Annotated in this window: 208 protein-coding genes, 7 tRNA genes, 1 other RNA gene and 1 pseudogene (1 of these 217 running past the window's edge); 137 read left to right on the plus strand and 80 right to left on the minus strand. The window is 49.4% G+C overall.

Annotated features, from left to right (window positions below; all coding sequences use genetic code 11):
* Position 1: 1 nt before the first annotated feature.
* From DFR27_RS10180 to DFR27_RS10200, 5 genes are all read left to right on the plus strand, one after another.
* Positions 2–77, plus strand: a tRNA-Glu gene (locus DFR27_RS10180).
* 4 nt (positions 78–81) lie between these two features.
* Positions 82–157: transfer RNA gene (locus DFR27_RS10185), tRNA-Gly, on the plus strand.
* A gap of 114 nt (positions 158–271) precedes the next feature.
* Positions 272–347 (plus strand) — tRNA-Glu (locus tag DFR27_RS10190).
* 4 nt (positions 348–351) lie between these two features.
* A tRNA-Gly gene (locus tag DFR27_RS10195) sits at positions 352–427 on the plus strand.
* 114 nt (positions 428–541) lie between these two features.
* A tRNA-Glu gene (locus tag DFR27_RS10200) sits at positions 542–617 on the plus strand.
* 324 nt (positions 618–941) lie between these two features.
* On the opposite strand, the gene DFR27_RS10205 is transcribed toward DFR27_RS10200, so the two are convergent.
* Together DFR27_RS10205 and DFR27_RS12775 are read right to left on the minus strand one after the other, a co-directional pair.
* A complete protein-coding gene (locus DFR27_RS10205) occupies positions 942–1259 on the minus strand; it encodes a HigA family addiction module antitoxin (RefSeq protein WP_121877370.1) in 318 nt (105 codons plus the stop codon).
* Positions 1260–1269: 10 nt separating this feature from the next.
* Positions 1270–1404: pseudogene (locus DFR27_RS12775) on the minus strand (type II toxin-antitoxin system RelE/ParE family toxin); the annotation flags it as partial.
* A gap of 182 nt (positions 1405–1586) precedes the next feature.
* Here DFR27_RS12775 and DFR27_RS10215 point away from each other — a divergent pair.
* Complete coding sequence (locus tag DFR27_RS10215; protein WP_147434535.1) at positions 1587–1772, plus strand: hypothetical protein; 186 nt, start codon at positions 1587–1589, stop codon at positions 1770–1772.
* A gap of 110 nt (positions 1773–1882) precedes the next feature.
* On the opposite strand, the gene DFR27_RS10220 is transcribed toward DFR27_RS10215, so the two are convergent.
* On the minus strand, positions 1883–3682 hold the full coding sequence (locus tag DFR27_RS10220) for a tetratricopeptide repeat-containing sulfotransferase family protein (RefSeq protein WP_121877372.1): 1800 nt from the start codon (positions 3680–3682) through the stop codon (positions 1883–1885).
* 217 nt (positions 3683–3899) lie between these two features.
* Between DFR27_RS10220 and DFR27_RS10225 the strand changes: the two genes are divergently transcribed.
* Entirely contained in the window at positions 3900–6173 is a 2274-nt protein-coding gene (locus DFR27_RS10225; RefSeq protein WP_121877373.1) for a TonB-dependent receptor, read from the plus strand.
* Between the two features lie 255 nt (positions 6174–6428).
* On the opposite strand, the gene DFR27_RS10230 is transcribed toward DFR27_RS10225, so the two are convergent.
* Positions 6429–6779 (minus strand): hypothetical protein, encoded by a 351-nt coding sequence (locus DFR27_RS10230; RefSeq protein ID WP_147434536.1) that lies wholly within the window; start codon positions 6777–6779, stop codon positions 6429–6431.
* Positions 6780–7082: 303 nt separating this feature from the next.
* Here DFR27_RS10230 and DFR27_RS10235 point away from each other — a divergent pair, with 303 nt between their 5' ends.
* The 6 genes from DFR27_RS10235 (at position 7083) to DFR27_RS10260 (ending at position 13781) form a co-directional block, all read left to right on the plus strand.
* Positions 7083–7778, plus strand: coding sequence for an OmpW/AlkL family protein (locus DFR27_RS10235; RefSeq protein ID WP_121877375.1), 696 nt, complete (start codon positions 7083–7085; stop codon positions 7776–7778).
* Positions 7779–7991: 213 nt separating this feature from the next.
* Complete coding sequence (locus DFR27_RS10240; protein WP_245962651.1) at positions 7992–8969, plus strand: alpha/beta hydrolase; 978 nt, start codon at positions 7992–7994, stop codon at positions 8967–8969.
* A gap of 225 nt (positions 8970–9194) precedes the next feature.
* Positions 9195–10520: a TolC family protein gene (locus DFR27_RS10245; RefSeq protein ID WP_121877376.1), complete on the plus strand. Its 1326-nt coding sequence runs from the start codon at positions 9195–9197 to the stop codon at positions 10518–10520.
* Positions 10517–11512, plus strand: a complete 996-nt coding sequence (locus tag DFR27_RS10250) for an HlyD family secretion protein (RefSeq protein WP_121877377.1) — start codon at positions 10517–10519, stop codon at positions 11510–11512. Before DFR27_RS10245 ends, DFR27_RS10250 begins: the two co-directional genes overlap by 4 nt.
* 2 nt (positions 11513–11514) lie before the next feature.
* A complete protein-coding gene (locus tag DFR27_RS10255) occupies positions 11515–12621 on the plus strand; it encodes an ABC transporter permease (RefSeq protein WP_170150841.1) in 1107 nt (368 codons plus the stop codon).
* Entirely contained in the window at positions 12618–13781 is a 1164-nt protein-coding gene (locus DFR27_RS10260; RefSeq protein ID WP_121877379.1) for an ABC transporter permease, read from the plus strand. Before DFR27_RS10255 ends, DFR27_RS10260 begins: the two co-directional genes overlap by 4 nt.
* A gap of 23 nt (positions 13782–13804) precedes the next feature.
* Here the strand turns inward: DFR27_RS10260 and fghA are convergent, their stop codons facing one another.
* Positions 13805–14659: an S-formylglutathione hydrolase gene (gene fghA / locus DFR27_RS10265; protein ID WP_245962652.1), complete on the minus strand. Its 855-nt coding sequence runs from the start codon at positions 14657–14659 to the stop codon at positions 13805–13807.
* A gap of 23 nt (positions 14660–14682) precedes the next feature.
* Entirely contained in the window at positions 14683–15822 is a 1140-nt protein-coding gene (locus DFR27_RS10270) for an S-(hydroxymethyl)glutathione dehydrogenase/class III alcohol dehydrogenase (RefSeq protein WP_121877380.1), read from the minus strand.
* A gap of 342 nt (positions 15823–16164) precedes the next feature.
* Here DFR27_RS10270 and DFR27_RS10275 point away from each other — a divergent pair, with 342 nt between their 5' ends.
* The 3 genes from DFR27_RS10275 to DFR27_RS10285 all read left to right on the plus strand — a co-directional run bounded on the left by DFR27_RS10275 (position 16165) and on the right by DFR27_RS10285 (position 20987).
* Positions 16165–17979: a M2 family metallopeptidase gene (locus tag DFR27_RS10275; RefSeq protein WP_121877381.1), complete on the plus strand. Its 1815-nt coding sequence runs from the start codon at positions 16165–16167 to the stop codon at positions 17977–17979.
* A 106-nt stretch (positions 17980–18085) separates the two neighbouring features.
* Positions 18086–19090: a zinc-binding dehydrogenase gene (locus DFR27_RS10280; RefSeq protein ID WP_121877382.1), complete on the plus strand. Its 1005-nt coding sequence runs from the start codon at positions 18086–18088 to the stop codon at positions 19088–19090.
* A gap of 31 nt (positions 19091–19121) precedes the next feature.
* Positions 19122–20987 carry a DUF885 domain-containing protein gene (locus tag DFR27_RS10285; RefSeq protein WP_245962653.1) on the plus strand — a complete coding sequence of 622 codons (1866 nt, stop codon included), beginning with the start codon at positions 19122–19124 and terminating at the stop codon, positions 20985–20987.
* Between the two features lie 47 nt (positions 20988–21034).
* Here DFR27_RS10285 and DFR27_RS10290 read toward each other — a convergent pair whose 3' ends face one another.
* The 3 genes from DFR27_RS10290 to DFR27_RS10300 all read right to left on the minus strand — a co-directional run bounded on the left by DFR27_RS10290 (position 21035) and on the right by DFR27_RS10300 (position 22094).
* Positions 21035–21286, minus strand: a complete 252-nt coding sequence (locus DFR27_RS10290) for a GlsB/YeaQ/YmgE family stress response membrane protein (protein WP_121877383.1) — start codon at positions 21284–21286, stop codon at positions 21035–21037.
* Between the two features lie 224 nt (positions 21287–21510).
* Positions 21511–21843, minus strand: coding sequence for a DUF1289 domain-containing protein (locus tag DFR27_RS10295; RefSeq protein WP_211327621.1), 333 nt, complete (start codon positions 21841–21843; stop codon positions 21511–21513).
* Between the two features lie 20 nt (positions 21844–21863).
* Positions 21864–22094: a hypothetical protein gene (locus DFR27_RS10300; RefSeq protein ID WP_121877384.1), complete on the minus strand. Its 231-nt coding sequence runs from the start codon at positions 22092–22094 to the stop codon at positions 21864–21866.
* 221 nt (positions 22095–22315) lie between these two features.
* Between DFR27_RS10300 and DFR27_RS10305 the strand changes: the two genes are divergently transcribed.
* From DFR27_RS10305 to DFR27_RS10330, 6 genes are all read left to right on the plus strand, one after another.
* Positions 22316–23074 (plus strand): outer membrane lipoprotein-sorting protein, encoded by a 759-nt coding sequence (locus DFR27_RS10305; protein WP_121877385.1) that lies wholly within the window; start codon positions 22316–22318, stop codon positions 23072–23074.
* A complete protein-coding gene (locus DFR27_RS10310; protein WP_121877386.1) occupies positions 23071–24288 on the plus strand; it encodes an ABC transporter permease in 1218 nt (405 codons plus the stop codon). Before DFR27_RS10305 ends, DFR27_RS10310 begins: the two co-directional genes overlap by 4 nt.
* The gene (locus DFR27_RS10315; RefSeq protein ID WP_121877387.1) at positions 24285–25517 is read left to right on the plus strand and encodes an ABC transporter permease; all 1233 of its coding nucleotides are present in this window, start codon (positions 24285–24287) and stop codon (positions 25515–25517) included. Before DFR27_RS10310 ends, DFR27_RS10315 begins: the two co-directional genes overlap by 4 nt.
* A 52-nt stretch (positions 25518–25569) precedes the next feature.
* Positions 25570–26271 (plus strand): ABC transporter ATP-binding protein, encoded by a 702-nt coding sequence (locus DFR27_RS10320; RefSeq protein WP_121877388.1) that lies wholly within the window; start codon positions 25570–25572, stop codon positions 26269–26271.
* Positions 26268–27515, plus strand: a complete 1248-nt coding sequence (locus DFR27_RS10325; RefSeq protein ID WP_121877389.1) for a hypothetical protein — start codon at positions 26268–26270, stop codon at positions 27513–27515. The genes DFR27_RS10320 and DFR27_RS10325 overlap by 4 nt, the downstream gene beginning before the upstream one ends.
* A 126-nt stretch (positions 27516–27641) precedes the next feature.
* Positions 27642–28319 (plus strand): class I SAM-dependent methyltransferase, encoded by a 678-nt coding sequence (locus DFR27_RS10330; RefSeq protein ID WP_121877390.1) that lies wholly within the window; start codon positions 27642–27644, stop codon positions 28317–28319.
* Positions 28320–28384: 65 nt separating this feature from the next.
* Here DFR27_RS10330 and DFR27_RS10335 read toward each other — a convergent pair whose 3' ends face one another.
* A complete protein-coding gene (locus tag DFR27_RS10335) occupies positions 28385–29386 on the minus strand; it encodes a metal-dependent hydrolase (RefSeq protein WP_121877391.1) in 1002 nt (333 codons plus the stop codon).
* A gap of 361 nt (positions 29387–29747) precedes the next feature.
* On the opposite strand from DFR27_RS10335, the gene DFR27_RS10340 reads away from it, so the two are divergent.
* From DFR27_RS10340 to DFR27_RS10355, 4 genes are all read left to right on the plus strand, one after another.
* Positions 29748–30896 (plus strand): GNAT family N-acetyltransferase, encoded by a 1149-nt coding sequence (locus DFR27_RS10340; RefSeq protein WP_121877392.1) that lies wholly within the window; start codon positions 29748–29750, stop codon positions 30894–30896.
* Between the two features lie 187 nt (positions 30897–31083).
* On the plus strand, positions 31084–32796 hold the full coding sequence (locus tag DFR27_RS10345; RefSeq protein ID WP_121877393.1) for a glycoside hydrolase family 3 protein: 1713 nt from the start codon (positions 31084–31086) through the stop codon (positions 32794–32796).
* 36 nt (positions 32797–32832) lie between these two features.
* Complete coding sequence (gene ylqF, locus DFR27_RS10350; RefSeq protein ID WP_121877394.1) at positions 32833–33750, plus strand: ribosome biogenesis GTPase YlqF; 918 nt, start codon at positions 32833–32835, stop codon at positions 33748–33750.
* Positions 33751–33879: 129 nt separating this feature from the next.
* Positions 33880–34284 carry an acyl-CoA thioesterase gene (locus tag DFR27_RS10355; protein WP_211327622.1) on the plus strand — a complete coding sequence of 135 codons (405 nt, stop codon included), beginning with the start codon at positions 33880–33882 and terminating at the stop codon, positions 34282–34284.
* A 118-nt stretch (positions 34285–34402) separates the two neighbouring features.
* On the opposite strand, the gene DFR27_RS10360 is transcribed toward DFR27_RS10355, so the two are convergent.
* Positions 34403–36904, minus strand: a complete 2502-nt coding sequence (locus DFR27_RS10360; protein WP_121877395.1) for a choice-of-anchor D domain-containing protein — start codon at positions 36902–36904, stop codon at positions 34403–34405.
* 492 nt (positions 36905–37396) lie between these two features.
* Here DFR27_RS10360 and DFR27_RS10365 point away from each other — a divergent pair, with 492 nt between their 5' ends.
* From DFR27_RS10365 to queF, 7 genes are all read left to right on the plus strand, one after another.
* Positions 37397–38230, plus strand: a complete 834-nt coding sequence (locus DFR27_RS10365; RefSeq protein ID WP_121877396.1) for a TauD/TfdA dioxygenase family protein — start codon at positions 37397–37399, stop codon at positions 38228–38230.
* The gene (locus tag DFR27_RS10370) at positions 38227–38967 is read left to right on the plus strand and encodes a class II aldolase/adducin family protein (protein WP_211327623.1); all 741 of its coding nucleotides are present in this window, start codon (positions 38227–38229) and stop codon (positions 38965–38967) included. Before DFR27_RS10365 ends, DFR27_RS10370 begins: the two co-directional genes overlap by 4 nt.
* 153 nt (positions 38968–39120) lie before the next feature.
* Complete coding sequence (locus DFR27_RS10375) at positions 39121–39525, plus strand: tetratricopeptide repeat protein (protein ID WP_121877397.1); 405 nt, start codon at positions 39121–39123, stop codon at positions 39523–39525.
* A gap of 7 nt (positions 39526–39532) precedes the next feature.
* Positions 39533–39952 (plus strand): alternative ribosome rescue aminoacyl-tRNA hydrolase ArfB, encoded by a 420-nt coding sequence (gene arfB, locus DFR27_RS10380; RefSeq protein ID WP_121877398.1) that lies wholly within the window; start codon positions 39533–39535, stop codon positions 39950–39952.
* Positions 39953–40083: 131 nt separating this feature from the next.
* Positions 40084–41001, plus strand: coding sequence for an ABC transporter ATP-binding protein (locus DFR27_RS10385; protein ID WP_121877399.1), 918 nt, complete (start codon positions 40084–40086; stop codon positions 40999–41001).
* A complete protein-coding gene (locus tag DFR27_RS10390; protein WP_121877400.1) occupies positions 41001–41771 on the plus strand; it encodes an ABC transporter permease in 771 nt (256 codons plus the stop codon). The genes DFR27_RS10385 and DFR27_RS10390 overlap by 1 nt, the downstream gene beginning before the upstream one ends.
* Positions 41772–41775: 4 nt before the next feature.
* Positions 41776–42615: an NADPH-dependent 7-cyano-7-deazaguanine reductase QueF gene (gene queF, locus DFR27_RS10395; RefSeq protein WP_121877401.1), complete on the plus strand. Its 840-nt coding sequence runs from the start codon at positions 41776–41778 to the stop codon at positions 42613–42615.
* A gap of 39 nt (positions 42616–42654) precedes the next feature.
* Here queF and DFR27_RS10400 read toward each other — a convergent pair whose 3' ends face one another.
* Positions 42655–44031, minus strand: coding sequence for an adenylate/guanylate cyclase domain-containing protein (locus tag DFR27_RS10400; protein ID WP_121877402.1), 1377 nt, complete (start codon positions 44029–44031; stop codon positions 42655–42657).
* A gap of 58 nt (positions 44032–44089) precedes the next feature.
* Positions 44090–44752 carry an acyltransferase gene (locus tag DFR27_RS10405; protein WP_245962654.1) on the minus strand — a complete coding sequence of 221 codons (663 nt, stop codon included), beginning with the start codon at positions 44750–44752 and terminating at the stop codon, positions 44090–44092.
* A 189-nt stretch (positions 44753–44941) separates the two neighbouring features.
* Between DFR27_RS10405 and DFR27_RS10410 the strand changes: the two genes are divergently transcribed.
* From DFR27_RS10410 to DFR27_RS10445, 8 genes are all read left to right on the plus strand, one after another.
* Positions 44942–45499, plus strand: coding sequence for a nitroreductase family protein (locus tag DFR27_RS10410; RefSeq protein WP_121877404.1), 558 nt, complete (start codon positions 44942–44944; stop codon positions 45497–45499).
* A gap of 135 nt (positions 45500–45634) precedes the next feature.
* A tRNA-Ser gene (locus DFR27_RS10415) sits at positions 45635–45722 on the plus strand.
* Between the two features lie 400 nt (positions 45723–46122).
* Positions 46123–47112, plus strand: coding sequence for an NAD(P)/FAD-dependent oxidoreductase (locus tag DFR27_RS10420; protein WP_121877405.1), 990 nt, complete (start codon positions 46123–46125; stop codon positions 47110–47112).
* Positions 47109–47345, plus strand: a complete 237-nt coding sequence (locus DFR27_RS10425; RefSeq protein ID WP_245962655.1) for a TIGR03643 family protein — start codon at positions 47109–47111, stop codon at positions 47343–47345. Before DFR27_RS10420 ends, DFR27_RS10425 begins: the two co-directional genes overlap by 4 nt.
* Positions 47346–47483: 138 nt before the next feature.
* Positions 47484–48122 carry an SOUL family heme-binding protein gene (locus DFR27_RS10430; RefSeq protein WP_211327624.1) on the plus strand — a complete coding sequence of 213 codons (639 nt, stop codon included), beginning with the start codon at positions 47484–47486 and terminating at the stop codon, positions 48120–48122.
* A gap of 359 nt (positions 48123–48481) precedes the next feature.
* Positions 48482–48955 carry a hypothetical protein gene (locus tag DFR27_RS10435; protein WP_121877407.1) on the plus strand — a complete coding sequence of 158 codons (474 nt, stop codon included), beginning with the start codon at positions 48482–48484 and terminating at the stop codon, positions 48953–48955.
* Positions 48956–49070: 115 nt separating this feature from the next.
* Positions 49071–49601, plus strand: coding sequence for a redoxin family protein (locus DFR27_RS10440; RefSeq protein WP_170150842.1), 531 nt, complete (start codon positions 49071–49073; stop codon positions 49599–49601).
* Positions 49602–49677: 76 nt separating this feature from the next.
* Positions 49678–49863 (plus strand): hypothetical protein, encoded by a 186-nt coding sequence (locus DFR27_RS10445; RefSeq protein WP_121877409.1) that lies wholly within the window; start codon positions 49678–49680, stop codon positions 49861–49863.
* A gap of 15 nt (positions 49864–49878) precedes the next feature.
* Here the strand turns inward: DFR27_RS10445 and DFR27_RS10450 are convergent, their stop codons facing one another.
* The 15 genes from DFR27_RS10450 to DFR27_RS10520 form a co-directional block, all read right to left on the minus strand.
* Positions 49879–50283, minus strand: coding sequence for a SufE family protein (locus tag DFR27_RS10450; protein ID WP_121877410.1), 405 nt, complete (start codon positions 50281–50283; stop codon positions 49879–49881).
* The gene (sufT, locus tag DFR27_RS10455) at positions 50283–50816 is read right to left on the minus strand and encodes a putative Fe-S cluster assembly protein SufT (protein WP_121877411.1); all 534 of its coding nucleotides are present in this window, start codon (positions 50814–50816) and stop codon (positions 50283–50285) included. The genes DFR27_RS10450 and sufT overlap by 1 nt, the downstream gene beginning before the upstream one ends.
* A gap of 14 nt (positions 50817–50830) precedes the next feature.
* Positions 50831–51184, minus strand: coding sequence for a HesB/IscA family protein (locus DFR27_RS10460; RefSeq protein WP_121877412.1), 354 nt, complete (start codon positions 51182–51184; stop codon positions 50831–50833).
* Positions 51185–51188: 4 nt separating this feature from the next.
* Positions 51189–52409: an aminotransferase class V-fold PLP-dependent enzyme gene (locus tag DFR27_RS10465; RefSeq protein WP_121877413.1), complete on the minus strand. Its 1221-nt coding sequence runs from the start codon at positions 52407–52409 to the stop codon at positions 51189–51191.
* A gap of 9 nt (positions 52410–52418) precedes the next feature.
* Positions 52419–53624: a Fe-S cluster assembly protein SufD gene (gene sufD / locus DFR27_RS10470; RefSeq protein ID WP_121877414.1), complete on the minus strand. Its 1206-nt coding sequence runs from the start codon at positions 53622–53624 to the stop codon at positions 52419–52421.
* Positions 53621–54370: a Fe-S cluster assembly ATPase SufC gene (gene sufC / locus DFR27_RS10475; protein ID WP_121877415.1), complete on the minus strand. Its 750-nt coding sequence runs from the start codon at positions 54368–54370 to the stop codon at positions 53621–53623. Before sufC ends, sufD begins: the two co-directional genes overlap by 4 nt.
* A 16-nt stretch (positions 54371–54386) precedes the next feature.
* Complete coding sequence (gene sufB / locus DFR27_RS10480; protein WP_121877416.1) at positions 54387–55823, minus strand: Fe-S cluster assembly protein SufB; 1437 nt, start codon at positions 55821–55823, stop codon at positions 54387–54389.
* Between the two features lie 58 nt (positions 55824–55881).
* On the minus strand, positions 55882–56352 hold the full coding sequence (iscR, locus tag DFR27_RS10485) for a Fe-S cluster assembly transcriptional regulator IscR (RefSeq protein ID WP_121877417.1): 471 nt from the start codon (positions 56350–56352) through the stop codon (positions 55882–55884).
* 205 nt (positions 56353–56557) lie between these two features.
* Positions 56558–57337 carry a metal ABC transporter permease gene (locus DFR27_RS10490; protein ID WP_121877418.1) on the minus strand — a complete coding sequence of 260 codons (780 nt, stop codon included), beginning with the start codon at positions 57335–57337 and terminating at the stop codon, positions 56558–56560.
* Positions 57330–58229: a metal ABC transporter solute-binding protein, Zn/Mn family gene (locus DFR27_RS10495; protein ID WP_121877419.1), complete on the minus strand. Its 900-nt coding sequence runs from the start codon at positions 58227–58229 to the stop codon at positions 57330–57332. The genes DFR27_RS10490 and DFR27_RS10495 overlap by 8 nt, the downstream gene beginning before the upstream one ends.
* Positions 58213–59439 carry a hypothetical protein gene (locus DFR27_RS10500; protein WP_121877420.1) on the minus strand — a complete coding sequence of 409 codons (1227 nt, stop codon included), beginning with the start codon at positions 59437–59439 and terminating at the stop codon, positions 58213–58215. The genes DFR27_RS10495 and DFR27_RS10500 overlap by 17 nt, the downstream gene beginning before the upstream one ends.
* 78 nt (positions 59440–59517) lie before the next feature.
* Positions 59518–59814: a hypothetical protein gene (locus DFR27_RS10505; protein ID WP_121877421.1), complete on the minus strand. Its 297-nt coding sequence runs from the start codon at positions 59812–59814 to the stop codon at positions 59518–59520.
* 133 nt (positions 59815–59947) lie between these two features.
* Positions 59948–60301: a DUF6249 domain-containing protein gene (locus tag DFR27_RS10510; protein ID WP_121877422.1), complete on the minus strand. Its 354-nt coding sequence runs from the start codon at positions 60299–60301 to the stop codon at positions 59948–59950.
* 93 nt (positions 60302–60394) lie between these two features.
* Positions 60395–60940: a DUF2058 domain-containing protein gene (locus DFR27_RS10515; RefSeq protein ID WP_121877423.1), complete on the minus strand. Its 546-nt coding sequence runs from the start codon at positions 60938–60940 to the stop codon at positions 60395–60397.
* 75 nt (positions 60941–61015) lie between these two features.
* Positions 61016–61672: a DUF502 domain-containing protein gene (locus tag DFR27_RS10520; protein WP_121877424.1), complete on the minus strand. Its 657-nt coding sequence runs from the start codon at positions 61670–61672 to the stop codon at positions 61016–61018.
* 440 nt (positions 61673–62112) lie between these two features.
* Here DFR27_RS10520 and DFR27_RS10525 point away from each other — a divergent pair, with 440 nt between their 5' ends.
* The 7 genes from DFR27_RS10525 to tdh all read left to right on the plus strand — a co-directional run bounded on the left by DFR27_RS10525 (position 62113) and on the right by tdh (position 72525).
* Complete coding sequence (locus DFR27_RS10525) at positions 62113–64566, plus strand: TonB-dependent receptor (protein WP_121877425.1); 2454 nt, start codon at positions 62113–62115, stop codon at positions 64564–64566.
* Positions 64567–64653: 87 nt separating this feature from the next.
* Positions 64654–66516 carry a tetratricopeptide repeat-containing sulfotransferase family protein gene (locus DFR27_RS10530; RefSeq protein ID WP_121877426.1) on the plus strand — a complete coding sequence of 621 codons (1863 nt, stop codon included), beginning with the start codon at positions 64654–64656 and terminating at the stop codon, positions 66514–66516.
* Entirely contained in the window at positions 66513–67508 is a 996-nt protein-coding gene (locus tag DFR27_RS10535; protein ID WP_121877427.1) for a serine/threonine dehydratase, read from the plus strand. The genes DFR27_RS10530 and DFR27_RS10535 overlap by 4 nt, the downstream gene beginning before the upstream one ends.
* A gap of 238 nt (positions 67509–67746) precedes the next feature.
* Positions 67747–69519, plus strand: a complete 1773-nt coding sequence (locus tag DFR27_RS10540) for an SLC13 family permease (protein WP_121877428.1) — start codon at positions 67747–67749, stop codon at positions 69517–69519.
* Positions 69520–69837 (plus strand): ArsR/SmtB family transcription factor, encoded by a 318-nt coding sequence (locus DFR27_RS10545; RefSeq protein ID WP_121877429.1) that lies wholly within the window; start codon positions 69520–69522, stop codon positions 69835–69837. It begins immediately after the preceding gene.
* A gap of 460 nt (positions 69838–70297) precedes the next feature.
* Positions 70298–71491: a glycine C-acetyltransferase gene (locus tag DFR27_RS10550; RefSeq protein WP_121877430.1), complete on the plus strand. Its 1194-nt coding sequence runs from the start codon at positions 70298–70300 to the stop codon at positions 71489–71491.
* Positions 71492–71499: 8 nt separating this feature from the next.
* Positions 71500–72525 (plus strand): L-threonine 3-dehydrogenase, encoded by a 1026-nt coding sequence (gene tdh, locus DFR27_RS10555; RefSeq protein WP_121877612.1) that lies wholly within the window; start codon positions 71500–71502, stop codon positions 72523–72525.
* A gap of 113 nt (positions 72526–72638) precedes the next feature.
* On the opposite strand, the gene DFR27_RS10560 is transcribed toward tdh, so the two are convergent.
* A complete protein-coding gene (locus DFR27_RS10560; protein WP_170150843.1) occupies positions 72639–73658 on the minus strand; it encodes a LacI family DNA-binding transcriptional regulator in 1020 nt (339 codons plus the stop codon).
* A 184-nt stretch (positions 73659–73842) separates the two neighbouring features.
* Between DFR27_RS10560 and nagK the strand changes: the two genes are divergently transcribed.
* Positions 73843–74733, plus strand: a complete 891-nt coding sequence (nagK, locus tag DFR27_RS10565) for an N-acetylglucosamine kinase (RefSeq protein ID WP_121877432.1) — start codon at positions 73843–73845, stop codon at positions 74731–74733.
* A 242-nt stretch (positions 74734–74975) separates the two neighbouring features.
* Here the strand turns inward: nagK and DFR27_RS10570 are convergent, their stop codons facing one another.
* Together DFR27_RS10570 and DFR27_RS10575 are read right to left on the minus strand one after the other, a co-directional pair.
* Positions 74976–76853: an alpha-amylase family protein gene (locus DFR27_RS10570; RefSeq protein WP_121877433.1), complete on the minus strand. Its 1878-nt coding sequence runs from the start codon at positions 76851–76853 to the stop codon at positions 74976–74978.
* Positions 76850–79249, minus strand: a complete 2400-nt coding sequence (locus DFR27_RS10575; RefSeq protein ID WP_121877434.1) for a glycoside hydrolase family 31 protein — start codon at positions 79247–79249, stop codon at positions 76850–76852. The genes DFR27_RS10570 and DFR27_RS10575 overlap by 4 nt, the downstream gene beginning before the upstream one ends.
* Before the next feature lie 205 nt (positions 79250–79454).
* Here DFR27_RS10575 and malT point away from each other — a divergent pair, with 205 nt between their 5' ends.
* The 3 genes from malT (at position 79455) to DFR27_RS10590 (ending at position 85366) form a co-directional block, all read left to right on the plus strand.
* Entirely contained in the window at positions 79455–82163 is a 2709-nt protein-coding gene (malT, locus tag DFR27_RS10580) for an HTH-type transcriptional regulator MalT (RefSeq protein WP_121877435.1), read from the plus strand.
* A gap of 133 nt (positions 82164–82296) precedes the next feature.
* Positions 82297–83928 carry an alpha-amylase family glycosyl hydrolase gene (locus DFR27_RS10585; protein WP_121877436.1) on the plus strand — a complete coding sequence of 544 codons (1632 nt, stop codon included), beginning with the start codon at positions 82297–82299 and terminating at the stop codon, positions 83926–83928.
* Positions 83929–83995: 67 nt separating this feature from the next.
* Complete coding sequence (locus DFR27_RS10590; RefSeq protein WP_121877437.1) at positions 83996–85366, plus strand: alpha-amylase family glycosyl hydrolase; 1371 nt, start codon at positions 83996–83998, stop codon at positions 85364–85366.
* Positions 85367–85485: 119 nt separating this feature from the next.
* On the opposite strand, the gene asnS is transcribed toward DFR27_RS10590, so the two are convergent.
* From asnS to DFR27_RS10605, 3 genes are all read right to left on the minus strand, one after another.
* The gene (gene asnS, locus DFR27_RS10595) at positions 85486–86877 is read right to left on the minus strand and encodes an asparagine--tRNA ligase (protein ID WP_121877613.1); all 1392 of its coding nucleotides are present in this window, start codon (positions 86875–86877) and stop codon (positions 85486–85488) included.
* 120 nt (positions 86878–86997) lie between these two features.
* The gene (locus tag DFR27_RS10600; RefSeq protein ID WP_121877438.1) at positions 86998–87993 is read right to left on the minus strand and encodes a DUF2860 family protein; all 996 of its coding nucleotides are present in this window, start codon (positions 87991–87993) and stop codon (positions 86998–87000) included.
* Positions 87994–88118: 125 nt separating this feature from the next.
* Positions 88119–88991, minus strand: a complete 873-nt coding sequence (locus tag DFR27_RS10605) for a TIGR01777 family oxidoreductase (protein ID WP_121877439.1) — start codon at positions 88989–88991, stop codon at positions 88119–88121.
* Between the two features lie 96 nt (positions 88992–89087).
* On the opposite strand from DFR27_RS10605, the gene DFR27_RS10610 reads away from it, so the two are divergent.
* Together DFR27_RS10610 and DFR27_RS10615 are read left to right on the plus strand one after the other, a co-directional pair.
* Positions 89088–89501: a YeeE/YedE family protein gene (locus DFR27_RS10610; protein WP_121877440.1), complete on the plus strand. Its 414-nt coding sequence runs from the start codon at positions 89088–89090 to the stop codon at positions 89499–89501.
* 1 nt (position 89502) lies between these two features.
* Positions 89503–89910, plus strand: a complete 408-nt coding sequence (locus DFR27_RS10615) for a DUF6691 family protein (protein ID WP_121877441.1) — start codon at positions 89503–89505, stop codon at positions 89908–89910.
* Between the two features lie 201 nt (positions 89911–90111).
* Here DFR27_RS10615 and djlA read toward each other — a convergent pair whose 3' ends face one another.
* On the minus strand, positions 90112–90918 hold the full coding sequence (djlA, locus tag DFR27_RS10620; protein WP_121877442.1) for a co-chaperone DjlA: 807 nt from the start codon (positions 90916–90918) through the stop codon (positions 90112–90114).
* Between the two features lie 109 nt (positions 90919–91027).
* Between djlA and DFR27_RS10625 the strand changes: the two genes are divergently transcribed.
* On the plus strand, positions 91028–91549 hold the full coding sequence (locus tag DFR27_RS10625; RefSeq protein ID WP_211327625.1) for a methylated-DNA--[protein]-cysteine S-methyltransferase: 522 nt from the start codon (positions 91028–91030) through the stop codon (positions 91547–91549).
* Between the two features lie 74 nt (positions 91550–91623).
* Here the strand turns inward: DFR27_RS10625 and DFR27_RS10630 are convergent, their stop codons facing one another.
* Together DFR27_RS10630 and DFR27_RS10635 are read right to left on the minus strand one after the other, a co-directional pair.
* A complete protein-coding gene (locus tag DFR27_RS10630; protein WP_121877443.1) occupies positions 91624–92301 on the minus strand; it encodes an HD domain-containing protein in 678 nt (225 codons plus the stop codon).
* 80 nt (positions 92302–92381) lie between these two features.
* The gene (locus DFR27_RS10635) at positions 92382–92720 is read right to left on the minus strand and encodes a P-II family nitrogen regulator (RefSeq protein ID WP_121877444.1); all 339 of its coding nucleotides are present in this window, start codon (positions 92718–92720) and stop codon (positions 92382–92384) included.
* A gap of 178 nt (positions 92721–92898) precedes the next feature.
* On the opposite strand from DFR27_RS10635, the gene DFR27_RS10640 reads away from it, so the two are divergent.
* Positions 92899–94875, plus strand: a complete 1977-nt coding sequence (locus DFR27_RS10640; protein WP_121877445.1) for a GGDEF domain-containing protein — start codon at positions 92899–92901, stop codon at positions 94873–94875.
* Positions 94876–95142: 267 nt separating this feature from the next.
* Here DFR27_RS10640 and sppA read toward each other — a convergent pair whose 3' ends face one another.
* Genes sppA through arsC form a run of 4 tightly spaced genes read right to left on the minus strand, consistent with a single transcriptional unit; the run spans position 95143 to position 98272 of the window.
* Complete coding sequence (sppA, locus tag DFR27_RS10645; protein WP_121877446.1) at positions 95143–96948, minus strand: signal peptide peptidase SppA; 1806 nt, start codon at positions 96946–96948, stop codon at positions 95143–95145.
* Between the two features lie 12 nt (positions 96949–96960).
* Positions 96961–97329, minus strand: coding sequence for a DUF2069 domain-containing protein (locus DFR27_RS10650; protein ID WP_121877447.1), 369 nt, complete (start codon positions 97327–97329; stop codon positions 96961–96963).
* Positions 97329–97931: an NAD(P)H:quinone oxidoreductase gene (gene wrbA, locus DFR27_RS10655; protein ID WP_121877448.1), complete on the minus strand. Its 603-nt coding sequence runs from the start codon at positions 97929–97931 to the stop codon at positions 97329–97331. The genes DFR27_RS10650 and wrbA overlap by 1 nt, the downstream gene beginning before the upstream one ends.
* Positions 97928–98272 (minus strand): arsenate reductase (glutaredoxin), encoded by a 345-nt coding sequence (gene arsC / locus DFR27_RS10660; RefSeq protein ID WP_121877449.1) that lies wholly within the window; start codon positions 98270–98272, stop codon positions 97928–97930. Before arsC ends, wrbA begins: the two co-directional genes overlap by 4 nt.
* A gap of 30 nt (positions 98273–98302) precedes the next feature.
* On the opposite strand from arsC, the gene DFR27_RS10665 reads away from it, so the two are divergent.
* The 3 genes from DFR27_RS10665 (at position 98303) to DFR27_RS10675 (ending at position 100737) form a co-directional block, all read left to right on the plus strand.
* Positions 98303–99553, plus strand: a complete 1251-nt coding sequence (locus DFR27_RS10665) for a YihY family inner membrane protein (protein WP_121877450.1) — start codon at positions 98303–98305, stop codon at positions 99551–99553.
* 3 nt (positions 99554–99556) lie between these two features.
* Positions 99557–100015, plus strand: a complete 459-nt coding sequence (locus DFR27_RS10670; protein ID WP_121877451.1) for a TlpA family protein disulfide reductase — start codon at positions 99557–99559, stop codon at positions 100013–100015.
* A 77-nt stretch (positions 100016–100092) separates the two neighbouring features.
* Complete coding sequence (locus tag DFR27_RS10675; protein WP_121877452.1) at positions 100093–100737, plus strand: 7-cyano-7-deazaguanine/7-aminomethyl-7-deazaguanine transporter; 645 nt, start codon at positions 100093–100095, stop codon at positions 100735–100737.
* A gap of 79 nt (positions 100738–100816) precedes the next feature.
* Here DFR27_RS10675 and DFR27_RS10680 read toward each other — a convergent pair whose 3' ends face one another.
* The 3 genes from DFR27_RS10680 to DFR27_RS10690 form a co-directional block, all read right to left on the minus strand.
* Complete coding sequence (locus DFR27_RS10680; protein ID WP_121877453.1) at positions 100817–101203, minus strand: SirB2 family protein; 387 nt, start codon at positions 101201–101203, stop codon at positions 100817–100819.
* 14 nt (positions 101204–101217) lie between these two features.
* Entirely contained in the window at positions 101218–102510 is a 1293-nt protein-coding gene (gene bioA, locus DFR27_RS10685; protein WP_121877454.1) for an adenosylmethionine--8-amino-7-oxononanoate transaminase, read from the minus strand.
* A gap of 157 nt (positions 102511–102667) precedes the next feature.
* Positions 102668–104950, minus strand: a complete 2283-nt coding sequence (locus tag DFR27_RS10690; protein WP_121877455.1) for a zinc-dependent metalloprotease — start codon at positions 104948–104950, stop codon at positions 102668–102670.
* 119 nt (positions 104951–105069) lie between these two features.
* Here DFR27_RS10690 and DFR27_RS10695 point away from each other — a divergent pair, with 119 nt between their 5' ends.
* From DFR27_RS10695 to DFR27_RS10715, 5 genes are all read left to right on the plus strand, one after another.
* Positions 105070–105993, plus strand: coding sequence for a cation diffusion facilitator family transporter (locus DFR27_RS10695; RefSeq protein ID WP_121877456.1), 924 nt, complete (start codon positions 105070–105072; stop codon positions 105991–105993).
* 5 nt (positions 105994–105998) lie between these two features.
* Positions 105999–106679 carry a M48 family metallopeptidase gene (locus DFR27_RS10700; RefSeq protein ID WP_121877457.1) on the plus strand — a complete coding sequence of 227 codons (681 nt, stop codon included), beginning with the start codon at positions 105999–106001 and terminating at the stop codon, positions 106677–106679.
* Between the two features lie 125 nt (positions 106680–106804).
* Positions 106805–107686, plus strand: a complete 882-nt coding sequence (locus DFR27_RS10705; protein WP_170150844.1) for a Dyp-type peroxidase — start codon at positions 106805–106807, stop codon at positions 107684–107686.
* 269 nt (positions 107687–107955) lie between these two features.
* Positions 107956–110775 carry a TonB-dependent receptor gene (locus tag DFR27_RS10710; protein WP_121877459.1) on the plus strand — a complete coding sequence of 940 codons (2820 nt, stop codon included), beginning with the start codon at positions 107956–107958 and terminating at the stop codon, positions 110773–110775.
* Positions 110776–110865: 90 nt separating this feature from the next.
* Entirely contained in the window at positions 110866–112377 is a 1512-nt protein-coding gene (locus tag DFR27_RS10715; protein WP_121877460.1) for a tryptophan halogenase family protein, read from the plus strand.
* Between the two features lie 141 nt (positions 112378–112518).
* Here DFR27_RS10715 and DFR27_RS10720 read toward each other — a convergent pair whose 3' ends face one another.
* Positions 112519–113049, minus strand: a complete 531-nt coding sequence (locus DFR27_RS10720; protein WP_170150845.1) for a YaeQ family protein — start codon at positions 113047–113049, stop codon at positions 112519–112521.
* A 78-nt stretch (positions 113050–113127) separates the two neighbouring features.
* Between DFR27_RS10720 and DFR27_RS10725 the strand changes: the two genes are divergently transcribed.
* Positions 113128–113685 (plus strand): GNAT family N-acetyltransferase, encoded by a 558-nt coding sequence (locus DFR27_RS10725; RefSeq protein ID WP_121877462.1) that lies wholly within the window; start codon positions 113128–113130, stop codon positions 113683–113685.
* Positions 113686–113703: 18 nt separating this feature from the next.
* Here the strand turns inward: DFR27_RS10725 and DFR27_RS10730 are convergent, their stop codons facing one another.
* Entirely contained in the window at positions 113704–114081 is a 378-nt protein-coding gene (locus tag DFR27_RS10730) for a VOC family protein (protein WP_121877463.1), read from the minus strand.
* A 348-nt stretch (positions 114082–114429) separates the two neighbouring features.
* Between DFR27_RS10730 and DFR27_RS10735 the strand changes: the two genes are divergently transcribed.
* Positions 114430–116652: an NADP-dependent isocitrate dehydrogenase gene (locus DFR27_RS10735; protein WP_121877464.1), complete on the plus strand. Its 2223-nt coding sequence runs from the start codon at positions 114430–114432 to the stop codon at positions 116650–116652.
* Between the two features lie 166 nt (positions 116653–116818).
* Here DFR27_RS10735 and DFR27_RS10740 read toward each other — a convergent pair whose 3' ends face one another.
* Positions 116819–118342, minus strand: a complete 1524-nt coding sequence (locus DFR27_RS10740; protein WP_121877465.1) for an MFS transporter — start codon at positions 118340–118342, stop codon at positions 116819–116821.
* Positions 118343–118476: 134 nt separating this feature from the next.
* Here DFR27_RS10740 and DFR27_RS10745 point away from each other — a divergent pair, with 134 nt between their 5' ends.
* Positions 118477–118863, plus strand: a complete 387-nt coding sequence (locus tag DFR27_RS10745) for a DUF3224 domain-containing protein (RefSeq protein ID WP_121877466.1) — start codon at positions 118477–118479, stop codon at positions 118861–118863.
* 72 nt (positions 118864–118935) lie between these two features.
* Here DFR27_RS10745 and DFR27_RS10750 read toward each other — a convergent pair whose 3' ends face one another.
* From DFR27_RS10750 to DFR27_RS12590, 5 genes are all read right to left on the minus strand, one after another.
* Positions 118936–120003: an aldose epimerase family protein gene (locus tag DFR27_RS10750; RefSeq protein ID WP_121877467.1), complete on the minus strand. Its 1068-nt coding sequence runs from the start codon at positions 120001–120003 to the stop codon at positions 118936–118938.
* A complete protein-coding gene (gene galK, locus DFR27_RS10755; RefSeq protein WP_121877468.1) occupies positions 119996–121147 on the minus strand; it encodes a galactokinase in 1152 nt (383 codons plus the stop codon). The genes DFR27_RS10750 and galK overlap by 8 nt, the downstream gene beginning before the upstream one ends.
* A 5-nt stretch (positions 121148–121152) precedes the next feature.
* Positions 121153–122208 (minus strand): UDP-glucose--hexose-1-phosphate uridylyltransferase, encoded by a 1056-nt coding sequence (locus tag DFR27_RS10760; RefSeq protein WP_121877469.1) that lies wholly within the window; start codon positions 122206–122208, stop codon positions 121153–121155.
* Between the two features lie 13 nt (positions 122209–122221).
* Positions 122222–125386, minus strand: coding sequence for a glycoside hydrolase family 2 TIM barrel-domain containing protein (locus DFR27_RS10765; RefSeq protein WP_121877470.1), 3165 nt, complete (start codon positions 125384–125386; stop codon positions 122222–122224).
* 171 nt (positions 125387–125557) lie between these two features.
* A complete protein-coding gene (locus tag DFR27_RS12590) occupies positions 125558–125731 on the minus strand; it encodes a hypothetical protein (protein WP_170150847.1) in 174 nt (57 codons plus the stop codon).
* A gap of 358 nt (positions 125732–126089) precedes the next feature.
* Here DFR27_RS12590 and DFR27_RS10770 point away from each other — a divergent pair, with 358 nt between their 5' ends.
* From DFR27_RS10770 to DFR27_RS10790, 5 genes are all read left to right on the plus strand, one after another.
* Positions 126090–126578, plus strand: coding sequence for a MarR family winged helix-turn-helix transcriptional regulator (locus DFR27_RS10770; RefSeq protein WP_121877471.1), 489 nt, complete (start codon positions 126090–126092; stop codon positions 126576–126578).
* Positions 126579–126590: 12 nt separating this feature from the next.
* The gene (locus tag DFR27_RS10775; protein ID WP_121877472.1) at positions 126591–127133 is read left to right on the plus strand and encodes a protein tyrosine phosphatase family protein; all 543 of its coding nucleotides are present in this window, start codon (positions 126591–126593) and stop codon (positions 127131–127133) included.
* Between the two features lie 134 nt (positions 127134–127267).
* On the plus strand, positions 127268–127741 hold the full coding sequence (locus tag DFR27_RS10780; protein ID WP_121877473.1) for a MaoC family dehydratase: 474 nt from the start codon (positions 127268–127270) through the stop codon (positions 127739–127741).
* Between the two features lie 5 nt (positions 127742–127746).
* Complete coding sequence (locus DFR27_RS10785; RefSeq protein WP_121877474.1) at positions 127747–128088, plus strand: cupin domain-containing protein; 342 nt, start codon at positions 127747–127749, stop codon at positions 128086–128088.
* 12 nt (positions 128089–128100) lie between these two features.
* Positions 128101–128481 (plus strand): hypothetical protein, encoded by a 381-nt coding sequence (locus DFR27_RS10790; RefSeq protein WP_121877475.1) that lies wholly within the window; start codon positions 128101–128103, stop codon positions 128479–128481.
* A gap of 43 nt (positions 128482–128524) precedes the next feature.
* On the opposite strand, the gene DFR27_RS10795 is transcribed toward DFR27_RS10790, so the two are convergent.
* The gene (locus DFR27_RS10795; RefSeq protein ID WP_121877476.1) at positions 128525–129154 is read right to left on the minus strand and encodes an arylesterase; all 630 of its coding nucleotides are present in this window, start codon (positions 129152–129154) and stop codon (positions 128525–128527) included.
* A 169-nt stretch (positions 129155–129323) separates the two neighbouring features.
* Between DFR27_RS10795 and DFR27_RS10800 the strand changes: the two genes are divergently transcribed.
* The 5 genes from DFR27_RS10800 (at position 129324) to DFR27_RS12495 (ending at position 136324) form a co-directional block, all read left to right on the plus strand.
* Complete coding sequence (locus DFR27_RS10800; protein ID WP_245962657.1) at positions 129324–129995, plus strand: ABC transporter ATP-binding protein; 672 nt, start codon at positions 129324–129326, stop codon at positions 129993–129995.
* Positions 129992–132475, plus strand: coding sequence for an ABC transporter permease (locus DFR27_RS10805; protein WP_121877478.1), 2484 nt, complete (start codon positions 129992–129994; stop codon positions 132473–132475). Before DFR27_RS10800 ends, DFR27_RS10805 begins: the two co-directional genes overlap by 4 nt.
* Positions 132476–132616: 141 nt before the next feature.
* Positions 132617–133459, plus strand: coding sequence for a tRNA 2-thiocytidine(32) synthetase TtcA (ttcA, locus tag DFR27_RS10810; RefSeq protein WP_121877479.1), 843 nt, complete (start codon positions 132617–132619; stop codon positions 133457–133459).
* A 381-nt stretch (positions 133460–133840) separates the two neighbouring features.
* The gene (locus tag DFR27_RS10815) at positions 133841–136003 is read left to right on the plus strand and encodes a M3 family metallopeptidase (protein ID WP_121877480.1); all 2163 of its coding nucleotides are present in this window, start codon (positions 133841–133843) and stop codon (positions 136001–136003) included.
* A gap of 123 nt (positions 136004–136126) precedes the next feature.
* Positions 136127–136324 carry a hypothetical protein gene (locus DFR27_RS12495; RefSeq protein WP_147434537.1) on the plus strand — a complete coding sequence of 66 codons (198 nt, stop codon included), beginning with the start codon at positions 136127–136129 and terminating at the stop codon, positions 136322–136324.
* A 63-nt stretch (positions 136325–136387) separates the two neighbouring features.
* On the opposite strand, the gene ald is transcribed toward DFR27_RS12495, so the two are convergent.
* Positions 136388–137503, minus strand: a complete 1116-nt coding sequence (gene ald / locus DFR27_RS10820; RefSeq protein ID WP_121877481.1) for an alanine dehydrogenase — start codon at positions 137501–137503, stop codon at positions 136388–136390.
* 183 nt (positions 137504–137686) lie between these two features.
* Here ald and DFR27_RS10825 point away from each other — a divergent pair, with 183 nt between their 5' ends.
* From DFR27_RS10825 to DFR27_RS10845, 5 genes are all read left to right on the plus strand, one after another.
* Positions 137687–138157, plus strand: a complete 471-nt coding sequence (locus tag DFR27_RS10825) for an Lrp/AsnC ligand binding domain-containing protein (protein WP_425452023.1) — start codon at positions 137687–137689, stop codon at positions 138155–138157.
* Complete coding sequence (locus tag DFR27_RS10830) at positions 138150–138653, plus strand: GNAT family N-acetyltransferase (protein WP_121877483.1); 504 nt, start codon at positions 138150–138152, stop codon at positions 138651–138653. Before DFR27_RS10825 ends, DFR27_RS10830 begins: the two co-directional genes overlap by 8 nt.
* A 136-nt stretch (positions 138654–138789) precedes the next feature.
* The gene (locus DFR27_RS10835) at positions 138790–140961 is read left to right on the plus strand and encodes a malate synthase G (protein ID WP_121877484.1); all 2172 of its coding nucleotides are present in this window, start codon (positions 138790–138792) and stop codon (positions 140959–140961) included.
* Positions 140949–141320: a CidA/LrgA family protein gene (locus DFR27_RS10840; protein WP_121877485.1), complete on the plus strand. Its 372-nt coding sequence runs from the start codon at positions 140949–140951 to the stop codon at positions 141318–141320. Before DFR27_RS10835 ends, DFR27_RS10840 begins: the two co-directional genes overlap by 13 nt.
* Complete coding sequence (locus DFR27_RS10845; RefSeq protein ID WP_121877486.1) at positions 141317–142021, plus strand: LrgB family protein; 705 nt, start codon at positions 141317–141319, stop codon at positions 142019–142021. The genes DFR27_RS10840 and DFR27_RS10845 overlap by 4 nt, the downstream gene beginning before the upstream one ends.
* Here DFR27_RS10845 and DFR27_RS10850 read toward each other — a convergent pair.
* Entirely contained in the window at positions 141986–142408 is a 423-nt protein-coding gene (locus DFR27_RS10850) for a DUF2721 domain-containing protein (protein WP_121877487.1), read from the minus strand. The genes DFR27_RS10845 and DFR27_RS10850 overlap by 36 nt on opposite strands.
* A 15-nt stretch (positions 142409–142423) precedes the next feature.
* Positions 142424–142828, minus strand: a complete 405-nt coding sequence (locus tag DFR27_RS10855) for a phnA protein (protein ID WP_121877488.1) — start codon at positions 142826–142828, stop codon at positions 142424–142426.
* Between the two features lie 117 nt (positions 142829–142945).
* Here DFR27_RS10855 and DFR27_RS10860 point away from each other — a divergent pair, with 117 nt between their 5' ends.
* Entirely contained in the window at positions 142946–144151 is a 1206-nt protein-coding gene (locus tag DFR27_RS10860) for a CaiB/BaiF CoA transferase family protein (protein WP_121877489.1), read from the plus strand.
* A gap of 144 nt (positions 144152–144295) precedes the next feature.
* On the opposite strand, the gene DFR27_RS10865 is transcribed toward DFR27_RS10860, so the two are convergent.
* Positions 144296–145609, minus strand: a complete 1314-nt coding sequence (locus tag DFR27_RS10865; protein ID WP_121877615.1) for an NCS2 family permease — start codon at positions 145607–145609, stop codon at positions 144296–144298.
* A 216-nt stretch (positions 145610–145825) separates the two neighbouring features.
* Here DFR27_RS10865 and DFR27_RS10870 point away from each other — a divergent pair, with 216 nt between their 5' ends.
* Positions 145826–146023, plus strand: coding sequence for a DUF2788 domain-containing protein (locus DFR27_RS10870; protein ID WP_121877490.1), 198 nt, complete (start codon positions 145826–145828; stop codon positions 146021–146023).
* A gap of 93 nt (positions 146024–146116) precedes the next feature.
* On the opposite strand, the gene DFR27_RS10875 is transcribed toward DFR27_RS10870, so the two are convergent.
* Together DFR27_RS10875 and DFR27_RS10880 are read right to left on the minus strand one after the other, a co-directional pair.
* Positions 146117–146932, minus strand: coding sequence for an endonuclease/exonuclease/phosphatase family protein (locus DFR27_RS10875; protein ID WP_121877491.1), 816 nt, complete (start codon positions 146930–146932; stop codon positions 146117–146119).
* Positions 146929–147660: a pseudouridine synthase gene (locus tag DFR27_RS10880; RefSeq protein WP_121877492.1), complete on the minus strand. Its 732-nt coding sequence runs from the start codon at positions 147658–147660 to the stop codon at positions 146929–146931. Before DFR27_RS10880 ends, DFR27_RS10875 begins: the two co-directional genes overlap by 4 nt.
* 273 nt (positions 147661–147933) lie before the next feature.
* Between DFR27_RS10880 and DFR27_RS10885 the strand changes: the two genes are divergently transcribed.
* From DFR27_RS10885 to DFR27_RS10905, 5 genes are all read left to right on the plus strand, one after another.
* Positions 147934–151224, plus strand: coding sequence for a TonB-dependent receptor domain-containing protein (locus DFR27_RS10885; RefSeq protein ID WP_121877493.1), 3291 nt, complete (start codon positions 147934–147936; stop codon positions 151222–151224).
* A 64-nt stretch (positions 151225–151288) separates the two neighbouring features.
* Entirely contained in the window at positions 151289–153244 is a 1956-nt protein-coding gene (locus tag DFR27_RS10890) for an alpha/beta hydrolase family protein (RefSeq protein WP_121877494.1), read from the plus strand.
* A gap of 139 nt (positions 153245–153383) precedes the next feature.
* Entirely contained in the window at positions 153384–153995 is a 612-nt protein-coding gene (locus DFR27_RS10895) for a class I SAM-dependent methyltransferase (RefSeq protein ID WP_121877495.1), read from the plus strand.
* A gap of 10 nt (positions 153996–154005) precedes the next feature.
* Positions 154006–154626: a peptide-methionine (S)-S-oxide reductase MsrA gene (msrA, locus tag DFR27_RS10900; RefSeq protein WP_121877496.1), complete on the plus strand. Its 621-nt coding sequence runs from the start codon at positions 154006–154008 to the stop codon at positions 154624–154626.
* 9 nt (positions 154627–154635) lie between these two features.
* Positions 154636–155517, plus strand: coding sequence for a lysophospholipid acyltransferase family protein (locus DFR27_RS10905; RefSeq protein ID WP_121877497.1), 882 nt, complete (start codon positions 154636–154638; stop codon positions 155515–155517).
* Between the two features lie 11 nt (positions 155518–155528).
* Here the strand turns inward: DFR27_RS10905 and DFR27_RS10910 are convergent, their stop codons facing one another.
* Positions 155529–155981, minus strand: coding sequence for a DnaJ domain-containing protein (locus DFR27_RS10910; RefSeq protein ID WP_170150848.1), 453 nt, complete (start codon positions 155979–155981; stop codon positions 155529–155531).
* Between the two features lie 57 nt (positions 155982–156038).
* On the opposite strand from DFR27_RS10910, the gene DFR27_RS12595 reads away from it, so the two are divergent.
* The 3 genes from DFR27_RS12595 to DFR27_RS10920 are packed head-to-tail and all read left to right on the plus strand — an operon-like array spanning position 156039 to position 157139.
* Complete coding sequence (locus DFR27_RS12595; protein ID WP_170150849.1) at positions 156039–156212, plus strand: hypothetical protein; 174 nt, start codon at positions 156039–156041, stop codon at positions 156210–156212.
* Complete coding sequence (locus DFR27_RS10915; RefSeq protein WP_121877499.1) at positions 156212–156556, plus strand: helix-turn-helix transcriptional regulator; 345 nt, start codon at positions 156212–156214, stop codon at positions 156554–156556. Before DFR27_RS12595 ends, DFR27_RS10915 begins: the two co-directional genes overlap by 1 nt.
* A 13-nt stretch (positions 156557–156569) precedes the next feature.
* Positions 156570–157139 (plus strand): AAA family ATPase, encoded by a 570-nt coding sequence (locus tag DFR27_RS10920; RefSeq protein ID WP_121877500.1) that lies wholly within the window; start codon positions 156570–156572, stop codon positions 157137–157139.
* 62 nt (positions 157140–157201) lie between these two features.
* Here DFR27_RS10920 and DFR27_RS10925 read toward each other — a convergent pair whose 3' ends face one another.
* Complete coding sequence (locus tag DFR27_RS10925) at positions 157202–158026, minus strand: sulfurtransferase (RefSeq protein WP_121877501.1); 825 nt, start codon at positions 158024–158026, stop codon at positions 157202–157204.
* 93 nt (positions 158027–158119) lie between these two features.
* Between DFR27_RS10925 and ffs the strand changes: the two genes are divergently transcribed.
* The 22 genes from ffs (at position 158120) to DFR27_RS11035 (ending at position 179919) form a co-directional block, all read left to right on the plus strand.
* Positions 158120–158216, plus strand: an RNA gene (gene ffs / locus DFR27_RS10930) — signal recognition particle sRNA small type.
* 120 nt (positions 158217–158336) lie between these two features.
* The gene (gene dnaX / locus DFR27_RS10935) at positions 158337–160490 is read left to right on the plus strand and encodes a DNA polymerase III subunit gamma/tau (protein ID WP_121877502.1); all 2154 of its coding nucleotides are present in this window, start codon (positions 158337–158339) and stop codon (positions 160488–160490) included.
* On the plus strand, positions 160491–160817 hold the full coding sequence (locus DFR27_RS10940) for a YbaB/EbfC family nucleoid-associated protein (RefSeq protein WP_121877503.1): 327 nt from the start codon (positions 160491–160493) through the stop codon (positions 160815–160817).
* 14 nt (positions 160818–160831) lie between these two features.
* Positions 160832–161434 carry a recombination mediator RecR gene (gene recR, locus DFR27_RS10945; RefSeq protein WP_121877504.1) on the plus strand — a complete coding sequence of 201 codons (603 nt, stop codon included), beginning with the start codon at positions 160832–160834 and terminating at the stop codon, positions 161432–161434.
* Positions 161431–162537, plus strand: a complete 1107-nt coding sequence (locus tag DFR27_RS10950; protein ID WP_121877505.1) for a ribonuclease D — start codon at positions 161431–161433, stop codon at positions 162535–162537. The genes recR and DFR27_RS10950 overlap by 4 nt, the downstream gene beginning before the upstream one ends.
* Positions 162534–162827 carry a YcgL domain-containing protein gene (locus tag DFR27_RS10955; RefSeq protein WP_121877506.1) on the plus strand — a complete coding sequence of 98 codons (294 nt, stop codon included), beginning with the start codon at positions 162534–162536 and terminating at the stop codon, positions 162825–162827. The genes DFR27_RS10950 and DFR27_RS10955 overlap by 4 nt, the downstream gene beginning before the upstream one ends.
* On the plus strand, positions 162824–163273 hold the full coding sequence (locus tag DFR27_RS10960; protein WP_121877507.1) for a YcgN family cysteine cluster protein: 450 nt from the start codon (positions 162824–162826) through the stop codon (positions 163271–163273). The genes DFR27_RS10955 and DFR27_RS10960 overlap by 4 nt, the downstream gene beginning before the upstream one ends.
* A gap of 1 nt (position 163274) precedes the next feature.
* Positions 163275–163616: a hypothetical protein gene (locus DFR27_RS10965; RefSeq protein WP_121877508.1), complete on the plus strand. Its 342-nt coding sequence runs from the start codon at positions 163275–163277 to the stop codon at positions 163614–163616.
* Positions 163617–163621: 5 nt separating this feature from the next.
* Entirely contained in the window at positions 163622–164812 is a 1191-nt protein-coding gene (gene gltS, locus DFR27_RS10970) for a sodium/glutamate symporter (protein WP_121877509.1), read from the plus strand.
* Entirely contained in the window at positions 164797–165378 is a 582-nt protein-coding gene (locus DFR27_RS10975) for a DTW domain-containing protein (RefSeq protein ID WP_121877510.1), read from the plus strand. Before gltS ends, DFR27_RS10975 begins: the two co-directional genes overlap by 16 nt.
* Complete coding sequence (locus tag DFR27_RS10980; RefSeq protein WP_121877511.1) at positions 165372–165788, plus strand: GNAT family N-acetyltransferase; 417 nt, start codon at positions 165372–165374, stop codon at positions 165786–165788. The genes DFR27_RS10975 and DFR27_RS10980 overlap by 7 nt, the downstream gene beginning before the upstream one ends.
* Before the next feature lie 92 nt (positions 165789–165880).
* Positions 165881–166726, plus strand: coding sequence for an AAA family ATPase (locus DFR27_RS10985; RefSeq protein WP_121877512.1), 846 nt, complete (start codon positions 165881–165883; stop codon positions 166724–166726).
* On the plus strand, positions 166727–167902 hold the full coding sequence (locus DFR27_RS10990; protein ID WP_121877513.1) for a vWA domain-containing protein: 1176 nt from the start codon (positions 166727–166729) through the stop codon (positions 167900–167902).
* A gap of 129 nt (positions 167903–168031) precedes the next feature.
* Positions 168032–169711, plus strand: coding sequence for an AMP-binding protein (locus DFR27_RS10995; protein WP_121877514.1), 1680 nt, complete (start codon positions 168032–168034; stop codon positions 169709–169711).
* 193 nt (positions 169712–169904) lie between these two features.
* Positions 169905–173780 carry an ATP-dependent RNA helicase HrpA gene (gene hrpA / locus DFR27_RS11000; protein ID WP_170150850.1) on the plus strand — a complete coding sequence of 1292 codons (3876 nt, stop codon included), beginning with the start codon at positions 169905–169907 and terminating at the stop codon, positions 173778–173780.
* A gap of 62 nt (positions 173781–173842) precedes the next feature.
* Positions 173843–174265: an HvfA family oxazolone/thioamide-modified RiPP metallophore gene (locus DFR27_RS11005; RefSeq protein ID WP_121877516.1), complete on the plus strand. Its 423-nt coding sequence runs from the start codon at positions 173843–173845 to the stop codon at positions 174263–174265.
* A 3-nt stretch (positions 174266–174268) separates the two neighbouring features.
* On the plus strand, positions 174269–175108 hold the full coding sequence (locus tag DFR27_RS11010; RefSeq protein WP_121877517.1) for an HvfB family MNIO-type RiPP peptide maturase: 840 nt from the start codon (positions 174269–174271) through the stop codon (positions 175106–175108).
* Positions 175092–175814, plus strand: a complete 723-nt coding sequence (locus DFR27_RS11015) for an HvfC family RiPP maturation protein (protein ID WP_121877518.1) — start codon at positions 175092–175094, stop codon at positions 175812–175814. The genes DFR27_RS11010 and DFR27_RS11015 overlap by 17 nt, the downstream gene beginning before the upstream one ends.
* Positions 175815–175929: 115 nt before the next feature.
* Entirely contained in the window at positions 175930–176913 is a 984-nt protein-coding gene (locus tag DFR27_RS11020) for a porin (RefSeq protein WP_121877519.1), read from the plus strand.
* A gap of 165 nt (positions 176914–177078) precedes the next feature.
* A complete protein-coding gene (locus tag DFR27_RS11025; protein WP_170150851.1) occupies positions 177079–178161 on the plus strand; it encodes an MlaA family lipoprotein in 1083 nt (360 codons plus the stop codon).
* 68 nt (positions 178162–178229) lie between these two features.
* Entirely contained in the window at positions 178230–179426 is a 1197-nt protein-coding gene (locus DFR27_RS11030; RefSeq protein ID WP_121877521.1) for a PP2C family protein-serine/threonine phosphatase, read from the plus strand.
* 4 nt (positions 179427–179430) lie between these two features.
* Complete coding sequence (locus DFR27_RS11035) at positions 179431–179919, plus strand: STAS domain-containing protein (RefSeq protein ID WP_121877522.1); 489 nt, start codon at positions 179431–179433, stop codon at positions 179917–179919.
* 85 nt (positions 179920–180004) lie between these two features.
* Here DFR27_RS11035 and DFR27_RS11040 read toward each other — a convergent pair whose 3' ends face one another.
* From DFR27_RS11040 to dusA, 3 genes are all read right to left on the minus strand, one after another.
* On the minus strand, positions 180005–180445 hold the full coding sequence (locus tag DFR27_RS11040) for a tellurite resistance TerB family protein (RefSeq protein ID WP_121877523.1): 441 nt from the start codon (positions 180443–180445) through the stop codon (positions 180005–180007).
* Positions 180438–181382, minus strand: coding sequence for a transaldolase (tal, locus tag DFR27_RS11045; protein ID WP_121877524.1), 945 nt, complete (start codon positions 181380–181382; stop codon positions 180438–180440). Before tal ends, DFR27_RS11040 begins: the two co-directional genes overlap by 8 nt.
* A gap of 116 nt (positions 181383–181498) precedes the next feature.
* Positions 181499–182470, minus strand: coding sequence for a tRNA dihydrouridine(20/20a) synthase DusA (dusA, locus tag DFR27_RS11050; RefSeq protein ID WP_121877525.1), 972 nt, complete (start codon positions 182468–182470; stop codon positions 181499–181501).
* A 233-nt stretch (positions 182471–182703) separates the two neighbouring features.
* Here dusA and gltX point away from each other — a divergent pair, with 233 nt between their 5' ends.
* Positions 182704–184182 carry a glutamate--tRNA ligase gene (gene gltX / locus DFR27_RS11055; protein WP_121877526.1) on the plus strand — a complete coding sequence of 493 codons (1479 nt, stop codon included), beginning with the start codon at positions 182704–182706 and terminating at the stop codon, positions 184180–184182.
* Positions 184183–184322: 140 nt separating this feature from the next.
* On the opposite strand, the gene recD is transcribed toward gltX, so the two are convergent.
* The 8 genes from recD to DFR27_RS11095 all read right to left on the minus strand — a co-directional run bounded on the left by recD (position 184323) and on the right by DFR27_RS11095 (position 198457).
* A complete protein-coding gene (gene recD, locus DFR27_RS11060; RefSeq protein ID WP_121877527.1) occupies positions 184323–186032 on the minus strand; it encodes an exodeoxyribonuclease V subunit alpha in 1710 nt (569 codons plus the stop codon).
* Entirely contained in the window at positions 186032–189550 is a 3519-nt protein-coding gene (recB, locus tag DFR27_RS11065; RefSeq protein WP_121877528.1) for an exodeoxyribonuclease V subunit beta, read from the minus strand. Before recB ends, recD begins: the two co-directional genes overlap by 1 nt.
* Positions 189547–192735 (minus strand): exodeoxyribonuclease V subunit gamma, encoded by a 3189-nt coding sequence (gene recC, locus DFR27_RS11070; RefSeq protein ID WP_170150852.1) that lies wholly within the window; start codon positions 192733–192735, stop codon positions 189547–189549. Before recC ends, recB begins: the two co-directional genes overlap by 4 nt.
* 507 nt (positions 192736–193242) lie before the next feature.
* The gene (locus DFR27_RS11075; RefSeq protein ID WP_121877530.1) at positions 193243–193803 is read right to left on the minus strand and encodes a UPF0149 family protein; all 561 of its coding nucleotides are present in this window, start codon (positions 193801–193803) and stop codon (positions 193243–193245) included.
* Positions 193804–194040: 237 nt separating this feature from the next.
* Positions 194041–195126: a ferrochelatase gene (hemH, locus tag DFR27_RS11080; protein WP_121877531.1), complete on the minus strand. Its 1086-nt coding sequence runs from the start codon at positions 195124–195126 to the stop codon at positions 194041–194043.
* Positions 195127–195215: 89 nt separating this feature from the next.
* Entirely contained in the window at positions 195216–196181 is a 966-nt protein-coding gene (locus DFR27_RS11085) for an alpha-L-glutamate ligase-like protein (protein ID WP_121877532.1), read from the minus strand.
* Positions 196182–197696 carry an inactive transglutaminase family protein gene (locus tag DFR27_RS11090; RefSeq protein WP_121877533.1) on the minus strand — a complete coding sequence of 505 codons (1515 nt, stop codon included), beginning with the start codon at positions 197694–197696 and terminating at the stop codon, positions 196182–196184. It abuts the gene before it with no gap.
* Positions 197696–198457, minus strand: a complete 762-nt coding sequence (locus DFR27_RS11095; RefSeq protein WP_121877534.1) for an ATP-dependent zinc protease family protein — start codon at positions 198455–198457, stop codon at positions 197696–197698. The genes DFR27_RS11090 and DFR27_RS11095 overlap by 1 nt, the downstream gene beginning before the upstream one ends.
* Before the next feature lie 391 nt (positions 198458–198848).
* On the opposite strand from DFR27_RS11095, the gene DFR27_RS11100 reads away from it, so the two are divergent.
* On the plus strand, positions 198849–199601 hold the full coding sequence (locus tag DFR27_RS11100; protein WP_121877535.1) for a sulfite exporter TauE/SafE family protein: 753 nt from the start codon (positions 198849–198851) through the stop codon (positions 199599–199601).
* 171 nt (positions 199602–199772) lie between these two features.
* Here the strand turns inward: DFR27_RS11100 and DFR27_RS11105 are convergent, their stop codons facing one another.
* Both DFR27_RS11105 and DFR27_RS11110 read right to left on the minus strand, forming a co-directional pair.
* A complete protein-coding gene (locus DFR27_RS11105) occupies positions 199773–200870 on the minus strand; it encodes an aminotransferase class V-fold PLP-dependent enzyme (RefSeq protein ID WP_121877536.1) in 1098 nt (365 codons plus the stop codon).
* Positions 200867–202030: a PrnB family protein gene (locus tag DFR27_RS11110; RefSeq protein WP_121877537.1), complete on the minus strand. Its 1164-nt coding sequence runs from the start codon at positions 202028–202030 to the stop codon at positions 200867–200869. Before DFR27_RS11110 ends, DFR27_RS11105 begins: the two co-directional genes overlap by 4 nt.
* A 123-nt stretch (positions 202031–202153) precedes the next feature.
* Between DFR27_RS11110 and DFR27_RS11115 the strand changes: the two genes are divergently transcribed.
* Positions 202154–202600: an Lrp/AsnC family transcriptional regulator gene (locus tag DFR27_RS11115; RefSeq protein ID WP_121877538.1), complete on the plus strand. Its 447-nt coding sequence runs from the start codon at positions 202154–202156 to the stop codon at positions 202598–202600.
* 128 nt (positions 202601–202728) lie between these two features.
* On the opposite strand, the gene DFR27_RS11120 is transcribed toward DFR27_RS11115, so the two are convergent.
* The 5 genes from DFR27_RS11120 to DFR27_RS11140 all read right to left on the minus strand — a co-directional run bounded on the left by DFR27_RS11120 (position 202729) and on the right by DFR27_RS11140 (position 205839).
* Positions 202729–203034 (minus strand): hypothetical protein, encoded by a 306-nt coding sequence (locus DFR27_RS11120; RefSeq protein WP_147434538.1) that lies wholly within the window; start codon positions 203032–203034, stop codon positions 202729–202731.
* A gap of 249 nt (positions 203035–203283) precedes the next feature.
* Positions 203284–203359, minus strand: a tRNA-Ala gene (locus DFR27_RS11125).
* Between the two features lie 68 nt (positions 203360–203427).
* Entirely contained in the window at positions 203428–204741 is a 1314-nt protein-coding gene (trhP, locus tag DFR27_RS11130) for a prephenate-dependent tRNA uridine(34) hydroxylase TrhP (RefSeq protein ID WP_121877540.1), read from the minus strand.
* Positions 204742–204774: 33 nt separating this feature from the next.
* Positions 204775–205059: a hypothetical protein gene (locus DFR27_RS11135; protein ID WP_121877541.1), complete on the minus strand. Its 285-nt coding sequence runs from the start codon at positions 205057–205059 to the stop codon at positions 204775–204777.
* Positions 205060–205122: 63 nt separating this feature from the next.
* Entirely contained in the window at positions 205123–205839 is a 717-nt protein-coding gene (locus DFR27_RS11140) for a TetR/AcrR family transcriptional regulator (RefSeq protein ID WP_121877542.1), read from the minus strand.
* A 95-nt stretch (positions 205840–205934) separates the two neighbouring features.
* Here DFR27_RS11140 and DFR27_RS11145 point away from each other — a divergent pair, with 95 nt between their 5' ends.
* Entirely contained in the window at positions 205935–208094 is a 2160-nt protein-coding gene (locus tag DFR27_RS11145; protein WP_121877543.1) for an alpha-glucosidase, read from the plus strand.
* Between the two features lie 92 nt (positions 208095–208186).
* Here DFR27_RS11145 and gltA read toward each other — a convergent pair whose 3' ends face one another.
* Positions 208187–209476, minus strand: a complete 1290-nt coding sequence (gltA, locus tag DFR27_RS11150) for a citrate synthase (RefSeq protein WP_121877544.1) — start codon at positions 209474–209476, stop codon at positions 208187–208189.
* Positions 209477–209974: 498 nt separating this feature from the next.
* Here gltA and sdhC point away from each other — a divergent pair, with 498 nt between their 5' ends.
* The 19 genes from sdhC to DFR27_RS11245 form a co-directional block, all read left to right on the plus strand.
* A complete protein-coding gene (gene sdhC / locus DFR27_RS11155; protein WP_121877616.1) occupies positions 209975–210349 on the plus strand; it encodes a succinate dehydrogenase, cytochrome b556 subunit in 375 nt (124 codons plus the stop codon).
* A complete protein-coding gene (sdhD, locus tag DFR27_RS11160; RefSeq protein WP_121877545.1) occupies positions 210343–210708 on the plus strand; it encodes a succinate dehydrogenase, hydrophobic membrane anchor protein in 366 nt (121 codons plus the stop codon). The genes sdhC and sdhD overlap by 7 nt, the downstream gene beginning before the upstream one ends.
* A gap of 3 nt (positions 210709–210711) precedes the next feature.
* Positions 210712–212484, plus strand: coding sequence for a succinate dehydrogenase flavoprotein subunit (sdhA, locus tag DFR27_RS11165; protein WP_121877546.1), 1773 nt, complete (start codon positions 210712–210714; stop codon positions 212482–212484).
* An 18-nt stretch (positions 212485–212502) separates the two neighbouring features.
* A complete protein-coding gene (locus DFR27_RS11170) occupies positions 212503–213207 on the plus strand; it encodes a succinate dehydrogenase iron-sulfur subunit (protein ID WP_121877547.1) in 705 nt (234 codons plus the stop codon).
* Between the two features lie 246 nt (positions 213208–213453).
* A complete protein-coding gene (locus DFR27_RS11175; protein ID WP_121877548.1) occupies positions 213454–216285 on the plus strand; it encodes a 2-oxoglutarate dehydrogenase E1 component in 2832 nt (943 codons plus the stop codon).
* Positions 216286–216335: 50 nt separating this feature from the next.
* Positions 216336–217535 carry a 2-oxoglutarate dehydrogenase complex dihydrolipoyllysine-residue succinyltransferase gene (gene odhB / locus DFR27_RS11180; RefSeq protein WP_121877549.1) on the plus strand — a complete coding sequence of 400 codons (1200 nt, stop codon included), beginning with the start codon at positions 216336–216338 and terminating at the stop codon, positions 217533–217535.
* A gap of 20 nt (positions 217536–217555) precedes the next feature.
* Positions 217556–218998, plus strand: a complete 1443-nt coding sequence (gene lpdA, locus DFR27_RS11185) for a dihydrolipoyl dehydrogenase (RefSeq protein ID WP_121877550.1) — start codon at positions 217556–217558, stop codon at positions 218996–218998.
* Between the two features lie 112 nt (positions 218999–219110).
* Positions 219111–220277, plus strand: coding sequence for an ADP-forming succinate--CoA ligase subunit beta (sucC, locus tag DFR27_RS11190; RefSeq protein WP_121877551.1), 1167 nt, complete (start codon positions 219111–219113; stop codon positions 220275–220277).
* Positions 220277–221149 carry a succinate--CoA ligase subunit alpha gene (gene sucD / locus DFR27_RS11195; RefSeq protein WP_121877552.1) on the plus strand — a complete coding sequence of 291 codons (873 nt, stop codon included), beginning with the start codon at positions 220277–220279 and terminating at the stop codon, positions 221147–221149. Before sucC ends, sucD begins: the two co-directional genes overlap by 1 nt.
* A gap of 258 nt (positions 221150–221407) precedes the next feature.
* Positions 221408–222145 carry a hypothetical protein gene (locus DFR27_RS11200; protein WP_147434539.1) on the plus strand — a complete coding sequence of 246 codons (738 nt, stop codon included), beginning with the start codon at positions 221408–221410 and terminating at the stop codon, positions 222143–222145.
* Positions 222146–222147: 2 nt separating this feature from the next.
* Positions 222148–223887 carry a M4 family metallopeptidase gene (locus tag DFR27_RS11205; RefSeq protein ID WP_121877554.1) on the plus strand — a complete coding sequence of 580 codons (1740 nt, stop codon included), beginning with the start codon at positions 222148–222150 and terminating at the stop codon, positions 223885–223887.
* Entirely contained in the window at positions 223884–224153 is a 270-nt protein-coding gene (locus DFR27_RS11210) for an FHA domain-containing protein (RefSeq protein WP_121877555.1), read from the plus strand. Before DFR27_RS11205 ends, DFR27_RS11210 begins: the two co-directional genes overlap by 4 nt.
* On the plus strand, positions 224150–224959 hold the full coding sequence (locus DFR27_RS11215; RefSeq protein WP_211327626.1) for a MotA/TolQ/ExbB proton channel family protein: 810 nt from the start codon (positions 224150–224152) through the stop codon (positions 224957–224959). The genes DFR27_RS11210 and DFR27_RS11215 overlap by 4 nt, the downstream gene beginning before the upstream one ends.
* Positions 224960–224964: 5 nt before the next feature.
* Complete coding sequence (locus DFR27_RS12670; RefSeq protein WP_211327627.1) at positions 224965–225690, plus strand: FHA domain-containing protein; 726 nt, start codon at positions 224965–224967, stop codon at positions 225688–225690.
* Positions 225691–226458, plus strand: a complete 768-nt coding sequence (locus DFR27_RS11225) for a PP2C family protein-serine/threonine phosphatase (RefSeq protein ID WP_121877556.1) — start codon at positions 225691–225693, stop codon at positions 226456–226458.
* On the plus strand, positions 226455–227882 hold the full coding sequence (locus DFR27_RS11230) for an FHA domain-containing protein (RefSeq protein WP_121877557.1): 1428 nt from the start codon (positions 226455–226457) through the stop codon (positions 227880–227882). The genes DFR27_RS11225 and DFR27_RS11230 overlap by 4 nt, the downstream gene beginning before the upstream one ends.
* A 3-nt stretch (positions 227883–227885) precedes the next feature.
* Entirely contained in the window at positions 227886–228734 is an 849-nt protein-coding gene (locus DFR27_RS11235; protein WP_121877558.1) for a vWA domain-containing protein, read from the plus strand.
* A 3-nt stretch (positions 228735–228737) separates the two neighbouring features.
* Positions 228738–229937 (plus strand): PP2C family protein-serine/threonine phosphatase, encoded by a 1200-nt coding sequence (locus tag DFR27_RS11240; protein WP_121877559.1) that lies wholly within the window; start codon positions 228738–228740, stop codon positions 229935–229937.
* On the plus strand, positions 229934–230686 hold the 5' portion of the coding sequence (locus tag DFR27_RS11245) for a bifunctional serine/threonine-protein kinase/formylglycine-generating enzyme family protein (RefSeq protein WP_121877560.1). The gene runs 1563 nt beyond the window's last position; 753 of the gene's 2316 nt are visible here — the first part of the coding sequence; it begins with the start codon at positions 229934–229936; its stop codon lies beyond the right edge, outside the window. The genes DFR27_RS11240 and DFR27_RS11245 overlap by 4 nt, the downstream gene beginning before the upstream one ends.

The following is a 230686-nucleotide window of genomic DNA, read 5'->3' on the forward strand; positions in this document are numbered from 1 at the left end:
TGTCCCCATCGTCTAGAGGCCTAGGACACCGCCCTTTCACGGCGGTAACAGGGGTTCGACTCCCCTTGGGGACGCCATATTGCGGGAATAGCTCAGTTGGTAGAGCACGACCTTGCCAAGGTCGGGGTCGCGAGTTCGAATCTCGTTTCCCGCTCCAATTTATCTTTGTTGGCCCAAAGATAGAACACTTCCTCTAGGGGAAGTGAGTTAAGCAAGAAATTGTTTAACGGCATTGAAATATGCCACTAGGTTTCGTAAGAAATCGTCCTAAGTCCCCATCGTCTAGAGGCCTAGGACACCGCCCTTTCACGGCGGTAACAGGGGTTCGACTCCCCTTGGGGACGCCATATTGCGGGAATAGCTCAGTTGGTAGAGCACGACCTTGCCAAGGTCGGGGTCGCGAGTTCGAATCTCGTTTCCCGCTCCAATTTATCTTTGTTGGCCCAAAGATAGAACACTTGCTCTAGGGGAAGTAAGTTAAGCAAGAAATTGTTTAACGGCATTGAAATATGCCACTAGGTTTCGTAAGAAATCGTCCTAAGTCCCCATCGTCTAGAGGCCTAGGACACCGCCCTTTCACGGCGGTAACAGGGGTTCGACTCCCCTTGGGGACGCCATATTAAAGAAGCTCAACCGTTTGGTTGGGCTTTTTTTTCGTTTGGATACTGCCAATACCGTGAGTGGCAGTGGCCACCGCGCGCTCAATGCACGGCGGTAACAGGGGTTCGACTCCCCTTGGGGACGCCATATTAAAGAAGCTCAACCGTTTGGTTGGGCTTTTTTTTCGTTTGGATACTGTCAATACCGTGAGTGGCAGTGGCCACCGCGCGCTCAATGCACGGCGGTAACAGGGGTTCGACTCCCCTTGGGGATGCCATATTTTAGAAATAGCTCAACCGTTTGGTTGGGCTATTTTTTTGTTCTGATCGAAGGCCCCAAGCTCACGCCATTTTCTGAAATTGATGGAAATCCTCGATGGCTTGTAATTCATCATGTTCTGCTTGCTGAACCTTGTATAAATCCCAGCGTACTTGCAGGTTAAGCCAAAAATCGGCTGACACGTTGAAAAATCGTGCAAGGCGCAACGCAGTGCTAGGGGTTACGCCTCTTCGCTGATTCACAAGTTCATTTACACGCTGGTAAGGCACATGAATAGCGTCTGCAAGTTCGCGCTGGGTAATTTCCATCGGAACTAAGAACTCATGAAGCAGCATTTCACCCGGATGCGTCGGAACTCTGTTAGTTGGAATGCGAACCATATTGTCACCTCTAGTGATAATCTGTTATCTCTACTTCAAACGGGCCATTTACTCCCCATTTAAAGCAAATACGAAACTGCTGATTGATACGGATACTGTGTTGCCCAGAACGGCTTCCCGATAACGCTTCTAGCCGATTACCTGGAGGAACTTTGAGCTAGTCGAGTGCGTATACCGAGTCGAGTTGATCAAGTTTCCTCGAGGCCACCTTCCATAGTGCTTGTGGGCAAGCCTTTCTGGCCGCTTTAGAAGCGTTACCATTGAAGATATCTTCGGTGGCTTTGTTTTTGAACGATACAATCATTGGGGCACGATAGCACGGGTATCATGCTACGGCAATTCGTTATGATGACGAATACCTTGCTGCTTTCCACCGATACCAACGGCGAACTGACCAACTACTTCCAAGAAACCCTTGCCGTCGACCCGCGCGGAAACGTGGTGCTCGAAGGACGTGGTGATGGAAATCGTGTTCGTCGTTATTTCGAGAAGGAAACAGGACAGGCACTTTGATCAGTAGCCTGTCGCCGATTTCAGAGCCCACGACATGGACAGGCACACTCAGGAGCGTAAACGACCAAATTCAGTGTACCCCTACAGGACGGGGTAATAGTCAGTCCGTTCTATTGAGCTAGTTCAGCCAGAAACGGATGAATGGCTGAGCCGTATCGTGATCGTTTGTCCACAGACTCGCAATGGATTGCGCGCCGTGCCTGTCGAAGGTTGGGCGAGTGGACCCAGTCTGAGCCACTTTCAGGCATTAAACAGGCCCCATCGAATGGGAGATTTAGGGCGTTGAGTAGCTCAGGGATTATCGTTTCGGGCGCCTGCACCAACTGTTCATACTGAACACAGTAGACTCGTTCGCGCCAAGCATCGCATAGCTGTCGCGTCAGCCGATGACAGTCCTCCCAAACCTCAGCGAGTACGGCGGGCGAGTTGGCGAAGCGATACTCACGAGAGAGCGACTGCTGATAGATAGACAAGCAGTTATCGATGCGCTCGCGTTCGCAAATCACAAACCTAGCTTCCGGGAGTAATTCCGCAATAATAGGGATGTAGAACACGTTAATGGGTGTGTGTTCAACGGCAACAGCGCCATCTCCAGGCAATAAATCTTGGCGCAAGTTGTCAGCTATGCGCTGCTTCTGCAGGCCGCTAAGAGTTCCTAGGTAGGCTTGTGGTGCACTGGGGTCCAGGTTTAGCTCGGCAATGAGCTTTTGAATAACACCCGTTTCACCTAGCGCAATACAACGCTCGTGCTGAGAAATGATACGTTGTGTGAGGGTAGTACCGCTACGAGGCATTCCGGTGACGAAAATGATCGATGGTTTGGTCTGCTCGTTTGAGGAGGTGAAGTCACTAAGGTTGTACTGCCGAGGAAATGAAACTTCACAGCCTTCGTCGATAAGTTGGAGCTCACGAGCGCGCTGGGTGCTGGAAAATGAGGCCGAATAGTCAGCGCTCTGATGCTGCAGTTTGGCGCAAACAAACCAGTATCTTGCTGAACCTTGAAACGGCGCACAGTGCTGCTCGAAGCGGTTAAGCAATTCCGTACCAAGACGATTCTGATCTAGGGACGCGAGTTGATACCAAGCTTCAAAGTCAGCCGGGTTTGTGTCAATAATCCGCGTGAACAATGTTTCGGCGAATTCCAGCTCCCCGCGCTTTGCCGCGAGTACGCCCAAGTTAAGTTGACTGTCTCGTTTATCCGGCGTAGCAGCCAGAATTGCTTGGTAGCAATCATATGCCGCTGCAAACTCCTTCAGCTTAGTCAGTAGCACTGCTTCGAGGTGGAGCAGGTCGGTGCTCTGCGGGTACTCTTGGCGGGCTTTGAGCAACAGGTCTCCCGCATGTTTAAGGTCATTGATTTCAATATAAGCACGGATGATGCCATTGAGCCGCTGCTCTGTTGGGCCTTCAGCTGAAATGCTCTTGGTAAATGCCTGCGCCGCGGCTCTATATTTTCCTTGAGCTAACGCCAGCCAGCCGGCTTCATCTAACACTAGGGTATTATCAGGCGCTCTATCAAGCAGACTTTGGAGTTGTTGCTTGGCCCAGCCGAATTTACCGCCAATACGCAGTGCCGTTGCAAATTCTACTTGAATATCAAGGTCTTCGGGAAGCATTTCGCTAGCAATGCGGTAATAGCTGATGGCTTGCGCAGCCTCGCCGAATTGAACGGCACAGTAGCCGGCCATTCTAGCGAGATTAGCCGATTTTATATCAGCGGCTTGAACTGAACTCAAGTAGCGCTGAGCTTTGGTAATCTGGCCTGAATTGAGCAGTAATCCACCTAGAAGTTCAAGCGCATGGTGATCCGGATTTTCGCTACAAATACTAGCCTCTAATGACTCAATAGCTTCCACGGTATTGCCTATTGAGAGAAGTCGTTGGGTATTTCGAAGGGCATCGTTTTGCATTATTACTACCAGTAGCCATTAATTTTTAGATATCGATGTTACGCGTATTCTTACTCGGCAATCAATCAGTTTGTCCTCGCTCTCATGTTTCAAGCTTATCGCTCATTCGCAACTCATTGCATTCGAAGTAAAAAACTTTGCATTCGAAGTACATTTGGTTTTATATTTGAGGAAGGTGTCAAGACAACAAAAAAATAAACATCTGGAGAGCGAAACAATGGAAGTAAAACGCAATGCACTTTATTTAGGGGTGTCGTTAGCCCTGTCGGGCTCGGTGGTAGCTCAACAGGAGACTGAGGCTACGGAGCAAGAATCTGCTAATAATCGTCAGGTCGAAGAAATCATCGTCACGGCAACGAAGCGATCACAGGATATTCAGAGTGTCTCAGTTGCTGTAACAGCACTGGGCGCTGACGATATTGCTAAGGGTGGAATTGAAGACGTAAGTCGAATTGAGAATTTGGTTCCAGGCATGAGTTACGGACAGTCGGGCAGTGAAGTTCGATTGGCAATTCGTGGAACGCGAACCAATAACGTAGGTTCAGAAGCCGAGCAGGTTGTGGGTATATTTGAGGACGGCGTGTACGTCCCCACCACAACACAGGCACTTGGATCCTATGTTGACCTAGAGCGAATTGAAGTGCTTCGTGGCCCGCAGGGAACACTTTATGGTCGAAATACTTTCGGTGGAACGATTAACATCCATACTCGTGCGCCAGAATTCGATGAAGTTAGCGGCTACGTTCAAGCACTTGCGGGTACCTATGACCGTCGTAAGGTGGAAGGTGCGGTTAATCTTCCTATCTCTGATACGCTAGCTGTTCGTCTAGCCGGTTTAATGGATCAGCGTGACGGCTACATTGAAAATACCTACGTTGATGGTCCAAGTGATGATCTTAACGACGCTGATAACAAGTACTTCCGAGCTAGCCTACGTTGGCAGCCAACTGAGTCTTTAGATGTTATTGTCCGTGCAGGTCAAGGCACTCAAGAAGGTAATGGCTCAGCAATTTGGGGTTACCAGCAAATTGGTGCCTATGACAACGGAAACTTCTTAGCTGGGCACCAATACTTGCCAGCTGATGCCACGGCAGCAACTGATCAGGGGCCTTGGAAGGTTTCCCGTAACATGGCTTCTAGTGTTGACTTGGAAAGCTCATTCTTTACCGTTCAGGCGGAGTGGGATGCGGATTGGGTGGTCATTAAATACACCGGTAACCAAACTAATTTTGAGGGATCTCAGACTTACGACCCTGACTACAGCGACGGCGGTAGCTTGACTGATTCCGGTTTTGTGGGTTGGAACTCTGATCAAGATACTTTCTCCCACGAGATTCAATTCACGTCGCCAGCAAATGATACCTTCGAGTGGTTAGGTGGTGCTTATTACTTCGAGCAGGCTGCTGGTTGGAACTGGTTAGAGCGTGTAGGTGATGTTACCGCAGTGCCTCATTGGGATAATCAAGGCGACTATGTGAGTACGTCCCTTGGCGTATTTGCTAACGGTACTTTACACATGAGCGAAGCAACTCGCTTGGTGGGTGGTATTCGTTACGCGGAAGATACCAAGCAACAACGTGATCCGCTTGACTGGAGTGTTTGGCCGCCAGTTCCAATGAAGGGACAGGGTAGTAAAGGTGATTGGAACGACATCCTTTACAAGGCTGCGGTTGAGCACGATCTTAATGATGATCAAATGCTCTATGGCCAAGTCTCCACAGGCTATCGCGCGGGTGGTATTAACTTCGTAGATCCTGTTGTACCACTTACCTATGAGCCAGAGACTGTGACGGCTTGGGAAGTGGGTTATAAGTCAACTTGGTTAGATCGCACCATGGTCTTCAACGCTGCGGTTTATCTCAATCAGTACCGTGATATGCAGGCGCAGTCATTCGTTGTTCAGGGCACCGGTGTAACCGAGTACACTGAGAATGGTGGCGAACTTGACAGTATGGGCTTTGAAGCTGAGCTAAGCTGGAATCCAACTGATCAGTTGAGTCTCTCTGGCTCCCTGTCCATCATGCAGGCTGAATTTGGCAAGTACGAAGTATCTAAAGTACAAGGTCTGGGTAACATGGGTGGTCGTCAGGATCTTAATGATCCAGCATCATTGCTCAATCTAGAGGGTTTCCGTCCGGCGCTGGCTCCTGAGCTGACCTTAGGTTTGCAGGCAAGCTATGATATCTATTTAGGCGATATGGGTACGCTTACGCCTTACGCACAAACCTATTACTCAGGTGACTACTACGCTTATGACATTAACGTAGAGGGAGCAAAGCAGGATTCCTTCACTCGCACAGATCTTCGTTTGATCTGGGCTTCGCCTGATGCGAGCTGGGAAGTGCAGGGCTATGTGATGAACTTGGAAAACGAAGCGCAGCTAAACCGCGTTGTGGTATTTAATCCAAGTGAGCGTCCGTCAATTGCGAGTCTTCAGGCTAACTGGAGTAACCCACGTACGGCTGGTGTAAGTGTTAACTACAACTTCTAAGTAGTAGGTTTATACCCCAAGAGCCCTAGTTCCTAGAACTGGGGCTTTTTTTCGCCTGTGGAACGGTCTTGTGATCAACAGCACCTTTCAATCCTTGCGGTGCAATGAATACCTAACATTGCTGCTCCGGGGTATTCGCTGTGCAACGATTGGGCGTGTTAACTATCAACAGCTAAAAAAAGAGCGGGGTGAATATTCATCCCGCTCTTTTCTAACTCATTGATAGTGTCTTAGCAGTCGTTGAGATCGATGCTGTTAGGCACTTTCGCTGCAGCTAAACTCAACTCGTACACGAGCAAGTTCGTAGCTTGACATACCACTCGGGCAGGCAGAGGCGCCGCAACTTGCGTGACTACCGGAGCTTGATGTGGTTGTTTGCGTAACAGTGTCTGTTACTGACATAGCTGACTGCTGAGTTAGGCAGTAATTGTTAGCAACCAAATTGGCGTTTTCGGTGAAACGCTCGAGCTCAGTTGGCATCGAAGTGAAAGGCGATGTGACACTAAATGTTGAGGCATCTAATTGTTGAACGGCATACTGAGGCGTCATTGAGCAGCCCATAGATACACCACACACTAGAGTAAGTATTACGGAAAATCTTTTCATAATATGCATCCTGCATTGGTTGAAACTTAGACCACCACCTTCGTGGCTCCTCATTAACCTTAATAGCAGAATGAAACAAGCGCAAGCTCTGAACCGCCACCGCCACCGCCACCGCCTAGATCATCAAAAAATAGCCGCCACAACAGCGATCAAACAAATTGACCTTACAAATAGTGTGGTTATAATGAAGCCGCCGATAAATAGATATTTTGCGCAACTAACAGTGTGAAACTATAGTCAGTCTGTTATTTATTCAGCGTGGAAGCTGATTAGTGTTTCTAACAAGATCAGAGGTAATCACCTATGAACAAACTACTACTTGCAGTGACGATTGGCAGTTCGGCACTAGTTTTGGCAAATGCCGAGGCAGCTCAGCTAAATGGCGGCGACATTTTAATTCGCGCCGGTATCGCTTCAGTTCAGCCTGATGTCGACTCCGGAGTCCCCACGCTGGATGGAACAAGTTTGGCTGGCACGGCGAATGCCATTGACGTTGGCGATAACAGCCAGTTTGGGATTAGTGGTACCTATATGTTCAATTCTCAGTGGGGGATCGAAGTCTTGGCGGCAACCCCCTTCGAGCATGATATCTCAATAGATGGCGGCGCTCTGGATGGTGCGCCAGTAGGTACCACTAAGCACCTACCACCAACGGTTTCTGCGCAGTACTACTTCATGGGGCACAGCGATTCGTCGTGGCAGCCCTATGTAGGCTTGGGTCTCAACTACACCACATTTTTCTCGCAAGAGGTGGACCCGGCTTTCGAAGCGGCGCTGGGTGCAACAGGTGCAAGCTTAGATCTAGATGACTCCTTTGGTGTTGCGGTGCAGTTTGGTCTGGATTACTACATTAATGATTCATGGTTTGTAAACGCGAGTGCAATGTTGGCTCAAATTGAAGCGGACGCAACCATCGAACTGGAGCCCTCTGGGACAGTAGCGGTTAGCGCTGACATTGATCCTTGGGTTTACCGCCTGAATGTTGGTTACCGTTTCTAAACGGGGTTAATGCAAATAGTCTAACGCTTCGCTCAGAGAGGGGAGTAATCAGAAAGCCTAATACGTCCGCGTATTAGGTTTTTTTATGTCCGCTAATGCTGACTCAAAGGTGACAATAGTCACTGATGTGACATGTTAGGGTGGCTATATAGAGCCGCTGGATGTTGATTCGTTTTCCAGCGGCGCACTAATAACAAAAACAAGGAAGCTTCTATGTCAGTTCGTAACCTCTCGCTACTCGCCCGTACTCTTATTATCGCCATAGCGGCGGCAATAATTGGGGTTGTATCAATCTCTCACGCTAGCGATGTGGATAAGCGTGCCGTGACGATTTGGAGCGAAGGTGTTCGCCTAGCGGGGGATGTCTATACCCCGAAATCTATCGTCGAAGGGCAGCGTTTGCCCGGCATTTTGATGATTGCGGGTTGGGGAGGCAATAAATCTAACGTCGGCCGCAATTACGCCGAAGCGATTGCAGCCGAAGGCTTTGTGGTTTTAACCTTTGACTTCAAGGGGTGGGGCGAAAGCGACGGTCCGCTGGTAGCTACGGAAGTCATGGGAGCCGCGGATGAAACACAGACGTTAAGTTTGGCAGCGCAGCATGTACGAGGCATCATTGACCCCTACTCGATGTCGGCCGATGTCCGAGCAGCGCTCTACTTTCTGGGGGGTGAAGCTCAGGTTATGCCTAATAATTTAGGTGTTTGGGGAACCAGTATGGGCGGTGGGCTAGGGCTAATACCTGCGGCAACCGATCCCAGAGTGAAAGCCTTTGTCAGTCAAATGGGGCCAGTTAATTATGCACATAATCTTCAGGCTTTGCCTGCAGAGGGAATGTGGCAGTTAGAGACGCTTACAGCGCGTGGTGAGCTACCCCCTTTTCCTGGCCAAGTAAGTCGAATTGACCCCTCCTTAGCTGGTTTTCCAGACTGGGCGGCACTAAAACGCTTTGATTTGCTGCCCTATGTAAACCATCTGGCCACGCCAACGCTGGTGATTGATGCTGAGAATGAGACCATGTTTGATCGTCAGTTCAATGGTGTGTTGTTATTCGAGGCGGTTAAGCAAAAAGCAACGGCGGAGTATGTAACCTTCCCCGGTGGCCATTACGACATGTATCACGGCGACAACCTAGAAAGCAGCCGAAGTGCAGCCTTAGCGTGGTTCCAACGTCACTTACACGGACAGTAAGGATAAGGCCTAAGTGGATAACTGAATGGCGGCGCGCATGGAACTTTGCTCAATTGAGCACTTGGCACTGCTAAAAATATCTCGCAAGTGAGTAAATTAACGGTCTATACTGAAATAATAGACTATGCAATTTATTCAATTTAACGTGGGGTATTCACTATCACTACCTTGAGGGCTACGGGTACTTTTAGTCGGACGGTTGGTATCGCTTCGGTCTTTGTTGGGATGCTCTGGGCGCCGAGTGCGTCAGCGCAATCGTTTAGCGCTGCATGGCAAGAAGTTCTGGCTAACGATGGCGTCTTGGCGGCAGAGCGAGCTAAGCTCGATAGCCGAACTAATCTGAGCGAAGTGGCTGACGACCTAAACTGGCCACGGCTAGACCTGAATATGGCCTATGTGCAAATGGCAGACCCAATTCAGTTGGACATTCTTGACCTTGAGCCGCTCGCCTCGGCACCCGGAGCAATTACTTCGCTGCCGGGTCTAATTGGCATACCAACTGTTACAGACTTCACTGATGACAATCTTTCTACGGTTTCGCTGCAAGCTATGTGGCCTATTTACACGGGTGGCAAAATCTCGGCCTCGCAAGACATCATTAACTCCCAGTATGATGAGTCTCGCGCCGAATTTCAGCTCAAGGTCTCCGAACGTTTTGGTGTTTTGGTTGAGCGCTATTATGGCCTTCAATTGGCGCGCCATAATCAACTTCTGCAAGAGCAAGTTGTCACGAGTATTCAAGCACATGCCGATGCAGCAGCCCTGCTGGAACAGCAGGGTCAGATAGCTCGCGTAGAGACGCTTCAGGCATTAGTAGCCTTGGATGACGCGAAGGTAGCGTTGGCTCGCGCGCAAAGCCAAGTAACGATGGCCGAATTGGCCCTTCATCAGTTAATTAACAGCAATCTTATTAATCTCCAATCTCATCTTTTCATTGATGTCGAGTTGGCGCCGGTTGCTCACTACGTTGAAACCACACTGAATACGTTTCCGGGATTGAGCGTTCTGGATGCAAAGCTCGCTCAAAGTGGCGCTGCGATTGACCTTCAGAAGAGCGAGTACGCGCCAACCGTATTTTTATTTGGCGATTATCAAGCCTACGAAGGTGATAGCTTACTTGCTGATATCACACCAGATTGGCAAGTGGGTGTGGGCGTTTCAGTACCTTTGATTAGCAATAGTGGCCGATCTGCTCGGGTTCAGGCTGCGCATAATGTGCAGTTAGAGGTGCAAAATTTATCTCGTCAAACACGCACTGACTTGCAACTGCTGGTCAATCACGCCTATGAGCAGGCGCAACAGGCACAACTTGAGTACCATCGCTTGGCAACGGCCCTTGAGTTAGCAGCTGAAAATATCAAGCTTAGAGAGAAGGCTTTTAGAGAGGGCTTGGGTACTAGTCGAGACCTCGTTGATGCCACCACCTACAAAACAGTAGTGGAAATGCGTCGTGCCGCAGCGGCCTATGCCTTCGTTTTTCAGTATGCGCAACTCTGTGCGTTAAGTTCATCGATTGATCAGTTTATTCTCAATAGTGGAGGCTCACGATGAGCAAGCCGTTAAAAGCATTCGTGGTTGTTGCTACAGCATTAGTTCTGTTGTTGGTATTACGGAGTATCTGGAGCTTTTTAGAGCCTGAGGAGACCATCCTCCAAGGACACATTGAGGCGCGTGAATTCATTGTTAGCTCAAAGGTCCCTGGCCGAATTGGTTCGGTGCATGTGGAGAAGGGGCAGCCTATTTCAGTAGATGACCTTATCTTCACGATTGTCAGTCCAGAGTTGGACGCGAAAATGCAGCAAGCGGAAGCTGGCCGAGATGCAGTTGGTGCGTTAGCTCGCCAAGCGGAGGTTGGTGCTCGTGAGCAGGAAGTGGCGATCGCGCGCGAGCAGTGGGAGAAATCAAAGGTTGCTGAGGAACTCTTTCATAACACCTACCTCCGAATTCAGTCTCTTTATGACAGTGGTGTAGTTGCGCTGCAACTGCGTGACGAGGCTCATGCGCAGTGGCAAGCAGCCCAGCTTACAGCCACTTCAGCAGCGGCATTTTACGACATGGTGCAGGAGGGGACGCGTGAAGAAATAGTCGATGCCGCAAGAGCCGAGCTGTCGATGGCCGATGCAGCCGTTGCCGAAGTCAGTGCCTTTCAAGCCGATACGCGAATTTATAGTTGGATGCAGGGTGAAGTGAGTGAAGTCATTATGCGCCCTGGAGAAATCGTTCCACCCGGCTTCCCCGTGGTTACCTTAATAGACATGAGCACCGCCTACGCAGTTGTTGCGGTACGAGAAGATCAACTGAGTCAGTTCGTTCGTGGCGCCACAGTAAGCGCCGATATCCCAGCGCTAGGGCTTACACGGCAAGAATTCAGTGTTTCTCATGTTGCTGTAATGGGTGACTATGCCACGTGGAGAGCTACCGATAGTCGTCAGGGTTATGATATGAGAACCTTCGAAGTTGAGCTTGAACCGGTAGGTGAATTAGAAAACCTTCGCGCAGGAATGAGTGTGTTAGTTCATCTTGGCGTTGCAAAGGGTCAATAGACTTGCAGTCAATTCGCGTCACAACTTGGTGGTTGCTCATTGTTGCTCCGCTTGTGCTCTTCTTTGCGCTAAGCGTGATATTCAAAGCACAGGTGGTGCGGGATGTCCCCGTTGCCTGGGTGGACAATGATCACTCATCGGCCTCGCGCTCACTCTTTCGACAGCTCGATGCGTCGCCGTCTATTACACTATTTTCCTATCACTCGGCGCGAGAGGCCGAAGTGGCAATGAAGGCGGGCGAAGTGTACGGCTTAGTGATGGTTCCCAGCCACTTTGGCAAAGATATTATGACTCGCAGACAGCCGGTTATCCGAGCAGTTGTGAATGGACAATTGGTGCTTATCGCTAAGGTAATACGCTCTTCGGTGGCGTCGGTTCTTGGTGTAGATCAGGCAATAAATCGCGGTGTTCAGACTCTGGGGCTTACACTTTCCCCAACCGATGCCGTATTTGCTGCGGCACCCGTTCAGGTTCAACTCAGTTCGCTCTACAACCGTTCAGGGAGTTATGGCCAGTTTCTACTTCCAGCAATATTCCTCGCTATTTGGCAAATCCTAATAGCCATCACCACCGTTGTAGATTTTACCCAACGGCCGAAGGGACTATCCGCCAGTGACATGGGGTGGATGGCGAAAGGTAACACTCTCAGGGTAATGATTAAGCGCCAGCTCCGTCTTCTACCGTGGTTTTTACTTCAAGGTTTGATCGCCGCAATCATTCTATTTCAATTTTTTGCCTACCCGATGTTTGGGTCTTGGCTAACCATGATGGCCATTAGCCTGCTATTCGTTATGACCTGCCAGGCACTAGGTTGGTCTATTTGCTTACTGGTCCCGGCGGACCCTGCCAAGGCGGCCAGTTTGACTGGAGCCATTACCGCGCCAAGTTTTGCCTTCTTAGGCGTCACCTTTCCCACTAGTGATATGCCAAGTCTGGCGCTATGGTGGCGTGATATTCTTCCGGCGGCGCAATCCTCGGAGTTGATGTTAGCGCTGGCGAATTATGGGGTGATCAGCGTTAACCCATTACTGGCATTGGGCTGTCAGCTGGTCATTATTGGCTTGCCGTTTGCACTTTATTATTCCGTCTATCGAGGTCAGCATTCATGAGTTGGTGGCGGCATATTATTTTTGAGTTACGCGCTTTGATAGCGCATGAAAATACTCGCATGACGGTTTTTATCGCCGCCGTCGGCTACGCTATTCTCTATCCGCTACCTTATCAGCATCAACTACCTACTGATATACCAATGGCCGCGGTAGACCTTGATCAGTCGGTAGCCTCTAGACGTTTGCTGCGGATGATTGATGCCACGCCTCAGGTTGCGGTAGATCGAACGGTTAGCAGCGAATTAGTGGCTCAAGATCTAGTGGCAGCCCAAGCGGTGCGCGGCTACCTCATTATTCCAAAGGATTTTAACCGAACGTTACTTCGGCGCTCCAGTAGCACGTTAGCAATGGGCGGCGATGGCGCCTACTACTTACTCTACGCCACGCAAGCAGAGGGGGTAATGGGAGCGGTGGGAGCGCTTAATAATGAGATTAGTGAGTTAATTCAGCTTAGGGGGTCACCCTCGGTGGTGAATAATACTTCGGCGCCTTTCGAACTTGCGCTAGTAAACGCCTTCAATCCTCAGTTGGGCTATCGGAACTATGTGATTCCAGCCGTTTTTCTCCTCATTCTCCATCAACTAGCTTTAATGGGCATGGCCACGATGACTTGGGTGCAACGGCAAAGAGGTGTGGCCCGAGACCGCTATCAACAAAGCTGGTGGCGTGAGAGTTCAGCTCGGCTAACCGCCTTTCTGAGCGTATTCTTGCTACTGTCGCTGCTGTATTTCTATGTGCTACTACCGCTCTACCATGTGCCGATATCGCCATTCAGAATTGGCGTTGTTGCATTCTTAGGCGTGTTCTTCGTGGCAACGCTTTTGCTGGGGCAGCTGCTTGGGCGGCTCATCCCCCACCCGCAAATTGTAGTGGTAGTTGTCATTATGTCTTCATTGCCGCTGGTATTCAGCGCTGGTTTCATTTGGCCAGTTGAATCAATTCCTGATTGGTGGCATCTCCTAATGAGTGCCGTACCTGCCACCACAGGCATCCAGTATTTTTTGCAAATCCACTTGTATAACGCACCACTCCTATCAGTAAGTAGTGAGCTCATTATTTTGAGCATGATTGCGGTGGTCACCGCCTTGGTAGATTACTGGCTGGCTGCAAGACAACGAACTTCGATGCCACGCACAGGCATGGCGACCGAAGACCTTTAGCGGATTTGCACGGAGAGACAGTGCTAGGTTGCGAAGAGGTGTTTGGCATGAAAATGTAGGTGATTTTCAATGAAGCTGGCGACAAAGTAGAAGCCGTGGTCGTAACCTTCGCGGAAGTTGAACTCGATGGAAACGCCAGCTGCTTCGGCGGCCTCTAAGAATGTCTGCGAATGTAATTCTTCCGTTTCAAAACTATCTGCAGTGCCCACATCCGCCAAAATTGGCTTATCGTAGCCGCGCTCTTTAATGAGTTCGGTGGCATCATATTCATGCCAAGCGGAACGATCTGATCCCAGATAGTTAGTGAAGGCCTTCTGGCCCCAGAGGCCGTTGGAAGGGTTTGCGATGGGCGCCAGCGCGGATACCGAGCAATAGCTCTGGGGATTTTTGAGAGCAATAGTTAGCGAACCGTGGCCGCCCATACTGTGTCCCGAGATTGACTTGCTGGTAGTGACTGGGAACTCGGCTTCGATAATCTTTGGTAGTTCATCCACTACATAATCGTACATGTGATAATGTTCATGCCATGGTGCTTGGGTAGCATTCAGATAGAACCCCGCGCCTTTACCGAAGTCGTAGGCTTGGTCCGGGTCATCGGGGATATCATCACCGCGTGGGCTAGTATCTGGGGCTACAATTGCAATCCCCAGTTCAGCGGCGAGCTTTAGAGCGCCCGCTTTCTGCATGAAGTTTTCGTCGGTACAGGTCAGCCCGGAAAGCCAGTATAGAACTGGTACAGGCGTCTCTTTACTCGCAGCTGGCGGTAGAAATATCGCAAACTGCATGGTGCAGTTGAGCGCAGCCGAGTTGTGGCTATATTGCGCATGTAGACCCTCAAATACTTTAGTCTGCGAGCGCTGCGTGAGCTGAGTCATCATTACTTCCTCCAAACGTGGCCCATTCATTTAGGCGAGTGGTTAAAGTGAATCACACTGCGGATACTTTTACCTTCATGCATTAGTTCGAAAGCCTCGTTGATACCGTCAAGCGGCAGTGTATGAGTGATGAAATCATCTAGCGCGAACTCGCCTGAGAGGTACTGTTCCACAATGCCCGGAAGCTCACTACGGCCTTTAACGCCACCAAATGCGGTGCCGCGCCAAACACGACCTGTCACCAGTTGAAAAGGACGAGTTGATATCTCTTGTCCTGCTCCTGCTACACCAATGATAATGGATTCCCCCCAACCCTTGTGGCAGCACTCCAGCGCCGAACGCATAATATCAACGTTACCGATACACTCGAAGGAGTAATCAACGCCGCCATCGGTCAACTCGACAATCACCTCCTGAATTGGGCGATCGTAGTCCTTGGGGTTGATGCAGTCGGTCGCCCCCAGTTTTTTTGCAAGGTCAAACTTTGACTCGTTAATATCAATACCGATGATGCGTTTAGCACCAGCCATTCGCGCACCAATAATGGCAGAGAGGCCAATACCCCCCAGGCCGAATATGGCAACGGTGTCACCGGTCTCAACTTTGGCAGTATTCAACACCGCACCCATACCCGTGGTAACCCCACAACCCAGTAGGCAAACTTCTTCAAGTGGTGCTTCAGGGTTAACAACGGCAAGGGAAATCTCGGGGAGTACCGTATATTCAGAAAATGTTGAGCATCCCATGTAGTGATAGATGGGCTGACCATCTTTGTAGAAGCGGGTGGTACCGTCTGGCATTAAGCCTTTTCCTTGAGTCTCCCGAACGGCTTGGCAGAGATTGGTTTTTCCAGAGGTACAAAATTTACACTCCCCGCACTCCGCGGTATAAAGCGGAATAACATGATCTCCTACCGCAACACTCGTTACCCCTTCGCCAATTTCAACCACAATGCCGCCACCTTCATGGCCCATAATTGCTGGGAAAACACCCTCTGGATCGTCACCTGATAGGGTGAAGGCATCCGTATGACAAACGCCAGAGGCGACAATCTGAACCATGACTTCGCCCGCACGCGGGCGCATGACATCAACTTCTTCAATGGATAATGGTTCACCAGCTGCCCAAGCGACGGCCGCTCGAGATTTAATAAATTGGTCTGACATGATTGATCCTCGTTAGTTATTACGTGCTGCACCCAGTCAAACATTACTGGATTGCTTTGCGACATGGCGCTGTTAGGTCAGTAACGCTACCCAGCCTGTTGTCAGGTTGAAATTCCTAAGTTGGTCTACTCTAATTGGTTTTTCGCTTGAAAGTAACTTTAGCAGCTTGTGGATGATACTCAGAAACGATCACATTGAGCCGTATCAAGGAGACTGAATGGCTGTCTTGAACGACGGCAAAAAAGGGGCGCTGGTAACCTCGTCACGCAGACCGTTGGGGTTGCGAAGATCGGAGAGTCCCATTAATGTAGAGTCACGATAATGATTACAAAGGAAACCAAGATGGCCAAGACCACAATATTATTTAATCGCTTGATGATCGCTGCTGCGGTGACGACAGCGCTGAGCGGGTGCTCGAAATCGCAAGAAGAGGCGCCCAAAACCGCTGAAGATGCGCAAGCATACGTGCTAGACGCAGAGCAGAGAATCGAGGATTTATACGAGTACACGGCGAAGGCTTCTTGGGTTGCTCAAACCTATATCACCGAAGACACCCAATATTTAGAATCCCTGGCCAATGAGCAATTCAAAGTGTTGGGTATTGAGTTGGCTAATGGCGCCGCGCAATTTAACGGTATGGACTTACCGGAAGACACACAGCGCAAACTTAATTTACTGCGTTTAGGTCTCACACTACCCGCACCGGTTGCTCAACCGGAGCTTGCAGCTGAACTGGCGAGTATTGAGAGTCGGCTAGGTGGAATGTACGGTGCCGGATACGATGCCGATGGCGCACAACATGACTTGATCGCGCTTTCGAATGTGCTTGCGGAATCTTCAGATCCAGAAGAAATGCTGCAGGCGTGGATTGATTGGCGCAAAGTATCACCGCAAATGAAGGCTGACTACACCCGCCTTGTTGAGATTGCTAACTTAGGTGCTCAGGATTTGGGCTTCACGGATGTGGGCGCGATGTGGCGCTCTAAATACGATATGTCCGCGGACGAGTTTGCGGCAGAGATGGATCGTGTCTGGGAACAGGTTAAACCGCTTTACGAAGCGCTTCACTGCCACGTTCGCGAAAGCTTGAGCGAGCAATACGGTTCGGATGTGGTGGCAAATGACCAAGCCATTCCAGCCCATTTACTTGGTAATATGTGGGCCCAGCAATGGGGGAATATATACGATAGCGTGGCACCCGAAGGTGGCTCGAGTGTGGATGTTACCGCGCGCTTAGTTGCCGAAGGTTATAGTGAAGTACAGATGGTTGAACAGGCCGAGAGTTTTTTCAGTTCCTTAGGAATTGAGGCTTTACCGGATACCTTCTGGACTAATTCACAGTTTGTAAAACCCGTAGGGCGTAACTCCGTTTGTCACGCGAGTGCCTGGGATGTTACTACCGAAGATTATCGCATTAAGATGTGTATTCAGGTTAATGCCGAAGACTTCCAAACTATCCATCACGAACTCGGTCACAATTACTATCAGCGTGCCTATAATCTTACTCAGCCCATGCTTTATAGAGGTAGCGCCAACGATGGTTTTCATGAGGCGCTTGGCGATACCGTAGCGCTATCCATCACACCTAGTTACCTAAAGGCCATTGGTCTGATTGATGAGGAGCCTGATGCGTCGGGAGATCTACCCTATTTAATGCGAATGGCCTTAGACAAAGTAGCGTTCTTACCGTTTGGGCTAATGGTTGATAAATGGCGTTGGCAGGTATTCAGCGGCGAATTAACGCCGGAGACTTATAACGATGGCTGGTGGCAGCTCAGAGAACAGTATCAGGGCGTGCAGTCACCGGTTGAACGGGCTGACACGGATTTTGATCCGGGCGCGAAATACCATATCCCTGGTAATACGCCATATTCTCGCTACTTCTTAGCACATATTCTTCAGTTCCAGTTGCATCGTCAGTTGTGCGAGGCATCTGGATTTGAGGGACCGCTTCATCGCTGTTCAATTTACGACAACAAAGAAGCTGGTGATAAGCTAATGCAAATGATGGAAATGGGTCAAAGCCGCCCGTGGCAGGAAGCGCTTGCCACCATCGACGAATCTGGACAGATGGATGCTACCGCGGTAATTGAGTACTTCCAACCACTCAAAGACTGGTTAGATGAGCAAAACGCGGGCCGCAGTTGTGGCTGGTAGCACTTCGCAAGTCTTAGCATAATAAAAAAGCCGTAACCCATGTTGCGGCTTTTTTTTACCACGGGCATGCCCCCCTCATATTGCAGCGCTTAGCGGGAGAACCGAAATGGAACGCACACGTTGGTATACGCCAAAAGCTGGTGATACAGCACGATTATCCCTCGTCCGGGATGAACTGGCCGAGCTTGCCGATAACCATGTACGGGTTGAGGTTAAGGCCGTTGGTCTTAATTTCGCTGATATCTTCGCACTAACAGGGCTTTATAGCGCAACGCCCGAAGGTGGTTTTACTCCGGGCTTAGAATTCAGCGGTGTGGTAGTAGCCTCCAAGACCAGTGAGTATGCTTTAGGGGATAGAGTCATGGGAGTGACTCGCTTTGGCGGCTATGCTTCGGTGATTGATTCGCCTGCCGCTTACCTCTCTCCACTTCCGAGTGGTTACAGCTACCAACAGGGTGCCGCCTATCCGGTGCAAACGCTCACTGCTTTCTATGCGCTACGGGAGTTGGGAGCGCTGAAGCCCCATCATTCGGTTTTGGTAAACAGCGCAGCGGGCGGGGTGGGGCTGCAGGCTATGCAATTGGTTAAGGCAATGGGCGCTACTGCCATTGGTACCGTTCGAAGTGAGGCGAAGCGTGCCTTTCTTGCTACGCGGGGAGCTGAGCACATACTGGTACGAGAGGATGATTTTTCTGCGCAACTGCGCCGCGAAGGGATTGAAGTTGACCTCGTTCTAGATGGGGTAGGGGGAGCCGTTCAGAAGGCGTGTTTCAATGCCCTTAAACCAATGGGCAGGCTTATTGTCTTCGGAGCGGCCGAATTCACACCAGGAAAGCGTCGGCCTAACTATTTTGGGGCTGCGCTGAAATATCTCAGGCGCCCTAAGTACGATGTCATGAAAATGATCAGTGATAATAGATCGGTGATGGCGTTTAATCTCATATGGCTCTATGAAAATGTATCCTATCTCTCTGGACTGATGGCAGAAATGCAGGACTTTACTACCGAGCCTCCGCACGTGGGGCACGAATTTGAATTTACTGAGGCACCTGCGGCGATTGAGATGCTAAGGCGTGGCAATACAATAGGCAAGGTAGTGCTAGTACGTTAGCTACTATAATATTTGATATTAAGGTGAACACATGAAAACATCATCGAAACAACTCGCTATGGCGATCTCAGTTATCCTGTCTGGAACGTTATTGACGGCGTGTGATACTCGTAATTCGAATGAAAGAACCGAGACAGTCGCAGCAGAGCAAACTGAACATTCAGAGACTCAGCGTCTGCATAGCTATTTCTCCGAGCAGTTCGAAGCTGAGCTCGCTCGCTCGCCATTGAGCCAAACCTACCTCGGGAAAACCGAGGACAAAGAGGCTTATGGGCAGTGGGACGATGTTTCGGATGAAGCCATCGCTCAGCAGCTAATTCGTGCACAGCAAACACTCGCTACGTTACGAACTGACTTTGATCGAGAGCAATTAAATCCTGCCGCCAAAGTTAGCTATGACTTCGCTATTGCTATCGCGATGAATACCATCCGCCAAGCTGAATTCAATGATCATCGCTACGTATTCACCCAGTTCTTTGGGCCGCACACGGATATGTCCACGGTCTTAATTGGTTATCACTCAATCAATTCAACGGCGGATGCTGAAGCCTATATTTCTCGTTTAGAAAGTTTTGATGAGACACTTAACCTCCATACGCAACGGGCTGATGATCTTGCTGCAGCGGGCGTTCAACCGCCAAGTTTTGCCTACCCAATTATCATTGAAACGGCTCAGGGGCTAATTAGTGGCGCGCCTTTCTCTGACGGCGACGACTCGGCCCTTTGGGCCGACTTCAACGCTAAGATCGCCGAGCTTGATGTTAGCGAATCAGTGCGCCAAGAGTTGTTAGCAGAGGGCAAAGACGCACTGCTGTACGATGTATTACCAGCTTATCAGCACCTTATTGCAACGATGAACGAGCATGCTCAAAACGCGACCGATGACGACGGGGTTTGGAAGCTCCCTCGTGGCGAGGACTTTTATCAGGCACAACTCGAGGAGTACACCACGCGAACAGATCTCGATGCGAATGATATTCATGAACTCGGACTTGCGGAAGTAGATCGGATTCATACGGAAATGCGCGCCATTATGGCTGCGGTAGGTTTTGAGGGCTCATTACAACAGTTCTTTTCGCACCTTAGAACTAGTCCCGAGTTTTACTACGCTGATAACGAAGCTGGTCGCCAGGCATACCTCGCGGAGGCTGAGCGAGTTCAGACGGAGATGCTGAGTAAGGCACCCGAGTATTTTAATACGCTCCCGCAGGCAAATTTGGAAATTCGACCCGTAGAACCTTATCGCATCAAGACGGCTACCGGCGCTTTCTACGAGCCCGGCTCATTAGATGGAACGCGTCCGGGCGCCTACTACGTGAATATGTCAAATATGAGCGAACTACCAGCCTACCAGTTAGAGACGCTAGCGTATCACGAGGGCTCTCCCGGTCATCATTTTCAAAGTTCGATCTCACAGGAATTGACGGATGCGCCAATGTTCCAACGATTAGCTTGGTATTCTGCGTACGGCGAAGGCTGGGCCCTCTATTCTGAGATGCTTGGAAAGGATATGGGGTTTTTTACTGATCCGTACCAAGACTTCGGTCGGTTGTCCTACGAGGTCTTCCGTGCTGCTCGATTAGTGGTAGACAGTGGCATTCACTCGAAACGTTGGACCGAGCAGGAAGCCCGTGATTACATGTTAATGGCGACGCCTATGACGCAGGGTGATATTGAAGCGGAAGTTCGCCGTTATATTGTTTGGCCTGGGCAAGCGGTATCTTACAAAGTGGGAATGCTAACGATATGGGAGCTTCGCAGTAAAGCGCAAAACTCGCTGGGAGATCGTTTCGATTGGGGAGAATTCCATGACGTAATCCTAACGAATGGATCGGTACCCTTATCATTGCTCACACAATTAGTTGATGAGTATATTGCGGAAAAATTAAGCTCGTAAGCATTGAGCTCAAGACGTTGTTGTCGAGGTCTTGAGCTTTTGTGTTGCTATTTTTTGATGGCGCCGAGCACCAGTAGCAAAATCACTGCGCCAACCGTCGCGGAGATAATGGCGCCAATTAATCCGCCTCCGAGACTGATACCCGCCGCCTGAAAAATAACGCCGCCAAGCACGGAACCAATAATTCCGACAATAATGTTGCCAACTAGTCCCATCCCCCCGCCTTTTAGCAGAGCTCCCGCCAGCCAGCCAGCGACGCCACCAATTACCAAGATAATGCCAATAGCTTCAAGTTCCATAAAAAATCCTCCCGAGTAGTCGATCAACCAAGGCTAGGCGAAATCAGCCAAAATGCGAGATTCTGGTAAAACGTTACTTAACCCAGCTGATGAGAACCCTAAGGGATTTAATACGATGTTGGCGTTGGCGTTGGCCGATGGCTGAAGTGAGTTGTGACCGAATTACTGAGGAGTCATCGATGGGAATTTAGCTGCCCCGCTAGTTTAATTGCCTGCAACGGTTGCTAAAGTAATGGCAGCTGTGGACTAAACTCTTCAACTTCGATGACTTCAGGATCTTCAAAAATAATGGGTTCTCCAAAGAGGTCGAACTGAGTCTTTTGACGCTGAAGATCAAGTGCTTCCTGTTCGCGTTTTAAACGCAGCGCAGCCTGAAGGCGACGTTCACGGAGGCCGCATTGCTGAACCACAAGGTGTTTCTGGAAGTCACTGAAGTCGTTCCAGTGGAAACGCTCTTGCCGACTGCGATAGCAGCCTTTACAGAAACCTTTGCTATTCACTTCGCAAATATTTCGGCAGGGGTTAGGAATGTGGAAAAGCTGACCTTGATCAATCATTTACTCATCCCCCAAGCCAACTAGTCATCATCTATGGTATCACTCGCCGAATCAGCCGCCGCTTTTGTGGCCTCTGAGGTAGCATCCCACGCATCACTTAAGGCTTCCCCCGTCTTTTCAGCGGCAGTGTTTAAGGCTTCCCCAGTTGAATCACCAGCTTGCTCGATATCGTCTGACGTGGAGGCACAACCTAGCTGCAGAAAGACGGCTAATGTTGCCAGTAACAGAAGTTTGGCGCGCGATCGAGACATAGAAGATCCTCTTGGTAGAGCTAACAGTTTAACTTGCAATCGTCGATTAGCCAAATCTCCGCCTTTACGCTTTAATAGTGAGAGACAAGTTCAAGCGCATCAATACAGACTTTATGCTGCATCATCAATTAATCTTTAGCTTAGTTGATAAGCTGGGTTTTCCTACTCAGTGAGAGCGAGTTATCAGTTTCATTGATTATATCAAGATGGGGTTATTAAGAATGCTCAGCTTCAAGTTATTTCGTTATTTGGTTCTCGTCTTCGTCTTATGTGCAGGGTCAGCTCAAGCGCAACCTAATGCCGAAACTATTATTCGAGCCACCGTGGACAATTGGCGGGGATTGACTTCGGTGGGTGAGGTGACCATGACTATTCATCGTCGTGACTGGGAACGCAGCATGAGTATGAAGGCTTGGACCCAGGGCGACGATCAATCTCTCGTACGTGTCACAGCTCCGGCCAAAGACGCCGGCAATGCTACTTTAATTGATGGCGATGACATGTGGAGCTATGCGCCACGAATCAATCGGGTCATCAAGATTCCATCGTCAATGATGGCTCAATCATGGATGGGAAGTGATTTCTCGAACAAGGACATCACAAAGTCGACCGACGTGCTGGATAACTACACCCATGTATTGATTGATCAAGGTGAGCACGAGGGCATAACGACTTACGTGATCGAATCTACACCCCATGAGGATGCCCCGGTTGTTTGGGGTAAAGAGGTCTATACCATTCGCGCTGATTATGTGATTCTGCGGCAGGAATTTTGGAGTCAGGATGGCGAGCTGGTTAAGTATATGGTGAGTTCCGACATCGTGGAGATGGATGGTAGGAAAGTTGCGGCGCGAATTCGTATGCAGCCAGCCGATAACGATGATGAATGGACTGAGATCGTTCAGCAATCCATTGAGTTTGACGTGGCGTTGAGCGGCTCTACTTTCACGCAAGCAAACTTGAGAAACCCGCGTCAATGAATACTGAATTTGCATTAGCGTGGCGAAACCTATGGCGAAGAGCGAAACGGACTTGGATTACTATTGCCGCCATTGTGTTTTGTAATGCTATTTTGGTCTTTGGTATTAGCGTTCAGATGGGTGCCTATGATGGCATGATTGATACTACGCTAAAGGTTTTTGGCGGGCATATCCAGCTGTCGAAGGTGGGGTACAACGATGATCCTAGCCTCCGCGAGACGATTCCTAATGGCCGTAATCTTGCGCAGTCACTTCGTAATAATTATCCCAAGCTTCTCGTCACTACTCGGAGCGAGTCATTTGTTTTGGCAGCCACGGAAACGCGCAGTGCGGGAGTCCAAATTGTTGGTGTTGAACCCAGTTCCGAAAGTGAATTTTCCTCGGTAGGATCAGTGTTGGCGGAAGACAACCTTGCCATCGCAAGCGACGAAGCAGTTCTCGGGTCGCTTCTGTCTCGGCATCTTGGGGTTTCAAAGGGTGATGAGTTTAGTTTCGTGGGAACGGCTAAAGATGGTTCGTTTGCCGCGGGGATGTTGAATTCGAAGGCTCGCTTTGAGTCTGGCTCCGATGAGCTAGATCGAGCGATGGTATTGATTCATATTGAGGACTTTGACCGCGCGTTCGCCATGGCAGGGGACGTTCACCAAATAATGGTTCAAGTCCCTCATCTGGACGACGCTAATGTCTATCGTGATCGTATTGAAGGCTGGTTGGCGAACTCAGACATCGAAGTACTATCTTGGCAACAGCTTAATCCAGGTCTTCAGGAAGCTATTCAAGCCGATTTGACCAGCGCGATGGTGATGTATGGCATTCTGATTGCCCTAGTGATCTTCAGTGTTCTTAACACCCAGCTTATGTCCGTGCTCGAGCGCACTCATGAGTTTGGAATTATGAAGTCAATCGGCTTAAGTAACTGGAGACTGGCGAAACTTATCTTCATTGAAACAGCTATGCTCGCGGCAATTGGTTTAATTTTCGGCGTGCTCTTGGGGGCTGCATTGGCGTCGGTATTGGCCTATACAGGACTGGCTATCCCAGGAATGGACGAAGCCAATTACAGTTTTCAGATTCCCGATAGACTCTATCCTTTAATTAACTTCAATACCCTGCTAATTGGGCCAACGGTAGTCTTCTTTGGGAGCTTGTTAGCTGCAATCTACCCAGCTCGAAAATTACAGCGCTTACAGCCGATCGAGGCAATGAGATCATGATGACGCTGATGAACACACTCGTTACCAAACTCGCCTGGCGTAACCTATGGCGGAATCATCGTCGAACTACCATTATGTTGTTAGCGATATCGCTGGGTATTTGGGCCATGATCATACTTACCGCGATACTTCGCGGCATGATGGAAGATATGTCTGAGCGCAGTATTAACTCTTTGCCAGGGCATCTTCAGATCAATCAGTCGGAGTACCTGCTTGACCCGAATATTGAAAACGGCTTTTCTGCACAACCGCAGGCGCTGCTTGAATTCGTTGCTGCCGATGTCGAACTAACCATGATAGAAAGACTTCAAGTTGCTAGTGTCATTACTAGTGAACGAGATTTTCGCGGCGTCACATTGATCGGTTTGGATCCCGTGGCTGAACCCCTAGATAGGCTTGGTATCGAGCTTATCGATGGGCGAGAACTTGGATCCGAAAGTAACGGTGTACTCATCGGCCGGCGTCTGGCAGAACGTTTAGAAACCACAGTGGGAAGACGAATAGTTATCACTACTCAAGGTCTTGAATCAGCAACTCGAGAGCGGGGAGTCAGAGTTGAAGGTATCTATCAAGCCGACTTGGCAAGTGCTGAGGAGAGTATTGTTTACAGTAGTCTGGGTTTTGCTCAGTCGTTAACACAGGCTACCGATAGGGTCACCGAGATAGCGTTATTTGTGGCGGATGAAGAACGACTTGAGTTGGTTCAAGAGGAAGTTGATAAGCTAATTGATGAGAACTTAACACTCAGGAATTGGCGAGAAATTGATCCATATCTGGCGAGCATGATGGCGACGATGAACGGTTTTATTGTCGTTTGGATAGCAATTGTCTTTATTGCTATGTCCTTCGGTTTGGCTAATACGTTCATCATGGCAGTCTTCGAGCGGACTAGAGAGGTCGGGCTTATGATGGCTTTAGGGCTGAAACCCGCCAATATCCTAGCTCAAGTGTTAATTGAAACACTACTGCTGCTGTTGCTGGGGGTCATGGTTGGCAATGCTTTAGCGATGTTGACTTTGTTCTTATTTCGGGATGGTCTTGATCTATCGGCCGTAGCCACGGGCTTAGATAGCATTGGTATGGCGCCAGTTTTAACACCCAGCCTCAGCCTTCAAGACGCTGTAATGGCTAATTTAGTCGTGGTGATACTCGGGCTTCTTACAAGTGTATTACCCGCGTGGCGAGCTTCTCGCTTAGATCCAATCAAAGCAATCAACTCAATCAGTTAATGGAATTAATGTTCATTTAAAGTTAAAGCCACTGGCTCAGAAGGAAGAATAAATGGCTGTCATTCACTGTCAAAATCTAAATCGAAGCTTTCAGCAGGGTGATGCTGTGGTGAAAGGCCTAGATGAGGTATCTCTGACCATTGAAAAGGGGGAGTTTGTCTGCCTTTCGGGGCCCTCTGGCTCAGGAAAGACAACACTTCTCAACGCGATCGGTGCCCTCGATAAACTGGACTCTGGTGAACTCTCCATCAATGGGGTTCGGATTGATAACTTATCGCAACACGATCGAGCAGAGATGAGACTAAATACTGTGGGTTTCGTCTTTCAAGCTTACAATTTAATCCCCGTCCTTTCAGCCTGTGAGAATGTTGAATTCGTGATGCAGGTGCAAGGCGTGGCAGCTGATATCCGTCGTGAAAAAGCGCTGTCAATCTTGGCTGAGGTAGGCTTAGCGGGACTTGAACATCGTCGGCCTGCTCAACTTTCTGGGGGGCAGCAACAACGTGTTGCGGTGGCTAGGGCTATCGTTTCTGAACCGTCACTTGTACTTGCGGATGAGCCCACCGCGAATCTGGATTCAAAGTCATCAAAGAACTTAATGGAACTCTTTGTAAAGCTCAATACGATGCATGGCATAACTTTCGTTATCGCCACCCATGATGAAAGTGCGATGGCCTACTGCAGACGGATGATTCGGATGGTGGATGGCAAGATTGTCAGTGATACGCCTCAGGATGCTGTTGAAGTGCTATGAAGCCCTTATCTTTAATTCCCGTGGTGCTTTTAGGCGGTGCGCTACTCTCTGCGAATGTATGTGAAGCCAATGTGAATGGCCATATCAAGGGGCAGTATCAGAACAGCCATATTCCATCGAACAGTGCTCTTCAGCCATGGGTAGGCAGCACGTGGGAGGATGGGAGTGGTGAACTTAGGTTGAATTGGAGTGACTCATGGAGCGGGTGGAAGCTGGAAACGGCTTATCAGCTAGTTGTCACTCATGGCGACTCATTAAGCCTTCCGCCTACGCCGGGACTACCCAACGTTGGGGGTAATGAGCTAGATGCTAGTAATTGGTGGCAGCTCAGTTGGGAGATTAGTAGTTCCGATAATCAGCAAAGCTATCACCGTTTTGATCGGATCAATATCGGCTATCAATGGGATAAGCTGAGTCTGAACTTTGGGCGACAAGCGGTTACCTGGGGCAATGGTACCTTCTTTAATCCTATGGACGTACTCAATCCCTTTGATCCACTTGCCATTGATAGTGAATACAAAAGTGGTGCGGATATGCTCTATGGTCAGTACCTCTTCGAGAGTGGTAGTGATCTCCAAGGGTTGATGGTGGTGAGACGGAACAAAGCTGGTGAAGTGGCTAGCGATCAGTTTTCTCAGGCATTGCATTACCATCAGTTTGTTGAAAATGCGGAGTTAAGTATATTAATTGCGCATCACTATGACGACCGGATATTGGGTTTGGGTTGGTCGAGCTCACTTGGCGATGCCGTCTGGCAGTCCGATGTAACCTTCACGCAAACGACTAATGATGATTTTTGGAACTTAGTAAGTGGGCTAAGTTATTCGTGGTATGCGTTTAATAGTAATTTCTCGGGGGCGATTGAATATTTTTTTAGCGGTGTTGGCCTTCCTGGTGACCGCTACCAAGTAGACGATATCGCTAGCAATGAAGCGCTCGCTAAGCGATTAGATCGAGGGGAGCTCTTCACCCTTGGGAGAAACTATCTTGGTGCCAATGTGACTATGGAGGTTCATCCGTTGTTAAATGTCAGTACTAATGCAGTGACCAACCTCCGCGATCACTCCATGATGCTGCAACTAATGGGCCTCTACGATGCTGCCGAGAGTATGCGAATAACGGGCGTAGTAGGGCTGCCAATAGGCGCTGAAGGGACCGAGTATGGAGGACTAGAGGCACCGATTCACGAACAGTTTTTCAGTTCTGGAGTTAGCGCTTACCTGCAGGTTGCTTGGTATTTTTAGCTCAGCCTTCATTTCAAATCTGACCGCTCAAGCGGAGCAATAGCCAGACCATCAATAGGGTTTGACGATCGAGAAACTCCCGAAGAGCGAAACGGGCTGACATAGTGCTAATGAGAACGAGGAACAATGAAATCGACCATTCACCAACAGGTAACGAACTTCTACAGTGCGCTCCACCCCCGCCATCGCTTCTATGTTCAGGGTAAGTTGCGCTGGGACGATCTCAGTGCAACGCTTCCCCAATACCTTCGATGTGATGAACGGCAGTCCCTTGGGCGTTTACTTGATGTGGGGTGCGGTCGAGGTCAGTACGGGGTCTTGGCCGGATTATCGCGGCCATTGGATCAACTCGTGGGAGTAGATTTCGACGCCGGGAAAATTGCAGCTGCTCAACGGGCGCTAACACGTGCGCAAATTTCTCAGCCGGCTATGCGCAGCTGGAAATTTAGTGTTGAAGATGCAACCTATCTCAAAGCAAGTGCCTTCGACACAATTTTTCTTTTTGATGTGCTTCACTACCTAGACGAGCCACAGCAACTTAAGCTCGCTCAAGCGTTAGTTAAGATACTCTCACCGGGTGGCCGCCTGTATTTTAGAGATACGGGAAGTGGCTTGGGGGGGCGAGTCAACCTTTTGATTGAAAAGTTGATTCGTCGCCTAGGTATAATGAAAGGTCATACTCTTAATTTTCGTACCAGTGATCAACTCGAATCGCTGTGGGCTCACGTGGGACTTAAGTGCTTAACCAAGGTGCAGGGGGATAAGTTTTCGACCCTTTTTCTTATTCTTGAAAAGTCAGAGTGAATAAAGCTCCCAGCGTGTAGTCATTTAGTCTGATTCCAAGCGGAGTGAGAAACTCGCCTATTCGCCTATTCACCCTTAATTTGGCGTATGAACTCTACTTTATTTGGGGTGTTAAGGTCACGGCTTGTGAAGTATTGTGCATGAGCACTAAGACTTGCATAGCAGTCCAGAGTAATCCCCCATAACGGCTTGATTTCGTTGGGCACTAGCGAGTAACGCACGTCAATAATGCGAAGCTCGGGTTCTGTCTGCAACGCCGTAAAAGATTGTGAAAACCAGTTAAAGCGATCGATATCGCGCCGCTGCTGGCTGCTAGATGATATACAGGTCGGCAACTGATCTGGAGTTAAACGCTGAATATTCTCACCCGGATACCAAGTACTATTCAGCCCAATATGCACGGAATCAACATAGAACTGACCTTCGAATTCGTAGATTGTCTTCCAAAGCCAGAGGTTAGCAATGGTGGGTTTTGCGCTTAATGAAAGTGGCGCGTGACCCCGCGCTGTGGCTTGAGTACTGGCAAATTGCTCAGCCCGTTCTCGTTGAAGAGCGCCCACCGTTAGATAAATGAGCGCCCAGACTACAGCAACTCGTGCCCATTTTGGATTTCGCTTCACGACGGCGGCTATCGCAAGGCCTAGCACTGGAAGTGTAAACAGTGGATCGATGATGCCAATTATGTTCCAGGATATTCGTTCATTGCTAAAGGGCCAAAGCAGCTGCGTACCATAGGTTGTACAGGCATCTAATAGCCCGTGCGTGGCGAAGCCTAGGGTGGCGAAAAGCAGTGTGTGACGAAAGTCTAGGTTATTACGACGCCCTATTAAGGGGTGTAAGAGCAGCGCCATGATTAGCCCGCCTATCGGAATAAAGATCAATGAATGGCTAAACTGACGATGGTATTCTAGGAACAATAGGGGGTCTGAAGTGGAGCGGATTAGTACGTCTAGGTCAGGGGCCATTCCAGCCAGCGCGCCAATGAAGCAGGCCGCCAATAGGTGTTCTGATTTTGCAACGGATTGGGGGATGACTGCCCCTACGACGGCTTGACTAACGGGATCCATGGAGATTTCTCGATGCTGGCTGATCTGCCAGTCTAAAACGAAAGCGCTCTCTAGGTTACTTCGGTTATCATCAGGTATGTAACTTCTTAAATTAAGTGAATTGGCAAGTGAAACTGAACCGCATCAGTTGATCTTTAGGTATAACGAAGGACTAGCAGGTGGTGGTTGCAGCGAGTCTAATTGCTGATAATGGCTCGGCTCGGCTCGGCTCGGCTCGGCTCGGCTCGGCTCGGCTCGGCACCGCTAGGGCTGCTTAGACTGCTCCGGCTGCTCAGACTGCTCGCGAGCGAAAAAGAGCAGAGAGCAGGGGTATTGGATCATCTTTCATTTTTGTTAACCGAAACGGGCGTGGGGCAGTTTCATGTTAGTTAGATTACTTCATTCCGTGGATGAGCTTGATTCGGCGCTGTTAAATTCACTTTCGGCGAACGATTATCCTTTTCTTCGCGCGGAGTTTCTTCATGCCCTGGAGCAATCGGGTTCAGTAGGCGGTAACTCTGGCTGGCAAGTTTGTCACTTCGGCCTATTCAGTGAAGACGGCGCTCTGCTAGCATTTATGCCCTGCTATCTTAAATGGCACAGTTACGGCGAATACGTTTTTGACCACCCGTGGGCGGAAGCGTACGAACGCTCTGGATTATCCTATTACCCCAAGTTACTAACAGCCGTACCTTTTACGCCTTCAACTGGGCCGCGTATCCGCCTCGCAAGCAACGTGACTGCGCAACAGGCACTTCAGCACTTCAACGTGTATATGGAGCAACTGGCCTTCGAGATTGGAGAGGAGACGCTTCGGCCGAGTTCTTGGCACTATCTTTTCGCTGACAATCCGCCTACTAGCGATTTATCCATGCTGGAACGACAATCAGTTCAATTTCATTGGTTTAATCGGAACTACGAAAGCTTTGATGCCTTCCTAGGGCAATTGAAGTCTCGTAATCGTAAGGCGATTCGAAAGGCGCGTCAGCGCGTGAAAGATCAGGGTGTTAGCTGCCGAATGGTCGCTGGCTCAGAATTGAGCCAGGCAGATTGGGATCAATTTACGCGCTTCTATCAATCCACCTACCGAAAACGCAGTGGACACAACGGCTATCTCAATGGCGAGTTCTTTCGGCGTGTGGGAGAACTGATGGCTAATGAGATTATCATGGCCCAAGCATTTCGCGACGGGCAATGGATTGCTGCTGCTTGGTTTATGCAAGATAGTACAACACTTTATGGTCGCTATTGGGGGTGTTCCGAGGAGCTAGATGAATTGCACTTTGAACTCTGCTACTTTCAGGCTATCGAGTTCGCCATCCGCAATGGACTTCAGCGCATTGATGCTGGGGCTCAGGGAGTACATAAACTAAAGCGGGGTTTTGAGCCTGTGTTAACGCATTCGTACCACGCGATTTATCAGCCTGAGTTCAAGGCAGCAATCGCTAGTTTTCTCAAGCGCGAAGCGGTAGATATTCAAACCGAGTTCACTGCCTGCTCTGAGTTCCTTCCGTATCGGCAAGAGAATTAGTGGTTACTTAATCTGATGTTGTGACGATCAAGGTTTTGGTTAATCTGATGTCCTGTCTATCAAGGTTTTGGTTAATCTGATGTCCTGTCTATCAAGGTGTTACGTACGCTTTCAATGCTCACTAGCAAGACAGGCTATCGGTGCTGGGTTACACTCGTCATTTGAATAAAGCTGATCGGACTCACTTGTGCACCCAGTTGACACACTACGCCAACAACTCTCACGTCGAATGATGTTGGATCTAAGACGCTTCGGGAACTCCAAGACCGAGTTGTCGCCCATGACTCAACTGCCGTTACCGTGGCGGGAATTCTTGCGCGACATCCCGCTGGCTGGCGTGATACTTTTCGCCGAAAACATTTGTTCGGTAGAGCAGTGTATTGGCCTCACCGAGTCACTCCGTCAAGCTAGCGCTAACCCAAGCATGTTAATTGGCATTGATCAGGAGGGCGGAAGAGTTATGCGCACTCCTCGTGGGCTCTGCACAGACTTCGGTGGGCCGATGTCCCTGGGAGCCGCCGCGACAGCTGGTCAATCACTGTCACAGTCTGTTGCCGAGGCGATGGGACTTGAACTGCAGGCGCTAGGTATTAATCTAAATTTCGCGCCTACGGTGGATGTAAACAGCAATCCTAATAACCCGGTGATCAACGTCCGTGCCTTTGGCGAGTCGGTTGATTTAGTGTGCCGCGAAGGCGGAGCTTTTGTAGCGGGTCTGCAAACTAGTGGAGTAGGCGCAGCGCTGAAGCATTTCCCTGGCCACGGAGATACTCACACTGATAGTCATATTGGTCTAGCAAGGGTGGATCGATCCGTCGATGACGCCTTTGCGATTGATATTGCTCCCTATAGAGAAGTGATTGCTCGCCACAACCCAGCGGCGGTCATGACGGCACACATCCAGTATCCGTCTCTTGATAACTCAGAGATAACGGCAAGCTCGGGAGAAGTGATCACGCGTCCGGCAACACTATCACGAGAGATTCTCAGCGATCTGCTCCGAACTCAGTTGGGTTTTTCTGGCGTAATTATCACCGATGCGCTGGACATGGGAGCAATCGCCGAGAACTTTGATCTGGTGCAGGCTGCGCTGCAAAGTTTGGCGGCGGGCGCCGATATTCTGTTGATGCCCTTCAGAATTGAATGTCCGGCTGACTTTAGCCGCTTCGACCGATTTCTGGATGAGCTGGTCGCTGGTGTAGCGGCTTTTCCGAGCATTGAACGAGAAATGTTCGCTTCGCTTAGCCGAATTAAGTCACTTGAAGCAAAGTATCCGCCTCTAAGGCAAACAAGCCGCGTTATTAAATGCCCTGAACACCTTCAGCTGGAAGAGAGATTGGCTCAGCAATCTATTTGCGCCATAGGTGAAGGACATTTGCGCCGAGGACATCAGGTCATTGTCTCCGGCAATTCCAAGAGCCTAGCGGCATCCGTTGCCGTAGAGCTCCGCCAGAAAGGTTTTGATTGCTTAGTTAAGCCGCGCAAGGCGCTGTCGGACTACCTTAGTCATCAATTGGTGTGGGTGGAGCTAAATCCTAGTGATGCGGCTGTTGATTGGGGCGGAGTAGACTTCTATTCCGAGGATCACAGTGACCTAGGCCAGCTAGCAGGCCATGGCGAAGCACCGAGCTTAGATCAAGATCCAGAGTGCGAGCTTGACCTCACCGAACTACTAGCAAGAAACCTGAATGCGGGGGGGCAAAACTGGTTCTTGGCAATGCGCTCTCCGTATATCAATCCCCAGCTTGTGTCAGTCGCTACCGTCCTCTTTGCTTTTCACTATTCATCGGCGGTAGAGCGGCCAATGAACAGAGCCGTATCGCCAGTTTACCGAACCTTAGCGGAAATTTTATGTGGCGAGCGTAAAGCGGCCGGGAGTTTACCCGTTTCAGTGTCGTAATGCGTTATACTGCGTTTAATTCGCAAAGGATTCACTATGACAATTAACTGGTTTCCCGGCCATATGCACAAGGCCACCAAAGAAATTAAGCAGCGGCTACCCAGCGTAGATCTCATTATAGAAGTACTCGATGCTCGAATTCCCTACAGTAGCGCCAACCCGGTCATTGCTAAATTACGCGGTGATAAACCCTGTATTAAATTATTGAACAAGAGCGATTTGGCTGACCCTGAAATTACCAAGCGTTGGATTGAGCACTTTGAACAGGATAAGTCAGTGCGATCAATGGCGGTAACCAGCCATAAGCCGGATCAAATCCGCGCGATCCTTCAAGACGTACGTAGTCTTTTTGCTGATAATTTCGAACGTGGCCGCCCCATTCATATCATGATCACTGGGATCCCGAATGTGGGTAAGTCCACCATCATTAATATTTTGGCCCAGCGCACCATTGCCAAGACCGGTAATGAACCAGCCGTCACCAAAGGGCAGCAAAAGATTAACTTGCCGGATGGCTTGTTCCTTTGGGATACCCCCGGAATTCTTTGGGGCAAGTTTCATAACCAGTCCGCCGCATATCGACTCGCTACCACCGGGGCCATTAAGGAAACCGCAGTCAGCAATGATGACATCGCAGCCTGGGCAGCCGAATACCTTTTGAGGGCCTATCCGGACGCATTGGTTAAGCGTTACGAGTTAGCTAGTACGCCTAGAGATGAAATTGACTTTCTTGAGCAGGCGGGTAAACGCCGAGGGTGCATAAGCCGCGGCAATCAAATTGATTTTGAGAAAATTGCGAAGATTTTTCTGACCGAATACCGTGATGCAACCTTAGGCCTATTGAGTTTAGAGACACCGGAAATGGCGCAAGCCGAAGAAGCTGAAGTGGAAGCAAAGTTGGCGGCTGAAGCGGAAGCGAAAGAACAGAAAAAGAAACAGCGAAAGCGGCGGTAGTGGCGAGTTAAATATTGGCCTTTAGTGTGCGCCAATGGACTTAGGTCAGATCAGTCTTGACGGTGAATTACCGTATTAATGTGGTCCAGTTGAACGCTGGAAATACCAAGCAATAGGATGGAAATAGCAATGAGCGTGTTACGTGAAGCAATAACGCCAAGCTTCTTTGAAACCGATGCCCTTGGGCATATCAATAACACGGTAGTACCAAAGTGGTTTGAGAAGGCCCGTTTACCGTTATTTCGTATCTTTACTCCGGACTTGAACCCTGCGGACTGGCGGTTAATTGTGTTGAAGATTGAAGTTGAGTACAGTGCTCAAATTCACTACCAGTTTCCTGTTGAGATCCAAACTTGGATCGCTAAGATTGGTAATTCCTCGTTTGTGGTGAACCAACAGGTTCTCCAACATGGTGAAATTTGTGCGAAGGGAAGCACGGTAATGGTTCACTTCGATTACCAGCAGCAAGCCAGTGCACCGATGAGCGAAGAACAGAAGTCGAGTTTAGCCGAATTTCAATTAGCAGGCGCTTGACCCCTAGTCGCAGCCTGATGTTTCTATTTCACTGAGTATAAAAAAACGGTTAGTGACTTCTCACTAACCGTTTTAGTTTTCAATCAGCTAGTCGTGCTAGCGCCTGTTGACCTCTAATTTAGTTACCGCAGATGGGAGCGATTTTATTCAACTCCGTTTCGGCCCCACCAAAGGCAAAGGCATTACTATCACTCACATAGTAGTAAATCACGCCATTCGGGAACATCACGATACCAATGCCACCATAGCCGGACATGTAACTTACCCAGGAACCAGCATTGCAAAGTGGGGCGGAGCGCTGCCCCATATCGTAGGTCCATACACCGTTTAAATAACGAGATTCGCTACCATAGGTTTCAAGGCCTAAATCACCGCCATTGACCAACATATCGTCCATGATGGCAGGATCTAAGACCTGTTGACCGTTAATGACACCGCGATCATTGATAAGTTGGCCCAGCTTAATCATGTCGTCGGCGTGCCACGTCATTCCGTGACTCCAGAATGGATCTGCAGGCGAACCTTGAGTGCGAACCGAGGTGTAGGTAACCGGGCTCAGATTCAGTGGCTTATAGACTTCTTCCACCAGTTTCTCGAAGAGATCACCGCTGGCGTAGTAGTTGTCCATGGCGACGCCGGCAATATAAGTGTCCGAGGAGTGATACGAAAAGTGACTATTGGGTGTTGCTTTGCGGATGTAGCGTTCGCAAGCATGTTTGATCTTCTGGTCGTGAGTAAAGACTAGGAAGAAATTATTGAGCACGTTTGAGCTGCCTTCATCACCTTCATAGGACGCAAGACGATAGTTACCCGTAGCCATATCAAGTGCATTTTCGACGGTGACGTCACTCCATATTGAACTCGTGCCGTTAATGCCGTCTTGGCACTCAGCAACTTGTTCGGCGATGTTCATATAGCGTGCGCTGTCGCCAAATTGCTGGGTAAGCAGTGCGTGAGCAAAGGCGGCGGTAGCTGTTTTAGCGGTGGAGTACGAGGGTAACCCCATCACTTCACAGAAAGGATAATTACCATAGCGCGTTGAGCAGCCAGCTGCATAATGCACACCGTCCACGAGGACGCCATGTGTAGTTGGTGAAGAGGCTTGCTCAGAAGCGATATTCGCACTGACTACCCCGCTATAAACATCATCGAGCTCCGCAATTGGGCGAGTGGGTATACGACCCGCAACCTCGGATTCATAAGCACTAATGAGTGCGGCCGCGTCAGAGATGCTCTGTGCTTGATAATCGGCAGCGGCTAGCCCCCACAGATCGTACTGGAAGTAGAGGCAGGTCTCAGCACCAACTTGGATCGCGACGTTGGTGATCGTGCCGTCATTTTTAAAGGCAAAGCTCATTACACCGTTATGGGTACAGTTAGCTTGTACTTCTTGGAGTGAAAAGGGAATGGCAACCCGGCTAAAGCCATTGTCGTTATTTTCATCCCAAACCCTGCCTGGTTCCAGGATGAGGTTCCAGTCGCCGTGGCCAGTTACAATAAGACCTCGGTCCTTCGGAATGATATGCGAACCTGACTGTACGAACTCAAAATCAAAGCCAGGGAAGCTGCCTGGGTCATTGTATAGACCAGCCTGCGCTTTTCCCGAAGTTCGTTCATCAAAGTTTAGTGCGACCTGTTGGCCGCCGTTGATCACCAAGCGACCTTCGAAATGGTTACTGGGCTCCTTGGCATTCGATTGGTCGGCATTGGCTTCAGTTTGTCCATGGGAATAAGCCGAGTAATCATAGCGAACAAGACTATTTCCCTGTAGCTCGGCTAGTGTCAGTGCTGCGCGAGCAACCTCTCCATTACCGCTAAATTGATGAAGTTCACCAGTTGGTGGCGGAGGCGGCGTAGTGTCAGAGCCAAAACCTGATAATGCGATGCTTTGATCGCCAGCGTTGGTTGCAATGGACAAAGTCTGGTTAACTGAGCCTGCTCCAACTGGCGTAAAGCCAACGTCAAGGGTGCACTGCGCATCGGCGCTAACGGTGGTATTTGAGCAGTTGTCGTTGCTCAGCGTAAAGGGTGAAGTGTAGCCTGTGACTGCAGCGACTTGTAAGTCTGCATTACCACTGTTGCTCAGGGTCAAGGTTCGCATCGCCGACTCGCCCACTTGGACTGATCCGAACGCGCCATTACCAGTTAGACTCGCGTTGGGAGCAGGCGCGCCGCCACCGGAAATACTGATGTTATCGGCATAACAGTAGTCAGCGGCTGATCCTACTTGCACATAGCGGACGAAAGTGCTCCCGCCGGTAGTTTGGGTTGTTGCCGAGTAGAAATCACCCCGATCCTGAGCGGGTGAGAGGGATAGAACGGGTGAGCCCCAATTTACACCATCGCTCGAGACATAAACATCGCAGCCGTTGCCGTTTTCAAGAGAGCCGGCAGCCATAGACAGGCTGACATCGCCGTCGGCGGGGAATTCCCGAATTGCTACGGCGCCGCCTTTAAGGCGCATGGAGTAGTTGTCAATGCTCTTAAAACTGTTAATAGCAACGGTGCCGGCAAGTTGCCAGCCATCAAGATTACCGTCTTCAAAATCTTCGTTAATCTGAGCCTGAACCGCAGCGGAAACGCATAAGCTTAGGGAGAGTGTTAGTATTCTAAAGTCCATGGGACCCCCTTAAAAATGATGATCGTTAAGCCAATGGTTCTCACTACAAGTGACCGCGCATTGCTACCTTCATTGATTACCTCGATGCAGTCGCCCTCGAACACTTCCTTTGATGTATTTGGTTGTTTTCTGTACAGCTTTGATATGGTATCGGTACGCAGTGCTCTGTGAGTAGAGCCAGTTGACGAGTGACTATGGAGCCACATGGCCGTAGTGAGGGCTTATCAATGGAGCCAGCTGCACTAAAGCGTGATCCTCGTCACGAATAGGGCTTTGTTAGGCGTTGCTGAAATTTGCTTAGTTTGTGTTGTTAGGGGTTGATTGCGGTCTGTTCACAGCTAGATTGAGCGGTGGTAACGCGGAAATAACGGGCAGATTCATATTGCTTGGCGATCTGCACTGATAGGTGTCACCTTAGTGATAGTTGGTATCTCAGCTGGCACTTAAGCTGCTAAGATAACGATAATTAGCCACGCTTTAGTGGGAGGCAAGATGCACATAGAACCTTATTCAAAAGGCTGCGGAGCCCTAATCTCAAACATTGACTTGGCCTGCATCTCGGCAGACGAAGCTGCACAACTAAAACAGCTTTTAGCTGAGCACGGCGTTCTATTCTTTCGCGACCAGATAGTCTCCGAGGCTGCACACATTCAGCTTGCCGAGGCATTAGGTGAGATCGTAAACAATAAGTTCTTTAAACCGGTTTCTGGGTTTCCAAGTATTGCCGAAGTCCGTAAAGAGGCGAACCAAGAGATGAACATTGGCGGTGGTTGGCATACGGATCACTCCTACGACGATGAGCCTGCGTTAGGTTCTATTTTGGTGGCAAGAACGCTTCCTTCAAGCGGTGGTAATACTCGTTTTGCTCATCTAGGAAGAGCCTGTGCCGACCTATCGGATGGTCTTCGTCAGACGTTAGCGAAATTGGTAGCCGTTCACTCAAATGAACATATCTATGGACCAAATGGATTTTATAGTCAGACCGATTTAGCCGAGGTGTTGAGTGGTTCAACGGAGGTAGGATCTGCCCAGCATCCGGTGATAATTCGCCACCCGGTTTCGGGAGAGGAAGTACTTTATGTTAATCCAGGGCATGTACTAGGGTTTGTTGGCTGGAATAAAGCTGAAGCCTTTGCGCTGCTGGACTATCTCTATCAGTTTGTAGATCAACCCGCTTATACCTGCTCATTTAAATGGGAACCGGGGTCCATTGCTATCTGGGATAACCGGATGACTTGGCATTTTGCCGATAATGACTATCAAGGGGAGCGCAGACTGATGCATCGAATCACCTTGGCGGGAGCGCCGTTGGAGGCCGTGAAATGATGACCGAGACCGAGCGAACGCTGCGTATTGAGCTGGCCGCTTGCTACCGAATTTTTGCTTATTTGGGCTGGGACGAGCTGATTTACAACCATATTACCGTCAAGCTACCCGATACCCCGAACCACTTTTTGATTAACCCCTATGGCTTACACTACAGTGAGATCACGGCATCGTCGTTGTTAAAAGTGGATATCATGGGTAATAAGATTGACGAAAGTGAATACGATGCCAACCCCGCGGGCATGGTGATTCATAGTGCGATTCACGCAGTTCGTCCAGACCTCCACTGCATCACGCATCTTCATACCAATGAAGGACTTGCCGTGGCCTGCTCACGAACGGGCCTTCGCCATGACAATTTCTACTCTGTCATGCTTTATAACCGAGTTGCCTACCACGATTTTGAGGGGCTTACCGTTAATGATGGGGAGAAACAGCGTCTTGTTCAAAGTTTGGGCCAGCACTCTCAGTTGATTCTTCGTAATCACGGGCTGCTAAGTGGCGGCGCAACAATTGAGGAGGCTTTCATCGCTACCTGGACCCTACAGCGAGCCTGTGAAATCCAAGTGGCTTGTGACGCAACAGGACAGGCGATTATCCCAATCAGTGATGAAATTGGCGAGAAAACGGAGCAGCTGCTAGCAAAGCAAATTGGCGCTGCTGGGCTGGGACAAAGAGAGTATGCGGCAATGCGCAGATTGGTTGAGCAGCATAACCCCGGCTTTGAGGACCTTTGAGTCTTCGACGATACACAAGGTTTAAAAAAGTTCTCTGGAGCTCGTAAAGTACTCGGTGTCTCTTTAAGTGCTAGGGCTCTATATAGGTGTTCTCGCTGGTTAGACGTTACCCTCTGCGCGGAGTACAATGACGTTTTTTCCTAGGCGAATTCTATGCAAGAGCGACTATACAAACAGATCCATGGTTATGCAGTACAACTCATGGCCGCAGCAGACGATGGCAATGAAGAGTTGTTCGGGCGCTTGTTCGCTCAGCTAGAAGCACTTTGCGAAGGCCATAGAGACTCAGATAATGATCATCCCGCACAGTGGGAGGCGCTTGCCGACTTTACGGAAGATGCTGAGCTCGCCTTAGCGCGCTACCAGCACGCCTTAGAGGTTGCTACGCGCCTTGAAACACGCGATTACATCTCTTCCATTAATTATAATTGGGCGGTGCTATTACGTGAAATGGGGCGTGAAGACGAGGCGGTTGAGCGCTGTAAATCGGCGGCAGTTAGTGCGAAAGGAAGCTCTGATAAGCAGCTCAATGCCGATATCCGTGCGTTTCTAAAGTAACTACCCAATGTTAAGACTGTCCAATAATGTTGAAATTCCCCGTGCCGAGCTGGAGTTTAATGCCATGCGCGCACAGGGAGCTGGTGGACAGAATGTCAACAAATTGAATTCTGCTATTCACCTTCGCTTTGACATCAAAGCCTCATCGCTTCCTGAATTTCATAAACAACGCTTACTGAAATTGCGCGATAGCCGTATCAGTAAAGAAGGTGTAATTATCATCAAAGCGCAGCAGCATCGTACCCAGGAAAAGAATCGTGAAGATGCGTTGGTTCGATTGCGGGAGTTGATTCTGGAAGCCATCAAGGTGGTGCCGGCTAGAAAGCCCACTAAACCTACGAGGTCATCGCAGCGAAAGCGTTTGGACAGTAAAACCAAACACGCATCAACTAAGCGAATGCGTGGACGAGTGGATAGCCAAACTTAACCAACTGAATGGGCTTCGGTCGCCGAAGACAAGATTTCCGCTGGGATGACAGCGGGCTTTCGGTTAATTCAGTTTTGCAGCATTGTGGATGCTCGGTATACTTAAATTTTTCTAAACCCGTTGGATGAAATATGACCAGTGCGCTGTCAATTAAGCAATTAACAAAGACTTACGAAAACGGCTTCGAAGCCCTCAAGGGAATCGATTTTGAAGTAAAGCAGGGTGATTTCTTCGCGCTCTTAGGTCCAAATGGAGCGGGCAAATCTACCACCATCGGCGTGTTGAGTTCCCTTGTACGCAAGTCCACGGGAACGGTCTCTATCATGGGTGTTGATATTGATGATGACTTCGCCAAAGCCAAGCAGTTTCTGGGTGTAGTGCCTCAGGAATTCAATTTTAACGTCTTCGAAAAGGTCTATAACATTCTTATCACACAAGCTGGTTTCTATGGAATCAGTGAGGCTGATGCAAAACCTCGAGCAGAAAAGTATCTAAAGGAATTGGGCCTCTGGGACAAGCGAGATGATGTTGCTAGAAATCTATCGGGTGGTATGAAGCGCCGATTGATGATTGCCCGTGCGCTGATTCATGAGCCGCGTATTCTAATTCTTGATGAGCCAACGGCAGGTGTTGATATTGAGCTGCGCCGGAGTATGTGGGCGTTTCTTCAGAAGGTTAATGCGGAAGGTGTGACGATCATCTTAACCACCCATTATCTTGAAGAGGCCGAGAGCCTTTGCCGCAACGTAGCAATTATTGATCGGGGCGTCATTGTTGAGAATACAACCGTTAAATCGTTGCTGGGGCGTCTTCAAATGGAGACGTTTGTTTTTGATCTAGCGAGTGAGGCTGAGCATCGTCCAGCGGTAGAGGGCTATACACTTCGTTGGACAGATGATTCATCCTTTGAGGTGGATGTGGATAAGTCGCAGGGCCTGAGTAAGCTATTCGGCGAGATCTCCAAACTAAACTTGGATGTATCGTCAATGCGTAACAAAGCAAATCGTCTAGAAGAACTCTTTATTAGCCTTACTGGAGAATCGAAGTAATGAATTCACGGGAATTATGGATTGCCTACCTCACTATTGTTAGGAAAGAAGTTCGCCGATTTATCCGTATTTGGCCGCAAACGATTCTGCCTCCAGCCGTGACTACTGGACTCTACTTCGTGATATTTGGTGCTTTGATTGGCCAGCGAATTGGACCGATGGGTGGTTTTAGCTACATGGAGTTTGTAGCGCCGGGACTTATCATGATGACCATTATCACCAATTCCTACTCAAACGTTGCTTCAAGCTTCTTTAGTGCCAAGTTTCAGAATTCGGTGGAGGAACTACTCGTTTCGCCAACGCCTAATTGGGTCATTCTCGCCGGTTGGGTCTCTGGAGGCGTAGCTCGAGGGCTCTGTGTGGCGGCGGTTGTCACGGTACTCACGCTTATCTTCACGGACTTATCGGTTACTCATCTAGGCCTTACGTGCCTGGTGATTCTTAATACTGCGATTCTCTTCGCAACAGCGGGCTTTATTAATGCTGTGTATGCCCGAACCTTCGATGATATCTCCATTATACCCACTTTCGTGTTGACTCCATTGACCTATCTAGGCGGGATTTTCTACTCCATTAGCCTACTCCCTGCATTCTGGCAGAGCGCGAGTATGGCTAATCCAATTTTTTACATGGTTAATGCATTCCGATACGGAGTGCTTGGGGAAAGTGATGTATCACCGATGATCGCCATCGTGATGACCTTAGGGTTAACGGCTATCTTGGTCTGGGCAGCGTTGCGCTTGCTAAACAGCAGCAGAATGAGGGCTTAACCCTATGTCAGAGATTAATAAGATCCATGAGCAGATTCCGCTAGGAAAGAGTACTGAGTACCAATCTAGCTATAACCCGGAACTACTCGCGCCCATTCCGCGTGAGCTCTCTCGGAGGAATCTGGAAGCTTGTCAGCGCGAAATGTTCGGTGAAGATCTCTGGACGGCCTATGAAATGTCATGGCTCAAGCCTGGCGGCGTGCCAGTAGTGGCGGTAATGCGTTGTTATGTCCCGAGTACTAGTTCGCACATCATTGAGTCGAAGAGTTTTAAACTCTACCTCAACTCCTATAACGGATCTGAATTTGAATCCTTTGGTGAGGTTGAAGGGCGTTTAGTCGCTGACCTCAGCGCCGCGGCCGGAGATACGGTTCACGTTGTCTTGGAGTCTTTAGCTTTAGCTGATAGTTCGCTGCAAGTGGGTACGTTAACTGACGTTCAGTGCGTAGACGATTTGCCTATCACCGTATCTCAGTATGAGCCTGATGCAAGTTTACTAGCGGTGGAGCAGGGCACAAACGTTGAAGAAGCGCTTTGTTCTCACTTGCTGAAGAGTAACTGCCCGGTCACCAGCCAACCAGACTGGGCCAGCGTAATTATTCGTTACAAGGGTAAAAAGATTGTTCCAGAAAGTTTCTTGGCTTATGTTATTTCATTTCGAGAACATCAGGATTTTCACGAGCATTGCGTAGAACGCATTTACGTGGACTTGATGAATCGCTTTAACTTTGACTACCTGGATGTGGTGGCAAGATATACTAGGCGCGGCGGACTGGATATTAACCCATTTCGCTCAAGTCGCGCGGACGCGCCTCGGATTGAAACGCGACTGGTACGTCAGTAAGCGCTTTTCTTCAAACAATCTACTAGCGGCCTGAGCAGCTTAGCCTTTGTGTCTAAGGTGCTCGGCGGCTGACTCCAACGCTTTGAGGGCTTCAGCACGGTCTTTAGGTTTTAATTCGTCCAGATCCATATGTAAACTAAAACCGTCTGCATATTGTTCAATAAATGACTTATTGCCACCCAAATTCTTACGCCAGTCCATCGCCTCATAAACTGTAACAGCCTGACTGAAGCCTTTCACTTCAATCTGTCCAACCTTGCGACACATAATACGATCTTTAATGAGCGCATAGGTGGTGTGGCTGACCAGAATCTGTCCTGGCTGAGCTGCGGCTTCTAGCCGTGAGGCCAAGTTCACCTCAGTTCCTAAAACCGTGTAGTCCATACGAGACTCGGTACCGAAGTTGCCGACTGTGCAGTAACCGGTGTTGATGCCTATTCGCATTTCAAGTGGCTTGGACACGCCCTGTAAACGCCATTGCTTCTGAAGTTTTCTTAAGTGCTTACGCATGGCAATTGCCATCCCCACCGCCTTCATCGCATCCATTTTAGCGCCATCGGATTCTGGGTCACCAAAGAAAACCATGACGGCATCGCCTATGAATTTATCAATGGTCCCTTCGTAGCGTTGTGCGATTTGACTCATTTCGGTGAGATAGGTATTAAGCAGTTCGGTCAGTGGTTCGGCTTCTAATTCTTCAGCCAAGGTACTGAATTCTTTAAGGTCAGAAAAGAATACGGTGAGTTTTTTCCGCTGCGTCCCCAAGCGCACATCGCGCCCCGACATGATTTGCTGGTGGATTTGCGGAGAGATGTATTTACTCAGTTTGTAATTGTTTCGCTGTAGGGCGATATGCTCTTCCTTAAATACCTTACTGTTTTCCCGTTCGCGGCGCACGGCATCATGCATAAAAAGACCGTAAATACAGAAATAACTGGTGATACCAATGAGCGCCGCTTTACTGATAGCTAAATCATTCGTGAAGGTTAGCACTGGCTCGTGAAACAATGTCATGGTGGCAATGCCGGCAACAAAGGCAATGTTGTCGTTGCGCCACTTGATACCACCACCGGCAACTAAGGCATTAAATTGCACCAGTGCGACAAACATGATGGTTGGTAAAAGGCTGAAATCAATTAAGGTCAACGCGCCGCCAATTAGCGCAGCGTCGGCAGCGTTAAACCATTGAACGCTATTTTTAAGCTGTGTTTCAAATGCTTTGGTTACTTGGTAGCTAATGCCAGGGTAGACCAGCATAAATAGGGCATAGCCATATATAGTCCAGTTCAAACTATCTGCAGCGGTAGTGTAGAGTGTTGCTGCCGCAGCAATACAGCTTAGTGTGCGGAACAAGTATTGATTCCGAGCGGTCGAATCGGGTGACACTGACCCTTCGTTCTCGCGTTTATTTAGCATTAGCTTGATAGTTATCCATATTATGGTTATGTCAGTAACAGTTGCTCAGGCAAAAAGATTAACGCTTTTTGTTGGGAGCTACAAGCTGACGAAGCCACCCAAAGAGTGAATTTGCTCCCATCACGTAGCGGTCCAGTTCCTTAGCGGTTGCCTCAAAATGCTGAGCATCTGTAAACATCGCTTCTCTCTTTAGCATTCTTCGCTTGGGAATTAAGTGTTTTACAATTTTAGCAGGTACGCCAGCTACCACCACATTTTGCGGCACATCACTGGTGACCACGGCTCCGGCACCTACTACCGAGTTGTTACCAATACTGACGCCCTTGGTGACAATTGCTCTCTCCCCAATCCACACATTGTCACCCAGCGTGACCGCCGCGGTCGCGTTGCCGAACGGTCTGAGGCGGTTATAGAGGCCGTGCCAGTCAGAATCTGAAATGGATGCTTCCGCCGCTAGCATGCAGTTGTCACCGATGACAACGGAATCCGCAGCCTGAATTTTCACCCCTGGGGAAATGAGACAGTAGTTGCCGATGCGAATTGTGGCAGGCCCCGAAGCATTTGGCCAAGCAATTAAGCGCACATTTCGATCTGGATCGCAGGCCATGTGGAGGCAATCGCCAATATGGATCCCGGCACCAAACAACCGGAGATGTCGTGGTCCAACAATGTGGGGGTAGTTGCCGAGACTCTCTAACTCTGGTGCAATAAAATGTTGCACGTAGCGTTTATTTAATTTGAGCTGAAAGTGTTTAAGCCACGCGGGCCGATGATCCTTGCGCACAGGTAATTCCCAACTATCACGTTAACGACAAGTATCACAGTATAAGGCAACTAGGTGAAGTCATTAATTGTTGCGCTGGGCGCTTAGGCGTAGAATATAGCTAATTTCTCTATTTGGACGGAATCAATGTCATCACTTCAATTCCTTAGTCAGCGAGTTAGCTTTCCAAAGGTTGAGGCGCCCGGCCCCAGCACTGAGCAGCTAGTAAAGCTTTTCGAGGCGGCGGGCAGAGCCCCCGATCACATGCAGCTAAAACCTTGGCGTTTTATGGTGATACAGGGTGAGGCACGAGCGGAATTCGGCAAGCTCATGGTTCGCGCGAAAGAAGCCACTGCTGAGATTGATGAGACCAAAAGAGCGCGCCTTTACAACAACGCATTCCGTGCGCCAACCATTATCATTGCCATCACCGTGTTTAAACCTCATGAAAAGGTTCCTGAGGTTGAACAGGTACTCTCTACCGGCGCGGCGGTGCAAAATATGCTTTTGGCTGCAGAAATGATGGGGCTAGGGGGAATGTGGCGAACAGGCAATATGATGTTCGAACCAACAATGCGCGAAGGTTTAGCTGTTGCCGACAACGAGACCATAGCAGGCGCGATCTATCTTGGTACCCCCGTGGGAAAGCGAAAGTCGATTAAAGCCCTCGACCTGGATAAGTTCGTCAGTTATTGGCGTGGATAGTGGCGCTTAGTAGATAAACGTCACCAGCTAACGTAAATCCAAGCTTTGCACTACTTTCTTACTTGCAATATGTAGGGCTCCCCAGTATCATCTGCGCCCGTTGTTTGCTGAAGTATATCTCGGTAAATAATTGTTGGAGAGATGGCCGAGTGGTCGAAGGCGCACGCCTGGAAAGTGTGTATACGGAAACGTATCGAGGGTTCGAATCCCTCTCTCTCCGCCATACTTTATACCTCCCTCATTTTACCCTCTGATAACAAGCTTATAGCAGTCTCATAACAAAGTTATAGCCGCTTAAAACCTACTTATAGCCGTCTTAATACATTAGATAGTCCTGTGAATTAGTACTCGTTCGCGCAGCGACTGCTTTCACTCGTTAGTCATGTGGATAGGCTGCCGTACCCCAAAAGTAAACGTCAGCAGGTTGGGGCCAAGTTAGCCCGAAAGATGATCCAAACCTCCTCCAAGTCGCTATAAGAGCTAATTACAGGCTGACCGCTGGCGTAGTTTCCCGGCGTTCGCCGAGCCACTGTCCTTGCGATAGCGAAGGGTCATTGGCGATACCTTTCTCAAACTAGCAGGGCAATGGACAGCATCATTGACTGCGTCTCTAGGGGTTGTAAATGCTTAAAGTAGCGATTGTTGGCGCTGGCCTGGCCGGGCTCACTGCGGCCTCACAGTTGCAAGGGGTAGCTGAAGTGACTGTTTTCGATAAGGCGCGAGGGGTAGGGGGGCGCCAAACGGCTCGACGGACCTCTCCTTTCATTTTTGACCATGGTGCGCAGTACTTCACCGCTAGGACGAATGAATTTAGAAAATTTATCTCACCCTATTTAGCCAACGGTACGATTGCTCGGTGGAATGCTCGCTATCAAAAACTGGCTGGCAGCGAAGTTGTTACCGTGTCCGACTGGGCGTTGGATGAGCCGCGCTATGTCGGCGTTGGCGGAATGAACCAGCTCTGTAAGCAACTGGCGGCAGATATGAACGTGGTGTTGGAGACCCGTATCGAATCGCTTCGTCAGAATCAGCAAAAGAAATGGCAGCTAGGTGATCAGAATGGTCAACAATACGGTGATTTCGATTGGGTGATTGTCACGGCACCAGCGCCACAGTCTGCGGCGCTGTTACCTAACTCATTTAAATTCATGCCGACTATTCAAACCATTAAAATGCTTGGCTGCATCTCCGTAATGTTGGGCTTTGAAAGCCCTATCTCGCTTCCTTTTGACGCGGCGCATGTCAGCGACTCAGATGTGAATTGGATTGCCGTGAATAGCACTAAGCCAGGGCGTACTGAGCCATTTTCTTTGGTCATTCATTCCAGCGAAGCATTTGCGGAAGCCAATTTCGAAGACCCCAATGGTGCAGCGGAGCACCTTATAGCCGAGGCGGCTCGGGTTACCGGGCAGAACTTAAGCGAAGCAACGCTAAAGATTGTCCAGAGCTGGCGCTTCGCCAATAACACAGAGCATCATTTTAACCATGACCCTTTTATTGATCCCGGCTTAAAGCTAGCAGCCTGTGGAGATTGGTGCGAAGGAGGTCGTGTTGAGGGAGCATTTATCGCTGCAAATAAGCTTGTAGGCAAGATTAAGGAGGTCATGGCATGAAGCGTAAGCGTGTCGATGTGGAAAATTTATCAGCATCGTTGATGAGCGAAGTGGTTGAAATGGCGTGGTGCGATAAAACCTCGTTTGATGATATTAAGTCTCAGTTGGACCTATCCGAACAAGCAACAATAAGGGTGATGAGGCGACATTTAAAACCCTCAAGCTTTAAGCTCTGGCGTCGAAGAGTCTCAGGGCGGGTAGCCAAGCACCGGCAGTTGCGCCAAAACGCCTAAGTACTAATCCATTGATCCAAAGTGCTATAGATTTCGAACAGCTTGTGGAACCCCTCTAATCGCCGACGTTGGTGCTAGAGTTTCAGAGGGAGATATTCGAATAGCACACCACTCCATCAGAGGTGGTTTTGAGAGGTAATGATGATAGCGAAATGGACTGGTAGCTTAATTGGCCTAGCGTTCTTGGGCCTAACAGCAGCGGAGAGTGCCATGGCTGATGTGGAAATACCTCGCTACGAGGTGTTGAGTACTGCAGGCAACATTGAGATTCGTGAATATCAACCCATGATTATTGCCGAAGTTCACATGAAAGGTGAGCGTCGAGATGCCATGGGGGATGGTTTCAGTCTGCTTGCGGACTATATATTTGGTAACAACACGGTGCAGCAAGAAATCGCTATGACCGCTCCCGTGCAACAAAAACAGAGTGCGGAAATTGCAATGACAGCGCCTGTCCAACAGCAAATGGATGATGAGGGTTGGCAGGTCAGTTTTGTCATGCCGTCCGAGTACACGATGGATACGCTTCCCCAGCCCGTCAATGAGCGTGTTGAAATAAGACAAGTTGCTGCTAAACAATTTGTTGCGATTGAATTTTCCGGCAGGAATACCAGTTCGAATATACGCGAGCACCAGGCTGAGCTGATGGCTTATATTGAAGCAAACGAGTTAGTGGTCGTTGGATCGCCCGTTTACGCATTCTATGATGCACCGTGGATATTACCATTCTTTCGCCGGAATGAAGTCATGATGGAACTCTCCACGACGGTTGAGTAGAAAGTTGAATTTGGCACCTTGAGCTACTAGCGGCTGTATAGTAGATGGATGATTCAGCCGCCAAAAGGCTAGCTTCGGTGAGATTATTTTCTTTAGGATACTTGAATTATGGAGGTGTTCGCGAAATATAATTCGATCAATTTTTTACCTCAATGTAGCAATGATTAAATACGGTTAACTTCTTTAAGGGCTCAGTTTAAGCCGCCTTTAGAAAGGTTGAAGGAACTGCTGTCTAGGAAATCACTTACGAAGTGATCAATATTCGCCGCATTACCACGGATTTTATTTCTCTTTGTTGTGCTTACAATTACCGCCAATCAAATCATGATTTCGCATAGCAACATTACAAGGATTTTACCGTGAATAGCCACGCCGAAGCTTCACCCGCCAAGTATATTTACCTCCTCACGCCAATCGAAGACAAATATGTGTGTAAGGTTGAAATTTCGTCACTTAAACCGAGCGAACGCCGACAGCTATTGGCCGACGAAATGGTTAATGGTATGGCCATTGAGATATTCGACTTCTTTGTGGTTGAACAATGCGAATTACTGTTTGCTAAGGTGCAATCTACACTTGCCTACAGTCGGGTAATGCCAGCTGAAGGATGGTACTCAGCGGATGCGCGACGGGCGAGAAATACAATTATGCGTTTAATCACTGAGGTCGATCTAGATATCGCTCCTCTAGCGCAAAAATCTGGCACTAGCTTTAATCGTAGCTGTATTAAAGAGTCAATTTCTCCTGCGCGAGTTCATGGTCGTCATACTCCTATTGGAATCCTCCTAGGGCTGCTCATGTCGGCGCTGAGCGTAGCGTTCGCCGTTAGCTAATCAACGCTTCAACGCTTCAACGCTCGCGGTATTGTGGTTTCGCGCAGTAGTGATCAACCTCTCGGTTTGTTAAGCTCAGAAGATGAAGATTATTCCTACTCGTTGGGCAGTCAAAATGACTAGGCCAAAGCGGCCGCTAAAGCTAGTGCTATCGGTCATCGTGCAGCTAGTCATTTTTATCACCGTATTACTCGCTTTCGAGCGATGGCTTTTATCTACAAATGAAAAGCCAAGGCTTAGCGCTGCTCAGTTGGCTCCAATTACCGCACAACTTTCTCCTGATGAATTCAGTCGCTTCGCTAGCGGCGAGCCTTTGCTTGTCTATGTGTGGGCTACTTGGTGTTCAATTTGTAGCGTGAGTTCGGCTAATGTCAGTGATTATGGTGCTGATCATCTCTCTGCAACCGTGGCGGTACAATCGGGTACTGACCTCGAGATTCGGCAGTTTATTCAAGATAGAGGTTATCAATTTCAAGCCTATAACGACCGGGCAGGGCACTGGTTTAACTCAGTAGGGGCAAGCGTCACACCAACTTACTTGTGGATAAGCTTGTCTGGGGAAATTCTCCATCTCAGCAGGGGGTACACTTCGTCAGTAGGTCTCACCGGCAGGCGGCTGATATTAGCCGACCAAAATACAGATTAATCATTCAATAACGCTGCATTTTTTGTGATAATAGATCCGCCTCATCAACCTCATTCTGCAAGATAAAGAGAATAAAATGTCAGTGAAAGATAAGCTTAATGCCATTACTTCGGGGCAAGCAAGTGCCGAAGAATCCGCAGCCATTGCCGCTGAGGCTAAAGCGCGGATTGTTTATCTAGAGGATACGGTGCGTCAGCTACAGCGTGATGCTCATATGGCTATTCATATCAAGTTATGCGCTGACGCACTATCGGACGCGTAGGTAATAGGAAGGTGCCTAACTAACTTCGGCTAAGGCCTTAATTTTCCCAACAATGGCCCGTAAACCATTCCCTCGAGTAGGCGAAAGGTGGTTCTCCAAGTCGATCTCTGCGAAGTACCCATCAATATCAAAGCTGGTAATCTGAGCGGCCGTTTTTTCATCGAAAGCGGCTAGTACAAGCGCTAGGAGTCCGCGAACAATGATCGCGTCACTATCTACGCTAAAGCGAAACACGCCATTCTGGCGCTCGGAGTGCAGCCAGACACTCGATTGGCAGCCCTTTACTAGGTTCTCATCTAGACGATAGGCGTCGTCGAATTCAGGAAGTTCTTTGCCTAAATCGATAATATATTTATAGCGTTCTTCCCAGTCATCGAAGAACTCTAGATCGTCAATGATCTCATCAGTGGTTAAATTCATTAGAAAAAGAGTCCTGCCTCAAGTTGTGCTTCTTCGCTCATCATCTCTCTTGTCCAAGGTGGATCGAACACAAGATTAACCTTTACACTACTCACATTAGGAACTTTTGCCACGCGATACTCAACGTCACCAACGAGCACAGGTCCCATGCCGCAGCCCGGAGCAGTAAGTGTCATGTCAATAAGCACACTATTATCGCTATTGTTGATGGCAACGTTATAAATAAGGCCTAGCTCAACCAATGAAATTGGTATCTCAGGGTCGAAGATTGAATCGAGCGCTTGCCAAACCTGGTCGTTATCAACGTGGGATCCGTCGTGTGGTGCAAAGCTGATCACATCAACTGTCTGGCCAATAGCGTCAGCATCCGTCCCGTCAATACGATACATATTCCCTAGGTAAGTGACGGTAAAGTTACCTCCTAAGCTCTGATTGATCGTGATAAATTGACCGGCAGGAATCATTGCACTTTCGCCCGTTGGTACTCGGCGAGCAGGGCATTCTTTAATTGTTGTGACCATCTTTTGCTGCATAAAATAACGGGCTCTTAACTCACCGAGAAACTTTCGCCACAGCCGCATTCGCCAGTGACATTAGGGTTTATGTATTTGATAACTCGATTTAAGCCAAGTTGTTCCACGTCAATAATCGTGCCTTTGAGCATCGCAAGGGAGCCCGTATCGACGGCAATTTTAAGCCCGTTACCAGCGCTTACCATCACATCACTGTTAGCAACTTCGTCGACAAAATCTAAGGTGTATGCGTATCCGCTGCAGCCCGCAGGCTTGGTGCTGAAACGTACCGATTTAGTGGGTTGTTTCGCAGCGGCGGCGCTGAGGAAATCTACCGCAGCGTCGGTGACGGATATTAATTCTTTAGTTGGGTCAAAAGCAGTGGTCATTGGTCTACTCCAGCATCATCTTGGCTTTTTCAATGCCAGTAAAAAGCAGATCGATTTCATCTACGGTGTTATATATTGAGAAGGACGCGCGTGCAGATCCACTCAGCCCAAAACGCTCCATAAGTGGCTCGGCACAATGATTACCTGTGCGAATCGCAATGCCTTGGCGGTCTAACAGAAAACCTACGTCAGCGGCGTGCCCTTGAGATAGCACAAAGCTTAACACGCCAATACGCTTTTCTGCGGTGCCAATTTGTCGTAAACCGCTAACTTGCGCCGCACGTTCATCGGCATAGCGAATCAGTGTTTGCTCGTGAGCCCGCAAACCTTCGAGGTCCTGTTGGCTCAACCAGTTGATAGCGGTACCTAAGGCAATTGCTCCGGCAATATTCGGTGTACCGGCCTCCAGGCGCGATGGCAAAATATTCCATTCGGCTGATTGGTAGGTGACTGAACTAATCATCTCACCCCCGGTTTGCCAGACTGGCCAGTCTGCTAGCACTGACTCACGTCCCCACAAAACTCCAACGCCAGTTGGTCCAAAGACCTTATGACCAGAGAAGGCATAGAAATCGCAGCCAAGCGCTTGAACGTCTACATCGCCGTGAGCGATTCCTTGAGCGCCATCAATCATGAACAGCGCACTAGGATTAACGGATTTAAGCATCTCGCCAATCTTGTGTACGGGGTTGATAGTACCCAGTGCATTAGAGATGTGGGCCACGCTCAATATGGCGGTGTTGCTATCGATTAATTCGGCGAGTGCCGTCATATCGATATCGCCGGCGTCGTTAATTGGGGCAATTCGCAGCTCGGCACCACTGCGGTGACAGGCCTGCTGCCATGGAACCAAGTTGGCGTGGTGCTCCATTGCTGAGACCACAACATTATGCCGAGGTGCTAGGCGGTCGGCGATGCCGCGAGCAATGATGTTGATTCCTTCGGTGGTGCCACTGGTCCAAATTATTTCGCATTCGCGCGCTGCGTTAATGAACCTAGCAACCTGACCGCGTGCCGTTTCATAGGCGCGAGTCGCTTCATCTGCTAGGCAGTGCGCGCCTCGATGGACGTTCGAATTCATCGACGTGTAGTAGTTAGTTAGACTATCAATCACACACTGAGGCTTCTGGGTTGTGGCCGCATTGTCGAGGTATACCAAAGGCTTGCCGTGAACTTCGCGCTGAAGAAGGGGGAATTCACGGCGAATTGCATCAACATTAAACACAAGCGTCTCCTAAATCTGCTTCATTTGAGCGAAGCGTTGGCGAAGTTGCGGGCGTAACCATTCGGCAATGGCCTCGTGTTGCATCTGATCGACGAGCTCATTGATAAAACCGAAATTTAACATGACCTGCGCATCTTGGCGTGAAATACCGCGCGAGGTGAGGTAGTACATCGATTTTTCGTCGAGTTCTGCCACCGTAGCTCCGTGCGCACAGCGAACGTCGTCCGCGTAGATCTCAAGTTCTGGTTTGGTATTAAGCTCGGCATTACGAGACATCAACAAGTTTCGATTGTTCAATTCAGCCAGTGTCTTCTGGGCGTCACGGTGAATATGAATACGGCCGTTAAAGGTCGCTTTCGAATGGTCGGCGACAATACCACGAACATTCTCTTCAGTCGTACCGTTAGGCTTTGCATGCTCTATGGTGGTGTGAAGGTCGAAATGTTCCTTACCGTCCAGCAGGAAGATGGCATTGAGATTAGCCTGTGCATGCTCGCCGGCGTGCTCGACATCAATATCTAAACGGCTTAACTTCGAACCAAAGCCGACAATGTGGCTGTCGAGCTGCGAGTGACTCGCTAAACGGATATGGCTGCCGCCAATACTGTAGTGCTGATCACCCTGCAGTTGAAACCTGTAGTGATTAAGGTGGGCGGAATCAGCAACTTCATACTCACAAAAAAGTGAGCTGAGCCCTTTACTATTTCCGTCAAGTTGCTCAATTACCGTACACTTCGCATTAGCGCCCAGTTCAGTCGTCACGCGAGCGAACTGTTCAGAATCCGTTTGCGCCGCCATGACGATTCTAATGGGTTGCTCAATTTGACAGGAGTCTGCCACGTTAATACTCAGTGACTGCTGACTACGGGTGTCATTAATTAAACCGAAGAGATGGTGGTCTGGCTTGGTCAGTACGCGATCAACCGCAACCAGCTCTATGGTTAGGCCACTAACCAAGGTGCTAGGAAGTAGCCATTGCTGACCATCAAAGATGATATCGATGGTGGCAATGTCCGCGAAAACAGGATTGGTTAGCTGCGCGCTAGGCGCGGCGAACTGTTCAGCCGCTAAACCGAATAGACTGGTATAGCGCCAAGCTTCGGTTTTACGAGTAGGCCAAGCGGTTCCTTCCAGCACTTTGAGCTGTTGTTCTTGGAATAAAGTCAACGGGCCATGTTTTGCCGCGTCTTGGGTGCGATCAAACCAGTGGCTCATGCCGATTTTTCCTCTAACCATGCGTAACCGTGTTTCTCAAGCTCAAGGGCGAGTTCAGGACCGCCTGATTTGACGATTTTTCCGTCAGCTAATACGTGGACGAAATCTGGTTTGATAAAGTCCAAGAGGCGCTGATAGTGAGTGACCACTACGAATGAACGTTCCGGGCTGCGCTGGCTGTTAACGCCTTTTGCGACAACTTGAAGTGCGTCGATATCAAGACCTGAGTCGGTCTCATCAAGAATGCACATTGCAGGCTTAAGCATCATCATTTGCATGATTTCGTTTCGCTTCTTCTCGCCGCCAGAAAAACCTTCGTTTACGCCACGCTTTAGGAATGCGATAGGCAGGTCGACTTCTTTACAGACTTCCTTGGCGGTCTTAAGCAGTTCCTTCGAAGAGAGCGGTTCTAAGCCATTCGCAGCACGATTGGCGTCAACGGCGGCCTTGAGGAACTCGAGGTTGCTAACACCCGGAATTTCAACCGGGTATTGAAAGGCTAGGAAGAGCCCCGCATGAGCGCGTTCTTCGGCCTCTAAATCCAGTAAGTCCTTGCCATTTAACGTAGCACTTCCGGACTCTACCTCGTAGCCGTCACGACCAGATAGGACGTATCCTAAGGTAGATTTACCGGCGCCGTTTGGCCCCATAATGGCGTGAACCTCACCCGGCTTAACCTCAAGATTAAGTCCTTTAAGGATGGTTTTTTCTTCTACGCGTGCGTGTAAATTTTTGATAGATAACATGTCTTTTCCTAAACGCTTAACCGACCGAGCCTTCAAGGCTGATTTCAAGTAATTTGCCCGCCTCGACGGCAAACTCCATAGGTAATTCTTTGAATACTTCTTTGCAGAAACCGTTGACGATCATAGAGACCGCCTTCTCTGGATCTAATCCCCGTTGCTGACAGAGGAACATCTGGTCGTCGGAGACTTTCGAGGTGGTTGCCTCATGCTCAACAATGGCCGTTGGGTTCTTCGTTTCAACATAGGGAAAGGTGTGTGCGCCACACTGATCACCAATTAGAAGCGAGTCACATTGTGTAAAGTTTCGTGCTCCATCGGCGCGCGGACCCATTCTCACTAAACCCCGGTAACTGTTGTTTGACTTGCCAGCTGAGATTCCCTTGGAAATGATGGTCGACTTAGTATTTTTACCAAGATGAATCATCTTAGTGCCGGTATCGGCTTGCTGGCGACCACGTGTGAGCGCCACTGAGTAAAATTCACCCACGCTATTGTCACCACGAAGGATACAACTCGGGTATTTCCAAGTGACGGCCGAACCTGTTTCCACCTGAGTCCAAGATACTTTGGCATTGGTGTGGGCAACAGCGCGTTTGGTCACAAAATTGTAGATGCCGCCGCGACCCTCTTCGTCGCCAGGGTACCAATTTTGCACGGTAGAGTACTTAATCTCAGCATCATCCAGCGCAATGAGTTCAACAACCGCCGCGTGAAGCTGATTTTCATCACGCTGTGGCGCTGTGCAACCCTCAAGGTAACTGACATGACTACCTTCATCGGCAATGATCAATGTGCGCTCGAATTGTCCCGTGTTTTGTTCATTAATTCGAAAATAGGTAGAGAGCTCCATTGGGCAACGAACACCTTTTGGAATATAGACAAAACTACCGTCGGTGAAGACAGCGCAATTAAGCGCTGCGTAGTAGTTGTCTTTCTTCGGCACTACGCTGCCAATGTACTGTTTAACAAGCTCGGGGTATTTTTGTAGTGCTTCGGAAATAGAGCAAAATATAACGCCCGCTTCATAGAGCTTTTCTTTAAAGGTGGTTACTACGGAGACGGAGTCAAATACGACGTCCATCGCCACACCCGCAAGCATTTTTTGCTCTTCGAGTGGGATACCCAACTTTTCGTAGGTACGCAGGAGTTCTGGATCAACTTCATCCAAACTTTGTGGCTTGTCAGCCATGCTCTTGGGCGCCGAGTAGTAGGCAATTTTTTGAAAATCAATTTTTGGATACTCAACGTGAGCCCAGTCTGGCTCTTCCATTTTGCACCAGTCGCGATACGCATCCAAACGCCACTCAAGCATCCACTCAGGTTCATTCTTCATCGCACTAATTCGACGAATAACGTCCTCGTTCAAGCCGGGCTCAAAGGTTTCCGTTTCTACATCAGTAACAAAGCCAGCTTCGTACTCACGTTGGATAGCTTGATCTATTTGTTCAGTCATAATAAGTCTCTAAAATTCAGAAGCCGCGTACTCTGCGGCAGCACAGGCTACTTTCTACCTAGATGGCAGTTAGGGGAATCTTTCCGCTAGCCTGTAATTGCTGTTGTTGAACCGAAATTCTACGGATTTCCTCACGCTCGATGAGTGCAGCAAGTGAAATGCTCTTTAGGAAATCACGAATTTGTACGCTCAGGTCCATCCAAAGATGATGTGTTAAGCACATGCTGCCCTCGTGGCAATTTCCACGACCGTTACAGTTGGTCGCATCAATACTCTCGTCAACGGCGTCGACAATATCGGCAATATTGATATCGTTAGTGTCTACCGCCAAACGGTATCCACCGCCTGGGCCGCGCACAGAGGTCACTAAACCACGCCGGCGTAGTTTAGAGAATAATTGCTCAAGATAGGATAAGGAGATCTCTTGACGTGTTGAAATATCCGCCAGGCTAATCGTGCCATTACTTTGATTAATTGCGAGGTCTAGTAACGCCGTAACGGCATAGCGACCTTTGGTAGTTAAACGCATGAAATATACCTCTTGTACTGCCGCGCATTATAAATAACCTAGTATTCTAGTCAAGATTAAACTGCTGGGTAATTTCCGAGGCATTAAGGTTGGTTTTGCGCAGTGTGTATCAACCGTAAAGCTAGTTTGACTGTAAACCAATAAAGAGGCGGGCTAGTCGTTTCCTTAGCAACGAAACGACTAGCTGAGTAGGGTTGGATAGTTACTAATTCTTGGGGGCTGTAGCCGTGTCACAGTAGAGTGCGATAACAACTTTACAACATAAGCCAACGCTAATTAGTGTTGCGACAATAGCCGCGCCGGATGGAAGATCGAGGAGTAGCGAAATGAGCAGGCCTAAGAAGTAGCCGAGTACGCCAATGATTACAGCAGTGGCGGTGCGGTACTTGGTTAGCGCGCTCGTGGCGACAGCCGGGACGATTAAGCTAGTGAAGACGAGGTAGACACCCACTAACTGAACGCTAAGCGTGATTGCTACCGCGAAGCTGAGGTAGAAGATGGTTGCATTACGTTGGGGTGGAAACCAAATCCACAGACTGATAAGTGCCAGAGATACGATTGCCGGTACCAAGAGGTCATGCCAGTCCGTCCAGAGGATCTGCCCAGCCAGCATGGATTGAAGCAGTTCGTCGCCATGCGGAGAGTCCGCGAGAACTAGCACTCCGCAGACTGCCGCAAGTACGTACAGTAAGCCGATAAAAGCTTCCAGCTCATGCCGCACTAGTTTTTCAAGTTGGCTAATGAGTAGCGCTCCCCCCAGGGCGAAGGCAATGGGAAGTAACCAATGCCAGTGCTCAGAGGTCCATTCGTTGTGATGGAGTTCGGCCATAATTGCGCCAAGCGCAGCGATTTGTGCAATAGCAAGGTCAATGAAGATAATATTGCGCTTTAGAACCTGCTTGCCGAGAGGGATATGCGTGCCTAGAACAATAAGGCCGGCGACGAGCGCCGGCAGTAGGATATTGATCAGGTCGCTATTAATCATTATGAATTCGCTCTAGTTCATCAATTAGCGCCTCATACACATCGAAGAGACTAGGATGAGCATCGCTGGCTGTATAGGCTAGCTGAACTTGTTCTACGTTGGTACGCTCGCTCAGCCACTGTGCGCCACGACCATCTTGGTAGCCAGTATAGACAATGGCTGCCACCTGTTCATTGCGACTTAATTCAATGAGTGACGCTAAGTGAGCGGGTGTGGGCGGAAGGCCAGGCTGGGGTTCTAGATCGCCGATTTGCTGCATCGATAACCAGTCAAACAAGTAGCGAAAGCTGGAGTGATAGGCGATGTAGTTACTGCCCTTCAGAATCTCTGCGCGAGCTTCCCATTCGCTGGTTGCCGCCGTCCACCTAGTAAGAAAGTTGTTCAGGTTTTGCTCGTAAGTAGCTTGATTCGCGCTGTCGATGAGGCTTAGTCGCTTGGTCAATTCTTCGGCTACCAGCTCGACTCGGGAGGGAGAGAGGTGGAAGTGAGGATTCCCCGCGGCATGGACGTCGCCCATTGAACGATCAACGCGCTCAAGCTGGTCGAGTGTCTCTACCGCTTCGGCAGCAAAGAACATTCCAGGTTGGCCTGTTCTCAGCTCGCGATTATTCGCCTTCATCTGAAGCATCGGCAACCAACCAACTTCTAACTCAGCGCCCGAGCAAATGGCTAAGTCTGCACGACGGAATTGAGCGATGAGGCTGGGCCTCGCTTGGACGTGATGAGGGTCTTGGTGCGAAGTGGTTGCGGCGTAGATGTTTGCATCGGGCGCAATTTCTGCCGCGAGCGCCTTCCACTCAGGCTCACACGCGAAGATGTTGAGTGCTTGAGAGGTGGCAGACGCTGCTAGCAGCGTCGCCCCCAATGTAATTTTCTTAATAAGCGTGAGCACCGTGCGCTCCTATTGCGGTGTTAAAGCCAATGCCGACAATAGTATTACTGGTCGACGACTCTCCAGAAATTTCTTCCTTAGTAGCGAATAGGCGAATCACCGAGAAGTGCGATGGATGCCAACCAATGGAAAGGCTCGTGTTGGTGGTTTCTTCGGCTTCGAACTCTGCAACGGTTGTGCCGTCCGCTTCCGTATGAAATTCGTGGAAGTTCCAGCCTTTGAATTTGCCGTACCTAGAAGCCACTGACCAATTCGGATTGATTTGATAAACTCCTGCAACATACCAGCCAATATTCTGCTCGTTGAGGTCAACTTCCTCGTACAGGTCGTCAGCGATGAGGAGTTCAGCGCTTAAAGAAAGGCTTTGATACTTATAGTTACCATTAGGAGCCCACTTGTAAGTGGCATCAAAGATTGCCATATTCTTGCCGCCGTATGCGGGACCGTGGCCGTGATCGTGCTCGCCGTGGTCATCGTGCATGTCATGGTCGTCGTGCATGTCATGGTCGTCGTGCATGTCATGGTCGTCGTGGTGCTCTTCCGGGTGAAGCTGGCCGCTTTCATTGCGGAGGTAGGCGGCACCAAGCTGCCAGCTACTGGAGTTGCCAATGTCGCCGCCGAGTTTTGCGTAAAGCGTTGTGACGCCAATACTACTGTCAGTTGCTTCAGCTTCTTCGAGGGCAAGCGCGTCACCGGCAAATACTTCAGCACCTAAGGCAATGTAGGTCTCGGTTGGCGCAACCCAATTTAGGCGAATACCGTCGTCGGCATAATGTGAGCCCAACATAGCGCGGTAGGCTATTGGACGTTCACTAAACGCATCCGTATGTAAATGTTGGTTATTAAGGTATCCGATATCAGAAAGCATACGTCCTGCTCGAATACCAAAGCCTCCCGGCAATGCCGTGGTTTGGATAAATGCTTCTTCCATCTCAAGTTCAATTTCGCCGTCATGCGAAGCGACGACCAACGTCATTTTGCCGTAGAAGCTATCATCGATTGGTGCTGACAGAGCGATCTCTGAGTGGCCTAAATTGAAGCCGTCTTCACGTAATCCTTCGCTGAGCTCGTCCTCTTGGAAATAGCCATCGATGACGGCGGAGAGGTTGACGTCGGATTGAGCTAGTACTGGGGTTGAAGCCACTGACGCCAAGGCGAGTACAGAGCTAATAGAAGCGGTTTTCGAGATGTTAGAGGTTTTAGTTTTCATTTAAAGTCGTCCATAAAGCTGCAAGGGTTTACCCCAGCAGGCATTGCTATTAGATTTTGTTTGATAAATTAGAATTACTTAGCTAATAGAAGTGGACGAGGGTGGTGCTCGAGCCTTTGGCTGCTCAGCCAGTTCCAGTGTTGGAGTGACCTGCTGGAATGCCCAGTCGAAAAGGTCAGAAATGGCTTTGTGAGCGAAATCCAAGGTAGTATTAACGGCCTTCGAGGACCCATCGATCACGGCACAACTGACACACACTTCACCGTGCACGTGCCCTACGTGATCAACATTATGGAAAGACGAAAGTAAAGGTAGGCTAACTAATATTGCTAGGATAGCTACTACAGTTAACCGTTTGAAGGACGATATGTTCATTTGCCCTCCTTGAGTAAGCGGTATGAATAATGTCAATCCTGAGCTGATTATAGTCGCCGGTTAGAGTAGATACAACTGAAACAACCCTGCCGCGAACAAAACTCGAGACAGGGTTGTAGGGGGGAGCTGAGCGTTAGGCGGTTTCGTTAGTGCGAAGCTTGTAGTTAAGTAGGAGAGCCAGGCCCATGCAGAAAGGGAAAATCCCAGCATATTTAAAGCCTTCCAGATCGCCATTCATGAAGCCAACGGCCATAGCCGCTCCGCCGAGGCTAAGAAGAATCAGGGCAGTACGACGATCAGCGTCGGGCTCACGGCGAACCTTGTTAAGGCTTTCTAACGTTTCTGGCGTCAGGGTCTCGCCTTTGTCAATTGCCTTACGAAGCGTTTCCTGCATGGCAAGGCGATACTCAGTGCGCGATCGAATAAAGTAGGCGATGACGAGAGCGGGTGCTACGAAAACGCTTAAAATTGCAATAACTTCAGTCATAGTTACGGTCCTTATTTTAGATTAAATTTGCTTTCTTAATCTAATAGACGGCATGGCGGCGAAGTTGGATGCAACTAATTTGAAATAGTGATGCTACCAGTCAAGATCGTCGGGAATTTCGAAGTCTTGATACCAGTCCTTTTCCTCTTCGCTGAGTTCAAAGACATCTTTGTTCTCACAGAATAGGACGGCATCAGGAACACGTTGTTCAATCTTGGATGCCACGGCCGCTGGGATGAGTTCGAATTGGTCGCCGTTAATGCCAATGGCCAATAGCTTTTTTTCTAGCGCGGTGAACTGCTTCTGACTTACTGAGATCTTCTTTACTTTCGATTGGTAACTAAAGTTGTAGTCTACATCACCATCTTTGGTTATCCGGTTGCTAAGAATTAGCTGCTTAACTTGGGCGGCAAGCTCTCTTTTGTGGAGGTTCTCTTGGCGTGCTCGGTTTAGCTCTCTATCTCGCTCTGCTGCAGCGGCTCTCTCTGCCTCCAGTCGCGCTTTGTTTTCGTCAACGACAGGCTTTTTACTCTTTAGTTGCTGCTTTTTTTGTTTGTTCTTCTTTTTGTTCGCTTGGGTAGCGTCTTTTTTTGAAATGAGTCCGGCTGCCAGTAATTGGTCTTGAAGCGAAGATGGCATAACGCAGTTAATCCTTGATAACAGTTAGGAAATTTGTGAGCTAATCATAGTAGCTGAGAATGTGCCTCGCAATACCTAGGCGGAAGGGGGGCGCTGTTCCCTGTTAGTCTGGCGTTCACCCTGGTGGCGACTCAGCAAGGCACCGGTTCCAGCACCGCAGGCAATGACCGTCCGCATCATATCCTCTACGCCAATATCAGGATATAAGGTAACCGCTTCTGGGGGGAGGTGGTACATCATCCCCGATGTCGGGTTCGGGCCGGTCGGAACGAAAACGGTGAAGTCTCCGTTAGGGTGTCGTGAGGTGACTAAGGCCGTAACTCTCGCCGGGCAGTTAATACCATAAAGATTTACCACGGCCACTTCACCATTGGCGAAGGGTGAGTTGCTCTTATCGCCGAAAAATTGACCCACAATTTCTTTTATCAAGTTGTAGCCCGGAGCCAGTCGTGATGCATAGCGATCAAAACGCTCATGGATCCAAGAACCGACACTTGTTGCAACGATTGTGCCGAGGAGGAAGCAAAGGCTTATTATCAAACTGAGTGCCAATATATCACCTACCAACTCAGGCAGATCAAAATGGTCGAGGAGTATTGAGGTTATCGGGCTAATCAGCTCTGAGATGACTCCGAAAAGCCAGCGGAACAAGAACGCCAAAATCATAATTGGAAGGATGACAACTACGCCACCGATAATGGCATTTTTTATAAAGTTGCGAATAGCCGACATGATAAGCGTGCTCTTTGTTTAATAGATAGCTGAATATTATCGCCAGTTAGCAGCAATTACGAGCTTTCAGCGTTGGAGCGGCGAGTCATATCGAGCGTTTACCGCAAGAGGAAACGTTTATGAGTTAATTTTGCATTCGAAGTATTTAGTGCAGCTAATTGATAGCGAACTCAATTTTGACCGTCGATGCCTAGCTTTGTAGATTGCGTTTGATTAATTTTCATAGGCTTCATAGCCGGTTAGTTTGCTGGGTGTTGGCCGGTTTACACTAGTTTTTGAGTCAATACTTGAGCGCCACAGGTGAATAATATTGGTTCTTTTTCAGTATGAGCTTGACTTTTTTTGCATCCGAAGTACAAAATGCCGCTAGGTAGGTAGTTATTAGTACCTACCGGCCAGATTATATAATTATACAAATACGTACATCTGAGGAGTCAGGCATGGGTACAAACTTTAAGGCTAAGCATTCGGTTCTTGCTACATCGATTGCTGCGGTGCTTGCAGGTAACACTGCAATGGCACAGGACGCATCAAGCGAGTCATCGGTAGCGCTAGAAGAAATCATTGTGACCGCCACTAAACGTGAGTCAAGTGTTCAGGATTTGTCAGTTGCCGTTACCGCTGTTACTGGCGATCAGCTAACTGAGCTGTCGATTGTAAATATCCTTGATCTCGACAAGACCGTTCCGGGAATGCAGGTTAAGAATTCGGGCAATGACCCAGTAATTATTATGCGTGGTGCGGGTGCAGCCGGCACAAACGATATCTCAGTGCCCGTCTACATTGATGGCCAGTATCGTCCACGCGCAGGTCAAGCCTTGGCCTCATATCTTGACGTTGAGCGTGTAGAAGTCCTTCGTGGTCCTCAGGGAACGTTGTTCGGTCGCAATACCTTAGGTGGCTTGGTTAACGTTATTGCCAACAAACCAAGTACTGAAGATTTTGAATTCGGTGCCGCGGCAACACTAGGCAACTACTCTCTCCGCAAGGTTGAAGGTTTTGTAAATATTCCTATGGGCGACATGTTTGCCGCGCGAATTACCGCTAGTGATACATTCCGTGACCCATACGTTGTTAACACCTTCAATGAAGATGGCGGTCTAAAGGACGCTGACAATACGTACGCGCGTGCGCAACTTGGCTTCTACCCAAGTGATGATTTTGATTTGACGCTAACGGCTACCTACTGGGAAGATACTGCCAACGGTAACGCTGACTATGCTTATAAAGTATTGGGTGTTCCGGTAAATCCAGCTACTGGGGCTACCAACGGCATGACCGGTATTATGGAACCTCGTCAAGGTACCAGTGCTACTGCTAACGGCGGTCGTCCTCAGGCTGGTGAGTACCCAACCGATTACACTGCTGCAACCGACTCTGATCCGTACCGTATCGCTAATGACTTCGGTGCGAGCCGCGACATTAAAGAAACGTCTTTCAGTGCTGCCCTAAACTGGGACCTAGACTTCGCTACGCTGCGAGCAGCGGCAACCTTGTTTGACTACGAAGAGTATCGTTTAACTGACTCTGATCTTTCTCCAAATCCATCTGCTGATCTTGATAACCGTGGCCCTCAGGCCTTGGATTGCACTTGGTGGAACTACTACCCGGCAACGGATTGCGGCCTAGTTGCCGGTCAGCGTGTAAACTCGAAAGCTATTCAAGCTGATGTTAACCTGAACTCGAACAGTGAAGGTCCACTTCAGTGGACAGTGGGCTACTACTTCTACGATGACTCAGGCGATGGCGACACAAGCGGTGAATTCGTTTGGGGTTACACCTCATCAGCTACGCCACAAAATCCTGTTTGGGCACACTGGTTGTACCAGGGTAATGGCGGAACTCAATCGCAGGCCATTTACGGTCAGGCAGCCTACGACCTAACTGATGATTTGACCGTTGAAGCGGGTCTTCGTTACTCGGAAGATGAGCGTCGTTCGTACACTATGTACCTCGACACCGGTCTTAACTGGGGCACTTGGCCACCAAGCTTTGATAACCCAGAATGGGTAGCTGACCGCACCTCAGCTTGGCCGACATTGTTTACCGTCAAGGGTTCTGAGATCAACGGTAAGGCAAGTAACACCGATTACAAACTAGCGCTTAAGTACAACTTGAATGATGACGTGATGGTTTATGGTTCGGTTGCAACGGGCTACATCGGCGGTTCACCTAAAGGTGGCGGTAACTTTGAATTGACCGATCCTAATACGGTTGACGCCTATGAAATTGGTGTGAAGTCGACACTGCTTGACGGCGCAATGCGTTTGAATGCGTCAGCATACCGAAATGATTTCGACGGCCTTTCGACTACGGTATTCGTAGAACAAAATGGCACCATTCTGGCGCAACAGGCTCCGGGCGGCAGCATGAGCTCACAGGGTCTTGAAGTAGAGATGAACTGGCAGGCAACTGGACAGCTATTCTTGAACGCCGGCGTGTCATTCGATTTCTCTGAATTGGATGAGTTCTCTGAGCAAGAAAGTCGTTTTGACGAAGGTGGTACGCTAGATCCTGTTTCAGGAGATCGTTTCCACTACCTACAGGGCAAAGATGCACGCTTCTCACCAGACTACACCATTGCCTTGGGTGCTTCATATAGCATCCCTATGGGGTCAATGGGAGAGTTGGTACCAGGTGCTTTCCTTTACCACTCAGCTGATTACAAAACTCAAAACGTAGAGTACTTCTTCGCGAAGCAAGAGGCATACACTACGCTAGACTTGCGTGCTACTTGGTACACGCCACTAGATGACGTATCAGTTCAGGCCTACGCAAAGAACGTTACCGAAGAGGTTTACCTCACTGAAACAACGGTGTTCTCTCGTGGTCGTGCGATGGGTGATTACAACGCACCGCGTACCTTCGGTGTTCGTGTAGCTTACAACTTCTAACGTTCACGGATATTCGTGATAAAATGAGCCCCGCCTAGCGGGGCTTTTTTTTGCTAGTCTATTGTTAACCATATTTTAGGATAAGTAATGAATCCAAAATTAGCTGAGTGGCTTAAAGCCGGTTTAAAAGCGCAGCAACTTGGCCAACTTGACGAGGCCGTAAAGCTTTTTAAGAAGGTTCTAAACAAGGACGCTAGCAACGTGCCCGCATTAAACTTACTCGGAGTAGCCGTCTTAAATCAGGGTAGGGCAGATCGTGCCGCCCAGTACATTGAAAAGGCGCTTCGCTATCGTGAAGCTGACCCTCAGGCTCACGGCAACGCTGGCTTGGCCTATCGCGAACTCGGACAAGCCGAACTGGCCGAACGACACTTTAGACGAAGCCTAGCTCTGAATGGTCGAAATCCGGTTGTGTTGAATAATCTAGCGAATCTTCTTACCGAGCTGCAACGTCCCGGAGAAGCCATTCCGCTGTTTGATAAGACGCTGGCAGAGGCTCCGCAATATGCGGAGGCCTGGAGTAACCTGGGTGCCGCGCTGTTGATGACGGGGCAGCATAAGGAAGCTGCTATTGCCTGTGATAGAGCATTGAAGTTAGACGCGAATATTGCTCAAGCTTTCAATACGCGCGCAGAAATCGCCCGTCACTTTGCTAACTTTAATCAAGCGATCCTTGACTATCGTTCGGCCATTCGGATTCAGCCGAACTATACGGAAGCTCACATCAATTTAGCGAACGTTCTTCGTGAAAGTGAGCAACCCAAGCAAGCACAAGATGTTCTTGAAAAGGTGCTGGAGTTTTCTTCTAACAACCCACAGGCCCTCACTAGTCTGGGTGTCTTAGCCGAGCAGCTTGGCGACCTAAGCGCAGCGGCGGAATACTTCCTTCGAGCTATTGATGAAGCGCCCAACAACGTTATGTCGCATTACCAACTTGCGCAACTCAAAGGGCGTCGCTCATCGCGTGAGGAAATTGCTGAAATGAAGCGACTGTGGGAGCTAGAGGGCGTCCCTGAACAGGAGCGAATGCACTTGGGTTTCGGCTTGTTTAAGGCACTTGAACAACAGGGTGAGGACGAAGAAGCCTTCCGTTATTTGGCGGCAGGAAATCAAATTAACGCTCAACACAGCCCCTACGATGATGCGCAAGCTGAACGATATTTGAATAGTTTGCTAGATGAATCGGCAGCCAGCTCTACCGCAGCGTCTACGGTGATTGAAGGTGCTCCGCAGCTCGTCTTCGTTCTTGGGATGCCACGTTCAGGGACAACGCTAACCGAACAAATTCTTGCCAGTCACACTGCCGTATTTGGAGCGGGTGAAGTATCCTATGCCTACGATGTTGCACGCTTCGTCGAAAGCTTGACGGGACAGACATATCCCGGGGGAGTTAGTTCGCTTACAGCGGATCAGTTGTCGACACTGGCTAAAGCCTATCTAGCAAGATTCGGTGAAGCGGCTCGGACGGCGGACGTCATTGTTGATAAGACCCCTCTCAATTTTCAATACATTGGGTTGCTAGCGCGTATTTTTCCAAGTGCCAAGTTTGTTAATTGCGTTCGCGAGCCCATGGATAATTGCTTCTCGATCTACAAGTTGCCCTTTGGTGACTCTCAATCTTATGCCCATAGCTTGGAATCGCTGGGGCAATACTATCGACGTTACGAACGTTTAATGGCTGGTTGGCAGCAGCAGTTTCCCGGTAGAGTTTATTCCTGCGAGTATGAAAGCACCGTCGCCGATCTCGAGGGGCAGGCCAAGCGTTTGCTGGGCTTTATCGGCTTAGAATTCGAAGCCGAGGTGCTCGATTTTCATAGCTCTAAACGCCTAGTGCGAACACCGAGTGCCTCGCAGGTTCGGCAGCCTATATATCAGTCTTCGGTTGCCGCGTGGAAGCGCTATGCCAAACAGCTCGCGCCGCTTCAACGAGCGCTTGGACTGACGCAATGATTGACCCTAGTGAAATCGCTAGGGCGCAAAAGCGCCTAGCCGGGAGAGTAAAGCGGACACCCATTGTCAGTAGTCAGCTACTAAACCGCTGGTTAGGTCATGAGTTCTTCTTCAAAGCTGAATGCCTTCAGTCGGTGGGGGCGTTCAAGGCTCGCGGTGCGCTAAATATGCTTAGCAAGGCGCTCGCCGAACCGAGTCATGGTATTGAACGGGTCGTGGCGAATAGCTCTGGAAACCATGCCCAGGCCGTAGCATGGGCCGCTCGAGAGGCAGGTCTTCCCGCGACCATTCTGATGCCCAAGACGGTATCGGCGGTTAAGGCTCAGGCGACCCGCGCCTACGGTGCTCAAGTGATCCTCGGAGAGGATCGTCTTTGGGTTGATCGTGAAATTCAACAATTGGCTAGGGAGGCGGGTACCCTTTGGCTGCCGCCCTATGATCATCCCGACATTATCGCCGGACAGGGTACGGTGGTGGCAGAGGCGCTAGAGCAAGTTGAAAATATTGATGTTATCGCGGCCCCCTGCGGCGGCGGTGGGTTGTTAGCAGGATCACTGCTGGCGGCAAAACATGCTGGAAGCAACGCCCAAGTGGTTGGCGCGGAACCCCTGGCGGCCAACGATGCGGCGCAATCATTGCGAGCTGGAGAGATTTGTGCACTGACCGCAGCGCCAAAAACCGTCGCGGATGGGGCGATGACACTGCAAGTAGGGCAGCATAACTTTCCCTTCCTTCAGCAGCTAAATGGCTTCTATGAAATCCCTGAACGGGATATTGTCTATTGGTATCAATGGCTGAACCATCTGCTGAAATTACAGGTTGAGCCAACTAGCGCGATGACGATGTCAGCGGTACTGCAACATTTAAAGGGATCAACCACGGCGAAGCGGATACTTATTGTGTTATCGGGCGGGAATGTTGATGCTGCTATGAGAGCACGTCTTTGGAAAGAAGATCAGTTAAGCGTTCAACCTAGTCTTGAGGGGAATTAGACTGAAAATCTTTCGGGCAAAAAAAATCCCGGCTCTATAAGGGGGAGAGTTCCGGGATCAAAAATTCTCGTAGAGAGAATTGCTACTGCTTGCGGGATTTATAATCTCAATTTTATGGAGTGTGTACCATCCGCAAAAATACGCGCTAACTATGTGATTACTTGTATAAAAATTGCGACGAATACTTTAGATTTAGCTAATGTTAGAATTTGACACTTAATTTCTCAGCGGACCATCAATGACTCCCAGCATTTTCTTTACGCTAGCTTTGGTTAGTTGCTTACTAGTCCTATTTCTAGTGGGGCGATTTCGCTCGGAGTCTGTCGCGTTAGCGGGAATGCTGGTGCTTGGAATCGCCAGTTATTTTGGATTAAATCTCCTGCCGAACATTCATAATCTTTGGGATGGCTATTCTTCTAATGCAGTGATTTCGCTCATCGCAGTGATGCTGGTAGCGTTAGGTTTGCAAACGGCAGGCCTAATGGATAGTGTTAGCCGATGGATTGCTAAGCACGGCCGCAATGATGAACTAAGAGTTACCGGCCTTCTGATGTTGGTTGCAGGGATAGTCTCAGCGGTAATCCAAAATACCGCCGTGGTAGCTTTGTTCCTGCCCGTCGCCACGGTACTTTCTCGGCAACTAAAGATCTCGATTTCTCGGTTAGCAATGCCTATCGCTATTGCTGCAGCGGCAGGCGGAACGATGACGCTGGTTGGTACAGCACCACTAATTTTGGTTCAGGATTTGATTCCCGTTGAGCATCTTTCGATTGGCTTCTTAGCGCCATTTACCACGGGTCTAACGATTCTCTTGGCGGCGATAGCGATTCATTTGCTTATTGGCCAACGCTTCCTGCCGAGCCGATCGGTACTTAAGTCATTGAGCAGAGGTGATCAGTATAGTATTCGGCCTCGCTTACGAGGCGTAACGATTGATAATCATAGTCGCTTCGTCGGAAGGAAGTTTGGTTCGTTTGAACGAATATTTCGAGTGACGGTCGCGGCTTACCTTCGCGATGGAAAGTGGATTTACACGCCGTATAGGCATGATTCTATTCCGCGCTCAACGGTGATTGCCGTCTTTGCTACCGACGAAGAACTCGCCGATTTGATTAAAGAACCGGGGATCAATAGCTGTAAGCTCAAACCCAGTGCTTTTTCGGCCGGTACCGCAGACTTTGTTGAAATGCTGGTTCCAGTTGGTTCTCCATTGGCCGGGCAGCGAATTCGTAATGTGAGTATTCGTAAGAATTACGGTGTGGCGCCGTTGGTGATTTCTTCCGGCGGAAAACTAAAACAATATAACCTTCGCAACCAGAGATTGCGCGAAGGTGACATGATTTACGGTTACGCTGCTTGGCACAACCTAACTCGGTTCAACAAACCGAGAGAGTTATGGTTACTTGGTACTGCGCCAACGCCGTATAACCGTGAGAAAGCTCCGCATGCAATCATTGGCTTGCTTATCGCAGCGGTTGGTTTACTCCTCGAAGTTCCATCCTCACTTTCCTTTAGCTTGGGTGTCGCTTGGATGGTGTCGGCGAAGCTATTCAATTTTAAGGACGTGATACGAGAGGTTAATTGGTCTACGGTAGCCCTCTTAGGAGCGATGATCCCGATAGGCTCTGCGGTCTCCTTTTCAGGTAGTGCTGCCTACTTAGCAGATATGCTTCAACACTTCTTTTATGGGATGCATTTTTTCGAGATGTGCTTATTCCTCTCGTTCTTCGCGTTAGTTGCCGGTATGGCAATGACTAATGTTGGCGCTGCCACCGTCATGATTCCCGTGGCAGCGCAAGTCGCTGTGGCGATGGACCTCGATGTGAATTCGCTAGCGCTGGGAGTTGCGATTGCCGTATCGAATACCTTTGTACTATCGAGCTCGCAGGTAAACACGCTGGTTCAAGCATCTGGTGAGTACCGAACGCGGGACTACTTTACAGTAGGGGTCTGGCAAACTCTGTCTTACGCCATCATCATCAGTCTCGCCCTTTATCTAGGAGTGCTGTAAATGCCAAGTATTGAGCCGAAATTGTTAGAGCAACGAAGTGAAGAAGCTGCGGCACTACTAAAGCTCATGTCGAACCAACGTAGATTGCTTATTTTGTGTTATCTACATGAAACACCGATGTCAGTTAGTGCGCTTCAGGCAATGCTACCGCTCTCTCAATCAGCGTTGTCTCAGCACCTGGCCAGTCTTAGGCAAGCCAATGTGGTGGCGACGAATCGTAAAGGCACAGAAGTGCATTACCGCTTAGTGGATAAGAGGGTAGTGGCGTTGTTAGCAACCCTTCAGGAAGAAGTGTGTCAGCCAGAGGACTTTAACTAGCGAATTTATAACTAGCTGAATATTTCCTTTGTTAAACGAGGCAGTAGGAAAGTAATGATAAAAAGAAACGGCCCAGTAAAATAACTGGGCCGTTTCTTTTTTTGGGGGAGAGATACTCATATCGAGCGGGTATCTGAATAATAAGACAGCGTAATCGCAACAAAGTTCACCAATTAGGTAATTAATTCTGATTTTATGGATGGAACCCTATTCGTTAGCGACCGCCACCTGATTTGACTATGCCGCGAGTTATACCTTCGTTTTCCGCAGCTTTGAGCTACATTTAAAGTCAAAGCGCTACTGCTACCGGAGGTATTTTCGATTTTTACGTCCTTCTTTAATTGTTGGCGGAGGAGAGAATATTTACCCGCCTGATGGTAGTTGATTATTTAATTGTCTATTTATCTTGGTTGGGGATAAAATAGTCGCAATTGGCGTTAATTTTGAGTGGGAGATGATGATGAAATCTGCGTTTTACGAGCACCTGAGTACTGAGCTTGAGGACATCAAAGCCGCGGGGCTATTCAAGGGTGAACGGATTATTACTGGGCAACAGAGTGCTGAGATTAACGTCCAAAAAACGGGTGAAGTCATCAATCTTTGCGCGAACAATTATCTTGGCTTAGCCAATGATCCGGAACTCATCAAGGCGGGTCAGGAAGGCTTGGCAGATTACGGCTTTGGTGTCGCCTCGGTTCGTTTCATCTGCGGCACTCAAGATGTGCATAAGCAGTTAGAGTCAGACCTCGCAGCTTTTTTGGGTACCGAAGATGTCGTGCTCTACGCGAGTTGTTTCGATGCTAACGGTGGGCTCTTCGAGGTTCTCCTTGGACCGGAAGACGCTATTATCTCCGATGCGCTAAACCACGCTTCGATTATTGACGGTGTTCGCCTATGTAAGGCGAAGCGATTCCGTTATGCAAATAATGATATGGAAGCCCTAGAAGCGCAGTTAATAGCAGCCGATGAAGCAGGAGCTCGATTCAAACTGATCGCCACAGACGGCGTATTTTCAATGGATGGTGTCATCGCTGACCTCAAGTCCATCTGCGACTTGGCTGACAAGTACAACGCCATGGTCATGGTAGATGACTCGCACGCGGTTGGGTTCCTTGGCGCTAATGGTAAGGGTTCACATGAATATTGCGATGTGTTGGAACGTGTAGACATCATTACCGGTACGCTAGGTAAAGCACTCGGTGGGGCATCGGGAGGCTACACCGCCGCGAGGAAGTCGGTAACTGATTTACTCCGCCAGCGCTCACGCCCTTATCTTTTCTCTAATTCTTTAGCGCCATCCATCGCCTCGGCAACCAGACATGTTCTGGGGATGATTGCCTCCGGCGCGGAACGTCGAGCTCAGTTAGAGGCTAATGCCGTTCATTTTCGCAGCCGAATGACCGCAGCAGGTTTTAGCTTAGCGGGCGCAGATCATCCTATTATTCCGGTGATGATTGGTGATGCGAAGAAGGCGGCAGATATGTCCGCTGAACTCTTAAAACGTGGTATTTATGTTATTGGTTTTTCCTTTCCGGTAGTTCCGAAGGGCGAGGCGAGAATTCGGACACAGATGTCTGCTATTCATACCAAAGAGCAGGTTGATAAGGCAATTGATGCGTTTATCGAAGTTGGACGTGAGATGGGGATTATCTAATGACAACAATGAAAGCGCTAGTTAAGGCAAAAGCCGAACGTGGCTTATGGATGCAGCAAATTGAAAAGCCAAGTTGTGGCCCTAATGACGTCCTGATTAAGATTCGAAAAACCGCCATTTGTGGTACTGATCTTCATATTTTCAAGTGGGATGAGTGGTCACAGAAGACAATTCCCGTTGGGATGAATGTGGGCCATGAATTTGTCGGCGAAGTGGTTGAACTGGGTTCTCAGGTGTCTGGCTTTGCGTTAGGCGATCGTGTTTCTGGGGAAGGCCATATTACTTGCGGTCATTGTCGTAACTGTCGCGCGGGAAAACGCCACCTGTGCCGTAATACTGAAGGTGTTGGGGTTAATATTCCGGGCGCATTCGCCGAATATTTAGCCATCCCAGCGGTAAATGCGTTTAAGATACCGGATAATATTTCCGATGACTTGGCCGCCATTTTTGATCCATATGGCAACGCTGCTCATACAACCCTGAGCTTCGACTTAGTGGGCGAAGACGTATTGATTACCGGTGCGGGGCCGATTGGAATTATGGCTGTGGCGATAGCTCGCCATGTTGGTGCGCGTCATGTTGTGGTCACAGACATCAATCCGTATCGCTTAGCATTAGCCGAGAAGATGGGTGCATCGCGGGTAGTGAATGTGAGTGACGAGTCGCTTAGTGATGTCATGCTTGACCTCGGAATGGATGAAGGTTTTGACGTGGGCTTAGAGATGTCAGGTAACGGTCATGCCTTCAGAGATATGCTGTCGAAAATGAATCACGGCGGTCGCGTTGCACTGCTCGGTATCCCGAGTTCAGAATTAGCAATTGATTGGAATGAAGTGATCTTTAAAGGCTTGTTCATCAAGGGCATTTATGGCCGAGAGATGTTCGAGACCTGGTATAAAATGGCGAGTATGTTACAAAGCGGCCTCGATCTGGATCCGATCATCACACATCACTATCACGTAGATGATTTCCAGCAAGGCTTTGAAATGATGGAGAGTGGTCAGTGTGGAAAGGTCATTCTCAACTGGGACTAGCGGCATTCTATTTCTCGCTTTGCCAAGCAGTTGCAATTAAGCCTCGATAACTCGGTTGTCGGGGCTTTTTATTCAAAGGGCCTGCTATTCAGGCGAGTCCTTATTCCAAAGGCTCAATCTTCGCCTAAGGTCGATTCGCGCTTGATGATTCTTGGGTTGTAGCAGAGCGTTGGAAGTTCTTTGTTAGACTGCGAGACAATATCAAGAAGGCGCTGAGCCGCCAATTCAGCGATGTAGATGTTGTTTTGGTGAACGGTGGTGAGGCGCGGCCAACTCTGCTTAGAGAACGGACTATTTTCAAAGCCAGCAATGGCCAGGTCGCCAGGGCAATTCAATGAGAGCTTACGAGCGGCGGAGAGCACACCGGCGGCCATTTCATCATTACCTGCAAGAATCGCGCTGGGTTTATGACTTCTTGAAAGTAGTTCGAGCGCTGTCTTTTGTCCCGAATCAAAGGTGTACTCAGTCGAGACGATTAAAGAGCTGGGCTCTGGAATAGCAGCCTCACTTAAGGCCGATAAATAGCCGGCATAGCGTTGTTGAGTAGAGTAGTGGTCCATTGAGCCTTTGATAAAGGCAATTTGCCTATGCCCTAATTCAATAAGATGTTTAGTTACCTGACGAGCACCATCGAAGTCATCAACAAACACTGAGCTTAAATCTGCGCTTTCTTCACTGGGCGGTGGCGCTGAAATGATTTTCACATAATGAATCTGCGCCTTCTCCAATGCGGCCAAAAATTCAGGGTGTTCTGAAAACGGAGAAGTAAGGACCACTCCCGCTACGCGGGCTTGATTCTTTAGCGAGCTAATTAGATCCTGCCAATTATCTTCGAATGAAGTAGGGTGGATCACGAGCTCGTAGTTATTCTTGCGCAGTACATTCAATAGGCCAGTTTGAAGGTCGGTGACATAGTAGGCATTCGGGTTTTGGTAGAGACAGGCAATGGTGAATGAATGCTTTGACGCAAAGCTACGAGCGGCCGCGTTCGGACGATAGTTGAGTTCATCTACCGCTTTCAATACGCGATCCTTAGTGGTCTCTCGTACGGATGCCTCTTTGTTCATCACGCGTGAAACGGTCTTAATCGAAACGCCAGCTAGCGCTGCAACGTCATCAATAGTAGCTCTCAAAACATCCCCAATTGCAGTTAGTAAATCAATATATGTAGCCAATGTAGTGGAATTTTACTCAATTGTAAAAAAGTAAATGACAGCGCTGTCAGTTTAGCGTTAAACTTCTGCCATCCTATAAAAAGAAGCTAGGCTAAGAAGGCCCACGTGAGCTTTTGACCTAAGCAAAATATCGGAGTAGTAAATGTCGACAAATTCAACACAGCCCCTCTTTGTAGGCATCGACGGCGGCGGCAGTAAATGTCGTTCTATTATCGTAGATGAGAGTAATCGTATTTTAGGGACCGGCGTATCTGGCCCAGCTAATCCGATGAATGACTATGAAACGGCGATTAGCTCGATTGTTGAATCGGTTGAGCTGGCCTTGGATGATGCCAAACTCGATCGGAGTTTGATGCCGGACCTAATTGCGGGAGCTGGTTTAGCCGGCGTTAATTTTAGCTCTGGCAGAGATAAGATGTTGGCTTGGTCGCATCCCTTCGCTGAATTTCATTTAACAACGGATCTTCATACAGCTTGTATCGGTGCTCACAAAGGTAGTGATGGCGCGGTGATGATTGTTGGTACGGGCTCAATCGGTATTAGTGTAAAGGGTGAAGACCACTTTATTCTTGGCGGTCATGGCTTCTTGCAGGGCGATATGGGAAGTGGCGCTTGGTTTGGGCTACAGGCGGTTAGGTTGGCGCTTAGCTCGGCGGATCAGCTATCTCCTCCCACTAAAATGCTAGATATTCTGCTGGACAGGTTTTCAATCAGTCATCATCTAGGGATTATGGAAGTCATGGCCAATAAGCCTGCCCGCAACTTTGCACAGTTGGCACGCGTTGTCTTCCAGGCTGCTGAAGAGGGCGATGAAGTAGCCCTTCAAGTGATTGAGGAAGGTGCGGGTTACCTATCTAGGCTGGCTTTGAGGCTGCTTGATCAATCGCCTAAACGATTTTCAATGGTTGGCGGATTAGCACCAATTGTGCTGCCGTTTATGGATAAGCGTGTTCAGCAAACTGTTGAAACCACGTTAGAAGAGCCCGAAGTAGGTGCTGTTTATTTTGCGCGTGAGCATTACGCCGCGAAGTAATTACATCGAACTGGAAGATAAAAAAAGCGAAGTCTCTGACTTCGCTTTTTTTATGGGTGAAGGCCAACGGAAAGTCCTGCAGTATGGATGCAAAACTCAAAACTCAAAACTCAAAGCTCAAAGCTCAAAGCTCAAAGCTTGATGGTCAAAGCTTGATGGTCAAAGCTTGATGGTCAAAGCTCGATAGCAAATGATCAATACACCCCAACTTCCTAATCTCCGCCAACGCTTCGCGCCACCCCCTATTGTGGGCTAATGATTAGACCGCCAAACGCTTCCAGCTCAAGACTAATTTCAGCGCCTTGAGTGGTAATGCTAACGTCAATCGGCTCATTACTTAGTTTGTCTATTAACTTAGTCTGAGCGTCAATCTCAAGCATTAGGCGGACATTTTCGGGTATTTTTAGTGTATAGGCTGAAGCCTCGCGTCGGAAACTAGCGACTGTGATAAACCAGTCCGAATTAAGTTTTCGCACGAAAGCCATATCTTGGTCACCGTAGCCCGAGTTGGCCTGCAAATTGGCCTGGTGCAGGGGAATCATTTCTCCCATTACGGCGGAGCTATTCACCGTGAAGTTCATGAGTGTGGTGTAGAACGCCCGAAGCGCAGCTTCCTGTTCGGTTAACTGACCACCGTCGAAGGCTCCACCGTTCATCCAGCGTTGGTGAGCGGGTACGCCCCAGTAATCAAAGATGGTGGTTCGAGTCTTACGTCCGAAGCCCGCATCAAGCATACCATCCTCGCCAACGTCTTGACCGAAATAGAGTAGCGTAGGTGAACTTGAGATGGTGGTTGATACTAACATCCCCGGCTTTCCCGCTAGGGGTGTTCCGGCGAACTCGTCACTCGCGATCCGTTGCTCGTCATGGTTCTCTAAGAAGTGCAACATGGAAGGGCTAATATCGGCAACGGCTTCGTGGATGGCAAAGAGCTCCGAGACTGAGCCTTGTCCCTGCATAAGCGGCTTTAGCGTATCGTAGAAACCTACCTTATCGTAGAGGGTATCCATCAGCCCAAGTTGGAGGTAGCTTCGATACTGAGCCGGGTTATAGACTTCGGCTAAGAGAAAGGCGTCTTGGTTGGTTGCTTTGATATGACTGTTCAGATAGCTCCAGAATTCAACCGGCACCATTTCGGCCATATCATAGCGGAACCCATCCACACCGCGGGCGAGCCAATACTGGGTTATATCGCGAAACTTCAGCCAGGAATCAGGAACATCTACCTGTTCCCAGAACGCCAGATGTTCACGGTAGTTTGCACCAGTCAGTTCACTGGGAAGCGAGGGGAAATCGTAGCTTCCGTCAGGTCTAACGCCGTAGTTTATCTTGACCGTTTCGTACCAATCATTGGCATGTGGTTGCGCGAGTCGCGAGCCATTCCCCGTCCATTTAGCTGGCGTCTCGCTGAAGAAACCGTCGGCGAGAGGATGCGCTTCGCCATCCAGCGGTTGTTCGCCATTAATGGCATCGGGAACAATAAAGGCCTCATCTAAAATGTAGTAGAAATTGTTATCGCGCGCATAAACCACCGAGGTATCATCGTTAACACCAAAGCCTTCAATCCCCTCGGGCGCCGAAATTGATTCATAGCGCCGGGCAACATGATTCGGAACAATATCGATGACTACTTTCATTCCTGCATCGTGCGTGCGTGAAATAAGTGCATCGAATTCTTCCAAACGCCTGCTAGGGTCATCGGCGAGATCCGGATTAACATTATAATAGTCCTTTACCGCATACGGCGATCCAGCACGCCCCTTCACTACGTCGGGGTCATCAAGGCTAACACCAATATCGCGATAATCTCGGATAACAGCATGGTGAGGAACTCCGGTGTACCAGATATGCGTGGTTCCGAGTTCACGGATCCCTTCAAGTGCTTCCGGTGTGAAGTCACTGAACTTGCCAACGCCATTCTGTTCAATCGTTCCCCAAGGGACGTTCGCGGTCTCGGTATTGCCGAACAGGCGCGTGAAGACTTGATAAACCACCACCTTAGTTTGCTCCTCCTGAGTATGCGGTGGTTGCTGCGGATCCGTTCTATCCTCGCCGCAACCAACGATCATAAACGCCGCCAGAAGGGCTTGTAGACTTAGACGAGAGGATTTGATACTCATAACTTCAGTTCCCATTGAGTTTCAGTGTGAAGCGAGTGTGCCAATGAAAATGACAGAGTTTTTGCTTGGTCGTCAAAGGCGGCGAGTGCTGAAGCACCATTGATAGTCAGTTCAGCTGGGGCTTCGTTAATGCCATGGATAACAATACGAAGATTGCGCTGCTCGGGCATCCCGGCGTATCCCTTGCCTTGGCTTGAAATTTCACCCTGAAGAGCTAATCCGTCGTGGCTTGCTGTGAGATGAATAAGTTCGAATGACTGATTGCTAATTGAATTCGGGTCTAGACCATCGTCCTCAAAAACCTGTGCGCTGCTCGAAACGACCTCGGGATCGAAATAGAAGTGAACATCTAGCTCGTCGCCTCGGTATGCCGAGGTATTAGCAATGTCCTCTCGGGTCATGGTGATAAACGAGCCGCCGCGAACAAGCAGTGGTAGCTTAGTGATAGGAGCCTCATATTTAATAGTTTGGCCGCCCGAAAATACCTCGCTGGACCAAAAGTCGTACCAATGACTGCCGCTGGGCAACTTAATGTCGGCGCTGCGCTGCTGGTCTGCGGTAATTGGATGAACAAGAAACGCGTCACCATAGAGATATTGAGAGGTGGAGAGCAGGTCATTTGGGTCATGACTAATGAAGCTCATGGGGCGCATCATCGGGTCCCCCAGGGTGCTATTCAGATATGAAAGCGTATAGAGGTAGGGCAACAGGCGATAGCGAAGCTTCGCATAGGGGCGTGTTAACGCTTGCGTTGCGCTATCATGGAATACGGGTTCTGAGGCAATATTTTCCTGGGCGTGGGGGCGGAGTACCGGTTGGAAAACGCCGTATTGGAACCACCGCACGTAAAGCTCAGGATCGAAAACATCGCCACCGGCAAAGCCACCGATATCCGAGTGCATATACGCTAAGCCTTGAAGGCCTGCTTGAAGCGAGAGCTCAATCTGCGATTGTAGTCCGCCCCATGTGCGATTCACATCGCCAGTCCAGGGGATAAGGCCAAAGCGCTGGGATCCAGCGTAACCAGCTCGCATCATGATGAACGGGCGCTGATTTGGCTGCGCATCGCGAAGTGTTTCGTCAAGTAATTGAGCCCATTGATGGCCATAGGCGTTGTGAACCGCGTTGGCGGGTACTAAACCACCATCGCTAAGGTGGAAACTATCTGCTGGATGCACTTCCGGTTCGCCTAGGTCGCCCCACCATCCGGTCACACCATAGCCAGCTAAGCGTTTATATACCTGAGCAAACCAATTCTGGCCGGCGGTTGAAAAGACATCTACTAGCCCGGTATTACCGAAGTAGAAATCGAAAGTCTTTGGCGCCCCGGATTCATCGATCGCCAGAGCGTTGGCCGCAACAGCATTGTCCCATTGCGCGGAGCTGGTCAGGATAAACGGTTCGGTAATGAGTACGGTGTTTACCCCAGCCTGCTGAAAGTCGGCAATCATCGCTTCTGGCGTGGGCCAATTATCGGTATCCCACTCCAAATTTCCCATGGTGCCCTTCATTTCCTTACCAAACCAATAGAGGTCCAGCACGATAGCATCAAGCGGAAAGTCATGCTCAGCGAAGGCGGAGACTACTTTGCGGGCCTCGTGCTCGGAGTGATAACCAAAGCGAGAAGCATAGAGTCCAAGCGACCAGCGCGGCGGAAGGGGCTGATAACCGGTAGTTTTAACGTAGTTTCTAACCAGCGACTGCAATGATCCGCCAGTGATAATCACAAAGGACGCTGAACCGTGCTCACTATTGAAGTTCAGTTGGTTGTTTGCCTTGCTATCAAGATCTAACCACCCCGAAGAAGGGTTGTCCCAAAGAATCGCGTAGTGTTTGTCTGAAAGCACCAATGGTAACGAGTAGTACATTTGCTCGCTGTGCGTCTCAAATCCGTAGTGAGCCCGATTGTATAGCGGAAGTCGATGGCCTCGACGGTTAACTCCCAAAACGCGAGATCCTCCACCCATAAGTACTTCGTTGTTGGTGAGCGAAAAGCTGGCACTGCTTGCGTTCGATTCGCTGTGAAGATTGAGGACTTCAGTTAGCTGCGTCTCGCCATCGCGGAGGAACTTAATGCTAAAAGGGCTAGGGGTGATCACCGCCTGAATTGACTCAGAACCAAATACCAGTTGTTGATTCTCTTCATTCAAACGGGCGTGAGCCGTTGACAGTTTGGGCGAGATAGCTCTGGAAGGGGGAGGGGCTATTGAGCTTGGATTGAAGTCCACACGAATGGCGTTGTCGTGAAGCAGGGTTAAGACATAGAAACCCTCATCCGTAGCGAGTGTAAGCTCTGCGGTGGACGTTTCGTGACTAACAAGTTGCTCAGAGTGCGTCGCAGTAGCCGCTAGGACGAGTATGGCGGCTAGGGTGAGGGACGAGAGTCTATTCAACATTGAGCGGTCCTTGATGTGATTGCAGCGAATAATACATTCTAGTTGACTTCCCAAATCTCTACGGCTTGTTTATATTGCGCAGGCGGAGTGAGATTGGTTGTCATGATGTTTATGATAATATGAGCTAGCGCGATTTTCTGCCTCCTCCCAGTGGGGGCGCATTCATAACTAGAATAATAAATAATCGGTACCTTAGGATTTGCCCATGCTGTTAACCTCTAAGATTAGTCTGCCCGATGTCTCCGATCTTATGCTTGATCGAGATCGACTCACTTCGGCATTGCTGCAATCTAAAAATGATCAAGTGATCTCTATTGTTGCGCCAGCAGGATTCGGGAAGACAACCTTAATGGCCTCGTTTATTGAGGCAACAGACTCTTTAGTAGCTTGGTATTCGCTGGACGAAAATGATAACGAAGGTCGTCACTTTCTGGCCTATTTGGTTGAGTCTGTCCACCGAGCCACTGGCAATGGTATTCCTCGAAGCAGAGCTATTATCGAAGCAAAGTCAGCGGTGGATATTCGCGCCGTGATTGCTGAAATGCTCGAAGAATTACGCAGTCTGTCGGCACCGCTGAGGATTGTCTTTGATGATTTTCATGTTATTGATAATGCGGAGGTAGAGGCTGCTGTTAAGTATCTTTTAAAACACGCGCCCGCGGGTATTGGCTTTGGCTTCACAAGTCGAAGTACGCCGTCCTTAGGTCTGGCGAGCTACCGAGTGTCCAATCGATTAATTGAAATCAACGATGACGCACTGGCGCTGACTGCAGACGAGACAGCGGAGCTATTATATAAGCGTTTAGGCTTTCGCCTCCCCGAACCCGCGCTACTTCAATTACAGGAACTGAGTGAAGGGTGGGCACCCTTGGTTCAGCTGTTCGCGCTGTCGGTAGATAGTGAATCCGACGTTGATGCCTTCCTTGCGGATTTTGAGCGCGGGCATAGCCACCTACTAGATTATTTGGCGGAAGAGGTGCTCGATAAATTGGATGACGAGACGCGACAGGTACTTGCTCGCGTTAGTCTGCTTCGTCGTATTGACGGTGAGATGGCAGAGCAGGTTAGCGGTAGTCCGCGCGCTCAAGAAATTTTGACATCCGCGTATCATCGCGGTTTGTTCCTAAGCCCTATTGACCGCAGCAGAACCTGGTTTCGATTTCATCCTGTCTTTGCCAAATTCCTAGAGCGCTCACTGACTTCTAGTGAACGGGTTGCGGTACATGAAGCCGCGCTACAAGCTTGGCTGGCGCTGGAAGATCCGCTGGAGTCCCTTACTCATGCCGTGGCGTTAAAGTCGGTAGAGTCGGTGATGGAAATTATGCAGCGCTATGCGTCAACGCTTTTGCTAAAGGGGCACTATCGGACCTTGGCAAGGTGCTTTGAATTCATTGGCGAAGCACGCATAGTGGCGTCACCGAGCTTAACGGTTCTTGGCGCTAAACTTGCTCAAGCTCAGTATGAATATGACAAAGTGGAGCATCTACTCACCTTAGGAGAGCGTTATATTCGTTTAAACTTAGCTGACGAATGGCAGGGTGTAGAAGGCGCGTTTGCAACGCTTAGGGCGCAAATGTCCATCGCTCGCGGTAACTTTGTCGAAGCGAGAGAATACGCGGATGAAGCCCTGCAGCTTCTCGATGAATCGGAAATTGATCATACCGTTGCGTCGTTGGTCATGGGTGAGTCAGCGTTTTGCCTGGGACGTTTAAACGAGGCCTTTACGCGTATGAGTGAGCTAGAGCGTCGTTCTCGTTTACAAAAGGATTTTCCAGATGCGGTATGGGCGCTTAGTCAGCAGGCGGAGATTGCCTTCGCGCAAGGTAAGCCTACGCTCTCAGTACAGTGTCAGAACAAAGCACGCGAACTGATTGAAGCGCATCACTTACATATGTTGCCGGTGGGCGAGTTTATCTTCCGTTTAGGGGCGCAGCAGGATTGGGAGTCGCTCAACCTCGAGCGCGCCAAGGAACGTATTAATTTGGGGCTGGCGGCCAATAAGCATCTTGGTGAGAGCCGATTGTTACAGGAGTATTCACTGCTCGCAAATATCGCGCTTGCCGAAGCCGATAAGGAGAGCTGTTTAGCCTGGTTAGATAAATTAAGTGATCTTTTGAGTCGCGAACGCTATCACTTGGACTGGGTCGTCAATGCCGATTACGCGCGCCTATCAATTTGGGAGGCGCTAGGTGATACCGCTGCGATTGAGGAGTGGCTGGATTCAGCGTTGAGTGTAAATGAGGCGCCCTCTAATCACTTTGAGCAGCGCCATGGTCGCAACGTGATTCGGGCCATGATTGCTCTACAACGATTTGCCGATGCAGGCCGACTGATCAAGCGTCTGAATCGTTTTGCAAAGCAATTTAAGCTGGTGACTGAACTCAATAAGAACGCCATTATCGAGGCCTACTTTGAATGGCAGCAGGGTAATCGAGAGGCGTCGATTCAGGCGTTACACGGCGCGCTCGCCATGGCTCTTGGGACGGGAATTCGCGCCAGTTTTTTGCGCTGCGGAAAGCCATTGATTTTGATGTTGAAAGGGCTCATTAAAGATGCCGAGCTGTCGGTGAGTGAAGCAGACCTTGCGGAGCAACTCATTGGCATCACCCAGCGACATCGTGAGTTTGATGGCCGAATTCGTATTGACCTTGATGCGAGTGTTATCGAGGAAATTTTACAGAGCGAGCAGCTTCCGGAGATTCTTAGGCAGTCACCACTTACACCTCGCGAGTGGCAAGTCTTTAACCTCATCCATCTCGATTTTTCCAATGCCAAGATCGCCGAACATTTTGAAGTAGCGCCAAGTACCATCAAAACGCATATTCGCAGCCTCTATCAAAAGCTGGGCGTGGAAGATCGATCCGCCGCCAAGCAGTTAGCTGAGACACTTCTTTTAGCCGTTCAGCAGGCGTGAAAGTAAATTTTTCGAAACTAAGGGTGATTTAAACCATACTTTGTTCAACTATCCCCCCCCTCGTGGGGGATGCGGTAGTTAGTTGGGTTGTTACTATGGTGACACTTAGAAGAAAACTCATAAAGGTTCAAGTATGGCTCTGCAATCACCCGAATGGTGGCGTAACGGCATCATCTATCAGGTCTATCCTCGCAGCTTCAATGATACGAGCGGCGACGGTATCGGCGATCTTAAAGGTGTTACCGCTAAACTCGACTATATTCAGTCGCTTGGCGTTGATGCAGTCTGGTTGTCCCCGTTCTACAAGTCTCCGATGGTTGATTTTGGCTATGACGTAGCAGACTACCGTGACGTAGATCCAATGTTCGGCTCCTTAGCGGATTTTGATGAATTAATTGCCGAAGCCCATGCTAAGGGACTAAAAGTAGTTATTGATCAAATCTATAGTCACACCTCAGATCAACATGCTTGGTTCGAAGAGAGCCGTCAAAGTAGAGATAACCCAAAGGCAGACTGGTACGTTTGGGCGGATACCAAGCCGGATGGGAATCCTCCTAATAACTGGGTTTCGGTATTCGGTGGATCTTCCTGGAAGTGGGATACGCGTCGTAATCAGTACTACCTGCATAACTTTTTGACGGAACAACCTGATCTGAATGTGCACAATCCAGAGGTGCAGGAGCAACTGCTTGCTGACTTACGTTTTTGGCTGGACCGAGGTGTAGACGGCTTTCGTTTGGATGCGATCAATTTTTGCTGCCACAACCAGAGCCTCGAGGATAATCCACCAAAGTACGCCAGCCTTGCGGAGTATGGTGACAGCATTCCACCAAACCAGTATGACTACCAATGGCATGTGAACGACAAAACTCAGCCGGAAACCGCAGCCTTCCTACAGCGTGTTCGCGCGGTATTGAATGAATACCCGGGCACCATGGCAGTGGGTGAAATTGGCGATGACAATATGATTGATGTCATGACTCAATATACAACGGATAATCGCCTGCACTGCGCCTATTCCTTCGAGCTACTCGCCGAAGACTGCGACGCAGAGTTCTTCCGCAGAATTATTCGTGAGTCGAATGATCTGATTACCAAAGGGTGGGCTTGCTGGAGTATTGGTAATCATGATGTACCGCGAGTCATTACGCGTTGGAACGCCGATGAGCTAGATCAAGCCGCTAAGGAAGACCGAGCGGCGCTATTCTGGTTGATGCAATTCACACTGCGCGGTAATAGTTGTATCTATCAGGGCGAAGAGCTTGGGCTTAGCGAAGCCGAGATTGCCTTTGAGGACTTACAAGACCCATATGGAATCAACCTGTGGCCCGAATTTAAGGGGCGTGACGGTTGTCGGACTCCTATGCCGTGGGATTCATCGTTAGCGAATGCGGGCTTTTCATCAGCTAAGCCTTGGCTACCAGTAGTCCCGGAGCACATTGAACGCTCAGTTGATGTGATGGAGGCCGATAGTTCCAGCCTATTACATCGTTTCCGCTCGGTGGTGAATTGGAAGAACCAACAGCAGTGGCTCAAGATGGCTGATCTCGAGTTGATTGAGGACACCGGAGAGCTGCTTGCTTTCTACCGTGATATTGATGGTCACCGATACATTATCATTCTCAACTTAGGGGCAACTCAACAGAGCTACCCCTTATTCACCGCGGGTGCTGAGAATTTGACCCCCGATAACTATGCCCATGAAGTATCACCAAGTGCGGTAGTTCTCCCCCCAAGTGGCGCAGTTGTTTTAAAATTAGCGTAACGTTCCCATTAGCGCTTTGGGATGGTATCTATTCGTTACCATCCCTTTTTTTATTAAGGATTTGGCAATGAAAACACGCCTACTTTTCTCAACTTTGATGACCGTAATCACTGCAATCACAGGGGTAAATGCGGTAGCCGATCAGTCAGCCCCAAAGGCTAATCCGAATACATTTGTTCATCTCTTTGAATGGCGTTGGGAAGATATTGCAGCCGAGTGTCGTGATCATTTACCTGGATTAGGTTATGACGCGATTCAAGTTTCACCTGCTATTGAACACATTGACCACCCAAGTTGGTGGGCGAGATATCAGCCGGTCGATTTTTCGAAGTTCGAATCATTCAGTGGTGGCGAAGAAGCGCTCCGCTCAATGATTGAGACTTGCCATGCGGCAGGTATCAAAGTGTATGCCGACGCGGTGATTAATCATACGGCCGATTACGGCGAGCAAGGAGTTGGTACTGCCGGAACACCTTGGGAAATTATGCAGCATCCTGGTCTTGATGAAAGTCACTATCACCACCCCATCTGTACCATTGAGGACTACAGCAATGCGGATGAGGTCCAGAATTGTCGGCTTGGAGCGCTTCCAGACCTAAATACGTCTGATTCCTATGTCCGCGAGTTGTTGGCGGCGTACCTACGAAAGCTTAGTGAGCTTGGCTTCGATGGGATGCGTATTGATGCGGCTAAGCACATGTCGGCGGCAGACGTAGCAGCGATCTTGGAGCTCGCAGGTGGGCCGAATGTCTTTCTCGAAGTCATTGGCGATCCCTCGGCAGAAACTGCGTTACAGCCTTCAACGTATGCGGCGATCGCCCCTGTCACCGATTTCGCCACTCGCGGTGCAATTTATTCGGCTATAAACGGTGATCTCTCGGACTTAGCGAGCTATTGGCGCGGGGAGTCGGATTTATCGGCTGATATGGCTGTGACCTTCGTGGATAATCATGATACCGAGCGACATACTCAGCCATTATCAATTGCTCAAAAACAGCTAGGTGAGGCGCTGCTTCTGACGTTGGGCTACGGTTACCCCAAGGTACTCTCTGGATACCAGTTTGAAAACCGAGATGCGTTACCCTCGCAGGCTCAGGTATCTTGTGAACAGGGATGGACGTGTTGGCATCGGGACCCAATAGTGAGCCAGTTTGTCCAGCTTCGTCGTGCGGCAGGTGGTGCTCAACCTGAGCAGCTGGAGTATCTCGATGATCAAGTTTTGGCGTTTAGCTATGGACCAGGCCGGGTGTTAGTTAATGTATCCAACGAGACTAAGTCAGTAAGCTGGGATCCGCAGCTTAGTGGTTCGGAATACTGTGATCTTTTGGCGGGTCATGGCAGTGTGGTAGAGCTTGGTTGGTGGGGTGACGTTGACATTTCGCTGCCACCCCATGGTCTGGTGCTGTTACGGGAAGATGCAGTCTGTTCGGCTCCGTAACCACTGCGTTGATCACTAATGTCCAGTGCTTCAGGACGGCGCTAATTTCTATAAAAAGCTACCAATAATAGCTTTTAAAAAAAAGGCTACCAATTAGGTAGCCTTTTTTGTGGGTAATGCTAGAAGTCCGCTTGATTCGGCACGCGAGGGAACGGGATGACATCGCGGATGTTCTCCATCCCGGTGACGTAATTCAGGAATCGGTCAAAGCCCAGTCCAAACCCAGCATGAGGAACCGTTCCGTACTTACGGAGATCTCGGTACCACTCTAACTGACCTGAAAGTCCGCTTTCAGCCATACGCGCATCCAACACGTCTAGACGCTCTTCTCGTTGCGCACCGCCGATAATTTCACCAATACCAGGTGCCAACACATCCATTGCCGCAACGGTCTTTCCATCGTCGTTAAGACGCATGTAGAAAGCTTTAATGTCTTTCGGGTAGTCAGTGATGACGACTGGGCCTTTAACGTATTCTTCACACAACCAACGTTCATGCTCAGATTGAAGATCAATACCCCATTGAACTGGGAATTCAAACTTCTTGCCTGACTTTAAGAGGATATCGATGGCATCAGTGTACGGAATTCGAGCAAATGGCGTTTCCGAGACATTGGTCAATCTTTCGATCAGTGTTTTATCGACCATCTTGTTGAAGAAGCCTAAATCATCTTCACACTTATTAAGGACTTCCTTCACGGCGTAACGGAGCATACCTTCAGCCAAGTTTGCATCATCGTTTAGGTCGGCGAAGGCAATTTCCGGTTCAACCATCCAAAATTCAGCAAGGTGGCGAGTGGTGTGGGAATTCTCAGCACGGAAGGTAGGACCGAAGGTGTAGACCTTGCTCATTGCCAGCGCGTAAGCCTCAGCGTTTAGCTGGCCCGATACGGTTAAAAATGACTCTTTGCCGAAGAAGTCCTCGCTAAAGTTGACGTCACCTTTATCGGTACGAGGGAGGTTGGCCATATCCAGGGTACTTACTCTGAATAATTCACCAGCACCTTCGCAATCACTTGCGGTAATGATTGGTGTATTGATCCATTGGAAACCATCATTCACGAAAAAGTTGTGGATGGAATTCTGTAGCACGGTGCGAACGCGAGTGACCGCACCGATTGAGTTGGTGCGTGGACGAAGGTGGGCAACGCCACGAAGATATTCGAAACTGTGGCGCTTCTTGGCGATAGGGTAAGTTTCAGCGTCAATCACTTCACCTACCAATTCTACTTCGGATGCTTGAATTTCAACACTCTGGCCTTGACCTTGCGACGCTACTAACTCGCCTCGAATCACTACCGACGCCCCAGTTGTAGCCCGCATTACGTCGGTTTCATAGTTATTCAGTGTATTGGGAACAACGGCTTGAATTGGGTCAAAACAACTGCCGTCGTGAACGGCGACAAAAGAAATTCCTGCCTTTGAGTCACGTCGAGTACGGACCCAACCTTTTACTTCAACTGTTGAGCCAACGGCTACGGACCCGCCCAAAAGCGTTTTTACACTGGTCATAATTCTAGATTCCAAAAAAATTAGGGTTTCAATGGTAACCATTATACGAAACTCTGAGCCTAACGGGTAGATGAATTAGCTTTTGGGCGGCTCAGAGTTAAATTGAGAGGATGACTGAAACTAGAAAATGAAACGGATGCCGCCGCCAAAGAGGAAGCTTTCCTCTTCATAAAAACTAATATCACTGTCACGCGCGCGGTCGGATAAGATTAGCGTGAGCGTCGTATTTTCGAATCCGAATGGCTCAGCAAAGGAGTAGATCGCGAAGAGATTGTTGAGATTGTCTTCACGCTCACTGGCGAAAATGGGATTGACAGCATCATAATCGAGTTGCTCGTAGCTATAGGCGCCAATAATGGTGTGTCGACCGGACCGATATACCAGGCCAAGTTCGGCTCCATAGGTATCAAAACTCATCGCCTCGCCTTCCGCATCGTTACGGAAGTTAAATAGCGACGGGCGAAGAATAAAGCCTCTGCCAAGCGGGATAGTAAGGTCAGCCCCCAGGTATCGCACGCTGGCGTTTCGATCGAGCGCCGCACGTTCATCTGGCAATAAGTTTTCATACACGCCACTTTCTTCTTGGTCAATTTTTGAGTCGCCATAGGCAACTTCTAGCGAAAGTGGCCCCCAAATATGCTCGGCCCGAGCGCGTATTGCCGTTAGGTGACGGTCTGTCTCACGACGCTTTTCACCGGTGAGGTAGGGGTCCTCCCAAACTCCGGATGGTTGGATGCCCGGGAGAAGCGCGACTTCGAAGAATTGATACTGACCAGTATGGACTCGATAGCCAAGTTCCGGTGCGAAACTTCCTCGTACGGCCTTTTGACGGTTAATACCAAGATAGATCTGCTGGTTAGTATCCTCGAAGGTGTAAGTGACTCGCCCAATTATGGTGGGGATCACTTTCGTTCCACTTGGTCTGTCGCCTTGAAGATCGCTAATTGGGTCCTCATTTGCAGTGCTCAGGAAACTATCGCTGTTAATGTAGCCAATGCCAAAGAGTGCATCGCCAGAAATCCCATGCTCTCTGTCAGCGCCTGGCTGAGCAATTAGGCAAGCTGGATAAAAGAACAAGGTTAAAACCAGTAGAGCGGATTGCTTGATTTTATTCATAATTTTTCTCAAATTGGTGTTTTGCCGTAATAGCTCATCAAATTCTACCTCAAGTCAGTCATTGAAGGCGGCTAGTGAGCTTTAAAAGAATCTCTCTTTAACGCTAGTAAAGCATTTTTAGATTACTAGGTACTAAGAATATCTTCGATTGCCGCGTTAAGATTCGAAAAGCGAAAATCAATTAACTGATTTGCTAGTTGTGAGGTGTTGAAATAGTGCCCATTTAAGATGAGCTCGTTCGCCATTTCTCCGCCGAAAAGTTTGACCAGCGAGCTTGGTACGCTAAGGCGAACTTTCCTGTTTAGTTGGGCAGCAAGCGCATTATTGATCTCGGCGTGACTATTCTGACTGGGAGCCACAAGGACCAGCGGCGAAGATTCATTGGTTGTTTGCGCAAGCGTTAAAATTCCCTTAACGACGTCATCAATATGCACCCATGGAACGCCCTGCTGGCCACTGCCTAAATGCATTGCCAAGCCTAACTTGGTAGGTAATATCAACTGCTGTAAATAGCCGCCCTTACCCAGCACAATACCCAGTCTGGCGATGTGCACGGTGCCCCGGAATAACTTCGCTGCCTGCTCCCAGCTATGACATAAGTGGCCCGCAAAAGAAGATGAGGCGGTACTGATAAGCGCGGTGGGGTCTTCCTTGCTACTGTGTGGGTAATAGCCCACTGCACTGGCGCTAACTAAGGTGGCATTGGGAGCTCGTGCGTTTAAAAACTCGCTTAAGGCCTCCGTAGCCTTGACGCGAGAGTTGATAATTCGCTGTTTCTTACTTTCACTCCAGTGACCAAATATTGGTTCGCCAGCGAGATTAATGACTACATTGGGAACCTTGTTCACGGCCTCGAGGCTATTTACGTAATTGATCTTCGGGTTGCTGGACTTCAACGAAGCCTGTCGTGTTAAGACGGTTACGGTGCTGTTTGTGGGGAGTGTCGCGATCAGCGCGTTGCCGATAAAGCCCGTGCCGCCTGTAATCAGATAGTCCATCGTGATAGAATTCCACTGAAGTTTTGCTTTGTTTACGTCATGATAGTTGGCGTGGACTACTTTCAGCAGGCTGAATGGCAATTTTAGGAAATATTTATGATTTATTTAACACCGCTATTGGGCGGAATAATGATTGGTGTAGCGGCTATGCTCATGTGGTATGGCTACGGCCGTATTATGGGTATGAGTTCTATTACATCGGGCGTGCTTTGGCAGCAGGCTGCGGAACGTCGTTGGCGGATTATTTTTATCGTTGCGGTAATCGCCGGTGCGTTTGCGGTGTCTAAATTCATGGGTGTGACAAGCTTCGCGCCCATTAAATCCGGTTGGATATGGCCGATCGCGGCGGGTCTCCTCGTAGGTTTCGGTACTGGAATAGGAAGTGGCTGTACCAGTGGTCATGGTATCTGTGGCATCGGCCGTTTCTCGTCGCGCTCAATTATTGCAACCTGTATTTTTATGGCGTCGGGTATCGCTACGGTATTCTTAGTTCGTGTATTAGGAGCCTGATATGAGATTGTTAATTGTAGCCCTGTCGGGCTTATTGTTTGGTGGCGGTCTAGCACTTTCTGGTATGACTAACCCTGTGAAGGTAGTTGGTTTTCTGGATCTATTTGGACAGTGGGATCCTTCACTGATGTTCGTGATGGGCGGCGCGCTAGCCGTAACCATTCCGTTATTCTTTATGTCGAAGAAGGCACAGAGCACTTGGTTCGGTGATACCCTACAGTGGCCGTCGATGACCCAAATTGATCGCTCGTTGGTCAGTGGCGCGGTGCTATTTGGTGTTGGTTGGGGTATCTATGGACTGTGTCCTGGCCCGGCCGTAGCCTCACTTTGGACGATGAACGAAGAACTGATTAGCTTTGTGGTGGCAATGGTCGCTGGCTTGTCGGTGGCTCATTTCATAAAGAAATAGCGCAATGCATACTGAGTAGGGCGCGACCCTTCTCATGGTGAGCTGATTAAAAGCCGCTAAAACTTAGTTTTGGCGGCTTTTTAGTATGTTCAGCGTCTACCCAACAGCGTTTCAACTCGAGGACGCTAGTGCTTTGTAGCCGTTTCGCTTCACCTCTTACAGCACTTCTATCAGCATGTTTATTGGAACTTATCTTGGTACCTAGCGCTTACGATGCTTTTTAATCAGGTCGTAAGCAGCTTGAATTTCCTGCGCTTTTTCGGTGGCAACTTTCACCATGTTTTCAGGTAGTCCTTTCGCCATGAGCTTGTCAGGGTGATACTCCTTCATTAGGTTTCTATAAACTTTCTTAATTTCGGCGTCCGTAGCGGAAGACTCAACGCCCAACGCACGGTAGGCAGTATCGATGTCCTGTTGAGCAGTGTAGGTCTGGCTTGAGCGCTGGTACGAGCCACCTTGCTGCCGCCCTCGGAAGAAGTTGTGCTGAGCTTCCAGCATCATAATCAACTGCTGTAGCTGCATTGGCGACATACCAATGCCCTGAGCGATTCGCTGAACAACACGATTCTCAATGTCGTCCATATGGCCATCGGCCATGCCCAAACTAATGAGAGAGACAATTAGAAACTGGCGCATCTGTCGACTTTGACCTGGACCCATTCGGAACGCGGTCAGGGTTGAGTCAAGGTTAAAGCTATCGCTGGCGCCAGACTTAAATAGTGCTATGGCTTCACGGCGTTTCTCAGTGCTGAGCCCCATGCGGGTCATCAGTGCTTCAGTTGTTTTGATCTCAGCCTCGGTGATTTGGCCATCCGCCTTTGCCAGGTGACCTAAGCACTGATATAGCGTTTGGAAGAAGACCTGCTGCATGGCTCCCTGTTGCTGGCGATTCGCCATTGACGGGCTATCTTTGAACATCGCGTCAAAGAAGGCGCCAATGAAGAAACCAATAACAGCACCCGCCGGACCACCTATTAAGCCAATAACGGCACCAATCCATTTACCCAAAACTCTACCTCATTCGTGAATATCGCTTGCGCAGATGATAACGGATAAACTATTTTACTGTAAGAGATAGCCGCGATTATCCTGAAAACAACGCAGAGGGAAGAAATCAGTGCAATCAATAGAGCTGCCCCATGGCGGTCTTATCAACTTTGAAGAGCGACCAGCGAAAAGAGCACAGCTAGCACATTTTAGCTTCCGACTTCCTATGGCAATGGTTCATGTTAGCCATGCTGAGGACGTGGTGGTGAGTATCGAACTTAGTGCTATCGGGGCTCCCGCTTCCAGTTTGACGCCACAGCAACGACGTATCGCACGTTCAATTGAAGAGTTGTGGCGTGGTAAACCCCAGAACTTGATATTGCAGGGGCCTCTTACGGAATTCTCGATGGCTGTTTGGCAGGCGCTTGTGGAACTGAGTCCGGGAAGTACTATCTCTTACACCACTCTCGCAGAGCGTGCAGGCAATCCTCGAGCAGCCAGAGCCGTGGCACGAGTCATGTCGCAAAATACCCAGGCATTGGTCTTACCCTGTCATCGAGTAATTGGTAAAAGTGGTGCATTAACGGGGTATCGATGGGGAGAAGATATCAAGGCTGCGCTGATTGAGTTCGAGAAACTGCAGTTGAGTTAATCCAGCTTTCATGTGTAGTCGCTACCTGAAACTCTTCAATCTTCAGGTGGAGCTAGCACCGCTACTTAAGGTTTCTATTCTGCCGAAGAGAGCTCAATAGTCAAATCTTCCGCATGGATATCACGCTTTAGCTGAATCAAAAAATCGCGCATATAGTTAGTCCTCCGCAGTGCTTCTCGCTTGGCCGATTCGGTGTTCATCGTCTTGCCGATGTGCAGCAATTTGGTAAAGAAGTGATCGACGGTATATTTTAAGTCCTCAGGACTCCGATGTTCACAAAGCGGGTCAGAGGGTTCATAGAGCGTCCTGCCAATAGCGCCTCCCACAAGCATACAGCGAGCCACGCCTACTGCTCCTAAGGCATCCATTCTGTCGGCGTCTTGAACAATCTTTGCTTCGAGCGAACGAGGCGGAATGTTGGCGCTGAAACTGTGAGCGATAATCGCGTGCTCGATGGCCGGAATCAGGGTCTTGCTATAATTTAATCGCTTTAGCGCTTCCCGAGCTTTTTCCGCGGCAAGCTTCGAGGCAATTGGCCTATCGGGACTGTTCTTGGCGACCGCGACACTGTCATGAAACCAAGCCGCTGGGACGACGATATTAAGATCGGCGCACTCGGCAGTTGCCAAATTCTTTGCCATACTGACAACCCGCTCAATGTGAGCAAAGTCGTGAGCTGGATCGGCGCTTTCAATGCTGCTAATTATTGTAGTGAATGCGGGTTCGAATGCTTGCCAGTAGTTTGGACTCATTGGTATTCTCTTAAGAGTAATATCGGCGGTAAAACGCTGAGTATGGCCTGAATTGCGCGAATACTAGACGACATGTCTATTCAAATGGCGTCCTCGCCCGTTTCACCGGTTCGAATACGAATAACTTCTTCGAGGGAGGAGACAAAGATCTTTCCGTCGCCGATCTTGCCACTACTAGCCACTTCGATAATAGTTTCAATTACGGTCTCAACCAACTGCGAAGAAATTGCTATTTCAAGCTTTATTTTAGGTAAGAAATCAATGACGTACTCAGCCCCTCGATAGAGCTCCGTATGCCCCTTTTGACGTCCAAATCCTTTTACTTCAGTTGCCGTTAAACCGGTGATTCCTCGGTCTGACAATGCCTCTCTCACACTGTCAAGTTTGTGTGGTTTGATGATGGCAGTAACAAGTTTCATTGAGCACTCTCCTAGGAAGAACGATTAAGTTGACCTTAGTCTAACAAAAATTAAACAAACAAAAACGGTTAGTTTGCAATGCCTAGATAGAGCTAATGGTAGCATTTCCCTTGTTAGGAGGCACTTTAGTGTGGTTTTATGGTACTGAAGGAAAGACTCTAAAAATAACGGATAAAGCATGCTAAGAGAATGGAAACTCTTTGCGGTGTGTTTGCTATCGGCAGTATCTATAGCCTCAGCGCAGGGTGAAAGCTTAGAGCGAGACGTCGATGCCCCTCAGTGGTTCGAGGGAGAGATAGTTGATATCGCGAATTCAGCCGCCGAATTACCACGCGAACGGGTTCGGGCTTATATTGAGTATCAGCTCTCTAAATCAACCTTTAGTGAAACTGAAAGAATACAGCTCGCTTTACTTCAATCCTATTATCATGTCAGTGATGCTCGATATTTGGATGCGTTGGCGATATTAGATGAAGCGCCACAGGTAGAGGTCGTAGGTGTCCCCACGGTTATTGAGTTTTATCTTCAGCGCGGAATTGTCAATCAACTTCATAATCAACTGTCCGAGGCCAACTGCCGCGATTTTGATCGGGCGTATGCCGTAGCGAAAAACGGTATTTACCCAGAGTTGTATGTGCGTGCTGCGGGCCGACATGTGAGTTGCTTGACCAATGATATTGGTCGAGAGAGCGAGGCGGTGTCAGTATTGGCCGAGGCAATGGAGGTTGCATCTCGAACAGAGATTGATAAGGCAATCGTCATTGACCTTCTCGTTTCCTTGGGTGAGATTAACCAGCGTCTTTATGACCACCAAACCACTCAAGCTATTTTTACTCAGGGCTTACAGTTAGCTCAGTCAGAAGCGCTACTTCAGCATGAATTCGATATGTTGTTTAACTTAACGGTTGAATCCTTCTTTGTACGCGATGAGATCGCCTATCGAAGCTATTTAGATCAGCTTTGGTTGGTGGGTGGTGCAAACCGTTATGCCGATTTCGACTTCTTTTGTTGGTATCTAGAGGGCTTGTATTTTAGTCCCTATCTAGTAAATGACCCTAGGAAGGCAGTAGAGGCCTATTTTCAGGCGGTACAGTTGAGGGACTCGACCTCGGAAACCTACTATTCAAATGATGCTGTTTTACAGTGGTTGCTAAGCAGAGCTTTAGCTGATGGTATTACTAGTATACGAGAAGAATTTATTGTCTTTATAGAGGAGCATCCGGAGTTCCTGGATTACGATTCAAGCGCGTCAATACTCAGCGATATTCTTTCTGATGATTATGAAAGCATCCTATTTTATACGGTAGCGCTGGAAAATCATTATGCCAACGCGATGTTTAAGCTAGCCGACCATGTCAGAGCCTACTCTGGCGAGGGTGTAGCCGAAGCTGGTGTTCGCTATCAGGCAGAGATCGCCCGCCAGCAGCTTGAGATCGAGCAGTTGAATAACGCCGCGACGCGTGCGGAGAGCACTAAAATGCGTTGGCAGAGGAATGTGGTATTTTCACTAGTTGGGTTTATGGTGTTATTGGTGAGCTACTTAATTTATTCCCGAAATAGATTTAGAGAGTTATCGCAAACCGACGTGTTAACTGGGATTGCCAATCGCCGACGAGCGTATCGAGAGCTCGATAAAGCAATGCGCTCAATGGAAAGTGGCGAAGCAGCGTACGATGACCCTAGCGTTGGGCTAGCGGTACTGCTACTTGATGTGGACAAGTTTAAAACGGTTAACGATAACCTTGGTCATGATGCCGGCGATCGAGTTCTCAAAGAGCTCTCGCGTATTGCCAAACTGGCAATCCATCGGCGTGAATTAGTCGCGCGTTTCGGCGGTGAAGAGTTCTTTATCCTAATGCCACGAACTAACTTTGAAGCCGCCGTAGAAACCGCTGAGCGATTGCGCTTAATTATTTCCCAATCGGATGTGGGGATTGGCAGCCAGCGTGTTACGACGAGTGTCGGACTTGAATTTGTCGATCGTTTAGACCTCCAAGCGGGGATGACGGCTGATGAAATTGTTAACCGGGCGGATAGGGCGCTTTACGATGCTAAGTCGTCGGGCCGAAATTGTGTAAGGTGGACCCAGAATGACGCAATTGACATTGAGTCCTTCAAGGCTACTCAGCATGAGGAAGATCAACGGACTGCTTAGTGGTGGACGGATGTCATTTAGAGAGGAAAAGTTTAGCTAAGTTACTTACTTACTTACTTACTTACTTACTTACTTACTAGCGCTTTCGCTGAGCTGCTCGTTAAAAATAGCTTGCGGTGCTAGTTAGCTGCGATTGCCGCTGAAGAACTCTCGCAAGTGGTTGAACCGCCGTACTCGGTACGGATAAAAAAGTCACTTGGTTCTCAGTTCTTCACCGCTAGGGTGGACTAGGAACCAAATGACGATTTATCTATTCTTCACCTTATTTTAAGGTTGTTCTGGGCAACCACCACAGCTTAAGTAGACATGACGTGGATCGTTGAGTTGATTGAGTTGAATTAACTGCTGCTGAAACGCATTCAGTAAACGCTCTGATGTTGTCATGGTGTAAGCTTCCGCCGATGAATTTTGTTTCATATCACGGAAAAATTGCTGGGTGGGTGTTAGCGGTTGCGTGACCAGAATAGTTTCATAGTCTTCAATTTCCGCCAGTGTGGCAGCATGATTGATAGCATCGTCTAAGCCGCCGAACTCATCAACTAAGCCGAGTTCTAGCGCTCGTGCTCCACTCCATACTCTACCCTGAGCAATTTCATTGATCTTCTCGGGAGTGCTATTTCTGCCCTGCGCAACGATTTCAAGGAATTGTGTATAGATATTCTCGATACTCAGCTGAATGGTGCGAGCCATTGGCTCGCTAATGCCATTGAGTGGATCGAATCCGCCCGCCATTGGCGTGGTCGCCACGCCGTCCGAATAGATTGCGTAGTCAGCGGCTAAACGGTCGAAGGTAGGTATTATGCCGAAAACTCCAATTGATCCCGTAATAGTCTGAGGATTGGCAAAGATATAGTCGGCACTGGTCGAAATCCAGTAGCCACCTGAGGCTGCTAAACCACCCATTGAAATGACCACGGGGATTCCTGCCTCGCGGGTAGCTACGACCTGCTCACGAATCACTTCCGATGCATTGGCTGAACCGCCCGGGCTATTAACTCGGAGGACTAAGGCATCAACTTCGTTGTCTTCACGAGCTCGACGAATGAGTTCTGCTGTTGAATCACCGCCGATCATACCTGGAGGTTGACGACCATCGACAATTTCACCTGAAGCTACGATAACCGCAATTTTCTGCTCTGAGTCTGAACTATCGAATAGGTTCTCCATCTGAAGCTGAGTACGGTAGTTCTTCCAAGAAACGCCGGGATCATCGCCCTCTTCATCGGCAAATTCAGCTAATCGAGCTAAGCGTTCTGTACGAGTCTTGATGCCGTCAACTAGACCGAGCTCAAGAGCCATTGAGGCAAAATGACCATCGTGGGCTGAAAGTGTTTCAGGGTAGTGATCTAACCAAGTATTGATGAAGCCGGTTTCGAGGTGGCGATTGCTTTCTACGACATTGGTGAAGTTACCCCAAAGATCACCCATCCATTGCTCAGCGTTTTCGCGAGCAGGGGCCGACATCGCGCCGCCCATAAAAGGCTCTACCGCCGATTTGTAAGTGCCAACTTTAAAAACGTGAACGTCAATGCCGTAGCGCTGGAGGAATTCGCCGAAGTAAGGTCGGTAGCTAGCTAGTCCCATCAAATCAACGCCGCCCATATCACCGATATAGATTTCATCTGCAAAGGAAGCTAGGTAGTAGGCCGATTGGCTGTAAGACTGTGAGGTAGAAATAATCGGCTTACCAGTCTCTTTAAAGCGGTTTAGTGCCTGGCCAATTTCATCGAGCGAGGTGAAACTAGCTCCCATTCCCGATGGCAGCAATATCAGGCCTTTGACACGGTCGTCCTCCGCCGCCCGATCAATCGTATCGATGACGTCAAATAGCAGAATTTGTTGCGGTCCATCGTCTTGTAGCTGGGCTAGGATTTCATCGGAGACAATCTCCTGCTCTACGATTAGTCCATTTAAGGACAAACGGACCACGCCCTGATCCTCAATGGTTTCAAGCTCATCCTGTTGGCTGGACGCAACCACGATGATAATCAAGACGCCGAAGAACAAAACGTTCAACAGGATAATTCGGGAAATATTGAACGCCTTTCCTAGCGCAAGTAGAAATTGTTTCATTCGATGAAATTCCTAGTCCTTGTGATTTGATGATTCAGCTTGATCTGCAATCGCCAGCGCTCTCGCTCTGAACATGGCACTGTTGAAAAGTATGACACAGCAAGCCAACGCTGCAAAATCCCAGAGTGTTGAGGCCGGTGAAAAGCTGCCTAATGTTGCGCCTACAAAGTAGCCGAGTAATAGAAAGCATAGCCATATGAGTAGGCGCGGAGTCTCGTTGCTGATAGCTCTGTATAATAGCAACAGTGGCGCAACTCTTACTATCGCGACAATCCACTGAGTAGTGAGGGTCAGGTCCGAACTAAAGGTATCGGCAATTTGGGTGAAGATTAGCAGCAGATAAAAGCAGACTATGACGCGGGGGTGAATTAGATACTTCATTATAGGCTTCTCTCTAATCGTTGAGCGAGTTGTCCAAGGCGCTTTCCGTAAGCGCGGGCAATGGCAATTTCATCTGCCGTTAACGTAGTTGTTCCTTGCGAACCACTGACGTGAGACGGGCCGTAAGGCGTTCCTCCAGTGGAAGTTTGTCCGAGCTCTGCCACGCTGTAGGGGACGCCTGCCCAAATCATACCGTGATGAAGAAGTGGGATAGCCATGCTCATGAGAGTTGTTTCTTGTCCTCCATGAAGGCTTGCCGAGCTAGTAAAAACGCCGAAGGGTTTATCAATCAGATCACCGCTGAGCCAGAGGTCAGAACTCCCATCGATAAAATATTTTAATGCCGCCGCCATATTGCCAAATCGGGTTGGGCTACCCAGTGCTAGGGCACTACAATCGCGGAGGTCCTGGTACTCGCAGTAGAGGTCTCCCTCATCGGGGACCGGCGAGCTCGTTGCCTCGGTGGTTGAGCTGACAGCTGGAACGGTACGAACGCGCGCGCTCATACCACTTGCTTCAATACCAAGTGCTATTTGCTCGGCAAGCGCTTTGACGGACCCACCAACCGAGTAATAGAGCACGAGAATGAAGGAGCTACTCACTTAAATAACTCCAAGACCTGCTCAGGGGGGCGACCAATCATTGCTCGCCCATTATGGCTAACAATTGGGCGTTCTATCAAAATTGGGTTCTCGACCATCGCCGCCAATAATTCGGCATCAGCGGTATCTGCCGATAAGCCAAGCGACTTATAGATTGCTTCGCCCTTGCGAAGTAGTTGATGAGCTGAGTAACCAAGTTGGTTGAGCAGGTCTGATAATTGCTCCCTGGACGGCGGTGTGTCCAAGTAACGAACGACATTGACGTTGATTCCTTCATTGGTGAGGAGTTCTAGAGTCTGTCGTGACTTTGAGCATCGCGGATTGTGGTATATGGTTGTCATAATGACCTAATAACCTAGTGTGAACTGTTAATGGAAAAAGTTGCTGACACAATTATAACCACAACACGCGAGCGTATGCTTGAATTCATCCGTTTCTGTCGGTTTGTACTAAGAAGATTCGTTGATGACGGCTGTGCGCACGCCGCGGCGGCCTTAACCTATACTTCGCTATTTGCGATTGTTCCCACCTTGACGGTGATGGTGACCATCATTGCCATCGTACCGGCCTTTGAGCCAGCTCTGCAGCAAGCGCAGGAACTTCTTTTAAATCACCTAGTTCCCTCGAGCTCCGATACGGTGCAATCCGCGCTGGTTGGATTCACTAACGAAGCAAAGAAGCTTACTGGATTCAGCGTTCTGCTGTTAATCGTGACCGTTGTATTGCTCCTGAATACCATTGAGGATGCTTTTAACCGTATTTGGGGTATTAAACAACGGCGAAAGTTGCGCCCCAAGCTGATGCTGTATTGGACCTTGATAAGTCTAGGGCCAATCTTCCTAGCGTCAGCGGCGGCTGCATCGGCGGCGTTGGCTCAATCGGAGTATATTAGTTGGCTGGATGCCGAGCACCTAAATTGGCTGCTGACGCCGCTTCCTTGGGTGTTTAATTGCCTATTGTTTTCAATGCTGCTTGCCTATGTCCCTAATTGTTACGTTCCTGCGCGCGACGCTATTTTAGGCGGTATGGTAACGGCTTCATTATTCATGGTGGCGCAGAATGTTTTTTCAGTTGGTGCTTTCAGCCCCAATTATTCGGCAATCTATGGCACCTTTGCTGCAGTGCCGCTATTCCTCCTATGGATTTATGCGTCATGGATAGTGGTCCTATTTGGCGCCAACTTGACTCGCTGTTTACCCCGTTATCACACCACCAACAGGACTTCTAGCAGCAGGCTGATGGTGGCGATTGCGGTGCTTCGATGGCTATGGGCGAACCATGCGCAGGGCTATCGACTCTCGGAGCGGCAGTGGATAGGCGGAAAGATTAAATCGCTGCCACTAGAGTCTCATGCGGACTGGTTGGCATTGCGACATCGGCTGGTTGCGGAGCGGATTTTATTGGTCAATGATGAAGACGAGCTAGCGTTAGGTAGGGATTTAACACGGTATAGTATTGGCGACTTCCTTCGTATACTGGAACCAAATGTGCTGATGGACGATACGTTACGACGCACTCGCGACAAACTTCCCGCTACCGTAAGCGCGTCATTGAAAGGTCTTCAAGGCGATGCAGAGGTAGTACTGAAGCAGCCACTTAGTGTGTGGCTCGAGAAAGGTTAATTAATGCGTTTGATAGTTATTATGGTCACGTTGATGTCATTGTCGGCGTGCGCAGAGAAGCCGATTTCTCTGCAATTACTACCCTCTGGTTCGCACGCCATGACTAATGACACTGGCGAGTACACGGTACTAAATTACTGGGCAATATGGTGTGCACCCTGCCGCAGGGAAATCCCAGAGCTGAACGAATTCGACCACCTCAGTGCCGATGTTACTGTAGTAGGTGTGAACTGGGATCGAGATGACGCAGACACCACGCTAGAGTACATGGAACGTATGGGAATCGAATTTCCGGTCACTGACGGCGATCCACTCCAGCAACTCGCCATTATTCGTCCCGAAATTCTGCCAACTACTTTCGTGTTTGACGCTAATGGTCGCTTAGTGGCTACCTTGGTTGGCGAGCAGGACGGGCAATCAATCCGCGCGGCGATTGAGTCAGCTGAGCACAGCGGAACTTAATAATTTACCTCGAAGGATTGACGTCACGCGGTTGAATTATCAGCTAAGCTCAAGAAACTATATTGAGTAGAGCGCCTATGAAAAATTATCGACAGCCCTTCAATGTTCGTTTTTGGACCGTGGCGGTCACTGCACATATCGCGGTGATCGCGGCCTCTAACTATCTGATTCAAATCCCCATTGAGTTTGGTGGTCACTACACTACTTGGGCGGCATTTACTTTTCCTATTCTCTATCTGCTATCGGATTTGACGGTTCGCCTACAGGGGTGGAATCTAGCAAAATGGGTGGTCTTGATGTCGATGTTCCCAGCATTGCTGTTGAGCTATGTGTTTGGAATGGTGTTTGAACACGGCGAGTTTCAAAACTGGGACGCGCTACTTAGCTTTGATTCCTTTGTCGCGCGAATAGCTTTCGCCAGTCTAATTGCCTACGCATTTGGTCAGCTTTTGGATATTAAGGTGTTCGATAAGTTACGCCGACGAGGCTCTTGGTGGGTAGCTCCAACGGGTTCTAGCTTGCTGGGTAATGCGGTGGATACCACGGTGTTCTTTACGGTGGCATTCTATGCCTCAACGGACCCCACCATGGGTGCTCACTGGGTGGAAATTGGCATAATTGATTACCTCACCAAAATCGCATTTACGCTGGTGGTTTACATCCCTATCTACGGAATTCTTGTACGCAGCCTCAGTCGCAAAATGGCGACGGATACTGAATGATGTCTGGCTAAGGATTGGGGAGGTTGCACTATTACAATTCGGCCCGTTCCCGCAGGCTCGAGCCGATAAAGAATAGTTTCTAGAATAAACCGAAAGGACCGGCCTTTGAAACAGCTGAGCTACCAATGGCTGCAAAGCATACCAGTGCGGCAACAAACACAGCGGCCCTAGCACTGCCAGACAACTGTTTCTTTATCACTACTGTCCCTAGACCGATGTACACGATGAGCAGAATAATCTTGGTGGCTAACCACGGTTGCGCCATGGGTGAAAAGCCGGCCAGTACCGCAAGGGTAATACCCGACGCGAGCAGTAGCGTGTCATTAATATGCGGACTTATTTTTAGGACCTTGGTCTCAAGCAGCTGAGACCCCCGAAATTTCAATGTAGCGCGAAATACGAATAGAGAAATTGAAATAACAGCGAACAGAAGATGGCTGTGTTTAAAGAGTGCGTATGTTTCCATAATTTACCTACTTATTATTGTTGTTGGAGTTGTTCTATCACTGCCGTGGTTGCACGGCATAGCTGTTCGAGCTCGGCTTGGGTAATGACGAAAGGCGGCATCATGTAGATGAGCTTACCGAAGGGGCGAAGCCAAACGCCCTGTTCAACCAAGCGTGGCTGTATCTCATTAAGGTCCACGGGCTGTTTCATCTCGATAACACCCATCGCCCCGAGGACGCGAACATTTGCCACCGAAGCATGCTGCCGAAGCGGGGAGAGCGCGCTATTAAGTGTGCGTTCAATCTGACTAACCTGTTGAGACCAATTATTCTCTAAGAGCAAGTCGATGCTCTCGCAAGCAACTCGACACGCTAGCGGATTACCCATGAAGGTTGGCCCGTGCATGAATACGCCGGCCTCGCCATGGGAAATACCGTTAGCGACTTCTGCCGTGCAGAGTGTTGCCGCCAGAGTCATTGTGCCGCCTGTTAACGCTTTACCTAAACAGAGAATATCGGGGCAGATACCCGCATGCTCAACGGCGAAGAGTTTCCCAGTGCGGCCAAAGCCGGTGGCGATTTCGTCGGCGATTAGGAGTACATCGAAGGCTTTACAGAGTTCAGCCAGCGCAGCGAGGTAGTCAGGTGAGTAGAATCGCATGCCTCCCGCGCCTTGAGTAATTGGTTCGATAATAAAGGCGGCAGTTTCTTCAGCGTGATGCTCAAGAAGATGACGTACGGAATCTAAATCACTGGATTGAAATGGCCGGTCAAAACCCAGCGGCGGTGCGTCGGCGAAAAGCTGCTGAGGCATACTTTGTTGGAACAGATGATGCATACCGGTTACTGGATCACAGGTGGCCATAGCGCCGAAGGTGTCTCCATGATAGCCGTTGCGAACTGTCATGATGCGATGCTTTTGCGGCTTTCCGCGAGAGGCTTGATATTGAATGGCCATCTTAATAGCGACCTCTACCGATACTGAGCCTGAATCCGCCAGGAAAACCCGTTCTAGACCACTGGGAGTTAGCTCAACCAAGCGGCGCGATAGCTCAACGGCTGGATTATGAGTAAAGCCGCCAAACATGACGTGTGACATCTTGGTAATCTGATCGGTCATCGCCTGGTTTAGCCGAGGGTGGTTGTAGCCGTGAACGGTGCACCACCAAGAGCTCATCCCGTCAATGAGCTGTCGGCCATCAGTCAGCTCAATCATCACCCCATCGCAGCGCTCAACCATAAAGGTTGGTGACGGATTTGTGGCGGACGAGTAGGGGTGCCAGATATGGTTGGCATCAAATTCGAGTTGTTCTGTTTCGGTGTACATGTGAGCCTCCAGTTGAGTGCGAAGTGTACCACTATACGAATACTCATTGCTGCTCAAATTACGCTTGGCTAGCGCGGGAGAGAATGGATTCAAGCGCTGAGGAAAAGCCGCTGCAGTTCACCTTGGGCGTGCTGCAGCGGTGACGCTATTTGCTGGCCTAGATTGGCGACCCAGGCGGGAGCGCTTGGGCTTCGCTTGGGGCAATTTGCCCCATTGCCTCAGTGAGTAATTGATGGAGACGATAACCACTTGCGGTGGAGGTATCGACGTCTTCAATCCACCCTTTAAGCTGCCATTGTAGTGTTGATTTCACCTCTTCTCGCGTGGTGGGATTGGCGAGCACTTCACCCAGTGCGCGCGCTAACAAGTACTGAGTTCGCTCATTGAACGGAGATGTGGCCGACATGGCCATCACTCGTTGGTAGAGATGCGAAAGATACTCGTCAACCTGCAGCGGTGACATGGCTTGCGACAGTCGATTTAAGCGCCGAGGCGCCAACATGGCAGCCAAGACGTGGCGACTATAGGCTTCGGCCATCGCTCGTTGATCAATGAGTCGGCCTAGTTGAGACGGTGAAGACTCTCTATCACGACTATAGCCAATAGGCATGGGGGCTAACTGCTGCGCTAAGGTGTCTGGGAGCTGCAGAAAATCAGCTTCAATAGTAGTTAGTAGGCCATCTACGGCGGCAAGTTGTTGTGACTTATCCACCCAGATAAAGGCAGCAGGATCGGCCGCTAAATTCGCTACTAAGTGATAGCCGCCAATTTGCTTTGCTACGGCTTCAACTTGAAAGCGTGTGAGGTTATAAACAGGGACCACTACTTTATCAAGCTGGCCGATTGGATCAGAGTCATCAATTGCATTTAGACTCAGCCGAGCCAGCGCAAGTTCCCGAACGGCGATCAGCCGGGAGAGTTCGTTGACGGGATCAGCACCGTTATCCCAAAGATGACCGCTTGCTGAACCGCCACCAAGCGGGCGTGCTTCGTAATCGCTAACGTAGCCAATGTCCGAGCGAAGCAGAGCGCGCTTCGCGGCCTCGAAGTCATCGCCGTAGCCGTAGCTTACCACCAAGGTATCCCACTCGCCGATGGCGTTATCGTAGGCATCCTCCAAGCTAATCGCTCCCGCTGCAATGTCGATAAGCGGATGAGGGTAGTCCATGACCGAGGCTCGGTTACGCTCGCTGGCCGCAAAATTATGAGCGATTCCTAGCGTATGACCAATTTCGTGCGCCGACAGTTGTCGAATGCGGGCTAGCGCCATCGCTTCAGCTTCAGTTGAGTTACTCTGATCAAGAAGCGCATCGGCAATGAGAATATCCTGACGAACCCGAAGTGAGCCCAAGGTGACGTGTCCCTTAATAATTTCACCGGTTCGTGGATCAATAACGGAGGCGCCATAAGACCAGCCACGAGTTGCTCGGTGTACCCAGTTTATTACGTTATAGCGCGCATCCATGGGATCGGCGCCTGCGGGTAGTTCACGGATTTGGAAGGCATTTTCGTAACCAATTGCGGAAAAAGCTTGATTCCACCACATGCCGCCGTCAATTAATGCGCTCTTAACGGGCTCGGGAACACCAGGATCCAGGTAGTAAATGATGGGTTCAACCGCCGGTGAACTTGCCGCGCTCGGGTCAAGTTTTTCTAAGCGGTGGCGCGGGATAACGCGAACGCTTAGATCCTCGTGGAGACCAACGGTGTAATCTTGCCACGCCACTGAAAAGTAGCCACTATTTGGGTGATAAGGGCGAACCTCAAAGCCCTCTTCCGGTAGCTTCAAGAAGGAGTGATGAAGGTAAACCGTAAAGCCTTCGGTGTTAGTCACTACATCATTAAGATACGAACCAGCACCGCTGCCGGTAAAGCTGACCACCGCTTCAATCTCAAGGTTTTCAGGGAAAGACTTGGTTCGATCCCAATGAATCATTGATCTCTCACTGTTTGCCGCGTACTGACCTTGCTCCATACTAGCAAGCCAATCACTAATGGCCATGGCGTCAGAGAACGCAAAGTCGGTGGCATCAATTGACCAAGATGAGGCATTGTCTTCAAGAATTGGGAAGGACCAAATGACATGATCGGGAAAAGCTTCCTCAACGGCCTGTGTTTCAGCTGGATTGTCTGAGCTGCTTCGATAGCGAAGGTTGTGCTCCACCAGTAGCAGGCGCTCTCCGGCAGGCACGAAACTGACAATCTTGGTTTCGCCCAGTAGACCTCGGTCCAAACCGATGTCATTGGAGCCAATACCGCGAGCAACACTGGGGTAGTAGAGTAATTCACCCAGGTCCTTTGGTACCGCTAGCTGCAGTGAATTGTCAGTAGGATTCGCAGTAAGACCAATAAAATTGTTACTGGGCTGCGAAGTTTCCTGGTCTTGGATACACCCAGTCAAGAGCAAGCTTAGCGAAAGAAACACGGCTATTAAGCGCACGTTATCACCTCATAGTTAAGAATTGTTGTAGACGAACTATACCCAAAATTTGCGCGCGAAGTATCCCTTTCTAAGTGAAACTTACGTATGATGTGAGCTAAGTAGTTAGAGAGGTAAACATGAGCGAACATCTGATCACCGCAGAGCGAAGAGAGAAGCTACTTCGTTGGGTGTCTATTGCTTCAATTAGCGTTGCCATTATCTTGGTCGCTACCAAACTCGCCGCCTGGTGGTATAGCGATTCGGTAAGTCTAATGGCCTCTTTGATTGATTCGGTGATGGATGCGGGGGCGTCACTCATTAACTTCCTGGCCATTCGCTATGCGCTAAAACCGGCGGATGACGACCATCGCTTTGGCCATGGGAAAGCGGAAGCCTTAGCTTCGCTACTGCAGTCTATTCTCATTGCGCTCTCCTCAGTTTTCCTGCTGTTCTACGCCATCGATAGAATTAGTAATCCTACCGAGCTCAACTTTGCCGCGATTGCGATCGCGGTCATGGTACTGTCGTTATTCCTGACTATCTCATTGGTTTTGTTTCAGCGTTATGTTGTGCGTCGAACCAAGTCGACGGTGGTGTCGGCTGATTCACTTCACTATTTATCGGATATCTTGGCTAATATTGCGGTAATTGTTGCACTCGTTTTGGCCGGGTATGGATTTAAGGGTGTGGATGCGTGGTTGGGTGTTGTTATTGGTATCTATATTGCCTACTCGGCCTGGGAAATCGCCAGTGAAGCAATTGACCTACTCTTGGATAAGGAGTTGGACGACGAGACGCGTGAGCGCATTTGTGAACAGGTCCGTTCGGTCCCCAAAGTGATCGGCCTTCATGACTTAAGAACGCGTGATTCAGGTGGCGTGGTGTTTGTTCAAATGCACTTAGAACTGCCGGATCAGATGCCGCTCTTAGAGGCTCATAAAATTGCTGATCAGGTTGAAGAACGAGTGCTATCGCTCTTTCCTAAGGCGGAAGTACTGGTTCACCAAGACCCCATCTCAGTGGTGCCCGAGCCGCATCCGCTTCCCGCTGAAGATAGTTAAGTAGCGTGGGATTCTTCGACTTTCCCAATCGTAGGAAAGCTGCGGTAGTTAGCGCTGACCGCGGCTGTCTTGATAATGGCGTTGTCTGGCAGCATAAAACTCATCCCCGCCGCCAGCGACTCGCTCTGGTGGTTACGGCTAGTGGCACGGTGGAAATTCGGACACCGGTTGGGGTCACCACTCGCCAAGCCGTAACATTCCTAGAAGCGCATGCAAATTGGGCGAAGCAAAAATGTTCAGAGCGCTGCCAAGCTGCCTCCCACGATACGATTCGCCTTTTTGCCGAGGATGTTGAGCTTAAGCGTGTTGAAGGTCCGGTTACAGTCAGTGCTGGAACTATTTCAGCGCCCAGTGATGCCGATTTGGAACGTTTTCTCCGTGGACAGCTTGAGCAGGTGATTGCCGAGCGATGGCAAGTCTGGTTGCCTATCATTGCAGATTGGGATGTGCCGCAGCCAACCTGGAGTTTGCGTAAGATGAGCAGCCGGTGGGGAAGTTGCTCTGCCGATGGCCGAATTCGCTTTAGTACCTTGCTTGTTCACCACGCTATTGAACAGATTGATTACGTCATTGTTCACGAGTTGTGCCACCTTAAGGAGATGAATCACAGTCTCGCCTATTGGCAGTTGGTTGAACGGTCTATGCCGGATTGGCGGCAACGACGAGCACGTTTGGCTAATCGATAGTACGTTCTGCTAATCAATAATTCGCTTCGCAGGCTTGGCTGGCCTAAATCTTCGGATAGTGCCAATTGCGACCGAGAAAGGTGTTTGGCTATGATGACTATTCACAGCGTTCAAGGAGATCTGCATTGGAACCTCAGCAAAGTATTTTCAGCGATGGTCATAATCATCGACTATTTCTTGAATTTAGCCTGAATGAATCACCTAATCTGAAAACGGTTAAAGCCGCCCTTCGTGCGCTTCGAGCACAGAGCGAAGTGGAGGTTGTGGTGGCATTCGGTCGAAAATTTTCGCGGCTATTGGAAATTGCGCTACCTAACAATTTCCATGACTTTGCATCTCTAGAGAGCTCTAGTGGCGCTATTGCCCCAGCTACTCAGAATGATCTTTTTGTGTGGCTGCAGGGCGAAGATTCGGCTATTTTCGAAGTCAGCTTCCAGCTTGTTCAGGCACTGCAGAATTCTCTGTCCATTGAACGAGAGCTCAATGGGTTTGATTATCGTGAATCGAAGGATTTAATGAGCTTTGAGGACGGTAGTGCCAATCCTAAAGGGTCGGCGATACAGACCGCAGCGCTGGTTCCTGAGGGAGAAGCTGGTGAGGGTGGCAGTATCGTATTAACTCAACAGTGGGTCCACAAGCTTGCCAAATTCTTTGCGTTGACACCGCATGAACAGAGCGCCGTGATTGGTCGAGATAAGGCAACTAACGAGGAGCTGAGCAGTGAGGATATGCCCAATAACGCCCACGTTGCGCGAACCGACGTAGACTTGGACGGCGTGCCAACCAAAGTCTGGCGTCGCTCCAGCCCCTATGGCACTCCAAGTAAGCATGGTCTTTATTTTCTCAGTTTCAGCTGCGACCAGCGGCGTCATCAGTTGCAGTTGGATTCCATGTACGGGCTCACTGGGGATGGCGTGAGCGATCATATCCTTGCGTTTTCCGATGCGGTCTCCGGCAGTTATTACTTCGCTCCGTCGGAAACGGTATTGCGCGAGATGCTTAGCTAGGCACACTGCCGGCTGAGTCTCAGCGTTTCCTCTTCTCCACATCGTCCTAGTAGATCTACGCATTGAACAAGCTTACCTCCCCCCCCCAGTGGGGGAGGTAAGCTTGTCTAGAGTGTATAAGAATGCTCTAACTCGCAAAAGCGGGTGCAGCTACTAAACTTATAAGCTGTTACGAAGCAGGTTGCTGACTAATACGTCCGCACCAACAATGCTGAGATAATAATAACGTTGAATACGTCTCAGACTTATTTACACAAGGGGAAGATAACATGCCAGCAGTGAATACGTTCCGTCGTTCACGCCTAGCAGCCAGTATCTCAATGGTACTGGGGGGTGTCAGTGCGGGTGCTTTGCACGCGCAAGATCAAGATCAAGTTCAAGAAGAAGCCGTTGTTGAAGAAGTTGTTGTCACGGGTTTCCGAGCCAGCTTGGAAGATTCTGTTGCAACAAAACGTGATAGCTCGTCCATTGTTGAAGCTATCTCAGCTGAAGATATCGGTAAGCTTCCAGATGTTTCCATTGCGGAAAGCTTAGGCCGACTACCTGGGTTAACTGTTCAGCGATTGAACGGTCGAGGGCAGGTTGTTGCTGTCCGCGGTATGTCACCAGACTTCTCGACGGGCCTCCTAAATGGCCGCGAGCAAGTTTCAGTGGGAGACAACCGCGGTGTTGAATTTGATCAGTATCCATCGGAACTACTGCACGGTGCTGTGGTTTATAAAACCCCGGATGCTGCGCTGATTGGCCAGGGTCTCTCCGGTACGGTTGATCTCCACACCGTTCGTCCACTTGAGTATGGTGAGCGAAACATTACTATCAACGCTAAATACGAAGCACTTGACTACGATCTAGTGTCTAACCGTGATAACACGGGTAACCGTTTTAGCGCTACCTACATTGATCAGTTTGCTGATGAAACCATTGGTTTGATGTTGGGCTACTCTCACACCAAATCGCCTAACCAAGGTCAGCACTTCAACTCGTGGGGCTACTACAACGGTGACGGCAACGGTAATAACGCCATTGGCGGTGGCCGTTTGTACGCTCGTGCGGGAATGTTAGAGCGTGATAGCTTCGTTACCACTGTTGAATTTGCTCCGTCAGATCGTATGAGTGCGTCAATGGACGTGTTCTATTCAGAGTTCACTGAAGATCAAATTAAGCATGGTATGGCACTGTGTTTGGCTTGTGGTGCAACCATGACGGTGATTGACACTAAAGATGGTGTTGTCACTGAAGGTATCTACGACGGTGTTAAAAACATCCTAGAAAACAATCAGTTTAAGCGCGATGCTGAGTCACTGTCTGTTGGCTTCAATGTTGAATTCCAACTTAATGATCAATGGAATTTGGAAGCAGACGTTTCTCATTCAAGTATTGATCGTAGTGATATTGCTGAGCTCGAAACTAACGCCGGTACTGGTCCGAATGGCCAGGGAGCGTTAGATACCGTTCATTTCTGGTCAACTCCAGATGGTACCCAGTTCGAAACAGCGCTTGATTACACTAACGTTGATTACAACTCGGCGAACCCGATTTATGTTACTAGCCCAGCTGGATGGGGTGACCCAAGCGCGCTAGCACCTTACCAGCCAGCTGGACAGTTTGGTTATAACAAAGTATTTGACGTTTCTGATGACATTAACGCTTTCCGCGCTGCGGTTTCGGGCGAGCTTGATTTTGGTGTCGTAACGGGCGTTGAGATGGGATACAACTACACCAGCCGTGAAAAGACTCGTGTTTCTAACGAAGGTGTCATCACCAGTAACGTGACCGATGCGAATGGTGATTTGCTGGACAAGGTAGAAATTCCTAGCGGCATCGTTGGTCAGACTTCACTGGACTTTGGTTTGCGTGGAGCGAACACTTCGATGTTAGCTTACGATCCATCGGCATTGCTCGCGAGCGGCGTTATTCAACAGGGTGCTTACCTCTATAACGACATCTTGGCGAAGGCATGGGAAGTTAACGAATCTGTTAATACGGTTTACGTTAAGTTTGATGTCGATGCAGAGATTGGCGATATGCCGCTAACCGGTAATTTCGGTGTTCAGTATCAGTTTTGGGATCAAGACTCTCGTGGTCAGAACGCTACAGGTGCCGGCTCAAGTATTCAATCTGAGTACTACGAAGGCGAAGCAAGTGATTCAGAGATTCTTCCAAGCTTGAACTTGAGCTTGGCAGTTACCGACGATCAAATTGTTCGCTTGGGCTTGGCTCGCACACTTGCTCGTCCACGTATGGATGAGATGCGCGCGTCAGGTACCTATGGTTACAACGCCAATAATGCCAATACCACTCAGGCTGATATTGATGCGTTAATTGCTTCAGGTGTGTCTGAAATCAGTGCATATCAGCAGCTTTCTCCTTGGGGCCGTGGCGGTGGTAACATCGAATTGACTCCTTGGGTTGCTGACGCTGTCGATCTTTCATACGAGTACTACTTCGAAGATGGCCTAAGCTATGTTTCTGGTGCGGTATTCTACAAAGATTTACAGAGCTACATCTTCAATCAGAACGTTCTCTTCGACTTTACCGGTCTACCTCCACAAGGTCCTGCACCGCAGATTTACACAGGTGTAAGTAACCAGCCGGTCAATGGCGAAGGTGGCTCGATTGAAGGCTATGAGCTAACGGCATCGATTAACTTCGGTTTGTTTGCCGATTCACTTAGTGGCTTCGGTATCTTCGCGACTTACTCGAAGAACGATAGTGAGATCGAGCCGAACGGTCCAGGCTCTAACTCTCGTTTGCCGGGTCTTTCTGAAGACGTCTACAACCTAACGGCTTACTACGAAGATCATGGCTTCTCAGCACGTATCAACCAACGTTATCGTTCGGACTACGTGGGTGAGGTTTCAGGCTTCGGTGGAGCGCGAACAGGTTCTGATATCGCAGAAGAAACCATTGTGGATGCGCAAATCGGCTACTCGTTCGATAGCGGTTCACTTGAAGGTCTTACCGTGATGCTTCAGGGCTTGAACCTGACTAACGAGCCGTTCCGTACGGTTGATGTCAACACAGGTTATGCTACTGAGTACCAGACCTATGGTTCATCGTACATGCTAGGTGCTTCTTACACCTTCTAATAGGCCGTAGGAACACGTAAGCTAGACCCTCAAGGACTCGTGTCGTTGAGGGTCTTTTTCGTTCAAAACGTAGAATAATAGGGACGACTAGTGGTAGATAATTCAATAAAAAAAGTGGTTGTGGTAGGTGGCGGTACCGCCGGTTGGATGGCCGCGGCGTTACTTGGTAAGTTGATGGGTAAGCTGGTTAGCGTTGAGCTGGTGGAGTCCGATCAAATTGGTACGGTTGGTGTGGGTGAGGCAACCATACCGCAAATTCGTCATTTGACCGATGCATTACAAATATCTGAGCAGGATTTTCTGAAGTCCGTGCAGGGAACCTACAAGTTAGGTATTGAATTCAATGACTGGGGTAAGCTTGGTGACTCCTATATTCATACCTTTGGGGACGTTGGACGTCGTCTAGGGGTCTTGGATTATCATCAGGTGTGGCTTCGTGGTCGAGAATTGGGCTTGACCGAAGATTTTTGGGGCGCCTCGTTTAATGAGATTGCCGCCCGAGCGAATAAGTTTGCGCCCGTAGAGAAGATCGGTAATACCGGTTTGCTTGGTCTAGGGTACGCGTTCCACTTTGATGCTACGCTCGTGGCAAAGTATCTACGCAACTACGCCGAGCCATTAGGGGTAAAGCGCAGTGAAGGGCATATTCAGCAGGTCTTAAAGGACCCTGATTCGGGTTATATTACTCAGCTTAAGCTGGAGGACGGGCGCTTAGTTGAAGGCGATCTTTTCATAGATTGTTCTGGCTTTAGAAGTCTTCTGCTAGGTGAGGCGTTAGCAACTCCCTACGTTAATTGGAGTCATTGGTTGCCCTGTAATAGCGCCCAAGCCGTCCCGACAAAAGCCACCGAGCCACTCGTCCCCTACACCAAGGCAACGGCAAGAAAGGCCGGCTGGCAATGGCGCATTCCGCTGCAGCATCGAGTGGGCAACGGTCATGTCTATGCCAGTGACTTTATCAGTGATGCTGAGGCAACGGACATCCTGTTGGCTAACTTAGATGCTGAGCCGCTCATGGCACCTAAACAACTCCGCTTCACTACCGGAAAGCGAGAGAATTTCTGGGTCAAAAACTGTATTGCTTTAGGGCTCGCGAGTGGTTTCATGGAACCGCTTGAGTCAACGAGTATTCATCTGGTGCAGTCGGCACTTAGCCGCCTTATTGACCTATTCCCAACGCGTGAATTTTCTGAGGCAGACGTTGCTGAGTACAATACTCGAACGCATTTCGAATACGACACTATTCGCGATTTCCTCATTCTTCACTATAAGGCCACAAGCCGAGATGATTCCGAGTTTTGGAATTACTGCCGAAATATGTCAATTCCTGATAGCCTGCAGCACAAGTTTGATCTTTGGCAAAACCATGGTCGATTCTTTCGAAATGACGATGAACTCTTTACTCAGATGAGTTGGGTTCAGGTATTTTTAGGGCAGAATATTATTCCTAGTGACTGCCACCCAATTGCCAAGAGTCTGACGAAAGATCAAGTACAGGGCTATAGCGCAGATATACGGAGAATTCTTTTGCAGACGGTAGATCAAATGCCCAGTCATGCTGAGTTCATCGCTCAACATATCGCTGCGCCGCGTCTGGATTGATTTAACGAGTTTTGAAATCGAGACGATAACGGGAGCGCTAACATTCGCTCCCGATACCCAACTACCTTTGTTGAGTACCCTATGGGCTTAGCTCTATGAGTAGACTCAAGCCATTTAACGCGCGTGGAGACGGCTCTTCGGTCACTTCAGAGTATTAATCTCAAATTCAATAGGCTCCGCGTTAGCGGCAATATAAAAGGTGTTCTCAGTAATGGTGATGCTGAGTTCCGTAGTGCGTGCCAGTGCATTGGTAAGCGATTCGAGCGCGGATTCATTGAACTGAAGCACGGATAAGTTCAGTCCCGCCGCCTTCGCCTCGATACCTTCCCACCACACCTTCGAACGGTCCTTGAAGCACACGACTATGGCCTCTTCGGCCTTACGACAGGCTCGCTTGAGGCGATCTAGACTGGGTTCACCAACTTCAATCCACAGCAGTGGATGATCATCATTGCTAACAGACCAGAGGTCAGGTACATCGACGTCACTTAATCCTTTCGTGAAGCTAATATTTCGATGCGCGAATAAGGTGTAGCAAAGGACTCGACATAGCATTCGCTGCGGGGTTTCCGACGGATGCTGAGCAACAGTTAGCTCCAGTTGGTCGAAGAAATTACTATCCAGATTGGAAAGGGCGATTTTAAACTTATATATGGTAGGCTTTAAGGCCACACTGAACTCCACGCGCATGGGGTGAGGGAGTCACCCAGTAGTTGAAAGACCACGATACTAGCACACTTGTAGAGGACAATGAGCGGAATGATATTGGCAAGCAAAAGATTAAGCTATCGACTCTTCACTGAGGAAGATCGCGAGGAACTGTGGGCGTTAGATCAAGATCCCGAGGTGATGCGTTTTATTACCAAAGGTGAACCCAGCTCTATGGAACGGATCGAAACGCTATTCATACCGCGCATGATGGCTTATAACCTGCCGATCAAAGGTTGGGGTATTTGGCGAGTAAGTGTCAGTGAGGATGATCGATACCTGGGTTGGGTGCTCGTGCGGCCGGAGAACTTCTTTGACGATCAGCGAGATGACACCAGTCTAGAGCTTGGTTGGCGCTTCTTTCAGTCATCCTGGGGTCAAGGATACGCGACCGAAGCGGCCGCGTATCTGGCTGATCAGCTACTGGCACTCAATCCGGAGCTTAAGCAGTTCATGGCCATTGCGGATAAAGAGAACGAGGCCTCGATAGGGGTGATGAAGAAGCTAGGAATGAGCTTTAGTAATGAGACGAGTTTTTTAAGCCCAGTAACTGGCTGTTCTGAGCCCGTAGTGCGTTACGTCAAATTGATCCCGCGATAGCGCACAACGCTGAGGGGCTTAAGTTGGATTGACTCGCCAAGGCGGGTTAAGACGATTCTCGCCAGCGTAATACAGCTTAATTCGATTTCCCGCCGGGTCTAGCAGAATGGCTTCCGTCCACAGATAGGACTCATCTTTCGGTAGCTGTTCGAACACCAATCCAGCATCCTGCAAACGCTTCACGTCTTGTGTGAGGGTACTGGTCTCGAAATAAATCGTATTAGTGTTGGCGGTGAAAGTCGGATCCAAACTGACTGACAGCGAGGCCTCACCGCTTGGCGCGATAAATCTCAGATAGTGGGGCGTATCCACAATTAGCGTTAAACCAAGCTTCTGGTAGAAATCCTTTGAACTTGCGATGTTTTGGCTACCGAGGGTCACCTGATTAAGATACATCTGCGCTTCCTCTTAGTTCGATTATTGTCAATTTCGTTAGTCTAGAAATAACGTTTTTTGTAGTGAGCTGACAACTGTACTTACCACTACAAAAGCAAGTAATGTTGCGGGTGTTGTCACGTCAGGAGCTGGTTTTATTGGTCTGAGCCGTAGTTGTGGAATTGCAGTCAGCATTGGGGTGCAGAGTTTATAACCACTATTTCTTAAAAAAATGTAGTTTTACTACCCGTTCATTAGGTAAATGTAGGGCAAATTTGCTATTATTCGCCGCAAGAAAATGGCTGGCTATTCAATTGACTACAAAATGGTCTCACGAGAGCGGCAAGAACCAAACAACTAGGGATTATTATGACCACTTCGAAAATTATTTATACCCTGACTGACGAAGCCCCGGCGTTAGCTACCTACTCACTCCTTCCTATCGTACAGGCCTTTTCTAAGGCTGCAGGCGTTGAAGTAGAAACACGTGATATTTCATTATCTGGGCGTGTGCTTGCTAACTTCCCAGACTACCTTAGCGAAGCGCAGCGTATTGATGACGCTTTGACCGAGCTAGGTGAATTGGCAAAACAGCCAGATGCGAACATTGTGAAGCTGCCAAATATTTCCGCTTCAATTCCGCAATTGGTTGCGACCATTCGTGAACTTCAGTCAAAAGGTTTCAATCTTCCAGATTTCCCTGCCGAACCAGAGACTCAGGAAGAAGAAGTGATCAAAGCTCGTTACCTAAAGGTTGCGGGCTCAGCAGTGAATCCAGTGCTACGCGAAGGTAACTCTGATCGTCGCGCGCCGAATGCCGTAAAAGCATTCGCCAAGAAGCACCCACACTCAATGGGTGTTTGGTCAAAGGATTCCGCTTCGCACGTGGCGTCTATGACCGCGGGTGATTTCTACGAGAGTGAAACCTCTACTACGCTAGCCAGTGCGACAGAATTTAAAATTGTCCATGTGGCTGCCGATGGCCAGGAAACTGAGCTACGTGAATTCGCGCCGCTTCAAGCGGGTGAGATTTTGGATAGTTCATCGCTTAATGTCGCAGAATTGCGTAAGTTCCTGGCTGAGCAAGTTGCCGATGCCAAGGCGAAAGGCGTCTTGTTCTCGCTACACATGAAAGCAACCATGATGAAGGTCTCTGACCCTATTATCTTTGGTCACTGTGTAGAGGTTTTCTATGCCGATGTGTTCGCTAAGTACGCCGATGTCTTCGCTGAGATTGGTGTGGATGTAACCAACGGTATTGGTGACGTTTACAACAAGATCACCGCACTGGAAGAAGACGTTCAAGCACAAATTAAGGCTGACATTGCAGCTGTCTACGACACCGCACCGGACATGGCGATGGTTGATTCCGACAACGGTATTACCAATTTGCACGTACCATCGGATGTCATTATCGATGCGTCAATGCCTGCGATGATTCGTTCTTCGGGTCAGATGTGGAACGCGCAAGGAAAGCTTCAGGATACTAAAGCGGTGATTCCAGATCGTTGTTACGCTGGTGTTTACGACGCAACGATTAACTTCTGTCGTGAGCATGGAGCCTTCGATCCAACAACTATGGGCACCGTGCCAAACGTAGGCTTGATGGCTCAAAAAGCCGAAGAGTACGGCTCGCATGACAAAACCTTCGTTGCACCGTCAAACGGAGTAATTAAGGCAATTGATACTAGCGGTGCGGTGTTGCTTGAGCAGACCGTTGAGACTGGTGATATCTTCCGTATGTGCCAAGTTAAGGATGCGCCGGTACAGGACTGGGTCAAGCTAGCTGTTAATCGCGCTCGTGCTACAGGCTGGCCAGCAATCTTCTGGCTTGACGCTAATCGTGCACATGACGCTGAACTGATTAACAAGGTTGAACGCTACCTTGCCGACCACAATACTGATGGTCTTGAAATCAAAGTGATGGCACCAGTTGAAGCCACTAACTACACGTTGAAGCGTCTAAAGGCGGGCGAGAATACAATTTCTGTTACCGGTAACGTTCTTCGTGATTATCTTACAGACTTGTTCCCAATTCTTGAGTTGGGCACTTCTGCGAAGATGCTGTCAATCGTGCCGTTGATGAACGGTGGCGGTCTGTTTGAAACTGGAGCGGGTGGTTCTGCGCCGAAGCACGTTCAGCAGTTTGAAAAAGAGAACCACTTACGTTGGGACTCTCTGGGCGAATTTTTGGCGCTTGCCGTTTCACTTGAGCACCTAGGTTCAACCTTCAACAACGCTACAGCGGTCATTCTTGGCGAAACATTAGATGCGGCAACGGCTACCTTCTTGGAGGAGAATAAATCTCCATCACGTAAGGTTAATGAGCTGGATAACCGTGGCTCTCACTTCTACCTGGCTATGTATTGGGCTCAGGAGTTGGCGGCTCAAACTAAGGACGCTGAACTTCAGGCGCGTTTTGCTCCTCTTGCTGAAGAACTTGCAAAAGCTGAAGCAAAAATTGTTGATGAGCTTAATGCAGCGCAGGGCGTAGCAATGGATATCGGCGGCTACTTCCGTCCTAATCCAGTGCAAGCGAGTGAAGCAATGCGACCTTCAGCTACCCTTAACACCCTGTTAGCTGGGCTGTAATTCGCCTCGCTAACGGCTCTTTATACGGGCCAAAAAAAGCCGCTTTGGGTATCCAATGCGGCTTTTTTATTGTCTAGTTCTATTGTCTAGTGTTAGCGACAGCAGTCATGCACTAACCGTTCTGGTAATACGGGCAAAGCCGGCTATTCGCCGGCCTGTCAGCGATTCAGATCTCCTGAGCCTGTTGTAGGCGATACAGCCAACGACCGTAGAGAAAGATGCCCACCGCAGAAAGAGTGCCAATGGCGGAAATGATATACCATGCCATTCCCACGTTGTGGGCCGCGTAGAGCTGTTCGGTCACCGCATAGGCAGGTTGCCCAAGGGTGCTGACCAGTGTATCGAAGGCTTCACCATTGGCGATATTCGCCACGGCTTCCGAGCTCCAACCCATATCCGCTAACATTTCTCTAGAGAACGCTTCTTTGGACGCAAACCATTCGTATAGCTTAGGGCCGAAATAGCCCTCAAGCCCCCAACCAATGCCCTGAGGAAGCATAACAAAGCCTAGGTACATGGCTTTTTTGCCCTCGGGAGCAATATTACCCATGAATTCGTTTTTCTTCGGGCTAATCATCATTTCGCCTAGCGAAAAGGTAGCGATGGCGAAGAAGATAATCCACGCGGCATTGAACAAACCGACTAGGGCAATGGCGACAATACTGAGAATACAACCCACCAACATGGCGTGAGTCACGCGTACTTTAGCCACTACAGCGCCAACCAAGAAGCAGAAGATCATGATCATGCCAGCGTTGAGATTCAACATTCCTTCGGGCATGACTTTGGTGCCTTGGTCATCCAAGCCTAGGAAGAAGATTAATAGCCCGCTGTCCGTGCCGCTCGGCCCAAAGAGCGTGTCAACGATGACGCGTGTATCAACCCACTCAGAGATGTGAATAGGTAAGACATCAAATAGCGAGAAGAACAGGAACCAAAACGGCGCGAATACCAACATGTAGCCAATGACCAACGGCTTTTTTAGTTCTTGCCAAGCATCTCGCCAGAGCGGGCGTTGAGTAATTTCTCCCGCTTTGATCTGGCGGGCACGTTCGAGGCGATCCGCTTTACCCGGCTCGCGGTAGGCGAGCAAAAAGAGGAAGTTGAGCGAAATAATTGCGGCACATGCAAAGAAAACATAATCCCACGATAGTTGGCGCATGTAGACCGCGATGAGCGGACCGACAAAGCCACCGATATTAACAATTTGGTAGAACAGTGCCCAAGCCATTGAAGTGTTATTACGATTGGTGGAAAGGACCAGGGTGCCTTGAATACCGGGTTTAAAGATTCCTGTCCCCGTTGCTAATAGCATCGCGCCAATCAAGAAGCCCCAGAAAGTTGGGAACATAGCCATGGCAAGGTAACCGAGAATTTTGATTACGGTGGAAAGCGCAATGGTTTCTTTGTAGCCCATGCGGTCAGATAGGCCGCCAGAGAAGACGGGAACAAAGGTTTGGGTGACGGCCCAAATCATGGAGATGATGGCGTAGTCGTTAAGCGTGATACCTAGGCCGCCGGCGGAAACGGGGGCCTGAGTATAAAGGCCCGCACTGGCTTTAACACCGTAGTAGCTAATTCGCTCTACCAGTTCCATGCCACCAACGATCCAGAAAATGTAGCTGAGACTGGCAATTGAGGCGAACATGCCTAACTGCTTTACTTCGCGCAAGTCGTTATTATCGTACATAAAGGTTTCTCAAATTACTGTGAATACCCGTCATACAGTAATAAGGCACAACTTTCAGTTCAACCTCTATTGCGAATTTTGTTGTTGGCTGCGATATTTAAGTTAGCATTTGTCTGTAGATAGGGAGTTGGTTTATGAGTAATTTGGCAACCGGAAGTTTTGATGTGGCGCTCACTCCCAGTGAGGGTGATGAGCCGGCTATGGGTCGCATGCTGATCAAGAAGCACTATAAAGGCGATTTGGCGGGGATTGCGAAGGGACAGATGTTGAGTTCGCGTAGCACCGTAGAGGGCTCCGCGGGCTATGTTGCGATGGAGCTGTTCGAGGGGTCGCTAGGTGATAAATTTGGCACCTTTGTCCTGCTGCATAAGGGGTTGATGACCCGAGGTGAGTCATCGTTAAGAATTAGTGTGGTGCCCGATTCGGGAACGGGTGAGCTGGTAGGCATTTCCGGCGAAATGACCATTGATATCGCGGAAGCCGTCCATAACTACACTTTCGACTACCGTTTAGCCGATTAAGGCTAGCGCCAAGCAATGCTCGGGCGAAGGCGCTGAGCTAAACCGATAGCGCACAACGTTGAGTTTTGCGCTTTAAGTTTCGTTGAACTGGTACTGTATTTGGTGATGATAGCTGCGCTGCGGGCCAAATATACAGTTTGGCCAGTCCGGCCGATTAGGCGAATCTGGCGCGAATTGAGGTTCGAGCGCTACCGCAGCATAATTTTCCAGCGCTTGGTTGTTACCGAGTTGTGTTCCTGCCAATCCTCCTCCAGCGTAGCATTGAACGGCTGGCATATTAGAGCGGAGTGTGAGAGTCAAATCTCCCCGCGGCGACGAAAGTCTTGCCATGGGTACCGAATTGGCGGACATATCCTCTTGGATGATAAATGAGTGGTCATAGCCGGCGGTGATTTCCTGGTGCGAATCCTGAAGTAGGACGTCGCCAATACAACGTGGTTCGCGAAAATCAAAGCCATTACCGATGACCGACATGGCCTGTTCAGCGGGAATTCCGTCTGGATCTACAGGCAAATAGCGATCGGCAAAGATCTCCAATTGATGGGTGCTAATGGTTGGGTGTTGTCGCGCAAGATTGAAATAGGGGTGGGCTGTAATATTCAGTGGTGTCTCAGCGTTGGCCGTTGCTCGGTAATCAATTGAAACGACGTTATCCTCGGAGAGGCTGAACCGAGCATAAACGATTATCCGGCCAGGGAACCCTTGATCCCCGTCATTTGATTGCAGTCTCAGGGTGGCGCTGGAGCGATCAACGGACTTAATTTGCCAGACTCGTTTATCGAAGCCTAGCGAGCCGCCATGAAGTGTATTGTTGTTCTCATTCTTACTAAGCTGATAGGTGGAGTCTCCAAGTTTAAACTGGCCGTTATGGATTCGATTGGCGTATCGTCCTATTGTTGAGCCTAAGTAGATCTGTTGACTAAGGTGCTGTCGAATGGAGTTGCAGAACAAGACAGTGTCGCGAAGCTCGCCAGAACTAAGGGCTATCTGAAGGCGCGCAATGCTGGCGCCGTAACTTAACAGCGTAAGCTTGCTACCAACCCCATTACTCAATTCAATACGATCAATGGATTGATCGCCAATCATCAATCCGGTTGGTGTAATACTTGCTTCTGATCGGTTTCCTATTGCCTCAGTCAATGCGTCCCGCTCCCTGTGAACTATTACAAAGATATATGTCGGCAACCAATCCAGTGGCGGCCTCGTAGTGCTGTTCAACAAGCTGTATCACCGCCGCTACCAAGCCCTGCGGGACGAGTGCCACCACACAGCCGCCAAAGCCACCACCGGTCATTCTCACTCCACCCTTTAGTCCTAGTTGTTCGTGAATATTGTCCACTAGCCAGTCTATGGGTGCCACGGTGATATTAAAGTCATCACGCATCGACGCATGTGAGGCTTGCATCAATCGGCTTACCATGGCGATATCCCCATTGTTTAGCGCCTCGGCAGCAATCAGCGTGCGTTCATTCTCAGTGACGACGTGCCGAGCGCGTTGGAAGAGTTCACCATCCAGCTCGTCAACCCGGGCGTTAAGCTCTGCCGAGCTGATATCTCTGAGGGCTTTGACGTTGAAGTGCTTAGCGACGGCTTCACACTGTTCGCGCCGCTGATTGTAGGCGCTATCCACTAGGCCTCGTTTCACGTTTGAGTTGATGACAAGAATTTGCAAGTCAGTTGGGATGTCTACGGTTTGGGTGGAGAGGTCGCGACAGTCTATAAGTTGAGCGCCGTCGGCGACTCCGGTAGCTGAAATTAACTGATCCATAATGCCGCAATTGCAGCCTACGAAATCGTTTTCAGCACGCTGTGATAGCAGCGCAATATCCGTGGGACTTAACTGGGCGTTAAACAGGTCATTGAGTGCCGTACCCACGGCTACCTCCAGCGCGGCGCTGGAGCTCAAGCCGGCGCCCTGAGGAACGTTGCCAGTGATTGCCATGGATAATCCGGATAACTGAACGCCAAGTCGTTGGAACTCTACGATCACTCCACGGACATAATTGACCCATTCGGGGCTTGATTGGCGAGTGATTGGAACATTGAGATCAATCACGTGCGTCTCGTTGTCGAAGTCGCAGGCGAGCACCTCGATCCGATTAGTGCCGTTGAGTGTACAGGCCACAACTGTTTGGTAGTTAATGGCTGTCGGCAGCACAAAGCCGTCATTGTAGTCAGTGTGTTCGCCAATTAAATTTACTCGCCCAGGTGCCTGATACGTAGCGAGGGCTTCGGTGTTGAATGTGGCCGCGAAAGCCGCTTTAAGCTGATCGATTTGTGACATTTGGCTTAAGCTCCTGCACGATAATGTTGACTGCTGACGGTGCGAAGGTACTCGGCGGCTTGTTCAGGGGTTAGATCGCGCTGGGATTCCGCGAACATCTCATAGCCTACCATGAACTTCTTTACACTCGCCGAGCGCAGCAATGGGGGGTAGAAGCTGGCATGAAGTTGCCAGTGAGAGGTTTCTGCCAAGTCAAACGGAGCATGGTGCCAACCCATCGAGTAAGGGAAGCTACATTCAAACAGGTTATCGTAGCGCGTAGTGAGCGCCTTGAGGTGTGCGGCTAAGTCGCCTCGTTGTTCGCTGCTAATCCCGCTAAAGTCACTGATTTGCTGTGACTTAGGCATTAGTAGCGTCTCAAAGGGCCACGCGGCCCAAAAGGGTACCACGCTGAGCCAGTGCTCACTCTCCTCAACAACTCGCTCGCCATTACTAAGTTCCGAACGGGCGTAATCGAGGAGGAGGTTACTTTGATGTTGTGCAAAATATTGCGCTTGGTGGATATTTTTCTTACGAATTTCGTTTGGCCAGAAACTGTTCGCCCAAATTTGACCATGAGGGTGTGGTTGAGAGCAGCCCATTAAGGCGCCCTTGTTCTCGAAAATTTGTACCCATGGATAGTGTTGACCGAGTTCTGCCGATTGCTGTTGCCAGCAAGACACTATGCGTTCAATTTCTTCCGGGTTCAATTCGGCCAGCGTACGACTGTGATCAGGCGAATAGCAAATGACTCGGCTAACGCCGGTGGCGCTCTCGTAGCTAAAGAGAGGGTCTTCGCTACTTGCTTCGGGCACGAACGGTTGCAATGCAGCAAAATCATTGGTGAACACGAAGCAGTCTTCATACTGTGGATTATGATCGCCGCTAATGCGCTGATTTCCCGGGCAGAGGAAGCAATCACGTTGGTACTTTTCGCTAGCTTTGGGTTCGGGCGCATCCTCGGCACCTTGCCAAGGACGCTTAGCGCGATGGGGGGACACCAAGACGTAGTCACCCGTTAGTGGGTTTCGGCGCCGATGTGAGTGATCGCTCACGTTAAATATTTCGTCACGTTTTTCCATTAGCTACCACCCACTATTGGTCAATATCGTTAAGCGGCTGCATGGTGAACTGGTAGCGATAATCCAGCCATGGAAGCGTGTAGCGAAATAGTGGCGGAGAACCCCAAGAATCGGTGCCGCCCACACCGCGTTGACGTAGATCGATGTTCACAAAGATTCTATCCTGTTTCTGCAAATCATGCGGATGAAGATTACGAGCTGAAACCTGGCCTTTGCTCGCATCGTAATCATCGGTTGAATAGTACTGGGCGCCAAAGCTTAACAGTGGGGCGCCAAGGAAACTCACCCCACGTTGATTATCATCACTGAAGTGAAGGGTTCTGACATCGGTACGGTAGCCATTTTCCTGTGGTCGAACATAGGGCGTGTACAAGTCCTCAACCGTGGATTGATAGCGCCCCACATCGGCAGACGTTTTCCTATCGCTATAGTTTTCGTGTGGCCCTCGGCCATACCACGCCACCTGACTCAGCGCAGGGTTAAGTTGGAAGAGTGTGCCGAAGCGGGGCAGTTCTGCTTGTTTTTGATGCGGTGCCGCGTAAAACCAGAGATCGAAGTCAATTCTGCCGTTGCCATGAACGATATATTCACTTAGGTATTGGCTTTGAACGCTTGGCAAGTTATGCACCGTAGAAACCTTTACGCGTTGGCTATCAATTCGTGTCACATCAATGGATTGTAACGTCATGGAGCGGCCCACCCACTGCCAAGTTGATAGGCTGGGCTGAAACTTTGAAATATCAAAGTCATTGTCGATGGGAGCTCGCCAAAATTCGGGTCTTGAACTGCCAGCAAGTATTTCCTCTCCGTGATAACTGACCTGAGTAAGTAGTCCGCTATCTTTATTGAATTGGATATCGGCAACGTTGCTACTTAAACGAAAGCGTTCATCGTTTTCTCGTAACCGCAAACGTGTTGCTTGGTCAGCAAGAGGAGGGGTGAAGGCTGAGCTCAGGGCATGCTGAGATTGCGCCGCGATATGACCAGCATTGAGCATGCCCTGAGCCGCGGCTAGTTGTACTGAGGTATTTAAGAACAGCTCACCGCTGAATTGGTCTAACTCAAGTTCATTCAGTGCAATGGTTTGAGTGTGCTGAGCGGCCGCGCTGAGTGGAATATTTTGCAAGCTTTGGGCCACTACTTGACCGTTGGCAATAAGCTCCCAGCTTAATTCGTAGCCGGCTAAGTCAATGAAAAAGAATTCATTGCTCACACTAAGTTGTTTAGACGCTTCGTCAAATTCAATCGCGATATCCTGTTGCACGCGCTTTACTTCGTGTAGGTATGGGTAGGCGCTGCGATCGGCATATACCAGGCCATTGGCGCAAAAGCTGTCCGAATGAATGACCGCTGGAGGTTCTAGATCACCGCCGTAGGCCCAGAAAGCTTCGCCTTGGGGTGTATGACGCAGGAAGGTTTGATCTACCCAATCCCAAATAAAGCCACCCTGGAGCGAGTCATATTGCTTGAAGGTGTCCCAATATTCCTTGAAATTCCCTAGTGAATTACCCATCGCGTGTTCGTACTCAATAAGAATGGCAGGGCGCGAGTCAACTTGGGTTTCGGCGTAGTGAGTGATCTGATCAATGGAAGCATACATTTGTCCGTAGGCATCAGTATGGCGTCGAAGCTGTGCCTGCTCGGAGATAACGGGTTCGTCAGAGGCTTGCTTTAACCAGTCGTAGCTGGCCTCGGTATTGGGGCCGTCACCGGTTTCATTACCCAGTGAACGAATGACGACTGACGGATTATTCTTGCTGCGCTGATACATGTTCTCGATGCGATCGATATAGGCATCCCGCCAGTCCGGTTGATTGACAATATGGTTCGCAGGGTTGTAGCCAGCCCCCTGGTTGGCTGCGCCTAATCCATGGGACTCGATATTTGCTTCGTCTACTAAGTAGAGGCCTACTTCGTCAGCAAGTTGGTACCAATATGGATCATTCGGGTAGTGCGCCAGACGAACCGAGTTGATGTTATTTTCCTTCATTAAGCGCGCATCCAGTTCCATTGATTCACGCGAGACAACATGGCCGGTTACGGGATCATGCTCGTGACGGTTTACGCCTTTGAAGAGTACTGGCTGACCATTAATAAGGAATTGTCCATTGCGGAGTTCGCTGCTGCGGAAGCCAATTCGGTTACTGACATACTCAATGGCTTGGTCGTCGGCCAGTAGTGTTAGGTCCAACTGATAGAGTTTCGGGCGTTCAGCGCTCCATGCCTCAATGTCCGCTAGAGTTAACTGCCAGTTGATGGTTTGTTCGGAGTCACTGCTTAAGGAGCCCATTGTGAGGAGCTCTTCGGCAAGTGTCTCGCCGTTATCGGATACCGATACCTTCAAGGCTAGGTCACGATGAGTGCCGCTGTCGACGTTGGCGATACGGGTGGATAAGTTGAGTATGCCGTCCTCAAAGTCGGCACTTAGTGTTGCTTCGCTATGATAGTCCGCGATATGTACCTTAGGGGTGGCAAATAGGTAAACGTCACGTTCAATGCCGCTGAGTCGCCACATATCCTGACACTCGAAATAGGAGCCGTCGGAGTAGCGATAGACCTCTAAGGCTAGCGTGTTGTCACCAGCTTTGAGATAGTCAGTAATATCGAACTCTGCCTGAGTTTTCGAATCCTCTGAATAGCCAACACGCTGACCGTTAACGTAGACATAAAATGCCGACTTCACTGCCCCGAAGTGGGCCACTACCCGTTCATTCTGCCAGGTATCGGGAAGCGTAAATTGTTTTCGATACTGACCTACGGGGTTGTAGGTTTGCGGCAGTTCGGGTGGCGTGACATTTGGCGCGAAACAGTTGTGGCTATGATAGTAGGGAATGCCATAGCCGTTAATTTCCCAGTTTGCTGGAACCGGGATGGTGTCCCACTGAGAGTCGTCAAAATCATTGTGCTCGAAGCCCTCGATTTTGGACTGCGGGTTTTCTACCCAGTTAAACTGCCATTCACCGTTTAAAAGTAAGTGATTACTACTTTGAAAAGGGTTGGTGGTATTAACTTCTTCAGCAGAGCGATAACTATAGAAAAAGCTTCTCGACGGGAGCTTATTAATCCTGAAGACCGTTGGATCTTGCCAAGCAGGTAGCGCGGATTCAGTCTGTGGCGTTGCCAGCGATTGGGATGCTAGTAGAGCAGTAGCGAGCAAGAGGCCGCGTTGAATATTCATGCAGTCACACACCTTTATTTGTGATTATCGTTCTAGGTGCGAAAAGTATAGATGAATTGGCTTAGATAGTTGGCTGATCAATATTCACCTTCGGGTGAAATTGCTTGAACTATCTACCGGCTAAGCAAGCGTCTTTAGCTTTGGTACTGCGTTCTGAATTGGTGCGGACGATTAATTCTGTTGTCGAGCCTTATGCGCTTGGCCAAGCAGCTTATTCTTGGCTTGTTGAAGTAGTTGGTAGGCAGTAAGAATGGTCCAGGGGATGGTATAAGATACCAGTGCAATAAAGATATAGGACTTCCCGGCAAAGCGGGCTGCCGTATTAGAAAGGTTAGTGAGTTTCACTTGAGTTCCTCCTTTTAGGTGTATTGGAAATTGCTAATTAATTAGTTGGGTTAGAGTACTAATAATTAGAGTTCGAATTAATTGTACGCCTTTTATGTCCTTTAAATCAATTTTTTTGCAGATTACTTGGGTTTGAGTTGATGTTAACTACTTTATTTTTCTTTTTAAATTCTGAGTTATTTAATTCAATTCTAACTAATATTGTAACGTGGAGAATGGCTGTTACGCGCTGGGTTGTAGTTATTCAGGGGGCTAGCAGTAAATTTAGGGAGCTAAAGAAAGCAAATCGATGTTGGCGAGCATGATGATATTTGTTAACGTGTCGGCAACTAAAGATCATGACTAGAGAGTTGAGCATATGCAGCGATACGAAGAGCTATTAGTGTCCATCCGACAAGTAATTCGGGCAATCGACTTGTATTCGAAGAAGTTGAACAAAGAGACTGGGCTAACGAGTTCTCAGCTGTTGGTACTACAGGATATCGGCCAGCATGAAGGTACGATGGTCAAAGATATTGCTAATCGAATCACGCTAAGTTCGGCCACGGTCACCAGTATCTTGGATCGACTTGAAGCCAGAGGGCTCGTTGTTCGTCAGCGTTCAGAGAACGATCGACGTCGAGTGGGGCTCTTCCTGACGGAGACGGGAAGCGCTGCCATTAAGGACTCGCCAACGTTGTTGCAAGAGCACTTTATCAATCGCTTTGAGTCAATGGAGCAATGGGAGCAGTCTCAGATGGTTGCCACCATGCAACGTATTGCTTCCATGATGGATGCAGAGCGAATTGATGCATCACCCGTGCTTGAAGTGGGGCAGCTTCGCGTTGACCCTGATGCGCCCAAATAAGAGGAGTTGGTAATGCGAATTGTGCTGCTATCGCTACTTAGCCTGGCCTTTTTATCTGGGTGCGCTACCAACGCGCCAACTCCCTCAGCCGTAGCACCATCAGAGAGTGAGACAGAACTCGGAGCGATACTTCGGGTAGGGCGTCTTAATCAGGTCGAAACCGGCGTTTTCGCAGGTGGCCAACCTACTGTGAGTGAAATTGAGTACCTCGCCCAACAGGGTGTCTTACATGTAATCAATCTTCGCCCAATTGAAGAGCAGCCCTTTGCAGAGCAAGCCGTGGTTGAGGGGGCGGGCATGCGCTATTACTCCATTCCGGTTGCGAGTGCGGCAGATCTCACCGTTGATAATGCGCTACAGCTAGCGGCATTACTCGATGAATTCGGTCACGAGGGTGTTGCCGTGCACTGTGCAAGTGGTAATAGAGTGGGCGCGTTAGTCGCCATTGCTGCTGCGGAAATGGGTGCCAGCGAAGATGACGCCATCGAGAAAGGAAAAGAATGGGGTTTAACGCGCTTAGAAACCAAGGCCCGAGAAGTCATCGAGGTAGAGTAGTGCGTCAAAATGAGCGGATCTGCTGGTGATATGGTTACTGGAAGTGTGCGGAGTGAGCTTATTTTGATATTGGGCGCTAGAAACGTGACTGATCAGTCGCTACAATCTGCCGCACTGTACTCGAGGATGATTTAATGACCACTTTAGTAAACTACACCTACGATGAGCTTGAAATAGGCCAGTCCGCAAGCTACGTTCGCACCGTTTCCGAACAAGACATTCTGCTATTTGCTGCCGTGTCTGGCGATACCAATCCCGTTCACCTTGATGCAGAGTATGCCGCTACTACGCAGTTCGGTGAGCGAATTGCTCACGGTATGCTGACTGGCGCGTTAGTCTCAGCAGCTTTGGCGCTTAATTTGCCGGGCCCCGGTTCAGTTTATCTGGGGCAAAATTTGAAGTTTCGAGCTCCTGTGCTCATTGGTGACACGCTCACCATCGAGTTGGAGGTTGCGGAAAAGAATGATCGTCGCAAGCAGGTGACAATTCAATGTAAGGTGCTGAATCAGCATGGAAAGCGCGTTGCAACGGGCGAGGCGCTGGCGATGCCACCAACCGAAAAATTGCAGATTGAGAAGCCTGCAGAACCAAAAGTAACAATAGGATAATAACAATGAAGTTTTTACGATTTGACCCATCAACTGTAGCGGTTGAAATTGAAAAACCAGCTGCTGAAAAACTACTGGCTGGTGACCCTGAGTTTCGTACTTGGAACTATGAAGAAGTAGACGGCACTCGCTTTGCTGGTGTTTGGGAGTCTACTCCAGGTAAGTGGACCGTGAGCTACGATGAGTGGGAATTCTGTCATATTCTGAAGGGTGTCTCTATCTTGACCAGTGAAGACGGTGAGGTGGAAACTCTCAAAACGGGCGATAGCTTTGTTATTCGCCCAGGTTTCAAAGGTACTTGGGAAGTAGTAGAAACCACGGCTAAAGAGTATGTAATTCAACTTTAAGGAGGAAGGGCGGTGTTGACTGAAGCGCTTCTGTTTGACGAAGAGCAAAAACTTGAGCGAAAGCTAGCTGAGCTGACCGAGGCCCAGCGGAGTTTTGTTGAAACCGCGGCGTCTGAAGTGGTTCGTGATCCTCAGGAGTTTACCAAAAGGCAGGTACTCTTCTTCTTTGGTTGGCACCACTTCTATGCAAATAATTGGCTGCGCGGTTCTCTGTTGCTCGCCCTCTTTCTTTACTTGCCTTTCGCTTATATTGATGGCGTACTTTGGCCCATAGCACTCCTGCTATTGGTATGGGCTACGGAGATTCCGTTGATGATCAATGGTAGGCGATACATTCGAGATCGTAATGCCACGGCGCTGCGCTCAGCGCTTGGGAAGCTAAAGAAGCGCTGAGCGCTGCGGCGGGCCGTAGTTCACTTACATTGGCCCAATATGGCTATTCTCCTGCCCGTTCCTCGGGCAATAACAGTGCGGTTTCTATTGCTGGCCAGATATTGCGAAGTAATTCGCTCTGGGCTTCTGCCTTAGGGTGAATGCCATCGCTTTGCATTAACTCCGGATCCGTGGCAACCGTTTCCAAAAAGATTTCTACCTGGATAAGTTCATGAGTTTCGTTGAGTTGGTCGTACACGGCTCTGAATTGGCGAGTGTAGCGAGGGCCATAATTTGGCGGAATTTGCATGCTGACGAGAATGACTTTTGTGCCTTCCGCCTGAGCAAGTTCAATCATGTTGTTGAGGTTGTCTCGGATGCTGTTGATAGGATAGCCACGTAGGCCATCGTTTCCGCCGAGTTCAATAATTATCCAGTCAGCGGGCTTTTGGCTTAACAGATTGGGAAGTCTAGCCAGTGCACCACCGGTTGTTTCTCCGCTGATACTGGCGTTAATCACCTCGTGCTCACCATTTTCCTTTAATCGCTCTCGTAACAGATTTACCCAGCCCTGTTCCAGTTCAAAGCCGTAACCGGCACTAATACTGTCGCCCAGAACAAGCCAGCGCTCAGCATGACCGATAGGAGCTTGGAAAGCTGTGAATAGCACAATTAGGCTGACGAGTTGTCGCATCTTACAATCCTCGAAGGTAATAGCAGTATGCTAATCAAAGCTTCTCGAGCTTACCATGTGGTTTATCCTAAGACGCAATCCACGGAAAGCACCGTAGAATGTTCATTAAATTACTACTACTGCTTAACTTCGGCTTCACAAAGTGGCTGATTAACAAGGTGAGTCCATGATTCTGCAACTCGAAAATGTTTCTAAAGTTGTCCCTTCGGCGGACGGTGAGCTGGTTTTGCTTGACCATCTGTCATTCTCTATCGACAAGGGTGAGTCAATTGCCATCGTTGGTCGCTCCGGCTCAGGTAAGTCTACGCTGTTGGGCTTGATGGCGGGGCTAGATCACGCTTCGTCAGGCTCCATCAATTTTGCTGGTCAACGCTTGGAGAGTCTCGATGAAGAGGCGCTAGCGCTCTTACGTGCTAAACACGTTGGCTTTGTTTTTCAGAGCTTCCAGTTATTACAGAGTCTTACGGCGTTAGAGAATGTGATGCTGCCATTAGAACTAGCGGGTGGCTCCAACGCCGAAAATCAGGCGAAACAGTGGTTGGAGAAGGTCGGCCTTGGGCATCGTATTGAACACTATCCAAGTAAGCTGTCAGGCGGTGAACAACAGCGCGTGGCAGTTGCTAGAGCATTTGCCGCTAAGCCAGCGGTACTGTTTGCTGATGAGCCCACCGGTTCCTTAGATGCGGCCACGGGTGAACAAGTTGCTGACTTACTCTTCGATCTGAACCGAGAAGTGGGTACAACCCTGGTGCTAGTTACCCACGATCAGCAACTCGCTGATCGCTGTGGGCGACAAATTCGTATTGAGGCTGGGAAAATCGTCACGGAGGCAACTGCGTGAACGGTTGGCAATGGTTGCGCCGAGAGTGGCGCGGTGGTCGTTCTGGTGATCTCAGTATCCTAGCGGTTGCGTTGGCGATGTCGGTAGCCATTGTGGCTGGTATCGGCTTGTTCGCGGAGCGCCTTGAGCGAGCGCTAGATGCGCAAGCTGCTACTTACTTGGCTGGTGATTTAGCGGTTAATTCTGGGAAGTCGCTCCCCGATAACCTCATTTCCGTGGCTCAAAGTCGCGGTTTGAAGACTTCTCAAACCATTCAGTTTCCCACCATGGCTTATCCGGTCAGTGACGATACTAACGGTATCTTGGTCTCTATCAAGGCTGTGTCCAGTGATTATCCCCTTCGCGGTGCGCTTGAATACAAAGCCGGATTCGAGCCGCCTGCCACCAATCTAGGCCTTCTTTCATCGGGCACCGCGTTGGTAGATCAAAGCTATTTGGACCGTGCTCAACTCGCGGTAGGTGATTCAATTTACGTTGGCGAATTGGTGGTTCAGATTGTAGGGGTTATCGAGCGCGAACCCGATGGCGGTTTCAGTTTGTTTTCGCTCGGACCGCGAGTAATGATTTCCATGGTGGATGTATACTCAACCATGGCGCTCAGGCCCGGAAGTAGACTCAGTTACGCGCAGCAGTACGCGGGTGATGAGCAAGCAATTACTGATTTCGCCACGTGGTTAGAGGCGGAAGTAAATACTGACGATGTGTCGATTCGGACCTTAGAGCAAGGGCAGCCACAGCTGGCTCGAACCTTGTCGCGCGCGAAACAATTTCTGTTGCTTTGTGGAGCGCTGGGCGTTGCCATGGCAGGGGTTGCACTCGCTTTGGCTGGAAGACGTTATAGTCGCTACCTACTTGATGCGGTAGCGGTCAAGAAGACCTTGGGCGCTACCCCGAAACGAATTACTCGGCTTCTGGTGGAAAAGTTAGCAGCACTTTGGTTGCTTTCAACCGCAGTCGGGTTGCTTATCGCGCTAGTAGTTCAGGCTGCTATCGCTGCATTAATTAGCGCTTGGCTAGAAACAGAATTACCTGCGCCTACCTTACTTGGCGCTTGGCTGGGCATACTTACTTCGCTTATTAGTATGGTCGCATTTTTAGGGCCACCTATTTATCAGTTGCGCGCCGTTCCGCCATTGCGAGTTATTCGTCGGGAGTTAGGCGGTACAGGGTCACTGCTAAGCGCGTCAGCGATTGGCTTAAGTGCATTTAGCTTATTGTTAGTGCTCTACACCCAGACGCCGTGGGTGATTGTTGGATTGTTGGGTGCTCTAGTACTGGGCGGTGGCGTAGCTTGGCTGCTCGCGATCATCCTTTTTAGCGGCAAGCGCAGGCTGGTTCAGGCCTCGTCGCCTTGGCGATTAGCGATGAGCTCACTAGCGCGTCATCGCTGGCTAACCGTAGGGCAGATCGTCGCATTTGCGCTAACTTTGTCGCTGTTAGCATCGGCGGTATTGGTTCGCAGTTCGCTTATTGGTGACTGGCAAGCGTCAATTCCCGAGGATGCACCCAATCACTTCTTCACCAACATAGCGCCATATCAGGTAGATAATATTAATCACACCTTCGATCACGAGAATATAGATGACTCGGGGCTTTATGCCATGGTTCGGGGGCGAATTTCGCTCATTAACGGTGAAGACGCTAAGGCTCGTGCTGAGAAAAACGGTTACCGGCATATCTCACGAGAGCTCAATTTGAGTTATGCGTCAGAGCTGCCAAGGGATAATGAGCTGGTGGTGGGTTCCTGGTGGGAGCCCGATACGGATCAGTTGCTGGTTTCAGTGGAGGAATCGGTCGCTACGCGAATGAACCTGAAACTGGCTGATACCATTACATTTGATATTGGTGGTACTCAGGTGAAAGTCATGGTTGCAAACATTCGCACACTGGATTGGGATGACCTCCGACCTGCATTCTTCATGCTGCTATCGCCACCCGCCCTGGAGAATTTTGGCGCAAGCTGGATGACAAGTGCCTACGTTCCCGATGATCGAAGTGATTTCATTCCTTCATTTCTGCGCGAATTCGCCACGGTGACAGTGATTGATGTGGGCTACATCATTGAGCAAGTTCGCCAAGTTATTAACCAGGTAAGTAGGGCCGTTGAGTTGGTGCTTGGTTTGGTCGCTGTTTCGGCCATTCTAGTTCTCCTGGCAACAGTCCGTTCAAGTCAGGATTGGCGGCTTAGAGAGAGTGCCGTACTTCGTGCGTTAGGTGCGTCTAAAAATCGTCTACTTGGTGCTTTGCTTATTGAGTTTGGCTTCCTAGGTTTTGCCGCCGGTATTCTTGGTGCAGCCATGGCTGAAGGCGCGGCGGCGGTCATTCAAACGCAGCAATTTGATCTACCCATGGCGTGGCATTGGCCTATGTGGATTATTCTTCCAGTAGGTTCTGCGCTGGTGGTAGCGCTGTTTGGGCTACTCACCTCAAAACAGGTGGTGCAGGTTGCACCCAACGATATTCTCCGTGAAGTTAACTAAAGCACAACAAGGCAGCGTGGATTGCGAAGGCTACCTGTTGTAGTTGAAGTTGCCAGTATTGGTAAGAAAAACTACCGCTAGGGAAGCGGTAGTTTTCACAGTATAATGCGCCCGTTTTGACTACATTTGCTGGGACTTTCCATGACTATCGCCGATCCACGCCGCACTAAACATGAACTAGACAAACTACAGAAACGTATTCGTCGCCATGTGGGGCAAGCTATTGCTGACTTCAATATGATTGAAGAAGGCGACAAAATAATGGTCTGTCTGTCTGGGGGTAAAGACTCCTACGCCATGTTAGATGTATTGATGGGCTTGCAAAAAACCGCGCCCGTGAAGTTCGACCTGGTGGCCGTCAATCTGGATCAGAAGCAGCCAGGTTTTCCAGAGCATATACTGCCCGCTTACCTCGATACGCTAGGTGTTGAGTACCACATTCTTGAAAAAGACACCTATTCAATTGTTAAGTCTGTAGTGCCTGAAGGTAAAACCACTTGTGGATTGTGTTCGCGTCTGCGTCGAGGTTCGCTCTATGGCTTCGCAGAGGAAATTGGTGCGAACAAAATCGCACTTGGGCACCATCGTGACGATATTATTGAAACCTTATTCCTGAATATGTTTTATGGCGGAACACTCAAGGCCATGCCGCCGAAGCTGTTATCCGATGACAAGCGAAATGTCGTAATTCGCCCCTTAGCCTACTGTCCAGAAGATGATCTAATTGCCTTAGCTGAAGCCAAAGAATTTCCGATTATTCCATGTAACCTTTGCGGCTCTCAGGAAAACTTACAGCGGCAGAATATTAAGGCCATGTTAGCCGACTGGAGTGCGAAGCATCCTGGACGAATTCAGAACATCTTCGGTGCGATCAGGAATGTTAAGCCTTCGCAACTGGCTGATGCCGATCTATTTGACTTCTCTAATCTCGCGATTGATCGACAGTCTGGTCTAGAAATTATCAATGCGGTAAATGTTGGCTAGCTCAGCTCTCGTTAGCTCTCGTTAGCTCTCGTTAGCTCTCGTTAGCTCTCGTTAGCTATTGGGCGCCGTTAGCTATTGGGCGCCGTTAGCTATTGGGCGCGGTTGAGCGGGTCATGCCGTTCGGTGCTGTTAACGGCTTAGCGAGCAATAGAGCAGGCAGTTAGGGCCAACAGCTTGCGCTATTTATCACTTCGTAGATTCCACGGTTGCCAAAATCTATCATTTTGGCGATAAAAGACTATTAACTTCGACACTTTCTTGATTCAGCCTGCGCAGCCAATAATAGTTAGAAAATTGCGGCGCGAGCTTTAACGGAACAAGAATCCTGCTAACCTAAATGACACCGTGGGTTTCCCGCTTTGTTAATAAGATGCGAGTACTATGATTAAACATACTTTAAAACCGTTAGCTATTGCTGTTGCAATGGGCTCAATGATTGCCTGTTCCCCATCTAATGATTCGGCTATGGATGAGCCAAGCGCCGCCGTGGCAGAGATGAATAACCCGCTGATTGCACAGTGGGAAGGTCCCTATGGCGGCGTGCCATCCTTTGATCAGATGTCGTTGGACTATTTGAAGCCAGCGCTAGAAGAAGGAATGCGCCTAAACCTTATCGAGGTAGAGCGAATCGCCAACCAGGAAGCTGCTCCAACGTTCGAAAATACCATTGTTGCACTTGAGGCTACAGGTAATGATCTTGGTCGCGTTTTCACGTATTACGGCATTTGGTCTTCAAACATGTCATCGCCAGAGTTTCGTGCAATTCAGCAGGAGATGGCGCCGAAGATGAGCGCCTTTTTCTCGCAGGTTAACCAAAATGAAGCGCTTTTTAATCGTGTTAAAGCGGTCTATGAAGGTGAAGAAATGAGCGCCCTGCGTCCTGATCAGCAACGCTTGGTAACCTTGACCTATAACGGTTTTGCACGTAACGGCGCCACCCTTGAAGGTGAGGCCAAACAGCGCTATGCGGCCATTCAACAGCGTTTAGCGGAGCTACATACAAAATTTGGAAACAACGTACTCGCTGACGAAGAAGGCTATGTTGTGTACCTTGATGACAGTCAGCTTGGTGGTTTACCCGCCTCGTTTGTGAGTGCTTCAGCGGCGGCTGCCGAAGCGCGTGGTGAGGCAGGTAAGTATGCGATTACCAACACTCGCTCTTCAATGTCTCCATTCCTTACTTACTCGGATAATCGTGAATTACGAGAGCAGGTTTGGAGCAATTATTATAGCCGCGGCGATAATGGCGGCGAATTTGATAATAATGCAATCATCGCTGAGATCCTGCAGCTACGTCACGAGCGCGTAAATCTTTTGGGCTACCCAAATTATGCGTCATGGCGCTTGGAAGACCGTATGGCCAAGAACCCTGAGAATGCCATGGCGTTGATGGAAGCCGTATGGCCCGCAGCAATTGGTAGAGTGGCCGAAGAAGTTGCAGATATGCAGGCAATTGCCGATGCAGAAGGCGCAGATATCACTATCGCACCATGGGATTATCGTTACTACGCAGAGAAAGTGCGTAAGGCAAAGTATGACCTTGATTCGGACGAAGTGAAGCAATATCTCCAGTTGGATAAACTTACTCAAGCTATGTTCTACGTGGCGGGTGAGCTGTTTAACTTCGAGTTTACTCCAGTTGCCGAAGGTTCTGTTCCAGTTTTCCATCCAGACGTAAACGTTTGGGAGGTCACTGATAAGACCTCGGGAGAAAATATCGGTTTATGGTATCTCGATCCATTCGCACGCCAAGGTAAGCGCTCAGGTGCTTGGGCAACCTCCTATCGTTCGCATACTACCTTCCAAGGGCCTACTAACGTCCTGAGTTCTAATAACTCAAATTTCGTTAAAGCCTCACCAGGTGAGCCTGTGTTGGTTTCGTGGGACGACGCTACCACCTTCTTCCATGAGTTCGGGCACGCGCTTCACTCACTGTCTTCGAATGTTGAGTACCCATCATTAAACGGTGGTGTTCGCGACTATACAGAGTTCCAAAGCCAGCTACTTGAACGTTGGTTGAGCACACCAGAGGTGATCAATAATTACTTAGTTCACGCTGAAACCGGTGAGCCCATGCCGGCGGAATTGTTTGAGAAAATTCAAGCGGCCTCTACCTTTAACCAGGGTTTCTCCACCACCGAATATTTGGCAAGTGCGCTGGTTGATTTGAAGTTCCACACCGTGGATCCAACTGGCATTGACCCAGACGCATTTGAACGTGAAACCCTAGCGGCGCTTAATATGCCGAGCGAATTGGTGATGCGCCACCGTACACCGCACTTCGGCCATATCTTTTCGGGCGAAGGCTATTCAGCGGGCTATTACGGTTATATGTGGGCGGATGTGCTTACTTCAGATGCCTCAGAAGCTTTCGCTGAAGCGCCGGGTGGCTTTTATGATGAGGATGTCGCAAAGCGCCTAGTGGACTACTTGTTTGCTCCGCGCAACTCAATGGACCCTGCGGAAGCCTATCGCTTATTCCGCGGTCGCGATGCTGGTATTGAACCGTTGATGCGTGATCGAGGTTTTCCGATTCCTGAATAACGATTACTAGCATTGTTCACAGCGAAACGAGTTTGGTAGTTACTGCCAAGCTCGTTTTTTTTACCTCGGAAAAGTTAAGCAGTTGGCATATCGGCGTGGGAGCGAAGCATAAGCGCCTTAGCTTTGGCAGTGCCGAATGCATCGGCAACGGATCTGTCGGGTGAGGCGATTAATGATTTCAATCGATCGGTCTGTCTGTCTGTATGTATGTATGTATGTATCTATGTCTGTATTACTAGTGAAGGCTATCAATACCCAGAAATTACCGAGGCCAAATCAACCAAGATAAAGTTTCATTACCGGCTTGATGAGGTGGAATGAGGTTGCATAAAAAAGCCGAGCTAAGTTGCTCGGCTTTTTTGTATCACTTATTTGAACAGTGACTTATGCAAGCGCTACGCTTGGTGCAACGTAGTCATAACCTAGCGCAACGGAAACGGCTTCACAGGTTACCTTACCAGCGTGAATGTTAAGACCATTCGCGAGGTGCTTGTCATCGGCGATAGCTTTAGCTGCGCCTTTGTTCGCCAACGCTACAGCGAATGGAAGCGTTGCATTGGTCAGTGCCATGGTAGATGTACGAGCAACACCACCTGGCATATTCGCTACACAGTAGTGAACAACGTCTTCAACAACGTAAGTAGGCTCTTGGTGAGTTGTAGCACGTGAAGTTTCGAAACAACCGCCTTGGTCAATGGCAACATCAACCACTACCGCGCCTTTCTTCATGGCCTTCAAGTGCTCTTTAGTGATTAGCTTCGGCGCTGCTGCGCCTGGAATCAATACGGCACCAATGACTAAGTCTGCTTCTGAAGAGTATGCTTCGATTGCGTCAGCCGTTGAGTAGATAGTACGAAGGCGTCCATCAAACTCACTGTCTAGCTGCTTTAGACGAGTTAGTGAGCGATCAAGAATTGTTACATCAGCACCCATGCCTACTGCCATGCGAGCAGCCTGTGTACCTACTACGCCACCACCAATAATTAATACTTTGGCCGGTGCAACACCAGGAACACCGCCAAGTAGCACACCGCAACCGCCTTGCGCTTTTTCAAGGTGATGTGCACCAGCTTGGATAGACATGCGACCAGCCACTTCAGACATTGGCGCAAGCAGTGGCAGAGTGCCAGCATTATCGGTCACGGTCTCGTAAGCGATAGCCGTACAACCAGACTTGATTAGCAGTTCTGTTTGCTTTGGATCTGGAGCAAGGTGAAGGTAGGTGAAGAGCAACTGACCTGGGCGAAGCATTTCGCACTCAACCGGCTGAGGCTCTTTCACTTTGATGATCATATCGGCACGAGCAAAAATTTCGCTAGCGCTTTCTACGATTTCTGCGCCGGCAGCAACATACTGGTCGTTACCGAAACCGATGGCATCGCCGCCATTAAATTCAACCATAACTTCATGGCCGTTAGCGATAAGTTCTTTAACACCGGCAGGTGTTAAACCAATACGGTATTCGTGGTTTTTTATTTCTTTAGGTACACCGATTAACATGGCGAAAATCCTCTTATAAAAGCTAAATCGTGTTTAGGAATAGTTATTAGGAACTGGATTCATTATAGAGGGCAATATTTGATTTTTTTTCTGATTAACGGTTAATTTAAGGTGATTGTATTGGTAAATTAAATGTAAAATAGTGAAATCCACTGATTTTTGAGATTTTGTATGAAAAGTGACATGAAGAATCTTAGTAAAATTGATAAAAATATTTTACGGCTGTTGCAGAAAAATGGACGAATTAGCTATGCCGAGCTATCGAGACAGGTTGGATTGTCCACTACGCCCTGTATGGAGCGCGTGAAGCGGCTTGAGAAGCAGGGGGTGATAAAAGGTTACACTGCGGTTATTGATCCCTCTTATCTGTCCGCTGGTTTAGTGGTTTTTGTGCAAATCCGTTTGGCGCGAAAGGCGCAGGGTATTTTCTCTGAATTTCGCGAGGCGGCCATTAAGTTAGACGAAGTGCAGGAATGCTATCTAGTTTCAGGTAACTTTGATTATCTGATCAAAGCCCGTGTTGCCGATATGCCTGCGTACCGGCATTTTCTTGGTGAAACGCTCCTGACCTTACCGGATGTGCAGGAGTCAACCTCTTATGTTGTAATGGAAGAAGTTAAAGAAACACTATCGGTTCCTATTCCCTATGCCTGAAAATATCACCATTCGCTTACTAACTACCGAAGATATCCCCGCAGTTCAAACCATTGCTGAGGTAGCTTGGCGAGCGCACTATCCCGGTATTATCTCCTTGGAGCAGATTGATTACATGCTCAACTGGATGTATAGCACTGAACAACTAGGTAGTGATATCCAGCGAGGCGTTAAATTCATAGGGTTATTTAGCCAGGGCGAGCTGAGTGGTTTCGCAGCGTGGGAGTTGCTAGATGCGTCCATCGCTTACCTTCATAAGCTCTATTTGCGGCCAGAGGCTATGGGGGCGGGGCTAGGTTCCCAGCTGATCAGTTCGGTGTCCCTGCAGGCAAAAGCGGCGGGTGCGTCGATGTTAAAATTGGCGGTGAACAAAGAGAATGTGAAAGCCATAAAGGCCTATGAGCGAAATGGTTTTGTTCGGCTAGAATCCGTGTGTAACGATATTGGCAATGGGTTCGTGATGGATGATTACGTCTATTCTATAGCGTTGAGTTAAACAGTATTCATAGAAGTTATCTGAGTAATACCCGATTGTCACTAGCTGTTTGCGTGTGTCTGGTTATGATGAATCCATAGACTTGCCACTATGAGTTTGATTCATCTAGGGTGGCGCAACAAATGAGGTAGCTTTTATGACACAGTATCAATCTATCGGGACGCTTCAAGTAGCAGATGTTCTTGCTGATTTTATCAACCGAGATGTACTGCCTGGTTTGGCCATTGAATCCGCCGCGTTTTGGGCGGGTTTCGAGCATATTATTGAAGAGTTTGCCCCGCAGAATCGCGAGTTGCTAATCAAACGCGACGACCTGCAAGCGCGAATTAGCGAGTACCATCGCCATCATCCAAAGCTTGAATTCCAGCCCTATAAAACCTTTCTTCAGGAAATTGGTTACTTAGAGCCAGTGGTTGACGATTTTACTATTACCACTGATCACGTTGACGCGGAGCTTGCTGAACAGGCGGGTCCCCAGCTAGTTGTTCCCATCATGAATGCCCGATACGCCATCAATGCTGCCAATGCGCGTTGGGGAAGCCTTTACGATGCACTTTATGGCACTGATGCCTTGATCTCTGAGCCCGCCGGAAAAGGCTACGATACGGTTCGCGGTGCCAAAGTTATTGCCTGGGCCAAGTCGTGGTTAGACGAGAATTTTCAGCTACAAAGCGGCTCGCATCAAGATGCAGTGAGCTACCGAGTTGAATCGGGCGAGCTAGTTATTGAACTCCTCAGTGGTGATTTGGTAAGACTGCGTGACAGTAGTGCTTGGAAGGGCTTCAGTGGAGAGCCTCAGAAACCGGAACGTATTTTACTTGAGCACAACCGTTTAAGCGTTGAGCTACAGTTTAATGCCGACACCAATGTGGGCAAAGCGGATTCCGCTAATATGAGCGATATCCTCTTAGAGTCAGCCTTATCAACCATCATGGACTGCGAGGATTCTGTCGCAGCAGTCGACGCGGAAGACAAAGTCCTCTGCTATAAGAACTGGTTGGGCCTAATGCAGGGGAACTTGGTTGAGCAGGTTGAAAAGAATGGCCAGACTATTGAACGCAAGCTCAATGAAGACCGACGCTATATTGGTAGGGACGGGGAGACCATTGTACTCAAAGGGCGTAGCTTGCTATTTGTCCGCAATGTTGGCCACCTAATGACTAACGATGCAATTCTCGACGCCAGCGGCCGAGAAGTGCCCGAAGGTATTATCGACGGGGTAGTGACGAGTCTGATTTCGCTTTACGATTTAAACCGTGGTGAAGAGGGTAATAGTCGTTGTGGAAGTATCTATATTGTGAAGCCTAAGATGCATGGGTCAGCGGAAGTCGCTTTCGCCGATGAGCTCTTCGCTGCAATTGAGAATCTCTACCAATTGCCGTCAGGTACGATCAAAATGGGCATCATGGATGAGGAGCGACGAACCTCTATTAACTTGAAGAATTGTATCGCTGCAGCGTCGAGTAGGGTTGCCTTCATCAATACCGGTTTCCTAGACCGCACGGGTGATGAAATTCATACCTCAATGCTAGCGGGGGCGTTTCTTCCTAAGGCCGAAATTAAGCAGGCAGTTTGGTTGGGAGCCTACGAAAACTCCAATGTTGATATCGGTCTCAAGTGTGGCCTTCAAGGACGAGCTCAGATTGGTAAAGGAATGTGGCCCATTCCCGACCAAATGGCCGAAATGTTGAAACAAAAGATTGGTCACCCAAAAGCTGGGGCCAATACCGCTTGGGTCCCATCGCCTACCGCTGCTACCTTGCATGCTTTGCATTACCATCAGCTAAGTGTTGCAGCGGTTCAGGATGAGCTGAAATCACGAGCGCCAGCAGCCGTTGATGACATTCTGCAAATCCCGCTTCAGACCGATATCTCGGAGCTTGATGAAAAGACCCGTTTACATGAGTTGGATAACAATGTTCAGGGTATCTTGGGCTACGTTGTTCGCTGGGTGGATTTGGGAGTCGGCTGCTCGAAAGTACCGGATATCAATGACGTGGGCTTGATGGAAGATAGAGCAACACTTCGTATCTCAAGTCAACACATCTGTAATTGGCTCACGCAAAGCCTGATCACTGCTGAGCAAGTTGATGCATCAATGATCAAAATGGCGGCGATTGTAGACCAGCAAAATGCGGGTGATCCAGCTTACCGACCGATGGCGACTAATCCATCGGAGAATTTGGCTTTCGCGGCAGCACGTGATTTAATTTTTCTCGGAGCTGAGCAGCCAAGTGGTTATACCGAACCGCTGCTTCATGCGTATCGCCGGAAAGTTAAATCACTCGAGGGATCATGCAATCACTAAAGTGGCTTGCTAAAGCTCTAGCTATGGTAGTTTGCCTCAGCGTCTTTTTGGCTGTAGGCAAACTGCTTCAGACATCGCTGGCGCTGCCATTTCCGGGTGCCATTATTGGTATGCTGTTATTGGTGATAGCTCTCACTACGCTTGGGCATATCCCGCCGTGGTTGGGCGAGCCCGTAGATAGACTCCTTCCTCACCTCAGTCTATTTTTCATTCCAGCTATCGTAGGCGTCACCCAGATAAATGTGTTGGATGCATTTGCTTGGTTGCTGTTAGTTGCCTACCTTTTTGTTAGCTGGCTGTTAAGTTTAATCGTTGTTGCATTGATACTACAGCGCGCAACGAGGCACGCTAGGCGATGATGAGTTGGCTGCTAGCGGGGAGTACCATCCTAGCGCTTGTGGTGTGCTATCGCTTCACGCTTTGGGCCTATCGCCGTAGTGGCGCCATGCCGTTGCTTCACCCCGTGTTCTCGCTGAGCGCTATCGTCTTTGCAATACTAATTTTAACGCCATTGAGCTATGTTCAATTTATGGAGGGTGGGCAATATCTATTGCGCTGCTTAGAGCTTGCCATTGTGGCGCTGGCTTTACCCATCTATCGGAGCATTCGTCAACTGGCTTCGGGTTTCGCAAGATTAGCGGCAGGCTTGGCTCTGTGTTCAATATTGCTGGGTATGCTTGCCATAGGGCCCTTGCCCTGGATGGGAATAGACGAGGCAGTTTGGCTGAGTTTAGCCCCCAAGTCGGTCACAACCCCGGTGGCGTATACGTTGGCCGAAATGATGGGGGCGCTAGCGCCAATATCCGCCTTATCGGTATCAATCACTGGCGCGATGGGGGCATTTCTTGGTCCTTATGTGCTGGCGAAGCTGGCGGTGGAAGACCCGGTGGTGCGAGGGCTTTCGCAGGGGCTAACGGCCCATGCTTTTGCAACGGCTAAATTATTGGAAAATAACCCCGTTGAGGCCGGATTTAGTGCTCTGGGTATGGGGCTAAACGCTATTATGACTGCTCTGTGGCTACCACTAGCCTTCGCGGCTTTCCGCGCTTTCTCGCTCTAATCCCTCAAGTTCCAAATTAATAGCGACCATTGAGATGTGGATTTCCCACATCGAGAAGATAAGCGAACCGCAGAGGGTAATGAGACTGCCGAGAAAGAGCAGACTTGCTACGCCTGCTGCAGACAGATAGAGGGCGAGCATGGTTGCAGTACAGAGCAGAAAGGCGGCAACACCGAGGAATTGCATCCAACGAATGAGAAGGACCCTAAAACGCAGGTTTTTAACCTGCTGAGCACCGCTGAAATGAGAGAAGTCGATACTCTGTCGACGAACCTGTCGGAGCAATTGAGCCAGCGTTAAAAAGCGATTGGTGTAGGCTAACAGCAGCAGAGAAATCGCAGGAAAAAGGAGTGCTGGAGTGGTTAGGTCTAGTTGATGCTCAATCATAATGTTGCCAACTTACTATTTACCATCGAAGTTGATGGTGTCAGCCCACTGCATCACATGCTCGTCGGCAAACAACATCTCAACCGTATCCGTGGCCCAGTCTTCGGGGATTTGTCTCACTAGCCATATTGAGAGAGCTTGGATGGCAGGAGTTTCGGACCATACAGATTGAGCTAGGCACCGCCAGTGATTGTGATCTCTGCGCTTCGGGCTACGGAGTTGATCGTCACAGCTATCACAAATAAAAACGCAGTAGTTGAAATCAGGTTCCTTGGGCGCCGGTTCCACTTCAACCACTTTGAGCGCTACGCCTGAGGCTTCGCATAACTCACATTTTCGACCTGACCGGCGCGCCAAGTCTTTGCCAAATAGTGAGAGCTCGTTCAATCGCGCTTGATGTTTTTCACGGCCTTTCGACATTGCAGTCACCTCATAATATTTCCCCCTAGTTTACGCTTAAATTGGGAACTAGTGAAACCATTGCGCTAACGCGATACACTCCTTTCATAATAATTACCTACCAACGGATAGCTAATCATGAGTGGACCACTTGCAGGATTAAAAGTAGTAGATTTAAGTCGCATTTTGGCCGGGCCATGGGCAGGCCAAGTGCTGGCTGATTTTGGCGCGGAGGTGATCAAAATTGAGAGTCTTCAAGGGGATGATACGCGGAAGTGGGGACCTCCTTGGATAGATGGATCAGACGATGCGGCCTATTTTAGTTGTGCGAATCGTGGGAAGCGATCGCTTTGCATTGATTTTCGTACCGAAGCAGGGCAAAAACTGATTCGCCAGCTTATTGGCGATGCCGATGTTGTGATTGAAAACTATAAGGTCGGCGGTCTCAAAAAATATAATTTGGACTATCAAAGCGTAAAGATTCTGAATCCAGAGATAGTCTATTGCTCTATTACAGGCTTTGGTCAAACTGGGCCTAAAGCGAAGCAAGCCGGCTACGATGCCATGATTCAAGCCTCCGGTGGGCTGATGAGTATTACCGGCCCTAGAGACGATGAAAGTGACGCTGGGCCGCAAAAAGTTGGTGTGGCGGTTGCAGACTTGATGACCGGAATGTATGCCGTAGCGGCGATTCAAGCAGCGTTGATTGAGCGCGAGAAATCCGGCGAAGGGCAGTATATTGATTTAGCGTTGCTAGATACTCAGGTTGCCTGGTTGGCGAATCAGTCAGCGAATTACCTAGTGGGCGGGGTAGTGCCTCAGCGCGAAGGTACGGCACACCCCAATATTTGTCCTTATCAAGCATTTCCTGCCACTGATGGTTACTTCATGTTAGCAGTAGGAAATGACAAGCAATTTGCCCTGTTATGTCAGCAACTTGGACAATCGCAGTGGTCGAGTGATGAACGCTTTTCAACCAATCCTAGTAGGGTTAAACACCGCCTTCAGCTGGTGCCTATGATCGCTGAAATTACCAGCACCAAACCCATGGCAGAGTGGCTGCAGGAATTGTCTGTGGTAGGTGTCCCCGTAGGGCCCATCAATACACTTGACCAGGTCTTTGAGGATGAGCAGATTAAGCATCGCGAAATGGTGTTAGCGCAAGAGCGCAGCGATGGAGTATTAATAAAGACTGTTGCGAATCCGGTGAAGTTTTCTCGAACACCACTAAGCTACGACCGAGCACCGCCGGCGGCGGGAGAGGATAGTGAAACCCTGCTTAAGGAGATGGGATTATCTGACGCGGAAATAGCCAAGCTCCGAAGTGCTGGGGTAGTGAATTGATTCGCTGATCGTTATTAGCAATGTGCACCCTCTGATCCAATTGCTGGGATTAGGTGCAAGAGCAAAGTACTGAAAAAAAGAAGGGGATTACTATGGTTAGTAATCCCCTTCTTTAGGTTTGTACTAGCGATTCGGCTGGGCGATTTAGAAAGCGCCAGTAGCGAGAACGTATACGTAAACCAGTGAAACAATCACAAGTGCTGGGTTAAGGTCCTTGTAGCGACCGCTAAATAGCTTAATTAGCGTATAGCTTAGGAAACCCATGCCGATACCGTGAGAGATTGAGAAGAATAGCGGCATGCCGATAGCTGCGATCCAGGCCGGTGTTGCCTCAGTCAGATCGTGCCAATCTATATTCTTCATGTCTGAAGTCATCAGTACACCAACGAAAAGAAGCGCTGGGGCTGTGGCGTAGGCAGGAACAAAGTCAATAATGCCTACGAGCGGTAGGGCGAGTAAGAACAGAATGCCTGCAACCACTGCAGTAAGACCGGTACGGCCGCCGGCGGCGATACCTGAAGCCGACTCAACGTAAGTGGTCACTGATGGCACACCGATAACAGCACCAACGGTTGTGGCGGTTGAATCAGCCATCATTGCTTTACCCATTCCTGGGAAGTTACCTTTTTCATCCGCAAGACCAGCTTGAGAAGCTGTTGCCATAAGCGTGCCTGAGGTATCGAAGAGGTCAACGAATACGAAAGCGAAAATGACGGCCAGCATGCCTGAAGTCAGAATGTTTTCGAAGGTCATTGCGCCAGCAATCTGCATTAGCGATTCAGTCATGGTGAGTGACTCGGCAGCGGCATCTACTGGAGCACCACCGGTCAGGCCAAGTGCGTAGGCGATAATAGAGACGCCCAAAATGCCCCACAGCACGCTACCTGTCACCTTGCGAGACTCCATTGCGATAATCGCGAGGAAGCCAAGCGAGGCAAGGATAGGCCCTGCCTTAGTGAAGTCGCCCAAGGCGACTAAGGTTGCAGGGCTAGCCACAACGACTTCTGCTTGTTTGAAAGCAATGATGGTAAGGAATAAACCAATACCAACGGTGATGCCGTGACGAAGGTTCTTCGGAATGGAGGTGATGATCCACTCACGAATCTTAAACGCTGAGAGCAGGAAGAAGATAATACCTGATACGAACACTGCGCCCAGTGCTTCCTGCCAGCTGTAACCCATGCCACCGACAACGGCGAAAGCGAAAAAGGCGTTCAAACCCATTCCTGGTGCTAGGGCAGCGGGGAAATTAGCCCAAAGCCCCATGAGTAGACAGCCTAATGCCGCGGCAAGCGCTGTTGCGATGAATACAGCATCGGCGGGCATGCCGGCTGCTGCCATCATACCTGGGGTGGCGAATAGCACATAGGCCATGGTTAGGAAGGTGGTTAAACCAGCGATAAATTCTGTTTTTACCGAAGACTGATGTTCAGTAATTTTAAATAGCTTCTCGAGCATGTTTAGTACCTGAGCCTCATAGGGCATCTAAATTGAAAATCCGCGCAATATTAGCAGCTCTGTCCGCGGGCGATAATAACTGTAAATATTCCCTAGGCTAGTTGAAGAAGCAATTATTGCGCAACAATTTACTCTCTGATTTGGCAATTTCTGATTGGGCTAGTCCTAAGCGCATCCGTCACCTATAATGGGGCCTATCATCGAACGGAGCATGAAATGAGCGAAGCTGAATTTGCAGACTGGGCAACCAAAATACTGGTAACGGGTCTGATTCTCTACATGGGCTATATCATGTACAAATTAACCAAAGAGTCCAAGGCTGGTAAGTTTGGTGGGGCAATCATTTTTTTAGTGCTTGGTTTCGGTGTGGCAGGTTTTGTCTTCAAAGAAGTGCTTATAGGCATTATGAGTTAACTTACTCCTTCCAGTGATATTTTAGTTACCAAGCGGTTTGATTAGTTAGCTAACTAACTAACTAACAAACTAACAAACTAACAAACTAACATTCTAGTCTTCGGCAGCGGTGGTCACGATAATCCCCGTTGCTAAAATGGGGTTGTGGTCACTCAGCTCGGCGTTCGGAGCACTCACCTCTGTCCAATTAATTCCCCTCGATAGTATCCAGTCTAAAGGATAGCCAAAGGGCGCGGTTCGGTTATCCTCAACATAGGCGGGCTGCGCTAAGCCAAGTTCTTCGGCCACTTGTTTGATAAATCGTGAGCGTTCATAGCGCCAAGTATTCAGGTCCCCTGCCAAAATGATGGGCCCCTTGTGACTCTTTGCTAATAGAGCAGCCGTCCGTATTTGCCTTTTCCATGTTCCCAGTAGCCAGCTGAAGTTAACACCATGGAGGTTGATAACCAGCAATTCATCCTCGCTCCCTGCGATGGGGAAACTTGCCGCAATCGCCGCCTTCGGCGTCAACATAATTGGCTCAAAACTTTGCCAATGGCAAACTTTGGAAGGAGAGACCCTACTTTCAAGTGCAACACCCGTTGTTTCCAGGGCACGATGGCCAGGGCTAAACAAAAAACCTTCATCAACGGCTGACTCCTGCAGCACGAGTAAATTGACGCTTGTGTTATGGAGAGCTTCCCGTACTTTTGCTAACGGCTCCTTGGCGATATTCCAATTAACAACTTGAAGTTCTTGGGGCAGTTGGCCGCTGGTGTTGAAGAATTCGCAGCTAACTGGCGAAGTGGGCTGGTTTGATGGCAGGTCGGGATCAATCATCGAGAGCGTCATCGTAAGGGCAAAGCTTATGAATAGCAGTAGCGCCAAATCGATGAGGCGAAATCTGTCTGAAACATGGAGCCGGTTCATTTTGGTGTCTGCTCCCAGTGAAGCTGACTGGCCAGCTGGGTGAATGCGTCGGGCTCGGGCGCGTCTAAGGTTATGGCTTCGTTGGTGACAGGGTGTGTAAAGCTCATGCTTTGGCAATGTAGCATCAGTCGATTGATGTTGAGTTCGGCGGCAAGAAAGCGATTCAGGGCTCCTTTGCCGTATTTCGGGTCGCCGATGATTGGGTGTGAGATATGCTTTAGATGGCGACGAATTTGGTGGCGCCGACCTGTCTGAGGCTTAAGCGAAACCTGAGCCAAGCGAATCTCTGGGTACCGATCAAAGGCGATAGGAAGCGTTGCCGTGGCGGTAAGTTCTACTGCCGTCTGAGCGCTCTGAATTTCGATGGCGCGATCAGTTTTTCCCTTAAGGTCGTCCAAGCTTAGCTTCAGTGGATGATCAATAGACTGGCTGACGGGCCAGCCTCGAACCACTGCCTGGTAGTGCTTGGCAATAAGGTTCTCTGCGAACTGGTCGGCAAGTGCTTTGGCGGCTGATGAGGATAGGGCGAAAAGTAATAAGCCGCTGGTGGGTTTATCTAGGCGATGCACGGGGTAAACGTATTGCTTGAGTGTGTCTCGCGCCTGCTGCAGAGCGAATTCGGTTTCATGCCTGTCTATTGGGGAGCGATGAACCAGCAAGCCCGATGGCTTGCTGAATGCCGCAAGGTAGTCGTCGCGATAGGTTAAGGCTAATTTCCCGTCCAGCAAAATGCTTACCAACTTTGTGGTTATGTAGTCCGTTATTCTAGAACAAACTGATGCAGAGATATAACAAATTCTAATTGCCAATTTCGCGATAGTATCACTTGTTACTACCTGAAAAGTTAGTTATTGTACGTAAGTGATATCTCACATATGAAGCGACAATTATATCAAAAATGCTTCGAATTTTAGCTGCTTGCGTATTGCTCTTACTACCAACAAGGTAGTTGGTATAACGGTGATGCTGAGCTGTCGTACTAATAGAGATTAGGGGGAAACATGACAATCTCTTCGTTATTTAAGGCGCGCCCACTCGCAGTTGCGGTGTCGATGGCGTCTGTTGCTACGTTTGCTAACGTAGCGTATGCCCAGGAAGAAACAACTGCCGAGACGGTTGAGTCTTCGGAAGTTGTAGAGCAACAACAGCAAACGGAAGAAGTTGTTGTGACGGGCTCACGACTTCGTCGCGACTCATTCTCGTCAATTTCACCGCTAACGGTCATTGATGCAGATGTTGAGCGTAGTCTCGGTAATTTCGATGCAGCGTCGGTACTTCAGTCAAGTACTGCTGCAAGCGGTCAGCAAATTGATACCACCTTCTCGGGCTTCGTACTCGACAATGGTCCAGGCGCTTCTACCCTGAGTCTTCGTGGTTTAGGTGCTGATCGTTCACTTGTTCTCTTGAACGGTCGTCGCTTAGCGCCCGCGGGTGTTGAAGGTGCGCCAAGTTCGCCGGATCTTAACCTACTGCCGTCTGGCATGGTTAAAACCTACGAAATTCTTCTCGATGGGGCCTCGGCCGTTTACGGTTCTGATGCCATTGCGGGTGTAGCTAACGTTATTACTCGTAAAGATTTCGATGGTTTTGAAATCATTGCAAACGCTTCAGTGCCCAGTCAGTCGGGTGGCGAAGCGAGTAATCTGAACTTGACTTGGGGTACTTCTAGCGACCGAGGTTTCTTCGGTATGGGTTTGGAGTATTACAAGGCGGAGTCAGTGAGCTTTGACGATCGAAGCTGGACCGCACAGTGTGATAAGAACTACGAAGAAGGCCTCGACGGGAAATTCTACAGCGAAGACGTTTACTATGCACTAACTCGGGGAATGGAAGTTGATGGTTGTAAACCTTCATCATTAGCGGGTCGAGCATTTGTAGGCGGCGGAAGCCGCGCGGGTTCTGTTTATTACACACCGGGCATGACGAACGGTGGCTGGCCAGGATTCTCTGAATCAGAGCAATTCGGCATTGGTATCGATAGTGACGGCGATGGCGTTGCGGATGTGAGCTATAAAGACTACTCACTGAATGGTAAGACTGGGTTCGCTCATCTCTACCCTGAAGTAGAGCGTATTAGCTTCTTAGCAAACGGTGAGTACACCTTTGATGGTGAGTCGAACACCACAGTCTTTGGTGAATTTTTGTACTCTCAGCGTGAGAACTACACCGATTCGGGAGCGTATCAGCTGTTCCCAGACGTCCCGGCTAATAACCCATTTAACTTCTGTAATCCAAATGGTGTGAATGGCATTGACTGTGGTCTAGCCTTTGACCAGTTAATGGATAATATGAACATGAATCCAGGATGGGTTTCGCAGTTTGATGCGCTCTATGGCCCGGGTGCATGGAATTTCTACCACTCTAACGGCATTCTGAAAGACGGCGCGCTAGGTGCGGTTGAGACAACCCCTATTGTTAACGTTCGCGGTGACCGTACTACCAGTGACACGAAAGTCGCTCAGGCGCGATTCGTGGGTGGAGTTCGAGGTGATCTTCCGTTCATGAACTTCGGTTCATTTAGTGATTGGGCTTATGAGGCGTCGATCTCATCAAGCATGTCTGAGGGTAAGTCAAGCCGTTACGGTATCCGTGGTGACCGCCTAGATCTATCTCTTGCAACAACAATTGAAGATCCAAACAACCCAGGTAACTTTATCTGTGGTGTGGATAATGACGGTGATGGCGTACCTGATGGTACCGACGGCTGTGTACCGGTAAATATGTATGACCCAGCGCTCTATGCTGGTGTTATTGGTGACTTCGGTACTGCAGCAGAGCGTAACTATCTTTTCGACTCGCGTGATTTTGATACCAAGTACTATCAGCATGTTTTCAACGCTTTCATGTCTGGTACGCTCTACGAACTCCCGGCAGGTGAATTGGCTGGTGCAATTGGTGTGGAATACCGCCACGATGAGATTGAGTCTATTCCCGATGACGTAGCTAGAGATGGCTTGTTCTTCGGCTTCTTCTCAGATGGAGGCGCAACGGGCAGCAAGGGTACTTCAGAAGTATTTGCAGAAGTTTCCATCCCAGTATTAGCTAACGTTCCACTCGTTACTGAGTTGACCGTTGACTTGTCTACTCGTTACACCAAAGACGAATTCTACGGTGGTGCATGGACAGGTGGTGCAAAGGTTGGTTACCGTCCGGTTGATTCGCTATTGCTTCGTGCAACTTACGGCACATCTTATCGTGCGCCTAACCTCCGTGAAAACTTCTTGGCCGATCAGTCGGGCTTTGGCTCGGTATTTGACCCATGTGGTATTCCGGATAATGCACTGGATTTAGCGGGTAACTACGATCCTACTATGGATCAGCGTGCTCCTGAAGTACTTGCAAACTGTGCGGCCAACGGCATTGATCCAACGGATGTGAACCAGGCGGGTTTCGGCGGGTTTAACTCCTATTCAGTCGAGGTTTATTCCGGTGGTACTCAAGATATTGAAGAAGAAACTTCAGAGTCATTGACCGTCGGTTTTTCCTTTGATCAGCCGTTCTGGAATGAGTTTGATATGTCGCTAGGCTTCAGCTACTACGATATTAAAGTTGAGAACTCAATCATTGAGCCTTCTGCTTCATATATCACCAACAGCTGTTTCTACGCCTTGCCAAGTAGTCCGTCATCGTTCTGTGGCAGCATTAGCCGTGGTACGGATTATCGTATTGATCGCATCGATGCGTTCTTCACCAACCGTGACCAAGAGCGCGCTCGAGGAATGGACTATACTTTCGATTACCGTCATGACATCACCGTTGCTGATCTTCCATTCAGTCTCTACGCAGGCATTACCGCCACGCGTGTCCTAGAGTCTTCTGAGACGTATTCTGACGACAGTGGTAATTCGTTGTATTACGATTCAGTTGGCCGCTTTGGTTACGCAGAATGGACCGGTAATGGCCGATTCCAGCTAAGCTACGAAGATTGGTCACTCACCTGGGGTATTAACTTTATTGGTGCGGTATCTCAAGATCCAACCGGTGTTGATCCGTACTCGGATGTATTCGACACCAATGGTACTGGCGTATTCTCGGATTCATGTGTAGGTATCGCTAACGGCGGCACTGACTGTCGTGACGTTGGTTACGCAGATGAGTACATGCTTCATAGTGCTGGTTTGAGCTATAACGTTGAATCTTGGGGCGTAAGTCTTACCGCTTCAAACGTATTCGACGAAGCGCCACCGCGTATTGATACCGCTCAGGTATTCGGTCGTAATAACACGCCACTTGGCGCAGGTTATGATCTAATGGGTCGTGTTATCTCTCTCGAGGTTGGTGTTAAGTTCTAACACTAAGCTAGCGATAAGGCCCCCTAACAGGGGCCTTTTTTTTGAAGTATGCGAGGTTAATATTATGTTCAAACAACTCCGCGTTATATTAGCGGGTATCTGTTTAGCGTTCAGTTCAATGCTTAGCAACGCTGAAGTGCTTCCGCCAGAGTATTTTGCACTAAGATCAGTGATCAGTGATGTACAACTGTCTCCGGATGGTAAATATTTAGCATTATTAAAGATCGCCAACCGTGATGCGAATCCGGTGATTGAGGTCTACCAAACAGACGATCTAGAGGCGCAGCCCTATCGGGTTAATGCCGATCCCATGGAAATTCAGAGTTTCTCATGGGTCACGAGCAAAGATATTGTTTTGACCTTACGACAGCAAGTTCGTGACGATATTAATGGCTTTAACCAAGGTGTTTTCGAGTACTCAATTGCACGACTAGACGTTGAAAGAGAACGTATAAAAGAGCTTCGAGAGCCCGGGGCATCGATCGTCAGCTTACTGCCAGGTAAACCTGATTCAGTATTGTTGTCTTTTTATCCTGAGGACAGTGGTAGTCGTACTACTGGCTCCGTGGCGGGCGGTTATCGCGCACAGTCATTCTACGAGTACAACTTACGCAGAGGTTCTAAGCGTCTGATTATGCGTGGAAATGATGCTATGGGTAGCTTTCGCTTTACCGGCGACGGTAGGCCTTGGTATGCATTAAGCCGAGACGGTATCAACGCTGAAACACTCTACATGAGTCGAGTTGACGACGAGTGGATTGAAGTTCATAGGGTTAGCGACGACTCGCATGAGAGTTTCCGGGTTGTGGGCTTTGATGAAGCAGCGCCGCATCTATGGTTTGTAGTCGCCGAGAACGGCGAAGATAAGGCCTCGCTGTGGGAGTACAATACGGAAACCAAGCGATTTGGCGAGAAGATATACGGCCGCAATGATGTCGATATTGGCGGTGTTCGCTATCACTCTAATCGTTGGAATAATCCTGACACTATAACGGGAATTAGATTTTATAAAGATAAGTTTCACTTTGTCTACTTTGATGGTGAAGAAGAAGCACTTTACAGCCAACTACAGCAGTTGGTTCCCGATGCGGGATTAGTTTCTATTGCCTCAAGAAGCAGTGATGGCGCAACACTGATTGTACGTAATACTTCGCCGCGGGACCCAGGTACCTACTATCTGATCCGAAACGGCCGCTTGAGTACTGTTGGCGAGCAGCAGCCATTACTTAAGTCTGAAAACCTGGCTGATGTTCGATATATTCAATACGAATCACGTGATGGTCGAACTATTCCTGCATTTATTACCGTTCCTAATGGAGAAGGTCCATTTCCACTCGTAGTGATGCCTCACGGCGGACCGTTTGTTGGGGAAACCGTCGTTTTTGATCGCTGGGCGCAACTTCTTGCTAACAGTGGCTACATGGTGTTGCAGCCACAGTATCGAGGTTCGATGAACTACGGCATGGATCACTACATGTCAGCCTTTATCAACGGTGGTAAAGGTGGCTACGAAATGCAGGACGACAAGGACGATGGTGCTTTGTATTTGGTGGAGCAGGGCTTAGTTGATCCGGATCGTATGGCCATGTTCGGTTGGTCCTATGGTGGCTATGCCGCCTTGGTAGCAGCGTCACGTGAAGACCAGATCTACCAGTGCGCTATTGCTGGTGCAGCGGTTGCCGATAATGTACTGCAGCTCAACTACTACGTTAGTCGTTTATCGGGCTCCTCGCGGATTCAGCAGGAGCGCTTCTGGCGCGACAGTATCTCGCCTATCGACGAAGTTGCTAAGGTCAACATCCCATTATTTGTGGTGCATGGTAGTGTTGATCAGCGCGTTCCTCTCGAACACGCCAAGCGCTATCTAGCGGCCCTTGATGAGAATGCAATTCCCTACGAATACATGGAATTAGAAGGGGCGGATCATTTTTCGAATACGCTGACCTTTGATCATCAGAAAATGTTCTACACGCGGATGCTCAGCTATTTCGCAGAGGATTGTGGGCCAGGCGGCTTGTAAACCTTGTAGTTGATGAAGATATCGTCACGGCGAAGCTTTCGGGCTTCGCCGTTTTTTTTGAGCTGTTAGACACACCGCGACGGTACTTCGATTTCCATTGTGGCTAGGTTTCAGGTCCTATCTTCGCTACACTCTCGTCATGGCAGATCATTACTTCAATATTCCAAGTGCACCAAACATCAAGGCGCCACGATCAACTCACCCGGCTGTGAGGCGGCTAAAACGGGCTGCGACAGCTCGGTCAGCGCATGGCAACAAAGTTTGGGCGTCTACACAGGTGCTCATTGATTTTATTCAGTCCAATCCAATTGCTAGTAACCTTCGTATCTTAGAGCTTGGTGCAGGCTGGGGAGTACTTTCTGCCTACTTAGCGCTTACCTTCAATGCCAAGGTTGTTGCGCTGGATATTGACCCGGACGTGGTGCCTTACAGCGAACTTGTTGCGTGTCTGAATAAAACCCAGTTCGATACCGTTACCATGGATTTTGACCAGCTGACCGCGGCCCAGTTAGCAAACTTTGACCTAGTCATCGCCGCGGACATCTGTTTCTGGGATCATATGCCGGAAGTATTATCTGAACTGTTATTGCGCTGCGAAGAGGCGGGGGTCTCTAGAGTCATTTTAGCGGATCCCGGCAGGCCGCCGTTTTATGAGCTAGCGAGGTGGTGTCAAACTGAGTATGATGCTGCGGTATATCCTTGGCATGTTAACCAGTCGGCGTCCCGTGGTTATATTTTAGATATTGATTAGAGGCTACAAAATGCGTTCTACAGTAATGATCAGTGCCGATGAGGCGCTAAGCGGTCGAAGCGAAGCAATTGTCATTAACCCAATTAATGCTGTATTAGGTACTTCAATGTTAGAGGCGCCAACGGGAGCAAGGGTTGTTTATTTGGGAATGGGCTGCTTTTGGGGCGCTGAGCGTGTTTTTTGGCAGCAAGCTGGCGTTATTAGCACGGCTGTTGGTTATGGTGGCGGCTATACGCCGAACCCAAGTTACGAAGAAGTTTGTACCAGTAATACCGGTCACACTGAATTAGTGAAAGTGATCTATGATCCTACCCAAGTCACCCTTGAGGCACTACTTGCCTTATTCTGGGAGAAGCATGATCCCACTCAGGCGATGCGCCAAGGTAATGATATAGGGACTCAATACCGCTCTGCTATTTTTCTAGAGAGCGATGCTGATGCCGTCTTAGCCAATGGCACCAAATCAGCTTATCAGCAGGCCTTAAACGCCAAGGGCTTAGGTGCAATCGCTACAGAAATTGCCGTCCAGGTGCCATTTTACTTCGCCGAGGACTATCACCAGCAGTACTTGCATAAGAACCCGGCCGGCTACTGTGGTATCGGTGGAACCGGTGTTGTTTGTCCAATCTAGGGAGTTCGCATGGGTGTTTTTATCGTAAAATTACTAAGCCGGATTCCACTTGCTGTATCCTACCGGGTACTCGCGCCGTTATTGAGTTTTCTCCTGTTCCGGGTGTTTAAATACCGGGTTAAGATCGCTCGCCAGAATTTAGCTCGAGTCTATCCGGCTAAAACGGAAGCGGAGCGGGAGTTAATTCTCAAAGATTATTACCAGTTTTTAGGTGATATGTTTGTAGAGGTACTGCGTTCACCTCATTTGAGTGATGAGGATTTCTTAAGCAGGGTGAAGTGGGAGAATCCAGAGCTCATCAACGACCTGTGGGCGGATGGGCAGTCCATTGTCTTGATGGCGCTCCATCAATGTAACTGGGAGTGGCTGCTACACTCGGCTACGCTAACATTAGATCCGCCATTAGAAGTTATCTATAAGCCATTGCATAACAAGGCTTTCGATGGGTATTTCCGCGAGACCCGAGCCCGCTTTGGCTCCATCTTGGTGCCGCACAAGCAGGCGGTGCAACTTTTCAATCATCGCAAGGATCCCTTTTTTCTAGTGCTACTTTCGGATCAAGCACCGCTAAAAAAGCGTAAAAAGGTTTGGTCAATGATGCTGGGACAGGACACCGCTTTTCCCTTGGGTGCGGAGTTATTCGCGAAGAATAATAATGCGGTTGTGGTGTACGGCTGGCCACGTCGAGTTGCTCGTGGCTACTATGAAATTCGCCTAGAAATTCTAGCAGAACCCCCTTATCAGCAAGAGGGTAATGAAATATTAGACGCGTATGCGAAGCGAGGAGGCGAAGCGATCGTTGCTCAGCCAGAAACATGGCTTTGGAGTAATCGGCGCTGGAGCTACACCAAGGCTGAAGATCCGACTTTGTCGGCCTCCGATGACCATTAAGGTTTAAGCGGTTAACCTAAAAGTTGATCTCGAGCTTCATTGATTTGTGCAGCTAAAAATTCGTTGCCACCACGATCTGGGTGATATTTTGCCATCAATTCACGGTGAGCGGACTTAATTTCCTCAGGGGTTGCACCGTCATTCAAACCCAAAATTTTAAGTGCTTGAGACCGAGTCATCGTAGAAGTTGATGCTTGGCTCCGTTGCTTTGAGTCATCAGTGGCTTTATTCAGCGGGTTAAAACGAGTGTACAACTGCCAGGCGATAGGGATTAATGGCGAGGTCAGCGCTCCCATAACATGAAGGCGACCGGTAGCGGCGGCGATTACACACAGCCCTACCAGGGCCCACAGCACTCTAACGGTTAACCAGCGTGTCCGTGTGTCAACGGGTTGCTTATAATAGCTAGCGCGAAGAAAGTAGCCAACGAAGGCTAGAAAAACAAGGATAATAATTGCAGGCATAATCAATCCATCAATAGTTGATCCTGTAAGTATACGCATCTCGAAGGAGAGTACCCCATGAATTTATTGATTATTTTAGTTGTACTATTTGCCTCGCTTGCGCTGTTGGTAACCATTACCAAAGGAACAAAACCGCCCAGTGACCAGTTTATTGCCAAGGTACGACCTTGGTTGTTCCCGTTGATCATGCTGGCACTCGTTATTGCACTAATTAGCCATTGGATGAAGTAATGGAACATCAAGTTCAAGTCATAAAACAGGAAGATAAGCCCGCCTTTGCAGTATTAAGCTGGGATGACTATCAGCGCTTGCTTACGCTGGCGGGAATCAGTGCACCACAGTCGTCGCAACAGTCAGTGCCGGTAAAGGCGGCGATTAGCTCGGAAACCTTACGGGCAATTCGCGAGTCTAAAGGCTTAAGTGTTGCTACACTTGCCAGAGAGGCTGGGATTAGCCCAAGTTATTATGAAATGATCGAAGACGGTAGACGGCTGGCGTCAGAAGCGAATCGCAGGGCGATTGCGCGCGGCCTCCAATGTTCGGTCGACGATATTATCTTTAGTGAAACAACCTGAGGAAGACGCTGTCATGAAGATTGTCTTAACCGGCGCACCGGGAAGCGGCAAAACAACGTTAATCGATGCGCTTCGAGATCTTGGCGAGCAAACCGTCCCAGAGGCGGCTATCGATGTCATTCAAGCCTTGGTTCGCGAGCTTGGACTTGCCGAGCAGGACGAATGGCGTCGCGGAGATCCGTTGGGTTTTCAGCAGCGAATCTACCGTCACCAAACCGAGCTAGAAGCCGTTTTGGATCCTTCTCGCCGTAGCTTCTTGGACCGAGGGACATTAGACGGCTTGGCATATCTCACGATGTTTAATACTCAGGCGCCAGAGAGTTTCAAGGTTGAGCTAGCGGCGCATCACTACGACCATATCTTTTTTGTCGAGCCGTTGGTGCTTGATGAGTTAGATCTTCGGCAAGCATCTGGTCGAAATGACTCGGAGGAAGAGGCCGCTAAGCTGGTTGAGCTATTACAAGCGGTCTACCGTGACAACGGTTACCGTATTCATCGCATTCCACCACTACCCATTGCTGAACGTATTCAGTTTGTCCTTGATCTGGCAAATCGTTTGGAGCTTGAAACAGCGCCGCGATGACGCTGTTTCCAAGCAGCTTCAGCTAAGCGCTTTCGAGCTAGCGTTAACTAAACTTAGCTCCGCTAGGCTGGGTAGTGAAGTGGTTGATGGCTGCACCAGTCGGACCAACTCCCTGCATAGAGTGCATCACCCTCATGGCCAATTTGTGCCAATACCAAAAGATTGACGCAAGCGGTCACACCTGAACCGCAGTAGTGTGTTCGCTGGGGGTGTTTGGTAACGATCGGCTGCCAAATCTGCTTCAAAGCGGCTACCGATTTGAGTTTCCCGCCTTCGAAATTATTGCTAAAAGGAAGGTTGATAGCCCCAGGGATATGGCCGGCGATAGGGTCAAGCGGTTCAACCTCACCCAGGTAGCGCTCGTTGGCGCGGGCATCGATTAGTGTTCCGCTTGCGGCTAACTGCGTATAGCTATAAGCGGCAAAGTTCGGCGGTTGAGTGAGGTCCGATGGCGGGTAGTTGACGATCCTAGTGCTTAATTCACCTCCCTCGTTCTGCCATGCCTGCAGCCCGCCATCTAGCACATAGGCGTTGAATCCTGATTGGCGGAGCATCCAGCAAGCGCGGGCTGCAAAGGCGGCATTGTGATCGTCATAGCAGACAATCGTATCGTCTACGCTTATCCCCCAGCTAGAGAGCGTTCCCCACCAGGTGCTAATTGGCGGCAGCGGATGTCGGCCAAGCGGATGACGCCCTTCGCGATTCGTCATAATGGGGCCAGAGAGGTCATGGTTGAGGTGAGCGTAAACTGCACCTGGAATATGACCTGCTAGAAAGGCGTGATGACCGGCTGAATCATCCTTAGCGAGCAGCTCGAAGCGACAGTCGATAAAACGAGCATTCTGCGGCAGCTCGGAAGGGGGTAAAAATGGGCGAGTTTTGATCATTCGTATTGCTCCTGACTAATGAATCTAAATTAATTCTTCTAAGCTATTGAAGCAACGGGAATTTCTCGTATAATGGCGCCCTTGTTATGGTCCTATCGGTCCTCTCGCAATGAGCAACTGTAAACCCCGCCAGGCCCGGAAGGGAGCAACGGTAGCAGTGACCTCATGTGCCGGGATGTGGCTGATAGGGCCACCCAATATTCTTCCCTATGTCGGCAAAAAATTAGTCGCTCAATCTGATTCATCGGTATTCAGACTACCCTTTTGGTGGTTATAATGGATTGATTCGTCAGTTCGTTCAGGAAGGCCCATGTCATACCAAGTTCTCGCGCGAAAATACCGCCCAGCTAATTTCCATGAAACCGTGGGACAAGAGCATGTGTTGCGGGCGTTAATTAACGCGCTCGATAATAACCGTTTGCATCATGCGTATCTCTTTACGGGCACTCGCGGTGTCGGCAAAACCACCATCGCGAGAATTCTTGCGAAATGCCTTAACTGCGAACGTGGCGTGAGCTCCAAACCATGTGGCGAGTGTAATGCCTGTTTAGACATTGCCGCGGGCCGATTCATTGATCTGATCGAAGTGGATGCGGCGAGCAGAACCAAGGTGGAAGATACCCGCGAGTTACTCGACAATATTCAGTACGCACCTACCGCGGGCCGCTTTAAAGTGTATTTGATTGATGAGGTCCACATGCTCTCTAATCATAGTTTCAATGCACTATTGAAAACACTTGAGGAGCCGCCTCCGCACGTAAAGTTTCTCTTGGCTACTACTGACCCTCAGAAGTTACCGATTACCGTTCTGTCACGTTGCCTACAGCTTTCGCTCAAGAATATGATCCCCGAGCGAATCGTGAGTCATTTGGAAACGGTGTTGAGCAGCGAAGCCTTGAGTTATGAAGAAGAGGCTTTGTGGTCAATTGCTCAAGCGGCCGATGGGAGTATGCGTGACGCGCTTTCATTAACGGATCAGGCTATTGCATTTGGTGATGGCAGCGTACAGAGCGTAGACGTGAATGCCATGCTGGGTACTATTGATCGGGGTGTTATTCAGCAGCTGCTACAGTTACTCATTGATGGTGAGCGCAAAGCGCTCATGAGTTTCGTTGCACAACTTTCTCAGCAAGCTCCCGACTTTTCCCGACTTCTCAGCGATTTAACCCTCGCTTTGCATAAGCTCGCCATGTTACAGGTGGTACCAGATTACCCATTACCGGTTGCAATGGACGCCAAGGCATTTGCTGAATTAGCTCAGCGAGTGACCGCGGAAGATGTACAGCTGTTCTATCAGATAGGCGTTCAGTCGCTCGCTGAGCTTCGGCGCTCCCCTGACGAAATGGTCGGCTTTGAAATGGTTTTGCTGAGAATGCTAGCGTTCCGGCCGCAGGGGGTGATCGATATCGAGCATGCTCCAGATGAGCTTCCGGAAGTGCCAACAAAAAAGACGCTACCCCAGTCGGATGAAGTAGCATCGACTGGGGCCCAAGTCGAAAAAGCTGACATTGAGGTTGCGCATCTATCCAGTAAAGCCGCTAAGCCGCTGGATGAGCGTAGTGAATCGGCTGCTGACGATCAGCCTCCCTGGGACGTGGATGGACTACCTGCATCAGCCTCTACGGCGTCCAAAGAGGTGTCCACAAACAATGCAGTGATAGAGCCTTCATCCTCGCTAGCGGAAGTAACAGCCACCGAAACCGTGCCCACAAACAATGCAGTGATTGATCCTGCGTCCTCGCTAGTGGAAGCAACGGCCACCGAAGCCGGGTCCATAAACAATGCAGTGATTGAGCCAGCGTCCTCGTTAGTGGAAGCAACGGCCACCGAAGCCGGGTCCACAAGTATTGAAGTGCCAGAAGCGGTATCAGAAGCAATTACCGAGTCGGTGCATGATTTCGCACAGGGGGTTAATGAGCCACCCATCGATCATAAAGCGACTATGCCATCAACGGCGGGAACCGACGTTGCCGCGGCAGCGCTCATAGATTCTGCGATTCCCGCTGATAGCCCTAAACCGACCGAAACAACAGTGGGTCACGTGGCGCGAGGGTTTAGCTTAGACTCGTTAACTCAGGCGAATTTTCCCGAGTTCGCGTTGCGACTCAGAATGATTGGACCTGCAGGGAGTGCGCTGCATCAGATGTCGCTGCAGAGTGTTGAGGGGAATCAGCTAAACTTAGTCATGGATAGCGCGCAATCCATGCTGCTAAAAGCGCGTCAGCACGAGCAACTGACCGAGGCTTTTTCGGTTGCACTGGGTGAGACCGTAATACTGAATATTGTAGAGGGTGATCCAGGGTTACTCACTGCATCGTTACGTAGACTGGAGATTGATACTCGACGCAGAGAGCAGGCGATAGCCGAGCTTAATAGTGATCCGGTCATCCAGTTTTTGAATCATGAAATGGGTGCCAAGGTTTTACCACACACGGTTGTTTCCCTGGCTCCAGAGGAGTTTTAAATGAGTTTTGGTGATATGGGCAGCCTGATGAAACAGGCAAAAGAAATGCAAAAGAAAATGGCTGATATGCAGGAACAAGCTGCCAATGCCAAAGTCGTCGGTGAAGCCGGTGCGGGTATGGTTAAGGTCACGATGACGGGTCGCCATGATGTTAGTGATGTTGAAATCGATCCATCGCTCCTAACCGAAGATAAAGAACTTTTGGAAGATTTACTTGCCGCAGCGGTCAATGATGCCGTTCGACGTGTTGAGACCGCGAATCAAGAAGCTATGAAGTCGCTGACGGGTGGTATGCCACTTCCCGACGGTTTCAAAATGCCCTTTTGAGGTGAGCTGCATCTATGAACTTTAGCCCACTGATCAGTCAGTTAATTGACAGTCTCAAAGTACTCCCTGGAGTTGGCCCCAAGACGGCACAGCGCATGGCTTTGCACTTATTGGAACGAAACCCCGAAGGCGCTAAGCGATTGGCTGATTCGGTTGAACTGGCGATAGAGAAGGTGGGGCGCTGCCCGCGCTGCCGTAACTTGACTGAGGAAGAGCTATGCGGTATCTGTCGGAGCTCGCGCCGAGACGCGAGTGTTCTGTGTGTAGTTGAATCACCCAGTGATGTGATGGCAATTGAGATGTCCGGTGGTTATTCAGGGCGTTACTTCGTGCTGATGGGGCATCTATCACCAATTGATGGCATCGGTCCTCAGGATATCGGTATTGATGAGTTAGAAGCGTTATTAGCTGAAGGTGAAGTCAAGGAGCTTATTCTAGCCACTAACCCCACGGTGGAAGGTGAGGCGACGGCGCATTATGTTGCCGAGAAAGCCAAGCAGTATGACGTCATCACCAGTCGCATCGCGCATGGTGTCCCGTTGGGTGGAGAATTAGAATTTGTTGATGGTGGAACGCTCACACACGCCTTTAGTGGGCGTAAGGTAATGAATGAATGAAAACCGCTAATTGGATTGAAACAAATGATGAACTCAGGCAGCTTTGTGAGCATCTCTCAACGCATGATTGGCTGGTTTTAGATACCGAATTTGAGCGAAGAACGACCTTTTATCCCAAGGCGGGCTTAATACAGCTTGGCACCCCCGAGAAAGTTTGGCTGATTGATGCGCTAGCCGTGAATGACTGGCTCCCGTTGGTAAAGTTGATGGAAGCCACCGCAATCGTAATGCATTCATGTAGCGAGGATCTAGAGGTACTCAGGCATCTTTGTGGCGCTATTCCTCAGCGTATTTTTGATACGCAGGTAGCGGCATCATTATGTGGGCTTCGCTCTGGAATTGGTTTTGCGGAACTTGCGGAACATCTCTTCAATGTGCAGCTCGATAAGGGTGAAACGAGGAGTAATTGGCTGCAGCGACCGTTGCGTGAATCACAGTTGCGCTATGCGGAGGATGATGTGGTATGGCTGGCTAAGGCCTTTCCAGCGCTAATGCTTCGCTTAGAGGAACGGGTAGATTGGGTTTGGGAAGAGGGCGATTTTACTATTGCTAATTCCAACGCCAATGATCACTTGGGCTATTACTTCGAGCGTCTTAGCAAAGTGGCGGATCGTGACCCGGTTACGCAACACGTGGCGAAAGCACTTAGCGATTGGCGAGAGCAGCAGGCTCGCGATCGGGATATGCCAAGAAATAGAGTGCTAGCGGAAGCATCATTGGTGCAGCTTGCTGTTCAGAAACCTCAGCATGTGTCAGCGATGACCGAGGTTGTCGATCTCTCCCCTGGGCAGATAAAACGATATGCTGAAACGTGGATTAGTCTTATTGCCGATGTTTTGGCTAGCGAGCCAACGGAGGCGCTAATGCCTCGTCTGCTGACTAAGTCGCAAACCAAGCAATATAAAGTATTTATGAAGATGGTTGATAATGTGGCGCACTCCTTGGAAATACCGCGCGAAATGTTGGCGTCTAAGAAGATTGGTCAAGCTTTCATTCGCACCAATAGCTTCCAACAGTCGCCGGCGCTTCCAACGTGGAGAACCCCCTATTTAGAACGCGCTGAAAAGCGCTTCCATGAAAAGACAGTAGAGTCAGAAGTATGAAACAGCCTTGTATTGTATCCGTGTATCGCTCCGCTAAAGAGGACGGTATGTATTTGATTGTGGAAAAGTCTCAGGGTTTAAAGAAAGTGCCTGAAGCGCTGCTTAAACGTTTCGGACCTGCTAAAGAGAGCATGGCATTTTTGTTGACGGAAACAAAAAAATTGGCACGATTTGATGCCAAGCAAGTACTTGATGCGATTCGAGACAATGGCTTCTTCCTTCAATTGCCACCTCCTCGTGACGAAGAGATGGCAGATATTGCACTGAAGAATTCAAAACTTCAGCGATGAGTGCGTTAAATAGAGCGTTTTGGGAAACCACGCCACTCACTGAAATGACGAAAGAGCAGTGGGAATCACTCTGTGATGGCTGCGGTAAGTGTTGCCTACAGAAGTTTATCGATGATGAAACCGACGAATTGGTTTATACCGATATTGCGTGCCAGTTACTTGACCGTTCTAGCTGCCGATGCTCTGATTACTCGCAGCGAAAGCAACGCGTTCCCGATTGCACTCAGCTTACGGTAGACGATATTGATCAGTTTGATTGGTTACCCGTGAGTTGTAGTTATCGACTTGTGGCAATGGGGCTGCCATTACCGGAATGGCATCATTTACTGACGGGTGATCGAACGTCGATCATCGCAGCGGGTATGTCAGTAGCTCACCGCTGTGTATCGGAACTCGATGTAAGCGACGATGAAATCGAAGCACATATTGTGCAATGGGTTAATTGAGATGATTGATAGTTATTTATTTGCGTGGGGTGCATGGCTTGTTGGCGGCGCAATCTGTTTAATTGTATGGGCGCGGATATTAAATAGCCTGCCTGAATGGATTTTTTACATTGTCTGGTGGGCAACCCTAGGCATAATTTTGGCTCCGGCAGCGGAGTCTGCTGGCTCAGAGCTCTGGGCGCCCGCTGTTTTGGCCACCGCCTTTGACCTGCTTAACGGCGTGGAGGGTGGTTTCATGCGAGCCGGCCAGTCACTGTTGGGCGGCGCTATTATTGGTGCAATACTAGGCGTAGTGATGTCAATTCTGCGAACTCGAAAGCGACTCAATAACGTTGGTAACTAGCGGCGATGGTCGTTAGTTTCGCAACGAGCGGGGTGATTGTCTTTGCCATTGCTGTACTATGGTTAGGGCACCAGGCCATTACCCGCATTGAGTCGTTAGCGCGTTGGCAAATTCCACCTGCAGTGGTTGGTGGTATAGTCTTTAGCGCTTTACTAACGTTGGTTTCGGCCTTTAGCGAGCTTGAGTTTCATTTCGATCTAAGCGCACGAGAATCATTGCTTCTAGTGTTCTTCGCTAGTGTAGGTTTGAGCGCTAAGCTTAGTGATGTTTTTCGAGGTGGTCCCTTACTACTAAAGTTGGCGTTGGCCACCATTGCCTTACTGTTTCTTCAGAATTTGTTGGCCGTCCTGCTGGCTTCGCAATTTGACCTTGAGCCAATATACGGCCTAATGGCGGGTAGTATTTCGCTGGCCGGCGGGCATGGAACGGCAATCTCTTGGGGCGAGTATTTCACGGAACAGGGGTTCTCGGGAACCGCTGATCTAGGCCTTGCTTATGCCACAATGGGCCTAATCGCTGGTGGTCTAGTAGGCGGCCCATTAGGACAGTTTCTTATTCGTTTTGCTCGTAACAGTACAGCGAATGACGAAACCATCGAGCGGCTTCCTACTCATTCACCCTTAGCCATTGAGATGACCACCTCTGGCGTAATTAATGCGGTGCTTTTCTTCGCAATCTGTACTGGCCTCGGTGGTGTTCTTAATGAGCTTATGTCCGCCAGAGGGCTCCTCTTACCCGGTTTCGTAACGGCAATGTTAGTGGGTGTTGCTATCGCTAACTATGCTCGTAGTCGACGTTACCAGGTAAGTTTTGGAATAATTTCGGTGATTGGCGATGTCTGTCTGAATTTATTTTTGGCAATGAGCCTCATGACCATGGATCTTATGGGCCTTTGGGCGCAAATAGGTCAGCTCGCGGTGATGATGACTGGACAAATTATTCTAGTTGTGGGTATTGCCGTGCTGGTGGTCTTTCCCTTAGCAGGAAAGAACTATGATGCCGCTGTTTGTAGTGCTGGCTTCGCTGGGATTGGATTAGGCGCCACGCCGGTAGGGGTGGCCAATATGCACTCGATCACTGCACGTTACGGTCCGTCAACTCGTGCTTTTATTGTTATCCCGCTTATTGGCGCTGGCCTACTGGATCTGGCCAATGCCTCGGTGATACAGCTTTGGTTGTTATGGCTGGGACACTAATTGATCGGGCCGGTATGCCACGTTGCCGGCGCTGTAAACTGCGTGAAGTAGCGTGTTTCTGTGAATCAGTACAGTCCCTAAATCTGCCATTTGAGGTGCATATTTTACTGCATCCGCTTGAGCTTAAACGGCCATCATCTAGCGTGTTTTTTCTTCAGCTAGATTCTCAAGTTAATGTCCATCTCTACCAACGAACAGAACTCATAACGCCTCAACCCGGCGACGCGCTGCTCTATCCCGAGTCCGTCGAGACTAGCTCAGTCCATTTAGATTCTCTGACTACAGCTTCGCTAAGGATTAAGCGTCTATGGTTACTAGAGGGAACCTGGCAAGAGGCGGCGAAGATGCTAGCTAAACAACCGTTAATTGCTTCGTTACCGAGAATTAGCGTGAGTGACCAAGAAAGCCGATACCCTTTTCGGAAGAACCAACGAGGCGATGGCTTGAGTACGGCGGAAGCGCTGTTGGCGAGTATTGATGACGAGTATCGTCAAGACAGGAACCGCTACTATGATTGTTATTTACGTCACGCGGTGGCAAGTATGAATGGACACGCGCCATGTTGAAAAAGATAGATCCGATTAGCTATCCGCTAGTGAAGCAGTTCTACAAAATGACTCGATATGGCGGTGCGCCGGGACGTCAGGAAACGGTGTGGGGCTGGTATGAGGGCAGCCAATTGATAGCTTGTGTTCGAATTGAACCCAAAGGCGAAGCGCATTTTCTACGCGCGATGGTGGTTCATCCTGACTATCGTGGCCGAGGTATCGGCGCTAAATTTTTAGCCGAGGTGATGGCCCAATATGAGCATCACGCTATCTATTGTTTTCCGTTTAGTCACCTTGTGACGTTCTATACTGAGGGCGGTTTTAGTCTGTGTACAGACGAAGGGCCGCAGTGGTTTCTGCAACAATACCGCCGCTTAAGCCGGCAGCGAGATGTCGTGGCGATGGCCCGAATCACCTCAAAAGACTAAAAGCTGTCGCCTGCGGACACAGCATAGTGAACCGTAGGGCGTAAACTAACGAAAGCGATATTTATAAACCTGTTGTGTGTAGGAGAGAATTTGTGAAATTTACTGGTACCGATCGATATGTTTCAACGAGTGAGCTGAGTCTAGCCGTTAATGCCGCCGTTACGCTTCAGCGTCCGCTGCTAATTAAGGGCGAACCAGGTACCGGCAAAACCATGTTGGCCGAAGAAGTAGCCGAATCCATGGGGCTGAGACTTATCCAGTGGCACATCAAGTCAACCACCAAAGCTCAGCAGGGCCTCTATGAATATGATGCGGTTTCTCGCTTGAGAGATTCGCAGCTTGGCGACGATCGAGTTCACGATATCAAGAACTACATCAAGAAAGGAAAGCTTTGGGAGGCATTTGAGAGCGACGAAACCGTGGTGCTGCTGATTGATGAGGTGGATAAAGCCGATATTGAGTTCCCCAACGACTTGCTGGTAGAAATTGATAAGATGGAGTTCTTCGTTTACGAAACTGGTGAGACAATTAAAGCGAAGCAACGCCCTATTGTTATCATCACTTCGAACAATGAAAAAGAACTCCCCGATGCTTTCCTTCGTCGTTGTTTCTTTCACTTCATCAACTTCCCAACCCCAGAAACCATGCAGCAAATCGTAGACGTACACTTTCCTGAAGTTAAGAAAACATTGGTCAATGAAGCCTTAGAGGCGTTCTTTGATCTGCGTAACGTACCAGGATTAAAGAAGAAGCCGTCGACGTCAGAGCTCATTGACTGGCTGAAGTTGCTCTTAGCAGATGATGTTTCTGCCGATGCGCTGATTAATAAACAGGGTAGTTCGGCAATTCCTCCGTTACACGGGGCCCTGGTTAAGAATGAACAGGACGTTCAACTTCTGGAACGTTTGGCCTTCATGGCGCGTCGTGAGCGCCTGTAAATGCTGCTTAAGTTTTTCTACACCCTTCGCAAGGTAGGCGTTCCGGTTACGCCCAAGGAGCACCTCGTATTGTTGGAGGCGATGTCCCAAAACCTTGTCTTTGCAAATATTGAAGAGTTCTACCAGTTGGCACGCCTGTGCTTGGTCAAGGACGAAAAGTACTATGATAAATTCGATCGCGCCTTTGGGGTCCACTTTGAAGAGCTTGAGTCGTTGGATGACTTCATCGAAGCATTGATACCGGATGATTGGCTTCGTCAAGAATTCATGAAAAGCCTGAGCGAAGAAGAGAAGGCCGCCATTGAAAGCCTAGGGGGGCTCGAAGAGCTCATTGAGGCTTTTAAGAAGCGCCTAGAAGAGCAAAAAGAGCGTCATGCCGGCGGTAATAAATGGGTTGGAACGGGCGGTACCTCCCCGTTTGGACACGGCGGCTTCCATCCAGAGGGCATCCGTGTTGGCGGCCAAGGTGGCCAGCGTAAAGCGGTGAAGGTTTGGGATCAGCGGCAATATCGCAATTATGACGATGATGTTCAGCTCGGTACGCGAAATATCAAGGTGGCGCTAAAGCGATTACGTAAGTTTGCGAGAACGGGCGCAGCAGATCAGCTGGATATTGACGATACTATTCGCAAGACAGCCAACAATGCCGGCTACCTGGATATCACTATGGTTCCGGAAAAGCATAATGCCGTGAAGGTTCTGCTTTTCTTGGATGTCGGTGGTTCTATGGACTCCTATGTGCGAACGGTAGAGGAGCTGTTCTCGGCGGCGAAAACTGAGTTTAAACACCTCGAGTATTTCTACTTTCACAACTTTATTTACGATCACGTCTGGAAGAATAACCTCCGTCGTGCCGAACAGAGTCAGCCGTTGAGCGAGGTCCTCAATAAATACGGTTCGGACTACAAGGTAATTTTCGTGGGTGATGCGGCGATGGCGCCCTACGAGATTGTCTCGCCGGGAGGAAGTGTTGAGTATTGGAATCAAGAGTCAGGTGAGGCCTGGATGCGACGGGTTAAAGCGGCCTTTCCAAAGCTTGTTTGGCTGAACCCAACGCCTGAAAAATACTGGGTCCATACGCAATCCATTTCCATGGTCAGAGAGTTAGTAGAGGACAATATGTACCCGCTGACTATTGACGGCTTGGCAAGGGCGATGCAAGACCTGGTTAAATAGGCATAAAAGTTAAGTTTCTCATGCAGTGTTGGTAACTATGAAGTTAGTGCTAAACTCTGTACACTTTGTTGACGTTACTGTGATAAAACGTTGCTTTAGCAACAATTAAACTAAAAATAGGTAATTTTCATGACAGATGTAGGACGCCAGGGACGATTAAATCACGGCTTACCGGCCGAGGTTGATGTAGCAGCTTTCGAGAATATTAATACGGTATATCGTGAAGCAGTTTCAAAATATGGTAGCAACACAGCCTTTTCTTCAATGGGGCGTGAGGTTTCATACGCGGAGTTGGATCAATTGTCAGGCGCATTTGCCTCGTGGATTCAAAACCATACCAATCTTCAGCCAGGCGATCGTATCGCACTGCAGCTACCTAATATTCTTCAATACCCAATTGCGATGTTTGGTGCTATTCGCGCCGGGCTAGTTGTCGTGAACACTAATCCGCTTTATACCGCCCGCGAAATGAAGCATCAGTTTACTGACTCGAACGCCAAGGCAATCGTTATTCTAGCGAATATGGCTTCACTTTTAGATGAAGTGATTCCGGATACCAACATCGAGCATGTGATTGTCACAGAGATTGGCGACATGTTGTCACCGGTTAAGCGGGTGTTAGTGAATTCCGTGGTCAAGTACGTGAAGAAAATGGTTCCTGCTTACCAGCTACCAACCGCGCTGAAATTCCGCGATGTATTAGCTAAGGGTGCTCAGAAGCCACTTCAGGAGCAGGCTCCTACTCGCGAAGATATTGCGGTACTTCAGTATACCGGTGGTACTACTGGCGTAGCGAAAGGTGCGATGTTAACGCATGGCAATATTGTTGCGAATATGATGCAAACCGCGCCGCAGATGGATGCGACCGGAATGGTGCCAGGTAAAGAGATTCTTATCGCGCCGCTTCCGCTTTACCATATCTACGCGTTTACGATTCATTGCATGGTAGGCTTCCAGCGTGGTTTCCACACCGTTCTTATCGCTAACCCTCGCGATATCCCAGGGTTTGTGAAGGAGCTCAAGACTCATAAGTTTTCGACCTTTATTGGTTTGAATACGCTATTTATTGGTTTGATGAATAACCCAGACTTCGCTAAGTTGGACTTCTCGCCGCTTAAATTGACAATGTCTGGCGGCATGGCCTTGTCTCGCTCGGTTGCTGAAGCCTGGGAGAAAATGACCGGTTGTACGGTTTCTGAAGGTTATGGCATGACTGAAACTTCACCCGTTGCCTGTGCCAACCCGCCTAAGGCGGAACAGCTTGGTACCGTAGGCTTACCGGTACCTAATACCGAAGTAAAGACCATTGATGAAGACGGCAATGATCTTCCTATTGGTGAAGTTGGCGAATTATGTATCAAAGGGCCGCAGGTGATGAAGGGCTACTGGCAGCGCGAAGACGCTACTGCCGAGGTACTTGATGCAGAGGGCTGGTTGCGTACCGGCGATATGGCCGTTATTCAAGAAGATGGCTTCGTTAAGTTGGTGGATCGTAAGAAGGATATGATTATCGTTTCCGGCTTCAATGTGTTCCCTAACGAACTAGAAGATGTGTTGATGGCACATGACAAGGTCGTAGAGTGTGCTGCGGTTGGCCTTCCCGATGAAACGAGTGGGGAAGTGATTAAGATCTTTGTGGTGTCTAATGACTCGTCACTTACTTCCGATGATGTTCGTCAGTTCATGCGCAAGAACCTTACCGCCTACAAAGTGCCAAAGTTTGTTGAGTTCCGCGATGAACTACCGAAGACAAACGTAGGTAAAGTCCTCCGCAGAGAGCTTCGTGACGAAGCGCTCGGAGAAAAATAGCGCTACGGTTGAATTAGGAATAGCCTAATTATTCTAGGAGGCGTCACTTGGTAGTGGCGCCTTTTTTATTGCGTACTCATTAACCGTGGCACCAGAATATCCTGCCTACTCAACGCCGACTCATTTCCTTGTGATCATACAGCCCCGCGCTGAGAATTTTGCTATGATAGCGCCATCTATTGAGAGTAATTGCATGCAAGACTTTTCCCAGTGGCTGCGCGTAGATGTAGCCAAGTTTCGTTCGCTAACGAACAAAATTAAGAATCTTCAACGTCAGAAGAAGCCGGTTGAACGGTTGTCAGCTGAGCGTGATGAACTGGTAATTTCGGCGCCAACCCGCTTGCAGGAAAAGCTGAATCAGCTACCTAAGCCACGGTTTGACGATGCCCTACCAATTAGTGAGAAACGCGAACAGATTGCCGCGCTGATTCGTGACAATCAGGTGGTAGTGGTCGCCGGCGAAACGGGCTCAGGAAAGACGACCCAGCTGCCGAAAATTTGTCTTAGTTTAGGGCTTGGCGCTCGCGGGCTTATCGGCCATACGCAGCCGCGACGTTTAGCGGCAAGCTCCGTCGCCAGTCGAATTGCCGAGGAGCTTGGGCAAACACTTGGCGATAGCGTAGGCTATCAGGTTCGATTCAATGATCAGAGCGGTCCCAATACCGCTATTAAGCTGATGACCGATGGTATTCTGTTGGCGGAGATGGCGCGAGACCGGTGGCTTTCTCGCTACGATGTCATCATTATCGACGAGGCTCACGAACGAAGCCTCAATATCGACTTTCTACTTGGCTACCTTAAACAGTTGCTGCCGAAACGTCCTGACCTAAAAGTGGTGATTACCTCAGCAACGATTGACGTTGAACGTTTTAGTGAGCATTTCGGGGGGGCTCCTGTTATCGAAGTATCGGGGCGAAGTTTCCCGGTGGACATTGAGTACCGCCCACTCATTGCCGATGAGAGTGAGGCTGACCTCAGTCTCTATGAAGGCATCTGCGAAGCGGTAGAACATCTGATCAACCTGGAAAAGCGTGGCGATTCACCGGCTAAGGGTGATGTATTGGTGTTCTTGCCGGGTGAGCGGGAAATTCGCGAAACGCATAAGCAACTTAAGGCTAGGCAATTCGCTCATACGGAGGTTCTACCGTTATATGCGCGGCTCTCTAGTGCCGAGCAAAACAAAGTCTTCGCGCCTCATCGTGGTAGACGAATTGTCCTAGCGACTAACGTAGCCGAGACGTCGTTAACCGTGCCAGGTATTGGCTATGTGATTGATCCAGGCCTTGCTCGTCTCAGTCGGTACAGTTATCGCTCGAAGGTCCAGCGCTTGCCGGTAGAGGCTATCTCCCAGGCTAGCGCTAATCAGCGGGCCGGTCGCTGTGGGCGACTCGCGCATGGATTGTGTATTCGCCTCTACAGTGAAGAAGATTTCACTAGCCGAGTAGCGTTCACTGAACCTGAGATTATGCGCAGCAACCTCTCCGCCGTTATTCTGCAAATGCTCAACCTGAAGCTTGGTGATATCAAGCACTTTCCCTTCGTTAATGCGCCGGATAGCCGCTTTATCAATGACGGTTTCAAGCGCTTAGAGGAGATCGCAGCGGTCAGTTCAGCAGGCGAGCTAACCGCACTGGGTAGGAAACTGTCGAAACTACCCATTGATCCGCACCTGGCGAGGATGCTATTCACCGCACAGGAAAAGAACGCGTTGAGGGAAGTGCTGATTATTGTCAGCGCTATTGCGGCCCAAGACCCGCGTGAACGACCTGCGGATAAGAAGGCGCAGGCCGATCAGAAACACGCTCAGTGGCATCATGATAACTCCGATTTCATGGCGTACGTTAATCTTTGGGATGGCTACCATGAGTGGTCAGAGGAGTTGAGTCAGGGGCAGCTGCGAAAGCGGTGTAAGCAGGAGTATCTCTCATATATTCGCATGCGTGAATGGCGCGACCTCTATACTCAGATCCAAGGCGTCTGCAAGGAAATAGGCTGGAAGAAAAATCATGAACCAGCGAATTACCAGGATATTCACGTCGCGTTAGCGTCGGGCCTACTGGGGCAAGTTGCCATGCGCGACGGCAAGGATGAATACCTTGGGGCACGACAACGACGCTTCGTTATCTTTCCCGGCTCCTCAATGCGAAAGAAGAAACCGAACTGGATCTTGAGCGGACAGCTGCTCGAGACCTCGCAGGTGTTCGCTCATCAGGTTGCGATGATTGAGCCGGAATGGCTACTTCCTGTGGCGAAGCATTTGGTCAAATATCATTACTCAGAGCCCTACTATTCTGCAAAGCAGGGGAGGGTAATGGCATTCGAACGAATCTCGCTCTACGGTTTAAATCTGATAGACAAAAACCGCGTGGGCTTCGGCGATAAAGATCCTGTGGTGGCCCGTGAACTCTTTATTCGCGGCTGCCTAGTTGATGGTGAGTATCGATCAAAAGCGAAGTTTTATCAGCATAATTCAGCGCTTCGAAAACAGATTGAAACGGCGGAGGAAAAGACCCGTCGCCGTGATTTACTCGTGGATGAAGAAGCCATTTTTAATTTTTACCACGAACGTATTCCCGCGGAGATTTGTGATTTAGTCAGCTTTGAAACGTGGCGAAAAACGGTTGAAGTAGAACATCCAAAACGGTTGTTTATGAGCCAAGCGCATCTTGCTCAGCGTGATGTTGTGGTGGATGGCGCGCAATTTCCTACGCAGATAAAGCTGGCCGGCGCGGAGTTCAAATTACGCTATCGCTTTGAGCCAGGACATGCTGCGGATGGCGTTAGCGTAGTCATTCCGCTGCAATTTCTTGAGCGAGTTCAAACATCAGAGCTTGAGTGGTTGGTTCCAGGGCTGTTAAGGGATAAGTGCATTGCACTTGTTAAAGCTCTCCCTAAGGCGAAGCGTAAAGCGTTTGTGCCGGTCCCCGATTTCGTAGACCGCGTCATGCCTCGACTTCGAAATGGTGATCGCTCTCTCACTCAAGCGCTATCCGACGAGCTCTCTTACGTCAGTAATGTCCGCTTCGAGCCGGCTGACTGGCAAGAGGCTACTCTGGATGACTTCTATCGGCTCAATATTGTGGTAGTGGACGAGCGCAAGAAACGATTGGCAATGGGGCGCGATCTGAATGAACTTCGTCAGCAGCTGAAGGCGAAGATTCAAGCAGCCTTGGCAGCGGTACAAAGTGACGAGGTTGATACCGTTGAGTCGATTGTTGAATGGAACTTCGGTGATCTGCCAAGAGAGCGAATGATTGCCAAGTCTGGTGTTAAGATTACCGCCTACCCGGCGCTTGTGGATGAGGGAGAGTCAACCTCATTGCAGCTCTTTGACCGCCGCGAAGAAGCGCAACTCCGAGGCGTGCGGGGATTGGCAAGGCTAGCACTTCTCCAGCTGCCTACTCAGGCACGTGATATTCGTAAAGAAGTATTCCGAGACAATAAGATCAAGTTGGCGCTGGCGGCTATTTGCCCGCGTGATCAACTCATTGAAGATTTGCTCATGGTGGCCGCAAGAGAAGTCTTTCAATTGCGAGACTGGCCCACTAGTCAAGAGGGCTTCAACCAGCGAATTAACGCCCATCGGAAAGAATTTTTACTTTATTGTCGTGAGCTGGCTAACTTTTTGACCGAGTTGTTGACCGAGTATGCAGCACTCCGAGGAGTATTGCGGAAAACCAATAGTTTAGCCCTTACCTTCGCCATTAGTGACATTAAGAATCAATGGGCTGAACTATTTGGCCCCGGTTTCTTATGGCGCACCCCAAGAAGTTGGCTGGAACAGTATCCGCGGTACCTGCAAGCCAGTTTTAAACGGCTTGACCAAGTTCAGGGGAAGGTGCAGAAAGATCGACTGGCGATGGCGATGGTAGATGAATATTTACCTGACGTAATTCGCAAATTGAGTGCCGAGGAAGGGCTTATGTGGGAATCCGAAGCTGCAATGGTTGATTTTCGTTTTATGATGGAGGAATGGCGTATTCAGCTCTATGCTCAACCGATGAAGACAATTGTGTCGGTTTCGGAGAAGCGTGTTAAGCAAGCTTGGAGTGCGCTTAGTCAACAATAACAACCGGTGCGCAGCTGCTTGCCTGGGTTGGCGCTTCATTACTAATTTTGGGAGTAAACCAAATGTCTAATAAAATTTTACCCGCTGTTGCGGCATTGAGCGCAGCCTTGGCTGCTGTATCTTCTGCAGACCTTGAAGCTACACCTTTTTCAGCAGAGAACCTGGATAATGGTTATTTTGTCAACTTCGCTGAAGGTAGTTGTGGTGAAGGTAAGTGTGGCGGCGAAGGTGCTGATGATTCAGAGGGAAGCTGTGGCGAAGGCAACTGCGGCGGTGAAGGCGCTGATGATTCAGAGGGTAGCTGTGGCGAAGGTAAGTGCGGCGGCGAAGGCGCTGATGATTCAGAAGGTAGCTGTGGCGAAGGTAAGTGCGGCGGCGAAGGCGCTGATGATTCAGAAGGTAGCTGCGGCGAAGGCAAGTGTGGCGGCGAAGGCGCTGATGATTCAGAAGGTAGTTGCGGCGAAGGCAAGTGTGGCGGTGCCTAAGCATTGACCAAGTTTGCTCAAGTGGATGGTGTAGGCCTTGGTCTGCGCCGTTCACTGATAACCCAGTTGCAGGCTCCGGGAGGCTGTGACGGCATTGATTTTTTCGAGTTAGCGCCGGAAAATTGGATTAATTTGGGTGGCCGCTACGCCGATAAACTTCGGTGGTTCAGTGATCGTTTCCCTTTTGTCTGCCATGGGTTGTCTTTGAACCTAGGGGGGCAAGACCCTTTGGATTTCAAACTGCTAGCTGATATAAAGGCATTTTTGCGTACCCATAACGTGAAGTGTTACTCAGAGCACCTCAGTTTTTGTGGTCACCAAGGCCTCCTGTATGATTTGCTCCCAATTCCTTTTACTCAAGAAGCCGTTGTTCACGTTGCCGAGCGTATTCGCGTGGTTCAGGATTATTTAGAACAGCCAATTGCGGTGGAGAATATCTCTTACTATTTGGCACCCAGCCAAGAGCTGTCTGAGCTAGCATTTATTAACGCGGTGTTACAGGAAGCTAATTGCCAACTCATGCTAGATATCAACAATGTCTATGTGAATAGTGTGAATCATTGCTATGACGCAATTGATTTCTTGGCGCAAATACCTGGTGAGCGGATTGCCTATGCTCATATTGCCGGTCATGCTGACGAGGCTGAAGATCTTAAGGTAGATACCCACGGAGCGCCGTTGATTGAACCAGTGCTCAATTTGGCACAGCACTGTTATGGTCAATTCGGATCAATTCCCACAGTGCTTGAACGCGATTTCAATTTCCCTCCGCTTGCCGAGTTAAAGTTGGAAATAAGCGCCGTAAGGCGTATTCAGGAGAAGGCGCTTGTCGAACTTTCGTGAACTTCAGGAAGCGCTGGCGGCCAGTGTTAGATTCAAGGTCACTCATGAGGATCTTGATGTTGAACCACGCCGATTGGCAATCTATCAACGGTTGGTGTTCAACAATCTATTTGGCTTACTAAGTGGTGGCTATAAGAAACTTCGTCGCGCTATGGGCGATGAAGCGTTTCGTCAGCTAGTTCGGTCATTTCTGGAGTCTGGTGTATCGAAGACACCATACTTTGCTGAAATTTCCGGGGAATTTCTGGAATGGTTTCTAGCGCGTGAGGCGCCTAAATGGCAGCATGAACTCGCCGAATACGAGCGGGCTGGTATTGTGATTGACGTTGACACCATGGACTGGCCTACCGCTGAAGAGATGGAGAGCCGCCCTCAGGGCGTTCATTTTTCGCCCGCGATTGCATTATTTTCCTTCGAGTACGCCATTTACGAGGCGGATGATGGCTTAGCTCCACCTAAGCAACCAACCTATATTCTACTCTACCGAAACCCCCATAATAAGTTGCGATACAAACTACTAAATGCCGCTAGCTTCAGCCTTATGGCACTGCTACTACAGGAGCAAGATCTCAACTCGGCGCTAGCAACCCTGGCATTAACCATGTCTACCGATATTTCGCATATCCAGTCGCCAGCGCTAAGTCTGTTAGCAGCGTTACAAAGAGAAGGCGCGGTGGTCTCCTTTCCTAACATCTCTGCGTTGTGAATGACGCTTTAGCCTTTATTTTCATCCAATTCGATTTTTGTAACATAGTTGTAATAAACCCTCGTAATACTAACGTTATTGAAATTTAACAAAACTTTAATGCAAGGGTAAAACTATGAACAAAAAGCTTCTATCAGCAGCAGTTTCTGCAGCGATGTTCGCACCAATGGCGATGGCCGAGACAACCGGCCCTACTTGGTACGGAAAAGCCAACCTAGCAGGCATCAATGTCGACGATGGTAGCGATGCAAACTGGGACCTAGTTTCCAACGCTTCACGAATTGGTATTCGCGGCACCGTTGATTTAGGTGATGGCCTTGAAGCTATCTACCAGCTTGAATATGAAGCGTCTGTTGATGACGATGATGCTGTATTCAAGCAGCGTAATACTTTTGCTGGTTTCCGCGGTGATTTCGGTACCGCTTACGCAGGTCGTCGTGACTCAGCACTTAAGTATGCGGGTGGTAAGGTAGATTATTCTAATGATTTGGCCGGTGCTGATATCAAGCAAATCATGTTGGGTGAAGAGCGCTTTGATGATGTGGTTGGCTATATCTCTCCAACGTTTTCTGGCTTTGAAATTCATGCTCAGACCTTTTTGGATCAGGGCGTAGATAACGATAACGCCTTTGCGCACAACTCGTTGTCACTAACCTTCAAAGAAAATGGTCTGATGGCAGCTGTTGCCTACGATATGGAAACTAAGTCCGATGCTGGTTTCGCGAATATTCTTCGTGGTACCGCTCAGTACACCATGGGTGATCTTCAGTTTGGCGGTATCGTACAGACCGCTGAATCCGCAGAAGGTGCTGATTTGGGCGACGCATTCACTGCTTCAGCGAGCTATAAGTTTGGTAAAATTAAGGCGTGGGGTCAGTACGGTGAAGGTTACCAGCCAGTAGGTCTAGCGGATGGTTGGGTTGATGCCAATGGCGATACAGCGGTTGATTCATCGTCAATGCTGGTGATTGGTGCTGATTACAAGTTGAGCAGTGCGGCGAAGCTTTACGCCTACTTCTCAGATCTCGAAGCGACAGACTTAGCAGGAATGACAGCTGAAGAGAGCACACTTGGTCTAGGCTTTGAGATTAAGTTTTAAGTACTAGCTAAGCGCTAACCGGATCTTTGATTCGTTTGGTGTGTTAGATACTCTGAAAAACCCAGCTCGAAGGCTGGGTTTTTCGGTAATTACACCTATCAAACACTAATGCCAAGACGATTGTTTATGCTAACCTAAACAAAATCTTGGCTTATGGAAAGATCTTTGGATAGTCGTTTAGTTATTGTGAGTGCTTTGCTAGCACTGACCATGAGTGCCGTTACAAGCGCACAAGACTCCGAAATAGAGTCATCTGCCGTTGCTGCTCAGTCAGAGTCTACTACTGAGACTGAAGCGGAACTCCCTGCCGTCACCTACGAAAGCTATGGTAGTGATGTTGGTTTTGTTCAAACTCAACCAGTCCCCTACGACGGTGATCCCTTTGAGGACTTGAATCGTGCCATGTTGACATTCAATGATGTGGCTGACCGATACCTCCTGTTACCCATTGTTACTGGATACAAATACATTACCCCGGACCCCGTAGAGCGTAGCGTCGATAACATTTTTGCTAACTTAGACGATATCGGTAGTGCGGCGAACTCAATTCTGCAGCTGAAGATTGGTGATGCGGGGGTTTACGCGGGCAGATTTTTAACCAACACCACAATTGGTGTTTTAGGAATCTGGGATGTTGCCAGTGAATTAGGCATGCGCCGTTTAGAGGGCGAGGACTTTGGTCAGACTCTGGGCTATTACGGAGTACCAGAAGGACCGTACCTGATGCTGCCATTCTATGGGCCGAGCACACTTCGCGACGCCCCAGCTCGCTATGTTGATAGTTTCGTGGACTACACAAGTTATGTTGATCACGTGCCTACCCGTAATTCGTTGATGGGCGTTGAAGCCGTAAATGTCCGAAGTCAGCTTATTCAGGCTGAAGCATTTATCACCGGTGATCGCTATACCTTTATCCGTGATGCCTATCTGCAGCGTCGGCAGTACCTAGTTCTTGATGGGCAGATGCCCGATGACGAAGAATTTGATGAGTTTGGTGGCTTCGGTTCAGCTGGTGAAAGCTATGGTGGTGAAAGCTATGGTGGTGAAAGCTATGGTGGTGAAAGCTATGGTGGTGAAAGCTATGGTGGTGAAAGCTATGGTGGTGAAAGCTACGGTGGTGACGAGGATAGCGATCCCAATCGCGACAATCTATCAGGCAGTGCCGACGATCAGATTGATCCGCCGTTGAATGAGACGGATGGCCGTTCTGATAACGATGACAAGCTACCCCAAGATAGTGAGTTCTAATAGCGCTAACGAAGCATTTTGGTGGCTGCTTCAATGGTTCTAAGGTTTGTAGATTTGAAGGATAAGCAATGACCAACGTTGACACTCAGCCAAATCGATACACGTTACTCATCATTGAAGATGATGATATCGTTCGTGACAGTCTATCGCTCTATTTTTCGGACTGTGGCTACAACGTGGTTGAAGCTGAAGATGGTGAAATCGGTTTAGCACGCTTTGCCACGCATTCACCGGATGTTGTCATTAGTGACCTTAAGATGCCGTACTTAGACGGCCTCTCGGTGCTCGAAGCGATTTCAGAGCAAGGGCGAGAGGTGCCGTTTATTGTGGTTTCTGGGGCGGGAAAGATGCACGAGGCTGTCAGGGCGTTACGCCTTGGCGCACATGACTACTTTGTTAAGCCCATTGCGGACATGGAAATCCTGGAGCTATCTATTGAAAGAGCGATAGAACAACGCTCTCTCAAGGCTCAAAATCTTCGCTACCGATCGGAACTTGAAAGTGCGAACGAAGAGCTTAACCGCAGCTTAACGACACTGCGTCAAGACCATAAAGCAGCGTTACAGATTCAGCGGGCAATGCTGCCCGAGCAGAACCTCCGCATTGGCGAAGGCTCGATCAGTCATTTCTGGCGGCCTTCGTTATTTGTTAGTGGCGATTTTCTCGATTGCTTTGATGTTGAGAATCGATTCACCGTATTCTATCTCACGGATGTTTCAGGCCACGGCGCACCGGCAGCGTTTGTGACGGTTTTTCTCAAACATCTGTCGACCACATTATTAAAGGCACATCGCACTCACAAGGGACAAAGGCGGCGTTTTAATACACCCAATGATATTCTTGAGGAAATCAACCGCCAACTGATTTCGGCGAAGCTAGACCGCCATGCTACGATGTTCTTTGGGATTCTGGATAGGCGTAGAAGCACACTTCACTATGCCGTGGCGGGGCATCTGCCACTGCCAATTCTCTGTCGTGCGGGCAAAGCTGTGTATTTGCAAGGTAACGGCATGCCACTTGGCTTATTGGATGATAATGAGTGGCGAAACTACAGTGTGAAGCTCCAACAGGGTGATCAAATAGTAGTCTGTTCCGACGGTGTGTTTGAACTGATGAAAAATGGTGAATTGGTTGAAAATGAATTGCAATTACTCAAAGTTGTAGAAAAATCACAATCAGTAGATGAAATTGTGGAAAATTTAGGCTTAAATGAAACCAATGATGTACCGGATGACATCGCTATTTTGTTGTTTCAATTAGGCTAATCGAATGAATACAGGCAAACTGCTATCCGCCAACACCAATGACTCGTACGTAGTTAAATTGGTCGGCGATGTCCGAGTTCCACTATGTAAAACTATTGATGAATGCGTTGAGACGATTTGCGCAGAACCTTTTAAACATCTCACCATTGACTTTAGCGAAGCAGAAAACGCTGATTCAACCACGTTAGGCTTAATGGCAAAACTTTGTATTCGGGCAAAATCTCTTTGTGGCGTGATGCCGGTTATCTACACCCCTCACGACGATATGACCCGACTTCTCCACTCTATGGGTTTTGAGAATATTTGCATCCTGAGTGGCTCACAACCCACTGACTCCGCTAGTTTGTCCCCCATAGAATGGGAAAGCGAGTGCTGCGATGACGAGACTGCCAAGAATCACGTACTGGAAGCACACAGAACTCTGATGACCCTCTGCGAGGGTAATGAAAGTCAGTTTTCTGATTTAGTAAAACATCTTGAAGCAGAGCTATAGTATTTGAATGTTAGGAATCCGGACCACCGACTTTTCGTTTAGGTGTGGGTTTAGCGTTGCTGCTCAACAGTCAATCGCCACGTTGTTATTGGTCGCGAACTGAATTTCGAGTCTGAATGAAATCCTGATGGCTGACGTACATTAGGTCACAAACTCGACGAATGAGATGTTCTTCGTACTTGTCAATTACCCCATCGGCATAGGCTACTTCCCACATCCCACGAACAACCTTAACTCTGTCTTCGTAAACCAGTACTTTGTTGAGTTGTTGGCTGAACTCGTAGATGGAGGTGGCGGAGGTAGCGGCTTGCTCAGCTTCGCTAATTAGCATGTTCAATTCAGCATCGTCTAACTCGCTTCGCTCCTTGATTAGCTTCACCACCATCTGGCGCTCGCGGTCATCGAAGTGGCTGTCAGCAATGGCTAACATAATCATCAATGCCGCACTGGCACTCTCAACATCACGAGAAGTTGGTGTAGGCTGGGTCTCGGTAGGCTCAAGCAGAGCTTTCAGCGCTTTAAACATTCGCTTCCTTTAACAACAATGCTTCGAGTTTGATTTGATCGCCCACGAAGTTACGGATACCTTCAGCAAGTTTTTCAGTTGCCATTGCATCTTGGCCACAGCCAAAACGGAACTCCGCTTCGCTGAGGCGTGCTGGTCGCTGATCGGCTGAGCCGCCCTGGTCGAAGAGTTTTTGCGGCAATTCACCAAGATCATTGTCCAACTCTTCCAACAGAGCAGGGCCAATTGTTAGTTGGTCACATCCAGCAAGCTCTTCAATCTCTCCGGTGTTACGGAACGAGGCGCCCATTACGATAGTAGGATAGGCATGCTGCTTGTAATATTCATAGATGCGTTTAACTGAAACAACGCCAGGGTCTTTATGGGAAGCATAGCTATCCACGCCTTCAGCTTTCTTATACCAATCTAAGATACGTCCAACGAAGGGGGAAATAAGGAATACGCCTGCTTCCGCACAGGCAACGGCCTGTTCGAAACTAAACAGCAAAGTTAGATTAGTATTGATACCATCCTGCTCAAGGCGCTCGGCTGCACGGATACCTTCCCAGGTAGAGGCGAGTTTGATTAATACTCGATCCCGACTGACTCCAGCGGCCTCGTAACGTTTGATTAAACTGTGCGCTTTTTGATACGAAGCCTCTTGATCATAACTTAAGCGAGCATCAACTTCGGTAGATATACGGCCCGGGATGATGCCAAGAATTTCCTTACCTATGTTAACAGCAAGCTGATCAACCGCTTCGGCAACACTGTCACGACGAGTTGTCTCAATGGCCTCGTCGAAAAAATGACGATAACGCTCAAGCTGAGCAGCCTTCAGGAGCAGTGAAGGGTTGGTGGTGGCATCCACAGGCGTGAACTTTGCTATCGCATCAATATCACCGGTATCGGCGACTACCACAGTTTGTGCTTTGAGTTGATCGAGCTTCGAAGCCATTTTTTTTGCTTCCTTAGGAATTTCTGTTATTGATTAGTCTAGTGAGTCTACCACGTTGATGTGATGGTACCATGACAATAAAAATGATCGCTAACAACCATCTGTTATAGCCTAGTTCACTCGGGTACTAACGCCATGGCATCTTCAAGTACTGCTAATCCTGCGCCATCTTTGTAGGCATTCTCAGAAACATAGCGACGGAATTGCTTGCCGCCTGGCTGAGCGTTGAATAGTCCCATTAAATGTCGTGTCATGTAATGTAGTTTCGCGCCAACAGCCAATTGCGATTCAATGTAGGGGAAGTAAGCACGCAAGGCCTCATGGCGGGTGGCAACAGGGTCTGATTGCGCACCAAAGAAGCGGCGATCTACCGAGGCGAGAATCCATGGGTTTTGGTAGGCGGCTCGACCGAGCATTACTCCATCGACATGCTGCAAATGTTCATCTGCTTCATCCAGGGTGTTAATTCCGCCGTTGATGGCGATTTCTAGTTGTGGGCGCTCCGCCTTTAATTGGTGGACCAAGTCATAGCGCAATGGCGGGATTTCTCTATTCTCTTTTGGCGATAGACCGTTCAACCAAGCTTTTCGGGCGTGGACGATGAAGTGATTGACGCCACTAGCAGAAACCGTGTCAATAAAATTGAGTAGGCTGGGATAGTCCTCTTGATCATCAATGCCGATACGATTCTTAACCGTTGCTTTAATTGGCGCGGCTTCGATAACCGCTTCCATGCTGCGCGCAACAGTTTCAGGTTCGGCCATTAAGCAGGCGCCAAAAAAGCCGGACTTGACTCTGTCTGACGGGCAGCCGCAGTTTAGGTTCACCTCGTCGTAACCGTAGTCGGCGGCTATTTTGGCTGCTTCTCCAAGTTGCGCCGGGTCGCTGCCGCCGAGCTGCAGAGCAATAGGATGCTCAACGTCATTGTAACCAATGAGGTAGTCACGGTTACCATGAATCACTGCATTGGCGGTGACCATCTCGGTATACATCAAACTGTGTTTAGTTAGCACACGCCAAAAAGCGCGGCAGTGACGATCAGACCACTCCATCATAGGTGCGGTTGAAAGCGTGTAGTTAGGGCGCATTACTCTGCCGTTTCCTCATTCAATTAGCCTCTAGTATAACCTGTTAAACCGGAAATCTGAGTTAGAAAATGTACTTAAGAGTAGGGTGATCAGTGCAATGAAGAACACTGAGCCAGCCACCGGTTTATTGGGCTAATTGTTGGTAGCGGGGCAGGTTTGTCGTGTATACTTCAGGCAAATTTTATGGCTGGTAAGTATTATCGCCATCGCACCTCAATATTGGAATAGATTACATGACAGTTCGCACTCGTATCGCGCCATCCCCAACGGGTGATCCGCACGTTGGTACCGCCTATATCGCTCTTTTCAACATGGTATTTGCCAAACAGCACGGTGGGCAGTTTCTGCTGCGTATTGAAGATACAGACCAAACACGTTCAACCGGTGAGTCAGAGCAGGCTATTTTAGACTCGCTTCGTTGGTTAGGTCTTGATTGGGATGAGGGACCAGATGTCGGCGGACCCCATGGCCCCTATCGTCAATCGGAACGCATGGATATTTATGCGGGATATTGTCAGGAGCTCATTGACAAGGGACATGCATTCTATTGTTTTGCCAGCTCAGAAGAGCTTGATGAGATGCGTAAGGAGCAAATGGCGAACGGTCAGACGCCTCGTTACGATGGTCGCGGCTTATTATTGAGTGATGACGAAGTTAAAGCCAAGCTTGCAGCGGGTGAGCCCTATGTTGTTCGGATGAAAATACCAGCCGAGGGCGCGTGTGTGTTTAATGACATGCTGCGCGGCGAAATCAGCATTGATTACGCTCAGGTTGATATGCAGGTACTGTTGAAGGCAGACGGTATGCCTACTTATCACTTGGCTAACGTGGTAGATGATCACCTTATGCAGATCACTCACGTGATGCGTGGTGAAGAATGGATCAACTCGGCGCCAAAACATATTTTGCTCTATCAGTACTTTGGTTGGGATGTACCCGTCCTTTGTCACCTTCCGTTACTACGTAACCCTGACAAGTCAAAGCTATCGAAGCGAAAGAATCCAACCTCGATTAATTTCTATCAACGTATGGGTTATCTTCCAGAGGCGGTCCTGAATTACTTAGCGCGGATGGGCTGGTCAATGCCTAACGAAGAAGAGAAATTCTCGCTGGCACAGATGCAGGAAAATTTTGATATTCATAAAGTATCGCTAGGGGGGCCAGTCTTTGATGTCGAAAAGCTGGATTGGCTAAATGGGCGCTGGATTCGTGAGGACCTCTCTGAGGACCAACTTGCAGGGCGCATTGCAACTTGGGCGCTGAACGAGGACTACCTCAAGGCCATTTTACCGTTAGTGGGCTCTCGTTTAGAAAAGCTAAGTGACATTGGGCCGCTAACACAAATGTTCTTTATGGGCTTACCCGCCATTGAGCCGGAGCAGTTTGTATTTAAGAAGTTGAGCGAAGACCAAGTGAAGCAGATCTTGCAGTTTGTGGCCTGGCGCTTAGACGCGGTCCGCGATTGGAATAAGGATGCGCTCTACAATGAATTGAATACCTTGGCAGAGCAAATGGAGCTTAAGCTTCGCGATTTAATGCAACCGCTGTTTATCGCTTTAAGCGGTCAAACTACCACTCCGCCGCTCTTTGATGCCATGGCGGTATTGGGTGCAGACCTTACTCGAGCTCGCGTTCGTCATGCGGTGAACGTCCTTGGTGCCCCTGGCAAGAAGGCGCTCAAGAAGCTAGAGAAAGCCTATCAGGCTCTTTAGCGTTAAACGATGACTGGGTAGCGATGACGATGGTCATCGTTACCCTTTCGCAGACCGCAGACCGCAGACCGCAGACCGCAGACCGCAGACTGCAGACCTCAGACCTCAGACCTCAGACCTCAGACCTCAGACCTCAGACCTCAGACCTCAGATCGAATTAGCCTAGAGGCCAAGCCGGAGAAACGCTGTGTAGAGGTGGTGACGCCGTCCAGCAAGGTCACTTCGCTACCCATCAACTTGAAGGCTTTCTTGGCTCGAGTGATAGCGGTATAGATTAACTCCCTCGATATCGTCTCTCGGCGCGCGCGTTCTGGCAGTACCAACGCACACTCATTAAACTCGGAACCCTGGCTCTTGTGGACGGTCATTGCAAACGCCTTCTCCACATGCGGTAAACGGGCGGCCAGCAAACTTTTCATAGTGCCATCTTCGGCTTCGAAGAACGCCCGAAGCTCGCCGTCAACTTCTAGTATTAGGCCGATATCTCCGTTGAACAACTCCTGCAAGTAATCGTTTTGTGTGATCATTACTGGCAAGCCACTGTAAAAACGGCTTTCGATGTCGAGGTTAAACTTAGCGGCTAACGCTATCTCGATGAGAGCATTAAGCCCCGAGAGGCCGAACTCGCCCTCGCGTACCGCGCAGAGGACTCGCCATTCGTTATAGTAGGCGTAGATTTGTTCCGGCGCGGCACCATCTTCGATGGCTGCCAAGTATTTATAGTAGGGCTGGCTAAGCGCCTCAGAATCAAGGGTTTCAGACCAAGTTAACTCGTCTGAGAAGGTGTCAAAGATACGTGCGATATCAGCGGTATTACCCAAGTTAATCGCGCTTGCCAAGGCGCCGATGCCACTATCTTGGTTGAAGCGGTAACTATGAGTAAGCTTGGTGTACCCGGAGTGAAGTAACGAACTAGGATCCTTGGCCGCTAATTCAAGATCCGATAGGACCGACCCTGCCTCAACGGACGCTAGCTGATGGGCGTCTCCAAGTAGCAATAACTGACAGTGTTTTGGCACCGCCTCGACTAGCCCGAGCATTAACCGGGTATCAATCATCGAGGCTTCATCTACCACGATGAGATCAGCGACTAAGGGGTTACGTGCATTTCTGGAGAAGCTGCCACCGCGCCATTCAAGCGCGCGATGGAGCGTTTTGGCCGAGGATGGAATCGCGGCGCGAATCGCCTCACTAACATCTAAGCCATTGCGCTGCGCCTTAATAGATTGCCCCAAGCGAGCCGCGGCCTTTCCGGTTGGGGCCAGCAAAAGAATATTGTAAAGCGGTTTAAGCGCAAGGGCCTGCTCAAGGATTACCGCGAGCAGCTTCACTACGGTGGTCGTTTTGCCCGTTCCAGGGCCGCCTAGAATCATTGCTAGGGGGTTTGAGGCCGCTGCTAATGCGGCCTGTCGCTGACCCAATGTGCCTGTGTCAGAACCCTGGAATAGCCTGTCTAAGGCGGACTCTAGATCTCGCTCGGCGTAAAGTCTGGAGCCATTGGCATGTTGGATTAGCCGCTTCGATATCTGATCTTCAGCGTGGTCATCGCGCTGAAAGTAGAGTTTTCCGTCTCGGTATTGGAGTGGCTGAGAGCCGCTACCTGTCCCAACGAGGTTGGGTTCAGAGTCAAGTAGTAGTCGCCATTGTTCTCGCCAGTTCTCGATGAGTTCAAGCTCAAAAGCCCCGGCAACTTCATCCAGCACGCTAAGTGGCAGACAGCTATGGCCCTGCGAGCGGACTGCCGATAAGAGCATGCCAATTTGCTGCAGAAGTCTTTGATGTGGCGCTGCCGCAAACTGACCAAGGTAGCGACCCAATTTCTTGTCTAAATAACTAATAGGCTTAGGCATTAGCGCGGCTCCTGAGCAAATAAGGTATCGAGTTGATTAACTAAGTCCAGTGGTGGGCGATCAAAATAGATACCGCTCGTGCCCTGTTCTGGATGCATACCGCGCAAATACAGGTAATAAACACCACCAAAGTGAGTATCATATTGATAATCAGCTAAGTGATGGCGAAGATGGCGGTGAAGAGCCACTACATAGATTAGGTACTGTAGGGTATAGCCACTCTTTCTGACTGCATTATGCAGTCCATCGCGGTGGTAGTCTGCAAAGCTGTCGCCTAAGAAATTCGACTTGTAATCGGCAACGTAGTACTTCCCATCAAGGCGCAAAATTAAGTCAATGAATCCCTTTAGATGACCGCTGACGGGTGCAAACTGCAACGGCATATCAAGGTGTTCGGCAACGATTGGATTGAGGTACTCGGGCGTTAAGGTCTCGTTTAGCGGCAAAAAGAACTCCATCTCAGCCAAACGATCCTGCTCAGAAACGTCCTTGAGGCAGCGTGTATCAAGAAATGGCGTGTTAATCACCTCGCTCAACCACTCACGGTAGCGAACAATCAACGCTAGATCGTCAAAGCCTGGCACGCCGTAGCGAAGCATTAGTTCAGCCAATTCGGCGTCGTGTTCGCCAGTTTCTAGCGCGTCCCAGTTGAGAGTCTCTAAGGCGTCGTGAAGAAAGTTTCCCACGTGAGCGCCTTTAGCTAAATCAAAACGAGAAGGCTCATTCCTGAGGTGGTCATCAATGTCCTTAGCGGAGATGTGACTATCCGCCGGCGTAGTTGCAGCAGGGCCATGCTTCAGCGCTTTGGCTAGGGCCGAGTAGCTACTGATCCCACGAGTGACGTCAATCGTGGAACTGAAAGTCCTTGCCTTCAATTCCACCTTGGTTTGCGAAGAGTTTGGATTGGTCTTTTCGAGTTCAAATTCTTGCATAAGGGTTGGCAAGGCATGAATTGACGAACGCGGAAAAGCGGAGGTGATTGCCTGTTGGACGTTATCACTGCTTAAGACACCGCTGAGGTGAGCGATGGCGGATTTATTAGCGTCCTTGAACTCACAGGTACCGATGTAGATATAGTTAATAGCGCGAGTTAATGCTACATAGAGAAGCCGAATAGACTCCTCCTTGTATTCTTTAGTCAGCATCGCGGAGACGCGAGTTCTGAGCGAGATCAAACGTTGCTGGTCAGTCTGCACTACGGCGATAGATTGTTTGGTGCTAGGTATCTTCGGCGCCCAAGCAAAGGGGATGAAAACCGCGGCGTATTGCAAGCCTTTGGACTTATGAATGGTGCTGATCGTGACCACATTATCATCGGACTCTAATTGAATTTCGTTGAGCTCCGTCGATTTCAGCTCTGTTCTACTGAATTGGAACCATTCCACTTGGCCAGCAATGCCTCCCGACTTAGCGGCATAATTTTGGAGCAGCTCACCTAGCTGAAGCCAGTTACTGAGTCTCCGGTTGGCTTGATTGTCGCGCAACAAGCGTGCATACAGGCCCCATTCGTGACCAACGTGTTCAATGGCGGCAAGCGGCCCCCTCTGATGCCATAGCGCGAGTGCCTGCGTTAAGGTGCTGGTCCATAGTTGCCAGTTATTTTCATCGTCAAAGTGCCGCTGCAGCTCAACCGCAGAGTAGCCTAGGCAGGGATCGGCAATAAAACGGCGGATAAGTCGCTCATTGTTGGGTTCAAGCATACACAGCAACAACGAATGATAGGCCGCGGCTTCTGGGCTGGCAAAGACCGATTTCTTCAGGGCAGCATTGGTGCTGATACCTAGGTCTGCGAGCGCCTTCTGCATTACCGAGGCCTGGTTCTTATCATCTACCAGAACGGCGATATCACGGGCTTGAATTGAGTCGCCGTCCAGCGAGGCACCATTTTCAGATGATAGAAATTCAGCAATTCGACGAGCGGCGGCCTGAGCGGTTGCGCGTAGACAGATCGCTTTGATCGGTTTTTCTCCCAGATCGTGATGTTGCCACTCCAGTGACGCCAAAGTCTGTCCGTTTAGATTGACCGTGGGAATATTAGTTTTGGCTGCACTAACGGGTGGAAAGCCAATCCTACTGTTAATAAATGGCGCGTTACTTTGGTTGAAAAGCGCGGCTATGGCGTCAATCACGCCCTGTGATGAACGCCAGTTCTTGTCCATTGTGTATTGGCAATTTTCGCCGGCGAATTCATCTCGGGCTTGCAGATAGACATTCAGGTCGGCACCGCGAAACCTGTAAATAGCCTGCTTAGGGTCGCCGATTAACATCAGCCCTCGCTCAGACTCGCTATCGTTGAAGAGACGCTTAAATACCGAGAATTGCTGTGGATCGGTGTCTTGAAATTCATCAATCATCGCGATTTTGATCTGCGAACGAATATTGGCAATAACGGCTTCGGGGGCATCACTAATAAACTTCGCACAGTGCGTTAGAATGTTATCTGATCGCATCGTACCGTGGCGCCGCTCTATTTGCTCTTCAAGCTCAATACAGGCGAAGTAGGCGTCGCGTAGTAAGGGAATAGAGAGGTCCATATCCTTGGGGAGCTGATCGAGAAAGTCCGAAAGCGGATTAGCCGGTACGGGCGCTTTATTCTTGAGCGTGCTCTTCGCGAGTGAACGAGTGGAAAACATACGCAGCACTTTGAGTTGGCTAGCAGACACTGCGTAGAAGGGGGCCTCACCGGAACCACATTGCGTTGCTTTGGCCGCTTGCCCACTAAACTTCTCGATCTTCCAAACAGTTCTACTAAGTCTCGCCTCGCGCATGGCGGATTCGATTTCGGCGAATAGCTGGTGACTGTACTGTGTCCAAAGTTCGGTGAGTTCTGCTTGAATCGCATTGAGTTTCGTCAGTAGCTCGTCAAAGGAATCGTGGGCACAATCGAACTCTTCCCAACGCGCCACACCGATACCATTCAAGGCGCTAAGCAGTTCATCGGGATGGCTAAATTGTTGCTGAATAGCAAGGACGTCACGCTCACTGCGACGGTAACAGAGCTGTCGCCAAAAATCATTGACGGCCTGACGACGCGTGTCATCATCCATGGTGATGTCTAACCCGAAGGGTAGCTTGGAGTCAAAAGCATACTGTTTCAAAAGCCGCAGGCAGAAGCTATGAATGGTATGGATTTCAGCTCCGTCCATCCGCTTTTCGGCCAGTGCCAATTCAACCACAGGCGCCCACGTTAAGGCGGTAGGCGTGCCGTGCTTAGCAATCAGTTGTTGATAGAGTAACGAGGCATCGAACGCTTCGCCATCAAGCTGCGCGCGAACTTGCCTAGACAATTCCTGCCGTTCCTCGTGCAAGCGGGCTCGAATACGATCTCGTAACTCAGCGGTGGCTGCCTTAGTGAAGGTCACCACAGTAATATCAGCGGGCGTATAGGTTTTGGCGTTTAGCCCTAGAATTAGGCGGACGTACAAGCTGGCAATGGTAAAGGTTTTACCCGTGCCGGCACTTGCTTCAATAATCTGTACCCCAGTGAGAGGGAGTGTATTGGCATCTAAGGTCTTCATAGTTCGACGTCCTTTTCGAAACAGCTATTCACGTCGCCTAAGAAGGTTTCAGCATGTAGAGTGATACAATCCTGCCAATCTCTGAATTGACCAAGGCGGTCGCCGAGCTCGTTCTCAAAGTCTTCCTCGGTGACGCGCTTTTCGCTGACCACTTTCGTAGCAACCTTTGCATCCAATGGTATTGGCAGTGTTAACCCATAATGGTAGAGGTCGATCCATTGACAGAGCAGTGCAGTGGCCTCTTTCTCAGACATTGCTGGCGCCACTTTAATACCCGTTTTCTCCACCAAAATTGCCCGACAATTCAGCTTTGATGCGCAGAGAAAAGCTTGATGAATTCGCAGCTGGAGAGGGTACTTCGGATTAGTGGCGCTGTGATTAGCGAATTGGATCACTAGATTGCCACGGCTTGAACTGTAGTAGGGTAGCGTTCCCGAAAGCGTGGTTGGCGTTGCGATTGATTCGTCGGAAGAAGAATCCGATACGGATGGTATGGCAAGACGTCGGGTTGCCTGATGACGTTGCAGCGGAAGCAATGGCTTAAGTTCACGAATGGACTCATTGAATGACTGTGCAACATCAGCGCTTAAGTTATTCCCAAGGGCTGCAGCAGGACTTTCTCCGCTCAGTTCGAAATGCCGTAGCACAGGCTCAATGTCATCGGATAGCGCGACTTCATTCAGTGCCTGATAGAGACTCCAGCGTTCCAAATTGCTGAGCGCAAAGCGCTCATCGTCAGTCGTATCTTTTGCGAAAAAGTGCTTGCTAACACCTAAATGTTTCAAAAACGTCGTCAGTGGATCCTTATAAAATGCCACCAATTCCTGAATGTTTAAGTCTGTTTGGCTGATTGTGGTAATTGGCTCAGCGTCCAAATAATGCGCCGTAGCTGGCGCTAATAACCAGCGAGCATCGTAGCTAAATAGCGGTGAAGCTGGCGAGTAATAGCTGGGATTAAAACTCTGCAGGGGATGATGTTGAATCGCCAACGCCTCAAGCTCCTTTCGGGGCAGCTTGGTGGTGTCAACTAGGGTGTCGAGAAGTTCTGAAACCAGAATGGATGGCGGCTGTTCTTCATTTGTCTTTATAGAGCGTCCGATCCAACTGATGTATAACGCGTCTTCGGCGGCCAAGATACCCTCGAGGAAGAGGTAGCGATCTTCACGCGTAGGATGGCGATCGCCAATTCGTGGTTGTCGCAAACTTAGATCGAACTGCTGTGCTTCAACGCGCCTTGGAATTTGCTCGCTACCCATTCCTAGCATGCAGACCACCCGAAAGGGGATGGAACGCATGGGTAAGAATGTACAAATATTAATTCTCCCGGCAGCAAAACGCTGGCTATTTCGCACGCTTGTCAATTCGCTGAGTAACGGCTGGCTAACCGTTGGAAAGCTCACGCAGCGGCTAAATTCGGCCTGACTAATGGATTGAAAATAATCATCGATACGACGGTAAATTTGCGGGAGATATTCCGCGTCATCGTGATCGCCATCGATGAGCTGACTAATGGCATCGATGATCACCTGTTGCCATTCGGCGGGAGATTTTTCACCCTGCTGAATATCAAAAATTCCTTTGAGCGTATCGATGAAGGCAATGAAATTACTCAATAACTCGGTTTGGGTGCCGCTAATTCTGACACCGCCGACCGAGTTGTTAAAGGGCGGCGCGGTATCGGCAAAAACCAAACTCTGTATCCACCGTTCTATGGCGAACTCCCAGTGATACCTGCCGGTAGCTGGATTCCCGTTGAGTTGCCAATGCGCATCATTAAAACCCCAAAATACATTGGCCTCCCTGCACCAATCTCGCAATTGACCGAGTTGCGCTTCGTCAATGGAAAACTTAGCTCGAATTGCGGCGATCTCTAAAAGGTTGAAGATGTCACTGCGGGTAGCACGAGATTGCGAAAGACCTAAGAGTTGTTCGATGGCCTGATAGATAGGTTGTTCGCTCACTTCAGCTCTATCGGAAATCGCGATAGGTAGATAAGTGTCGGTACCGACTGGATTGAACAGGGTAGCGAAGAACGGAGCATAAGCTTCAATATTGGGAACCATCACTACAAAGTCGCCAGGCGTTAGGCTTGGAGTGGTTTCAAGTTGCTGGAGCACATAATCTCTCAGAGCCTGAATCTCACGTGCTGGGCTGTAGCTGGTGGCAAATTGAATACTCGCATCGTAGGCGTGTTGCGTTCGCTGTAGGCTGAGCACATCGTGCTGTATGTGTGCCAGCAGGGTATCGCGGCCCAAATCGACCTTCTGGTCCAAATTGAAATGGATGTCGTTTTGTCCACCAAAGATATCAAGTTCGATGAGCTGATGGACAAAATCGCGCCCATGCTGTCCTAAGTTCGTGAGCAGGGTGTTATTGGATTGAAAGTAATCCTCACGAAATTCCTGCTCGAGTGCTTCGGTGATGGCGGCGCGTGACCCCGGATTGGCTAGCTCTTGCCAAAATTCGCTGCACGGATTCTGCCAAAAAAGATAGACTTCGCAGTGCTTACTAATAGCGTTTAGCTGGTGCAGCATAATTGGTGGCATGTTACTGATGCCGAAGACGTAGAGTTGCTTGGGTAAATCATCGGCAGAAACCTTATTAATAAAGGCCTCGGCGATATTTGCTCGATGCCAACGAAGCTCAGGAGGGATGCGACGATTGAGTGCTTCCCAGAGCACCCCCTGCCAGCGAAGATCTGCGCCTAATTGGTCAAATAGCGTAAAGTCGCCACCTTCCCACGCAAGCAGCCAGTCTGGCCGGTACATGAGATAGTGATCGAAAATATCAGTGATAGCTTCGGCCAACTGTACTTCGGCAAGATCACCTGGATTTTGTTGAAGGTAATCGGCTAAAGGTTGATAGGCTTGCTCATTAATGTGTTCAGCGAGGTATTGCGCGACTCGCCAGCGCAACTGCTCTCGAGAAAACGGCGAGCGTTCAGGGACCTCGGGTAGAGTCTTCCGATAACAGTTCCAAAGAAAATTACTGGGCATTAGGAAATCAATATGACTGCATTGCCCTAACTTATTAGCCAGCTGGAGTTTCAACCAGTTAGCCATGCCGTCACTCTGAACCAGCACAGAGGTGCCAATAAAAGGATCTGCTGGCGCCTGGATTTTTAGGATTTGCGATAGCTGCGCAACCAAGACATCTTGGCTATTTGATGACAGTAAATGCAACACGACAAGCAATCTTCCCTGGCTGATTGGACAATTAGTTTAGCACTGAAACATGACTCTTCGACACTAGAATTAGTGCTGATTTCGCGCATTTTTAGCGGTTTGACGGAGGTGCCGTGTTTCCGCGAAAAGCTAAAGCGAATTGGCCACAGGGCGGAGGGAAAAAGGCAGTAGCTACTCACTTCGGCTTTGGCGGCGCGATTTAATAGCGAAGCTATAGACAGTTACTCAGAACTCACCGAAGAGGGGGCGTAAAGGTCCCTTATGAGCGCTAAGCTACGTAGCTCAAGGATGAGTAAGAGGCACCAAGGAGGGTGCTATCTAACCGCTTGGTAACGGGAAGCTGCTGAGGCGAGTATGAATTGACAAACCTAAACCTATTATAGCGCTGGGAGTCGTTCAAGCACATGGGCTACTCGGAGTACGAACTGAGTGAGCGCCTCGAACTGCTGAGGCGCTGTGTGCTAAGACTGTTCTACGAGACCAGGCAATGTGGGTAGCAACAACCGCTTAATGAGCGGCTTGCTGAGTGGTTTGCTGTTGGCGATATTCTGATGAGATGAGTCGAACTGCATGGATGGCCGTTTTAAACTGACTTTCAGCGGTGGCGGCAGTGGGGAGATTGATGCCCTCTGGGCGCTGCTCATTTGGCCATGCAAGCGTCACCGCAACCAGCATCAAAGCGCCAATCAGATTATCGTTATCACTACCATCCTCAAGGCCGACATCACTCCACGCGGTTTGTCCCCAATTAAGCGCCATGGCGAGACCCATCGCGTATTCGCTCAAATTCAGCTCATCAATGAGGGTAAACCAATCATCGGTAGGTGTAGCTAACAACCACTGCTGATATTCAAGCGCTGCTTCGAACGCAGGACCTAGCGTTTTAGAATCTTCAACCGTTGGCTCATCACCACACCAGAGTAAATTGAACCATTCGTTGGGTTGCAGTTCTACCGGCAGCAAACTTACCCCGGTCACCAGTCCAAGTGCCAACGTTGGCGAGACGAGTTCATCGTGAGCAGTTAAAGCGGAGCTGAAGGTGGTGGTTGAGAACTGAGCTGTGGTCATTAAAAGGTCCAATAGCAGGGCAACGTCAAGGAACTAAGCCTAGTTCATTTCAGCAGTGCTGTAAGTTAATTTTCGGTGGATTGTCAGTATTTAAAAGAGGGCGCTATGTTAGCGGCAAAAAATGGAATGTAAACCGCTTAGGGTAAATAAAGTTGCTAGCGTGTTGGTGGGCAAAACGAGTGCGGGATAAATTCTTTCGCCGCACTCGTTCATTCAGGCCTAGCAAGCGCTAGCCGCTTAGCCTGCGAGTTCTTGAGTGATCTCATCGGCATAGCGTTGGCGAGCTTTACCGTTTATTTCTTCTGCTAGCCATCCCGCCATTTCACGTTCGGCGATATTGGCGAGCGCACTAATATGTTCGGGCATATCATTCAGTGCTTCGATATAGCGATACTGCTCGCCGCCGGCTTCGAGGAAGTAGTCACGGTTTTCAATGGCAATCTCCTCAATGGTCTCTAGGCAATCAGCTGAGAAGCCAGGACAAAAAACGTCTACCGCCTTGATGCCACTACTAGGCATCTTCTTAAGGGTTTCGTCAGTGTATGGCTTGAGCCATTCGGCCTTCCCGAATCTACTTTGAAAGCTGATAGTGTATTGATCTTTGCGTAAGCCGAGTTCCTCGGCTAATAATCTACCAGTGGCATGGCATTCGCAGAAATAGGGGTCTCCCAGGGTGAGGCTCCGCTTTGGGATGCCATGAAAGCTGAGTACGAGATGAGCTTGGCCATGGGTTTCCCAGTAGTCGCGAATACGCTTCGCCATAGCTTGCTGATAACCGCGATCTCGATGATAGTGGGTAATAAATCGTAAGTCTGGCAGCCAACGGCGCTTGGCAAAATCTGCCGCTACCGCATCAAACACGGATGCCACCGTTGACGCAGCATATTGGGGATACAGAGGTAGGACAACGAGCTTAGTAGCGCCTTGGTCCTGCAGCTGTTGAATTACGCTACTAACGGATGGTTTGTTGTAGCGCATAGCTAAAGCCGTTATAACACGTTCGCCATGACGCTCGCTCATGAGTGCGTGAATAGCGTCTCGTTGAGCTAGTGCGTTCACCATTAGTGGGGAACCTTGGTCGCTCCAGACCGACGCATAGGCATGAGCAGATTTTGGTGCTCGAAGCGGTAAAATAATTAAATAGAGAATACACAGCCAGATGATCCGGGGAATCTCAACCACTCTTGGGTCTGAAAGAAACTCGCGGAGGTAGCTCCGAAGGGCCTTGGGTGTTGGCGCGTCTGGCGTGCCGAGATTAACGAGTAGCAGACCAATTTTATCCTGCTGAGAATGACTAAACTGGTTGGCACTTTGAAATTTCATATAGGGATTAACTCTCTTCAAGGGACGAGATGTAATACGAGCGCTTTTCCTAAGTGTATCAATAATGTGTGGGATTAACAGTTTACAAGCTATTTGAGGGCTGACAGAGTGTTCATTGCGTAGTCAACACGTTGTTCGTAGCTGGGGTAATAGAAAGGCTGTTGCAGCTTCTCAATGTGCTTTAGGCGCTGCTTTAAGCCTAGGCCGTTAGCAATTTGAATCGCAAGCCCTGGACGGGCATTAAGCTCCAGAACCATCGGACCGTCTGTTGCATCCAGAACAATATCGGTGCCGAGATAGCCAAGTTGAGTCATTTCGTAGGCTTGAGCAGCAAGACATAAGATTTCTCGCCAGTTGGGAATTTGAAGGTCACTCAGCGCGGCATTGGTATCGGGGTGGTGAGTAATGACTTCGTCAAACTGAACCGCCTGAAGTGCCTTGCCGGTAGCTAAGTCCAAACCTACGCCCACGGCGCCCTGATGCAAATTAGCTTTGCCATCAGACTCCTTGGTGCTGAGTCGTACCATTGCCATTAACGGGTAGCCCTTGAAGACAATGACTCGAATGTCAGGAACGCCCTCGAAGCTGTAGCGGTTAAATAGCGGGTCACACTGAATAAGGCGTTCAACAATGACCGCGTCGCTTCGCCCACCTAACGAGAATAGTCCGGCGATGGTATTGCTGATGTGACGCTCAATATCGGCAGCCGAAAGGGCACCGCCCGATGGTTTAATAAACTGCCCGTCTTCCTGACTGCTAATGACCAAGATACCTTTTCCACCGCTGCCTTGAGCCGGTTTAAGCACGAAACCTTCGCCATGACTAACCAGCTGGTGAATGGTTTTGATATCCGCTTGGGTGGTGATCACGCCAATGAGCTCAGGCGCTTTAAGGTGGGCCTTTTCCGCAATTTTTTTGGTGAGTAGTTTATCGTCTACTAACGGATAGAGATGACGCTGGTTGTAGCGGCCAATAAAATGGATATTCCGCTCGTTCATCCCCAAGACATGCCTGCGCTTAAGTTGGCTGGGGTTGGCGAATTTGGTCCACTGCATTTACGACTTTCCACCCAGGGGATAAAAGCGAGTGAGCTCTGATAAGCGGTAGCCGGTGTAGTTGCCGAGCATCAGAATAAAAGCCAGGATAACTAACTGTAGGCCAATGAAGTTAAAGCTTAAATAGCGAATAACTTCATTGGTCATTGCCAAATATACGATCACCGCGGTGAGCAGACTTCCCGCTGATTGCATGGCCACTTCGCGCCAACCATCTTCTTCCCACAGAATACTCATCCGCTCAATCGTCCAAGCGAGAATAATCATCGGGAAGAGAGTGATAGAGAGGCCCTGTGAGAGATTTAGGTGATAAGCAAGCACCGCGAAACTGGAAATCATCAAGATGACGGCAATGATCACCGCCGAAATTCGCGCCACGAGCAGTAAATTAAGCCGCGAGAGATAGCCGCGAATAATCAGGCCCACCCCTACAATCACGACCAAGCCAATAATCCCCACTCGCAACTCGGTTTGGACGAACGCCATAGCAATCAGGATTGGCATAAAAGTCCCGGAAGTCTTCAACCCGACCATGATACGCAGGAAGGCAACAATCAGTGCGCCCACCGGAATCAGCATAATGGTCTTAAACATGGCTTGCTGCTCAAGGGGAAGGCTATGGATTGAAAGGTTCCAAGGTTCACTTGCTTGGTTGACGCTGGCAACCGCTTCGGTAGGCGTCACATCTTGGGAAATCATAGAAAAGCTAACACGACTGTTTCGCCCGCCATTGACGTCTAATAAGGAGCCGATGGAAGCATCCCAGACTAAGACTTCACCGAGGGGAGAAAATTGCTGAGAGGCAGGGTCAAATAACAGCCACTGTGCTCCCGTCCAAAGCTGCATCATTCCCTCAATGGGTTGACGTCGTCGGCCATCTTCTAAACTGAGGACACCCACTAGGCGGTTCGGAATGTCGGCTTCTGAGAGCAGTGTGGAGAGGATATTTAGCTGTGAATACCTACTCCGAAGTAGTGCTCTGTTTTGATTGTTTGGATCGTTGAGCAACTTGACGAGTTCTCGACCAAAGCTCAACGCATTCGAAGATCGCGAAAAAGCTGCCTCCTTGAGTGATTCAGCAGCAAGTCGCTCGGGGCCTATGAGATTTAGTTTTGGCGCCGTGAGCGGGTACTCGGGCGGGGAGAGTTCTTGATTGGTTGGGTCAACTAAAAATTGCGCGCGATAGAAGAGAGTTTGCTCACCCAACGCCGAGCGCTTTGACCATTCGGCACGTCGGCCATAAGGCGTTTGTTGGTAAGTCATGCCGAAATCTGGTGATGAGGAAGCCTCTCGAATTAACCGAAATCCAGGCTGACTAGCCTCAGGCAGCGCGAGGCTAGCGAGCACCGGACGATCAAGCGCAGTAAACTCAATTCGCGCTTCAATCTCCCAGACTTCTCGGTCGTAGTCGGGTAGCAGGGGAATACCATTTTGGGCATGTCGGTTCCAACTGGTGAATAGCCCAATCACAATGAGTGCAACAATCGCGAAGTAGAAAGGCGTACGAGATGACATTAATCGGTCCCCGGAGCAGAGGATTGAATAAACTCGCGGCTCACATCAACAATGGCGATATCGATGAAATAGTCGCGGCCGATAAGTATGGGGTTTTTGAGCTGTGAGCGATCCGTCAAACTGAACTCGGCATGTTGTTCGATCTCACCTAGGCGAGTCAGCATTGAGACAACAAAACGCTCCTGTGCCTCATCACTGTTCGCTTGACGAATGCGTGTTTGTCGTTTGATTGGCCGCTCAACCACACTGTGGCGAATCTCATTTACGGTTTCATGATCAATGCTAAAGCGAACCCATTCCTTGCCATCGCGTTCAAATAACTCAATATTGGTGGCGTGAATGGATGACACTTCGGCACCGGTATCTATTCGGGCTACAAATTCTTCATTGGCAGCATGGATGAAGATGCTCTCTCTGCCGCCGAGAACAATCTTATCAGCGGTGCGCGAGGGAACTTGCGCAATAGTTTGACTATCGGGCGCCGGTTCAGCGGCGGCTTCAACCGGAAAAGGAGTATGGTGGTGTAGTTGAGACTGCTGCTGACTAATCCCCTCAGTAATTTGCGCAAGCTGGGCGCGAATAGCTTGGAACTGCTCCTGCTGTTGCTGGAGGCCTGTTTCGAGGCGAGCGATATCGGCTTGGATTGTTTCGGTCTTCGCCGCCACCGAATTATTGGTATCTATGTGCTCCTGCATAGCGTGTTGATAGCTACAGCCAGAACAAAGGGCGGTGATAAGAAGAAGTCGAGTTACCCGAGTCATGATTAATTTTTTTTGTCCGAAACCTATTTAGTACAGCATTATGAATTTGTAGCGGTGGTGTCAAAAAATCTCTATCAGATCTCGCTTAAGATGAGACCTAAGCATCATTTCTTGAGGCTTCGCGTTATGCTGCTTGATAATAGTAGAGGAGTTTGCTGTTCAGTACACCCTTTCCTTTTACTATTCCGCTTGAGAGCGGGTACCACATTGAAGGGAAATCAATATAATGAGCATGGTAGTCGCCTCCCTAGTTACCTGTCGTCACCTTTAAGGGTGCTGTTGCTTTACCTTAACTTGAGCGCTAAAAAGACGTTGGAGCTTAGATCTAAAACTTGTGCCAGAAGGGCCGTTTCACGGCAACATCTCAAAATTATTGACAAGGAAATCTCGAATGCCCGTTGAAGTCATATTAGCGGTAATTGTTTTTGGCGCCTTTGCAGTGGGGGCGATGACCGGTTTTGGCAGTGTTGTACTAGCTTTGAGCCTCGGAGCACTCATTACTGATATACCAAGTTTAGTGGTTATTTTGGTACCGCTTACGCTGGTGATGAACCTGCCGTTAGCCTGGCGTAATCGAACGCATATTAATTGGCGCTTACTGTTTCGAATTATCCTCCCGCTAATGCTAGGAGGTATGGCTATTGGCTACTGGTTACCGCAGTTCTTTGAGGAACAATTTTTAAAAATCGGCTTTGCCTGCTTCATCCTGTTGTTGTCGGGCCAGGCCCTGATTAAGATCAAGCGTTCTTTGTCACCGCGTTCCAAGGAAGTTTCCAGCGCCTCGCTACCGTCGAAGAGGCAGCCCTATGTCATAGGCATTGCCGGTATCATTCATGGGATGTACGCCACGGGGGGACCGTTGTTGGTTTACGCTCTGGCCAAAGCTAACCATGGCAAGGCAGTCTTTCGCGCCACGTTAGTGGTAGTTTGGCTATCGCTCAATAGTGTTCTGACGTTGGCCTATCTTATTGATGGCAGACTGATTGCGCAAAGCGCTTCAATCGTACTATTAGCGCCGGCTGTGTTGGCCGGTGCTTGGGTGGGTAACTGGCTTCATCATCGTGTTGACGAAGCTCGGTTTCTGCAGCTGGTTTACGGATTGCTGATTATTGTTGCGTTAATACTCATTGTTCAGAGTCTTTAGTCTGTCATAGCGGTGGTGATAATTGATTTGGGCGCCTCGAGTTTTGAGCGCCTCTCATCTTAGCCGTCTGATATCTCAAGCGCCTCATATCTCAAGAGCTGCAAAAAGCAAGCGACGCCGAAAGTCAGGTGTTCGAATAATCACCTTTAATCGCGAACACCCAGGCAGGCTTCAGCCATCGTTAATAATTTTTTTGAACCGGACGACATCCTCCTCGGTGTTGCTCCAACAGGGAGAAAGGCGGAAGCCGGTTTCGCGCTGGTCCAAATAAATGTCTCCTTGCTGGTAGGCCTTGAGTAAGCGCTCAGCTATGGACATAGGCGGATTGAATATCAAGGTCCCACCGCGTTGAGTAGGGTTACAGGGAGAAGACCACCATGAGTCGGGGGTATCGGCCATCATCAGCGCTGACATCTCGTGATTATGAGCTAACAGCTTGGCAACACCTAACTGATTGATCTCGGCAATGCTAGCGGCGGCAATGGCAAACGGAGCTACCGAAGGTGTTCCGCCAAGAAAGCGATGACTGGTCTGGTCGTACTCGAAGTTATGGACGTCAAACTCAAAGGGATTTTGATGGGAAAACCAGCCAACATCGCTAGGCTCCAGGGTTGCGCAGAATTCTGGTTCTACGTACATAAAGGCTGCACCGGGACCGCCAGATAACCATTTGACAGAGGTGCCGATGACGGCATCGCATTGCCATTCGCTGACATCAATCGGAACAATGCCCACGGACTGAGCGATGTCAATAATAGAGTGAATTGAGCGCTCGCGACAACTCGCTACCACTTCTTTAACCGGTGCTCGCATGCCAGTATTCGAGAAGACATGGGTAATTAGGGCAACATCAAGGTCGTCGGAAAGGTGATCCAGCCAGGTAGACATCTTGGTGACGTCAGCCTCTGCGGGTAGGTAGTGAAGTTCGGCGTTAGGAACTTGCTTCGCCACAAAGCTAATGGTGGCGAAGTCTGCTTCGGAAAGCAGAATTTTAGGCTTCGGTCGATCTTTGCAAATAGCATTGAGTAACTTAGTTAGGCCACTTGAGATGTTCACTTGAGGGCAGACGGCTGATGGCTTCGCGTTAATTAATTCACCCACTTGGTCCTTAAAGCGCTGAATAGTTTTTAGCCACAGCGGCCACGGCTCAGGGCTTTCCCAGTACTGCAAATAGTCCCGATGAAGACTTTCAGCAGTCTGTTGGAGTGGACGCCCCACCGAGTGTGATAGCCAGTAGTTATCAAGATGATGAAAAGGCTGATGGCTCATCTTAGTAACTCCTTTACTTGGTCCATCTTAGCTGCTGCGGTGACGATGTCGTGGCGAGGGCTCGCACAGCGAAGGTCGCGAAGCTTTTCTAATGCGGCTAATAGTACGGGAAGCGGTGGACCACTGGCGGTCAAGTTTTGATGATGCTGAGCCGCGAGCTGCTGTGACGGGACGCGGATAAATCGTTCTACTAAGAGATTATGGTGTTGTTCTGCCGTAGCGCCATGGGCGCGACAGACCTTCAATAGCGCTGTTGCGGCAGCAGCTTTCCAGTTGCCATCGGGGCTGGACAGCAGTGCGTCAAGGAGATTCGGTAGTCGCATTGCGTTTCGCAGAGCCGCTTGATCGTCCGGCATCATGTAGAGCATTTTGTCGACAAGAAGCTGAGAGTAGTAAGATTCATCGGCGCGACATAGCCCTAGCAGTAAGTCGATAATATTGATGCCCGCAAAGTCCCCAGCATTGGCGCCCCGGTAGATGTTGTTTCCTACTCGGTGAGATTTGTAATAGGGGCGAACTGAATAGAAGAATCGGTCTACATCAAGTTGATCATTAAGCTGTTGGTTGGAATCAAAAACTTTTTTTAACGCAACGCCGGCAGTATGAAGTAAGTCAATCGCTACGGGCGAACTGATTCCTACATCTACCACTTTGATCAGCGCGGTTGAAGCTTCTTGATAGGCGAGGATTGAGCGGGTGTTGAACTCGTTAAAAATAGCCTCATCCGGTAGATGAGTGAAGGACTTGGCTCTGCCATTTATCGCCTGGTTGTGGGTAGTTAAGTGCGCAGTGCTAAAACGAGGGATCATCCCAATGGAAGCGCCAACTTGTAGGGCTAGGGCTGATGCCTCAACGAGCGGAGACTTTGTTTCTCGCGATGGCTCCGTTAACTCATGGCGTCGACAGGCTGCCATATAGAAGCCGATATTCCCCAAGAGATCAAAACCTGCATCAAAACCCTCATCAGTATTACCCTCAGCGAGGAGAGAAGCCAGTAACGTCCTCCCGTCATTGAGAAGCTGTTGTTTAAGGTCATCGCCAATGCCCTCAACCTGAGCGCGATCACTGTGATGCTCGAAATACAGCGTTTCAAGCTGCGTATTAATTGCTACGAAATCGGTTCGGATCCAATGATCAAACGCTTTGGTGTTTTGGGTCATATCAGCCTCAGTTCTTTTTTCCTAATTATCAATCCAAAGCGAATGCAGTTATTGCGTATTTAGGTTGTTTAGTGCTTAGATATTAGTGATTTATATTGTTAATGGGCGTTTAAAGGGGGTTTTGTGCTAAAAATTGACTTAGTTGATCAAAAAATTGTTCGTCTTTTGCAGCGCGACGCAAGGTTGAGTAATGCCGAGCTAGCGGAGGCGATTAATCTCTCGCCATCTCCCTGCTCGCGCCGTGTACGAAAGCTCGAGAAGAATGGCGTTATCACCGGCTATCACGCGCGAATTAATCCCGCAAAGATGGGTAGAAATGTTAGTGCATTAGTTTCAATAAAGTTACGCCGAAACGGCATTAGCGAAGCACAGTTATTCGAAGCCGCCATAGAACGGTTGGATTATGTTACCGAGTGCAGCACCATTACTGGGAGATATGATTATATGCTGCGCCTTCATAGCGAGAGTCTGGATGACCTTGAGGCGAAATTAAAAACAGAATTAGCGGCCATCGAAGCCATTGATGATATGGAGACAACCATCATCCTCAAGTCCATTAAGAAGAACTAGTGATTGCTTGCGCAACAAAGGTCGCTGTGGTTACTAATAGAAAGTATCTAGGGGTCTAGTCGGCTATACGAAGTTGACCGCGCTCCAAAGAGAGACCCTCTAACGGAGCGCGTAGTTACTGACAGCGCTTAATCGTCATTGTGGTGATGGTGATGGTCGCCTTGATCACTATCATCACTCATATGGTGATGTTCATGTTCACTAGCATGATCAGTATCCTCGTGATGATGCTGATGCTCGGAAATATGTCCGTCATCTCCATGATGGTGTTCATGCTCTGATTCGTGGCCATCATCACCATGATGATGTTCATGATGAGTAACGTGTCCATCCACACCGTGATGATGTTCATGGTCATCAAAATGATGTTCAAGTGGCGTTTCTTCTTTTGGTTCAGGCGATGAACTACAAGCTACCAGAAAGAGGGTTGCCATCATTAACGTCGTAGTTGTTTTTTTCATATCGTAAGACCCTGTTAGTAAATCATCCTCTTAAACCCTAGATCAAGAATGACGCTTTTGGCAGTAATTCGCTGCGAAAAGGTCGAATTCTTTCTGACTTGGGGTTGGGTAGTGGGGCTTTCTCGCCGAAAGGATAATCTGCGTAGTCAGGGCTATGAGGGGAAAATGAGGTGAAACAGGAGGCGAAAAAAAACCTGATTCAATGAATCAGGTTTTTTTGTTTGGTGGAGCCTAGCGGGATCGAACCGCTGACCTCAACACTGCCAGTGTTGCGCTCTCCCAGCTGAGCTAAGGCCCCTAAAGACGATGCGCAGTTTAGCAACTACGCATCACCTGTCAACCGTTTTCTGCAATAAAAGCAACAGCTTAGGTGTTTTTGTTTACCGGAAGCTCGCGCAGAATCATAGCGTGCTCAGGGTTAGCATGAGCTGGCCAAGGAATCGTGACGATGTGGCCGGAGCCTTTCGCCTCTGAACACTCATCTCCGCGCTTATCACGCATCGCTGTTAAGCGCAGTTTATGATTGCCCTTTGGCGTCATGATCTCAATCATATCGCCGACACAGAACTTATTCTTCACTTCAATGGTGGCCCAGCCATCCTTTACAAAGGTGACATCACCAACGAACTGATGCTGGTGCATTTTCGAGCTGCCATTTTCGTAGTTTTGCATTTCGCCCGGGACGTGTCTTCGATAGAAGCCTTCCGTGTAGCCTCGATTAGCCAGAGACTCCAAGTCATCCATCAGGGCCATATTGAATGGGCGCCCTGCGGCTGCATCATCAATCGCTTGGCGATAGGCTTGAGCCGTTCTGGCGGCATAGAAATACGTCTTGGTTCGGCCTTCAATTTTTAGGCTATCGATGCCCATTTTCATGAGCCGCTCAACATGCTGAATGGCACGAAGATCTTTAGAGTTCATGAAATAGGTACCCGTTTCATCCTCATAGGCGGGGATGATCTCGTCGGGCTTAGTAACGTCTTGGAGTACCATTTGAAGCGGTTTTGGCTCGAAGGTCCCCACTTCCATGTTGGCTTGGATATTGCCTTCGGCAGTTTCTTCGGCAGGGGTAGCCTGATACTTCCAACGGCAAGCATTGGTGCAGGCTCCCTGATTGGAGTCTCGGTGATTAATATAGCCAGAGAGCAAGCAACGGCCAGAGTAGGCCATACAAAGAGCGCCATGAACGAAGACTTCGAGTTCTATATCTGGACACTCTTGGCGGATTTCTTCGATTTCGTCGAGCGATAACTCGCGACTAAGAATGACGCGACTAATGCCCATATTCTTCCAAAACTTCACGGTAGCGAAGTTGACGGCATTCGATTGCACCGATAAATGAATTTCTTGGTCCGGCCAAGTTTCCTTAACCATCGCAATCAGGCCTGGGTCGCTCATGATGAAGGCATCTGGCTTCATCGCTACGACGTCCGCCATATCGCGGAGGTAGGTTTTCACTTTGTTGTTATGTGGAGATAGGTTACTGGCAATGAAGAACAGTTTGTCGAGACTGTGGGCCTCTTCGATGGCAGCCGCCATGACATCCATTTTATTGAATTCGTTCTCTCGCACACGAAGGCTATAGCGGGGTTGTCCTGCATAGACTGCATCGGCACCATAGGCGAAGGCATAGCGCATTGCGCGTAATGAACCCGCGGGGCTAAGTAGTTCTGTTTTCATTAGCTAGTCTCCGTGGCTGGATCGCTTGTTTACTCAGTGGCTTTCGAACATTTGTAGCGAGAAGCCGTGCTTCAATGCCTCAACGATTTGTTTGTTGCCGGCTACGGTGGCGTGATCACTAAGTTGTTCGGCACTAAGGTGCTTTTGATCATCGAAGCGTAGTTTATGGAAGCCCGCCTTGAGTAAATAAGCTTGAGCTAGCGCTCGGGAACCAAATAAGTCAGCAAAATTTATGTAGACAATGAAAGGTCTTGATGTACCGGCGGTTAGTCCGTCCTGATCTACTCGGGCAACAGCTGTTATGGAAAAGATATACATGGCAACTCCTTAGTTGCGCGGAGTTTAAATTAGGGGGCTAGTTGGAGCAAGCCGCGGAACTAACTATAGCGAGGAAAATAGATCGTCCTGGTCTAAAAGTGCGTCGTAGGAGGTCATCTTATGCCGTTTTACCCGCTCTGATACCTCGTGAAGGCTACCAGAAACATTTAGGATATGGCTAAAACACTGCCAGACGGCATTGTGAATTTTGCGGTAATCGGGGCGGCGTTGTTGCAGCGATTCCAGTTCAAACAGTGTGAATACGCCGGCGAGTAATCTTGAGTCATCCACTGGGCTATCGGAGTTAATCTGTCGGCAAAGCTCAATGAGATAAGCTTTCAAAGATCGATGCCCTAGATTGCGCACGTGAATCAATGCTGGGTCAGGGTGAATATCAAATTTGAGGTTCAAGAGGACTCTTGGATCAACTCGATCAGACAAGTAGTAGTTGAAGATGACATCGGTCACGGCGTCGGAAAGTAGCAGTGCAATTTCGGCGCGCGAGATGGATCGGCGGAAGTCGCGTTGATTGAACTTGCCAATTAAACCGAAGATTTCATTGAATACGTTATTGATTAAGCTGGATTGGCGGCTAAATAGAATGGCAATGGCATTTCTAAGCAGTACTGAACGATCTGGGAAGTGATAGCCCACCAGGGATAACTTGATGTCTGCTTCATCGGCAACGGCACGGAATGTTGTGCCATGGACGCCATGTTTGGCGATGACACGCAACGTGGCCTCTATTATATCGCGCTTGGTCAGTTCACCTTTTTTCAAGTTGAGCTTCCTAGTGGTTCCTGCGTTTTTACGCTAGGCTAGTAATCAGTTGATATAACAATAATTTACATAGCCTAGCACTAAGTAGAGGAAATATGAAAGTTCTAAAGGGTATGGGGTTGGTTGGACTATTAATGCTGATCTTCTTTCTTGATGACTGGCGCTGGTGGTCCTGGGAGCGTAATGACCTGAGTGTTGAGGTTGTCGGCAGTTGGGAACTTGGGTCAGTGAGTGTGGAGCTGAATCCTTGGCACCTAATTGTTCGTGACCGGGATGGTGATATTGTTCTCAAGAACGTTCGCGGTGAGCGTTTCGTGGATATTAACCCTCAACAGGTCAGATTAACTGAGCATCGTGGGATGATTTCTTCCGAGGTTGATTTAGCCTGGTCGAGCTGCGAACAAGTGGTCCAAAGTGTCTTAGATAATGATGAGCGCTTGATAGTTAGTGGTCACTTAGATTGTGGCGATCAGCTATTCCCTTATAACTTGACCATACAGGCGCATTCTGATCAGCAGCTTAGCTTTGAATTGGCGCAACCGGCCTCAGCTGGCGCTACTCCCGACGCACTGCTTAGCCTGATGATTGAGATGCAAAAAGACGAGGCGGCTATCGGCTTTGGCGCCCAGTTTAGCCGCCTCAATATGCGTGGGCTGCTGTTGCCAATTATTGTTTCGGAACAGGGAATTGGTCGGGGGCGAGAACCACTTACTTCCATGGTTGATTGGGCGGCTGGAGCTGGCGGTAAATGGCATTCGAGTTATGCGCCCGTGCCCTGGTTCTTTAGTTCGCAGGGGAGAGCATTCTGGTTAAAGAATAGCGAGCCCAGTTGGTTTGATTTTCGCTCATCGGATAGGGTGATTATCAGTGCCGCGACGCACGCGCTTACCGTAAAGGTGTATTTGGCGGATACGCCGAAGCAATTCATCGCTCAGTTTACAGCGGACACTGGCCGCATGAGCGCTCCGCCATCATGGGTCGATAGTGGCTTAATCGTGGGCGTTCAGGGTGGCCGTGAAGCTTGGCCAAAAGTTGAGCGTCTTCGCGATGCTGGGGTCCCTCTGGCCGCAGTATGGTTGCAGGATTGGGTTGGTCAACGTCAGACTAGCTTCGGTCAGCAGCTCTGGTGGAATTGGTCTCTTGATCAAGCGCATTATCCCAATTGGCAGCAGCAGGTTGATCGGCTGGCGGACGAAGATATTCGGGTGCTGGGTTATTTAAATCCCTTTGTGGTTGAGTCGCCTAGATTGGAGGTTAATGATGACATCTGGCACAAACTGAGCGCTATTGATGCGTTTGTGGAGGATGAAAGCGGGGTTCCTGTAAGCTTTCCTAACTCGTCGTTTTCAGCCAATTTGGTGGATCTTTTTCAGCCTGAAGTGAGCGAAGTATTTCAACAAGAGCTTGTCTCCGAAGTGGCGGACTTGGGCTGGAGTGGTTGGATGGCAGATTTTGCTGAAGCCTATCCAGGCGGGGATAGCCAGCATGGTCACGCAGCTCATAACCGTTATCCAGTACTATGGAGTCAGTTCAATCAATCTCTGGCGGAACAATTAGAACTTGATGACTCACTAGTTTGGCATCGCTCGGCGTTTACTGGCTCAGCTGCCAGCGGCAGTGTTTTCTGGCTAGGAGATCAACTGGTTGACTGGGATGAGCACGATGGCATTAAATCGGCCGTGACGGGGCTGCTGTCGGCGTCGCTTTCAGGTATGGCAGTTAATCACTCGGATATTGGCGGCTACACCACGATTGAACACTCAGCTATCTCAATCCATCGTAGCTCGGAGCTACTCCAACGTTGGCTTGAATTGAATGCCTTCGGGCTTATTTTTCGTTCACATGAAGGCAACCTTCCTGATTTGAATGTGCAAGTTTACGATGAGGCAGCTATAACCGCTACGCGAGCGATGACACAGCTGTTTACCATGTTGGCACCCTATCGCCGAGAGCTCTATCGGGAAATGGAACGAACTGGGATTCCACCAGTTCGCCATCCGCTAGTGGAATTTCCAACGGTTTCTCGCTTTTGGGGGTTGCGTTATCAGCAGTTCTTTTTGGGGAGTGATCTACTTATTGTTCCGGTCCTCGATGAAGGGGTTGACGAGGTGGTTGTGATTGTACCGCCGGGCGAGTGGCGACACTGGTGGACGGGCGATATCTATTCAGGCTCGGTCGACGGAGAGGTAGTTAAGGTTCCCGCGCCCCTTGGTCAGCCAGCAGCGTTTACGCGTGTAGGTGGTGCGTTGGATTAGTATCCGCCCACTGATCAGTGCTTTCATCTGCTATAAAAAAAGGCCATCTCCGCTTGGAGATAGCCTTTCCGATGTTGTTGGCTGACGCGAACTTATCGGTTGTCTAGCGAAACAAAGTCACGTGGTGCAGCGCCAGTGTAAAGCTGGCGTGGACGACCGATCTTGTACGAACCACTAATCATTTCATTCCAGTGAGAGATCCAGCCGATAGTACGGCCTGTTGCGAAGATCACGGTGAACATTTCAACTGGGATACCCAAGGCCTTCAAGATGATGCCAGAGTAGAAGTCAACGTTCGGGTAAAGCTTCTTCTCAACGAAGTAAGGATCTTCCAGTGCGATCTGCTCAAGACGCTTAGCAATCTTAAGTAGTGGATCATTCTCAAGACCAAGTTCTGCCAGAACTTCATCACAGCACTGACGCATAACTGTTGCGCGAGGATCGTAGTTTTTGTAAACGCGGTGACCGAAGCCCATTAGTCGGAACGGATCATTCTTGTCCTTGGCACGAGCGACGAATTCGTCGATCTTAGACTCGTCACCAATCTCTTCCAGCATGGTCAGAACTGCTTCGTTCGCACCGCCGTGAGCAGGACCCCATAGTGCTGCAATACCTGATGCGATACACGCGAATGGGTTAGCACCTGAAGAGCCTGCAAGGCGAACCGTTGATGTTGAAGCGTTTTGTTCGTGATCAGCGTGAAGTAGGAAGATCTTGTCCATCGCGTTAGCGAGGACTGGGTTGACTTTGTATTCTTCAGCTGGGGTAGCGAACATCATGTGCAGGAAGTTTTCTGCGAATGATAGGTCGTTACGCGGATAAATGAACGGTTGGCCAATACCATGTTTATAGGTCATGGCTGCAAGCGTTGGCATTTTCGCTACCAAGCGGAATGCTGAGATTTCACGGTGACGTGGGTTAGTGATGTCTAGCGAATCGTGGTAGAACGCTGATAATGCACCTACTACACCACACATGATAGCCATTGGGTGAGCATCGCGACGGAAGCCCTTGAAGAAGTCAGCGATTGACTCATGCACCATGGTGTGGCGGGTCACTGTGTTGACAAATTCGGCTTTCTGATCGGCGTTAGGGAGCTCACCGTTCAAAAGAAGGTAGCAAACTTCAAGGAAGTCTGACTGCTCGGCAAGTTGTTCAATAGGGTAGCCGCGGTGTAACAAAGTACCCTTACCGCCATCAATAAAGGTGATTGCAGAATCCGTTGCCGCGGTGGAGACGAAGCCTGGGTCATAGGTGAACAAACCTTTGCTCACTAGGCTTCGGACGTCTACTACGTCAGGTCCGATAGTTCCGCTGTAAACTGGGAATTCTAATGCTTCGTCCATGCCATCGATGGTAAGGCGTGCCATTTTTTCGCTCATTTAGCGACTCCTGAATCAATCTGGTTTTGAATGAGCTATGCGCTCGGTCCGCAGGGCTTAATAGTATAGACCCGGAACGGGAGAGTGGGTATAAAAACACCAAAATATGGTAGCTACCCGCTGCGTCAACTATTCTACGATAGTTTACGTGAGTTGGATGGCTGTTCATTAAAGATACAGACACTCCAGCTATTGGAGCGACACTATATATTGCCTTAGAGTCATGTCAAATTTTTATAGATGGCTTGTATAGGTGCAATCTCGTACAAATGGTGATTTTTCATTAAAAATCGCTAATTTAGTACCGCTAGTCGCGTTTTTTTTGCTAATATTCAGCCCGCTTATAGTCCGCATACATCACTGTTTCGCAACAGAGTTTGTAAGGCGACTGACGGGTCAATATAATCCCGTCGTGCGAGCGCTTCGTACTAAGGTTGTGATCCAATGTCGCTGCTTAGTATGTACAGTCCTATAGATGCAACAAAAAAAGGTTCAGCTGTGAACAAAAATAGACCAGTCAATTTAGATATTTCGACGCTCAAATTACCGATTACTGCGTATGCTTCAATTTTGCATCGTATAAGCGGTGTGTTTTTGCTACTTGGTGTGGCCGTCCTACTATGGATGCTCGACACTTCACTATCAGGTCCAGAAGGCTTTGCGCAAGTTAAGGAGTGTTTGTCATCTCCGGTCGCGAAGGCTGTGCTCTGGTTTGTGTTGGTCGGTCTCGGCTACCACATGATTGCCGGTGTTCGTCATCTTCTGATGGACCTTGGTCTGGGTGAGACGCTTGAAGGTGGCCGTCTCGGCGCGCGGATCGTTATTGCGCTCGCAGTTGTTCAAGCCATCGTTGTGGGGATTTGGTTATGGTAAAGTCAGTTACTAGTCTCGGCCGCAGTGGCGTTGCCGATTTCGTTATTCAACGTCTCAGTGCAGTTATCCTGCTCGCTTTCTTCCTCTATGTTGGATTCGTTGTGCTGTGTACCCCTGAGTTAACTTACTCTGCTTGGTCGGCTGCGTTTGCACCAACTTGGGTGAAGGTGTTTAGTTTGCTCGCAATTCTTTCTCTTGCAGGTCATGCATGGATCGGCTGGTGGGCAGTTTTGTCCGACTACGTTACCGAACGCATGATGGGCGGCAAGGCTACTTTTCTTCGCCTACTGCTGCAGTTGATTGGTTTTATTATTCTTGTTTTTTATATGGTCTGGTCATTCCAGATTCTGTGGGGTTAACACATGACTACGATGCGTACTATTTCTTTTGATGCTGTCATTGTAGGTGGCGGTGGTGCGGGCATGCGTGCAGCACTAGAGTTGTCTAAATCTGGTTTCAAGACAGCCGTTGTCTCGAAGGTTTTTCCTACTCGCTCACACACGGTTTCGGCTCAGGGTGGTATCACTTGTGCTATCGCGAGTGACGATCCTAATGATGATTGGCGCTGGCACATGTATGACACCGTAAAGGGGTCTGACTACATCGGTGACCAAGACGCTATCGAATACATGTGTAAGATTGGACCCGAGGCCGTTTTCGAACTTGAGCACATGGGTCTACCGTTCTCGCGTACAGAGAATGGCCGAATCTACCAGCGTCCGTTTGGCGGTCAGTCAAAGAATTATGATGTGAAACAGCAGGCAGCCAGAACGTGCGCCGCGGCTGACCGTACCGGTCACGCTTTGCTTCACACGCTGTACCAGAACAATATGGAAAACAAGACTGTCTTCCTAAACGAATGGTATGCGGTTGATATCGTTAAGAACGAAGACGGTGACACCACGGGTGTTATCGCAATCTGCATGGAAACCGGCGAGACTGTTTACGTTAAAGCTAAAGCTACGGTAATGGCTACCGGTGGTGCAGGTCGAATTTATGCGTCAACTACTAACGCGCACATCAATACCGGCGATGGCATTGGTATGGCGCTTCGCGCTGGTTACCAGGTGCAGGATATTGAAATGTGGCAGTTCCACCCAACTGGTATCTGGGGTGCTGGCACACTGGTGACTGAAGGTTGTCGCGGTGAAGGTGGCTATCTGGTCAATAAAGATGGCGAGCGTTTCATGGAGCGCTACGCGCCGAACGCCAAAGATCTTGCCTCGCGTGACGTTGTTGCTCGTTCGATGACGCTAGAGATTCTAGAAGGTCGTGGGTGCGGTGAAGACGGCGATCACGTGTATCTTAAGCTTGATCACCTTGGTAAGGATATTCTTTACTCACGCCTGCCGGGTGTTTGCGAGTTGTCTAAGACCTTCGCGCACATTGACCCAGCAGACGGTCCAATCCCAGTTGTTCCAACCTGTCACTACATGATGGGCGGTATTCCAACCAATATTGATGGCCAAGCTTTGGCGATGGGCGATAACGGTAACCTTGAAGTTATCGGTGGTCTTTATGCCTGTGGTGAGGCAGCGTGTGTTTCGGTTCACGGCGCTAACCGTTTAGGTGGTAACTCATTGCTTGATTTGGTGGTCTTTGGACGTGCGTCAGGCTTGGCGATTGAAAAAGCGTTGCGTGAAGGTATCGAGATGAAGGAAGCGCGCGATAGTGATATCGAAGCTGCCATGTCTCGCCTGAACAAAGTGAATGGTTCGGAAAAAGGCGAGAGCGCGGCTGCGCTTCGCAAGGAACTGCAGAATGTTATGCAGAATCACTTTGGTGTATTCCGCCGCGGTGATTTCATGGCCGATGGTATCGAGAAGTTGAAGGATCTTCGTGAGCGTATTGAAAACGTCTACGTTGCGGATAAGACACATGCTTTCAACACGGCGCGAATTGAAGCGCTCGAACTGCAGAATCTACTTGAGGTTGCCGAAGCAACAGCTGTGGCGGCAGAAGCGCGCACAGAAAGTCGTGGTGCGCACGCTCGTGACGATTTCCAGGAACGTGATGACGAGAATTGGTTGTGTCACACTATGTACAACCCATTGACTAAATCAATTGCTAAGCGCGATGTTAACTTTGAGCCGAAGACTGTTCCAACCTTCGAGCCAAAAGCACGTACTTACTAATTAAGGGGAAGATCAGAGATGTTGAAAGTAAGCGTATATCGCTACAACCCAGAAGTCGATGCTGCCCCATACATGCAAGACTTTGAGGTTGATCTTAAAGGTAAAGATGTCATGGTACTTGATGTACTTGGCATGCTTAAAGAGCAGGATGAGTCCATTACCTATCGCCGTTCTTGTCGCGAAGGTGTCTGTGGTTCGGACGGGATGAATATGGGCGGTAAGAACGGTTTGGCCTGTATTACCACCGTGAGCTCAGCTTCACGTGGCGGTAAACTTGTTATTCGCCCGCTTCCAGGTTTGCCGGTTGTGCGTGACTTGATTGTGGATATGAGCCAGTTCTATGCTCAGTACGAGAAAGTAACACCGTTTCTTCAGAATAATACCCCAGCTCCGGCTATTGAACGTCTTCAGTCTCCTGAAGATCGTGAGAAGCTTGACGGCCTTTACGAGTGTATTCTTTGTGCATGTTGCTCAACAAGCTGCCCATCATTTTGGTGGAATCCAGACAAGTTTATCGGTCCAGCCGGTCTTCTTCAGGCCTATCGTTTCTTGGCGGACAGTCGAGATACAGCAACTGAAGAGCGACTTGCTCAGTTGGATGATCCATTCAGCGTATTCCGTTGTCATGGTATTCAGAATTGCGTCAATGTTTGCCCGAAGGGATTGAACCCAACGCGAGCGATTGGTCATATTCGTACAATGTTACTTCAGCGCGCAGTCTAAACTGCGCGTTATTGATTAAGGAATTCGCAGAAATTCCAGACGCCAAAGACATTGGACTGCAAAGTTCGCGGTTATGGTCTTAACTTAGTATGCGACTAATTACGTATCTAGGTTGACATTGCAACTTGTGTCTCTAGCGTTGATAATCCCTCGTAGTAAAGGTCGATGAATGTGATCATCGGCCTTTTTGAGGATTAAATGTGGTAAAAATCGGCGGTTTACACGCCCATAAGTGGTGGACTTGCAATGCAAGATAACTCTATGGAAGCGCTTCTGCGTACCTCGCACCTGTCAGGTGGAAATGCGAGCTATGTTGAAGAACTTTACGAAAGCTATTTGCTTGACCCGAACGCGGTCCCAGAGGACTGGCGCGGTTACTTTGAAAAACTCCCTCGCGTGGAGGGCTCTCACGCCCAAGACGTTCCGCACTCCGAAATTATTCACCAGTTTGAGTTAATGGCCAAAAATCAGAGCCGTCCGCTTGTTGTTCGCGGCGAAGGCAGTGCTGATATTGATCATGAGCGCAAGCAGGTTGCAGTGATGGAGCTTATCGCTGGCTATCGCTCGCGAGGTCACCAAAAGGCCAAGCTCGATCCGCTAAATCTCACGCAGCAGGATCACGTTCCTTGGTTGGAGTTGGCTTATCACAAGCTTTCGAATGCTGATTTGGACACCATGTTCCAAACAGGTTCAACCTTTTTCGACCTGAAAGAGGCTAGCCTTAAGGACATTATTGCCGCCCTTGAGGCTACCTATTGTGGTCCTGTAGGCGTTGAAACAATGCACCTTACGGATCTTGATGAGAAGCGTTGGTTGCAGCAGCGCACCGAAAGTGTCCGAGCCAAGCCTGCGTACAGTGCAGAGGTTAAGAAGCACCTTCTCGAGCGCATGAGCGCTGCCGAAGGGCTTGAAAAGCACCTTGATTCAAAGTACCCAGGAACGAAGCGCTTCGGTCTTGAAGGCGGCGAGAGTCTGATTCCTATGCTGGACGAAATGATTCAGCGCTCAGGTTCACACGGTGCTAAAGAGATCGTTATTGGTATGGCGCACCGCGGACGTTTAAATACCCTCGTTAACATCTTGGGTAAGAATCCAGCGGATCTCTTTGATGAATTCGAAGGTAAGACCTTGGTGGATACCTCTGGTGACGTTAAATATCATCAGGGCTTCTCTTCAAACGTAATGACCTCGGGTGGCGAAGTCCACTTGGCGATGGCCTTTAACCCATCTCATTTAGAGATTGTATCGCCTGTTGTTGAAGGATCGGTTCGCGCTCGTCAAGATCGTCGTAATGACGACGTTCGCAATACCGTCGTTCCTATCGTTATCCATGGCGATGCCGCGTTTGCTGGGCAAGGCGTGGTTCAAGAGACGTTCCAGATGTCTCAGACTCGCGCATATACTACCGGCGGAACGATTCATATCGTTCTCAATAACCAAGTTGGTTTCACTACCAATAATCGCGAAGACGCTCGCTCTACCATGTACTGTACTGACGTGGCTAAGATGATTGAGGCACCCATCCTTCATGTGAATGGTGATGATCCCGAGGCGGTGCTCTTTGTTACGCAGTTGGCGGTTGATTATCGTAACGAGTTTAAGAAAGATGTGGTCATTGATTTGGTTTGTTACCGCCGTCGTGGGCATAACGAAACTGATGAACCGTCGGCAACTCAGCCGCTCATGTACAAAGCCATCAAAGCGCATAAGAGTGCGTTTACCAGCTATTCTGCCAAACTAGAGCGCGAAGGTATCATCGCTGCTGGTTTCGGCCGTGAGTTAATGAATGAGTACCGAGCGAAACTAGACTCCGGTAAGGACGTGGCGAATGCCTTAGTTTCCGAGCCTGATTCATCGCTATTCGTTGACTGGACTCCTTACTTAGGGCACGACTGGGATGCGGCTGGCGACACTAGCTATCCAATTGCCAAACTCAAAGAGTTAGGCCAGAAGTTATGTGAAGTCCCCGATGGTGTTGTGATGCAACGCCAGGTCACGAAGATATATGAAGATCGTCGCAAGATGGCCGCTGGTGCACTACCCATCAACTGGGGCATGGCCGAGCTATTAGCCTACGGTACGGTCTTGGATCATGGTGCCAGTGTTCGCCTAACCGGGCAGGATGTGGGTCGTGGTACTTTCTCTCATCGTCACGCGGTGGTTCATTCGCAGAAGGACGGTTCATCTTATATTCCGATGAAACACCTCGCGGAAGATCAGCCACGATTCACTATTAATGATTCGTTGTTGTCGGAAGAAGCAGTACTAGCCTTTGAATATGGTTACTCAACAACTCGTCCCAATGCATTAGTTATTTGGGAAGCGCAGTTTGGTGATTTCGCAAACGGTGCACAGGTGGTTATCGACCAGTTCATCACCAGTGGTGAGCACAAGTGGGGCCGCCTCTGTGGCCTAACTATGCTACTTCCGCATGGTTATGAAGGGCAGGGTCCAGAGCACTCTTCGGCACGATTAGAGAGATTCTTACAGTTATGTGCCGAGCATAATATTCAGGTTTGTATCCCAACCACGCCGGCACAGGTCTTCCATATGCTCCGTCGCCAGGTTGTCAGACCAATGCGTCGCCCGCTTGTGGTAATGAGTCCGAAGTGGATCCTTCGTCATCCCTTAGCTACGTCGTCACTTGAAGATCTCGCGGAAGGTGGCTTCCAGAACGTCTTGCAAGATCCGGCCGCGGATCCGGCGAAAGTGAAGCGTGTCGTGATGTGTTCGGGCAAGGTTTACTACCACCTCGTGGAAGCTCGAGAAGAAACGGGCCAGGACGATGTGGCCTTTATCCGATTGGAGCAGCTGTATCCGTTCCCGCGGGAAGAACTTGCCGCGGCACTAGCGCCTTATAAGAACCTAAAGGACGTTGTTTGGTGTCAAGAAGAGCCAATGAATCAGGGCGCTTGGTACTCTAGCCAGCATCACTTGCACCGTGCTGTTAACGAGCACGATGCAACGCTAGCGCTGAGCTATGTTGGCCGTGAGGCTTCGGCAGCTCCAGCAGCTGGCTCGATGAGTTTGCACCTTGAACAACAGAAGCGTTTCCTAGCGGACGCACTAAGCGTATAATTATTGAACACTTGATGGGTAATCCCACAAAACAAGCGAGCATATAAACAATGGCTATTGAAATCAAAGCACCAACTTTTCCCGAGTCAGTTCAGGATGGCACCATTGCCGCATGGTTGAAGCAACCAGGTGAAGCAGTTGAGCGTGATGAACTGATTGTTGAAATCGAAACTGACAAAGTGGTACTCGAAGTTGTCGCGCCAGCTGACGGTGTTCTTGAGTCCCAGTTATTCGGTGAAGGTGACACCATTCAGAGCAACGAAGTGATTGCAGTAATTGCTGAGGGCGCAGCCGCTGCTGCACCAGCTGCTGCAGCACCTGTTAGCGAAGCTGCCGATGAAGCAACTGTCACAGTAGGCGATAAAGTTCTTTCTCCTGCAGCGCGTAAACTTGCTGCAGAGAAGGGTATCGACCCAGCGGCAATTACTGGTACTGGCAAGGGCGGTCTCGTCACCAAAGAAGACGTAGTGAACTTTAAGGTGGCTCCAGCCGCAGCACCAGCTAAGGCGGCTGCACCAGCGGCTGAGATTCAGCTTCCAGCGGGCGAGCGCACTGAAAAACGTGTACCTATGACTCGCATGCGTAAGCGTATTGCTGAACGTCTGTTGGATGCTAGCCAGAGTACGGCAATGTTAACAACCTTCAACGAAGTGAACATGCAGCCAGTGATGGAACTGCGTAGCAAGTACAAAGATCAGTTCGAAAAAGTGAATGGCGGTACCCGCCTTGGCTTCATGAGCTTCTTTGTGAAGGCTGCCACTGAAGCGCTGAAGAAATACCCAGCAGTGAACGCGTCAATTGATGGCAACGATATTGTTTATCATGGTTTCCAAGATGTAGGTGTTGCGGTTTCAACGGAGAAGGGACTTGTTGTTCCATGCCTTCGTAACGCTGAGAACATGAGCATGGCTCAAATCGAAAACACCATTCGCGATCTAGGTATTCGTGGTCGTGACGGTAAGTTGACGATTGAAGAAATGTCAGGCGGAACCTTTACTATCACTAACGGTGGTGTGTTTGGCTCGCTGATCTCCACACCGATTCTGAATCCACCTCAGGCCGCTATCTTGGGTATGCACAAAATTCAAGATCGTCCAATGGCTGAGAACGGTCAGGTCGTAATTCGTCCGATGATGTATCTTGCGCTTTCTTACGATCACCGTTTGATCGATGGTAAAGAAGCGGTCGGTTTCCTTGTCACAATTAAAGAATTGCTAGAAGATCCAGCACGCATCCTACTGGGTGTGTAATTAAAGGAAGGTTTTACTCAATGTCTACAAAATACGATGTCATCGTAATTGGTGCGGGTCCTGCGGGATATGTTGCCGCTATCCGTGCTGCACAACTTGGTTTGAAAACGGCTTGTATCGACAAAATGGTTGATGCCGACGGTAAGCAAACACTTGGCGGTACCTGTTTGAATGTGGGTTGTATCCCTTCAAAGGCGCTATTGGACTCTTCGTGGAAGTACCATGAAGCGAAAGATGCTCTGGACGTACACGGTATCTCAACAAGTGACGTCAAAATTGACGTAGAAGCTATGATTGGTCGCAAGCGTCAGATCGTTAAGAACTTGACCGGCGGTGTTGCCGCATTGTTCAAGGCTAACGGTGTGGATGCACTGGCTGGTAAAGGTAAGTTGCTGGCTAATAAGCAGGTTGAATTTACCGCTAATGATGGCGCGGTTGAGACCTATGACGCGGCCAACGTTATTATCAGTACGGGTTCTGTGCCTATCAACATCCCCGTTGCTCCGGTTGATAATGATGTCATTGTCGATTCTACTGGCGCGCTTGAATTCACCGAAGTACCTAAGCGTCTTGGTGTTATTGGTGCGGGTGTAATCGGTTTAGAATTAGGATCAGTTTGGGCTCGTTTAGGTGCGGACGTAGTGTGCCTCGAAGCTCAGGAAGATTTCCTGTTCATGATGGACAAGCAGATTGCTAAGGAAGCGAAAAAGACCTTTACGCAGCAGGGCTTAGACATCCGCCTTGGCGCTCGCGTTACTGGTTCTAAAGTGAATGGTTCTGAAGTTGAAGTGACCTACCAGAACGCGAAGGGTGAAGAAGAGAAAGTTACTTTCGATAAACTCATCGTTTGTGTCGGTCGTCGTCCTTTCACTGAAGGTCTATTAGCAGCGGATTCAGGTGTTGAGCTTGATGAGCGCGGTTTCATCTTCGTTGATGAGCAGTGTGCAACGGCAGTACCAGGCGTATACGCCTGTGGTGACGTAGTTCGTGGCCCAATGCTTGCGCACAAAGGTTCTGAAGAAGGTGTTATGGTTGCTGAGCGCATTGCTGGTCAGAAGGCGCAGGTCAACTACGACATCATCCCGAATGTGATCTACACTCACCCAGAAATTGCTTCGGTTGGTTTGACTGAAGAGCAAGTGAAAGCGAACGGCATCGACTACAATATTGGTTTATTCCCGTTTGCAGCGTCTGGACGAGCCATGGCTGCGAACGAAGCCAAGGGTACTGTGAAGATGATCGCCGACGCGAAAACAGATCGTATTGTTGGTTTCCACATCATTGGCCCATCGGCTGCTGATTTGGTTCAACAGATTGCTATCGCGATGGAGTTTGGTGCCACAGCAGAAGACATCGGTATGATTGTTTTCTCACACCCAACACTCTCGGAAACAGTTAAAGAGTCAGCGCTTGCAGTGAACGGCCACGCTATTCACGTAGCCAATCGTAAGAAGCGTAAGTAAAATATAAGTTTTTAATCGAAGCGTCATAGGTAAATTGTTTGCTGCATTGATTGGGCATCTATCTAGGACGCTTTTCTTGTGTTCCCCCAGGGACAATTAAGGTGGTAAAAAAATGAACTTGCACGAGTATCAAGGTAAGCAGCTGTTCCGTCAGTATGGCCTACCTGTGTCAGATGGCATTGCCTGTGACACCCCAGAAGAAGCGGTAGCTGCGGCTAAGAAGATTGGCGGAGACATGTGGGTTGTTAAAGCCCAGGTCCATGCTGGCGGTCGTGGTAAAGCGGGCGGCGTTAAGTTGTTAAACAACTTTGATGACATCCATGCTTTCGCTGACAAATGGTTAGGTAAGAACCTTGTAACCTATCAGACAGACGAAAATGGTCAGCCAGTTGCTAAGATCTTAGTTGAGACTTGCACCGACATCGCTCAGGAGCTTTACCTCGGCGCGGTTGTAGATCGTTCAACTCGTCGTGTTATCTTCATGGCCTCTACCGAAGGTGGCGTTGAGATTGAGAAAGTAGCTGAAGAGACTCCAGAAAAGATTCTTCAGGCCATCATCGATCCAGTTTGTGGCGCTCAGCCATACCAGGCTCGCGAGCTTGGCTTCAAGTTAGGCTTGAACCCAGTTCAGATGAAGCAATTCACTAAGATCTTCTTGGGCTTGGCAAAGATGTTCACCGAGAAAGACTTAGATCTTCTTGAGATCAACCCATTGGTTATCACTGACGAAGGCAACTTGCACTGTCTTGACGCGAAAGTGTCTATTGATAGCAACGCCGTATACCGTCACAAAGATATCCAAGAAATGCACGATCCTTCACAGGAAGACGAGCGTGAAGCACATGCTGCTCAGTTCGAACTTAACTACGTAGCGCTCGATGGCAACATCGGCTGTATGGTTAACGGTGCAGGCCTAGCAATGGGTACCATGGATATTGTTAAGCTACACGGTGGCGAGCCAGCTAACTTCCTAGATGTTGGTGGCGGCGCCACAAAAGAGCGTGTAACGGAAGCATTCAAAATCATTCTTTCTGACACCAGTGTTAAAGCCGTTTTGGTTAACATCTTCGGTGGTATCGTTCGTTGCGATCTAATTGCTGACGGCATCATTGGTGCAGTGAAAGAAGTTGGCGTTGAAGTTCCAGTTGTTGTTCGCCTTGAAGGTAACAACGCTGAGCTTGGCGCAAAAGTATTGGCAGAAAGTGGTCTTGGCGTAATTGCTGCGACGAGCTTAACTGATGCAGCTGAAAAAGTTGTTGCTGCAGCGGAGGGCAAATAATGAGCGTATTAATCAATAAAGACACCAAGGTAATCTGTCAGGGTTTCACTGGTGGTCAGGGTACTTTCCACTCTGAGCAAGCCATTGCATACGGTACCAACATGGTTGGCGGTGTAACGCCGGGTAAAGGCGGTACAACTCACCTTGGGCTTCCGGTATTTAACACGGTTAAAGAAGCGGTAGAAGCTACTGGTGCTGATGCCTCGGTTATCTACGTACCGGCTCCTTTCTGTAAGGACTCTATCATTGAAGCAGCCTACTCAGGCGTTAAGCTGATCGTGGCGATTACCGAAGGTATCCCAACGCTTGATATGCTTGAAGCAAAAGTTGTGTGTGATAACCAGGGCGTTCGTCTGATTGGACCAAACTGCCCAGGTGTCATCACTCCTGGAGAGTGTAAGATCGGTATCATGCCGGGTCACATTCACTTGCCAGGTAAAGTTGGCATCGTATCGCGTTCTGGTACCTTGACCTACGAAGCGGTTAAGCAGACGACTGATCACGGTTTCGGCCAGTCTACCTGTGTTGGTATAGGTGGTGACCCAATTCCTGGTTCTAACTTCATCGACATTCTAGAAATGTTCGAGAATGATCCTAAGACCGAAGCAATCGTAATGATTGGTGAGATCGGTGGTTCTGCAGAAGAAGAAGCAGCTGCTTACATCAAAGCAAATGTGACTAAGCCTGTTGTTTCTTACATTGCGGGTGTTACAGCGCCAGCAGGTAAGCGTATGGGTCACGCGGGCGCAATTATCGCTGGCGGTAAGGGTACTGCAGACGAGAAGTTCGCAGCACTGGAAGATGCAGGCGTGAAGACAGTTCGTTCTTTGGCTGGTATCGGTGATGCACTGAAGGAAATCACTGGCTGGTAAGCGAGTGTTTGCTAAAGTGTTCAAAAAGAGGTCGCCTTTGGCGGCCTTTTTTTTGCTTTCCAAAAAGAGAATGCGGGGTGAAATCCTCGTCCTACCATTATTCAGGCTAGTTAACGGTTTTGTTATCGCTTAAACAGTGTTAATCAGGCTAGCCGGTTATTCTATCCTCGTTCAAATGGCGTTAAACTTTGAGCTATCGCACTTTTCGTGCTTGAATAGTGTCATAACAAATAACCCATTGACTGCAGGACGCTGACTATGAAACGGGTAATACAGCTACTGATGGGCGCAATGCTTATCGCCGGCGCGCTTTATCTTGCCTTTGAACCGTCGTTGACTGACGATTCTGGCAACACCAGGGCAACCAACTCAGCGCCAGCAAGCGGTGAGAATTCTTCTGAGTCTAGAGGTGATGGGGACGGTGGTGATCGCGCAGCGGCCGCTAACAGCGAGAATAGCGAAAACTCGGCAAATCAGCCCATTGGTTCCACTCAGACTACTACGCAAATCCCTCTGGATCTTCCTGCCGGCGCAACGGCCGAAGAGAATGCTGCACTGCTTACGGGTTGGCTTCAGGAGCAGGGTTGGCTTGGCGAGCATGATGAATTAGTAGAGTTGTTTAATTCTGGCGCCGTGGGGAGCGTTGAGGTTGAACGAGTGAGGCAGTTTCACAATGGCTTGCCCGTCTACGACTCTAACCTTGTGGTGCTTCGCAGAGATAACGTGTTGGTGGAGCTTGATGGCGCACTTGCGGTGGATGTCAATTTAGATGTAGAACCCACGGTTAGTATTGAAGCTGCATGGGAAACGGCCAGCGCTAGTGTTAGTTTCAGTGTCGTGGCAGCAGTGCCGGAGGCGCTGCAAGTTCACTCCCGGGCCGGCGAGAGTCACTTAGTCTGGGTCTTTAGGGGTGGCGATATGCGCGCCCGTACAGAAGTGCTCGTTGATGCGCACAGCAATGAGGTGTTGAGAAAGGTCACCAAAGGAGCAATTTAATTATGTTAATTAGATTAGCCCTAGTAACCGCTCTATTTTGTCTTTCATCGCTAACGGTTGCCAATCAGCCAGTGGCCCACATCTTTGATTATCAGCGATTCTGTGCACAACATAAGAATCGCCCCTCGCAGGATCAATGGTGGCGCTATTTGGTGGCGCTATCTGGCCGAATTGATGGTGATATCCGAGTATATCGAAATCACCTTGAGGGTAATGGCGATCCGTTAGTGATGGCGATTAGCCAGAATGCTCAATACTACGATGCCTTCCGTAGACTGATGGGAATGGACGGCGTAGACGGAAGAGGCCTAAGGCACAATCTGTTGGTTAATATGAACCGAGGCTCGAATGGTGAACCCTTCGAATGTGGAGACGGTGAAGTCTTCGATGCCATGAGTGTTCGCCAAGGTAATGAACTTTCCTTTGACGCCTTTAGTAAAACAACCATGGCCTTGGAAGAAGTGGTTGGTCATGAGGCTTATCATGCATTTATTGGTTACAATTCCGCTTTAGAATACGAGTTTCAGTCTGGCGCACTCAATGAGGCGCTCGCCGATGCCTTTGGCGTTGTTTTCCGTCAATGGCTAGAATCCGGGCGGCCCGATAATCCCGCTGATATTCAATCACGTTCAAATGCGCTTTGGCAGTTGCGAGATGTGGGACAGCCGCTTCGCGATATGATCAGCCCAAATAATCACGATCAGCCTGATCACATGAATCAGTATATTAAGCTGCCCAATACGGCGGACGGGGATTGGGGGGGCGTTCATTACAACTCAGGCATCATCAACCACGCTTTTTTTCTATTGGCGGAGGGTGGTCAACATCGACGTCTTGGCTCAGGGCCAACGGTCTCCGGGATTGGTCCCTACAAAGCCTTAACTATCTGGCATAGTGGCGCCATTTTGATGCACCCGTACAGCGATTTCCGCGATGCGCGCGAGAAGTTTCAACGTGCCGCGGTGGAGTTATTCGGTCATGGGAGCGGTGAAGTTCAATCGCTGGTGAACGCCTTGGACGCCGTTGGTATTGCCTTTGTGCCACTTCCACAGGCCCCGGTAACAACTCCGGGCCCAACAGAGCCAGAAGAAACTATACCTCCTGTTAATGATCCTGTTACGGTACCCACGCCGCCCGAGACAAGCGCGGATCCCGTGGTCATCGATACCAACCCTAACCCAGGGCCAGTCGTAACCAATCCCGCGCCGACGCCCGGGCCGGTGATGGCAAACCCTGAGCCCGAGCCCACTGAGGGAACCGAAGCTAAGCGTTGGTGGCTGATAGGGCTGTTACTGGTCGCCGGTGGCGCCCTGCTATGGTTAAGTCGAAGGCAGCCGTTTGCCGAAACAGCTAGCACAGTAGCCAGTCCAGCGTGGTCTTCGGTACAACAGGCGTCCAGAAAAGCGGATTCAGATAACGCCAGCGCAGGTACCAGTAAGGACTTTAAAATCCACATCGATGGGGCAAAGCTGTACTTGGACCCAGCGCTCTTGCGAACAAAGGATGGTCAAGTTTTTGGACGGTCGGCCAATTTTTGCCACGTGGTACTGGCGAACGCGGCAATATCAAGGCGACATCTTCGTGTTTGTTTGGTTGACAAGGCACTTTGGGTGACCGATCTGAATAGCCAGGCGGGGGTGATGGTGAATGGCCAGTCGATCCCGCCGATGCAGCCAGTCCGATGGGAAATTGGTGACACTCTGAGTGTTGCTAACCGGGTTAAATTGGAGCGTAAATCATGAGCAGCTTCACCACCTATTTCTTCGGCAGAGATCAGAGCAACTCCATTGTATTGGATGATCCAAGTATCTCTCGCTTTCACTGTGAGTTGACCGTTAATGGCGACGACTGTCTGCTAGTTGATGCGAACTCGACCCACGGCTGTTTTGTGGAGCGCAATGGTGACTGGGAAAGCGTGAAGAACAGCCAGCTTAAATTGACGGATAAGGTTAAAATTGGCCGCTTGAGTGGCCTGTTGAAGGATTTTATAAAGGGAGAAAAGGCGTGACCAATATTTTGGAGATCAAAGAGAGTCACTTGAGGGTAACCGTGGCGTTAATCTCTGTGATATTGGCAGCGGTGTGGATTTTAGTCATTGATTTGGCGTTGAATACACCTGCCGATGGAATCAGAATTGTGGATGTGCTGATTGATAGGGCGAATGAGCTTTATCCGTTCACCATTCAGAATTTGATGTGGATTTTCTTTTTCTTTGGCCTTGGCGAATTATGGATTCGTAACCAGCGAGCCAATATTGAGGCGCAGCAGCTGGGGCTTAGGCTGCTCCCGGAAGATGAAGAAACACTATTGCGCGGCAAAGACCTCGGAAGTATCGTGCTGTCGATTCGCGGAGCCGGTTCGCAGCGTCTCTATTATCTTCAGGAATTGATAATGCGCACTATTCAACAATTCCGACTCAATGACTCGGTTGCACAGGCGGATAGCCTGTTGAACACTTCGTTGGACCTCATTCACGCCGAACTCGATATTAAATACAATATGTTGCGCTACATCAGTTGGTTGCTACCAACGCTGGGCTTCATTGGTACCGTAGTGGGTATTTCCCTTGCGCTGGGTGAGGCGGGCAACATGCCTGAGGTGACTGATGGTGACGCAATTAAAGCGTGGATGGGCCTGCTCACGGCCAAGCTAGGCATTGCCTTTAACACAACATTAGTGGCGCTGCTGCAGTCCGCCGTACTAGTGTTTCTTATTCATATTGTGCAGGCGAAAGAAGAAGAGGGCGTCAATCGTATTGGTCGCTACTGTCTACACAATCTCATTAATCGTTTGTACGAATCGCAAGAGAGGTAATTGTTATGCCGGCAAAAATTGGCCCCGATGGGAAGCCCATCGTTGTAGATACTGTTCCGTTTAAAGCAGATTATCAAGATGATGATGCCACTGCTCCCTATGACCCTAACGCTGATCGACGTACGCCAAGCAACTTTGATGAAGATGAGGCGACCGCACCGTTTTCGACTCAGACAGCAGGGGCCACATCGCCGATGGCCGACCCTACACGGGCGCTTGATATTGAGGAAGTCGAAGTCAATATTCGCGGCGCGAAACAAGCACCAGTCAGTGCGGTAGTTGAAGAAGATGACGAGGCTACTCAGGTCTACCGAGCGCCTCGACCGTCGTCATCGACTCACGCTGCTGAAGCGGGCGCACCAACAGAAGCCGAACAGACTTCCGTAGCGATGCAGGATCCTCCAGTGGGTTGGTTAGTGGTCACTGACGGACCAGGTAAGGGCGAGGTCGTTACCATCGGCTACGGACAAAATTCCGTCGGGCGTTCGGGCGCACGCATCAATTTGAATTTTGGTGATAGTGAAATCTCTCGCGAGTCACACATTACGGTCATTTATGATCCTAACGCTCGAGCCTTTTATGTGGGGCCAGGCACCGGGAAGTCGCTGGGTTACCTAAACGGTTCACCTATCTTGATGCCGGTAGCCATGAATAATTCTGATGAGCTGAAGCTAGGAGCTACTGCCCTTCGCTTTGTTGCACTTTGTGGCGAAGGCTTTGGTTGGGAATAGATGTTGGAATTTGATGTAGGCGTCAGCCAGTGGCAGGGGCGAAGAGCCTATCAGCAAGATAGCGTGACTGCGCAATACCTCGCTAATGACCGGTTGTTGGCCGTAGTCTGTGATGGTATGGGTGGAACCGTTGGCGGTGAAGTTGCTGCGTCAGCGGCCCTCGATGCAATTGTTAGTCGCTTCGACCCACATGCTGATGATTTATCAGCGCAGTGGTTACAGCTTGCAGGTGCAGCGAATAACGCCCTGGCTAAAGCCATCAAGGCCGATGAGGCACTGGCATCAATGGGAACGACTTTGGTGTCACTGTTTATTGATAAACAGGGGTTAAGGTGGTTGAGCGTTGGCGACTCGCCGTTGTGGCTGTTTCGCGATGGTGAGCTCCAGCGTCTTAATATTGATGAGTCTTACGGCGGCTTTTTAGATCGCGAGGCCGCGGCGGGACATATCAGTTGGGAGGAAGCACGGTCGAACACCAAGCGACACCAGCTTATGAATGTCTTACAGGGGAAGAAGTCGTTAGTCGTTAATGATATCGCCGATGAGGCGGTGGTACTGCAGAGTAATGATGTGCTCCTGCTTGCGTCAGATGGTATTCAGACGCTTAGCGATGGCCATATTGCTCATGTGATGCGGGAGCACCTTGGTGAATCAGCAAATAGTATTACGGAGCAGTTAATGCGTGCCGTTCATAGGGAAAACCACCCGAAACAGGACAACGTGTCTATCGCGTTGATCAAAGTAGAGCAAGGGAGTGAGTCAGAATGAAATCCATCATAGCTACCGCCATTTTAGCTGCCTTAGTCAGTGCGCCGACGGTTGCCCAGACCGCCTTAGAGGTGTTGTCAAATAAGCGAGGTGACACGATTGCTGAGGGGCTCGCCATTCCAGTTACTCAACAGGTGGTCGTGACCCGCCGCAGCTTGCTTGATAATGGCGATACCGTTGCTGTGGTTGACCCCGTTAGTGGTGCCAGACTTCAGGCGGACGTGTTGGCCTCTGATCGTGAAACCGGGTTTAGCATTTTGTCGGTAAACGGCGCGAACTTTCAACCTTTGACATTCAGTGCTAGCGAGCTGCGAGCAGGGGAACGCATTGCGTTGTTAACCGCTGCTGAGCAGCGAAGTGGATTCGTTTTGGCTCAGCTTGATGGTGGTATCTTTCAGCATGATGTGAGCTATGCAGTCAACGAAGTGGGCGCCATGGTGTTGAATCGCTGTGGCGAATTAGCTGGCTGGAATGTCGATCAGTTTTCGGGCGTATTCGCCTCTGAGCTGAGCGGCTCTGAGGTTCCCGTAGATGCGAAGGGCCTTAGTGCGTTGGTCACACTGTTGCAGAATAATCAGGTCAAAATATCAATCGCTGCCAATGCGTGCCCTAGTCTAGAAGAAGAGGCTGATGCCGCTCGCCAAGCCGCTCAAGAGGAGCTTGAGCGCATTGAGTCGGAGCTAGCGGAACAGCAAGCTGAGCTTGAGGCACAGCGACAGGCGGCGGAGGAAGCTGCTGCCCAAGCGGAGGCCGAGCGCGAACAGTCAGAAGCCGCGGCGGCCGCTGCCCGCGACGCTGAGGCGGAACTCGCCGCTCGCGAAGCCGAACTGGAGGCGCAGCGTCAGGAAGCTGAGGCGGCACAAGCCGCTGCAGCCGCTGAACAAGAAGCGGAGCTCGCGGCCGCCGCCGCAGCGCTCGAAGCAGAGCAGCAAGCCCGAGAAGAAGCGATGGCGCGTGCCGAGCAGGAAGCTTCAAGAAAACAGCAGTTAACGCTTATTGGCGCACTTGCCGGTGTGATTGGCCTAGTGGTGCTATTACTGGTAGTGATTCGCTCCCGCAAGCGTCAAACAGCGTTAGATGAAGCCAAGGCGCGGTTTAACGATGTGCTGCTAAGCGGCCATGACGGCGGTGGCAACCCTTATCGGGTTCGTATTGATGGAGGCGCGCTGCGGCAGGCGGAAAATGGCTTAGTGATAGGTAAGAATGCCTCGCAAGCGCAGGTGGTGATTGCCAATCCTCAGGTATCACGCACTCATGCTCGTATCTGGGTGGAAGATAACGGCTTGAAGTTGACTGACCTTGGCAGCTCGAACGGAACGCAGGTCAATGATGTCCCGCTTCAAGTTGGGCAGGTGGTGGCGTTAACGGCTGGAGATAAGTTGGCGCTAGGTGGTGTCTTCCTTAACGTGGAACTACTGGATTGAGCTATGAAGCGTAAAAAGCGGGAAGTCAGTGCGTTTAATATGTCGGCGGTGGATCTCTTCGCCTCGGCAATGGGAGCGTTTATTCTCCTTGCTGTGATTGCTCTACCGTTCTTCCCTAAAACCTCGGAAACGCCGCCGGCGCCGGTTTGTCCTGAACCATCGCCGGTGCTGCCGGTCCCCGCGGCCTGTCCCGATCCAGTGGTTCAAACCTGCCCGGTATGTCCACCGGTTCCAGAAGAGGCGTTCGTACTCAAGGACATTGATCTTGTGATTGTCCTGGATGTTACTGGCAGTATGGATGAGTCCATTGAGGGGTTGAAGAATACCACTTCGGACTTAGTCGCGCTGTTAGCGCGTTTGGCTCCCACCTTTTCAGTGGGTATTGTCACTTTTGGTGATTATGGTTTTGATCAACCTACTCAAGTATTTAATCTCCGTGAAATGTCCAGTGAGCAAGATATTGAGGCGCTGAATCGTTTTGTTGGTCAGGTTCGAGAAGGCTGGGGTATTGGCGGTGGAGACTATCTCTACGAAGGCGAGGCGCTATCTGCGGGACTGGAGATAGCGGTCGCGATGCCCTTTAGACCTGAAGCCAAAGAGCGGAGAATTGTTGTCTTTACGGATGATGTGGCGACCTACCAGAGTCGTGCTGAAGGTCTTGTTCGCCAGTTTGCGTCAGGGTCGTCGGGCGACGTGAGCCAGACTGTGTCGGTGGTTCTTACGGACCCAAAGAACAATCCTGATGCGGCGAGAGTAATGGAGCAGTTGGCTACCACTGGGCAGGGCTTCTATTCCTCGTCTTCGGGCTCCTTTATTGGCAAGCTGTTACTTGCTTTAATTGACGGAAGTTGATTGATGACTACTTACCATGCGCAACGTCAGGGAGATCGGCCTTACCAGGAAGATTGCTTCACGACCATCCAGACGGACCAGTATCAGCTGCTAGTAGTAGCCGATGGACTTGGAGGTCACGACGCGGGTGATGTGGCGGCAAAACTGATTGTCGAGCTCGTGACTGCAGCGTCCACCGAACTCCCCGAGTTGAGCCCGCTGGAGGCAAAAATTAAACTGCGGGCTTGGTTTGAACCAATTGTTAGAAGCTTTCAAGCTGATTTAGCGAGTCAGGAACAGGCTACTGATGCCCACACAACGGTGGCAATTGCTATTATTCGCGCGGATCAGCTTTATACCCTTACGGTAGGGGACTCGCGAGTTTATGTCTGTGGCGAGCATAGCCTCTGGCGAAGTCGAGATCATTCCGTGGTTCAGATGCTGGTTGATGACGGAGAGATTAGTGAAGCGGAGATGGCTGCCCACCCTGAACAGGGTAAGTTGTATCAGAGTATTGGTCCTAACAAGACCGTAAAACCCAGAGTTTCGCATAGGGAGCTAACTGCCACGGATGTGGTGCTCGTCGCGAGCGATGGTTTTTGGGAAGGTGTCAGCGATGAAGAGTTACAGGGCTTCGCAATTGATCCATCGCAACAACGCCTTGATTGCTTGGTTGATCTAGCCTGTGAACGGCGTGCGCCGAAGGCAGATAATACCACCGTAATTTCCTTTGAAAATAATACGACAACGAGACCTCTAATGACAGATGAAGTGAACTCAACCCCCACAGCGAGCGCCAAACAGCCAGATAACCCTAAGCGTGCGGATTTTTCCAGCGGAGCAATCAACAGGCGCCGAGATCGCTTTATTGCTTTGGCCCTCGTTCTGTTGATTGTGCTGTTGGTAGTCTGGGGAGGAAGCGGCGACGATAGCGCTGATGTTGCCAGTGCTGAGCAAGCGGATGAGGCGGCGCAGACTAGCTGTATGCTTGAAGCGGTATATGAGGCTGAGGACGAGGGTATTCGAATAGTACTAAGCTCTATAGATGACGGCACTGAACAGATCGTCACATTGCCAATTCGCCCAGGCAAATACCGTGTGAGGTTAGAAGATCGTCATGGTGAGTGTCAAAATCTGCGAGACGAACAGGGTGAAACTGAATTGAAGAAGAAATTTGAGCGCCAGCTATTGCGTTCATCCACAGTATCAATGGAAGTCCTATGAGTAGAGCACAGCAATCAACCCACCTGCCTCTTGGTACTCGATTAGGCGAATATGAGATTCAAGCGGTTCTTGGCCAAGGTGGCTTTGGCATTACCTACAAGGCGTGGGATAGCACTTTGGCATGCTACGTAGCACTTAAGGAATATTTTCCTAAGCATTTAGCTAATCGGAATACTGACAGTGTTTCCATTCGGCCAGCAAGTCGTGAAGATGAATCCTCGTATCAGAAGGGCTTAACGAGCTTTGTTGAAGAGGCTAGGGTGTTGGCGCAGTTTCAACATCCTGGAGTCGTACCGGTAAAACGTCTGGTCAAAGCCAACCAAACCGCTTATATGGTGATGGGGTTTGTTGAGGGCGAAACACTCACAGAGTATATGAAGAAGAGTGGTGGTAAGGTGGCAGCGTCGCAACTTATTGCCTGGACAGATCAGTTACTCTCGGCGCTCGATAAGGTACATCAGGCTGGCCTATTACACCGCGATATTAAACCCGGCAATGTCTACATTGGCTCCGATGGCAACGCGATGTTATTGGACTTCGGTGCGGCACGACGCGTTGCTGCAGAGGCGTCGCAATCTATCACCGGTGTGATCTCAGCAGGCTATTCGCCAATTGAACAATATTCAGAGAGTACCAAGAATCAGGGTCCTTGGACGGATATTTATAGCCTTTCCGCAACACTCTATCGCTGTATAACTGGTGTTAAACCTATTGAAGCCACGGCTCGCCGCGATGAAATGGATGATGGT

The organism is Umboniibacter marinipuniceus (genome assembly GCF_003688415.1).
GTDB lineage: Bacteria > Pseudomonadota > Gammaproteobacteria > Pseudomonadales > DSM-25080 > Umboniibacter > Umboniibacter marinipuniceus.

Bases quoted from the DNA above. Each gene is read 5' to 3' on its own strand.
- DFR27_RS10205 (WP_121877370.1), bottom strand. From the start codon at position 1,259: ATGGTTCGCATTCCAACTAACAGAGTTCCGACGCATCCGGGTGAAATG.
- DFR27_RS10215 (WP_147434535.1), top strand. From the start codon at position 1,587: ATGCTACGGCAATTCGTTATGATGACGAATACCTTGCTGCTTTCCACC.
- DFR27_RS10220 (WP_121877372.1), bottom strand. From the start codon at position 3,682: ATGCAAAACGATGCCCTTCGAAATACCCAACGACTTCTCTCAATAGGC.
- DFR27_RS10225 (WP_121877373.1), top strand. From the start codon at position 3,900: ATGGAAGTAAAACGCAATGCACTTTATTTAGGGGTGTCGTTAGCCCTG.
- DFR27_RS10230 (WP_147434536.1), bottom strand. From the start codon at position 6,779: ATGAAAAGATTTTCCGTAATACTTACTCTAGTGTGTGGTGTATCTATG.
- DFR27_RS10235 (WP_121877375.1), top strand. From the start codon at position 7,083: ATGAACAAACTACTACTTGCAGTGACGATTGGCAGTTCGGCACTAGTT.
- DFR27_RS10240 (WP_245962651.1), top strand. From the start codon at position 7,992: ATGTCAGTTCGTAACCTCTCGCTACTCGCCCGTACTCTTATTATCGCC.
- DFR27_RS10245 (WP_121877376.1), top strand. From the start codon at position 9,195: ATGCTCTGGGCGCCGAGTGCGTCAGCGCAATCGTTTAGCGCTGCATGG.
- DFR27_RS10250 (WP_121877377.1), top strand. From the start codon at position 10,517: ATGAGCAAGCCGTTAAAAGCATTCGTGGTTGTTGCTACAGCATTAGTT.
- DFR27_RS10260 (WP_121877379.1), top strand. From the start codon at position 12,618: ATGAGTTGGTGGCGGCATATTATTTTTGAGTTACGCGCTTTGATAGCG.
- fghA (WP_245962652.1), bottom strand. From the start codon at position 14,659: ATGATGACTCAGCTCACGCAGCGCTCGCAGACTAAAGTATTTGAGGGT.
- DFR27_RS10270 (WP_121877380.1), bottom strand. From the start codon at position 15,822: ATGTCAGACCAATTTATTAAATCTCGAGCGGCCGTCGCTTGGGCAGCT.
- DFR27_RS10275 (WP_121877381.1), top strand. From the start codon at position 16,165: ATGGCCAAGACCACAATATTATTTAATCGCTTGATGATCGCTGCTGCG.
- DFR27_RS10280 (WP_121877382.1), top strand. From the start codon at position 18,086: ATGGAACGCACACGTTGGTATACGCCAAAAGCTGGTGATACAGCACGA.
- DFR27_RS10285 (WP_245962653.1), top strand. From the start codon at position 19,122: ATGAAAACATCATCGAAACAACTCGCTATGGCGATCTCAGTTATCCTG.
- DFR27_RS10290 (WP_121877383.1), bottom strand. From the start codon at position 21,286: ATGGAACTTGAAGCTATTGGCATTATCTTGGTAATTGGTGGCGTCGCT.
- DFR27_RS10295 (WP_211327621.1), bottom strand. From the start codon at position 21,843: ATGATTGATCAAGGTCAGCTTTTCCACATTCCTAACCCCTGCCGAAAT.
- DFR27_RS10300 (WP_121877384.1), bottom strand. From the start codon at position 22,094: ATGTCTCGATCGCGCGCCAAACTTCTGTTACTGGCAACATTAGCCGTC.
- DFR27_RS10305 (WP_121877385.1), top strand. From the start codon at position 22,316: ATGCTCAGCTTCAAGTTATTTCGTTATTTGGTTCTCGTCTTCGTCTTA.
- DFR27_RS10310 (WP_121877386.1), top strand. From the start codon at position 23,071: ATGAATACTGAATTTGCATTAGCGTGGCGAAACCTATGGCGAAGAGCG.
- DFR27_RS10315 (WP_121877387.1), top strand. From the start codon at position 24,285: ATGATGACGCTGATGAACACACTCGTTACCAAACTCGCCTGGCGTAAC.
- DFR27_RS10320 (WP_121877388.1), top strand. From the start codon at position 25,570: ATGGCTGTCATTCACTGTCAAAATCTAAATCGAAGCTTTCAGCAGGGT.
- DFR27_RS10325 (WP_121877389.1), top strand. From the start codon at position 26,268: ATGAAGCCCTTATCTTTAATTCCCGTGGTGCTTTTAGGCGGTGCGCTA.
- DFR27_RS10330 (WP_121877390.1), top strand. From the start codon at position 27,642: ATGAAATCGACCATTCACCAACAGGTAACGAACTTCTACAGTGCGCTC.
- DFR27_RS10335 (WP_121877391.1), bottom strand. From the start codon at position 29,386: ATGGATCCCGTTAGTCAAGCCGTCGTAGGGGCAGTCATCCCCCAATCC.
- DFR27_RS10340 (WP_121877392.1), top strand. From the start codon at position 29,748: ATGTTAGTTAGATTACTTCATTCCGTGGATGAGCTTGATTCGGCGCTG.
- ylqF (WP_121877394.1), top strand. From the start codon at position 32,833: ATGACAATTAACTGGTTTCCCGGCCATATGCACAAGGCCACCAAAGAA.
- DFR27_RS10355 (WP_211327622.1), top strand. From the start codon at position 33,880: ATGAGCGTGTTACGTGAAGCAATAACGCCAAGCTTCTTTGAAACCGAT.
- DFR27_RS10360 (WP_121877395.1), bottom strand. From the start codon at position 36,904: ATGGACTTTAGAATACTAACACTCTCCCTAAGCTTATGCGTTTCCGCT.
- DFR27_RS10365 (WP_121877396.1), top strand. From the start codon at position 37,397: ATGCACATAGAACCTTATTCAAAAGGCTGCGGAGCCCTAATCTCAAAC.
- DFR27_RS10370 (WP_211327623.1), top strand. From the start codon at position 38,227: ATGATGACCGAGACCGAGCGAACGCTGCGTATTGAGCTGGCCGCTTGC.
- DFR27_RS10375 (WP_121877397.1), top strand. From the start codon at position 39,121: ATGCAAGAGCGACTATACAAACAGATCCATGGTTATGCAGTACAACTC.
- arfB (WP_121877398.1), top strand. From the start codon at position 39,533: ATGTTAAGACTGTCCAATAATGTTGAAATTCCCCGTGCCGAGCTGGAG.
- DFR27_RS10385 (WP_121877399.1), top strand. From the start codon at position 40,084: ATGACCAGTGCGCTGTCAATTAAGCAATTAACAAAGACTTACGAAAAC.
- DFR27_RS10390 (WP_121877400.1), top strand. From the start codon at position 41,001: ATGAATTCACGGGAATTATGGATTGCCTACCTCACTATTGTTAGGAAA.
- queF (WP_121877401.1), top strand. From the start codon at position 41,776: ATGTCAGAGATTAATAAGATCCATGAGCAGATTCCGCTAGGAAAGAGT.
- DFR27_RS10400 (WP_121877402.1), bottom strand. From the start codon at position 44,031: ATGCTAAATAAACGCGAGAACGAAGGGTCAGTGTCACCCGATTCGACC.
- DFR27_RS10410 (WP_121877404.1), top strand. From the start codon at position 44,942: ATGTCATCACTTCAATTCCTTAGTCAGCGAGTTAGCTTTCCAAAGGTT.
- DFR27_RS10420 (WP_121877405.1), top strand. From the start codon at position 46,123: ATGCTTAAAGTAGCGATTGTTGGCGCTGGCCTGGCCGGGCTCACTGCG.
- DFR27_RS10425 (WP_245962655.1), top strand. From the start codon at position 47,109: ATGAAGCGTAAGCGTGTCGATGTGGAAAATTTATCAGCATCGTTGATG.
- DFR27_RS10430 (WP_211327624.1), top strand. From the start codon at position 47,484: ATGATGATAGCGAAATGGACTGGTAGCTTAATTGGCCTAGCGTTCTTG.
- DFR27_RS10440 (WP_170150842.1), top strand. From the start codon at position 49,071: ATGACTAGGCCAAAGCGGCCGCTAAAGCTAGTGCTATCGGTCATCGTG.
- DFR27_RS10445 (WP_121877409.1), top strand. From the start codon at position 49,678: ATGTCAGTGAAAGATAAGCTTAATGCCATTACTTCGGGGCAAGCAAGT.
- DFR27_RS10450 (WP_121877410.1), bottom strand. From the start codon at position 50,283: ATGAATTTAACCACTGATGAGATCATTGACGATCTAGAGTTCTTCGAT.
- sufT (WP_121877411.1), bottom strand. From the start codon at position 50,816: ATGCAGCAAAAGATGGTCACAACAATTAAAGAATGCCCTGCTCGCCGA.
- DFR27_RS10460 (WP_121877412.1), bottom strand. From the start codon at position 51,184: ATGACCACTGCTTTTGACCCAACTAAAGAATTAATATCCGTCACCGAC.
- sufD (WP_121877414.1), bottom strand. From the start codon at position 53,624: ATGAGCCACTGGTTTGATCGCACCCAAGACGCGGCAAAACATGGCCCG.
- sufC (WP_121877415.1), bottom strand. From the start codon at position 54,370: ATGTTATCTATCAAAAATTTACACGCACGCGTAGAAGAAAAAACCATC.
- sufB (WP_121877416.1), bottom strand. From the start codon at position 55,823: ATGACTGAACAAATAGATCAAGCTATCCAACGTGAGTACGAAGCTGGC.
- iscR (WP_121877417.1), bottom strand. From the start codon at position 56,352: ATGCGTTTAACTACCAAAGGTCGCTATGCCGTTACGGCGTTACTAGAC.
- DFR27_RS10490 (WP_121877418.1), bottom strand. From the start codon at position 57,337: ATGATTAATAGCGACCTGATCAATATCCTACTGCCGGCGCTCGTCGCC.
- DFR27_RS10500 (WP_121877420.1), bottom strand. From the start codon at position 59,439: ATGAAAACTAAAACCTCTAACATCTCGAAAACCGCTTCTATTAGCTCT.
- DFR27_RS10505 (WP_121877421.1), bottom strand. From the start codon at position 59,814: ATGAACATATCGTCCTTCAAACGGTTAACTGTAGTAGCTATCCTAGCA.
- DFR27_RS10510 (WP_121877422.1), bottom strand. From the start codon at position 60,301: ATGACTGAAGTTATTGCAATTTTAAGCGTTTTCGTAGCACCCGCTCTC.
- DFR27_RS10515 (WP_121877423.1), bottom strand. From the start codon at position 60,940: ATGCCATCTTCGCTTCAAGACCAATTACTGGCAGCCGGACTCATTTCA.
- DFR27_RS10520 (WP_121877424.1), bottom strand. From the start codon at position 61,672: ATGTCGGCTATTCGCAACTTTATAAAAAATGCCATTATCGGTGGCGTA.
- DFR27_RS10525 (WP_121877425.1), top strand. From the start codon at position 62,113: ATGGGTACAAACTTTAAGGCTAAGCATTCGGTTCTTGCTACATCGATT.
- DFR27_RS10530 (WP_121877426.1), top strand. From the start codon at position 64,654: ATGAATCCAAAATTAGCTGAGTGGCTTAAAGCCGGTTTAAAAGCGCAG.
- DFR27_RS10535 (WP_121877427.1), top strand. From the start codon at position 66,513: ATGATTGACCCTAGTGAAATCGCTAGGGCGCAAAAGCGCCTAGCCGGG.
- DFR27_RS10540 (WP_121877428.1), top strand. From the start codon at position 67,747: ATGACTCCCAGCATTTTCTTTACGCTAGCTTTGGTTAGTTGCTTACTA.
- DFR27_RS10545 (WP_121877429.1), top strand. From the start codon at position 69,520: ATGCCAAGTATTGAGCCGAAATTGTTAGAGCAACGAAGTGAAGAAGCT.
- DFR27_RS10550 (WP_121877430.1), top strand. From the start codon at position 70,298: ATGAAATCTGCGTTTTACGAGCACCTGAGTACTGAGCTTGAGGACATC.
- tdh (WP_121877612.1), top strand. From the start codon at position 71,500: ATGAAAGCGCTAGTTAAGGCAAAAGCCGAACGTGGCTTATGGATGCAG.
- nagK (WP_121877432.1), top strand. From the start codon at position 73,843: ATGTCGACAAATTCAACACAGCCCCTCTTTGTAGGCATCGACGGCGGC.
- DFR27_RS10570 (WP_121877433.1), bottom strand. From the start codon at position 76,853: ATGAGTATCAAATCCTCTCGTCTAAGTCTACAAGCCCTTCTGGCGGCG.
- DFR27_RS10575 (WP_121877434.1), bottom strand. From the start codon at position 79,249: ATGTTGAATAGACTCTCGTCCCTCACCCTAGCCGCCATACTCGTCCTA.
- malT (WP_121877435.1), top strand. From the start codon at position 79,455: ATGCTGTTAACCTCTAAGATTAGTCTGCCCGATGTCTCCGATCTTATG.
- DFR27_RS10585 (WP_121877436.1), top strand. From the start codon at position 82,297: ATGGCTCTGCAATCACCCGAATGGTGGCGTAACGGCATCATCTATCAG.
- DFR27_RS10590 (WP_121877437.1), top strand. From the start codon at position 83,996: ATGAAAACACGCCTACTTTTCTCAACTTTGATGACCGTAATCACTGCA.
- asnS (WP_121877613.1), bottom strand. From the start codon at position 86,877: ATGACCAGTGTAAAAACGCTTTTGGGCGGGTCCGTAGCCGTTGGCTCA.
- DFR27_RS10600 (WP_121877438.1), bottom strand. From the start codon at position 87,993: ATGAATAAAATCAAGCAATCCGCTCTACTGGTTTTAACCTTGTTCTTT.
- DFR27_RS10605 (WP_121877439.1), bottom strand. From the start codon at position 88,991: ATGGACTATCTGATTACAGGCGGCACGGGCTTTATCGGCAACGCGCTG.
- DFR27_RS10610 (WP_121877440.1), top strand. From the start codon at position 89,088: ATGATTTATTTAACACCGCTATTGGGCGGAATAATGATTGGTGTAGCG.
- DFR27_RS10615 (WP_121877441.1), top strand. From the start codon at position 89,503: ATGAGATTGTTAATTGTAGCCCTGTCGGGCTTATTGTTTGGTGGCGGT.
- DFR27_RS10630 (WP_121877443.1), bottom strand. From the start codon at position 92,301: ATGAGTCCAAACTACTGGCAAGCATTCGAACCCGCATTCACTACAATA.
- DFR27_RS10635 (WP_121877444.1), bottom strand. From the start codon at position 92,720: ATGAAACTTGTTACTGCCATCATCAAACCACACAAACTTGACAGTGTG.
- DFR27_RS10640 (WP_121877445.1), top strand. From the start codon at position 92,899: ATGCTAAGAGAATGGAAACTCTTTGCGGTGTGTTTGCTATCGGCAGTA.
- sppA (WP_121877446.1), bottom strand. From the start codon at position 96,948: ATGAAACAATTTCTACTTGCGCTAGGAAAGGCGTTCAATATTTCCCGA.
- DFR27_RS10650 (WP_121877447.1), bottom strand. From the start codon at position 97,329: ATGAAGTATCTAATTCACCCCCGCGTCATAGTCTGCTTTTATCTGCTG.
- arsC (WP_121877449.1), bottom strand. From the start codon at position 98,272: ATGACAACCATATACCACAATCCGCGATGCTCAAAGTCACGACAGACT.
- DFR27_RS10665 (WP_121877450.1), top strand. From the start codon at position 98,303: ATGGAAAAAGTTGCTGACACAATTATAACCACAACACGCGAGCGTATG.
- DFR27_RS10670 (WP_121877451.1), top strand. From the start codon at position 99,557: ATGCGTTTGATAGTTATTATGGTCACGTTGATGTCATTGTCGGCGTGC.
- DFR27_RS10675 (WP_121877452.1), top strand. From the start codon at position 100,093: ATGAAAAATTATCGACAGCCCTTCAATGTTCGTTTTTGGACCGTGGCG.
- DFR27_RS10680 (WP_121877453.1), bottom strand. From the start codon at position 101,203: ATGGAAACATACGCACTCTTTAAACACAGCCATCTTCTGTTCGCTGTT.
- bioA (WP_121877454.1), bottom strand. From the start codon at position 102,510: ATGTACACCGAAACAGAACAACTCGAATTTGATGCCAACCATATCTGG.
- DFR27_RS10695 (WP_121877456.1), top strand. From the start codon at position 105,070: ATGAGCGAACATCTGATCACCGCAGAGCGAAGAGAGAAGCTACTTCGT.
- DFR27_RS10710 (WP_121877459.1), top strand. From the start codon at position 107,956: ATGCCAGCAGTGAATACGTTCCGTCGTTCACGCCTAGCAGCCAGTATC.
- DFR27_RS10725 (WP_121877462.1), top strand. From the start codon at position 113,128: ATGAGCGGAATGATATTGGCAAGCAAAAGATTAAGCTATCGACTCTTC.
- DFR27_RS10730 (WP_121877463.1), bottom strand. From the start codon at position 114,081: ATGTATCTTAATCAGGTGACCCTCGGTAGCCAAAACATCGCAAGTTCA.
- DFR27_RS10735 (WP_121877464.1), top strand. From the start codon at position 114,430: ATGACCACTTCGAAAATTATTTATACCCTGACTGACGAAGCCCCGGCG.
- DFR27_RS10740 (WP_121877465.1), bottom strand. From the start codon at position 118,342: ATGTACGATAATAACGACTTGCGCGAAGTAAAGCAGTTAGGCATGTTC.
- DFR27_RS10745 (WP_121877466.1), top strand. From the start codon at position 118,477: ATGAGTAATTTGGCAACCGGAAGTTTTGATGTGGCGCTCACTCCCAGT.
- galK (WP_121877468.1), bottom strand. From the start codon at position 121,147: ATGTCACAAATCGATCAGCTTAAAGCGGCTTTCGCGGCCACATTCAAC.
- DFR27_RS10760 (WP_121877469.1), bottom strand. From the start codon at position 122,208: ATGGAAAAACGTGACGAAATATTTAACGTGAGCGATCACTCACATCGG.
- DFR27_RS10765 (WP_121877470.1), bottom strand. From the start codon at position 125,386: ATGAATATTCAACGCGGCCTCTTGCTCGCTACTGCTCTACTAGCATCC.
- DFR27_RS10770 (WP_121877471.1), top strand. From the start codon at position 126,090: ATGCAGCGATACGAAGAGCTATTAGTGTCCATCCGACAAGTAATTCGG.
- DFR27_RS10775 (WP_121877472.1), top strand. From the start codon at position 126,591: ATGCGAATTGTGCTGCTATCGCTACTTAGCCTGGCCTTTTTATCTGGG.
- DFR27_RS10780 (WP_121877473.1), top strand. From the start codon at position 127,268: ATGACCACTTTAGTAAACTACACCTACGATGAGCTTGAAATAGGCCAG.
- DFR27_RS10785 (WP_121877474.1), top strand. From the start codon at position 127,747: ATGAAGTTTTTACGATTTGACCCATCAACTGTAGCGGTTGAAATTGAA.
- DFR27_RS10795 (WP_121877476.1), bottom strand. From the start codon at position 129,154: ATGCGACAACTCGTCAGCCTAATTGTGCTATTCACAGCTTTCCAAGCT.
- ttcA (WP_121877479.1), top strand. From the start codon at position 132,617: ATGACTATCGCCGATCCACGCCGCACTAAACATGAACTAGACAAACTA.
- DFR27_RS10815 (WP_121877480.1), top strand. From the start codon at position 133,841: ATGATTAAACATACTTTAAAACCGTTAGCTATTGCTGTTGCAATGGGC.
- ald (WP_121877481.1), bottom strand. From the start codon at position 137,503: ATGTTAATCGGTGTACCTAAAGAAATAAAAAACCACGAATACCGTATT.
- DFR27_RS10825 (WP_425452023.1), top strand. From the start codon at position 137,687: ATGAAGAATCTTAGTAAAATTGATAAAAATATTTTACGGCTGTTGCAG.
- DFR27_RS10830 (WP_121877483.1), top strand. From the start codon at position 138,150: ATGCCTGAAAATATCACCATTCGCTTACTAACTACCGAAGATATCCCC.
- DFR27_RS10835 (WP_121877484.1), top strand. From the start codon at position 138,790: ATGACACAGTATCAATCTATCGGGACGCTTCAAGTAGCAGATGTTCTT.
- DFR27_RS10840 (WP_121877485.1), top strand. From the start codon at position 140,949: ATGCAATCACTAAAGTGGCTTGCTAAAGCTCTAGCTATGGTAGTTTGC.
- DFR27_RS10845 (WP_121877486.1), top strand. From the start codon at position 141,317: ATGATGAGTTGGCTGCTAGCGGGGAGTACCATCCTAGCGCTTGTGGTG.
- DFR27_RS10850 (WP_121877487.1), bottom strand. From the start codon at position 142,408: ATGATTGAGCATCAACTAGACCTAACCACTCCAGCACTCCTTTTTCCT.
- DFR27_RS10855 (WP_121877488.1), bottom strand. From the start codon at position 142,828: ATGTCGAAAGGCCGTGAAAAACATCAAGCGCGATTGAACGAGCTCTCA.
- DFR27_RS10860 (WP_121877489.1), top strand. From the start codon at position 142,946: ATGAGTGGACCACTTGCAGGATTAAAAGTAGTAGATTTAAGTCGCATT.
- DFR27_RS10865 (WP_121877615.1), bottom strand. From the start codon at position 145,609: ATGCTCGAGAAGCTATTTAAAATTACTGAACATCAGTCTTCGGTAAAA.
- DFR27_RS10870 (WP_121877490.1), top strand. From the start codon at position 145,826: ATGAGCGAAGCTGAATTTGCAGACTGGGCAACCAAAATACTGGTAACG.
- DFR27_RS10875 (WP_121877491.1), bottom strand. From the start codon at position 146,932: ATGAACCGGCTCCATGTTTCAGACAGATTTCGCCTCATCGATTTGGCG.
- DFR27_RS10885 (WP_121877493.1), top strand. From the start codon at position 147,934: ATGACAATCTCTTCGTTATTTAAGGCGCGCCCACTCGCAGTTGCGGTG.
- DFR27_RS10890 (WP_121877494.1), top strand. From the start codon at position 151,289: ATGTTCAAACAACTCCGCGTTATATTAGCGGGTATCTGTTTAGCGTTC.
- DFR27_RS10895 (WP_121877495.1), top strand. From the start codon at position 153,384: ATGGCAGATCATTACTTCAATATTCCAAGTGCACCAAACATCAAGGCG.
- msrA (WP_121877496.1), top strand. From the start codon at position 154,006: ATGCGTTCTACAGTAATGATCAGTGCCGATGAGGCGCTAAGCGGTCGA.
- DFR27_RS10905 (WP_121877497.1), top strand. From the start codon at position 154,636: ATGGGTGTTTTTATCGTAAAATTACTAAGCCGGATTCCACTTGCTGTA.
- DFR27_RS10910 (WP_170150848.1), bottom strand. From the start codon at position 155,981: ATGCCTGCAATTATTATCCTTGTTTTTCTAGCCTTCGTTGGCTACTTT.
- DFR27_RS12595 (WP_170150849.1), top strand. From the start codon at position 156,039: ATGAATTTATTGATTATTTTAGTTGTACTATTTGCCTCGCTTGCGCTG.
- DFR27_RS10915 (WP_121877499.1), top strand. From the start codon at position 156,212: ATGGAACATCAAGTTCAAGTCATAAAACAGGAAGATAAGCCCGCCTTT.
- DFR27_RS10920 (WP_121877500.1), top strand. From the start codon at position 156,570: ATGAAGATTGTCTTAACCGGCGCACCGGGAAGCGGCAAAACAACGTTA.
- DFR27_RS10925 (WP_121877501.1), bottom strand. From the start codon at position 158,026: ATGATCAAAACTCGCCCATTTTTACCCCCTTCCGAGCTGCCGCAGAAT.
- dnaX (WP_121877502.1), top strand. From the start codon at position 158,337: ATGTCATACCAAGTTCTCGCGCGAAAATACCGCCCAGCTAATTTCCAT.
- DFR27_RS10940 (WP_121877503.1), top strand. From the start codon at position 160,491: ATGAGTTTTGGTGATATGGGCAGCCTGATGAAACAGGCAAAAGAAATG.
- recR (WP_121877504.1), top strand. From the start codon at position 160,832: ATGAACTTTAGCCCACTGATCAGTCAGTTAATTGACAGTCTCAAAGTA.
- DFR27_RS10950 (WP_121877505.1), top strand. From the start codon at position 161,431: ATGAAAACCGCTAATTGGATTGAAACAAATGATGAACTCAGGCAGCTT.
- DFR27_RS10955 (WP_121877506.1), top strand. From the start codon at position 162,534: ATGAAACAGCCTTGTATTGTATCCGTGTATCGCTCCGCTAAAGAGGAC.
- DFR27_RS10960 (WP_121877507.1), top strand. From the start codon at position 162,824: ATGAGTGCGTTAAATAGAGCGTTTTGGGAAACCACGCCACTCACTGAA.
- DFR27_RS10965 (WP_121877508.1), top strand. From the start codon at position 163,275: ATGATTGATAGTTATTTATTTGCGTGGGGTGCATGGCTTGTTGGCGGC.
- gltS (WP_121877509.1), top strand. From the start codon at position 163,622: ATGGTCGTTAGTTTCGCAACGAGCGGGGTGATTGTCTTTGCCATTGCT.
- DFR27_RS10975 (WP_121877510.1), top strand. From the start codon at position 164,797: ATGGCTGGGACACTAATTGATCGGGCCGGTATGCCACGTTGCCGGCGC.
- DFR27_RS10980 (WP_121877511.1), top strand. From the start codon at position 165,372: ATGTTGAAAAAGATAGATCCGATTAGCTATCCGCTAGTGAAGCAGTTC.
- DFR27_RS10990 (WP_121877513.1), top strand. From the start codon at position 166,727: ATGCTGCTTAAGTTTTTCTACACCCTTCGCAAGGTAGGCGTTCCGGTT.
- DFR27_RS10995 (WP_121877514.1), top strand. From the start codon at position 168,032: ATGACAGATGTAGGACGCCAGGGACGATTAAATCACGGCTTACCGGCC.
- hrpA (WP_170150850.1), top strand. From the start codon at position 169,905: ATGCAAGACTTTTCCCAGTGGCTGCGCGTAGATGTAGCCAAGTTTCGT.
- DFR27_RS11005 (WP_121877516.1), top strand. From the start codon at position 173,843: ATGTCTAATAAAATTTTACCCGCTGTTGCGGCATTGAGCGCAGCCTTG.
- DFR27_RS11020 (WP_121877519.1), top strand. From the start codon at position 175,930: ATGAACAAAAAGCTTCTATCAGCAGCAGTTTCTGCAGCGATGTTCGCA.
- DFR27_RS11030 (WP_121877521.1), top strand. From the start codon at position 178,230: ATGACCAACGTTGACACTCAGCCAAATCGATACACGTTACTCATCATT.
- DFR27_RS11035 (WP_121877522.1), top strand. From the start codon at position 179,431: ATGAATACAGGCAAACTGCTATCCGCCAACACCAATGACTCGTACGTA.
- DFR27_RS11040 (WP_121877523.1), bottom strand. From the start codon at position 180,445: ATGTTTAAAGCGCTGAAAGCTCTGCTTGAGCCTACCGAGACCCAGCCT.
- tal (WP_121877524.1), bottom strand. From the start codon at position 181,382: ATGGCTTCGAAGCTCGATCAACTCAAAGCACAAACTGTGGTAGTCGCC.
- dusA (WP_121877525.1), bottom strand. From the start codon at position 182,470: ATGCGCCCTAACTACACGCTTTCAACCGCACCTATGATGGAGTGGTCT.
- gltX (WP_121877526.1), top strand. From the start codon at position 182,704: ATGACAGTTCGCACTCGTATCGCGCCATCCCCAACGGGTGATCCGCAC.
- recD (WP_121877527.1), bottom strand. From the start codon at position 186,032: ATGCCTAAGCCTATTAGTTATTTAGACAAGAAATTGGGTCGCTACCTT.
- recB (WP_121877528.1), bottom strand. From the start codon at position 189,550: ATGAAGACCTTAGATGCCAATACACTCCCTCTCACTGGGGTACAGATT.
- DFR27_RS11075 (WP_121877530.1), bottom strand. From the start codon at position 193,803: ATGACCACAGCTCAGTTCTCAACCACCACCTTCAGCTCCGCTTTAACT.
- hemH (WP_121877531.1), bottom strand. From the start codon at position 195,126: ATGAAATTTCAAAGTGCCAACCAGTTTAGTCATTCTCAGCAGGATAAA.
- DFR27_RS11085 (WP_121877532.1), bottom strand. From the start codon at position 196,181: ATGCAGTGGACCAAATTCGCCAACCCCAGCCAACTTAAGCGCAGGCAT.
- DFR27_RS11090 (WP_121877533.1), bottom strand. From the start codon at position 197,696: ATGTCATCTCGTACGCCTTTCTACTTCGCGATTGTTGCACTCATTGTG.
- DFR27_RS11095 (WP_121877534.1), bottom strand. From the start codon at position 198,457: ATGACTCGGGTAACTCGACTTCTTCTTATCACCGCCCTTTGTTCTGGC.
- DFR27_RS11100 (WP_121877535.1), top strand. From the start codon at position 198,849: ATGCCCGTTGAAGTCATATTAGCGGTAATTGTTTTTGGCGCCTTTGCA.
- DFR27_RS11105 (WP_121877536.1), bottom strand. From the start codon at position 200,870: ATGAGCCATCAGCCTTTTCATCATCTTGATAACTACTGGCTATCACAC.
- DFR27_RS11110 (WP_121877537.1), bottom strand. From the start codon at position 202,030: ATGACCCAAAACACCAAAGCGTTTGATCATTGGATCCGAACCGATTTC.
- DFR27_RS11120 (WP_147434538.1), bottom strand. From the start codon at position 203,034: ATGGCAACCCTCTTTCTGGTAGCTTGTAGTTCATCGCCTGAACCAAAA.
- trhP (WP_121877540.1), bottom strand. From the start codon at position 204,741: ATGAAAACAGAACTACTTAGCCCCGCGGGTTCATTACGCGCAATGCGC.
- DFR27_RS11135 (WP_121877541.1), bottom strand. From the start codon at position 205,059: ATGTATATCTTTTCCATAACAGCTGTTGCCCGAGTAGATCAGGACGGA.
- DFR27_RS11145 (WP_121877543.1), top strand. From the start codon at position 205,935: ATGAAAGTTCTAAAGGGTATGGGGTTGGTTGGACTATTAATGCTGATC.
- gltA (WP_121877544.1), bottom strand. From the start codon at position 209,476: ATGAGCGAAAAAATGGCACGCCTTACCATCGATGGCATGGACGAAGCA.
- sdhD (WP_121877545.1), top strand. From the start codon at position 210,343: ATGGTAAAGTCAGTTACTAGTCTCGGCCGCAGTGGCGTTGCCGATTTC.
- sdhA (WP_121877546.1), top strand. From the start codon at position 210,712: ATGACTACGATGCGTACTATTTCTTTTGATGCTGTCATTGTAGGTGGC.
- DFR27_RS11170 (WP_121877547.1), top strand. From the start codon at position 212,503: ATGTTGAAAGTAAGCGTATATCGCTACAACCCAGAAGTCGATGCTGCC.
- DFR27_RS11175 (WP_121877548.1), top strand. From the start codon at position 213,454: ATGCAAGATAACTCTATGGAAGCGCTTCTGCGTACCTCGCACCTGTCA.
- odhB (WP_121877549.1), top strand. From the start codon at position 216,336: ATGGCTATTGAAATCAAAGCACCAACTTTTCCCGAGTCAGTTCAGGAT.
- lpdA (WP_121877550.1), top strand. From the start codon at position 217,556: ATGTCTACAAAATACGATGTCATCGTAATTGGTGCGGGTCCTGCGGGA.
- sucC (WP_121877551.1), top strand. From the start codon at position 219,111: ATGAACTTGCACGAGTATCAAGGTAAGCAGCTGTTCCGTCAGTATGGC.
- sucD (WP_121877552.1), top strand. From the start codon at position 220,277: ATGAGCGTATTAATCAATAAAGACACCAAGGTAATCTGTCAGGGTTTC.
- DFR27_RS11200 (WP_147434539.1), top strand. From the start codon at position 221,408: ATGAAACGGGTAATACAGCTACTGATGGGCGCAATGCTTATCGCCGGC.
- DFR27_RS11205 (WP_121877554.1), top strand. From the start codon at position 222,148: ATGTTAATTAGATTAGCCCTAGTAACCGCTCTATTTTGTCTTTCATCG.
- DFR27_RS11210 (WP_121877555.1), top strand. From the start codon at position 223,884: ATGAGCAGCTTCACCACCTATTTCTTCGGCAGAGATCAGAGCAACTCC.
- DFR27_RS12670 (WP_211327627.1), top strand. From the start codon at position 224,965: ATGCCGGCAAAAATTGGCCCCGATGGGAAGCCCATCGTTGTAGATACT.
- DFR27_RS11225 (WP_121877556.1), top strand. From the start codon at position 225,691: ATGTTGGAATTTGATGTAGGCGTCAGCCAGTGGCAGGGGCGAAGAGCC.
- DFR27_RS11230 (WP_121877557.1), top strand. From the start codon at position 226,455: ATGAAATCCATCATAGCTACCGCCATTTTAGCTGCCTTAGTCAGTGCG.
- DFR27_RS11235 (WP_121877558.1), top strand. From the start codon at position 227,886: ATGAAGCGTAAAAAGCGGGAAGTCAGTGCGTTTAATATGTCGGCGGTG.
- DFR27_RS11240 (WP_121877559.1), top strand. From the start codon at position 228,738: ATGACTACTTACCATGCGCAACGTCAGGGAGATCGGCCTTACCAGGAA.